The organism is Bradyrhizobium sp. Rc2d (genome assembly GCF_900099855.1).
In the GTDB taxonomy this organism is placed as follows: domain Bacteria; phylum Pseudomonadota; class Alphaproteobacteria; order Rhizobiales; family Xanthobacteraceae; genus Bradyrhizobium.
Window position 1 is genome coordinate 1 of the sequence record NZ_FNCU01000017.1, and the last position, 175,143, is coordinate 175,143.

The 175,143-nt window shown below is 63.0% G+C and carries 178 protein-coding genes, 3 tRNA genes and 2 pseudogenes; 82 read left to right on the forward strand and 101 right to left on the reverse strand.

Annotated features, from left to right (window positions below):
- Together BLV07_RS48345 and argE are read left to right on the forward strand one after the other, a co-directional pair.
- Positions 1-289 (forward strand): transposase (locus BLV07_RS48345; RefSeq protein WP_210187810.1); only part of this gene is annotated, 289 nt, incomplete at its 5' end.
- Between the two features lie 143 nt (positions 290-432).
- Positions 433-1,605 carry an acetylornithine deacetylase gene (gene argE / locus BLV07_RS21260; RefSeq protein ID WP_091889193.1) on the forward strand — a complete coding sequence of 391 codons (1,173 nt, stop codon included), beginning with the start codon at positions 433-435 and terminating at the stop codon, positions 1,603-1,605.
- A gap of 684 nt (positions 1,606-2,289) precedes the next feature.
- On the opposite strand, the gene BLV07_RS21270 is transcribed toward argE, so the two are convergent.
- Both BLV07_RS21270 and BLV07_RS21275 read right to left on the reverse strand, forming a co-directional pair.
- Entirely contained in the window at positions 2,290-3,348 is a 1,059-nt protein-coding gene (locus BLV07_RS21270; RefSeq protein ID WP_091889197.1) for a phosphotransferase family protein, read from the reverse strand.
- 158 nt (positions 3,349-3,506) lie between these two features.
- Positions 3,507-4,742 carry an acyl-CoA dehydrogenase family protein gene (locus BLV07_RS21275; RefSeq protein ID WP_091889199.1) on the reverse strand — a complete coding sequence of 412 codons (1,236 nt, stop codon included), beginning with the start codon at positions 4,740-4,742 and terminating at the stop codon, positions 3,507-3,509.
- Positions 4,743-4,957: 215 nt separating this feature from the next.
- On the opposite strand from BLV07_RS21275, the gene BLV07_RS21280 reads away from it, so the two are divergent.
- Positions 4,958-5,620 (forward strand): TetR/AcrR family transcriptional regulator, encoded by a 663-nt coding sequence (locus BLV07_RS21280; RefSeq protein ID WP_091889201.1) that lies wholly within the window; start codon positions 4,958-4,960, stop codon positions 5,618-5,620.
- 346 nt (positions 5,621-5,966) lie between these two features.
- Here the strand turns inward: BLV07_RS21280 and BLV07_RS21285 are convergent, their stop codons facing one another.
- The 3 genes from BLV07_RS21285 to BLV07_RS21295 form a co-directional block, all read right to left on the reverse strand.
- Complete coding sequence (locus BLV07_RS21285; protein ID WP_176945672.1) at positions 5,967-6,359, reverse strand: RidA family protein; 393 nt, start codon at positions 6,357-6,359, stop codon at positions 5,967-5,969.
- Positions 6,360-6,448: 89 nt separating this feature from the next.
- Positions 6,449-6,664 carry a hypothetical protein gene (locus BLV07_RS21290; RefSeq protein WP_091889205.1) on the reverse strand — a complete coding sequence of 72 codons (216 nt, stop codon included), beginning with the start codon at positions 6,662-6,664 and terminating at the stop codon, positions 6,449-6,451.
- Positions 6,665-6,828: 164 nt separating this feature from the next.
- Positions 6,829-8,058 (reverse strand): CaiB/BaiF CoA transferase family protein, encoded by a 1,230-nt coding sequence (locus tag BLV07_RS21295; RefSeq protein ID WP_091889207.1) that lies wholly within the window; start codon positions 8,056-8,058, stop codon positions 6,829-6,831.
- On the opposite strand from BLV07_RS21295, the gene BLV07_RS21300 reads away from it, so the two are divergent.
- Positions 8,033-8,239: a hypothetical protein gene (locus tag BLV07_RS21300; RefSeq protein ID WP_091889209.1), complete on the forward strand. Its 207-nt coding sequence runs from the start codon at positions 8,033-8,035 to the stop codon at positions 8,237-8,239. The two genes, BLV07_RS21295 and BLV07_RS21300, sit on opposite strands and share 26 nt — an antisense overlap.
- On the opposite strand, the gene BLV07_RS21305 is transcribed toward BLV07_RS21300, so the two are convergent.
- From BLV07_RS21305 to BLV07_RS21330, 7 genes are all read right to left on the reverse strand, one after another.
- Positions 8,236-9,441 carry an MFS transporter gene (locus tag BLV07_RS21305; protein ID WP_176945673.1) on the reverse strand — a complete coding sequence of 402 codons (1,206 nt, stop codon included), beginning with the start codon at positions 9,439-9,441 and terminating at the stop codon, positions 8,236-8,238. The two genes, BLV07_RS21300 and BLV07_RS21305, sit on opposite strands and share 4 nt — an antisense overlap.
- Before the next feature lie 133 nt (positions 9,442-9,574).
- On the reverse strand, positions 9,575-10,402 hold the full coding sequence (locus BLV07_RS21310; protein WP_091889213.1) for a 3-oxoadipate:acetyl-CoA acetyltransferase: 828 nt from the start codon (positions 10,400-10,402) through the stop codon (positions 9,575-9,577).
- 122 nt (positions 10,403-10,524) lie between these two features.
- Positions 10,525-11,922, reverse strand: coding sequence for an MFS transporter (locus BLV07_RS21315; RefSeq protein ID WP_091889215.1), 1,398 nt, complete (start codon positions 11,920-11,922; stop codon positions 10,525-10,527).
- A gap of 365 nt (positions 11,923-12,287) precedes the next feature.
- A complete protein-coding gene (locus tag BLV07_RS47685) occupies positions 12,288-12,449 on the reverse strand; it encodes a hypothetical protein (protein WP_176945674.1) in 162 nt (53 codons plus the stop codon).
- Positions 12,450-12,490: 41 nt separating this feature from the next.
- Entirely contained in the window at positions 12,491-12,694 is a 204-nt protein-coding gene (locus BLV07_RS21320) for a hypothetical protein (RefSeq protein WP_091889217.1), read from the reverse strand.
- A 57-nt stretch (positions 12,695-12,751) separates the two neighbouring features.
- The gene (locus tag BLV07_RS21325) at positions 12,752-14,089 is read right to left on the reverse strand and encodes a PQQ-dependent sugar dehydrogenase (RefSeq protein WP_091889219.1); all 1,338 of its coding nucleotides are present in this window, start codon (positions 14,087-14,089) and stop codon (positions 12,752-12,754) included.
- Positions 14,086-14,538 carry a DUF2231 domain-containing protein gene (locus BLV07_RS21330; protein ID WP_091889220.1) on the reverse strand — a complete coding sequence of 151 codons (453 nt, stop codon included), beginning with the start codon at positions 14,536-14,538 and terminating at the stop codon, positions 14,086-14,088. The genes BLV07_RS21325 and BLV07_RS21330 overlap by 4 nt, the downstream gene beginning before the upstream one ends.
- 150 nt (positions 14,539-14,688) lie before the next feature.
- Between BLV07_RS21330 and BLV07_RS21335 the strand changes: the two genes are divergently transcribed.
- Positions 14,689-14,937: a hypothetical protein gene (locus tag BLV07_RS21335; RefSeq protein WP_091889222.1), complete on the forward strand. Its 249-nt coding sequence runs from the start codon at positions 14,689-14,691 to the stop codon at positions 14,935-14,937.
- Complete coding sequence (locus BLV07_RS21340; protein WP_091889224.1) at positions 14,934-15,665, forward strand: Fic/DOC family protein; 732 nt, start codon at positions 14,934-14,936, stop codon at positions 15,663-15,665. The genes BLV07_RS21335 and BLV07_RS21340 overlap by 4 nt, the downstream gene beginning before the upstream one ends.
- Positions 15,666-15,880: 215 nt before the next feature.
- Here BLV07_RS21340 and BLV07_RS21345 read toward each other — a convergent pair whose 3' ends face one another.
- From BLV07_RS21345 to BLV07_RS21355, 3 genes are read right to left on the reverse strand one after another with little or no spacing between them, the layout of a single operon-like run.
- Complete coding sequence (locus BLV07_RS21345) at positions 15,881-16,720, reverse strand: bifunctional allantoicase/(S)-ureidoglycine aminohydrolase (RefSeq protein ID WP_091889489.1); 840 nt, start codon at positions 16,718-16,720, stop codon at positions 15,881-15,883.
- A 27-nt stretch (positions 16,721-16,747) separates the two neighbouring features.
- Positions 16,748-17,248 (reverse strand): ureidoglycolate lyase, encoded by a 501-nt coding sequence (locus BLV07_RS21350; protein WP_091889226.1) that lies wholly within the window; start codon positions 17,246-17,248, stop codon positions 16,748-16,750.
- A 22-nt stretch (positions 17,249-17,270) separates the two neighbouring features.
- Positions 17,271-18,605 (reverse strand): C4-dicarboxylate transporter DctA, encoded by a 1,335-nt coding sequence (locus BLV07_RS21355; RefSeq protein WP_091889228.1) that lies wholly within the window; start codon positions 18,603-18,605, stop codon positions 17,271-17,273.
- Between the two features lie 205 nt (positions 18,606-18,810).
- Between BLV07_RS21355 and BLV07_RS21360 the strand changes: the two genes are divergently transcribed.
- Entirely contained in the window at positions 18,811-19,701 is an 891-nt protein-coding gene (locus tag BLV07_RS21360) for a LysR substrate-binding domain-containing protein (protein ID WP_091889230.1), read from the forward strand.
- A 571-nt stretch (positions 19,702-20,272) separates the two neighbouring features.
- On the opposite strand, the gene BLV07_RS21365 is transcribed toward BLV07_RS21360, so the two are convergent.
- From BLV07_RS21365 to BLV07_RS21430, 14 genes and pseudogenes are all read right to left on the reverse strand, one after another.
- Entirely contained in the window at positions 20,273-21,973 is a 1,701-nt protein-coding gene (locus tag BLV07_RS21365) for an MFS transporter (RefSeq protein WP_091889232.1), read from the reverse strand.
- Positions 21,970-22,977: an HlyD family secretion protein gene (locus tag BLV07_RS21370; RefSeq protein WP_091889491.1), complete on the reverse strand. Its 1,008-nt coding sequence runs from the start codon at positions 22,975-22,977 to the stop codon at positions 21,970-21,972. Before BLV07_RS21370 ends, BLV07_RS21365 begins: the two co-directional genes overlap by 4 nt.
- Before the next feature lie 66 nt (positions 22,978-23,043).
- Positions 23,044-23,826, reverse strand: coding sequence for a 3-hydroxybutyrate dehydrogenase (locus tag BLV07_RS21375; protein WP_091889234.1), 783 nt, complete (start codon positions 23,824-23,826; stop codon positions 23,044-23,046).
- Positions 23,827-23,871: 45 nt separating this feature from the next.
- On the reverse strand, positions 23,872-25,047 hold the full coding sequence (locus BLV07_RS21380) for a DUF3734 domain-containing protein (protein WP_176945676.1): 1,176 nt from the start codon (positions 25,045-25,047) through the stop codon (positions 23,872-23,874).
- A gap of 32 nt (positions 25,048-25,079) precedes the next feature.
- Positions 25,080-25,880, reverse strand: coding sequence for an acetoacetate decarboxylase (locus BLV07_RS21385; protein ID WP_091889236.1), 801 nt, complete (start codon positions 25,878-25,880; stop codon positions 25,080-25,082).
- Positions 25,881-25,954: 74 nt separating this feature from the next.
- Positions 25,955-27,163, reverse strand: coding sequence for an NAD(P)/FAD-dependent oxidoreductase (locus BLV07_RS21390; RefSeq protein ID WP_091889238.1), 1,209 nt, complete (start codon positions 27,161-27,163; stop codon positions 25,955-25,957).
- A gap of 117 nt (positions 27,164-27,280) precedes the next feature.
- Positions 27,281-27,610, reverse strand: coding sequence for a hypothetical protein (locus tag BLV07_RS21395; protein WP_091889495.1), 330 nt, complete (start codon positions 27,608-27,610; stop codon positions 27,281-27,283).
- A 143-nt stretch (positions 27,611-27,753) separates the two neighbouring features.
- Positions 27,754-29,536: pseudogene (locus BLV07_RS21400) on the reverse strand (adenylate/guanylate cyclase domain-containing protein).
- A gap of 353 nt (positions 29,537-29,889) precedes the next feature.
- The gene (locus tag BLV07_RS21405) at positions 29,890-30,843 is read right to left on the reverse strand and encodes a helix-turn-helix transcriptional regulator (protein WP_091889240.1); all 954 of its coding nucleotides are present in this window, start codon (positions 30,841-30,843) and stop codon (positions 29,890-29,892) included.
- A 53-nt stretch (positions 30,844-30,896) separates the two neighbouring features.
- The gene (locus BLV07_RS21410) at positions 30,897-31,844 is read right to left on the reverse strand and encodes a helix-turn-helix domain-containing protein (protein WP_091889242.1); all 948 of its coding nucleotides are present in this window, start codon (positions 31,842-31,844) and stop codon (positions 30,897-30,899) included.
- Positions 31,845-32,094: 250 nt separating this feature from the next.
- Entirely contained in the window at positions 32,095-33,687 is a 1,593-nt protein-coding gene (locus tag BLV07_RS21415; RefSeq protein WP_176945677.1) for a GAF domain-containing sensor histidine kinase, read from the reverse strand.
- 205 nt (positions 33,688-33,892) lie between these two features.
- Positions 33,893-34,276, reverse strand: a complete 384-nt coding sequence (locus tag BLV07_RS21420; protein WP_091889246.1) for a response regulator transcription factor — start codon at positions 34,274-34,276, stop codon at positions 33,893-33,895.
- A gap of 82 nt (positions 34,277-34,358) precedes the next feature.
- Positions 34,359-35,063, reverse strand: a complete 705-nt coding sequence (locus BLV07_RS21425; RefSeq protein ID WP_091889497.1) for a response regulator transcription factor — start codon at positions 35,061-35,063, stop codon at positions 34,359-34,361.
- Positions 35,064-35,178: 115 nt separating this feature from the next.
- Positions 35,179-36,675 (reverse strand): winged helix-turn-helix domain-containing protein, encoded by a 1,497-nt coding sequence (locus BLV07_RS21430; RefSeq protein WP_176945678.1) that lies wholly within the window; start codon positions 36,673-36,675, stop codon positions 35,179-35,181.
- A 171-nt stretch (positions 36,676-36,846) separates the two neighbouring features.
- Between BLV07_RS21430 and BLV07_RS21435 the strand changes: the two genes are divergently transcribed.
- Both BLV07_RS21435 and BLV07_RS21440 read left to right on the forward strand, forming a co-directional pair.
- Entirely contained in the window at positions 36,847-37,344 is a 498-nt protein-coding gene (locus BLV07_RS21435) for a GNAT family N-acetyltransferase (protein ID WP_091889250.1), read from the forward strand.
- Positions 37,345-37,716: 372 nt separating this feature from the next.
- Positions 37,717-38,295, forward strand: a complete 579-nt coding sequence (locus tag BLV07_RS21440) for a hypothetical protein (protein ID WP_143035460.1) — start codon at positions 37,717-37,719, stop codon at positions 38,293-38,295.
- Here BLV07_RS21440 and BLV07_RS21445 read toward each other — a convergent pair.
- A complete protein-coding gene (locus BLV07_RS21445; RefSeq protein WP_091889254.1) occupies positions 38,257-39,084 on the reverse strand; it encodes a sigma-70 family RNA polymerase sigma factor in 828 nt (275 codons plus the stop codon). The genes BLV07_RS21440 and BLV07_RS21445 overlap by 39 nt on opposite strands.
- Positions 39,085-39,338: 254 nt before the next feature.
- On the opposite strand from BLV07_RS21445, the gene BLV07_RS21450 reads away from it, so the two are divergent.
- From BLV07_RS21450 to BLV07_RS21470, 6 genes are all read left to right on the forward strand, one after another.
- The gene (locus BLV07_RS21450) at positions 39,339-39,608 is read left to right on the forward strand and encodes a hypothetical protein (RefSeq protein WP_244551162.1); all 270 of its coding nucleotides are present in this window, start codon (positions 39,339-39,341) and stop codon (positions 39,606-39,608) included.
- A 115-nt stretch (positions 39,609-39,723) separates the two neighbouring features.
- Positions 39,724-40,941 (forward strand): NAD(P)/FAD-dependent oxidoreductase, encoded by a 1,218-nt coding sequence (locus BLV07_RS21455; protein WP_091889256.1) that lies wholly within the window; start codon positions 39,724-39,726, stop codon positions 40,939-40,941.
- A gap of 61 nt (positions 40,942-41,002) precedes the next feature.
- On the forward strand, positions 41,003-41,362 hold the full coding sequence (locus BLV07_RS21460) for a hypothetical protein (protein ID WP_091889258.1): 360 nt from the start codon (positions 41,003-41,005) through the stop codon (positions 41,360-41,362).
- An 8-nt stretch (positions 41,363-41,370) separates the two neighbouring features.
- The gene (locus tag BLV07_RS46380; RefSeq protein ID WP_143035461.1) at positions 41,371-41,613 is read left to right on the forward strand and encodes a hypothetical protein; all 243 of its coding nucleotides are present in this window, start codon (positions 41,371-41,373) and stop codon (positions 41,611-41,613) included.
- Positions 41,614-41,798: 185 nt separating this feature from the next.
- Positions 41,799-42,755 carry an MBL fold metallo-hydrolase gene (locus tag BLV07_RS21465; protein ID WP_091889501.1) on the forward strand — a complete coding sequence of 319 codons (957 nt, stop codon included), beginning with the start codon at positions 41,799-41,801 and terminating at the stop codon, positions 42,753-42,755.
- Between the two features lie 1,044 nt (positions 42,756-43,799).
- A complete protein-coding gene (locus BLV07_RS21470) occupies positions 43,800-44,030 on the forward strand; it encodes a hypothetical protein (RefSeq protein ID WP_091889260.1) in 231 nt (76 codons plus the stop codon).
- A gap of 446 nt (positions 44,031-44,476) precedes the next feature.
- On the opposite strand, the gene BLV07_RS21480 is transcribed toward BLV07_RS21470, so the two are convergent.
- Positions 44,477-44,809 carry a hypothetical protein gene (locus BLV07_RS21480; protein WP_091889264.1) on the reverse strand — a complete coding sequence of 111 codons (333 nt, stop codon included), beginning with the start codon at positions 44,807-44,809 and terminating at the stop codon, positions 44,477-44,479.
- Positions 44,810-45,096: 287 nt separating this feature from the next.
- Here BLV07_RS21480 and BLV07_RS21485 point away from each other — a divergent pair.
- The 5 genes and pseudogenes from BLV07_RS21485 (at position 45,097) to BLV07_RS21505 (ending at position 47,991) form a co-directional block, all read left to right on the forward strand.
- Positions 45,097-45,382, forward strand: a pseudogene (locus BLV07_RS21485) (DUF1488 family protein).
- Positions 45,383-46,281: 899 nt separating this feature from the next.
- Positions 46,282-46,485, forward strand: coding sequence for a hypothetical protein (locus BLV07_RS21490; RefSeq protein ID WP_091889266.1), 204 nt, complete (start codon positions 46,282-46,284; stop codon positions 46,483-46,485).
- Between the two features lie 374 nt (positions 46,486-46,859).
- Complete coding sequence (locus BLV07_RS21495) at positions 46,860-47,069, forward strand: cold-shock protein (RefSeq protein WP_091889268.1); 210 nt, start codon at positions 46,860-46,862, stop codon at positions 47,067-47,069.
- A gap of 201 nt (positions 47,070-47,270) precedes the next feature.
- Positions 47,271-47,618 carry a 30S ribosomal protein S21 gene (rpsU, locus tag BLV07_RS48920; protein WP_244551163.1) on the forward strand — a complete coding sequence of 116 codons (348 nt, stop codon included), beginning with the start codon at positions 47,271-47,273 and terminating at the stop codon, positions 47,616-47,618.
- Positions 47,619-47,697: 79 nt separating this feature from the next.
- Positions 47,698-47,991 (forward strand): hypothetical protein, encoded by a 294-nt coding sequence (locus tag BLV07_RS21505; protein ID WP_091889270.1) that lies wholly within the window; start codon positions 47,698-47,700, stop codon positions 47,989-47,991.
- A gap of 1,121 nt (positions 47,992-49,112) precedes the next feature.
- On the opposite strand, the gene BLV07_RS21515 is transcribed toward BLV07_RS21505, so the two are convergent.
- The gene (locus BLV07_RS21515) at positions 49,113-49,382 is read right to left on the reverse strand and encodes a hypothetical protein (protein WP_091889274.1); all 270 of its coding nucleotides are present in this window, start codon (positions 49,380-49,382) and stop codon (positions 49,113-49,115) included.
- A gap of 403 nt (positions 49,383-49,785) precedes the next feature.
- On the opposite strand from BLV07_RS21515, the gene BLV07_RS21520 reads away from it, so the two are divergent.
- The 5 genes from BLV07_RS21520 (at position 49,786) to BLV07_RS21540 (ending at position 51,773) form a co-directional block, all read left to right on the forward strand.
- The gene (locus tag BLV07_RS21520; RefSeq protein ID WP_091889276.1) at positions 49,786-49,977 is read left to right on the forward strand and encodes a hypothetical protein; all 192 of its coding nucleotides are present in this window, start codon (positions 49,786-49,788) and stop codon (positions 49,975-49,977) included.
- Positions 49,978-50,383: 406 nt separating this feature from the next.
- Entirely contained in the window at positions 50,384-50,623 is a 240-nt protein-coding gene (locus BLV07_RS48925; protein WP_244551164.1) for a hypothetical protein, read from the forward strand.
- A 46-nt stretch (positions 50,624-50,669) separates the two neighbouring features.
- On the forward strand, positions 50,670-50,921 hold the full coding sequence (locus BLV07_RS21530) for a hypothetical protein (RefSeq protein ID WP_091889278.1): 252 nt from the start codon (positions 50,670-50,672) through the stop codon (positions 50,919-50,921).
- A 135-nt stretch (positions 50,922-51,056) separates the two neighbouring features.
- Positions 51,057-51,404, forward strand: coding sequence for a type VI secretion protein (locus BLV07_RS21535; protein WP_244551165.1), 348 nt, complete (start codon positions 51,057-51,059; stop codon positions 51,402-51,404).
- A gap of 153 nt (positions 51,405-51,557) precedes the next feature.
- Complete coding sequence (locus tag BLV07_RS21540; protein WP_143035463.1) at positions 51,558-51,773, forward strand: hypothetical protein; 216 nt, start codon at positions 51,558-51,560, stop codon at positions 51,771-51,773.
- A gap of 277 nt (positions 51,774-52,050) precedes the next feature.
- Here the strand turns inward: BLV07_RS21540 and BLV07_RS21545 are convergent, their stop codons facing one another.
- The 9 genes from BLV07_RS21545 to BLV07_RS21585 all read right to left on the reverse strand — a co-directional run bounded on the left by BLV07_RS21545 (position 52,051) and on the right by BLV07_RS21585 (position 61,842).
- Positions 52,051-52,251 carry a hypothetical protein gene (locus BLV07_RS21545; protein WP_091889282.1) on the reverse strand — a complete coding sequence of 67 codons (201 nt, stop codon included), beginning with the start codon at positions 52,249-52,251 and terminating at the stop codon, positions 52,051-52,053.
- A gap of 859 nt (positions 52,252-53,110) precedes the next feature.
- Positions 53,111-54,355, reverse strand: coding sequence for a glycerate kinase type-2 family protein (locus BLV07_RS21550; protein WP_091889284.1), 1,245 nt, complete (start codon positions 54,353-54,355; stop codon positions 53,111-53,113).
- Between the two features lie 36 nt (positions 54,356-54,391).
- Positions 54,392-55,246, reverse strand: a complete 855-nt coding sequence (locus BLV07_RS21555) for a sugar phosphate isomerase/epimerase family protein (RefSeq protein ID WP_091889286.1) — start codon at positions 55,244-55,246, stop codon at positions 54,392-54,394.
- A gap of 13 nt (positions 55,247-55,259) precedes the next feature.
- Entirely contained in the window at positions 55,260-56,045 is a 786-nt protein-coding gene (locus BLV07_RS21560) for an enoyl-CoA hydratase/isomerase family protein (RefSeq protein ID WP_091889288.1), read from the reverse strand.
- Between the two features lie 11 nt (positions 56,046-56,056).
- Positions 56,057-57,682 (reverse strand): acyl CoA:acetate/3-ketoacid CoA transferase, encoded by a 1,626-nt coding sequence (locus BLV07_RS21565; RefSeq protein WP_091889290.1) that lies wholly within the window; start codon positions 57,680-57,682, stop codon positions 56,057-56,059.
- A gap of 33 nt (positions 57,683-57,715) precedes the next feature.
- Entirely contained in the window at positions 57,716-58,558 is an 843-nt protein-coding gene (locus tag BLV07_RS21570; RefSeq protein WP_091889292.1) for an ABC transporter permease, read from the reverse strand.
- Between the two features lie 4 nt (positions 58,559-58,562).
- Positions 58,563-59,471, reverse strand: coding sequence for an ABC transporter permease (locus BLV07_RS21575; protein ID WP_091889507.1), 909 nt, complete (start codon positions 59,469-59,471; stop codon positions 58,563-58,565).
- Positions 59,472-59,490: 19 nt separating this feature from the next.
- Complete coding sequence (locus BLV07_RS21580) at positions 59,491-60,558, reverse strand: ABC transporter ATP-binding protein (RefSeq protein ID WP_091889294.1); 1,068 nt, start codon at positions 60,556-60,558, stop codon at positions 59,491-59,493.
- Positions 60,559-60,657: 99 nt separating this feature from the next.
- Positions 60,658-61,842 (reverse strand): extracellular solute-binding protein, encoded by a 1,185-nt coding sequence (locus tag BLV07_RS21585; protein WP_091889296.1) that lies wholly within the window; start codon positions 61,840-61,842, stop codon positions 60,658-60,660.
- Between the two features lie 155 nt (positions 61,843-61,997).
- On the opposite strand from BLV07_RS21585, the gene BLV07_RS21590 reads away from it, so the two are divergent.
- The 4 genes from BLV07_RS21590 (at position 61,998) to BLV07_RS21605 (ending at position 65,579) form a co-directional block, all read left to right on the forward strand.
- Positions 61,998-62,771 (forward strand): 3-ketoacyl-ACP reductase, encoded by a 774-nt coding sequence (locus BLV07_RS21590; RefSeq protein ID WP_091889298.1) that lies wholly within the window; start codon positions 61,998-62,000, stop codon positions 62,769-62,771.
- A complete protein-coding gene (locus BLV07_RS21595; protein ID WP_091889300.1) occupies positions 62,771-63,259 on the forward strand; it encodes a MaoC family dehydratase in 489 nt (162 codons plus the stop codon). The genes BLV07_RS21590 and BLV07_RS21595 overlap by 1 nt, the downstream gene beginning before the upstream one ends.
- A complete protein-coding gene (locus BLV07_RS21600; protein WP_091889302.1) occupies positions 63,256-64,431 on the forward strand; it encodes a dihydrodipicolinate synthase family protein in 1,176 nt (391 codons plus the stop codon). Before BLV07_RS21595 ends, BLV07_RS21600 begins: the two co-directional genes overlap by 4 nt.
- 80 nt (positions 64,432-64,511) lie before the next feature.
- Positions 64,512-65,579 (forward strand): LacI family DNA-binding transcriptional regulator, encoded by a 1,068-nt coding sequence (locus BLV07_RS21605; RefSeq protein ID WP_091889304.1) that lies wholly within the window; start codon positions 64,512-64,514, stop codon positions 65,577-65,579.
- A gap of 220 nt (positions 65,580-65,799) precedes the next feature.
- Here BLV07_RS21605 and BLV07_RS21610 read toward each other — a convergent pair whose 3' ends face one another.
- Positions 65,800-66,717, reverse strand: a complete 918-nt coding sequence (locus BLV07_RS21610; protein ID WP_091889306.1) for an NmrA/HSCARG family protein — start codon at positions 66,715-66,717, stop codon at positions 65,800-65,802.
- 77 nt (positions 66,718-66,794) lie between these two features.
- Here BLV07_RS21610 and BLV07_RS21615 point away from each other — a divergent pair, with 77 nt between their 5' ends.
- The 3 genes from BLV07_RS21615 (at position 66,795) to BLV07_RS21625 (ending at position 70,392) form a co-directional block, all read left to right on the forward strand.
- Positions 66,795-67,847: a LysR family transcriptional regulator gene (locus BLV07_RS21615; protein WP_244551166.1), complete on the forward strand. Its 1,053-nt coding sequence runs from the start codon at positions 66,795-66,797 to the stop codon at positions 67,845-67,847.
- 570 nt (positions 67,848-68,417) lie between these two features.
- Positions 68,418-69,275 (forward strand): DUF3800 domain-containing protein, encoded by an 858-nt coding sequence (locus BLV07_RS21620; RefSeq protein WP_091889310.1) that lies wholly within the window; start codon positions 68,418-68,420, stop codon positions 69,273-69,275.
- 28 nt (positions 69,276-69,303) lie between these two features.
- A complete protein-coding gene (locus BLV07_RS21625; RefSeq protein WP_091889312.1) occupies positions 69,304-70,392 on the forward strand; it encodes a hypothetical protein in 1,089 nt (362 codons plus the stop codon).
- Between the two features lie 219 nt (positions 70,393-70,611).
- Here the strand turns inward: BLV07_RS21625 and BLV07_RS48350 are convergent, their stop codons facing one another.
- The 4 genes from BLV07_RS48350 to BLV07_RS21645 form a co-directional block, all read right to left on the reverse strand.
- Positions 70,612-70,980: a hypothetical protein gene (locus BLV07_RS48350; protein ID WP_210187811.1), complete on the reverse strand. Its 369-nt coding sequence runs from the start codon at positions 70,978-70,980 to the stop codon at positions 70,612-70,614.
- 678 nt (positions 70,981-71,658) lie between these two features.
- Positions 71,659-71,732 (reverse strand) — tRNA-Gly (locus tag BLV07_RS21635).
- A gap of 356 nt (positions 71,733-72,088) precedes the next feature.
- Positions 72,089-72,292 carry a hypothetical protein gene (locus BLV07_RS21640; protein WP_091889509.1) on the reverse strand — a complete coding sequence of 68 codons (204 nt, stop codon included), beginning with the start codon at positions 72,290-72,292 and terminating at the stop codon, positions 72,089-72,091.
- 26 nt (positions 72,293-72,318) lie between these two features.
- A complete protein-coding gene (locus BLV07_RS21645; protein WP_091889314.1) occupies positions 72,319-72,504 on the reverse strand; it encodes a hypothetical protein in 186 nt (61 codons plus the stop codon).
- Between the two features lie 195 nt (positions 72,505-72,699).
- Here BLV07_RS21645 and BLV07_RS21650 point away from each other — a divergent pair, with 195 nt between their 5' ends.
- On the forward strand, positions 72,700-73,080 hold the full coding sequence (locus BLV07_RS21650; RefSeq protein ID WP_091889511.1) for a YciI family protein: 381 nt from the start codon (positions 72,700-72,702) through the stop codon (positions 73,078-73,080).
- 21 nt (positions 73,081-73,101) lie between these two features.
- Here BLV07_RS21650 and BLV07_RS21655 read toward each other — a convergent pair whose 3' ends face one another.
- A complete protein-coding gene (locus tag BLV07_RS21655) occupies positions 73,102-73,677 on the reverse strand; it encodes a TMEM175 family protein (protein WP_091889316.1) in 576 nt (191 codons plus the stop codon).
- 129 nt (positions 73,678-73,806) lie between these two features.
- Here BLV07_RS21655 and BLV07_RS21660 point away from each other — a divergent pair, with 129 nt between their 5' ends.
- Entirely contained in the window at positions 73,807-75,864 is a 2,058-nt protein-coding gene (locus BLV07_RS21660; RefSeq protein WP_091889318.1) for an ATP-dependent helicase, read from the forward strand.
- A 56-nt stretch (positions 75,865-75,920) separates the two neighbouring features.
- Positions 75,921-76,901: an NADPH:quinone oxidoreductase family protein gene (locus BLV07_RS21665; RefSeq protein WP_091889319.1), complete on the forward strand. Its 981-nt coding sequence runs from the start codon at positions 75,921-75,923 to the stop codon at positions 76,899-76,901.
- Positions 76,902-76,948: 47 nt separating this feature from the next.
- Here the strand turns inward: BLV07_RS21665 and BLV07_RS21670 are convergent, their stop codons facing one another.
- The 3 genes from BLV07_RS21670 to BLV07_RS21680 are packed head-to-tail and all read right to left on the reverse strand — an operon-like array spanning position 76,949 to position 80,066.
- Positions 76,949-78,196, reverse strand: coding sequence for a metal-dependent hydrolase family protein (locus BLV07_RS21670; RefSeq protein ID WP_091889321.1), 1,248 nt, complete (start codon positions 78,194-78,196; stop codon positions 76,949-76,951).
- Positions 78,197-78,213: 17 nt separating this feature from the next.
- Positions 78,214-78,711 carry a GAF domain-containing protein gene (locus tag BLV07_RS21675; protein ID WP_091889323.1) on the reverse strand — a complete coding sequence of 166 codons (498 nt, stop codon included), beginning with the start codon at positions 78,709-78,711 and terminating at the stop codon, positions 78,214-78,216.
- The gene (locus BLV07_RS21680) at positions 78,708-80,066 is read right to left on the reverse strand and encodes an MFS transporter (RefSeq protein WP_091889325.1); all 1,359 of its coding nucleotides are present in this window, start codon (positions 80,064-80,066) and stop codon (positions 78,708-78,710) included. The genes BLV07_RS21675 and BLV07_RS21680 overlap by 4 nt, the downstream gene beginning before the upstream one ends.
- Before the next feature lie 112 nt (positions 80,067-80,178).
- Between BLV07_RS21680 and BLV07_RS21685 the strand changes: the two genes are divergently transcribed.
- Positions 80,179-81,102, forward strand: a complete 924-nt coding sequence (locus tag BLV07_RS21685) for a LysR family transcriptional regulator (protein WP_091889327.1) — start codon at positions 80,179-80,181, stop codon at positions 81,100-81,102.
- A gap of 141 nt (positions 81,103-81,243) precedes the next feature.
- On the forward strand, positions 81,244-82,275 hold the full coding sequence (locus BLV07_RS21690; RefSeq protein WP_091889329.1) for an LLM class flavin-dependent oxidoreductase: 1,032 nt from the start codon (positions 81,244-81,246) through the stop codon (positions 82,273-82,275).
- A 13-nt stretch (positions 82,276-82,288) separates the two neighbouring features.
- Here the strand turns inward: BLV07_RS21690 and rlmB are convergent, their stop codons facing one another.
- Positions 82,289-83,131 carry a 23S rRNA (guanosine(2251)-2'-O)-methyltransferase RlmB gene (gene rlmB, locus BLV07_RS21695; protein ID WP_176945679.1) on the reverse strand — a complete coding sequence of 281 codons (843 nt, stop codon included), beginning with the start codon at positions 83,129-83,131 and terminating at the stop codon, positions 82,289-82,291.
- A 207-nt stretch (positions 83,132-83,338) separates the two neighbouring features.
- Here rlmB and BLV07_RS21700 point away from each other — a divergent pair.
- Positions 83,339-83,424, forward strand: a tRNA-Tyr gene (locus BLV07_RS21700).
- 200 nt (positions 83,425-83,624) lie between these two features.
- Here the strand turns inward: BLV07_RS21700 and BLV07_RS21705 are convergent.
- Positions 83,625-84,113, reverse strand: a complete 489-nt coding sequence (locus BLV07_RS21705; RefSeq protein ID WP_091889333.1) for a hypothetical protein — start codon at positions 84,111-84,113, stop codon at positions 83,625-83,627.
- A gap of 43 nt (positions 84,114-84,156) precedes the next feature.
- The gene (locus tag BLV07_RS21710) at positions 84,157-84,639 is read right to left on the reverse strand and encodes a hypothetical protein (protein WP_091889335.1); all 483 of its coding nucleotides are present in this window, start codon (positions 84,637-84,639) and stop codon (positions 84,157-84,159) included.
- 281 nt (positions 84,640-84,920) lie between these two features.
- Here BLV07_RS21710 and BLV07_RS21715 point away from each other — a divergent pair, with 281 nt between their 5' ends.
- Together BLV07_RS21715 and BLV07_RS21720 are read left to right on the forward strand one after the other, a co-directional pair.
- Positions 84,921-85,385, forward strand: a complete 465-nt coding sequence (locus tag BLV07_RS21715; RefSeq protein ID WP_091889337.1) for a hypothetical protein — start codon at positions 84,921-84,923, stop codon at positions 85,383-85,385.
- A gap of 177 nt (positions 85,386-85,562) precedes the next feature.
- Positions 85,563-85,637, forward strand: a tRNA-Thr gene (locus BLV07_RS21720).
- 478 nt (positions 85,638-86,115) lie between these two features.
- Here BLV07_RS21720 and BLV07_RS21725 read toward each other — a convergent pair.
- On the reverse strand, positions 86,116-86,535 hold the full coding sequence (locus tag BLV07_RS21725; RefSeq protein ID WP_091889339.1) for a GFA family protein: 420 nt from the start codon (positions 86,533-86,535) through the stop codon (positions 86,116-86,118).
- Positions 86,532-87,218, reverse strand: coding sequence for a class I SAM-dependent methyltransferase (locus tag BLV07_RS21730; RefSeq protein ID WP_091889341.1), 687 nt, complete (start codon positions 87,216-87,218; stop codon positions 86,532-86,534). Before BLV07_RS21730 ends, BLV07_RS21725 begins: the two co-directional genes overlap by 4 nt.
- Positions 87,219-87,397: 179 nt before the next feature.
- Between BLV07_RS21730 and BLV07_RS21735 the strand changes: the two genes are divergently transcribed.
- Positions 87,398-87,592 (forward strand): hypothetical protein, encoded by a 195-nt coding sequence (locus BLV07_RS21735; RefSeq protein ID WP_176945680.1) that lies wholly within the window; start codon positions 87,398-87,400, stop codon positions 87,590-87,592.
- A 3-nt stretch (positions 87,593-87,595) separates the two neighbouring features.
- Here BLV07_RS21735 and BLV07_RS47690 read toward each other — a convergent pair whose 3' ends face one another.
- Positions 87,596-87,739, reverse strand: a complete 144-nt coding sequence (locus BLV07_RS47690) for a hypothetical protein (protein ID WP_176945671.1) — start codon at positions 87,737-87,739, stop codon at positions 87,596-87,598.
- Between the two features lie 126 nt (positions 87,740-87,865).
- Between BLV07_RS47690 and BLV07_RS21740 the strand changes: the two genes are divergently transcribed.
- Complete coding sequence (locus BLV07_RS21740; protein ID WP_091889344.1) at positions 87,866-88,243, forward strand: hypothetical protein; 378 nt, start codon at positions 87,866-87,868, stop codon at positions 88,241-88,243.
- Between the two features lie 304 nt (positions 88,244-88,547).
- A complete protein-coding gene (locus BLV07_RS21745; RefSeq protein ID WP_091889346.1) occupies positions 88,548-88,802 on the forward strand; it encodes a hypothetical protein in 255 nt (84 codons plus the stop codon).
- Between the two features lies 1 nt (position 88,803).
- Here BLV07_RS21745 and BLV07_RS21750 read toward each other — a convergent pair whose 3' ends face one another.
- The 4 genes from BLV07_RS21750 to BLV07_RS21765 all read right to left on the reverse strand — a co-directional run bounded on the left by BLV07_RS21750 (position 88,804) and on the right by BLV07_RS21765 (position 91,322).
- Positions 88,804-89,046, reverse strand: coding sequence for a DUF6719 family protein (locus BLV07_RS21750; protein WP_091889348.1), 243 nt, complete (start codon positions 89,044-89,046; stop codon positions 88,804-88,806).
- A 251-nt stretch (positions 89,047-89,297) separates the two neighbouring features.
- The gene (locus tag BLV07_RS21755; protein WP_176945681.1) at positions 89,298-90,005 is read right to left on the reverse strand and encodes an outer membrane protein; all 708 of its coding nucleotides are present in this window, start codon (positions 90,003-90,005) and stop codon (positions 89,298-89,300) included.
- A gap of 287 nt (positions 90,006-90,292) precedes the next feature.
- On the reverse strand, positions 90,293-90,688 hold the full coding sequence (locus BLV07_RS21760) for a hypothetical protein (protein ID WP_091889513.1): 396 nt from the start codon (positions 90,686-90,688) through the stop codon (positions 90,293-90,295).
- Positions 90,689-90,953: 265 nt separating this feature from the next.
- The gene (locus BLV07_RS21765; RefSeq protein ID WP_091889352.1) at positions 90,954-91,322 is read right to left on the reverse strand and encodes a His-rich protein BRANT; all 369 of its coding nucleotides are present in this window, start codon (positions 91,320-91,322) and stop codon (positions 90,954-90,956) included.
- Positions 91,323-91,572: 250 nt separating this feature from the next.
- Between BLV07_RS21765 and BLV07_RS21770 the strand changes: the two genes are divergently transcribed.
- Together BLV07_RS21770 and BLV07_RS21775 are read left to right on the forward strand one after the other, a co-directional pair.
- Positions 91,573-92,115 (forward strand): tetratricopeptide repeat protein, encoded by a 543-nt coding sequence (locus BLV07_RS21770; RefSeq protein WP_091889354.1) that lies wholly within the window; start codon positions 91,573-91,575, stop codon positions 92,113-92,115.
- A gap of 125 nt (positions 92,116-92,240) precedes the next feature.
- Positions 92,241-93,623 carry a serine hydrolase domain-containing protein gene (locus BLV07_RS21775; protein WP_091889356.1) on the forward strand — a complete coding sequence of 461 codons (1,383 nt, stop codon included), beginning with the start codon at positions 92,241-92,243 and terminating at the stop codon, positions 93,621-93,623.
- A gap of 51 nt (positions 93,624-93,674) precedes the next feature.
- On the opposite strand, the gene BLV07_RS21780 is transcribed toward BLV07_RS21775, so the two are convergent.
- Positions 93,675-95,243: a S10 family peptidase gene (locus BLV07_RS21780; protein ID WP_091889358.1), complete on the reverse strand. Its 1,569-nt coding sequence runs from the start codon at positions 95,241-95,243 to the stop codon at positions 93,675-93,677.
- Positions 95,244-95,495: 252 nt separating this feature from the next.
- On the opposite strand from BLV07_RS21780, the gene BLV07_RS21785 reads away from it, so the two are divergent.
- From BLV07_RS21785 to BLV07_RS21795, 3 genes are all read left to right on the forward strand, one after another.
- On the forward strand, positions 95,496-96,275 hold the full coding sequence (locus BLV07_RS21785) for an NAD kinase (RefSeq protein ID WP_091889359.1): 780 nt from the start codon (positions 95,496-95,498) through the stop codon (positions 96,273-96,275).
- A 97-nt stretch (positions 96,276-96,372) separates the two neighbouring features.
- A complete protein-coding gene (locus BLV07_RS21790; protein WP_008549760.1) occupies positions 96,373-96,918 on the forward strand; it encodes a response regulator in 546 nt (181 codons plus the stop codon).
- Between the two features lie 19 nt (positions 96,919-96,937).
- Positions 96,938-97,516: an Hpt domain-containing protein gene (locus tag BLV07_RS21795; RefSeq protein WP_091889361.1), complete on the forward strand. Its 579-nt coding sequence runs from the start codon at positions 96,938-96,940 to the stop codon at positions 97,514-97,516.
- A 173-nt stretch (positions 97,517-97,689) separates the two neighbouring features.
- Here the strand turns inward: BLV07_RS21795 and BLV07_RS21800 are convergent, their stop codons facing one another.
- The 4 genes from BLV07_RS21800 to folE all read right to left on the reverse strand — a co-directional run bounded on the left by BLV07_RS21800 (position 97,690) and on the right by folE (position 101,669).
- A complete protein-coding gene (locus BLV07_RS21800; RefSeq protein WP_091889362.1) occupies positions 97,690-98,865 on the reverse strand; it encodes a DUF2336 domain-containing protein in 1,176 nt (391 codons plus the stop codon).
- Between the two features lie 358 nt (positions 98,866-99,223).
- Positions 99,224-100,285: a lytic transglycosylase domain-containing protein gene (locus tag BLV07_RS21805; RefSeq protein WP_176945688.1), complete on the reverse strand. Its 1,062-nt coding sequence runs from the start codon at positions 100,283-100,285 to the stop codon at positions 99,224-99,226.
- A gap of 184 nt (positions 100,286-100,469) precedes the next feature.
- Positions 100,470-100,892 carry a phosphoribosyl-AMP cyclohydrolase gene (hisI, locus tag BLV07_RS21810; RefSeq protein ID WP_091889366.1) on the reverse strand — a complete coding sequence of 141 codons (423 nt, stop codon included), beginning with the start codon at positions 100,890-100,892 and terminating at the stop codon, positions 100,470-100,472.
- Between the two features lie 84 nt (positions 100,893-100,976).
- Positions 100,977-101,669 carry a GTP cyclohydrolase I FolE gene (gene folE, locus BLV07_RS21815; RefSeq protein ID WP_091889368.1) on the reverse strand — a complete coding sequence of 231 codons (693 nt, stop codon included), beginning with the start codon at positions 101,667-101,669 and terminating at the stop codon, positions 100,977-100,979.
- Positions 101,670-101,904: 235 nt separating this feature from the next.
- Between folE and BLV07_RS21820 the strand changes: the two genes are divergently transcribed.
- Positions 101,905-102,360, forward strand: coding sequence for an iron-sulfur cluster assembly scaffold protein (locus BLV07_RS21820; RefSeq protein WP_091889370.1), 456 nt, complete (start codon positions 101,905-101,907; stop codon positions 102,358-102,360).
- Positions 102,361-102,458: 98 nt separating this feature from the next.
- Here the strand turns inward: BLV07_RS21820 and BLV07_RS21825 are convergent, their stop codons facing one another.
- Entirely contained in the window at positions 102,459-103,361 is a 903-nt protein-coding gene (locus BLV07_RS21825; RefSeq protein WP_091889372.1) for a COG3904 family protein, read from the reverse strand.
- Between the two features lie 248 nt (positions 103,362-103,609).
- On the opposite strand from BLV07_RS21825, the gene yidD reads away from it, so the two are divergent.
- Both yidD and BLV07_RS21835 read left to right on the forward strand, forming a co-directional pair.
- Positions 103,610-103,948: a membrane protein insertion efficiency factor YidD gene (gene yidD / locus BLV07_RS21830; RefSeq protein ID WP_091889374.1), complete on the forward strand. Its 339-nt coding sequence runs from the start codon at positions 103,610-103,612 to the stop codon at positions 103,946-103,948.
- Positions 103,949-104,040: 92 nt separating this feature from the next.
- Positions 104,041-104,250, forward strand: a complete 210-nt coding sequence (locus BLV07_RS21835) for a hypothetical protein (RefSeq protein ID WP_091889376.1) — start codon at positions 104,041-104,043, stop codon at positions 104,248-104,250.
- Here the strand turns inward: BLV07_RS21835 and BLV07_RS21840 are convergent, their stop codons facing one another.
- Complete coding sequence (locus BLV07_RS21840; protein ID WP_091889378.1) at positions 104,251-105,465, reverse strand: hypothetical protein; 1,215 nt, start codon at positions 105,463-105,465, stop codon at positions 104,251-104,253.
- A gap of 2 nt (positions 105,466-105,467) precedes the next feature.
- Positions 105,468-106,835 carry an APC family permease gene (locus BLV07_RS21845; RefSeq protein WP_091889381.1) on the reverse strand — a complete coding sequence of 456 codons (1,368 nt, stop codon included), beginning with the start codon at positions 106,833-106,835 and terminating at the stop codon, positions 105,468-105,470.
- Positions 106,836-107,168: 333 nt separating this feature from the next.
- Here BLV07_RS21845 and BLV07_RS21850 point away from each other — a divergent pair, with 333 nt between their 5' ends.
- The gene (locus BLV07_RS21850; RefSeq protein WP_176945689.1) at positions 107,169-108,491 is read left to right on the forward strand and encodes an alpha/beta hydrolase; all 1,323 of its coding nucleotides are present in this window, start codon (positions 107,169-107,171) and stop codon (positions 108,489-108,491) included.
- Between the two features lie 41 nt (positions 108,492-108,532).
- On the opposite strand, the gene BLV07_RS21855 is transcribed toward BLV07_RS21850, so the two are convergent.
- On the reverse strand, positions 108,533-108,910 hold the full coding sequence (locus BLV07_RS21855) for a hypothetical protein (RefSeq protein WP_091889385.1): 378 nt from the start codon (positions 108,908-108,910) through the stop codon (positions 108,533-108,535).
- A 90-nt stretch (positions 108,911-109,000) separates the two neighbouring features.
- Positions 109,001-110,176 carry an MFS transporter gene (locus BLV07_RS21860; protein WP_091889387.1) on the reverse strand — a complete coding sequence of 392 codons (1,176 nt, stop codon included), beginning with the start codon at positions 110,174-110,176 and terminating at the stop codon, positions 109,001-109,003.
- 185 nt (positions 110,177-110,361) lie between these two features.
- Between BLV07_RS21860 and thrS the strand changes: the two genes are divergently transcribed.
- The 3 genes from thrS to BLV07_RS21875 all read left to right on the forward strand — a co-directional run bounded on the left by thrS (position 110,362) and on the right by BLV07_RS21875 (position 114,393).
- Entirely contained in the window at positions 110,362-112,404 is a 2,043-nt protein-coding gene (thrS, locus tag BLV07_RS21865) for a threonine--tRNA ligase (RefSeq protein WP_091889389.1), read from the forward strand.
- Between the two features lie 93 nt (positions 112,405-112,497).
- Positions 112,498-113,061 carry a nitroreductase family protein gene (locus tag BLV07_RS21870; RefSeq protein ID WP_091889391.1) on the forward strand — a complete coding sequence of 188 codons (564 nt, stop codon included), beginning with the start codon at positions 112,498-112,500 and terminating at the stop codon, positions 113,059-113,061.
- Positions 113,062-113,124: 63 nt separating this feature from the next.
- On the forward strand, positions 113,125-114,393 hold the full coding sequence (locus tag BLV07_RS21875) for a serine hydrolase domain-containing protein (protein ID WP_091889393.1): 1,269 nt from the start codon (positions 113,125-113,127) through the stop codon (positions 114,391-114,393).
- Here BLV07_RS21875 and BLV07_RS21880 read toward each other — a convergent pair.
- The 3 genes from BLV07_RS21880 to BLV07_RS21890 form a co-directional block, all read right to left on the reverse strand.
- Positions 114,379-116,841, reverse strand: a complete 2,463-nt coding sequence (locus BLV07_RS21880) for a putative bifunctional diguanylate cyclase/phosphodiesterase (RefSeq protein ID WP_091889395.1) — start codon at positions 116,839-116,841, stop codon at positions 114,379-114,381. The two genes, BLV07_RS21875 and BLV07_RS21880, sit on opposite strands and share 15 nt — an antisense overlap.
- Before the next feature lie 618 nt (positions 116,842-117,459).
- The gene (locus tag BLV07_RS21885; protein WP_091889396.1) at positions 117,460-117,654 is read right to left on the reverse strand and encodes a hypothetical protein; all 195 of its coding nucleotides are present in this window, start codon (positions 117,652-117,654) and stop codon (positions 117,460-117,462) included.
- Positions 117,655-117,998: 344 nt separating this feature from the next.
- On the reverse strand, positions 117,999-119,087 hold the full coding sequence (locus BLV07_RS21890; RefSeq protein ID WP_091889399.1) for an RgsD C-terminal domain-containing protein: 1,089 nt from the start codon (positions 119,085-119,087) through the stop codon (positions 117,999-118,001).
- 240 nt (positions 119,088-119,327) lie between these two features.
- Between BLV07_RS21890 and BLV07_RS21895 the strand changes: the two genes are divergently transcribed.
- Positions 119,328-120,368 (forward strand): patatin-like phospholipase family protein, encoded by a 1,041-nt coding sequence (locus BLV07_RS21895; RefSeq protein ID WP_091889401.1) that lies wholly within the window; start codon positions 119,328-119,330, stop codon positions 120,366-120,368.
- Positions 120,369-120,375: 7 nt separating this feature from the next.
- Here the strand turns inward: BLV07_RS21895 and BLV07_RS21900 are convergent, their stop codons facing one another.
- Together BLV07_RS21900 and BLV07_RS21905 are read right to left on the reverse strand one after the other, a co-directional pair.
- Positions 120,376-120,804, reverse strand: coding sequence for a CBS domain-containing protein (locus BLV07_RS21900; protein ID WP_091889403.1), 429 nt, complete (start codon positions 120,802-120,804; stop codon positions 120,376-120,378).
- A 178-nt stretch (positions 120,805-120,982) separates the two neighbouring features.
- The gene (locus tag BLV07_RS21905) at positions 120,983-121,798 is read right to left on the reverse strand and encodes a rhomboid family intramembrane serine protease (protein ID WP_091889405.1); all 816 of its coding nucleotides are present in this window, start codon (positions 121,796-121,798) and stop codon (positions 120,983-120,985) included.
- Positions 121,799-122,252: 454 nt separating this feature from the next.
- Here BLV07_RS21905 and BLV07_RS21910 point away from each other — a divergent pair, with 454 nt between their 5' ends.
- The 4 genes from BLV07_RS21910 to BLV07_RS21925 all read left to right on the forward strand — a co-directional run bounded on the left by BLV07_RS21910 (position 122,253) and on the right by BLV07_RS21925 (position 125,061).
- Positions 122,253-122,807 (forward strand): PAS domain-containing protein, encoded by a 555-nt coding sequence (locus BLV07_RS21910; RefSeq protein WP_091889407.1) that lies wholly within the window; start codon positions 122,253-122,255, stop codon positions 122,805-122,807.
- Between the two features lie 143 nt (positions 122,808-122,950).
- Positions 122,951-124,090, forward strand: coding sequence for a DJ-1/PfpI family protein (locus BLV07_RS21915; RefSeq protein WP_091889409.1), 1,140 nt, complete (start codon positions 122,951-122,953; stop codon positions 124,088-124,090).
- 49 nt (positions 124,091-124,139) lie between these two features.
- Positions 124,140-124,646, forward strand: a complete 507-nt coding sequence (locus tag BLV07_RS21920; protein WP_176945683.1) for a GNAT family N-acetyltransferase — start codon at positions 124,140-124,142, stop codon at positions 124,644-124,646.
- Between the two features lie 124 nt (positions 124,647-124,770).
- Positions 124,771-125,061 (forward strand): hypothetical protein, encoded by a 291-nt coding sequence (locus tag BLV07_RS21925; protein WP_091889413.1) that lies wholly within the window; start codon positions 124,771-124,773, stop codon positions 125,059-125,061.
- A gap of 93 nt (positions 125,062-125,154) precedes the next feature.
- Here the strand turns inward: BLV07_RS21925 and BLV07_RS21930 are convergent, their stop codons facing one another.
- Positions 125,155-127,104, reverse strand: a complete 1,950-nt coding sequence (locus BLV07_RS21930; protein WP_091889415.1) for a DEAD/DEAH box helicase — start codon at positions 127,102-127,104, stop codon at positions 125,155-125,157.
- A 239-nt stretch (positions 127,105-127,343) separates the two neighbouring features.
- Between BLV07_RS21930 and BLV07_RS21935 the strand changes: the two genes are divergently transcribed.
- A complete protein-coding gene (locus tag BLV07_RS21935; protein WP_091889417.1) occupies positions 127,344-127,856 on the forward strand; it encodes a hypothetical protein in 513 nt (170 codons plus the stop codon).
- A 164-nt stretch (positions 127,857-128,020) separates the two neighbouring features.
- Here the strand turns inward: BLV07_RS21935 and BLV07_RS21940 are convergent, their stop codons facing one another.
- The 4 genes from BLV07_RS21940 to BLV07_RS21955 all read right to left on the reverse strand — a co-directional run bounded on the left by BLV07_RS21940 (position 128,021) and on the right by BLV07_RS21955 (position 130,793).
- Complete coding sequence (locus BLV07_RS21940; RefSeq protein ID WP_091889419.1) at positions 128,021-128,521, reverse strand: hypothetical protein; 501 nt, start codon at positions 128,519-128,521, stop codon at positions 128,021-128,023.
- Positions 128,522-128,616: 95 nt separating this feature from the next.
- Entirely contained in the window at positions 128,617-129,057 is a 441-nt protein-coding gene (locus BLV07_RS21945) for a VOC family protein (RefSeq protein WP_210187812.1), read from the reverse strand.
- Positions 129,058-129,177: 120 nt separating this feature from the next.
- Positions 129,178-129,663 carry a DUF5680 domain-containing protein gene (locus tag BLV07_RS21950; protein WP_091889421.1) on the reverse strand — a complete coding sequence of 162 codons (486 nt, stop codon included), beginning with the start codon at positions 129,661-129,663 and terminating at the stop codon, positions 129,178-129,180.
- On the reverse strand, positions 129,642-130,793 hold the full coding sequence (locus BLV07_RS21955; RefSeq protein WP_091889423.1) for a zinc-binding dehydrogenase: 1,152 nt from the start codon (positions 130,791-130,793) through the stop codon (positions 129,642-129,644). The genes BLV07_RS21950 and BLV07_RS21955 overlap by 22 nt, the downstream gene beginning before the upstream one ends.
- Before the next feature lie 181 nt (positions 130,794-130,974).
- Here BLV07_RS21955 and BLV07_RS21960 point away from each other — a divergent pair, with 181 nt between their 5' ends.
- The 4 genes from BLV07_RS21960 to BLV07_RS21975 all read left to right on the forward strand — a co-directional run bounded on the left by BLV07_RS21960 (position 130,975) and on the right by BLV07_RS21975 (position 134,588).
- Positions 130,975-131,454, forward strand: a complete 480-nt coding sequence (locus BLV07_RS21960) for a GNAT family N-acetyltransferase (protein ID WP_091889425.1) — start codon at positions 130,975-130,977, stop codon at positions 131,452-131,454.
- Between the two features lie 189 nt (positions 131,455-131,643).
- A complete protein-coding gene (locus BLV07_RS21965) occupies positions 131,644-132,861 on the forward strand; it encodes an MFS transporter (protein WP_091889427.1) in 1,218 nt (405 codons plus the stop codon).
- Positions 132,862-133,021: 160 nt separating this feature from the next.
- Positions 133,022-133,633 carry a PilZ domain-containing protein gene (locus BLV07_RS21970; RefSeq protein WP_091889429.1) on the forward strand — a complete coding sequence of 204 codons (612 nt, stop codon included), beginning with the start codon at positions 133,022-133,024 and terminating at the stop codon, positions 133,631-133,633.
- 331 nt (positions 133,634-133,964) lie between these two features.
- Positions 133,965-134,588, forward strand: coding sequence for a transglutaminase-like cysteine peptidase (locus tag BLV07_RS21975; RefSeq protein WP_164934798.1), 624 nt, complete (start codon positions 133,965-133,967; stop codon positions 134,586-134,588).
- Positions 134,589-134,705: 117 nt separating this feature from the next.
- On the opposite strand, the gene BLV07_RS21980 is transcribed toward BLV07_RS21975, so the two are convergent.
- From BLV07_RS21980 to BLV07_RS21995, 3 genes are all read right to left on the reverse strand, one after another.
- Positions 134,706-136,472 (reverse strand): CYTH and CHAD domain-containing protein, encoded by a 1,767-nt coding sequence (locus tag BLV07_RS21980; RefSeq protein WP_091889433.1) that lies wholly within the window; start codon positions 136,470-136,472, stop codon positions 134,706-134,708.
- A 514-nt stretch (positions 136,473-136,986) separates the two neighbouring features.
- Positions 136,987-138,534, reverse strand: coding sequence for an FAD-dependent oxidoreductase (locus BLV07_RS21985; RefSeq protein ID WP_176945684.1), 1,548 nt, complete (start codon positions 138,532-138,534; stop codon positions 136,987-136,989).
- A 412-nt stretch (positions 138,535-138,946) separates the two neighbouring features.
- Positions 138,947-139,654: a GntR family transcriptional regulator gene (locus BLV07_RS21995; protein ID WP_091889439.1), complete on the reverse strand. Its 708-nt coding sequence runs from the start codon at positions 139,652-139,654 to the stop codon at positions 138,947-138,949.
- A 258-nt stretch (positions 139,655-139,912) separates the two neighbouring features.
- Here BLV07_RS21995 and BLV07_RS22000 point away from each other — a divergent pair, with 258 nt between their 5' ends.
- From BLV07_RS22000 to BLV07_RS22025, 6 genes are all read left to right on the forward strand, one after another.
- A complete protein-coding gene (locus tag BLV07_RS22000; RefSeq protein WP_091889441.1) occupies positions 139,913-140,899 on the forward strand; it encodes an ABC transporter ATP-binding protein in 987 nt (328 codons plus the stop codon).
- A 42-nt stretch (positions 140,900-140,941) separates the two neighbouring features.
- Positions 140,942-142,231: an ABC transporter substrate-binding protein gene (locus BLV07_RS22005; RefSeq protein WP_164939483.1), complete on the forward strand. Its 1,290-nt coding sequence runs from the start codon at positions 140,942-140,944 to the stop codon at positions 142,229-142,231.
- Positions 142,231-143,190: an ABC transporter permease gene (locus BLV07_RS22010; protein WP_091889445.1), complete on the forward strand. Its 960-nt coding sequence runs from the start codon at positions 142,231-142,233 to the stop codon at positions 143,188-143,190. Before BLV07_RS22005 ends, BLV07_RS22010 begins: the two co-directional genes overlap by 1 nt.
- A 3-nt stretch (positions 143,191-143,193) precedes the next feature.
- On the forward strand, positions 143,194-144,072 hold the full coding sequence (locus BLV07_RS22015; protein ID WP_091889447.1) for an ABC transporter permease: 879 nt from the start codon (positions 143,194-143,196) through the stop codon (positions 144,070-144,072).
- Between the two features lie 21 nt (positions 144,073-144,093).
- The gene (locus tag BLV07_RS22020; RefSeq protein WP_091889449.1) at positions 144,094-144,825 is read left to right on the forward strand and encodes an aspartate/glutamate racemase family protein; all 732 of its coding nucleotides are present in this window, start codon (positions 144,094-144,096) and stop codon (positions 144,823-144,825) included.
- 176 nt (positions 144,826-145,001) lie between these two features.
- Positions 145,002-145,496 (forward strand): hypothetical protein, encoded by a 495-nt coding sequence (locus BLV07_RS22025; protein ID WP_091889517.1) that lies wholly within the window; start codon positions 145,002-145,004, stop codon positions 145,494-145,496.
- 195 nt (positions 145,497-145,691) lie between these two features.
- Here BLV07_RS22025 and BLV07_RS22030 read toward each other — a convergent pair whose 3' ends face one another.
- Together BLV07_RS22030 and BLV07_RS22035 are read right to left on the reverse strand one after the other, a co-directional pair.
- Positions 145,692-146,045 carry a hypothetical protein gene (locus tag BLV07_RS22030; RefSeq protein WP_091889450.1) on the reverse strand — a complete coding sequence of 118 codons (354 nt, stop codon included), beginning with the start codon at positions 146,043-146,045 and terminating at the stop codon, positions 145,692-145,694.
- Between the two features lie 103 nt (positions 146,046-146,148).
- Entirely contained in the window at positions 146,149-146,478 is a 330-nt protein-coding gene (locus tag BLV07_RS22035) for a hypothetical protein (RefSeq protein ID WP_244551168.1), read from the reverse strand.
- A gap of 112 nt (positions 146,479-146,590) precedes the next feature.
- On the opposite strand from BLV07_RS22035, the gene BLV07_RS47695 reads away from it, so the two are divergent.
- Positions 146,591-146,764: a hypothetical protein gene (locus BLV07_RS47695; RefSeq protein WP_176945685.1), complete on the forward strand. Its 174-nt coding sequence runs from the start codon at positions 146,591-146,593 to the stop codon at positions 146,762-146,764.
- A gap of 57 nt (positions 146,765-146,821) precedes the next feature.
- On the opposite strand, the gene BLV07_RS22040 is transcribed toward BLV07_RS47695, so the two are convergent.
- From BLV07_RS22040 to BLV07_RS22050, 3 genes are all read right to left on the reverse strand, one after another.
- On the reverse strand, positions 146,822-148,516 hold the full coding sequence (locus BLV07_RS22040; RefSeq protein ID WP_091889452.1) for a PAS-domain containing protein: 1,695 nt from the start codon (positions 148,514-148,516) through the stop codon (positions 146,822-146,824).
- A 129-nt stretch (positions 148,517-148,645) separates the two neighbouring features.
- Entirely contained in the window at positions 148,646-149,176 is a 531-nt protein-coding gene (locus BLV07_RS22045; RefSeq protein WP_091889454.1) for a gamma carbonic anhydrase family protein, read from the reverse strand.
- Positions 149,177-149,303: 127 nt separating this feature from the next.
- A complete protein-coding gene (locus BLV07_RS22050) occupies positions 149,304-149,633 on the reverse strand; it encodes a DUF6949 family protein (protein WP_091889455.1) in 330 nt (109 codons plus the stop codon).
- 220 nt (positions 149,634-149,853) lie between these two features.
- On the opposite strand from BLV07_RS22050, the gene BLV07_RS22055 reads away from it, so the two are divergent.
- Positions 149,854-150,561, forward strand: a complete 708-nt coding sequence (locus tag BLV07_RS22055; RefSeq protein WP_091889457.1) for a hypothetical protein — start codon at positions 149,854-149,856, stop codon at positions 150,559-150,561.
- A 292-nt stretch (positions 150,562-150,853) separates the two neighbouring features.
- On the opposite strand, the gene BLV07_RS22060 is transcribed toward BLV07_RS22055, so the two are convergent.
- Positions 150,854-151,669: an AraC family transcriptional regulator gene (locus BLV07_RS22060; protein ID WP_244551169.1), complete on the reverse strand. Its 816-nt coding sequence runs from the start codon at positions 151,667-151,669 to the stop codon at positions 150,854-150,856.
- Between the two features lie 279 nt (positions 151,670-151,948).
- Here BLV07_RS22060 and BLV07_RS22065 point away from each other — a divergent pair, with 279 nt between their 5' ends.
- Genes BLV07_RS22065 through BLV07_RS22075 form a run of 3 tightly spaced genes read left to right on the forward strand, consistent with a single transcriptional unit; the run spans position 151,949 to position 155,696 of the window.
- A complete protein-coding gene (locus tag BLV07_RS22065) occupies positions 151,949-154,075 on the forward strand; it encodes a molybdopterin-containing oxidoreductase family protein (RefSeq protein WP_091889459.1) in 2,127 nt (708 codons plus the stop codon).
- A gap of 2 nt (positions 154,076-154,077) precedes the next feature.
- A complete protein-coding gene (locus tag BLV07_RS22070) occupies positions 154,078-154,383 on the forward strand; it encodes a ferredoxin family protein (protein ID WP_091889461.1) in 306 nt (101 codons plus the stop codon).
- Positions 154,380-155,696: an FAD-dependent oxidoreductase gene (locus tag BLV07_RS22075; RefSeq protein ID WP_091889463.1), complete on the forward strand. Its 1,317-nt coding sequence runs from the start codon at positions 154,380-154,382 to the stop codon at positions 155,694-155,696. Before BLV07_RS22070 ends, BLV07_RS22075 begins: the two co-directional genes overlap by 4 nt.
- A 10-nt stretch (positions 155,697-155,706) precedes the next feature.
- Here the strand turns inward: BLV07_RS22075 and BLV07_RS22080 are convergent, their stop codons facing one another.
- Together BLV07_RS22080 and cysE are read right to left on the reverse strand one after the other, a co-directional pair.
- Positions 155,707-155,925, reverse strand: coding sequence for a DUF3126 family protein (locus BLV07_RS22080; protein ID WP_007602550.1), 219 nt, complete (start codon positions 155,923-155,925; stop codon positions 155,707-155,709).
- 130 nt (positions 155,926-156,055) lie between these two features.
- A complete protein-coding gene (gene cysE, locus BLV07_RS22085; protein WP_091889465.1) occupies positions 156,056-156,880 on the reverse strand; it encodes a serine O-acetyltransferase in 825 nt (274 codons plus the stop codon).
- Positions 156,881-157,156: 276 nt separating this feature from the next.
- Between cysE and BLV07_RS22090 the strand changes: the two genes are divergently transcribed.
- A complete protein-coding gene (locus tag BLV07_RS22090) occupies positions 157,157-158,533 on the forward strand; it encodes a hypothetical protein (protein ID WP_176945686.1) in 1,377 nt (458 codons plus the stop codon).
- Here the strand turns inward: BLV07_RS22090 and BLV07_RS22095 are convergent.
- Both BLV07_RS22095 and BLV07_RS22100 read right to left on the reverse strand, forming a co-directional pair.
- Positions 158,519-159,274, reverse strand: coding sequence for an alpha/beta fold hydrolase (locus tag BLV07_RS22095; RefSeq protein WP_091889523.1), 756 nt, complete (start codon positions 159,272-159,274; stop codon positions 158,519-158,521). The genes BLV07_RS22090 and BLV07_RS22095 overlap by 15 nt on opposite strands.
- Before the next feature lie 165 nt (positions 159,275-159,439).
- Positions 159,440-160,576: a hypothetical protein gene (locus tag BLV07_RS22100; RefSeq protein ID WP_091889467.1), complete on the reverse strand. Its 1,137-nt coding sequence runs from the start codon at positions 160,574-160,576 to the stop codon at positions 159,440-159,442.
- Positions 160,577-160,882: 306 nt separating this feature from the next.
- On the opposite strand from BLV07_RS22100, the gene BLV07_RS22105 reads away from it, so the two are divergent.
- A complete protein-coding gene (locus BLV07_RS22105) occupies positions 160,883-161,128 on the forward strand; it encodes a zinc-finger domain-containing protein (protein WP_007602543.1) in 246 nt (81 codons plus the stop codon).
- A gap of 19 nt (positions 161,129-161,147) precedes the next feature.
- Positions 161,148-162,350: an FAD-dependent monooxygenase gene (locus BLV07_RS22110; RefSeq protein WP_091889469.1), complete on the forward strand. Its 1,203-nt coding sequence runs from the start codon at positions 161,148-161,150 to the stop codon at positions 162,348-162,350.
- Positions 162,351-162,375: 25 nt separating this feature from the next.
- Here BLV07_RS22110 and BLV07_RS22115 read toward each other — a convergent pair whose 3' ends face one another.
- From BLV07_RS22115 to BLV07_RS22145, 7 genes are all read right to left on the reverse strand, one after another.
- On the reverse strand, positions 162,376-162,804 hold the full coding sequence (locus BLV07_RS22115) for a twin-arginine translocation pathway signal (protein ID WP_091889471.1): 429 nt from the start codon (positions 162,802-162,804) through the stop codon (positions 162,376-162,378).
- Between the two features lie 616 nt (positions 162,805-163,420).
- Positions 163,421-163,672 carry an acyl carrier protein gene (locus BLV07_RS22120; protein WP_091889473.1) on the reverse strand — a complete coding sequence of 84 codons (252 nt, stop codon included), beginning with the start codon at positions 163,670-163,672 and terminating at the stop codon, positions 163,421-163,423.
- The gene (locus BLV07_RS22125) at positions 163,663-165,201 is read right to left on the reverse strand and encodes a hypothetical protein (protein WP_244551170.1); all 1,539 of its coding nucleotides are present in this window, start codon (positions 165,199-165,201) and stop codon (positions 163,663-163,665) included. The genes BLV07_RS22120 and BLV07_RS22125 overlap by 10 nt, the downstream gene beginning before the upstream one ends.
- A gap of 23 nt (positions 165,202-165,224) precedes the next feature.
- Complete coding sequence (locus BLV07_RS22130) at positions 165,225-166,814, reverse strand: amino acid adenylation domain-containing protein (protein WP_091889475.1); 1,590 nt, start codon at positions 166,812-166,814, stop codon at positions 165,225-165,227.
- Positions 166,815-166,868: 54 nt separating this feature from the next.
- Complete coding sequence (locus BLV07_RS46410; RefSeq protein WP_143035466.1) at positions 166,869-167,066, reverse strand: hypothetical protein; 198 nt, start codon at positions 167,064-167,066, stop codon at positions 166,869-166,871.
- A 15-nt stretch (positions 167,067-167,081) separates the two neighbouring features.
- Entirely contained in the window at positions 167,082-168,155 is a 1,074-nt protein-coding gene (locus BLV07_RS22135) for a phosphatase PAP2 family protein (protein ID WP_091889477.1), read from the reverse strand.
- A 410-nt stretch (positions 168,156-168,565) separates the two neighbouring features.
- On the reverse strand, positions 168,566-169,885 hold the full coding sequence (locus tag BLV07_RS22145; RefSeq protein ID WP_244551172.1) for a hypothetical protein: 1,320 nt from the start codon (positions 169,883-169,885) through the stop codon (positions 168,566-168,568).
- Positions 169,886-170,217: 332 nt separating this feature from the next.
- Here BLV07_RS22145 and BLV07_RS22150 point away from each other — a divergent pair, with 332 nt between their 5' ends.
- Positions 170,218-171,468: a multidrug effflux MFS transporter gene (locus BLV07_RS22150; RefSeq protein WP_091889483.1), complete on the forward strand. Its 1,251-nt coding sequence runs from the start codon at positions 170,218-170,220 to the stop codon at positions 171,466-171,468.
- Between the two features lie 218 nt (positions 171,469-171,686).
- Here the strand turns inward: BLV07_RS22150 and BLV07_RS22155 are convergent, their stop codons facing one another.
- Entirely contained in the window at positions 171,687-173,279 is a 1,593-nt protein-coding gene (locus BLV07_RS22155; protein WP_176945687.1) for a winged helix-turn-helix domain-containing protein, read from the reverse strand.
- A 141-nt stretch (positions 173,280-173,420) separates the two neighbouring features.
- Here BLV07_RS22155 and BLV07_RS22160 point away from each other — a divergent pair, with 141 nt between their 5' ends.
- Complete coding sequence (locus BLV07_RS22160; RefSeq protein WP_091889487.1) at positions 173,421-174,464, forward strand: methyltransferase; 1,044 nt, start codon at positions 173,421-173,423, stop codon at positions 174,462-174,464.
- A 192-nt stretch (positions 174,465-174,656) separates the two neighbouring features.
- A partial coding sequence (locus BLV07_RS22165) for an IS110 family RNA-guided transposase (RefSeq protein WP_143035467.1) occupies positions 174,657-175,143 on the forward strand: 487 nt, incomplete at its 3' end.

Here is a 175,143-nt window from a genome sequence, read left to right on the forward strand (position 1 = left end):
CCGGGCCGAACTCGCCGAACACCCCTTCGGCACCCTCAAATGCCGGGCGGGCTACCGCCACTTCCTCGTCCGCGGCTTCGACAAGGTGCGCGGCGAATGGAGCCTGATGGCGCTCTGCTACAACTTCTCCCGCGTATTGAGCATCCTCGGAATCGACAGCTTCATGGCCTATCTGGCCAATTGCCATCCACATTGGGCGTTCTGGCTGCTTAACGCCGTCACCCGCCTACAAGCCACGGCACCGCGCTTCCAAGCAAAAATACGCCCGACCCTCGGCTACGCCATATAATCAGGGGCGAAACACAATTCTTGCCCACTCTCTGCGCTCCATCCGGGCTACGGATCTGTGTTGATTTGCGCGACCGGCCACCACGTTGGTATGGTTCATGCAAGCCGCCTCGGCTTCCGCAATCTCCTACCAAGATCCTGAAAATGCAGAGCTCAAGACCCGACCGTATCCGCAAGCTGCTCACCGACCTCGTTGCTTTCGACACCGTCAGCGACCGCACCAACCTGCCCCTGATCGCCCATATCGAAAGCTATCTCGCCGCGTTCGGCGTCAAGGGCGAGCGCATCATCGATGAGACCGGCAAGAAGGCCTCGCTGTGGGTCACCATTGGACCTGAGGACCGCCCGGGCCTGGTGCTGTCGGGCCACACCGACGTCGTGCCCGTCGTCGGCCAGGACTGGAGCCACGATCCGTTCAAGCTCGTCGAGCGTGACGGCAAGCTCTACGGCCGCGGCACCACCGACATGAAGGGCTTTGTCGCGGTGTGCCTCGCGATGGTGCCGGAGATGGTGGAGGCGAAGCTCAAGACGCCGATTCATCTCGCGATCTCCTATGACGAGGAGATCGGCTGCGTCGGCGTGCGGCCGATGCTGCGCGAAATCGCCAAGACGAAGGTCAAGCCGCTCGGCGCCTTCATCGGCGAGCCGACCGAGATGAAGGTCATCATCGGCCACAAGGGCAAGCACGGTGTCCGCGCCACGTTTCGCGGCCTCGCCCGCCATTCCTCGATCGCACCCGACGGCGTCAACGCGATCGAATATGCAGCCGAGCTGATCACCGAAATCCGGCGCCGCGCAGTGAAGCTCGCGGCCGCGCGATCAACGGACAGCCTCTACGATGTTCCGCACTCGACGCTGCTCACCAGCATCGTGCATGGCGGCGCCGCGCTCAACATCGTGCCGGACCATTGTGCAGTCGAGTTCGAATGTCGCGGCATCGGCATCACGGAATCGCGTGAGGTCACCGATGCGATCGTCGCCTGGGCCAAGGCCGAGCTCGCGCCGGCGATGAAGGCAAAGAATGCCGATTGCGGCATCGATTTCGAGGAAATCCTCGACTATCCCGCGCTCGATACGGCTGCCGATGCCGCCATCGTCACGCTGGCCAAAAGCCTTGCGGGGCGCAACGACCACGCCAAGGTCGCCTTCGGCACCGAGGCCAGCCTGTTCGCCAGCATAGCCGATATCCCATCGGTGGTGATCGGCCCGGGATCGATCGCACAGGCGCATACGCCGGACGAGTTCGTCGCGATGGCGGAGTTGGAGAAATGCGCGGGGTTTGTCGAGAGGCTGATCGCGCATTGTGTGAGGGGGTAGCCCACCTCCTCGTCATTGCGAGGAGCTCTTGCGACGAAGCAATCCAGACTGTCACTGCGGAGATATGCTGGATCGCGGAGCCTGTCATCGGGCCGCGCTCCGCGCGGACCCGGTGGCTCGCAATGACGAGCTGTAAGAGCTCGCCTCATCGCGGCTGTCATGCTCCGCGAAAGCGGGGCATCCAGTACGCTGCGGCCTCTCGGCTCAAGCACTGCCGCTTCTGGAATACTGGATTGCCCGCTTTCGCGGGCAATGACACCGAGTTTGTGGAAACAGGGTGGGCAAAGCGAAGCGTGCCCACCGCTTTCGCCACGATTGGGGAAAGATGGTGGGCACAGCGCTACGCGCTTTTGCCCACCCTACAGGAGCTGCAAGTGAGGGGGCTCGATGCCCACCTCCTCGTCATTGCGAGGAGCTCTTGCGACGAAGCAATCCAGACTGTTACTGCGGAGATACTCTGGATTGCTTCGCTTCGCTCGCAATGACGAGTGGCACGAGCTCGCCTCATCACGGCTGTCATGCTCCGCGAAAGCGGGGCATCCAATACGCTGCGGCTTCTCGGCTCAAGCACTGCTGCCTCTGGAATACTGGATTGCCCGCTTTCGCGGGCAATGACACCGGAGGTGTGGGGACGGCCAACCACAAATGAAAAAGGCGCGGCCACCGGCCGCGCCTTCGCTCTTCCTAAACCGCCCCCGCCTTCTGCGCATATTCCCACGACGCTTGCGACAGCGGCACGGTGCGCTTGGCGGATTCGAGCGCTTTGGCGTTCGCGGCGGTGCCGTCGCGGATGCGCCCCGCGATACCCTGCGTGATGCCGGCGAGGCGGAACAGATTGTAGGAGAAGTACCAGTTGAGGTCCGGCACGTTCATCTTGGTGACGCTGCAGTAGATCTGCGCGGCCTCTTCCAGGCTGGGGATGTTGAGCGCCTTGAGATCGACGCCGTGCAAGCCCGGCATGATCCACTGCATCAACAGATAGGTGAAATCGGCCATGGGATCGCCGAGCGTCGACAGCTCCCAGTCCAGCACCGCCTGCACGCGCGGTTCCGTCGCGTGGAAAATCATGTTGTCGAGGCGATAGTCGCCGTGGACGATCGAGACGCGCGCCTGCTCCGGCACGGTCTTCGGCAGCCATTCGGCGACCTTCTCGAACTCCGGAATGTGCTGGGTTTCGGAGGCGCGGTACTGCTTGGTCCAGCGGTCGATCTGTCGCGCGAAATAATTGCCGGGCTTGCCGAAGTCGCCAAGGCCGATCGCAACGGGATCGAACATGTGGAGTTGCGCCAGCGTCTCGATCTTGCTGGTGAAGATCTTGCGCCGCGCATCGGCATCCTGGCTCGGCAGCGTCGGATCCCAGAACACCCGGCCCTCCTCCATCGACATGATGTAGAAGGCAGCGCCAATGACGCTGTCGTCCTGGCACAGCGCGTAGGCGCGCGCGACCGGAAAGCCTTGTTTTCCAAGGGCTGCAATCACGCGGTATTCGCGATCGACGGCGTGCGCCGAAGGCAGCAATTTGCCGAACGGCTTTCGGCGCATCACATAGGAACGGTTCGGCGTGTCGAGCCGATAGGTCGGGTTGGACTGGCCGCCCTTGAACTGGAGGACGACCAGCGGCCCCTCATAGCCTTCGACGTTGTCGCGCATCCAGGCCTCGAGCCGCAGCTCGTCGAAACGATGCCGCTCCTCGACCGGCTTGGTGCCCGAAAACTCCTCGTCTTTCCTGACGCCGTCAGCCACGATGACGCTCCCTCTTCAGTCCTGACCTTTTCAGGTCGAGCATGATCCTAATCGGTAACCACTGGCGCACTTGCGTCAAGCGGTCATCCGACGCGGATCATGCCCTGTCGTGTCTTCAAGTCGGAAGCGCCGTCCGGCTCTCCCTCTCGATGACTTGTTTAGTGACTTGGAGAGTTTGCATACTTCCGAAGTTCAAGTCTGGCAATGGCGCGATTGTGCACCTCGTCCGGACCGTCGGCGAGCCGCAGCGTGCGGATGTGGGCGTAGTCCTTGGCAAGGCCGGCTTCATCCGAGACGCCGCCGCCGCCAAAGGCCTGGATCGCCTCGTCGATGATCTTCAGCGCCATGTTGGGGGCTGCGACCTTGATCATCGCGATCTCGGCCTGCGCGGTCTTGTTGCCGACCTTGTCCATCATGTCGGCCGCCTTGAGGCACAGCAGACGCGTCATCTCGATGTTGGTACGGGCCTCGCCAATGCGCTGCTCCCACACCGAGTGCTCGACGATCCTCTTGCCGAAGGCAGTGCGCGAGGCGAGCCGCTTCACCATCTTCTCCAGCGCCTCCTCGGCTTTGCCGATGGTGCGCATGCAGTGATGAATGCGGCCCGGGCCGAGACGGCCCTGCGCGATCTCGAAACCGCGGCCTTCGCCGAGCAGGATGTTCTCCTTCGGCACCCGCACGTTCTCGAGCAGCACCTGGGCGTGGCCGTGCGGCGCGTCGTCAAAACCGAACACGGGCAACATCTTCTCGACCTTGATGCCGGGGGTGTCGAGCGGAACCAGGATCTGCGACTGCTGCTGGTGCTTGGCGGCCTTGAAATCGGTCTTGCCCATCAGGATCGCGATCTTGCAGCGGGGATCGCCGACGCCGGACGACCACCATTTGCGACCGTTGATGACGTAGTGGTCGCCGTCCTTCTCGATGCGGGTCTCGATGTTGGTGGCGTCCGACGAGGCCACCGCCGGTTCCGTCATCAGGAAGGCGGAACGGATCTCGCCGTCCATCAGCGGGCGCAGCCATTTGCGCTTCTGCTCCTTGGAGCCGTAACGGATGAACACTTCCATGTTGCCGGTGTCGGGCGCGGAACAGTTGAACACCTCCGAGGCCCAGGTGATGCGGCCCATCTCTTCCGAGAGCAGCGCATATTCGAGATTGGTCAGTCCCGCGCCGCGGAATTCGTCATCCTCATGCTCCGACGGCGGCAGGAACATGTTCCAGAGGCCCTCGGCCTTGGCCTTCTTCTTGAGGTCTTCCAGGACCGGGATCACCTTCCAGCGGTCGCCGCTCTTGTCCTGCTGGTCGTAGATCGGCACCGCCGGGCGCACGTGCTTGGCCATGAAGGACTGCACGCGGTCGAGCCATTCCTTCTGCTTGGGCGACAGATCGAAATCCATAGGACGCTCCTCGTCTTGCTCTTTGAACAATCTCTTGCGCCGGACTGTCGTGCTGCCGCGCGCGACCCGCAAGCGCGAATGCGCGTGCGTTGCGGCCGCCTCGGAACGGAATCGCAAGTTGCGAACGAGTCCCGATTACGGATTGACATTTCCGGCCTTCAAACGATAGTTTCATACAACTGTTTGAATTGCAACTCCCCCCATCCAGGGCACTCATGGCCAGCGATCATACGAGGTCTGCCATTCTCGCCGCCGCCGAACGGCTCTACGCCGATCGCGGCTTCGGCGACGTGACGCTCCGTGACATCGTCGCGGAGGCCAATGTCAATCTGGCCGCGGTGAACTATCATTTCGGCTCGAAGGATGAATTGATCGCGGAATTGTTCGTCACGCGCTCGATCGCGACCAATCGCGAGCGCCTGCGCGAACTGAAGGCGGCGGAGGAACAAGGCGGCGGGCGCGCGCCGATCGAGGTGATTTTGCGCGCGCTCGTCGGCCCCACCTTGCGCGGCTGCCTCGGCCCCGAGAACCAGCGCTCCACCGCGGCACGTTTCATGATCCGCGCCTCGATCGAATCCGTGCCGCCGATCCGCCGCATCAAGAACCGCGAGATCGACCATTTGCGCAAATTCGCCGGCGCGATGCGGAGATCCCTGCCCGAGCGCAGCGACGTCGAGATCTACTGGGGCCTGAACTTCGCGCTCGCCATGGCGCACCACACCATCCGCGAGAGCGAGCGGCTGACGAAGCTGTCGGAAGGCAAATGCGATCTCGACGACGTCGAGGACGTGGTCGCCCGCGTCGTCAGCGTCGCGACGATGGCGCTGACGGCGGGACGGACCGAGACGAAGGTGTCGTCAAAGGTGGCGGCGCGTTAGTCGAAAAGGTAGCCACACCGACGCTGCGCTCCCTCGCCCCGTTTGCGGTAGGGCTATCGCATATGCATTTCGCGGGGACCACCCGCGAGTTTGCTCCGCCTCTCCCGCTTGCGGGAGAGGCCGACGCGTCCCGGGCGATGCGAAGCATCGTCCCGAGCGCGGCGGGTGAGGGCTCTCACCGCACTGGGATCGCCTCCGCAATTCTCGACAATCCCGACGCGGGAGGCACCCCCACCCCCGCCCTCCCCCGCAAGCGGGAGAAGGAGCCCACTGCCGATGCCGAAGCATTATTCACGCCATATGCGATAGCCCTACCGCTTGCGGGGAGAAGCGAAAGGATCGCCCCTCACATCATCGCGATGCAGTCGATCTCGACGTCGAAGGGACCGAACCATTCCGGCGTGCAGACGAAGATCCGCGCCGGCGGATCGAGCGGGAAGTAGCGCGCATAGACGGTGTTGAAGGCGGCGAAATGCTTCGTCGATGTGCAGTAGACATTGCATTTCATGACGTTGTCGAGCGAGGCGCCGGCCGTCTGAAGGCACAGCTTCATCTGCTCCATCACGAGCTCGCTCTGCCGCTCGATCGGAACTGGGGCGATCTCGCCCGTCGCCGGATCGAACGGCGGCAGGCCGGCGACGAAGATCATGTTGCCTGCACGCGTCACCGGCGAAGTCGGCGCCTTCCAACGGTCGAGAAACGTCGAGATCGGTTCGACGCGGAGCGCTTCGCGTTTCATGGCGGCCACCTTCGGTTCGAGCGAGACGGCGCCGTGCTACATCATATTGCAGCCGGCATGGTTCGCTTTCGATCGAAGTGTGGCGGGCCCTAGACCCGCTGCGGCATCTCCTCGGCCTCTTCCTTGGCGAGCAGCAGCAGCATCTCGATGCCCATCTCGCCTTCCTGGGGTGAACGGATGAACTTGATCTCATCGGAACTTTGCCGCAGCGCGGCAATGATGGCGACGGCCTGATTTGCGGTCGCCGCCTCGGTCGCCAGAATTCCCTTCTGGTTCTTGGCCTGGAACCCGATCGTGTAGGACATTCGCTTCCCTCCCGCTCAAGTGGAGAGATCGGATCAGAATCGGGCGCGCGGCGAAAGCCTGTGCGACTACGGACCGGGATTATCTGGGGATTGCGGGCAAGCTTCAGGCAAGCCCGAGCATCGCACGGGCCTCATCCGCGGTCGCGACCGCCGCCCCCCGCGCGCTAAATGATGCCCTGCTGCTTCAGCGTCTCGATCTTGCCGGCATCATAGCCGAGCTTGCCGGTAAGCACCTCCTGGGTGTGCTCGCCCAGAAGCGGCGGCGCGCGGTAGTCCTTGATCGGGGTCTCGGACAAAGTGAGCGCATTGCGGACCAGCGACAGATCGGGCTCGAAGGGATGGTGGACCTTCACCCGCATGCCGCGCGACTGGACGTGCGGATCGGAAAACACCTGCTCGAAATTGTTGATCGGCCCTGAGGGCACGCCGGCCTCCTCGAGCTTTTCCAGCCAATAGGCCACCGGCTTCTTCAGGAACAGACCGGCGAAGATCGCCATGATCTCCTTGCCGTGCACGACGCGGTCGTTGTTCTTGATGAAGCGCCTGTCGCTGGCGAGCTCGGGCTCGCCAAGCACAGCGCAGGTGCGCTGGAACTGGCCGTCATTGCCGACCACCAGCATCAGCTCGCCGTCGGTGCAGCGGAACACGCCGGCCGGCATGCCGCCATTGCCCCAGGTGCCGCGGCGCGGCGGCGTCTTGCCGTTGACGAGGTAGATCTGGAGCCAGTGGCTGAGCGAGGCGATCACGGTATCGAACAGACAGACGTCGATGTGCTGTCCCTCCCCGCCATTGGCGTCGCGATGGTAGAGCGCCGAGAGAATCCCGATCGATGAGTTCATGCCGGTCATGTAGTCGACGATCGAGGGACCGACCTTCATCGGGCCCTCGCCCGGCTCGCCGTCGATATGGCCGGTGACGCTCATCAGGCCGCCCATCGCCTGCAGGATGGCGTCATAGCCGGCGCGCGGCGCGTATGGGCCGGTCTGGCCGAAGCCGGTCACCGAGCAATAGATGATGCCGGGATTGATCGCCTTGATTGATTCATAGTCGAGGCCGTAGCGCTTGAGATCGCCGACCTTGTAGTTCTCCATGAAGACGTCGACGTCCTTGGCGAGCTCGCGGATGATCGCCTGCCCCTCCGGCTTGGCGATGTTGACCGTGACCGACTTCTTGTTACGGTTGGCGCAGAGGTAGAACGAGTTGTTGTTGTTCGCCTTGCCTTCGGGATCGGCGAGGTAAGGTGGGCCGAAGGCGCGCGCGTCGTCGCCGGTGCCCGGCCGCTCGATCTTGATGACCTCCGCACCCAGGTCCCCCAGCATCTGGGCCGACAGGGGACCGGCGAGCACGCGGGTGAGGTCAAGGATCTTGATGCCTGAAAGCGGCAAGGCCGACATGTCGATTTCCTCCGGGGAACTGGAATCTTGGCGCGGCGGCTCGAAGCTCTGGCCGCGCACCTTGCCGATACACTATTTTCGGGCTCCGAGCACTGCACTGGCGGCATACGGCCATCCCCTGCCCGGCGACAGCATCGGCTGTGTGGACGTCGAATTCCGCACGGCGAATATTTTTTCTTAGATCAGGGCTGCGGCGACAATTCGCGGCCGGCGCCGGCCGAGCAGGACCAGGATCAGCACGGTCGCACAGGAGCAGACGAAGGTGAGACCGAGGGCGCCGCGGCTGCCGAACTCCGTGAGCAAGCCGACGAGGAGCGGCGGCGAGATTGCGGATGCGAGATTGAGCGGCAGCGCGATCATCGACATGGCCTTGGCGAACTCGGCCTGGTCGTAGAACACCAGCGGGATGGTCGCCCGCGCCACCGCCATTGCGCCGCTGCCGGCGCCATAGAGCAGGATGAAGACCGCGACTGCCCAGGTCGTGCCCTCGCTCATCATCAGCAGCAGCATCGCCACCGGCAAGGCCGTGCCTGCGACGAGGCCGGTCGTGATGCCGTCCCATCGCCCGCCCCCGAGGAAGTCCAGCCCGCGCGCGCTGACCTGGATCACACCGAGCATCGAGCCGAAGGCGATGGCCTGGGCCGGCGCCAACCCCTCCGCCCGGAGCAGCTCGATGAGAATGGCGGAAAGGCCGAAATTGACGAAGGCATTGAGGGTGATCGCGGCAACGACGAGACGGAACGTGCTCCGCGCAAGTGGCGGCGCATCCTCAGGCTTGGCCGGCGCACCGCCATCGCCTTCCGCGCCTCTCCGGCGCGGAGCCGCGAACGCATAGAGCGGAAGCGAAACGAGAATCAACATGGCGGCATAGACGAGGCATGTTCCACGCCAGCCGAGGTGACCGCTCAGGAACGACGTGGCCGGCCAGAAGATGCTGTTGGACAATCCCGTCACCAGCATGAGCGCGCCGATCGCGCTCTTGGCTTGCCGCCCGGCAACCTCGTTCAGCATGATATAGGCGCCGGTCGACAAGGTGGCGCTGCCGGCGATGCCGAGCACGATCCAGGCGGCGAAATAGAGCATCGGCTCGCGCGCGAAGGACAGCAGCACGAAGCCCGGCACGGTGACGACCGTGCCGATCATCATGACCGTCCGCGCGCCATGCCGCGCAAACGACTTGGCGAGCCAGGGAGCGCACAGTCCCATCGAGACATAGAGAACGGATGTCCCCGCGAACACCGCCGGCAGGCTCATGCCGAGGTCCGCCGCAAGGTCGCGCCCGATGATGGCGGGAAGCCCGATCGTGCCCCATCCGACCAGCTGCGTGGTCGCGAGCACCAGCAGGACCCCGATGAGCCTGCTGTCAGATTTCAAGAACCGCATTCCAAATATCGCCTGCCCGCCAGGCGCAGATCGCGCCTGTGCCCCCGTCATACCGGGAGACTCGGCGCACGGGAACGCCGGCCGCCGAATGGCAGGAGGCAGCCGGGAGCATGTCGACCGGTGGACGGTCGCCCTACCCTGCGATCCCGAGCAAGGATCGCGCCTCAGTCGCGGTCGCGACGCGCCGGCCGTGCCGTGCGACAGCCTCGGCCGCGATGGCCACCAGCTCTGCGTTGCTGGCGGCCAGGCGCGTCTTGTCGATCCTGATATTGTCCTCGAGCCCGGTGCGAACCGCGTCGGCGCCCCGCGCGAGCGCCCAGCCCATGACCTCGGCTTGATGGCGCCCGATTCCGGCTGCGGTCCAGGTTGCTTTCGGGATCAGCCGCCTGAGCTCTCCCAACAGGATGTCGAGGACATGTTCGTCCGCCGGCATTGCGTTCTTGACGCCCATGACGAACTGCACGTGCGGACGCTGGTCGATCAGGCCCGCCTCGATCAGGCGGCGGGCGCCATGCAGATGCGACAAATCGAAGATCTCGATTTCCGGCCGAATGCCATTCGCTTTCATGCTGGTGGCGAGCGTTTCGACCAGCGCGGCGCTGTTTTCGTAAACTATCGTCGGAAAGTTCACTGAGCCGGTGGAGAGCGAGGCCATGTCGGGCTTGAGATAAAGCGCTGAGCCGCGCGCCGAGGGATCGCGGCCCCGCCCGCCGGTCGAGAACTGGACGATCATCCCCGGACAATGCTTCCTGATCCCCTCCTGCACCAGGGCAAATCGCTCGGGGTCGGAGGATGGCGTCTCGTCATCGTTGCGAACATGGATATGCGCAAGCGTGGCGCCGGCCTCGAAGGCTTGTTGCGTCGATTCGATCTGCTCGGACGGCAAGATGGGGACCGCCGGATTGTCCTTCTTGCGCGGAACGGAGCCGGTGATCGCGACAGCAACGACAGCGGGGTTCATCCAACAACCTCATGATTCCAGCGCTCGCGCGCACAAAGTTCGAGTAGTTAGTCACGCTATGCGTGAAGCCCTGCCGCTGCAACCTTCGTCATTTGCAGCGGCATGGCCTTGTTCTGTCCGGATCAGGTCGGAATTGCGGTCGCACCGCCCGCTGCTGCCGCACGCTGCCGCTCATAATCGGCCTGCGCCATCGGAACGGCCTGGGGATTACCGAGATCGTCGATGCTGATCCGATAGGTTTCGCGCGCCGTGACGGCCGCCAGTGCCGCGATGACAGTGATGCCGAAGGCGATCGCCCCCACCGTCAAGGGAATGTTGGTCGAGCCGGGAGGAGCCACGGTCGCAAACAGGGCAGGAAGCAATGCCGTGATGGTCGTGCCGATGTTCTGCGAGATCGCCATCGCCGACACACGGGTGCGCGTCGGAAACAGCTCCGGGTAAAAGCTCGGGAAGATCGCGTTGTAGCCCTGATAGACCACGCCCCACATCAGGAGCGACAGGAGGATCGCGAGCGGCACGTTTCTGATGCTGATGGCATAGAGATAGCCGAAGGCGAGCAGGCCGGAGAGCAGCGCGCCCACGATGATCGGGGGCTTGCGGCCGACCTTGTCGGAGAGATGGCCGACGAAGGGAATGACGAATACGGCCAGCATGTTTCCGAGCACCGGGATCCACAGATAGACGTCCTTGGCAAAGCCGATGCCATAGGCCGGCTGGACCGCGTAGGCCGCCCCAAAGATGGTCGCAACGACCGGAATGACGTTCATGAGCGCCATGCAGATGACCCGCAGCATGTCGGGCCAGCTCAGCTTGATGGCCTGGACGATCGGAGCCCGTGGCGTTTCTCCGCGCTCGTCCTCTCGGGCAAAAGCAGGCGTTTCGTCGACTTCGCGGCGGATGATGTAGCCGGCGATGATGACGAAGAAGCTGAGCAGGAACGGAATCCGCCAGCCCCAGCTGTTGAAGGCGTCGGTCGGCATATAGGCCGCCAGCGGCAGGAAGACGGCTGCCGCGAGAATTTGTCCGGCCTGCACGCCCTGGAGCGCGAAGCTTGCATAAAAGCCGCGCCGACCGAACGGCGCGTGCTCCAGAATCATCGAGCTCGCGCCGGAGATTTCACCGGCCACGGCAAATCCCTGCACAAGTCGCAGGATGACGAGCAGGATCGGCGCCATGATGCCGGCCTGCTGATACGTCGGCAGGATACCTACCGCCATCGTCGAGAGGCCCATCAGGAACATGCAAAGGATGAGAACGGTCTTGCGGCCATGCGTGTCGCCCCAATGTCCGAGGACGAAGGCACCGATCGGCCGCGCCACGTATCCGACGCCATAAGTCGCAAGCGATGCGACGATTGCGACTGTGGGATTATCCGACGGGAAGAAGATCTGCGGGAAGATCAGCGAGGCAGCTGTCGCGTAGATGAAGAAGTCATAATATTCGAGAGCCGACCCGATCCAGCCGCTTGCGGCAGCCTTCCTGGACTGAGTCATGTCATGGATCGCGCGCGTCGTGACCATCTCAAAATCCTCCCAATCTGGTTTGCTGACGGCCCGTTGGCGGGCTTCATTGGAAAATTGGGCAGCAATCGCCGGGCGCTCTGCGGAGTTTCGCGGGCGCTTGTCACTGCCGGTCGGTGTCTGATTGGGGGTGACAATAGGCTTTCGCCGGGCTAACACAATTACCCAGTTATGCGATAAACCTAACATGATGTTATGCCGGGCGAACGCCCGGGCAGCGGCTATGCGCGCGGACTGGCGGCCGGCACGCCCGATGGCATCGAAGCCGACCCTCTCGATTTCAACGCCTGTGCCGAGGTTGCGGTTGGGATTGCCGCGCGGCGCGGGTAGTTGATCGTCTGATCATGAGCCGCCGCAGAGCCGCGTCACGCGGTGTGGCCGGGCTCGATATGCTTCGGCGTCTTCTTGTCGCGTTGCGGCGTCATCCTGGCCGGGTCGGGCACGCCGCGCGGGCCGAGCTGATCGCGCTGGATATCGTCTTCGGACAGCGGCGGCTCGACGCCGTTCTGCTCGCGAGGCTTGGTCATCTTGGCCTCCTCCTCTCGAATGCTGTCCGCGTGGCGGCGCTCTAGACACCGAGTGCAGTCTCGCCGGCTTCGCGGCCAGGGACGCTGACATGGACTTCATGTCCCTCGCGAAGGGCCAGGGATGCCGCGGCAACCGCCGATTCGAATGCGGCTTCCTTGGTGGCGTATCTGCTCTTGACGTCGCCGTCGTGCAGCACGCCCCATTCGTCCTGCACCGGCACGATGGCATATTGAGCAAGGCCCATGGTCCAACTCCTGGCTTGGCGTTCAGAGACCGTCTGCCCGATAACGCGCCGGCACGTTTAACGTTGCGTCAGCTGCGGACGCACCGCCGTCACCCGCCACACCGTGTTGCCACTGTCGTCGGCCACCAGCAGCGCGCCGGTCTTGTCGATGGCGACGCCGACGGGACGTCCGCGCGCCTGATTGTCGCTGTTGAGGAAGCCGGTCACGACGTCCTGCGCCGGCCCGCTCGGCTTGCCGTCCGCAAACGGCACGAACACGACCTTGTAGCCGTTCAGCACCTGCCGGTTCCAACTGCCGTGCTCACCGACGAAGGCGCCACTACGATAAGCGGCCGGCAGGCTCGTGCCGCTGGAGAAAGCCATCCCGAGTGGGGCGACATGCGAGCTCAGCGCGTAGTCCGGCACGATCGCCTTGGCGACGAGGTCCGGCTGCTCCGGCTTGACGCGGGGATCGACGTGCTGGCCCCAATAGCTGTAAGGCCAGCCGTAGAAGCCGCCGTCCTTCACCGACGTCATGTAGTCGGGCACGAGATCGGGACCGATCTCGTCGCGCTCGTTCACCACCGTCCACAGCGCACCGGTCTGCGGCTCGAAGCTGAGGCCGTTCGGATTGCGCAGGCCGCTTGCGAAGACGCGCCAGCGGCCGCTGGCACGGTCGACTTCGAGGATCGCGGCGCGATTGTGCTCGGCCTCCATGCCGTTTTCGGTGATGTTGCTGTTGGAGCCGACGCCGGCATAGAGTTTCGAACCGTCGGGGCTCGCGACCAGGCTCTTGGTCCAATGATGATTGATCGGCCCGCCCGGCAGCGGCGTCAGCACCGTACCGGGTGCGGTGATCTTGGTGTCGCCCTCGGTGTAGGGATATTTCACGATCGCATCGGTGTTGGCGACATAGAGATCGTTGCCGACCAGCGCGACGCCGAACGGCGAGTTGAGATGGTCGAGGAAGACGCTTTGCGTGTCAGGCACGCCGTCGCCGTTGCTGTCACGCAGGAGCGTGATGCGGTTACCCGGCCCGGTGTCGCCGCCGCCCGATGTCGCCCAGGACTCGATATATCCCATGACGATCTCCTTGGGCCGCTTGATCGCGGCCCCCTTCGGCGCCTTGGATTCCACCACCAGCACGTCGCCGTTGGGCAGCACGTAGAGGAAACGCGGATGCTGCAAGCCGGTCGCAAACGCCTTGGCCTGCAAGCCCTGCGCAACGGCCGGCGTCTCGTCCTTCTTCCAGCCGACAATGCGGGCGATGTGGACCGGCGGCAGCAGATATTGCTGGATCTCCGGCAGCGTCGGATTGGCGCCGATTTGCGCCTTCGGATCGCCGCTGCCGTCATTGCAGCCGGCCAGACACAGCAACGAAGAGCACAACAGCGCGCGGGCAACGGAGAACTTCATCGCGCAACTCCCACACCGTGGCGATAGACCATGGCCCACCCGAGCCAGCCGGTGACGGGCAGGATCAGGACGGTCAGTGCCGAAAGCACGAGCCCGGTTGGCCACACCGAGGTCCAGGCATCGCGCATGTGAATCATCGTGTTGAAGATCGCAAGGACCAGCGCCACGGCGTTGCCGATCAGATGCGGCCAGGCCGGCGCTTGCGTCCGCACCAGGCGGTTGCCGAGGAAATCGGTCAGGCCTGCGATGGCCGCGAGCACGCCGAAGATGACGCCGACGAGCAGGAGCCAGGCGGAAAAATCCGCCCACATGATCTCGGCGCTCGCGACATAGGCGATGTCGGTGAACAGCGCCCCGATGAAGCACACGATCGGGATCGGCACCAGCATCGGGTGAATCGGATGACCCGCGATCTGCGCCGTGGAACGGACGCGCATGTCGTCTTGCACGGTCGGCCTCGTGTGACTTTCGCCTGCCCGACCGGGAAACTCGTGCTTGCCGTGATGGTTCCTGGGACAGCGCAGGCGAGCCGTGTCCGACAGGGATAGAGCTTTCCCGGGTCATCAACCCGTGTAATCTCAGCTAAGAAGTGTTATACTATGAACATGGACAAGCTAACCGCCACCTCGACAGCAGAGCACATTCGGACCCTCGCGCGGACGTTCCACGTGTCCTACTCTGAGGGTCCTAGCGACCGCTTAGCTCATGATATCTCGCGCCTAGCTGGCGATACGGTCGAGCTGGACGAGATCGAACAGCTGCTCATTGGTTTGGTCCGCGCCGAGCGGATTACACGCTCCGAAATGATCCTTCTTCAGGCCCGCTATCTTCGTGAAGCCCGATCGTGACTTTCGATCCTTTCGGCGACTTCGAAGCGCGCGGATACCTACGTAATCTTGCCGAAGAGAAAGACCCTGCGATTGTACGGAGGCTCGAACATGCCTCTTTCACGACTGGGATCGACGACGCGTTCGCCGCTCTTCAGAAAAAGAAGACCCTGACCTACGCGGACGTACTGATCACGCACAAGACCCTATTCGAAGCTATGTATCCGTGGGCTGGGCAGGATCGCCTTCAAACGGCGCCGAATATCGCCGTGAGCCGGGGCGGCATTCTGTTCGCACATCCCGGGTATATTCAAAACGCGATCGAACACGCTCTGAAGCTCGGCAACGATTCCAATACCATGCGCGAAAAACCCGGAGAGGTCATGGGCTATCTCGCTCACGGTCATCCTTTCCTGGACGGCAATGGTCGCACGATCATGGTGGTTCACTCCGTGCTGGCTCAACGCGCCGGTTTCAGTATCGATTGGGCCTCGACGGATAAACCCGCCTACCTACAAGCATTGACAAAAGAATTGGATGATCCGGGCAAAGGCATCCTCGACAAATATCTCAAATCTTACATCCAGTCGGCGGCCTCCAATCTGAAAGAGCACATCGCAGCGGCAAAAGGCCTCGACGGCAGCACGGGGGATGCGGACACTATTCGTGGAAGCAACGACGACCCAGCCGTGCAAGCCGAGTACAAGCAACAGCAACTCAAACGCAACGCGCAAAGCAGGAGCGCTTGATTGTTCGCCTTCTGGCCGACGAAAAGCCGCTCGAATGGAGCGTCGAGAACCGGACTAATGCCCGACTAAGCTTCCAATTCTGAAGCCGGCAGGAAAAGCGCTATGCAAATGCTGGAAAAATTATTCCGAAGCGTATCACCCGCTCCCCTTTTGGGGGCGATTGGAGCGGGGGCCCTACCCGAAGCCGACTTGCCCGAAACTGACGTTATTCGAAGTTAGATCAGCGGAGCTCCCTGCCGCAGATTCATGTGCCGGTTGACGTCCTTGTAAAGCAGATAGCGAAACCGACCGGGGCCTCCTGCGTAGCAGGCCTGCGGGCAGAAGGCGCGCAGCCACATATAGTCTCCGGCCTCGACCTCGACCCAGTCCCGATTAAGACGGTACACGGCCTTGCCCTCGAGGACATATAATCCGTGCTCCATGACGTGCGTCTCTGCAAAGGGGATCGTCGCACCCGGCTCGAACGTGACGATATTGATGTGCATGTCATGCCGCATATCGGCCGGATCGATGAAGCGCGTGGTTGCCCACCTTCCCTCGGTGCCCGGCATCGCTACCGGTTCAACCGAGTCTGCATGGGTCACGATCACCTCGGGCTCGGCCAATCCGGGCACGCGCTGATACAGCTTGCGGATCCAGTGAAGCTGTGCCGGGCTCTGGTCCCGGTTGCGAATGCTCCAGGCGCAGCCGGGTGGCAGATAGGCGAAGCCGCCGGGCCTGAGTTCACGCTCCCTGTCCGCCAGTGTAAGGACCAACCTGCCGCCCACGACGAACAACGCGCCCTCGGCGTCTTTGTCCGGCTCGGGAATCTCACTTCCTCCACCAGGCGCGATCTCCATGAGATAATGGGAGAACGTCTCGGCGAATCCGGAGAGCGGTCGCGCCAGCACCCAAACGCGCGTGTCGTCCCAGTGCGGCAGATGGCTGACGACGATATCGCGCTGCACGCCGTTTGGGATGACGGCGTAGGCGTTCGTAAAGACCGCCCGGCCACTCAAAAGGTCCGTCTGGGGCGGAAGGCCCCCTTGGGGGATGTGATAAGTTTGCGATGACATCATGAAGCCTCGTGGATGTTACCGGGGTCAGCTTGCGGCTGTCCTGAGATCGAGTTGCATCGTCTCGTCCAGCCAATATTCTTCGAGATTGTCACCATCACCCTTTCGATCGACGACGAGGAACGAGCTTGCGTCCTTGAGAACCAGAAGCGGGTGGTGCCAACAGTTTCGGGCATAATTCACGCCTTGGTTGCCCTTGGCAGCGAACGCGCGATAGCTCGAGGGTGTTTGCGGGTCGGTGCAGACGACGACCAGCCAGTCCCCTCCGTTCAAGGGCATGAACAGCTGGCTTCCAAGTGGATGACGCTCCATCAGGCGAATGGCGATCGGCGCGGGGCGCGCAGAGGCGACAAACCAGCCGATGTTGATTTGTCCGCCTTCCGCGCCGACATCGATAGTGGCGAGTTCGTTGTAGCGCTCGGCATAGCCCTGGTTGATCGACAGGGCCGTCAACCCTTCCGTTTCGACGACCTCTCCGAACGGAGCGAACGCCTGCCTCGTCAACGGCTCAATCGAGAGTGTCACCATCGTCAACCAAATGCCTCTGCGTTCAAAGCGTCTGCAGGCCCGCGACGGGAGCGCTCGCGTCGGCCGTATCGATCTGCACGTTCTCGCTTGAAGGAACGACCTCACCATCGAGGATGCGATGCGCCTTCGCGCGATCGAGGTCTCCCTCCCACGAGGCGACGACGACCGTAGCAACGCAGTTTCCGACATAATTGCCGAGCGCGCGGGCGATGCCGATGAACCAGTCCACCGACAAGATCAGCACCAGTCCGATCGCCGGGATGGCCGGAATGGCAGCCAGCGTCGCCGCGAGGACGACAATGGCCGAGCCCGGGACGCCATGAGCCCCCTTGGAGGTCAGCAACGCGACGCCGAGGATCGCCAGGAGATCGCCTGTGGCGAGCGGTGTGTTCGTCGCCTGGGCAATGAAGACCGCCGCCAGGGTCAGGTAGATCGAGAAGGCATCCAGATTGAATGAGTACCCCGTTGGGATGACCAAACCGACCGTCGACCGCTTGATCCCGAGCTGTTCGAGCTTGCGCATGGTCTGCGGAAGCACGCTGTCGCCTGCGGCCGTGCCGAGAACGATCATCAGCTCTTCACGCAGATAGACGAGCAACTTGAACAGGCTGAAGCCCGAGAGCCGCATGATCGCGCCGAGCACGATGACCACGAAGAAGAACACCGCCAGATAGAACAGGGCAACCAGTCCCCCGAGCTGCTTGAGCGAACCGATGCCATACTTGCCGACAGTGAAGGCGATCGCACCGAAGACTCCGAGCGGGGCGAGCCGGACGACGAAGTTCATCATCTTGAAGATGATCTCGTTCACCCGCTCGACGAAATCGACCACCGGCCTCGCGCGCTCGCCGCACAACGACATGGCGCAGCCAAACATGATCGACACGATCAGGACCTGCAGAACATCGCCGGAGCTGAAGGCGCCGACGATGGTCGACGGGATGAGCTTCATCAGGAATTCGGAGACGCCCCCGCCGGCGACCTGAGCCGCGGTCTGGCTGAATCCGCTGAGCGCCTTGGCGTCCAGCGTCCTCGGATCGATGTTCATTCCGGCGCCGGGCTGGAAATAATAAGCAAGCGCAATGCCGAACATCAGGGCGATGGTGGTGACGATCTCGAAATAGAGCAGCGAGCGAATGCCGACCCTTCCAACCTTTGAAAGGTCGCCGGCCGCCGATATTCCCTGCACCACCACGCAGAACACGATGACGGGCACCAGCATCTTGATCAGCTTGATGAAGCCGTCGCCCAGGGGCTTCATCTGCAATGCGGTGTCCGGATAGGCCATCCCGAGAGCGATACCGGCCAGAAGTGCAACGACCACTTGGAAGAAGAGTGACTTGAAAATCTTGGGCATGGCTTTCCTCGCTCGCTGGGCTTCCATTTGTCTGGCTTGGTCGGCCTTTAGCCTTCGCCACTCTTATCGTTGGCGGCGACGCGAAGTCGCCGCGGACGGAGCCATTCGGTCGCGGCAGCACGCGAGAGGTCTCCGCCGGTCATTCGTTGACCAGCCTCGTTGCCAAGTCCAATATATAGAACGACACGATTGATAGGGTTTCGCTATGGATCTGCGCCAGCTCCGGTACTTCATCGCGGTTGCCGAAGAGCGGAGCTTTACCCTCGCCGCCCGACGGCTGAACCTCTCGCAGCCGCCGCTCAGCCAACATATCCAGGCGCTCGAGGCCGAACTCGGGACCCAGCTCCTCTACAGGACCAGCCGAAGGGTTGAGTTGACGCAGGCCGGAGAAGCCATGCTGGTGCGGGGGCGCGCGATCCTGCAGCAGGTCAAAGCCACCGAAGACGAGGTCCGGTCGATAGGCGCCGGCTTGGTCGGAACGCTGGATGTCGGGGCGACCGGCTCGATCTTGCGCGGGCGTCTCGCCGAGCTGCTCGCGGCCTACCGGAAGGTCGCACCATTGGTCAAGATGACCGTGCATGAGCAGGCGCCGGCGCTGCAGATCGCCGCGCTCCTTGGCCGTACCACCAACATCTGTCTCATTCGCGGCATTCCCGCCGAACGCGACCTGACCAGCAAGCTGGCGTGGCGCGAAGAGGTCGTTCTGGCCGTGCCCCGCAGCCATCGGCTGGCGCAACGCAAGCGCATCGCCCTCGGTGATCTCGCCTCCGAGGATCACGTCGTCCTGGATCCGGACAGCTCCGATTTCGCCCGCTACGTGCAGAAGTGCTGTGTCGACGCCGGCTTTCTTCCAAAGGTTTCCCAGCAAGTCGTCGACGCCCAGTCGATCCCAAGTCTGATTGCCGCAGGTTTTGGCGTGGCACTCGTGCCGCAGTCGATTGCGCGGTTCACAACCACCGACATCGTATTCCGCCCGATCAGGCCCTCGCCGCCCGCGGCCGATGTGTTTCTGGTGTTCAGGGAGGACGAGACGTCGATGGTGGTGCACAATTTCATCAGGCTCGCTCTTCGATATCTCAACCACCGAAGAGCCTGAGCCACGTCCACGTCATCGAACATGCCGGCAGCGGCGGGGCCTGTTCAGACCATTGCGATAGTTTTGACAACGTGTGTGGGGTCATGGCGAAAGCACAGGGACAAATGCCGATGGTCGTCGGCAAAGCGCGACGTGTCGGAATGAAACGCCTAAGCTGCTGAGAACATTGGAGCGGGTGAAGCGCTCCGCTTCAAAATTTGCGAACATATTACAGTTGTATAATCAATGACTTAAACAAATTTCCCGCTTTCCATGTTGGACGTTTTGTTGGACGTTTCGTTCGACGTTCATCATGGCTCGTTTGCCACCAGAACTCGTTGAGCCAATGCGTGGTTGGCGGGAGAGAGTGTCAGTCAATCCCCATTGAAGGTACAACCTGCTTTTCATTTCGGCACGTGCGAACCTACGGTCCTGGCTACCAGCAATTCGGCTAGCCCGCTGCGCCCAAGCCTCAGCGCCCTGTTGCCTCGACCTGGACGCGGCGACCGACTAGGCCATCTCCGCCGCCGGCGGCGACGGTGGTAGTTTCGGAACAACAGCGCCTTCAGTGCTTCCCTTGACGATTACCCCGCTATGCAGCGACGCTTTCCTGATCGCCAGCAGGATCTCGGGTGCGGGTGTTTGGCCTCAATTCAGCATTGTTCGATCGAGCGGAGTTCGGCATGGGATGTCTCATGTTTTGGCTTCTCAGCTTATGATGTTTCGTCGCGTATCGAGCCAATCCGATCTTGATCGTGACCAGCACAGGTGCGGCGATTACAAAAAGCAGGGCGACCGCGTTGAACGCCGTGTCGAAGGCGATCACGGTGGATTGTCCTGTGACGACCCGGCCCAGCAGGCTCGTGGCAGCCCGGCTGGCGGCAACCCCGTCCATTCCTCTTGCAGCGAGCATGGCTGTCGTCGTCGTCAGCCGCTCGATAACCGCGGGAACGCCAGTGGTGACGCTGGCGCCGAGCACTGCGACATTGGCGGTGACGTTATGGTCGATCAGGGTCTGCAATCCGGCGACTCCCATGAGGCCACCAAACTGGCGACCTGTATTGAAAAGACCTATGCCGGACGCGCGGTTGCGGTTGTTGAGGTTGCTGAAAGCGATCAGTGTGATCGACAGAAACAGGAAGCCGAGGCCCAGGCCCCGCAACAGGATGGCTGCCATCATGTCGTCCGCCCCGCTTTCGCTGGTCGAGCCGGACAGCATCCACATCGCCACCATGATCATCAGGATGCCGAAAGGCACGGTTGCGACCGGCGGCACGCGGCGGACCTGCATGAGGAAGGCCGCCAAGAGGAGCGTGCCGATGAAAAACGCGCCGCTTGGCAGCAAGAGTTGGCCGGCGTCGGTAGGCCTGAACGCGAGAACGGTCACGGCAAACGACGGAATAAGGTACGCGCTCCCGAACAGTGCGGCGCCGGCGACAAAGCTGACAATGAACGCGAAGCAAAAATCCTCCGATTTGAACAAGGTGAAATCGAGAAGGCCTCTGCCTTTGGCCATCACTTGTTGCCCGAGAAATGCCAGCAGAGTGGCTGCGCCGATTAACGTCAGCCACAGGATGCGAGGCTCTTCGAGCCAGAGCCACCGGCTGCCCTGGCTGAGGACATAGGCGAAGCAGAAAAGCGTGACCGAGATCAGCAAGAGGCCGATCCAGTCAAACGGACGGCGCACGGCCGTACCAGGCCACGGGCCGTCCGCGATCAACAGGAGTCCGGCGGCGGTTAGGGCCACCGGAACGACGCTGAAGAAAATCCATGTCCAGGACTGGCTGTCGACCAGCCATCCCTGGAGAGCCGGGGTGATCGTCGCGGGAGCGACGACCGACCCCATCGCAAATAGCGCTTGAAGAATCGGCTGGTGGGACCGCGGATAGGTGAGGAAAATGGTGGCTTGGCCCGCGACAAGCAAGGTGCCGCCGCAGAGACCTTGTATCATGCGGAGCGCGACCAGCAGGTCCAACCGAGCTGTGATGGCAGCGATGCCGCATGCCGTACCCATGACCAGCGTTGAACCGATGATCAAGCTGCGCGGATTGACTCGGGTCATCAGCCAAGGGGCGACCATGAAGCCGATTAGCTTCAGAGCGGTGTATCCGACGTCCAGCCAGGCGAACTCATCAGGCGTTGCATAGGTGTCCCCGATGATATCGTTGCGCCCGAGCGACAGGACGGTGCCGGCGATCGCCTCCGTCAACGTGGCAAGCACAATGCCTGCGACGAGAAGGGTTCCTGTCGCAGCACTGTCGCGGCTCGGCGTGGCGGCGATCGTCGTGGTCATGAGCCACTTCCCAGATTAATCTCGACACGCGCGGACAGACCGGGCACGAGACGGCCGGCCAATGGATTGCTGGCAAACCGGATCTTCACCGGGACGCGCTGAACCACGCGAATGAAGTTCCCTGTCGCATTGTCGGTGGGAAGAAGGCTGAAGGCAGACCCGCTGCCTGGCGCAAAGCTGTCCACCACGCCTTCAAGCGTCTGGTTCGGGTAGCCGTCGATCGTGATGTGGACACGCTGACCGGGCTGGATATGTTCGATCTGTGTTTCCTTGAAATTCGCCACGACCCAGACATCGTTGACCGGAACGATGTCAAGCAGGGAGGCGCCCGGCGCCACAAGCCGGCCAATACGGACCTGACGATTGCCGATAACGCCGCTGACCGGCGCGCGCACGACGGTGTGGTCGAGATCGATTTGGGCGAGATCGCGTGCGGCCTGTGCCTGCGCCACGGCGGCAACGGCAGCTTCGCGCTGACTGGCGAGGACGGCGATGCGTTGCTGCTGGGCCTCCACCGTTGCCGACGCCGCCGATACGCCCGCCTCGGCTCTCGATAGCGCCGCGTCGCTTTCATCGACCTGGGCCTGGCTGACAGCGCTGGTGCGGATGAGTTCGCGGCGGCGATCGGAGGCCTTGATCGCCAGGTTCATCTCGGCCACTGTCGAACGCCTCTGGGCTTCGGCCTGCCGGACCAGGGCATGCTGAAGTCGGGTCTCAGCGTCGACATTGGTGAGGCGAGCTTGCGCAGCCTCGACATTGGCCACTGCTTGCGCAAGCCGTGCGCGGTAGTCCCGATCGTCGATCCGGAACAGGATGTCACCCGCCCGGACGGTCTGGTTGTCCTCGACCTCGACGGTCATGACGTAGCCCGCAACCTTCGGCGCGAGCGAGGTCATGTCGCCGCGAATGTAGGCGTTATCGGTGAACGTCTCGTTTGAACGGGCATAGACCCAGCCCCCGGCCACGACGGCGACGGCGCCGAGGCATAGCACCAAGCCGACCATCTTTTTCTTGTTGAGATGCGCCACGACACTCTCCTGCAATTGACGCCTACGCCCATTCACTCGGGGTCACCGGGCGGTCCAGCCGCCATCTACAGAGATTGCGGTGCCCGTAATCTGGTCCGCCGCGGCGGAGCACAGGAACGCGACTGTGCCGCCAAGCTGCTCCGGGGAGGCAAAATCCAGAGACGGCTGTTTTTCGGACAGGAGCTCCTCGGCGGCTTCCTTTTGACTGATGCCGCGTTGCGCCGCGATGTCGCTGATCTGCTTTTCGACCAGCGGCGTTCGCACCCAGCCGGGACAGACCGCATTGCAGGTCACGCCGCTTCCGGCGGTCTCGAGGCCAACCACCTTGGTCAGGCCGACCAGCCCGTGCTTGGCCGCGACATAGGCGGCCTTGTGGATTGAAGCGACAAGGCCGTGCGCGGAGGCGATGTTGACGATCCGCCCCCAGCGTTGCGTTTTCATCCGCGGCAACGCCGCCGCGATACCGTGAAACGCGGCCGACAGATTGATGCCGAGGATTGCGTCCCACTTGGCCGCGGGGAATTCTTCCACCGGCGCCGTGAACTGGATGCCGGCATTGTTCACCAGGATGTCGAGGCGTCCGAATTTCTCGATCGTCGCGGCGATCAACCCGCGTACGGCGTCTCCCTTCGACATGTCGGCGCCGTCATAGACGGCGCGCACGCCGTGGTCGCGTTCGATGCCCTTGCGAATCGCCTCGATCTCGCCGGCATCGCCGAAGCCGTTCAACACCAGATCGGCGCCAAGCCTTGCCAGTTCTCTGGCGATCCCCAGCCCAATGCCGCTGGTCGATCCGGTGACGATCGCTACCTTGTCCTTCAACATGAGAATTCCTTTCGATGCTTTGAGAGATGAAACTCTGCCGGGAGCTCAATCGCGGCGATGAACGTCATGGGTGATGATGCCGAGCTCCGGTGACGGCGGGTCCAGACGGCTTGGATCCGCCAATGTGCGGCGGATATCATCGAGCCCGCTCTGCCAATGTGCGCGCATCGCGCTCAGTCCGAATTCGTAGTCCCTGGAATGACCCTCGTGGATCTTGGTCTGATAGATCAGGTGGACGATGTTGTAGGAGCGATGGCGGGCCATCTCCGCGATCGCGCGGATCTCAGGATCGTCCTTGGCGCTTTCCGGCAGCTTCGCAATTGTCCGCTGCAACGCCTGGCGCATCTTCTGCATCCGCAGCGCCTGGTCCGTGACGGCGCGTGTGCGGCTCGAATACTGGATGTCCTTCTGCCGGCTCGACACTTCCATCATGTCGTAGGGAACGCGGCCCCTGGCCGACCAGAGATCGATCTGGAATGTCAGCGTGTCACACGGCTCGCCAGACAACACGCGGGAAAGAGGCGTATTGGACACCACGCCGCCATCCCAGTAGTGCTCGCCTTCAATTTCGACGGCGGGGAATCCCGGCGGCAGCGCGCCGGAGGCCATAAAATGCTTCGGCCCCAGCCGGCGCTCGGCGGTGTCGAAATAGGTCAAATTGCCGGTGCGGACGTTGACCGCGCCGACGCTCACGCGCACCTCACCCGAGTTCAACCGATCGAAGTCGACGAGCCGCTCTAGCGTCTGGTGTAGTGGTGCCGTGTCGTAGAAGCTGGTCGCGGCATCGCCCGAGAACGGCGACCAGAGCGGCGACGGGAAGCGCGGCTTGAAGAAACCGGGCTGACCCTGGACCAGGGCCCTCGTCGCCGCCATCGCGTTGCGCACCGATTTGATATCGAACGCAAAGGGCAAGGCATTGGCCAACCCTTCGCCGGCGGGCCACTCGATCGAACGGGCACAGATGGTCTCCCAGAACTCGCGCAGCCGTGCCACGCGTTCGGCTTCAGGCGAGCCGGCGACGATGGCGGCGTTGAGTGCGCCGATCGAAATGCCGGCCAGCCAGTTCGGCCGGATACCGGCCTCGTGCAGGCCCTCGTAGACGCCGGCCTGATAGGCCCCCAGTGCTCCGCCCCCCTGCAACACCAGGGCGACGACATCGTATGGCAGCGGCTTGGTCTGCTGCGCAACAGAACTGGATTGCTCGCGCATCACGTTCAACATTTTTGAAACTCCGATATTTTGAATGATCTCGATCAACCCGCATTCGTCTCGGCCAGGATTCCGGACCGCGACCCGTGGCGCCGTACCGTCTCGCCCGGGGCCAGATAATCGTGGACCACGGTGCCAAGTCCGAGGGTGAGGTCGGCGACGATGTGCTTGGCCGACAGGACCTGAAGCACCGGCAGCTCGGCGACGGGAGCCAGGGCATGCGAGCACAGATCCAGCGCAGCCGGACCGGTCCAGGCGCCTTTCACGGTGATGTCTTCGAGGTGGTAGCGCACGAGTTCGCAGATGCGCGCCGTGCCGTCGACATGCGGGATGATCTTGAGCAGGAAGTTGGGCGCCGCAAGCTTCCTGGCTTCGACGGCCGCCTCGAGCGTGCGGTGCTTGTAGCCCATGGTACCGGTGGCAACGCGAACCGAGCCGTAGTTCAAGGTACCGACCAGGGTGTCGATCTCGACGGCGAGCTTCGGCTGCGCCAGCTTCTTGGGAAAGCCCCAGATTTCACGCCCGCCTGCAATGGGCGGATGATCGTTGAGGAACATCTGGTGGGTGAAGCTGCCGGCCTCGCCCTGGTAGGACACCGGAATGACCTGACCGCTTTCGGTGTAGTCGCCGAAGCCGGTTGAATCGGGCATCCGGATGAACTCGTAGTTCACCACTGGATCGGTAAGCTCGAGCGGTGCCGGCACAATCCGCCGCAGCGCCTCGGGATCCGTCCGATACTGGATGATGAAGTACTCGCGGTTGATGAAGCGGTAGGGGCCGGGTGGAAACGCCGGGTTGGTCAACGGCATGGCGAACGCAGTCGCGCGCAAGGTCTCTTGTTTCATCGTGGTGAGCTCCAGGTTGGTCGATGGTGAGCGAGCCGCGCTGCCGGATGAGAAGCGCGGCTCATCTGCGAGAGTCACTGCACGTCAGTGACATGCTCTGGATTGGCCGACGCCAGCGCAGCAGCACGCTCGGCCCGCGGTGGATAGATCCACACAGTGTTGATCTCCTGCTTGGTCTTCTTCGCGACGTCGCCGACCATCTCGACCTTCCGCTCCCAGCCGCGCGTGAACAGCGCGCCGGCTTCTCCGAGATCGAGACAGGTGACGTAGGCCTTCTGGTGATACGGCTTGGTCGCGACACCGAGGAGCTCGGCGGCGGCATTGTTTCCGGCAAAGGCTCCCATCCGCGTGGCGTGCTGGCACGACATCAGCGCATAATTGCCGATATCGTCGCATGCCGCGCGAGCGGCATCGCCGGTGGCAAAGACGCCTGGTACCGAAGGCACGCGCAAATCGCGGTCGACAAGCAGCCGGCCGAAATTGTCGCGCTCGGCGGGGATCTGCTGGGTCAGCGGGGCGGCGCGAAAGCCTGCTGCCCAGATCACGGTCTCGGCTTCGATCCGTTCGCCGTCGGAAAGCGTGATGCCGGATTTGTCCAGTGCTGCGACGCCGGCACCGAGCCGGGTCTCCACGCCGAGCTCGCGCAGTGCGTTCTCAATGACGGGCCGGGGACCTTCGCCCATATCGGGCGCGATCGCACTGTTTCGATCGACGATAACGACGCGCGGCTTGGCATCCTTGCCAAGGATCGCACGAAGCCGCGCGGGCATCTCCGTCGCCACCTCGATGCCGGTGAACCCGCCGCCGGTAACGACGACCGTGTCGCGCCCATTCCTTGCCGGCCGATCGGCCAGACTGTGAATGTGCCGGTCGAGGGCAATCGCGTCGTCGAGATTGTCGACGCTGAACCCGTGCTCGGCGAGGCCGGGAATGTTCGGCCGGAATAACCGGCTACCGGTAGCGACGACCAGCCGATCGTAAGAGAGCGTCTTTCGCGCACCCTTGGCGGCAACGATATCCACGGTGCGGGCTTTGGCGTCGATCATCTCGGCGCTGCCTTGTACGTAGACAACGTCGATGGCTTTGAGGACATCCAGAAGAGGTGCGGTCAGGGTCTCAGGCTTCGGTTCGTAGAGCCGCGGGCGAATGACCAGCGTCGGCTCTGGCGCAACCAGCGCGATCTCGAGCTCCTCGGGCGAAACGCCCTGGATGTCGCGCAGGCGGGCAGCAGAAAGTGCGGCATACATGCCGGCGAAGCCAGCGCCTATGATAACTATTCGCATGTGATTGCTCCTATGGTTTGGGGGTAATACGCACGTCATCGCCGCCGCTTCTGATTCGCGGAAACTTTCTTGCGGTCGACGACGGCGCGAATGTGTGAGACGAAGACCGTCGGACGCTTACGGAAGGCAGTTCGGCATTGACGACGTCGGCACGGGGCCTTCACACGCCGCGCGGCAGCCCGTGGAAGGCAGCCGCCAGTCGCGGCGAAAGGTAACGAGCTGAGCTGGGCTCGGGCTCCAGTCGTGCTGGGGGAGCTGGGCACCAGCCGTGGCCATGATGGAAATTACGGGATTGGTCCCTTGCATGGACTGCGCCGGAATTTCCACCTCCTCCCTCGTCGCTGAAGTGAAGCGAATACCCAGCGAAAGTCCGTAAACGAGTGCGGTCGCGGGGCCTTTCCGTCGTGACGTGATTAGAAGCCGGTTGACGAAGTTCTTCCAGATCATGTTGGTCTCCGTCCGTTGGGGCGTGGGCGCGCTCATGATCTAGCGAACCGGAGCTCCAACTGCGCCAGAGCGATTGCTGGACCTGTAGAGCGATTGCGGCTACTGCGGCGTCGTCGCCAATCGCTTAAATCCAGCTTTGCCGCTCACTCGGGAAGTCCAGCCTTTTTCAGGCCATCGGCGAACGTCGCGAGATCCTTCGGCCGGCGGATGGGGGAGCCAATCCGCAAGATTCGAGAGGCGCAACGTGGGATCAAGCTGGCGCAATTGATTCATTGCTCGCTGGGCCTCGTCCTGATGGCCCGCAAGCGCTTGGCTCGCCGCGACGATGCCGACGACCATCAGGAAGCTCGGCAAATGCCGGAATGCCTTCTCTGCCAATGAAGACGCAGTATCGAAACGTCCGGCGAACAGATGCGCCATCGCCATTCCCGCCTGCATTCGATACATTTCGGGGTCGAGGGGGCTCAAACGCATTGCGCGCTCGAAGTACTCCGTGGCGCCATCCGGTTCGCCGTTCCAGACTCTCAAGAACCCGCCGAGGAACCAAGCAGACGCGAGGTTCGGATTGAGAACGAGCGCCTTGTCGGTCAGGTCGATGCTGCCGACGAGGTCACCAGCGAGATGGCCGAGCGCATGGCCGCTTCGCGTAAGTGCGACGGCATCGTCTTCACCCAGTTCGACGGCCCGACGGGCCAATCGGACCCCCTCTGTGATCTCCTGCAATCGATCGGTCATCCAGCCGTTGACTTTGCGCCAGAAATGGCACCACGCCGCCATCGCGTAGGCTGACGCGAAATCCGGATCGATCTGTAGCGCCTGATAGAATTGGCTCAGCGCCTCGTCGGTTGCATCCCTGGTTCCCCGATTCAAGTTCGCCCGTCCACGCAGGTAGTAGTCGTAGGCGTCGAGATTGTCGGTCGGCTTGTGTTTTGCCCGCTCGATCTCGGCCTGCTCCAGCTTCGGTGCGATTTCGCCCACGACGCGCGCCGTGACCTGGTCCTGCAAGTCGAAGATGTCTTCCAGGCCACCGTCAAAACGCTCCGCCCAGAGATGCACCCCCGTCGGGGCATCGATGAGTTGTGCCGTTATACGAATACGGTTCGCCGCCTTGCGCACGCTCCCTTCAAGGACATAGCGCACGCCCAAGTCACGGCTTACTTGCTTCACGTCGACAGCCCGGCCGTTGTAGACGAATGACGAATTGCGAGCGATCACGAAAAGCTGACGAAATCGCGACAACGCCGTGATGATGTCTTCGACGATGCCATCGGCAAAGTACTCCTGCTCAGGATCACCGCTCATATTTTGAAACGGCAAGACCGCAATCGATGGCTTGTCGGGCAATGACAATCCGGGCGCGACCAGTGTCGCAGCTCCCCTCAACACAGTTGTCTTTGCGGCATCTCCGAACAGAAGCGAGTAAATACGCATCGGCTCGGCGATGTTCTTGAGCTTGGTCTCACCAAGATCGCTGATTGCAAGATCGAACCGCGATTTCACCTGCCGGTAGGCATCTTCCGAAAGACATATGGCTCCAGGTTGAGCAACACCCTCCAGGCGCGCCGCGATGTTGACCCCGTCACCCATCAGGTCACCGTCACTTTCCTCGACAACATCGCCGAGATGAATTCCAATGCGAAATTCAATGCGCCGCTCCGGCGGCAGACCGGCATTGCGCTCAGTCATTGAGTTCTGAATCTCGATGCCGCAACGGACCGCTTCGACGACACTCCGAAATTCCACAAGGGCTCCATCGCCGGTCCGCTTCACGACGCGTCCGCCGTGGATGGCGATCGTCGGATCGATCAGGTCGCTTCGAAGTGCGCGCAGCCTCGCCAACGTGCGATCCTCGTCCGCTCCGGTCATTCGACTGAACCCGACGACGTCCGCTGCGAATATCACAGCAAGCTTTCTAGACTCAGTCATCCCGACGCCTCAGAATAAAGTATATTTCAGGGTTGCGCTCGATCGGCGAAAGGCGCCGAGCGCTCTATGGCTGAGACGAACAATTCAGCATTGACGACGTTTGCACGACGCTTTCACTGCCGCGCGGCAGCCAGCCGTCGCCCGCTCCGGAGATGAAGCGAACGGTCAACGACGTTCCGTATACGTCTGCGGTCGTGACGACTCTCCGTCGCGGTGGAATTGCAAGGGGGCTGACGCCGTTCTTCGAAACCATCGTTGTCTCCGTGGATCGTAGTCGTGGACACAGCGATGATCTAGCGAACCAGGCTTGCAACTGCCCCAGAGCGATTGACACGATTGCAGAGCGATTGCTGCTACCGCATTCGTCGCCGCCAATCACTCGGGGTCTCGCCGGTCAGCTTCCTGAACGCCGCGGCGAAAGCGGTTTGCGAGGAATAGCCAAGCGCGGCTGCGACCGACACGATCGATTCGTTGCTGTCACGCAGCATGTTCATGGCCTGCTCGAGCCGGTGTTGGCGCAGCCAGGCATGAGGTGAAAGCCCAGTGCTCTCCTTGAAGGCACGGCAGAAGTGGAAGCGCGACAGACCGGCTTCCGAAGCGAGCGCTGCGAGCGAGACATCCGCATCGCTGTCTGAATGCAGACGCTCGATGGCGCGGCGCAGCGCTGTTGGCGACAAACCGCCGATGACAGGCTGTGTCGCGACAGGTGAACCCGCATGCGCGGCCAGCAGGCGTGTCGCCAGCAGATCTGTCAATTGCTGCCTGAACAGCGCATCCAGCGCGGCACTGCCTTCAAGTACATCTGCCGCGCTCAGGAGCAGGCGGGATGTAATGGGATCGGGATGCGCCGATCGATCCATCAGATCGGCTGCGGAAGCGGTGCCGGCTTCCAGCGCAACGCGCTCGAGCGTTGTCTGTGGAAGATAGAGGTGGATCACGTTCAAGGATTCAGGAATGTCCCAGCGCGACGTCGATCCGGCCGGGATGACCGTCACAGTGCCGGGACGCGCCGTTCCGATCACGACCGATTTCCCGGTGCGCCGCTCGAAGCGTAGCGAGCCCGAGGGGAAGGTCATGAGGACGTGGTCGGCCATCGGCGCGACGACGTCGTGCAGCGCGGCATGTTTCCAATACGCGATCACGCCGCTCGAGGGATCAGAGGCCATGTGAACTGGCGCGATCTTGAGCACGCGCGCCATTTCCGCATCGGCGCGAGGGGCCTCGCCCGTCGGCACGTCGCGCGGGTTCGCCTCGGAAGTATCCGGCTGGTCCTGCGAAGGATCGCGCAGGATTGGCTTGGAGCTCATGGACGTGTCCTCGCTGTGGGGAGAAGCTTCGCCTACCGGTAGAACGATTGCGGTTACTGCAGGCGTCTCCGCCAATCGCTCGGGGTTTCGCCGGTCATTTTCCTGAACGCCGCAGCGAAGGCAGTCTGGGAGGAATAACCAAGCGCGGCTGCGACCGAGACGACCGACGCGTGCGTATCCCGCAACATGTTCATGGCCTGCTCGAGCCGGTGCTGGCGCAGCCAGGCATGCGGTGAAAGCCCGGTGCTTTCCTTGAAGGCGCGACAGAAGTGGAAGCGCGACAGGCCGGCATCCGAAGCGAGAGCCGCGAGGGAGACGTCGGCATCGCTGTCGGAGCGCAAGCGTCCGATGGCACGGAGCAGGACCTTCGGCGACAGCCCACCCATGGTCGGCTGGAACGCGATTGGCGAGCCGGTGTGCGCAGCCAGGACGCGTGTGGCCAGGAGTTCCGTTACCTGCTGCCTGAACAGTGTATCCAGGGGGCCATTGCCCTCCAGAACGTCGGCCGCGCTCAAGAGCAATCGGGATGTAATGGGGTCGGGATGCGCCGTTCGCACCAGGAGATCGGTCGGTGTGGGGGTCTCGGCGTCGTCGGCAACGCGCTGCAGCATTGCAGGGGGAAGATAGAGCTGAACGACATCAACAGGTCTCGGAATATCGTATCGGGCGCTCAATCCTGCCGGAATGATGACAACAACGCCATGACGACATGTTCCGACCTCAACCGATCTTCCTGACCGCCGCTCCATGCGCTGTACCACGCCGTTGTAAGCCATGATGACGTGGTGGCTCATGGGCTCGACGACGTCGTGCAATGGTCCATGTTTCCAGTGGGCGATCCCGGCACCGGAGGCGTCCAACACCATGCGAAATGGTGTGGTCCCGAGCACGCGTGCCATCTCCGCATCGGGACGCCCCTCGGCAACGGGCACGTTGCTCTGGCGCGCCTCAGATGCGGCGGGCTGACCTTCCGAACAATCGTGCATGGCTTGCTTGCTCATCGACTTGTGCTCGCGTTGTGTCGCCCGGCGTCAGAACCAATGAAGCGCGACATTGCTGCCTCTGTGCTTCAACAATGACGGCAATTGCCCGCTGACGGAATCGTGCAGCAGTTCTGGTCTGGCAGGTTCGGCAGGTAGATTGACCTGTACCTTGGGATAGTACCGGCTGGGGGCGTCATCACGTACAACCGCGTGAGCGAAGCGGGAGCTGTGAATAAGATTGCGCGAGGTTTGGAGGATCAATCCAGGATCAGTCCTGGCAGTCCGCATTGATAGGAACTGTGAACTGAAACGCCGCACCTCGTGGTACGTTTGTGGTGGCCCACAATCGTCCTCCGTGATCCTCAACGATCGAACGGCAGACGGATAGTCCCATCCCCAGGCCGCTCGACTTCGTCGTATAAAACGCCTCGAACACTTGCTCGATAGCGTCTTCTGACAGGCCCGGGCCAGAGTCTCGCACCGAAACGAGAACGCAGTCAGCTTCAGCCTGGGTGCTGATTAGTAGTTCCCGACGATCATCGCTCATTTGGCTCATCGCCTCGACGGCATTGACGATCAAGTTCAGCATCACCTGTTGAATCTGGACCCGACTGCCTTGAATGACAGGCAAGTCCTCCGCCAGCTGAGTCCGCACTTGAACGTCGTTTTTCGAAGCTTCCCCGCGCGTCAATCCGATAACGCCCGAAATGGCGTCATTAATCTCCAAGCGGTCCTTTTGCACGGGCTCCTTCCTGACCAACGCGTGCGTCCGGTCGACAACTTCACTGACGCGCATGCCGTTCAGTACAGCTCGGTCTATTGCCTTTTTCGCCCTCTCAACATCTGGCTGCTGGCGGGTGAGAAAGCGCTGAGCGGTTTGGGTATTGAGGAGCGCGGCCGTGATCGGCTGCTTGACTTCATGCGTTATAGACGCCGCAAGTTGGCCCAATGTTGCCAGCCGATTGGCATGGGCCAGTTCCATCTGCATGTTGCGGAATCGCCGCTCGCTCTCACGCGCTTCTGTTTCTGCCCGCTTGCGCTCGGTTAAGTCGAGCACAAACGCGACACCTTGGCCCTCTGTCCCTTCAAGGCTCGCGATGCCGACCAACACTGGAACACGGCTGCCATCCTTGCGGATGTACTCCTTTTCGAAGGGTTGCGCGGCTCGCTTGTTCTTCAGCTCGGATAACGCCTGTGCATTGCGGACGCGCCATTCAGGGGGCGTCATGTCCGCCCAGCTCACTCGACCGCACAGGACATCGTTCTGATCATATCCAACTATGCGGAGAAACTCATTATTGGCATCGAGAATCTGGCCCTCCATATTCCAGATGACGATGCCGATGATGTTGGCATCGACGAGGCGGCGAATTTTCGCCTCACGTTGTTCAATCTCTCGCTGCATGCTTGCAATGGACCTCAAGTCCGCCTGCAACACGTCACGCCACTGCAACAGCAGTCTGAGATAGAGCTCGCTGTATTCGTTGCTTTTCTTGTCGAGAACACAAATCGTTCCAAATATCTCGCCATCGGGCCAACTGATCGGCACGCCGAGGTAAGAGATCATGCCTAGTTTGACGTCAGGGTTCGATTTCCACGCCTCATCTTGCAGAGCGTCCGGGACAATCAATGGTCGGCGAGTGCTCATTACAGTCTCACAATACAGCCCTGTATTGAGACATGCGACTTCGCCCGGCTCGTAAGGATTTTCATTAGACTCGCTGGAAACGAAGACTTTGATGTTTGGCGGCTCTGCCCTCATGATCAAGGCGGAGGGAACATTTAGAATATCGGCCAGAAGATCTACGATCTCCTGCCATTTCCGCATGATGTCCGCGGGTACTTGCACACTGTTGGGCATGTCAGTCCATCCCGACACTGGTGTCCGTGGCGCGCAAGTCATCCGAACGTGATCCTATCGACTGTGATGTATAGCCAACGAGTTACGCTCTCGGATGCGAAATCCGACAGCTCCATTCCCGGCAGAGACGCCGACAGCGCTTCACGTCCGCCTGTTACCGCCTTCCGGACGGGGCTCGCCATGGGAAAGCCTCTCTCACTCGGCGTCAGATGGAAAGCCAATTCAGCCTCAGGGCGGACTGCAGATGCCGAAGCAGCGCTTCGGCTTCTATCGGCTTGGTCAGACAGGCATAGGCACCATATCGCATGGCGCGCGACCAGGTCGCCGGATTGGTGTCGGCCGTGATGACGATCACCGGCATCGCGGAACCAATGCTCCGCAGGTGCTGCAGCAGGTCGAGCCCGCTCTGGCCCGGCATGCCCACATCGGTAATCAGGCAATCGAAACTGCCCGCAACGTACTCCGCCATGAAGGCCTCCGCTCGATCGAAAGTGCCACACGATAGATCCAGCACCAGAAAGAGGTCGGAGAGAGCCTCTCGCACAGCTTCGTCGTCCTCGACGATCGCGACTATGGGAGCCTTGGACAAGCCGGTGACCTTCGCTAGCGTGGCCGGATAGCCACCGCCGCATCTGGCCCTTTGCTGGCCCGGATTGTAACCATCCTTTGGTCTAGGGTGATCCTTCTCGAATTCCCGCAGGCAACAGTTCCCAGACGCGAATGAGCTGACCAACGGACGTCGCCTGCATCTTCTTCGTCACGTTGCCGCGGTGCAGCTTGACGGTGATCTCGCTGATGCCGAGATCGAACGCGATCTGCTTGTTGAGGCGACCCTTGACCACTTCGCGCAGGACTTCGCGTTCGCGCGGCGTCAGCTTGGCGTAGCGGTCGACGTGTTGCTTGGTGCGCCGGGCCGCAGCCCTGTGCGCAACATCCTTCTCGATCCCGGCCGCGACCGCGTCAAGAAGCGTCTGATCTCTCACGGGCTTTGTCAGGAAATCTGCGGCTCCCGCTTTCATCGCCTGAACAGACATTGCGATGTCGCCATGACCAGTGAGAAAAATGATCGGCCTCGTATTGCCAGTCGCGGCGAGGCGCTGCTGGAGATCCAGGCCGCTTGCTCGCGGCATGCGCACATCGAGGATCAGGCATCCCGGCCGTTCCGGAAGATCGGCGCTCAGTAACTCTTGAGTCGATCCAAAGCAACAAGCGTCGATTCCGACCGACAGCAGAAGTTCGCGAAGCGCGGACCGGATCTCCTCGTCATCGTCCACGATCAGAACGAGCGGGAGATCGGTTTCGAGATCGGCCTTTGCTTGGCGAGGCACCGCCGCGGTCGACCACGCGGACGAAGCGGTAAGTGCATTTGTCTGCATCGACATCGGCATTGATCCTTAGCGCTGGACGTGCCCGACGTTCTACCGGGGAAGTCCCGCCAAGGTCGTTGGCGGGCTTCCTAAATCTTGCTAATCGCCCGACCTGCCTGTCGCATCAGCGCTCCGCGACCCCGATCAGACGCAGGCCGTGGTAGTGGCGCTCGTGCCCGGCGAGGTAGGTGGGATTGTCGGAGAAAACCCGCGCGCGCAGACTATCGATCGTGAGGCGGTAGCCCCCCATTGCCTCGCACCATGAGTCGAGCGACCTTCGTCCCTCCTCGATCCGGCCCGCAAGGGCAAGCGAGGCAGCGAGAAAGGTCGCACAATAGACCAAGCTGGGAGCAAGGTCGGTGGCTCGCATGAAATACGGAATTGCGAGCTCGTCGCGCCCATGCCAGAAGTCGTATTGGCCTAGGAAATGGTACCACAGGCCGACGCCGCGGTCGCGCGGACTAAGCGCAATCGCATGCTGGATTGGTGCCCGCATTTCCTCGAGACGGCCCATCAGGAAATGGACATGGCCTGTATAGGCCAGGGCCTCGGCGTCACACGGATCGAGCGACAAGGCCCGGCCGAAGGCGATCAGCGCCGCGTCGAAGCGACGCTGACACTCCCGCACATAGCCACGGCAAAACCAGGCTCGAGGCCAGTCCGGCGCTCGCGCGACCGCCCGCGTCGCCAGTTCATCGGCCTGCCGCAGCTCGTCACGATCCGCAAGATCACGACTTTGCGCGGTGGCCCTTATGTTCTCTGCGACAATCGTGTAGGCCGACCCCGCCAGAGCCGACGCGTTCGATGGATCGGCGAGGAGCGCGCGGTCGAACCATTGCCGTGCCTCGGCGAGATCCTGGGGGACCCACAGCTCGCGATTCAGGGCGCTCCAACCGCGCAAGGCGCTGTGCTGCGCGCCAGCAGTGTGCGCCGCCTCCTCGGATGAGCCCTGGGCGGCTTCCCGATCCACGAGCTCCATGATCACCGCGCGCGCCAGCCGGCCTGAAATCTCTCCCTCCATCGGGCTGAGGCCGATGTGCCGGTGCAGGAACCGATCCGCCCAGATGGTCGCTCCGGTGGCGGCATCATCGATCATGGCAATGACCTGGACCCCGCCCTCCACTGGCCGGATGGACGTCCGCAGGACATAGCGGGCGTCGCCCACCCCGATGACCGCCGCATCGGGCACGCGCGAGAGCTGCACCATGAGATGCCGCCTGACCTCGACTCCAAGCGATTGAGACTGCTCGTCGTCGAGCAGGCTTTGGACGGGTGGTATCAGAATGGAAATGCCGCGGGACTCTGGCTGCCTGCCGACGTGAGCCGTCGATCCGCTGGGCACGGTGCTCCCCTCGGCCTGCGCGGCCGCGACGGGCATGACGAAGCGATAACCGCGACCATGCTCGGTTCGAATGTAGTTGTCGGCCTCCCCCCCGTCGCGGAGCACGCGGCGAAGGGCCGCCATATGTACGGTGAGGTTATTCTCCGCGACGACCCGGTCGCCCCAGCCTGCGTGCAGCAGATCGTCCTTGGTGACGAGTTCGCCCGCCCGCTTTAGCAGGAGCAACAGGAGTTCCGTTGCCCGGGAGTTGAGCAGCACCAATTCGCCTTGCTTTTCCAAGCGGCGGCTCAGAGCGTGAAATGCGAAAGGCCCAAAGGCGAAACTGGAGGGTGCCTCCATGACTACCGAACTGATTAGCAGATTTTAGGAATTTATAGCAATGCATCACGGCTGCATCAACGGAAATCAGCGCCGGTGAGCTCGAACCCATCCCGAGACGGAGAGTGTAAGATGCGAATGGTCGAAAATGATGTGCGGATCAGGTCCATGGTGCGCCAAGACATGCCCGAGTTGCTGCGGCTGATGGAGGACATCGTCAAGTTCGAGCGCGGCACAGACTTCCGACTCACTGAGGCCGAACTGCTGCGCCGCGGCTTCGGCGAACGTCCTGAATTCGGCGCCTTCGTCGCCGACCGCGGCGACAGCATGCTCGCAGGCATGGCCGTGCACTACGAGATTCCCCTCATGCACACGCTGCGGCCGCTGCTCATGATGAAGTGGCTTTTCGTGGACCCGGATATGCGCGGCCTCGGGATCGGCCGACGACTAATGGGGCGCGTGGCCCGCCATGCCGTGGATACAGGGCACGAAAAGTTCTGCTGGTTCGTGCTGAAGGATAACGCACCAGCCCAGGCTTTCTACAAGGGCGTCGACGCGACCCCCGATCCGGACTGGGATCGCTGGCAATTGGGACCGGAGGCGATCGCCCACTTGGCCGCCGATGGCTAGGGCGTGAACTCATCAACGCTATGAGTACGAGCCCTAGTTCAGCGCATCGCAGGTTCGTGAGTTCGACTGCCGGCATCGGTTGAGAACTGCGACATCGTGGCATTGGGTGTGAGCGTTCAGTTCGTTCCAAGCGCCGTACGGGTCGGACCTCTTTCCTAAAGCTGTCATGCATTGTCGGATCCTGCTCCGAGCCCACCATCGTCGCCCGCAAACGCGCGCGTGCTGAGTGGCAGCTTTTGCCGGGTCGCATTTGCCGATGTGAAACACGCGCTCGTCGGAATTCTCGACAACCCGTTGATGGCAAAGGCCAACGGAATTGGCATGTCTGTTGCTGGTGAGACGAGCGTTTGCAATTGACAGTGGAGTTCGTGCATGAGCATCAGCAGTATAGCTAGCGGAAGCGCGGTGAGCTGGCCTTCTTCCGCCCGTCAGGCGAAATCTCCTTCGGCCGTCGGTGCACAAGCCGACGGTTCGAAGTTGGCAGCCGGCATGAGCGCCGATGCGCCTTACGATGCGATCAAGGTCGATCTGCCGAACGGCATGTCGATCGGAGTCGTCAGCTTCGGCAACGTGGGCTTCGATAGCGCCACTCTCAAGACCATTGAAGACTTCGTGCAGAGGCTGGCGAGCAAAGAGACCTCCGGGCATCAGGCGTCAGGTGCGGATGGAGCAGGTGCGATTTCTGATGCCGAAGACGGCGAGGCGCCGGGTGTCGCCGGGCTGGACAAGATACACGTGGATCTGCCGAACGGGATCTCGTTCGAGGTCCGTCATTCCTCCGGAGGTCGGTCAGCCGACGGCCCGGCCATCATGAAAGAGCTCACAGATACTGCCGCGGAGCTGGCCGACGTCTTTCGAACCTACTCGCCGGCTTCGAGGGCGGCGGCCGCCTATGCCTCCAGCCAAGCAGCGTTACCCAGCCGCGCAAATGAAGTTGACACTCGGACTTGAGAGGGCGCTCTTTGCAGTGAGCATCGGCGGAGATGGTCGATTGCGGTCGAAGTTGGCAGCCACAGAGTCGACCCCGGCACTGTCAAGTAAGCTTGCGAGCTGTCTGCGGGCGTAAAACATCCGTGTCTTGACGGTTCCACGGGGGATACCGAGAATTTCGCTGACTTCGGCGACTGATCGCTCGTGGTAGTAGACCAGGTCTATGATGATGCGGTGCGCTGGACACAGCTTGCCAATGCACGAACGCAACACGACCTTCGTCTTTGTTCGGTCGATCGTTGCCTCGGGCGACTCGGCTTCGTCGATGATTTCGGGCAACTCGACGTCATCGATCCTATCGTGCATGCGTTTCCGCAGATAACCCAGCGCCTTGAAACGGGCGATCGAAAGCAGCCAGGTCGACACTCGCGATCGACCTTCAAAGCTGCCGGCTGAGTGCCAGACATCAAGAAAGACCTGACTTGCCAGATCTTCCGCATTTTCCCGCCCGCGGACGAGCCCGCGAATGAATTTGAATACCTTTGCGCGATGGCGCACATAGAGAATATGCATTGCTGCGGTATCGCGTACCGCAATGCATTTGATGAGATCATCATCGGATGCTTGGCTCTGGCTATAGTAGCATGACGCTCTCGTGCGGTGAGACGGCGCATTGGTCTTCGTCGTTTCCTTGAAAATATGACCCTGGCCTAAACGATCCGCCTCGTCAGAGGGCCGGGATCGCGATCCCTCATTCACGAGGATATCAAGGGAGCCCCCAAATGCTCCATTAAACTGACTCGGCAACATTGCATCCTCCCATCCCGTTGGTCGGGTGCGCGACCATGCGTTGCAATGGCAGATCGGAGGTATCGCACGGGAAGGCTCAACTCCTAGTCCCTTGGTCTAGGTAAAGCTAAACCTTCGAAGACGAAATGATGCGCCGCTCAGGCTATCGCCCCGAAGATGGCAGCAATCGCTCTACAGGTACGGCAATCGCTCTGGCGCAGCCGCAACTCTTATTCGCTAGATCATCACGGTGCCCACATCCAACCGGATGGAGAATGAAGATGATCTTGGAAAGCATCGTCAGCCGCCATGCGATCGTGCCGGCTTCCGCGCGCTGGTTCGCGATGTCTGGTTTTGCCAGCAAGACGGCTGAGACAATCTCTGACTTCGCCAGCGTCGTCCACAACCTGGTTATGGATGTACGCGATTGCTACCGGCCCGAGCAGCACTACATGCGTGGCCCCGGCCCAAAATGGCGCGCCAAGCATCAGCCTTGGCTAACATGCGATCCTGCCACAAGCGATGGGCGCGAGCGCATCCGTTAGCAGCAATAGCTCGCTAGGTACGGCAATCGCTCTGGGACAGCAGCGGCTGCCGATCAGCTAGACATCACCATGTCCAACCCGACTTTCGGGAAGTCCAATCCAAGGAGCAAATGACGTGCGACTAGTCATCATCGGCGCCGGCTTCGCCGGCATGTACGCGGCCCTTTCAGCAGCACGCCTGCGCGACATCCAGGGCGTTTTGCCCGAAGAACTCGAGATCGCGCTGGTTGCGCCAGAGCCGACGCTCGTGGTGCGTCCGCGGCTTTACGAACCGAAGCCCGAAACCCTGACGGCGCCGCTGCTGGACGTGCTCAAGGCTGTCGACGTCGTCTACGTGCAAGGCAGCGCCGAGACGATCGATACCAAGTCTTGCATGGTGCAGGTCGCCACGGCCAAAGGCACGCGAAAGACACTGTCCTACGACCGCCTGGTCGTGGCCACCGGCAGCCGGCTGTTCCGTCCGAATATTCCGGGCCTCGCCGAGCACGGCTTTTCCGTCGACTCGCTCGATGATGCGGTTGCGCTCGACAAGCATCTGCACGGTCTTGCCGACCGGCCGTCCGTGAACGGACGCGACACGGTCGTGGTCGTCGGTGGCGGCTTCACCGGTATCGAGGCGGCAACCGAAACGCCGGCGCGGCTGCGAAAAATCTTCGGCAATGATGCCAAGCCGCGCGTCATCATCGTCGACCGCAACAATGCGATCGCCCCTGACATGGGCGAAGGTCCCCGCCCCGTCATCATGGACGCCCTGCGCAAGCTCGGTGTGGAGACCCGTCTCGGTGCCGGCGTCACCTCGCTCGACGAATCCGGCGTCACGCTATCCAGCGGCGAACACATCGAAACCGCGACCGTGATCTGGGCGGCCGGCTTTCGTGCCGCGCCGTTGACCCAGCAGGTCCCAGCCGAACGCGACAATTTCGGCCGGCTGCTGGTCGACCGCGATCTGCGCGTGCCTGGAGTGGCCGGCGTGTTCGCCACCGGCGATGCCGCCCGCGCTGCCTGCGACAATGACGGCAATTACGCGCTGATGTCATGCCAGCACGCCACGCGGATGGGCGCCTTTGCCGGCAACAATGCCGCAGCGGAACTGCTGCGCGTTCCGACCAAACCCTACCACCAGAAGGGTTACGTCACCTGCCTGGACCTTGGCGAGGCCGGCGCACTCTTCACGACCGGCTGGGAACGCAAGGTGGCGATGGTCGGCGACGTCGCCAAGAAGACCAAGCAGGAGATCAACACCGTCTGGATCTATCCGCCGCAGGCCGAGCGTGCTGCCGCGTTGGCCTCGGCTGATCCGGAGCGTGTGACTGATGTGACTGGCTTCCTCTAGATCCTTCACTGCACGGGAGCCTGCCCCAATGCGCCATTGTTCACAAAAACGGAGAAGTATCATGAAGACGCCTTCGATCTGGATGATAGCAACCGGTTGCTTCATCGCGCTAACACCGGCCGCACAGGCGCGATCGGCCTATGATGGATCCTGGGACCTCATCTTCGTGACGCAAAGAGGCGTCTGCGAACCCAGCTACAGCTTCACCGTCAATGTTTCCGACGGCAATGTCTCGCATCCGAATCTCCTGAAATTCAGAGGACACGTGGCACGATCCGGTGCGGTGCACGCGTCAGTCGCAGTTCATGACAAATACGCCACGGGCTCCGGCAAGCTCGCCGGCACCACGGGTCGCGGCAGGTGGAGCGGCCGCGCCGGGAGCTCCCTATGCGCGGGCTATTGGACCGCTCAACGCAATTGAGCGTACCGGTGGTGGCGATCACATTCCACAGGTCGGCGATTTCGACAGGTGACCTGGCAAAAGTTGTGACGCCTGAAAGGCGGCTGTCTCAGCGTCATCGTCGACTTCGCCGCTTCTTCACGCTAGGTCAAGTCTTCACCGCCGACGTGACAGGCAATGTCGTGCTGGCCGCCATCGTGGCCGTCGACGCAGCTCGTTTCGCTGCGCTGACCGATGAAACCCCGAGCGATTGGCGGAGGCGCATACGTTAGCAGCAATCGCTCGATAGTGACGGCAATCGCTCTGGGGCAGTCGCAACTCAAGTTCGATAGACCATTGCGGTGACGCACCAGCAATGAGCGTGTCACCGATCTCTGAACACCTCACCAGCTTCCCACGCGGGAAGCGCAGATCGATCAGGATCAAGCGCCAAGATCGAACGCAGGAGTTTTCAACGATGAATCAGATGACCCGTAACACTCAGCAGAAGACAAACATGAGCCTGGACAACATCTCACACCCCGTTAGATCGCGGCCCGACGAACTGGTTCCGTCGCGTTACGCGCTGAAGGTCGGCGAGATCGACGTCATGGTGATCAGCGATGGCGTGCTGCCGCTCCCAACTGCGATGCTGGCACACGACACCGACCCTGCCGTCCGGGGGGCCTGGCTGAACGACATGTTCCTGCCGCCGGATGCTTTCGACTGGCCGCTGAACGTGGTCGTGGTGCGGAGCGGCGGTCGGACCATCCTCATCGACGCTGGACTGGGGCTGGACCCGGCGTTGAACTTGCCGCGGGCCGGACAGTTGGTCCAGCGGCTGGAGGCTGCCGGCATCGATCTTGCGTCAGTGACCGACGTGGTCCTGACCCACATGCACATGGACCACATTGGCGGGCTCCTCGTCGACGGAGTGAAAGACCGGCTGCGTCCGGACCTGCGGATCCATGTGGCGGCCGCCGAGGTCAAGTTTTGGGAGGCGCCCGACTTCACTCACGTCTCCATGCCGGATGGTTTCCCGGACGCTCTTCGGGCGGCCGCCAACCGGTTCGCAAAAGAGTACCGCAGCCAGCTGCGGCCGTTCGATAAGGAGCATGAGGTGGCGCCTGGGGTGGTGGTCCGTCGCACCGGCGGCCACACCCCTGGGCACAGCGTGGTCCGCCTGGCATCCGGCGGCGATCGACTGACCTTCGCCGGTGACGCCGTGTTCGCGGTCGGGTTCGATCATCCCGATTGGCATAATGGTTTCGAACACGACCCCGAAGAGGCAGCCCGCGTTCGGACCCGTCTTTTGCGGGAGCTGGCGGGGAGCGGCGAGTTGTTGGTGGCCACTCACCTGCCATTCCCGTCCGTCGGGCGGGTGGCGGTCGATGGCGACACCTTTCGCTGGGTACCGATCTTCTGGGACTACTGACCGCTTGGCGGGTTAGCTCCGAACCAGGGCGCGTACTCATGGCGCTAGTGAGTGCACGCCCTAACCCCTATCAGGTGCAATTCTCGCATTTCTGCTTGGTAGCTTCTGCGGGCGCGGCGCCGAAAATTTCCCGCTCGGTAACTCCGAAAGCCGCGGCCTCGCAGGTAATCGAGGCGTGCGGCTGCAATCCAGGGATTCTTCTTCCGCCGGCCGCGGAGTGATGGCCGACTTGAGCGCTCGCGGTGCCACACAGAGTGCTACACCGTCAATCTTCGGCAATCGCCAGCTGCCTGCCCGGCGCTTGGCGGCGAACGCGGTGCCCCACCGCCAGCTACACCATCACAGGGGACACGACCCCAGACCACGCTGGAGATGATCAGCGAGCGCGCGTCACCGGGGCTCATCGGCTCTCTCGTAGAGATGCCGCCTTCCGCTTAAGTGGAGGTCATCGCGAGCTGAGCATATGACGGCAGCAACTCAGCACAAACAACGGGCCTCTCTCACCTCCCGGCTTCATGTTGAGGATGGTAATGCCATCAATCGACTAGCGCGGTGCAAAGCTGCCTGCCCCCAAGCGCTGGCCGCCTAGGCCGGCTTGCTCCAGAGCCAGCGCGCCAGGGCGATCTCAAGGGCTGCCTCGAAGGCAGCGATCCCGTGCGGCGCGATGCCAGCGAAAGTATCGGACAGCAATCGGGCGATAGTCACCGCGGATTGGCGAAGACGTCGATGCTGTGAACCAGTCGGTACGCGACGCTAACATGCTACCACTGGATACCTTCCTTGGTGTTAGGAACAATTAGGAATGGACTCCGGTTTCCCGCGTTGTGACGGTCTTGCTTCACGATGGAACCGAGCAAAGGGTTCCTTCCGGAGGTGCTAAGAAAGGGATCTTGCTTGCGCTCGGAGGATTCGTGACACGTCATTCGGACGGCCGCTCAACGATCCAGGTCCGCGATTAGAGGGCCTCATCGTGGCGGCTCAGCCACCTTCGAGACGTGCCGCTCAAAACGTGAGGCCGGCGATCCCCTCAGTTGGGAGCATCCCATGCCCGAGAGACGAGAACTCTATCGCAGCCCGAATGGTGACGCTTGGTTCCTTGGCCGCGAGCCGACCACCGGCGATGCCTTCATCATCCACCAGCCTAATGCACCTTCCGGCGGTCACTTGTCGCACATCGAGCTCGGCGAGTTCTTGCGCACTCAGCCGAAAGGACCTGAACACAAAGCTCTGCTGCGGTTGATCGGTTCTCTCGTGGAGGTGCCACCTTATGCTTGAGCGGAAGTCATCGCCAAGGTGAGCAAGTGAGAGCACTAGCGAGGCACCTCTCTCACCTCCCCGGGCTTCATGAACAAGATGGCCGCGTCCGTGGGATCCAGTTCATCCAAAAGGACCGCAGTCCATCCTTCTGGAATTACATCGAGAACCCGCTCTACAGCCTCCTCGCGGGGCGTTGCTGCCAACCAAAGCCGCCACTCGCGATCATCCGTGGTGACGCGAACGAGATGAACTTCGTGGAAGCGGTTTTCGTCCATGGCTAACATGCATTGAAGACTGCTTTGGTTTCTATTCCTCCTAGTCAGAGCCGACCTCTGGCCGGGAAACGCGGCAACCAAGACGTGCAGCGGCCGCTACACGTAGCGGTTTGGCTATTCCCTAGCCAAGAGCGGGCCGGTTCACATTCCGGGCCGGCTGCCCAGCCCGGGCGCACTCGCCTGTTGCCTTTATTTCCTCTTGCCTGGAGACAAGCTCGGCTGCCAAGCCGCAGCTTTCTGGCTTGGCGCTGCGGCGATGACTTTGACTTTCTCCTTCTTTGGCTTCTTGGCTTCCCTATTGCCTCGTCGCTCCCCGTTAGCCATGTCGGTCTCCTTCTGCTTCTCGAGCTGATTGAATTCATCGGGCAACAGGACCTGCCCGCGCGGCGTGCAGATCTTCACATCCATGAAACCTTCTTCCAGAAGCTGCCTGGCCTTCCTCAGCGCGGCCGCTGCCGTGGCGCGGCCGAGATTTTGGCCGATACCGTCATGGCCGCTGCCAATCAGATATTTCAGGCGCATCCGCCTAGGCACTGAAGGCAGCCACCACGAGCACCAAGATCAAAAGAGCGAGCGGAACGATGACGGGTGGCACGATCCACTCGGCCAGGCGAAACTGCCGCAAGACAATGCTCCTGCTCTCAGCGGCGGGAGCGCGCGGCCCTCAGTCACCGGCGGATGCCATGGAAAACTCGGTGATCGCCGACCCTACGCCGATGTTCCGAGAATAGCGAGCGATAAAGCGCCTGGTGCCGGGGCAAGAGTGCAGAAGAGGCTGATCACCGCGCCGATTACCGGGAGTAGTTCAGATGACGCTCATGCGCGGACGCTTCATAAGCTACGAATACAACAGGACGGTCATCCTGTTCTCGATGCTTGATGGTGAAAAGCAAGTTCCCTGCGCCCTCTCGACCTCCGCAATGGATGCGCTTGAAGATCAAGCGGACGCGAAACCGGACCAGCGCGAAGCGCAGTTCACGCGCCTGCGCGATCGGATCGAAACGTGTGTCGTCGGCAAATATCTGGCGAGCGAGTTCGAGGGAACGCCCCCGAGGCATCATCCTGCGCAGCATCGATTTCAAAAAAAGGCGATAGACGACGCGCCGAGCTGCTGGCCGGCGCGCTTGATGCAGTTCATCAACATTATCCCCGGCATGCGGCACGAAAACATCTGAGAACAGACCTATCAATCGGACTGCGCAAGCACCATCTATCGGGTATCACTGATCGTAAATGGCTTCAGTGACTGAGAGACCGTACCGCGCTCCCGCCGTCCAGACTGGAGGGAGCCCATGAGTATCATCTATCCATTGCATTTTCAGCGAAGGTTCGAGCGCCGCTGGGCGTCGAGAATGATTCGCGTGGAGCCGCAACGCTCTCCCTCACAGGAGATCAGTGCCCGTCCCTGCGGAGACCTCAATATGGGTCCCGTCAGCTCAACCTGTTTGCCCTCGGAGATTCTCCACGAAGGGCACCGTTCCGCTTGCGGTACAAACTGCGAGACTACTGCTGTTTCCGGCGCACTTCCACGCAGGCCGGTTAAATGAAACAGGACTGCAATCCTGTGTGCTCTTTCGGGCATACGCGAGCGCGATTGCGCGTAATCTTATGATCGCCGGTCCTTCCTCAGTGGAATGACTGAGAGTCTTGGGCTCCCATCTTAGAACCAGGAGCATCGAATGCCAGACGCGCAACTCATAAACTCTCGCCTCACGAAGCCGCGCAGCCCCACTGTCCCATGTGCGGGCCACCATGGAGGTGCTGTGTGTTGTCCTGGGAAGACCCGGCTTCGAGCATTGGACCTTGAGATGTCGGAGATGCGGAGTAATCCTTGATGCGCAAGCTCCTTCGGATCCGATCAACGCCGAAGCCCTTGGCTGGTGCGGCAGCGAAGTGACGCCACCTCGATAAGGACAGCTCGGATACTGGCGATTTGTCTCGCTATTTCCCGCGAAACAGCGCAGCATCCACGGACTTTCAAGCAGGAGGCTCTTGTGAAAGGTGACATCTTCAACAGCAAGGGTGTTCGTGTCGGCATTATCGTGGGCCGGGAAATCTTCGACCTGAATGGCGCAAAGCTCTACGATCTCAAAGGGACTAACATCTACCGGCCATCCGGAGAATTGATTGGCCATTTCAACGATGCCAGCGGCTCGGACAAGCGGCTCGACAAGACGACTGATCGCCTGTTCTTGTAGTCACTCCAGATGCGTTCGGTCGAGCTGCCCCGAAAGGTAGCGCCTTGGTGAACTAGACTCTCTCGGCAGCACGCGGGCGTTGATCACAGCGAACGGTATCGTCTAGCGTTCAGCCGTTTCCCGAAATCCATCTGCCGAGGCGTAGCAACTGTGAACCGCTGCGACCCAAAGGAACCTTGGCGATTCGCAATTCTCAGGCTCGCCGAAAGGAGCCTTGTATTCTCGCAGGAAGTGTATACCCTCTCGTCATTCGATTGGCCGTTGCGCCTTGTTGAGCGGTCCAAGCGGCCCTTTTCCAGAGACATCGTCGGATTGAGTGTGTTGGAATCGCGTGAGTCCACGCGAGATGCGCCGCCGCGCTTTGGAGAAATATTGTGGCTACAGGTACAGTGAAGTGGTTCAACGGGCAAAAGGGCTTCGGATTCATTCAGCCCAACGACGGCAGTAGCGATGTGTTCGTTCACATCAGTGCGGTCGAGCGGGCGGGGCTTCCAGGACTTACTGAAGGTCAGCGGGTGAACTTCGAGCTCAGGACCGACCCGAAGCATGGCAAGTCCAGCGCCGAGAACCTCTCTCTGGCGTAAGCAACTTTCGTCATTTCACGGATGTATTGGAATGACTGCGCGGCCCGCTCGATCTCGGGGTCGAGTGGGCCTTGGCGTTTGAGGGGCGATGTGTCCCTTCGATCTTGACCGGACCGGACAGATTTCCTTCGACGAGTCGCTGCCGTTTCGGCGGCCATGAGCTCAGCCGATCCGGCGCGGCAACTGTAAAGGAGCAACCCGTTGCAAGTAATTGTACGCGATAACAACGTCGACCAAGCGCTTCGAGTTCTCAAGAAGAAGATGCAGCGCGAGGGCGTCTTCAGGGAAATGAAGCGTCGTCGCTCCTACGAGAAGCCCTCGGAGAAAAAGACCAAGGAGAAATCCGAGGCCGTGCGCCGGGCCCGTAAGCTTGCTCGGAAACAGGCCACCCGCGAGGGCCTTATCCCTGCACCACCCAAAAAGGAAAGAGTCTTACCAAGCCTGCGCAAACGCTGCCCACCACGACCAGCGGCGCACGAAAGACATAACGAGCGAGGCGGATCGTCGTCCGCTGCCGCGGGCAAAGCTCTGGGTGTCGCAGCCACATAGCCGCGCGGTGCAGTTGCTAGTCCAGGACGCGTGGCGAGCAGACGAAATGGCTCAGATGCCAAATATCTAGGAACAGGCCATGAAATTAAACGAAGCTCAGATAACCAAAACGCTATCTCAGTTTCGAGCGCAAGTGCTTGCTGAGGATCATCCAGCAGTTGCGCAGTTTCGCCAATTGTTCGGGCAGCATACCTTCTTTCTCGACGCCAGGGGGCTGTATGTACTGGAGCTGCTCGAGGTCCCCGGGATGGAAGCTGAGGAAGGAGAGGTCATAAGCCTCGCGGATTGGAGCGATTCGGACTTTAGAAAATTGACGACGCATCAGCCCGAACCGACCGGCGTCGTCGTTCGCCTGAAAGAAGTCCGACACTGAGGACAAAGGGGGGCCATTGTGCTCCGCGCGATCAGCTTCGCTTTGATCCGAACTCCCCATCGGCATCGGAGCCATGTCCAGCACACCTTTGCCAGGCTCCAAGAGGGTGGAAAGCGCGACAAGACCCACGTCGAATAGGCGTCAACTGTCCGACCTGTCCCGCCGCACGTTGCGAAACTCTTCGGGGCCCTTCATCAGCTTTCCTTTCCGGTTCGCTCTGGCTTCGGACGTCGCTCCAGCGTCACCCACCCGATCGATTGCATCAGAGGCCAGCTCCTTTGCGCGTTTGCGAGAGCTCTCGCGCTTTGACTTGGGTGCTGCATGCCTGGGCCGATCGCGCAGGCTTTCCAGCGCCGTCTGAACCAGCCGCTGTATGGCTTCTGATCGGTTGGGCTTGTGCTCCTGGCTCAGCGCCCATGCGTCAACGCTTTCGAGAAGCTCGCGCGTCAGTCGAACCGCCCGGCCCTGCTCGCGACCTGTCGCCGCTGGGGACTTCTGCGGAACCGCTTTCGACCTACTCATTTTGGACAGCATGCATTGTTAGACCTGGATATGGGCGGCGCCGCGGAATCGAGAGTCCGAGCCGAGCTTGCCTGCGCAGGATTGGGCAATGAAATGCGAAGCGCTTTGCCCTCGGGAGGTCATTTGCCCTTCTGCTTAGCTGAATCCTTCGCTGCGAATTCGCGGCTCAATCGTTCAGACCTGAGTCGCCTGAAGTTTGCGTGCAACGCGTTCTGAGCGCACTCATATTCCGATATGACCTTCTTGGTTTCGGGTTGCCTGAAGGCTTGTTGGGCTTTGCGTTCAGCCGCAGATGGTCTCCTCGATTGTGAGCTCATCTCGGGCTCCTTTCGACCAAAGTGAACGTTGGTTCTTCGACGCGCCGTCTCCAAGTGGGCGCATCCGGCCGCTCCTGTCCGCTCCTGAGCTAATCGACCCAGGCGCTCAGGGTTCCAGTGGATGCGTGCCTTGGCCTGTGCGCGACGTGCCGGTCTCGGTCAGAGAACATCCCCGCACTTTCAAACCTGGTGGGTGAGCCGCGCAATATCCTCGAATATGGCTGCGAACACGAGCGCGATGGCGGCTATCCTCTGGCAACAGTCCTGCAGCGTACAGTCTCACTAGTCCTGGGGCGTCCTTGCGTCGATCAGCAGCGCGTCCGACAGTTCAACCGAGCCGATCGATATCATCTCTGTAGCCAGCCTGAGCGAGCCCTCGGCCGGCACGATCATCATGGTGGCTACGCGGCGGAACGCCTCGAACGACAGCCCGTCGATCGTTTCCTCGTCCGTGATGATCTCGTAAGCACCGGCCGGCAACAGTCGATCGATGCTCTTGATGCGGAACGGGCGCTTGAAGGTGACGACCTCACGACGTGAGCGGATGGTCATGCGCGCCTACCTTTCGACAAGAGCGCCGTCGTTGCTGCCCGGGAGCCAGCATGCGCCTCCCGAGCTGCAATAGCCACAACTTTCTCGGGCTCGCAACGAACGCATGTACCTTCGATTTGGCTGGTCGAGATCGGCAATTTCGCTGGCTATTTCCCGCCAGCGAGCGCAGCGTCGTCGGCGGGGCTCCGACAAGGAGGCCGGCCATGAACGGCGGCACATCAGCAACGAGGGTGCCCACGATGGCTGAAGGTGTTCTGGTCCCGCCTGCTCCAAAAGGGATGCATCTCCCGCAAAATTCGTTGCCAGTACTGACAGCCTGAACACACCCGACACTGCCACCGACGCCAAACACGATCAGTTGTTCAGCGCACATCTCCCAGCGGGTTTGCAACAGAGGCGTCGCATGAAGGAAATCACCAAGGAAACCATGGATCTTGCCGCCGCACGGCATCTCGTGGACGGGTTCAACTTCCGTGCCTACACGCCACATAAGATCGCCCACGAGCTGATGCGTTGGGATGAGGAATTCAGAGACGCCAATTACACTCAGCTCGTCGCAGCCGTCACGCTCTGGCAAAGCGGCTCGTGTGACTAGACAAAGCAGCCGCTGCTCATCGCAGGACTCGGACGTGCAGCCGAACGCAGAACGGAACGTCATTTACACGGTCAAGTTAAAGATATAGTGTTTGCTAAAGGTTGGCAGATGCTGACCTTGAAGCTGCCCAGGAAGCAGCGACTTCCGAAGTCGCCGCGCGTCGTCGTAGCAGCAGCTCACGTGCCATCGGAAGGCGCAATCATAAATTTGGGTTTACCAACGTGCGTCCGCAGCGCAGGTGCGCGTCTGGATGCGCTCACGAAAGGCAACCTTCATGAAGCTTCCTGCAATATTGCAAGGTGAGGCGCGGACCCGCTTCCTTCAAGGAATCGCTTTCGGCGCGGTAGCGACCATGGCGATTGGATTTGCCTGGGGCGGTTGGGTCACCGGGGAGACCGCTAGAATCATGCGCGTCACGGCGGAGACCAGTGGCCGGATGTCCGTTCTGGTACCGCTGTGCGTCGCTCAGTTCACAGCCGCGGACGGTGCTCTCGCGAAATTCAAGGCGGCCGGTCCCTATTCCAGGGAAAACGTCGTTAGCGAATTCGTGAAAAGTGTCGCGTCCACGAACATGGATTACGCGTTCGCGAAGGCTTGTGCCACTGGGATCGAGGCGGAGCTCGCAAAGCCGGCGACGAAAACCTGACGATCCCGGTCGCAGACCGGCGCACGATCCTGAAAAGCGAGTCCTGATGTCGCGTCAGACGCACTTTCTCGTTCAATCATTCGATGCCGCCAAGGGCGATCAGTTGAAGGCCGGTGCGCCAATTGTGTGCCGGACCGAGGAAAGTGCGCGTCGGACTGCCGAAAGGCTTGCCGTGAGCAAGGCAGGCGTCGTTGCGTTCTCTACAAGCTCCGATGCCGAGACAGGTGACTACGACGACCAACCGATAGTGTTCTTTCGAGCAGGACGGGTACCTTCTGAGTTCGATTCGATGCCTTGATATCCATGTGGCACCGCTTCTCCCGAATGGACTCCCGCATTTCGCTGCCGTTGGTCGAGCATCGCAATTATATAAGAAGTTGGCGAGGCACGCTTCGCCAAGTTACGGCGTCATCAAACCTGAGGAGCGTTGGGCGTGGCAAAAACGGAGCAAACAAAAACGGAGCAAAGAAGTAACCGAGATGCCAAGAGGCCCAAAAATGCGGTAAGCTACGGCGCACGTAAACGAAGCTCACTGCGAACTATCATCGCTGTGCTGGTTCTATCTACATGCGCGCAAAGTGCCATTGCCAAAGAGCCCGACTGTCGCGCCATCGAAAGCGCGACCGGCCGCCTGGCCTGTTACGACGCGGCGTATCCTTTGAAATTGGCGAAGCCCGCGATCGTTGAAGACGACTCAGGGCGGCCTCCATACAAAGATCCATTAGCAGCAGAAGAAGCTCGTATCGCGGCCAAGTTAAAGAATATCTGTCGCGGTTGCTGAATGTCTGAACCTGTTTAACCGATGAGAACAGAGCTGCACGGCTGTCGCCGGTCTCGCCGTCAGGATAGGTAGTTCAATTTGACCACCGGCTTTTGCGCAGAAAGATAGGCGATGATTTCAACTGATCGCTTCAGGCAGGAGATTCGGTCTCGATTGGACGTAGCCGCAGCTGGGGGAAGCGGCAGTCTGATCATCGATGCCAAAGAACTCTATCACGCCATCTGCAAGGGGCAGGTCTCTAGTCGATGGATGATCTTCTGCTGTAATGCCATGCGGGCTGAAATGGCAGAACTCGACAATCTGATTTTCGACTACGCGAACGACACGTTGCTAACCGTAAACTACAAGCTGCCGCGCAATTCGCTCTAGTAAGTGCGGACTTTTTCCGCGGCTTGTGGCCCGGTGCAAGCAGAGGGTCGAGTGCATTTGCGCTCCTGGTCACAGGGGCAATTTCGCAAGCTCCTCGGCCGAGTAGTCGTGCCGGTACCAGCGCCTCAGACTTGGCCGAGGTCGCCGCGGCGCCATAGCGATGGGAGCAATGCCTGAAAGATTTGGCGCCGAGCCCGCATTCATCTCCTGCCGTGATATCCAGGGCCTGGGACCGGGAAGTCCGTTGAGCACAAAAGACAATCTCTGCCGCCGCGGCTCAGCCCCTTTGCGAAATAATCTCCTCTCCACTGATGGCGCGATCCAGCGCATCCACCAGCATCTGCAATTCGATGAACTTGTTACGTGCCCGCTCGGCCTTGTCCCGATCAAAAGGAGCACCCAACACCTTCGCATGCGCGTCCCTGTCCTCAATCATGCGCTCACGGGCTTTCCTCAACGTTTCAAGTCGTTCACTCATTCAACCCCCCTGACGTTTCAACGGATGAATGGCGCCGCGCAAGCGGCGGCCAACTTTTCACCGTCTGCATCAGCGCCGAAATCCCAATGGCCGCCAATTGGAGAAGGTGTCTGACACTACGTATGGCAGAACGATGTGGTCGTTATGCCGCGTCACCACGCGGGTATACACGACGGCATTCGGCCCAACTAACGGCCCAGCGCACGAAATCGTAGTTTGGCGTACAAAATCGTGCAAATGGCGGAGAGAGTGGGAGTCGAACCCACAACTCACGATGATGCTGAATTCCACTATAAGCCGGCCGCCCAATCGTCGAGCGAACGCGATCGCAATAAATCGTAGACTAGCGCGGAAAATCGTGCCGTGGAGCGGGTGAAGCGCTCTGTTTCGAAATTTCCAATCCAATTATCTCAGCAAACACAATGATATAGATCGATTCCTCCATTTTCATGTTGGACGTTTTGTTGGACGTTTTATTAGACGCTTTTTGCGTCTGCGGCTCAGGTACCGGCGATATCGCAAGAATAGCTTTGCTCAGGGCTGGCGCAATCAGCACCTTTCGACGCCAGCCTCGTGCCAAGCGCAACCGATTTGACCGCCGAAGTCTTCCAGTTCGAGGTAAGTGTTTCGCCCGACATCGTCGGGGCTAATGGATGGAGTACAGCACCTGCTCGACCATGCACAGAGCCGCACGCGCCGAGCCCTCCTGTTATTACGCTAGGCAAACCAAATTCCGCCGTAAGCCGGAAACTTCGCAAGCTAGACAGAATAGCGATCGGTTGAGACCTGGCCTATGAACACTGCATTCCTTTTGATGGCGCAGTAACGGAGGTACGGCAAGACGAAATCACACAGATGACTAGCGAATAAGGATCGCGCGGAAGTCGTTGACGTTTGTCAACGTGGGCCCCGTTACCACAAGTCGGTTTGCTTCAACAAAAGCACCGTATGCATCGTTGGCTGCAAGGAGTTCGGCAAGATCGAAACCGGCCTTAGACGCAGAACAGACAAATGACGGATCAAACCACGCTCCCGCATTATTCTCAGATCCGTCGATTCCGTCCGTGTCTGCCGCCATCGCCGATACGTCCTCCGTTCCATCGAGGGCTAGTGCCAGCGACAGGAGAAATTCGGTGTTGCGCCCGCCGCGACCGCGAGCCTTTATCGTGACTGTCGTTTCGCCTCCCGAAAGTATTACGCAGGGACGCTTCACGGGAGTACCGTATTTCAGAACCGAGCGCGCAATGCCGGCCATGGCGACACCGACTTCCCGTGCTTCGCCTTCGATGGCATCTCCCAGAATGAGCGGCTCAAGGCCTATTCGACGAGCTGCCAACGCCGCCGCGTCGAGTGCCATCCTCGCCGTCGCGATGACATGAACTGCATCGCCAGCTCTCTCGGGCGCGACCTTGGCCGCCGTGATCTTGCGTATGTGGGCCGGCACCTCGATTCCGTAGCGATCAAGGATCGTGCAAGGGTCGACGGAAGGCGAAGCACGCGCGATCGTTGGCCCGGAGCCGACGATGGCCGGGTCGTCTCCCGGGACGTCAGAAATCACATAGGTCACCACCGGCGCGCGGCTGGCAGCGGCGAGACGTCCTCCCTTGATTGCGGAGAGCGCCTTTCTGACCTCGTTCATGGCGCTGATTGGCGCACCGGAACGAAGCAGCTTCGATGTCAACGCCTGCTTTTCCTGCAATGTTAGCCCAGGCGCAGGTAGGCTGAGCAACGCAGAAGCTCCTCCAGAGATCAAGGCGATGACGAGATCGTCGGGGGAAGCACTCTTCACGAGGTCGAGTATTCGCAGCGCCGCTTGCTCGCCCGCAGCATCCGGCACGGGGTGAGAGGCTTCAACCACCTCGATCGATCGGGTCTTGGCGGAGTGGCCGTAGCGGGTAACCACAAGCCCTTCAACCGGGTGTGGCCACTCGGCTTCGAAGGCCTGAGCCATGCTCGCCGCAGCTTTGCCGGCTCCCACCACGATCGTCCGACCTGACGGCGGATTGGGGAGGCGCCCTGCGAACTTTCCCAGCGGGCGAGCGGCGTCCAGCGCTGCCTGGAACAGGGCATCCAGAATTTGGCGATCGTCGGCGGTCGTTTCCATCTCCCTGCCCTATAACGCGAAATGCCCACCGCGCACTCAGATTGACGCGAAACCTTTGGCACATGCGGCAAGCACATCGTCCTCCGGCGTCGACCACCATCGTTTCGAAAAAACCTCGACCTCCGCGAAGCCGCCGTAGCCTGTCCCCTCGACCTGGCTTCGAATTCCCTTGACGTCGATCACGCCGTCTCCCGTCATTCCCCGATCGAGAAGGAGATCGGTAGTCGGGACCAGCCAGTCGCAAACATGAAAAGCCATGATACGGCCCGCGCGGCCGGCGGCAGCGATATCGTCGGGCAGACGCCAATCCCACCAGACGTGGTAGACGTCGATAGCCACTCCGATTCCACCCCGACGAGATGGATCCAGGTTCTGGCAGAGCATCAAGGCTTCGCTCAGACTGGTGATGCAGGAGCGATCGCCCGCATACATCGGATGAAGAGGCTCGACAGCGAGTCCCACTCCGGCTTCCCGCGCGTAGGGCAATAGTGCACTCAGACCCTCGGCCACCTGAGACCGTGCGGAAGAGAGATCCTTCGTCCCGTCCGGGAGGCTTCCAACGACCAGGACGAAGCAAGGCGCGCCCAGCGCCGCGGCTTCGTCGATGGCGCGACGATTGTCCTCAACGTTGGCCTCGAAGGTAGCTCGGTCGGCGCCGGGGAGGTACGTTCCTCGGCAGTATCCGCTCAAGGACAGACCGGCGTCTCGGAGTTGCCTTCCGACCAGGCGATGGTCCTGCCCCTCCAGATCCCGGCGCCAGGGCGAGATGCCACCGAAACCATGCCGGGCGACACGCTCGATCACCTCTTGGATTGGAGAGCGATGTCCAAGCGTCGCCGTGTTGATCGAGCACCGCGAAAGCGGCAGCGGTCGAATAGGCGTATCGCGCATGATGACTTTGCCTTTACTTGAACCTGGGCGCGCGCTTCTCGATGAAGGCCGCCTTGCCTTCGATGGCGTCGTCCGAAAGGCCTAAGGGAACCGTGATCTCAGACTCCATTGCGAGTCCCGCGTGATATCCCAGACGCAGCGCGGTAGAAACGCAGCGTCGTGATGCGGCGACGGCTTTCGGAGAGACCGCTGCTATCTGTCGAGCGACCTCCAATGCACGATCGAGCAGCTTGTCATCGTCGACCAGCTGATCGAAGATTCCGATCCGATGAGCCTCCTCCGCGTCGATCGGCTGCGCCGTCAGCATCAAGCGAAGTGCCTGGCCACGGCCGACGAGCAGTGGCAGCCGCATGGTCCCGGTGGCGGTGGGCATGGCACCGAGCTTGGCCTCCGGCACACCGAAAGTAGCGCTGCGCCCTGCGATTCGGATATCGCACGCGAGCGCCATGACGGCGCCGCCGCCGAGCGCGTAACCATTGCAAGCAGCGATGACCGGCACCGGACCGAGTTCGATCGCCTCGTTCAGCCCAGTTTCCGCGAGCCGGGCGGCCTCAATCCACTCCGGCGTTGCCTCGAATTCGCGGATGTTGGATCCGACCGAGAAAGCCGATCCCGTTCCGATGAGAACGACGCATCGCGCCGAATGGTCGAGATGGACCCGCTCCAGAAACGCTTTAAGCGTCCGCCTCGCCTCGATCGTGAAAGCCCCCATCGGCTTGGAAACGATACGGACAAGCAGCACGCCCGGATGCGGTATGCTTGCTTCGAAAGCGGCGTTCGTCACGATTGCGGTCGACATCTCGGAACTCCTCAGGCTGCGTGCTGCTTGGCCGCCGGCTCTGCGCCGCCGCGTTCTCGCAGCGTCAGCCCGATCGGCTCCGGACGGAACAATCTCTCATCCATGAGTTTGAGGTCATCGGCGATTGCGAGGGGTATCCCGGCCTTGGCGATGACATCGCGCTGGAGATCGACGCCTGGGGCGATTTCCACCACGGTCAAGCCGCTCGACCTGAGCTTCAACACGCATCGTTCGGTCACATAGGTGACATCGCACCCTCGATTCACAGCGCGTCGGCCGCTGAACGTCACATGGGTCACCTCGGGAATGAACTTCGCGATCTTGCCCTCCTGCTCGATGCGCAGCTTGCCGTCGCCGGCGGTCACCCTGAGACCTCCTGCCGTGAAGTAGCCGCTGAACACGATCTTCCGGGCGTTTGCCGTGATATCGACGAAGCCGCCACACCCCGCCGTCAGGTAAGGCCGCGCGGCCAAACGAGAGACGTTGACGTTCCCGTGTGCATCGACCTCGAGGAAGGAAAGCAGCGAGCAGTCGAACCCGCCTCCTTGGAAATAGGTGAACTGCTGCGGCGTCGGGAAGATCGCCTGCGCATTCGCGGCACAGCCGAATGCAAAACCGGTGAGCGGCACGCCGCCCACGGCGCCCTGCTCGATGGCCCAGGTGACGGCCTCCGCCTGCCCTTCCTCGACCAGGATTTGCGGGACCATCGCCGAGATGCCGAAGCCGAGATTGACGGCGCTTTCTTCCGCCAGCTCCAGGGCGGCGCGGCGCGCAATGACCTTGTCAACGCCCCACGGCTCGGGCTGGAACGAGGACAGTGGACGCCGCGTCTCGCCGCTTATAGCGGGATCGTACAAGATTTCGGTTGCTTGCGCTTGTTCCGGATCGACGACGATGTAGTCCACGAGAGTCGAAGGCACATGGACGTGATGAGCTGGTATCGACCCCGCCGCCGTTGTCCGCTTGACCTGGCAGATCACGATCCCGCCTGAGTTACGCGCCGCGAGCGCGAGATCGACCATGCCGAGGACGGCGCCTTCGTGCTCCATCGAGATGTTGCCGCGCTCGTCGGCCGTGGTGCCGCGAATGATCGCAACATGTGGGACGTGATTGGGGAAATGCAGCCAGGAGTCGCCACCGAACTCGACCAGGTGCACGATCTCGCCGCGTGTCGCCGCAGCCTCGTTCATCCTGCAGCCGTTGAGCCGGGGATCGACGAACGTATCGAGGCCGACCTTCGTCAGCACCCCTGCCCGCTTTGCCGCGGCATCCCTCGCCATGTCGTACATGATGCCGGAGGGGATATTGTACGCGGCGATCTCGTTGCGGCCGATCATCTCCCAGATCGCCGGCGACGGGAGCGATGAGGGACCGCTCGGGTATGACCCGGCGAGAATCGCAGATAGCAGTCCCTTCTGGGCCAAATGATCGATCCCTTTGATGCCGTACATGTCGCCCGCCGCAATTGGCGAGAGAACCGTGAGATTGCGGGGGCGGCCCTCGGCCCGGAACCGTTCGCCGATCGCGGCGAGCACGCGATCGGGGCAATTCAATCCCGCAGAGGATCCGACACAGACGACATCGCTATCGCGGACAAGGTTCGCAGCTTCAGTTGCCGTGATGATCTTGTTCTTCACATTCCGTCTCCTGGATGGCACAAATGGTTGGCTTCAGTGGGCCGGTTGCTGCTTGGCGCGAGTGACAATCTGAGTGGGATTGACTAACCTGAGCGCAATGACCAGCCAAATCAGCGTCGTCACCATGTAGACGACGGCCATCGCGTCGATAGACTGAACCGCTCGTACGCCTGCCGCGAAGACCGCGTAATAGAGCGCGACGACCAGCGTCTGGCTCGTGGGCCCCGCGACAAGGAACGTAAGCTCGAACATGGCGATGGTCCGAACGAGCACGAGCAGCAAGGCAGCCAGAATGCCGGGAAGCAGTAACGGCATTAGCACATGGACGAACAGCTTGAAGGTGTTTGCGCCGAAGACTCGGGCAGCGGCCTCGATCCTGGGATCGATCTGTTCGATGAACGGGATCATCACCAGAATGACAAACGGCACCGTCGGAACGAGATTGGCCGCCACCACGCCCCAGAATGTTCCGGCAAGTCCGGTTTGATAGAGGACGGTGGCAAGCGGGATACCGAAAGTGATCGGCGGCACGATCAGCGGCAAGAGGATGACGAGCATGACCATCTTCTTGCCAGCGAACTCTCGTCGCGCGAGCGCGTACGCCGCCGTGACGCCCAGCAAGCCCGATATGACAACAACCGCGCCGACCACCTCGAAGGTGACGATCAGAACGTCCTGGAGCTGGAATTCGCTCCAGGCCGACGAATACCAGCGCGTCGTCCAGCCGGCAGGAAACCAGGTACCGAGCCATCGAGTGGCAAACGAGCTCGTGACGACGGATGCGATCATGGCAAGCAGGTTGAGAACGAAGAACCCGACAAAAGCCCAGACTGCAGTGATCCAAAGCTTTGAGGAACGCGACGTGTCTCGGATCATGATCTCACCCCTTCGCACCGGTGGCAGGACCGCGATAGAACAGCCCGCGGGTCGCCATCATGCCCACGACGATCGCGAGCTGAACAAAGCCCATAATCATGGCGATCGCCGACGCCATCGAATAATCGTACTCCTCGAACGCGGCTTGATAGGCCGCGATCGAAATCACCCGGGTCTCTCCCGCCGGCTCGCCAAGCAGGATCGCCGATGGAAACACCGAGAACGCTTGGACGAAGCTGAGGCAGAACGTGATCGCGAGCCCGGGCATCAGGATCGGCAGATACACGTGGGTAAATCGCTGCCGTGCGTTGGCGCCGAGCGTAGCAGCGGCCTGCTCGAGCGCGGGATCTATACCGGTCACGTAGGACAGCACGAGCAGAAACGTGAACGGAAAGCCGTTGATGACCAGTGACGCGAAGACGCCCCAATAACTGTGAACGAGGCGCAACGGATGGTCGATCAATCCGATCGCCATAAGAGAGCGATTGAACCAGCCCTGCGGCCCCAGATAGTTCAGGAGTCCCTCGGCGATCAGCACCGTTCCGAGGGTGATCGGAACGACGAGAATTGTCGTCAGCAGCCGCTGCCGGTACATCAGGCGTACCCGAAACGCGACCGGCAGTGAGACCAGGAGATTGACCACGGTGACCGGGATCGACAGAAGCAGCGTCTTCCAGATCGTGCTGTAGAGGTACGGGTCCGTGAAGAAGCGCGTGTAGTTCGACCAGGCTGAACCGGCCTTTGGCTCGAACGACAGAACCAGTCCGTACGCGAACGGGTAGAGAAAGAGGAGCGCCAGCAGAACGAAAGCCGGGATCACCAGCAGCGTCACTGCATCGAAGCCGCGGACAGCAAGCCGTTGACGCAAGTTCGGACCGGACTCGACCTCTTGTTTTTCGGCGATGGCCGTCATCGTCATGTTCGCCTCCCATCTATTCGCTGAAGACGAGGACACGTTCTGGAGCAGCCCGCAGATGGACGCTCGAGCCCAGCTCCACAGCGTGGTCGGACCTGAATACGAGGTCGATGCCGTCCGGAGTGCGGGCGGTTCCTACGAACTCGCGACCTCTGTACTCGATCGTCTCGACCTGAGCGGCGAACGCATTCGCGCCGGCCTCACCGGTCATCAGATCGTCCGCACGGATCGCGGCATAAGCTTCCGATCCATCATGGACCGACGCTCGCATGACGCCGGTCACTTCGCTGTCGCCCACGGCTAGCGTCGCCTTGGCACCGGACTGGCGGATCACCTTGCCCTTGATGCGATTTCGGAAGCCCATGAAGTCTGCGACGTCGATATGGGCTGGCTTTTCATAGAGATCGTTCGGCGTGCCGACTTGGCGAATGACTCCGTCCTTCAGCACGACGATACGGTCGGCCAGAGACAGAGCTTCATCCTGATCGTGCGTCACGTAGATTGTGGTCGCGCCGAGCGTGTTGTGGATCCGCCGGATTTCGGCGCGCATCTCAAGGCGGAGCTTGGCATCGAGGTTCGACAGTGGTTCGTCCATAAGGACCAGCGGCGGCTCGATGACGATCGCCCGCGCGATCGCGACACGTTGCTGTTGACCACCCGAAAGCTGGCCAGGCAGTTTCTGAGCTTGTCCTGTGAGGCGGACGAGCGCCAACGCCTCGTCGACTTTTCGCGATATTTCGGCCTTCGCCACCCCGCGCATCTTCAACCCGAATCCGACATTCTGCTTCACGGTGAGGTGCGGAAACAACGCATAGCTCTGAAACACCATTCCGAAGCCACGCTCTTCCGGCCTCAACGTGTCGATGCGGCGCTTGTCGAGCCAAATGGATCCGCCAGTGACCGGCAGAAGCCCGGCAATACAGTTCAATGTCGTCGACTTCCCGCAGCCGGACGGCCCGAGCAAGGCGATGAATTCACCGCGCCTGACGTTGAGCGTCACGTCCTTAAGCGCGTTCAATGTTCCGAACTCGCGGCGAACCTGCTCGAGGCGGAGCTCGTCGAATTTCTGAAGGGCGATGGTCATGGATTCTGATCCCTTGAACCGATGGCGCAGCTTGTGTGGTGGCCAATATCGAAAGAGCGGAGCTGCCCGTTTCGTCGGGCAGCCCCCAGTCGAGGGAGACTACTTGCGCTTCGCGCCGCCGATTTCCTCGTCCCAGCGCCGGAACGCCGCGACGAGCTGATCGGCCTGAAGCTGGATCTCGAGAGGAGCGGCTCCGATCAGACGATCGTAGTCGGGCCAGCCGAATTCCTTGATCACCTCCTGGCTCTCCTTGGGAGCCATCGCGAGCGTCGAAGCCTTCACGGAGGGACCTGGATAGAAGTAACCCTCGTCGTAAGCGAAGGCCTGCTGCTCAGGCTTGAGCATGTGCTTGAGCAGATCGATGATGACCGGCAATTTCTCTGGCGCGACACCCTTCGGCACTGCGAAGAACATGGCGTCGGAGACCCAGTGGAAGCCATCCAACGCGAAAAGCCCCGCCTCCTTGGGCACAATACCGAGCACGCGCGGGTTGATGTACCAGCCGACCGTGGAGACGATCATGTCCCGTGTTCCGTCTCCGAGCTCCTTCATCGTCTGCCCGGTCCCGGAAGGGTAGTATTCGATGTTTTCACCCAGGGCCTTCAGATAGGCCCAGGTCTTGTCCCATCCCTTGACGGGGTCGGAGGGGTCCTTATCCCCGAGGAGATACGGAAGCCCCATCAGGAAGGTGCGGCCGGGTCCAGAGTTCGCCGGCCTGGCGTAAAGAAACCGGTTCTTGTTCTCGCGCGCGTAAGCAAGCAGCTCATCGGCGGTTTTAGGCACCTTCTTCACTCGGCCCGGCATGTACTCGAACAGTGGGCCCGAGGGCGAATACGCAATCTCCATGCCCTGCCCCTTCGCCAGAGCCTGCATCTTGAGGGCACCTACGTCGTAGATGTCTTCGGGCTTGGGCAGCGCGCCCGCATATTGCGGCAACAGCTCCTGCCATAGCTGCTGCTCGATGCCCGCAAACAGCCCGTCGGTGCCAGTGAGCACAATGTCGATATCGACACGATTGGCTGACTGCTGTGCCTTCAACTTGCTCGCCAGCTCCGGCGCCGGCGCCTTTGTGTAGGCGATCCGCGAGACGAGCTTAGCGTTCTGCTGCCGATAAGCATCAATGGATTTCTGGCTCAGCGCGAGATTGCCGGCGACATCGATCACGTTCAGCGCAACGGGCGACGACGGCATCGGCCCGAGTCCCTGAGCTTTCGCGCCCACAGCCATCAGCCCAAAGGCACCCATTCCAGCTACGACTGTGCGGCGATCTACGCGACGATCCATTGGGCCCTCTCCTGCCTGGTTGCGATGATTTTGCTTGCTTGTTTTACGAGAACGATCTACTAGATCGATCTACTAGACCGATTTAGTAACAGCACTCTTCGGTTTTGGCAAGTGCCAATCGCGACCGGCTCAACGAAACAGATTGGGGAAGGCCTATGAACGACCAGGGACGTCCGCGGGCTTTGGTAACCGGGGCGGGGCGCGGCATAGGGCGCGCTATCGCTCTCGCGCTGTCGGGCGCTGGGTTCGCGGTGGTGGTGAACGACCTGCCGAATTCAACGGATCTTGCCGAAACCGTCGCGGCTATCCGCAGGCAAGGCGGAGACGCAAAGCCCCTCCCCTTCGACGTTTCGAACCTGGGAGATCACGAGCAAGTCGCCGAGGAAGCATGGAATGCCTTCGGCGGCCTTGAATGCCTCGTCAACAATGCCGGAGTCTCCGTGGGGGTGCGGGACGATCTCTTGAAGATGACCCGCGAGAGCTATGACCGGGTCATGGCGATCAACCTGCGGGGACCTTTCTTTCTGACCCAGGAGGTCGCGCGCCGCATGATCCGCGCAAACTCGTCGTCATTCCGCAGCATCGTCACGGTGTCCTCGATCAATGCGGAGTTCGCGTCGATCGACAGGGGCGAATACTGCATCTCCAAGACAGGGCTTTCCATGATGGCCCAGCTCTTCGCGATCAGACTCGCCGAGCATGGCATCGGATCATACGAGATCCGGCCTGGGATTATCCGGACCCAGATGACGGCTGTTGCCCGAGAAAAGTATGACCGCCTCATCGGCGAGGGGCTGACTCCGATCAAGCGCTGGGGCGAGCCCGAGGATATCGGAAGGGCCGCGGCCATGTTGGCGAGCGGTCAGCTTCGCTATTCGACGGGCGAAGTCGTTCGTGTTGACGGCGGCCTTGCGCTCAGGAGCTTGTGATGGCCAGTTCGGGACGCTTCCTATCCGCCGGCGAATACTGGTTCGAGGATCTCGCCACAGGCGATCATTACGAAACCGGGCATCTCGTCGTGACAGACGCCCATATCGTTGCCTTCGCCGGACTGTCCGGCGACTTCTTTGACGTCCACATGGACGACGAGTTCGCCAAGTCCCTGGGCTTTCCTGCGCGGGTCGCGCACGGGCTTCTGGGTTTGGCATTGACGGACGGCCTCAAGAACCGGTCTGCCGTTCGGATCATGGCGATCGCATCACTCGGCTGGAACTGGCGATTTCGGGCGCCGATCTTCGCAGGAGATCGCATCGGAGCAAGCGTGCGGGTCGCAAGCATTCGACTGTCGAGCAAAGGGCAAGGCATCATCGCCCTCGCATTCGAAGTCCTGAAACAGGATGGAACGGTCGTGCAGGACGGAGAAACGACCTTGCTCGCCCGCCGCAGAACATCTCACGAGGAAGGTAGCGCAAAATGACTGTCTTTCGACTCCCCGGTGACGACGGCCGCTTCGACGAATTCGCCATGCCCGCGCCTGCGACGTGGCAAACGGCAAAGCCGAACCAGCCACTGGCCCGCATCGCGTTATCTGCTGGACATGTCGTGTCCAATCCGCGCGCCGACATTTCGCCCATGCGCGATGTCGCCATCGACTTCGAAGCCACCCAGCGTTTCCGAGACTATCTTTGGGATCTCGGCTTGGGCGTCGCCGAAGCCATGGATACGGCACAACGCGGTATGGGACTTGATTGGCCGTCGGCACAAATTCTGATCCGCAACACAGTCGAGAGCGCCAAGGCGCGGCCTGGCGCCGTCGTGTTCTCTGGCGTCGGTACCGATCACATCGATCCGGCTGGAGCGAGCCTTGATGCGGTGCTGAAGGCCTATTCGGAGCAACTTTCGTTCGTTCAAGGAATTGGCGGACGCGTGATCTTGATGGCCAGCCGAGCGCTGGTACGCGCAGCACGGAGTCCCGCCGACTACGTCGAGGTATACAGACGGGTGCTGGCCGAAGCGGACCAACCCGTGATCCTGCATTGGCTTGGCGACATGTTCGATCCGGCCCTTGCCGGGTACTGGGGCCACCACGACGTTGCCGCGGCCATGGACACCTGTCTCGGCATGATTGCAGACAATGCCAAGAAGATCGACGGCATCAAGATTTCACTTCTTGACGAAAAGCACGAGATCGCAATGCGCCGACGGTTACCCTCCACCGTCAAGATGTACACTGGCGACGACTTCAACTATCCTGAACTGATCGCTGGTGACGAACAGGGTTTCAGTCACGCATTGCTCGGAATTTTCGATGCCATCGCACCGGCAGCTTCCGCCGCCCTATTGGCGCTGGGCAACGAGAACCGCGCCGCGGGCACCAAGGCGTTCCGCGAAATCCTCGATCCGACAGTTGCGTTGTCGCGCGAGCTGTTCCGGGCCCCAACCCAATACTACAAGACAGGCATCGTCTTTCTGGCCTACCTGAACGGACACCAGGATCACTTCACGATGCTCGGCGCCCAGCAAGGCGCACGCTCCATCCTGCACCTTTCTCGTGTCTTTCGGCTTGCAGCGTCGATCGGGCTGTTCGCGGATCCCGCCCGCGCAGCGGATCGTATGCGGAGGATATTGGCCCTCCATGGTATGGAGTGACGGAGAAGCTTGACGACTGCCGTCTCCTGTGGATGGTGAGCTAACGGCTATGAGGGGCCGAGATCAAGGATGCTGGCACAGTGGATGCGAAGGTAAAATCCGGTAGCCCTCGACCGACGTTGCTGGACATTGCCAAAGCCAGCGGCGTGTCCAAGGCAACGGTATCCCTCGTCCTGCGGAACAGCCCGAGCATTCCGGAGCGGACTCGCGAAAAGGTTCTGGAAGCGGCCAAAAGCCTCGGCTACGTCTATAATCGTGGAGCCGCGAGCCTTCGCCTGCCCCACACGCGAATGATCGCACTGGCGGTCAATAATCTTACCAACCCCTATTTCGCTGAGATTGTCGCGGCAATCGAGGATGCCCTCACGGCTGAGAACCGCATCGTCCTTATGTCCAACTCGGGCGAATCGGTGGCTCGGCAAAGCGCCTTTATCGATACTGTGCGAGAGTACAATGTCGATGGGCTGCTGATGGTCCCGGCAGTCGGAACCGACGCGGCCTTCATCAACTCGTTGCATGCGCTGCACCTACCCTGCGTGCTTGTCTCGCGCACAGTGCCGGGCGCGAAAGTCGATTTCGTCTCTCCGGACCATCGCGGCGGCATGATGAAGGCGATGGACCATCTCATCGGACTTGGTCACACGCGTATCGGCATGATCGGCTCGAACTCGAATATCTCGACGGGGCGTGATCGTTTCGCGGGCTATCGTCAGGCTCTTGCCAAACATGGCATTCCACTCGAACCGCGCCTAGTGCTATCCGGCGCTGAGACCCGCGACGTGGGGATGGCACAAGTGCTCGAGCTTCTGGATCTTCCTGAACCGCCGACCGCGGTCGTATGCTTCAACGATATTGTCGCCTTTGGCGCCATGCTCGGTCTGCGCTCGCGCAATTTGACGCCCGGCGAGGATTTTTCTGTCGTCGGCTTTGACGACATTGCAGAAGCGACCCTATGGCGCCCGGCTTTGACGACCGTCGCGATCCCAAGGGCCAACGTCGGCAAGGTCGCCACGCAATTGCTGTTGCAGCGCATCAGCAACAGGGATGGGCCATACAAATCAACTCTCATCCCAACAGAGCTGATCGTCCGTGACACGACTTTCCCTCCCCCGGCAAAGCCGCCGAGAAAGCGACGATCCCCCTCCTGACACGCGCTGGCATATAGCCTCACTCGCTCGGTGCGCCTTAGAAGCCACCGGAACGAACGCCAACGCGGTCAACACAAGATAGGCCAGTAGTGGCCTAAGTTAGAGAACCAACTCCATACCTGCCCCTAGCGCCGCGCGCCATCAGATTGGCGTGTCTCGCGACGTTCGGGTGGACCATTGGCGCGAGCACGCCGTGTGTGACTTGAAGCGCCGTGATGGTTTATGCAGGGGTAGCTGCCTTGAGCCGGAAATTGTCCTGAGCCCATGATGCAAATGTAGTCGGCGTCTTGCCTGCAACTTTGTTCGCTAGAGCGATCTCATCGTCGTGTGAGCCCGGGCCCAGGTAGGTATATGTCTCGTAGTAGGCCAGGGTCTCCCCTAACGCGTCAGCGCCGGGGAAGAAGCCTGCGTACACCTCCCGAGGCACTCGGGTGAACGAGAGTTTATGGCCCAACTGCTTCAACGCGCTGAGGAGGTCGTTGAAGCTCAGGAAGTCGCCGACCAACGGCAGATATGCGCCGTTGCGGGTTTCTTCCGGGTGCGCGAACGCGCCGGCCACGATGTCACCCAGCTCGTTGATGTCACCCATGTGAAAGCAGCGTATTGTGGAATCGATCGGCAGCACCCAGCCAAAGCTTCCGTCCTGCTGCTTTTGCGGACCGAATGGTCCCGAGAAGTTCTGGTAGTAGGCAGGCGGCACGACAAAGGTGTAACGCGGAAATCCGGCATCCTTCACAATCCGGTCAACCTTCGCCTTACCCGTGAATTGCGGAAGGTTAAACTTGCCGCCGCTGATCGCCTCGACGTTTGGAAGGGTCGACCAGATCAGATGGTTGACGCCTGCAGCTTTCGCGGCCTGAATTGCCGCTGCCGCCTGCTTGATCTCGTCGTTGCCTTCTTGCCAGAAGTTGGTGACGAGAAAGACGCCGTGCGCGGCTTTCAGGGCCTCTGCAAGCGTCTCTGGCCGTTCCAGATCCGCTGCGACAACTTCGTCGGCGACGCCCTTGTACTTGCCCGGGTCGCGCGAGAGCGCGCGCACATTGAACTGGCCGTCGGCCTTGAGAGCACGCACCACGCCGGTTCCTTGATTTCCCGTCGCACCGAACACGGCGATCACTTTCTTTTCGTTGGATACCATCTGTAGCTCTTCGTTTTCAGGTTGCGGCGCCCGCGCGAACCGCGGGACCGGTCCTCTCGATCATCTCCAGCTACACCTTGCGCCGGATCGAAATTCGTAACAATGCTTCAACAATTGACATCATTCGCCAGGATTTGATCCATATGAGCGATCCCGTGGAAACCGCGGAACTCGTCGCCTTCACCAAAACGGTCGAAGCCAAATCCCTCTCACGTGCCGCTGCCGAGCTGCGCGTCCCGCGCGCGACTGTGAGCCGCCGTCTCGCTCGCCTCGAGGAGCGTCTCGGCGCGCGCCTCCTCCGCCGCACCACGCGAACCCTCGTCCTCACTGATATTGGTGAGGTATTCTATCGGCAGGCCTGCATCGCGCTCGAGGCCGTGCGCCTTGCCGAGCAGAGCGTGCGGATGACGGACGACGTCGTGCGAGGCGATTTACGCGTCTCGGTGCCTCCGATGATGAGCGTTAGCTTCCATGCGATGCTCTGCGAGTTCGCGAGGCGCTACCCCGAGCTGCGCGTCCATGTCCACACGTCGAATCAGCTCGTTGACATCCTCCACGGCGGCTACGACGTCGCGCTGCGTGCCAGCAGCCAGATCCAGCCCGGTCTCATCGCGCGCACGCTCTTCCGCGACCCGATGATCGCCGTAGCGGCGCCCGCATACCTGGCCGATCGCGGCACGCCACGTACGCAACGCGATCTCCGCACTCACCGCTGTCTCCTTGGCTTCGCGCGCGGCGAGCTGCCGGAGACCCACTGGCCAATTGCCTCCGGGGGCAAGCTCCACGTTGACGGCGCGTTCTTCTCGAACGACATCGCCCTGTTGTGCGACGCCGCCATAAGCGGGCTTGGCATCGCGCTCCTCCCGCGTGGGCTCGTGTCGCCGCACTTGGAGAGGGGCGCGCTCGTGCAGGTGCTCGCCGGCCTCGTCGGCGCCGAGTTGCAGATCGCGCTCGTCTACCCTGAGCGCAAATTCTTGCCGCCGCAGGTGCGCGCGTTCATCGAGGCGGTCGCCACCTGGCTACCGCGCGAACTTGCCGCGAACAAGCGCCCATCGCCGCCCGAGCTGTCGGGCGTTGCTGCGAAGAAGGCCGCGCGCCACTCTCCCCGCAAAAGGGGCTTTAGCGCTTAAGAGCTGAGCGCGCTGCTTGTCGCCGATCTGGAAGCCTGGATGCGTGAGAAACGTGCCAAGCTCTCACAGCGCGAGGCGACCGGTTCTCAGTGTCCGCCTCGACGGAAGGGCGTCGTAGGCAACCATATCCACAATCGACCAACGCGAGTATGAGAATAACTCACGTACGCGGTCCTTGAGGCCCGATTTATCCGGGTATGCCACCAACTTCCATCTCGGACCCGCTTACGACGATATTGGGTACAGCCGATGAAGCTCCAGACGCATCCGTCGAGCGAACACGATCGCACAAGATCGTAGATTAGCGCGCAAAATCGTACCGTGGAGCGGGTGAAGGGAATCGAACCCTCGTATTCAGCTTGGAAGGCTAAATTTAGCACTATCAGCTAACTTCACTGTGCGTCACTTGTGCTCACGATTTCAACAGTTTAGACCTCAAACCGGCTTCGCTCAACTTCACTCAAAAACACGCCCGATCTGGGAAATTTGCGTCCGAGTAGCGCCCGAGAAATAGGCCCCTCGGATGGCCCCGAATCGCTCATACTCAACCTAGGGCTGAGGGAGCGCGCAATGCATTTTTTCTATTTGGACGAAAGCGGCTGCAACGGAACCGACCTCATCAATAACGTGCAAGAGCAGCCAATCTTCGTCTTAGGAGGGATATCTGTTCGCGACAAGGGATGGCGGAAAACCTACTCCGAATTTCAAAAGCTGGTCGCCCAGTTCTTCGGCGGCAATCTGCCGCCCGGCTTCGAGTTGCATGCCTCTGAGCTTTTATCACCCAATGGAGAAGGCCCGTTTGCCGGGATCGGCCGCGAAGAACGAAACAAGCTTGCACTCTCCGTGATCGAATTGCTGTCCGACCACAAACATGCCGCCCACTTCATCGCTCTTGATAAGACCAAGATGCACGCCAATGTAGCAGGCGACGAACACAAGGCGTTCGACGCAAGGGTGCCATATCTACTCGCTTACAATTATATTGTCTCGTACATCGAGCGCTTTTGCAAACAACGTTTGGGAAGGTCTGCACGCGGAATGATCATTGTCGACCCAAAGGAGGAGTTTGATCAGAACGTCCAGCAGATCGTCCATTACAGGAGATATGAAGCTCCTCAATCTGCAGCTCTGAAATGGGTTGTCGAATTTAGCTACGCGATCGATTCAAAGCGACACCCGATGATCCAGATAAGTGATCTGGTAATCTTTCTAGTTAGAAAGTTTCTAGAAGTGGAATGCGGCTTCAGAGACGCTTGGCCCGCAGAAGCAAAACAGTTCTATGCACAATGCTACGACAAAATTCAGTCGCTCATCGCATGGAAAGACATCATCCCTCATTCAGGAAAAGCCGAGCAGAGGTGTCATGAGCTTCTCGGTGAAGTGCGAGCACACCATCGCCAGCAATGGCGCCGTCACTACGAGTTCTAGCGTAGAAGTGGAGAGTTCTTTCAGGCCCATGACAGATGAACCGAAGCACAAGACCGGCCTGGACAATGCGCTGTCGCTTGAGGCGACCTACTACTCGGCGCCGATTCCACAGAATATGGCCGTACTCACAATCCTAGGCGCCGTCTTCGACAAGGTGCACTTTCCGGGCGTCGTCATGCCCGTGGATAATTTCGAACAGAAGGAGCTAGATAAGGAGATCGCGCGCATTGAGGCGTTGAATATCACGCACCGGCCGGATGACATCCTCATGCCGATGCTGAAGTTCATCAGGCACGCCAAGACGCTGCAAGGCTTCTGCGTCTTTACCGGCGATCCAGAGAAGCCCTTCGACAATCCGCAGCAGATCTCTGGGGAGATGGTACAGGGGCTGTACGATGCTATCCATGGACCACCCCCACCCGGTTTCTTCCCGCACTTCTCGACGAACCACCATAAGGGGATGCCAGGCAGCGACGAGGCGATCACCTACCCAGGCAGCTATCACTACCTCGCGGGTGCCATCCGCTATTCTGCACAGAACAGCGTCCCGCTCCTAAACGATCTTCCAGGTCTCCCCATTCCGGGGCTCGACGGTTCGGTTCCTGCGGGTGACGCCAAAACCCTCGCGGCGATCATCGCCATCGAATGCACGAAGCTCGTGCTCCCAGAACTCCCGATGCTCCACCCGGAGGATCTGATGGAGTTCAGGGCCGAGAACATCACGACGCTGCGCGCCTTCAGGCGCTCGATGTTGCGCTACGCCAACGACCTAAATAAGCGCCTTTCCGGCATCAAGCCGGAAGAGATCGAGAAGCACACCAAATTCTTCATCGACACGGAGATCGTCCCGGTGCTGGACGAGCTACAGGCCGCCATTAATGCGCCGGCGCGTGCGTGGTGGAGACGCGGAGTCGACTTCGTGAGGGTTATTCCAGAACTTGCGGCTGGCGCCTTCGCGATGGATCCAGCGACGGCCATAGCCAAGGTCTTGACGACCTACGCCGGACAGATGTTCACGGAGATAACCGCGAAGGGCGATCAGCGCGAGGCCCTGAAGCGCAGCGGCCTCTACTACCTTCTACGCCTTCGCGCGTTTCAAGACGAGCGCGCGCTCTAACCGCTGGCCGAGGCTACTCGGCGCGAGTGAACTTTCGCAACTCCCTCTGCGCCGGCTCCCGCTCCTCGTCCGTCTTCGCCTCATCGATGTGCGACTGGAGTATCCGGCGCAGCTTGTCCGGAAGCAGCTCTTTGTCGGTGTCATCCCGGGACGCGCACGTGGCTTTAAGGAATAGGATCTTCTATTCTGGAATCACGACGCTCTCTCACCGGCCAAGGGTCAGGCAGCAACTTGAAAGTCAAAGAGATCGGTCATGCCCTTTCCGGAGATGAGGAGCATTAGCCTGAAACACGGCACGGGCGAAGCCTCGTGGAGTTGCGCTGCGAATGTTGGCGCGTTCGTCGCTGGGCGGGCAGGCGTGGATGCGATTGTCAGGCGCATCGAGACTTGCATCCTTGTTTGGCGCGGGCATGATGAAGCCGCCACCCGTCCATCCATAGGCATGTCTTCTTTGTATACTTTGTCGTCGGCGCAGTACCCGGTGAATTCGTGCGGGTGAAACGTGTGCTGTGGTTTCCCGAAGATGCTGGAAAACTGGCTGACCGGATTCTCGAATAACCAAGACGCACCGGCGATAGCGCCGATCATCCTGCATTGCTCAGCGACAAGCGCCGCCTTCGCCTGAGAGTGTGGATCCTTCTTCCTTTTTCCTCGAACCATCGTGCGCCGCTGACGGCGACATCCGTACACGGCGGAAACCCAAAAACGGCGACAACTCCGCCGCTCGCACGATTGCACCGATGTGGTCGATGGCATCGAGGATGGTCGCCCCCACGCGAGTGATGCGTCCCTCAGTACGGACGCCTCGCGGATGCTGAGGGTCGACTAGCACTGCCTTGTATCCGCCCTCCATCCAAGGCTCGACCATGTGTCCCGTCTTGTCACAGAGAGAAATCACAACGCCAAGATTTGGGGATTCCATATAGAGGGGCCACGTTGGTTCGCTTTGATGTTCGTGTCACGAATTTTATTTGATGAACGGCTTCGCGTGACGAGGTGTAAAAAATTCACAACACGCGGGAGGGAATGCGCCGCTAGCGCGCATCACGTAATCGAAGTTGATGTACGATTCAGTTCGAGATCATCAGCCGAATATTCTGATGATCTAACAACTCAGAGTCGGAAGAGACTGAGAATCATATGCTTTGGAGTTTTTCGCGCCCGACTTGCGCCCGAAGTATCCACAATTTGGTTGTGAAGGGCGATTGACTACCCGTAGGAACTTCATGCAACACATTGAATTGTCGATGATTTTTATGGTGCAACTGGAGCGGGTGAAGGGAATCGAACCCTCGTATTCAGCTTGGAAGGCTGCTGCTCTACCATTGAGCTACACCCGCGACAGGGGCTCCCTAACACGGCCGGACGACGGTCTCAACTGCCGCGACGGTGACTTTTCGCAGCTTGCCGGCCTTACGAACAGGCCTCGGTTCCGGCCGATCGGCCTGCCCTTAACAGCTGCGGCCTTACAACCTATATTGGAATCTCCCGAAACCAACGAAAGGAGGTGATCCAGTGTCTTATCTCAAGCGCTGTCACCTCGCTGGGATCGCCCGCTAAGCTCTAGACAAAGCTTGGCATCGGGGCGCTCTCAGCCCTGGACCAGCGAGCAAGAAATCGGGCGCGACGGGCACTCCCGCCGCGCCTTTTCTTTTCAGCTTTGCCTTGATTGGGAGGGTCGAGACCGCCCGCCGGCTCAGCTCGCGCGAAGCCGCTCACGGAATGCCACGGAGGCAATCAGCATGCCGACGCACCAAGCCATGACGGCGCGGTGGGGCTCTCCGGAGAGGAGCACAGTGAAGATGCTCGCAAGCAGGCACGGCGCGATCGCCTTGCCGGTCCGGCTCGCGAGCGAGAGCAGGAACGGCATCGCCGCGATCGATATATGCAGGACGTCCATGTTGAACCACGGTCTCATCGACGGCTTTAGAAGCCGCAGATGTTGAGCGCACGCGGGCGTTTGCCGCGCCGGCTCTCCACGATCCGCTCGCCGCCGTTCTCGGCCGAGCTGCCGTAATAGCGGTGATGGCCGGCCTGGTCGTGCAGATCGGCCGGCTCCGATTGCCCCGCCCGACGCGCGTCGCAGATGATCTTGATGGTGTGACCCGACATAGCCGCCTCCAGCAAAAACCTTGTTGTTTGTGGTCATCAGTCGCGATCAGTTCCGGCGGCGTTCACACGGCATGGCCGCAATCGGGTTTCAGGACGGTTTCGTCGCTTGCTCGCCGCGCAATATTTTGCTTCGGGATTGTCGGCACGGGCTGCCGTGCTACGTCCTTGGGGCTTGCGCAGAAAAAAGAGGTGACGATGCTGTACGCCATCCTGGCCTATCACGTGGAAGATGAGGTCTTGTCCTGGACGCCGGAGGAGGACGCGGCGGTCGTCGCCAAAGTCATCGAGGTTCAGGCGCCCCTGAGGGCAAGCGGACAGTTTGGGCCGGCGGCCCGTCTGGATGAGACCCGAAAGGCCCGCACCTTGCGGGGCCCCGGCGCGGGCATGGTGCTGGACGGCCCGTTTGCCGAGACCAAGGAGCAGCTTCTGGGCTTTCACCTGATGGAATGCGCCAGCGAGGATGAGGCGATCGCGGCGGCGCGGAAGCTGCGTGCGGTCAACCCGACGGCGGTCTACGAAATCCGGCCGGTCAAGCTTTACGTGCCGGCCGACGGGTTCGGCGCGACATCCCCGTGAGGTGCCGCTTACGGGTCTAGCTCACCGCGCGATGGTGAAGCGCTGGATCACGAGCCCGCCAAAGGCGATGAACCAGACGAAGGGCGCGACATGCGGCGCGAAAGCGGCAACGATCGTGCCCGGAATGAACACGAGCAGCGGAAACATCGAGGCCATGATCTCGTGGCGCCAGCCGCCCAGGATGGTCCACCACAGCCAGGCATTGAGGCCGGCGATCGCGGTCAGGTGCAGGCCGTAGAGCACCGCCACCGCGTTGCTCATGCCATAATTGGTGTAGAGGCCGTTGGTCACCGGCAGCAGCACGATCGAGAGCAGGAAGAACAAATTGAGGATCACCGCGCCGCGGCTGCCGATGGGCTGGCGCGCAAGGCGCCGGTGATGGCTGATCCAGAACACGCCGGCGATGATGAAGCTGAGCGCAAAGCCGGCGAGCTTACCGGAATAGACATGGGCAAGCTCGCTCCAGCCGGGGGCGCTGGTGAACACCGCGGCCTTGGGCAGGTCGTAGGCGAGCAGCGTCATGGCGACACCAAAAATGGTGTTGCTGAGCGATTCCAGCCGCCGCATCTCGAACTGGTCGGGCTTGAGCTCGGTCATGCCAGGGACGCGTTCCTCGGGCTGGAACTTCGGGCCGTCTTTCCCCCTAAATCCTAAACCCGGTTTCGTCCAGCTGCATTGCGATTCGCGACGGGATCGCCGACTCTCCCCCTTTCACCGGGGCGATTCGTGGCGACATATCTGGACACGCTCAATGCGGAGCAGCGCCGCGCCGTCGAGCATGGCGTGGCCGAAGGCGCGACCGTGGGCGCTCCCCTGCTCGTCATTGCCGGTGCCGGCTCCGGCAAGACCAACACGCTCGCCCACCGCGTCGCGCATCTGATCGTCGCCGGCGCCGATCCGCGCCGCATCCTGTTGATGACATTCTCCCGCCGCGCCGCGGCCGAGATGGCCGGCCGCGTGGAACGCATCGCCCGAAAAGTGCTGGGCGAGAACAACGCCGCCATCATGCGCGATGCGCTCACCTGGGCCGGCACCTTCCACGGCATCGGCGCGCGGCTCTTGCGCGAATATGCCGAGCGCATCGGCGTCGATCCCGCCTTCACCATCCACGACCGCGAGGACTCCGCCGACCTGATGAACCTGGTCCGGCACGAGCGCGGCCTGTCGAAGACCGAGAGCCGCTTCCCCGCCAAGGGCACATGCCTGTCGATCTACTCCCGCTGCGTCAACGCCGAGATGGAGATCGAGAAGGTGTTAGGGGTGCATTATCCCTGGTGCGCCGGCTGGGCCGCCGAGCTGAAAGGCCTGTTCGCGGCCTATGTCGAGGCCAAGCAGGCCCAGCATGTGCTCGATTACGACGATCTTCTCCTCTACTGGTCGCAGATGATGAGCGATGCGCTGATCGCGGAAGAGATCGGCGGCCGCTTCGATCACGTGCTGGTCGACGAATACCAGGACACCAACCGCCTGCAGTCCTCGATCCTGCTGGCGCTGAAACCTGATGGACGCGGGCTCACCGTGGTCGGCGACGACGCACAGTCGATCTATTCGTTCCGCGCGGCCACCGTGCGCAACATCCTGGAGTTTCCGCAGAGCTTCTCGCCCCGCGCCGAGATGATCACGCTCGACCGCAACTACCGCTCGACCCAAGCGGTGCTGGCGGCGGCCAACGGCGTCATCGGCCTTGCGCGCGAGCGCTTCACCAAGAATCTCTGGACCGACCGCACCTCGACGCACAAGCCGCAGCTCGTCACCGTGCACGACGAGGCCGACCAGGCCCGCTACATCGTCGAACAGGTGCTCGTCAATCGCGAGCAAGGCGCGCTGCTCAAGCATCAGTCGGTGCTGTTCCGGACCTCCTCGCATTCCGGGCCGCTGGAGATCGAGCTGACCCGCCGCAACATCCCCTTCGTCAAGTTCGGCGGGCTGAAATTCCTCGATGCCGCGCACGTCAAGGACGTTCTGGCCCTCTTGCGCTTCGCCGAAAACCCGCGCGACCGCGTCGCGGGCTTCCGCATCCTGCATCTGTTGCCCGGCATCGGACCCGCAACCGCGCAGCGCGTGCTGGACCAGATGGCGGAGAGCACCGATCCGCTCGCCGCGCTCGGCCAGCTTCCGGTGCCAGCTCGCGCCGGCTCCGATTGGACCGACTTCGTCCGCACGACCCAGAATTTGCGCTACTCGGAATGGCCGGTCGATCTCGAACGCGTGCGGCTGTGGTACGAGCCGCATCTCGACCGCATCCACGAGGATGCCGAGACGCGGCGCGCCGATTTGATGCAGCTCGAGCAGATCGCGAGCGGATATGCCTCGCGCGAAAAGTTCCTGACCGAGCTCACGCTCGATCCACCCGATGCGACCAGCGACAAATCCGGGCCGTCCCTGCGCGACGAGGACTACCTGATCCTCTCCACCATCCATTCCGCCAAGGGCCAGGAGTGGAAGTCGGTGTTCGTGCTCAACGTCGTCGACGGCTGCATGCCGTCCGACCTCGGCGCCGGCACCAGCGCCGAGCTCGAGGAGGAGCGCCGCCTGCTCTATGTCGCGATGACGCGCGCCAAGGACGATCTCCACCTCGTCGTTCCCCAGCGCTTCTTCGTCCACGGCCAGGCCGCCAAGGGCGACCGCCACGTCTACGCCTCGCGCACCCGCTTCATCCCGGAGCAGCTGGTCTATCTGTTCGAGCGCACCGCCTGGCCGAAGGCCGCTGCCGGCGCGGCGCGCACCGCGGCGCAGGGCCCGAAGATCGATATCGGCGCGAAGATGCGCGGGATGTGGCGGTAAACACAAGAGGCCAGCCTCGGGACCTGGCAGAGTAGCTCGAACAACAGAGGTCCGACATGAAAGCCGTCGTCGTCGAGCAATACGCCCCGATCGATCAGATCGAGCTGAAGGAGATTTATCCGCCCGTCATGGAGCCGGGACAGTTGCGCATCCTGGTGGAGGCGACGGGAATTGGCTTTGTCGACGGCTTGAAGATCGAAGGGCGCTATCAGACCAAAGATCCCTTGCCCTTCATTCCCGGGACGGAGTTCGCCGGGATCGTGAGCGAAGCGCCTGGCAGGCCGGGTGGCTACCAGCCCGGCATGCGCGTGATGGGAATGACGCGGTCGGGCGCGCTCGCCGAAGAGATCGTCGTCAACCCCGAAGCGGTCTACCCCTTGCCGGACGGCATCGCGCCCGAAGTCGCAGCGTCGTTTCGCGCCAATTATCTGACCGCGCTCTACGCCCTGAGCGCGCGAGCCATGCTGTGCGCAGGCGAGCAACTGCTCGTGCTGGGTGCGGCCGGCGGCACGGGAATCGCGGCAATCCAGGTTGGCAAACTGCTTGGCGCGCGCGTCATCGCAGCGGCATCGACATTGGAGAAGCGCGAATTCGCGCTAGCCCACGGCGCCGACGCAGCGATCGATTATACGCAGGCCGGCTGGCGCGACACGTTCAAGGAATTGACGGGCGGACATGGCGCCGACGTGATCTTCGATCCTGTCGGGGGCGAGATCTCAGTACAGACCTTTCGATCCATCGCCTGGCGCGGGCGCCATCTCGTGGTCGGGTTTGCTGCCGGCGCCATCCCCGCACTGCCGTTCAATCTGCCGCTGCTGAAAGGCGGCGCTTTGCTCGGTGTCGACCTCGCGCAGATTCCGGTGCGCGAGCCCGACGTGCAGAAGCGCCTGATGTCGCAACTGACGGGCTGGCTCGCCGACGGCCAGCTGAAGCCCGTGGTCGGTCGCGTCTTCGCGCTTGAGGATTTCCGGGACGCGTTCAGGACCATGCAGACGCGCGGGGCGCTCGGCAAAATGGTCGTGCGCATCGCGAAATAGCACGCACAAACGGACACCGGACGAAGATGCCCGTGATGCGGCGGCAACTACGCGTTCAGCCTGTCGAACTGGACCCTGCCCGCCTTCATCACCAGCGGAATGTGCTCGCCCTGGCCGAGCAGGCAGGAGACGTCGCGCAGCGGATTGCCGTCGACCACCAGAACGTCCGCGATGGATTCCGGCACGATCCGGCCGAGCTTGCCTTCCATGCCGAGCACCTCGGCGCCGATCAATGTCGCGCTGGCAATGACGGCGCGCGGCCCGAGAATCTCGGCGCGGATGCGGAATTCGTCGCTCTGGAGACGCTGGGACGGTCCAAGCAGGTCGCTGCCGAATCCCATCTTGACGCCGGCGTCGCGATAGATCGCGAGTGAACGCAGACCGGCGTCGCGGACATCGGCGATCTTGGCCACGCTCTCGGGCGGCAGACCGTATTGGGCGCCCTCGTTCGCCAGCGCCTCATAGGTGACGAGCGTCGGCACCACATAGGCGCCCTTCTCGGCCATCAGGCGCGCGGTCGGAGCATCGACCAGATTGCCGTGCTCGATCGTGCGCACGCCGCAGCGAACGGCGCGCGCGATGGCAGCAGCGGTGTAGGCATGGGCCAGCACATAGGTCTGGCGCCCGCGCGCCTCCTCGACGATGGCGCGGATCTCGTCCTCGGAGTAGCCGAAGGCGCCGACCGGATCGGTCGGCGAGGCGACGCCGCCGGACGCCATGATCTTGATCTGGTCGGCACCCATCTGCAGCTCCTCGCGCGCCGCCTTGCGCACGCCGTCGACGCCATCGGCGACGCGTGCCAGCGCGCCGACACGTACGCAGCAGGGACACGGCGCGTCGCTGGCGAGGTAGTCCGAGCGCGCCCGCATGTCGCCGTGGCCGCCGGTCTGGCTCAGCGCGCGGCCGGAGACGAACAGCCGCGGGCCGTCGGTCAGGCCGGTCTCGATCGCCTGTTTCAGCGCATGGCCGGCGCCGCCGGCATCGCGGACGGTGGTGAAGCCCCGCCGGAGCATGCCCCGCAGCAGTAGCGTCGAGCGCAGCGTCACCAGCACGTTCGGCATGTGCACCTGTTGCGCCAGATTGAGCTCGACCGCCACCGCATGAACATGCAGGTCGATCAGGCCGGGCATCAACGTCTTGCCCTTTAGATCGATCGTCCGATCGGCCGAGACCTGGAGCGGCCGGTCGGAGACCTCCTTGATCAGATTGTCCTCGACCAGCACGTGATGTCCCCCCAGCAGGTCCGGCCGGAGTGGATCGAGCAGAGCGGCATTCGTGAAAAGCGTGCTGGGCATGGTCGTTTCCTGTCTGGTCAGGACTGTATGAGCAGCGCGGGCAGCGCGAGCTGGGCAAAGGGAAGACACGCCGCAACGTCGTCCTCGCGATACCAGCCTGACTCGTGGAGCAGGTTGAGCGAGCCGAGCGTGCGTCCGCGCCAGCGCACGGGCATATTGAGCACGCTCTCGCAGCCGAGCGAGGCGATCAGCTCGTGGTCGGGAAAGACGTTACGCAAATCATCCTGCGTGCGGCCGATATAGGCCTCGCCGCGATCGAGAACGGCCTCGGTCCACGGGCCCGGCGCCAGGCGCTTGCGTTCACCGGTCGGATACGGGCCGGGGAGATTGGAATAGACCCGCGCTGCTTCGCCGCTGTCGCCGTCATAGGTCAGGATCGTGAACAGTTTGTGCCCAATCGCCGATTTCAACGCGGCGTCCAGCGCCGAGAACAGCGCATTCGGCTGCTCCACCCTGCCCTGCGCGGCCGCTACATTGCAGAGCAGCGGATCGGCCTGGCGTCTCGCCTTCCTCATGCGACTTCACCCGCCGCAATCTCTTCCAGTGAGCGGCCGCGCGTCCGCACGCCCATCAGGACGACGGTCAGCGCGCCGATCAGCAGAACGCTGGTGGTGATACCGAACACGCCGGCAAAGCCGAAATTGGGATAGAGATAGCCGACCAGGATCGGCGAGACGATCGCGCCGATGCGGCCGATCGCGGAAGCGAGGCCGGCGCCGGTGGTCCTGACCGGCGTCGGAAACACTTCCGCCGTATAGGCATAGACGCCCGCATAGGTGCCGTTCATGAAGAACGACAGGCAGATGCCCGCGAGCATGATCTGCTGGTCGCTGTGCGCGAACGCGAGTCCGAGCGCGCTGGCGCCGCCGAGCACCATGTAGGACGCGATCGTCGCCTGCCGGCCAACGCGCTCGTTGAACCAGGCGGCGCTGAAATAGCCGGGTATCTGCGCGCAATAGATCGCGATCGAATAGGCGAAGCTCTTGGTGATGCTCATGCCGTTCTGGACCAGAAGGCCGGGAATCCAGACGAAGAAGGAATAATAGCTGAAGGTGATCGCCAGCCACATGATCCAGGTCATGATGGTGATGCGCGCCTGGCGGCCGGCGAGCAGCGCGGCGAAATTGGCCAGCAGCGTTCCCCCGGCGACGGGCGGACTGACCGCATCGACAACCGGCTGCGACAGCGCGTGACCCTCACGGGCGAAGCCGGCTTCGATCCTGTCCAGCACGGCTTCGGCTTCCTTGCTCCTGCCCCGGCTTTCCAGCCAGCGTGGCGATTCCGGCAGCGCCCTGCGCCACCACAACAGCATGACGACCGGCACGGCGGTGATCACCAGCACGATGCGCCAGCCGTTCTCATAGGCGGGAACGATGAAGTAGCCGAGCAAGGCCGCCGCGACGAAACCGAAGGAGAAGAAGCCGGCCAGCGCGCCGGTGAAGCTGCCGCGGAAGCGCCGCGCGACGAACTCGGCGAGATAGGGCGCGATGATCGCGCTCTCGGCACCGGTGCCCATGCCGGCGACGACGCGGGCGGCGAAGAAGGATGGCCATGTGTCGACCGCCGCGCTCACGATCGATGCCGCGCAATAGAGCGCCAGCGCCGACATCATCACCGCCCGGCGGCCTATCAGGTCGCCCAGCGTGCCCGCCAGCAACGCGCCGAACAGGAAGCCGATATAGGTGCTGCTGCCGAGCACGCCGATCTCGACGCTCGACAAATTCCAGGCGGTGCGCAGCACCGGCAGGATGAACGCGAGCACGGCCGCGTCCATCGCATCGAACATGTAGCCGAGCCCGCCCATCAACAGCAGATGCGTGTGGAAGCGCGCGAATGGAAGGCGCTCGATGCGCGCCGATATCATCGACATGAAAGTCCCCCTCGATTGTCACGGGCCCGGCGCGCCGCTCGGGAGGGGACCATAGACAAAGTGACATTATCGTCATAATTTATAATTATGATTTGATATATCACTGCGGTGAATGTTCGTGTCGTTCCGCGCGCTCGACCTCAACCTCCTGAAAGTCTTCGAGGCGCTGATGACCGAGGGCAGCGTCACGCGCGCTGCAAATGCGTTGCGGATGACCCAGCCCGCGGTCAGCAACGCGCTCGCGAGGCTGCGCGACGCGCTCGGCGATCCCCTGTTCGTGCGAGCCGGCACCGGTATCCGCCCGACCCAGCGCGCCGTGGTACTGTGGGAGCCGATTGGCGAGGCCCTGGAAAGCGTGCGCGGGGCGCTCGACGAGCAGGTGTTCGATCCTGCACGTGCACAGACCGAATTCAGCCTGTCGATGTCGGACTACGTCTCATCGCTGGTGATGCCGAACCTGCTCGGCCATCTCGGCAAGGTTGCGCCGAAATCGCGCGTCCACACCGTGCCCAATACTGTCGTCGAGATCGCCGACCAGCTCGAGGACAACAGGGTCGATTGCGTGCTCAGCGTCTATGTCAACGAAGCGCAGCAGCCGGCCGCCATCCGCTCGCGCTCACTGTGGACCGTCGACTATGCCTGCTTCATGCGGCGCGGCCATCCGCTCGCGGCCCAGAAACGGCTGAGCACGCGGACCTTCCTCAACGCGGGGCACGTCGATGTGAGTCTCGCCGGCAAGACCTTGCCGTCCTACGATCTCTTCCTGGCCTCGCGTGGCCTATCGCGCAACCTGGTCGCAACCGTCAATCACTACAGCGCCGCCTACGAGGTCGTTCGCCAGTCCGACCTGATTGCCGTGCTGCCGAGCGACCTGCGCTCGCAATCCCGGCACGCACCGTTCCTGCACGCCATGCCGCTTCCGCTTCGCGCGCCGCCGCGCATCGTCAGCCTGTTCTGGCACCAGCGCAACGACACCGTGCCGGCGCAACGCTGGCTGCGCGAGACGCTGGTCGGGATGTTCGCCGAGGCCGACTGAACACGCACCTAACACCCTCCAAAAAGGAAACGGTGCGTTTCTCGAAGCAGCATTGTTGCGCTGGCATTAGCGGCCTAGCTCCACCGCAAACGATCCCTCCCTCAATGACAGGCGCCTGTTGCGCCCGCAGAGACCTCATCGATGACCGCACCGCTCGAATTTGGACTGGATACCTTTGGCGACGTCACCAAGGACGCCTCCGGCGCGATGCTTTCGCATGCGCAGGTGATCCGCAACATCCTCGACGAAGCCGTGCTGGCCGACGAGCTCGGTCTCGACTTCATCGGCCTCGGCGAACATCACCGCGCCGACTTCGCGATCTCCTCCCCCGAGACCGTGCTCGCGGCCATCGCATCGCGCACCAAGCGCATTCATCTCGGCTCGGCGGTGACGGTGCTGAGCTCGGACGATCCGATCCGCGTGTTCCAGCGCTTTGCGACGGTGGATGCGCTCTCGAACGGGCGCGCCGAGGTGATCCTCGGCCGCGGCTCGTTCACCGAATCCTTCCCGCTGTTCGGCTTCGACCTGCGCAAATACGAAGAGCTGTTCGAGGAGAAGCTCGACCTGTTCGCCGCGCTCTTGTCGCAGCAGCCGGTGACCTGGGAGGGCAAGCTGCGTCCGCCGCTGCGGGATCAGCTGGTCTATCCGCCGGTCGAAAACGGCACGCTCAAGACCTGGATCGGCGTCGGCGGCAGCCCGCAATCGGTGGTGCGCGCCGCGCATTACGACCTGCCCCTGATGCTCGCGATCATTGGCGGCGATCCAGCGCGCTTTGCACCCTACGTCGAGCTCTATCACCGCGCGTCTAGGGAGTTCGGCCGCCCGGCACAGCCGATCGGTGTGCATTCCCCCGGCTATGTCGCCGAGACCGACGAACAGGCGCGTGAAGAGTTGTGGCCCGATTACAAGGCCATGCGCGATCGCATCGGCAAGGAACGCGGCTGGCCGCCGATGGGCCGCGACGAGTTCGTCAGCGAAGCCGAGCACGGCTCGCTCTATGTCGGCTCGCCCGAGACCGTTGCGCGCAAGATCGCCAAGACGGCGAAGACCCTTGGCATCTCGCGCTTCCAGCTGAAGTATTCGGGGGGGCCATTGCCGCACGAGAAGCTGATGCGCAGCATCGAGCTTTATGGGCGCAAGGTGGTGCCGATGGTGCGGGAGATGATCGGGTAAGTCTGCCTTTGGTCTACGACGTCGCGCCCGGCTTCATCAGCCCGAGCCTGCTTGCGCCGACATAGAGCGAGAGCACGGCGGCGTTGGAGACGTTGAGGCTCTTGATCTCGCCGGGCATGTCGAGCCGCGCCACGACGCTACAGGTCTCGCGGGTCAGCTGCCTGAGGCCCTTGCCTTCGGCCCCTAACACCAGCGCCAGCGGCTCACGCAGCGCGACGTCGCTGAGATCCTCACTGCCCTCGCTGTCGAGCCCGACGGTCTGAAAGCCGCGCTCGTTCAGCGCGGTGAGCGCGCGGGCGAGGTTTTGTACGGTGATGAGCGGCACGAGCTCGAGCGCACCGGAGGCTGCCTTCGCGAGCACGCCGGTGGCTTCCGGACTGTGACGCGCGGTGGTGACGATCGCCTTCACCGCAAAGGCCGCGGCGGAGCGCAAGATGGCGCCGACATTGTGGGGATCGGTGATCTGGTCGAGCACCAGCACCATGCCTTCCTGCTTCAAGGTCTCGATGTCAGGCGAAGGCAGCGGATCGGCTTCCGCAAGCAGGCCCTGATGCACGGCGTCTGGCGACAGCAGACGGTCGATCTCCTGGGGCCGGACGATCTCGGGGGCGATGCGGGTTGCGATGTTTTCGTCCGCGAGCCGCCTTGCGGCGTTCTCGGTCAACGTCAGCTTGCGGATCCGCCGCCGGGGGTTGGCGAGCGCCATCGTGACGGTGTGCCAACCATAGAGGATGACAGGCCCGTCGGGGTGCGAATCGCGGTCGCGCCATTCCGGCCGGCCGGCCGATTTCCCGGGCCTATTGAAGGGCTTAGCCCCGCCGCGAGCCCCCTTGGGGCCGAATTTTCGATCCTTCATGGGCTCGCTTGTGTCACGGGTCCCGGAATATGGCAATTTCGGTGCCTTCAGAGGCGATTTTAGCTGTTCGCCTCGGTTGACTTTGCCCCACTGCTTCGCCCATAAACGCGCCCGGTCGCGCCCCGATCCGGGTTGTCGCGGCCTTCACGTTCCATGGCCGTCTTCGGTCCGCCGGCAAGGTCCGGCCCGATTGTGCTGCCGTCGAGCGGGGGAGTGTCCCGAGTGGCAAAGGGAGCTGACTGTAAATCAGCCGCCTCATGGCTTCGCAGGTTCGAGTCCTGCCTCCCCCACCAGCCTTCGCTCGCTTCGCGAGCTTCGGCTGGGCAAGCCAACCTAGAACATCATTATGCGAAGCGAGCGAAGGCTGCCACGCCGTAGCCGGCAGGCGGGCTGACGGCCAAAAGCGCCGATCGCCACTACGCTCACGCCAAAAAAGCAGAACGCCCGTCCGCATCACGCGAACGGGCGCCTCGTCGGCTCAACCGATCAGAGATCAGTAATAGCGGCGCAGCACGCGGTGACCGCCGTAATACGGCGCGTGGCGATGAGCGTAGCCGTAGCGCGGACCGTAGCCGTAGTGCACGCGCGGCAGATAGCCGTAGCGCGGCCCATAGCCGTAGCGATACGGACGATAGTACGGGCGGTGATAGCGATAAGCGGCACGATAGCCGTAGCCATAGCCATAATTGGCGGGCGCGACGACCGCGTCTTCACGATAGGTCGGATACGGCGCGAAGGCGCCCGGGCCTGTGTAGGTCGGCCCCTGGTTGACGTAATAATACTGCGTGGTCGGCTCGGCGAGGCGCTCATAGGCTCCATAGCCATAGCCGTATCCATAACCATAGCCGCCGCAGCCGGTGTTGCAGCCGGAATAGACCGGCGCAACTGGCGCGCACGTGGTGAAGCCGCAGGCCGCGGCGGGCGCGGTAGCGACGAACATCACGGCAGCCGCCGCGACCAGTCCCGAAATCATTTGACGCATTACTCTCTCCTGTTGATTTCCGTTTTTTGGCTTTTCACGTTTGCTAACCCGGCGGCTTGCCGGGGATCTCTGTATGCGGCCGTGGCCGAGGGCGCCGAGGATGGTCGTTGATCTCGGGCGCGAGGATCACCGGCGGCGGATCGACGGGCACGTCCATCTGCGGCGGCAGCGGCGCGGACGACGCGCCCCAGCTCTGGTGGTAGCTCTCGGCCGGCTTGGGCAATTTGCGGTTCGCGGGCGGCTCGACCTCGAGCCGGCCGTAGCCGGGCCGCAGGCCCAGCGTCGGATAATAATGGCCGACGTCGTCGGGCTGCCGCTCGGCGATATAGCGCCCGCCATAGATCGTCGGCTGCACCTGCTGGTTCTTGCCGAGGCCCCAGACACCCTCGACGACGCTGTAGGACGCGTCGATATTGTTGATGATGATCGGCACGCCTGGACGGCCGGGAACGACGATATCGAAGCCGCCGTCGGCAAGCGCCGTCGCAGGCAGTCCGATCAAAAAGGCAGCGAGCGCAGCGCGCATGAGAGGCCCCGGTTATCCGGCGACAACCTATCCGATAGCGACGCAGAGAGGGTTAAGGCCCGCTCACCAATTTCCGGTAAGCCTAATGTGCAAGGATTGCGCGCTGCTCAAATGCTGCAAAGCGCACTAGCGAAGCGTTAACGGCATCGAGCGCACCGGCCGGAACCACCCGTATGCTCACATCCGTTTGACCGTCCAGCTGCGAAAATCGACCGGTTTCACCGGAACGTCCGGCGCGCTCGGCATTTAGCCCCGTTCAACCACAACGGGAGCCAACAATCATGAATATCAAACTCCTCGGCGCCGTCGCGATCGCGACCACCACCCTCGCGGGCCCCGCGATGGCACAGGCGGTGGTCAACAATCCTGCCCGCTGCTCGGCCCAGTTCCCGAATGCCAACTGCCAGAACCTCGGACCGGGAAATCCGTACACCGACAGGGGTTATCGCCATCGCCGCATGTCCTATCGGCAGACCAACAACGGCGACTGGAATAACGATTGGAACAGGAGCCGCACCGGCTTCTGGCCGACCGATGTCGCGGCGGGCGTAGCCGGTGCCGCGATCGGCACCGCGGGCGCGATCGCAACAGCTCCGTTCCGCGCCTGGGACAATTCCTACGCCTACGATCGTTCGTGGGACAATCGCGGCTGGGACACCCGCACCTATGCCCAGCGTAACGGCTTCGTCTGCACGCCCGGCACCTGGTTCAAAGGCGACGACGGCCGCCGGCACATCTGCCAGTAAACGGCTCACATCGAACGCGACCCATCAGGCGGCCCGCAAGGCCGCCTGATTCATGTCTTGCGACGACGATCGCGGTTCTGGCACTTTCCGACCAAGTCTGATATTGCGGCGCGCAAGGGTGGACGGCGGGGTGGACGGCCCCGGCATGTGCCGGCCCTGCCCGCTTTCTCAGGCGTCGCCGGCTTAGCTCAGCGGTAGAGCAGCGGTTTTGTAAACCGAAGGTCGGGGGTTCAATCCCCTCAGCCGGCACCATTGGTTTAGCTGACACCGCGTCGTGGCCTGACGTGCTATGTCGAACCTGCAATCGACCCGGGCGGCAAAGCTTCCTCCGCGACCGCGGATCGAAGCCTGTCAATTGCCACGGCTCCTTATTCATCGGCGACCACCGCAAGAACTAAATCATCGGTTTGCCGTTATCCTTGAGCTATAGAGCCGTCTCGCGGAGGTCTAGCGATGGACCCGAATGATCGGGTAGCCTTAGCCCTATCCGCTGTCGCCTTGGCCATCGCCATTGTGGTTGCATCGACAGTCACGTTAGAGCGCGTCAATACCCGTACCGCCAGCAACGACGCACCTCCCGGAACGGTAGGACTCGCCAGGCCTCACCCGCCGCTGGACCGTGCTCCCGGTGAACCGATACAGACGTCAGGAGCGCCGTCCAACGCAAGTCATCAGCAGCGTCCTTGACCGAACACCGGCCGCGCCGGCACCAGGACTCGATGCCTGTGCCTCAGCTTGAACTCTTGCGCGCGCTGCCCTGTTCGAAGTGCGCGACGCCGGCGCCGGCGATTTCGACCCAAGCATGTTTCGATTGCTCGAACACCGATCTGACGGGCGCCGGAAAATCCGGATCCGCGATGGCGCCGACGGCAACGCCGATCATGTCAGGCAGATTGTCAGCTTTCCAGCAGACCGTCGAGCCGCAGTCGGCGCAGAAATAGAAGCGGACCTCGCCGCCGCTTGTGGCGGCGCGAGCGTACTGCTTCGGCGCGCCGGAGATCGTGACGTCTTCGACAGGGTAGAACGCACCGACGCCGAACGGCGCTCCGGTTCGCCGCTGACAGTCGATGCAATGACAGGCCGCGACCAGCCTGGTCGGTCCCGGAAGCGAAAGTGAAACAGCACCGCAACTGCATCTGGCATCAATCATCGGACATCCTCCAGCTGCCAGAGCCCGAGGCTCTTGTCGCGCCAGCCGCCACCGCCCTCGTCGCAACGCTCGTTGATCAGCGCGTGCGGCGCCGGCCAGGCGAACGGCGGCTTCTCCATATTCAGCGCGCGCCAGTCGCCGTCCTCGCAATCGCGATTTGCATCCCATTCCGGAAAGGTGGTGGCCAGCAGGAAGCGCGCGCCGCTCTCCCGGAATCGCGCGAGGGTACGATCGATATTCGCAAAGCTCAGATGCACCAGACAGTCCCGGCAGAGAATGACATCCGCACGCGGCAGTGCATCGCGCGTGATGTCGGCAACGAGAAACCGGCCCGGCGACCCGCCGCCTGCCACACGCCGGCGGTTGGCCTCGATCAGCGACGGCACGATGTCGATGCCGGTGTAATCGACATCGAGCTTCAGGCGGCCGATCCATCCGGCATCGCCGCAGGGCGCATCGAGCAGCGAGCGCGCGCCGAGCCGTTGCAGCAGTGGAGCAAGCGTCTCCCGGATCGCGGCGGTCGCGGGGTCCTCCGAGCCGAGGCCCGACACCGAGGTGGCCGCGCCCCAGAGGTTGGTCCGCTCGATCCGCTCGAACCGGGCGGCGAGATCGAGGCCGGCGAAATTCTCGCGGTCGGCGATGAAACGTTCGTGGGCGAGCACGGGAGGACGATTGGAGATCATCGGACTGGGCTCAAATCAAGTCGCGAGCCCAGTGTACAGGCGATCCGCCGCGCCCGTCATCGCCGCGTGCTATCCGATCCAATCGTTTCGGAGATGGCCGGTCCGATAGGGCCGGACAGGAACCAAAGCCGTGCGTCGTTGGTTCTCGACCCATGCGGATCAGGGAAGAAAACCGAAACATGTTTTTGCTGGCAACGGTGACGCTGTGCTGTGGCGCCGTGGCCGGCACAGTTGCGCTGTTCGAACCGGCGTCGTCACCTGATCCTGCGAAGCAGGTGGCCCAGCGGATGGCGACCGACGTCAGCGCTCAGAAGACACCGGTTCGAGTGGTCGGCGCGCCGTTCGAGCCCAACGTCAATCCGCGCCAGCGCTAGCCATCACTGCGGCGATATCTCCTTGCCCTTTTCGGGCCGGCCGTGGGCACGCGCCAATTCCTCGACGAACGCGATCACCTCCGCCCGCTTGTCGGGCGGCAGCGACAGGAATGCGCGGACGAGCCTCAAACCCTCCGCTTCATCCATCTGTTTGTCTTCGGCATTCATCCGACCAATGTCGGGCGATCGGGAAAAATATGCAATCCCCTTTACAAGCGGACCCTTGATTCGGCGCGGCCGCTTTGTTGGAATGGGGCGCGACTGAGGTGGATCATGAAGTGGATCAGGGAACGCGACGCACTGATCGCGCAGACACTGGCCTTCGTCCAATCGGTGACCGGCAAGAAGGATGACGTCCTTCAGCCGGGCGCGCCGTCGGATTCGCCGGCGGCGACCGTCGAGATCGTCGCTGTCGAGGCCGTCACGGCCGAGATCGAGCCACCCCAGCCCCCTCCGCAGCCTCAGCCCGTCAAGCTCCCGCCGGCGCGGGCAAGCGGCGATTTCCGCAGCGAGATGCAGGCCCGGATTGCCAATTTCCGCAAGCATCAGGAGCGGTTCGAGCGCGAGCGCGAGGAATATTGCGCGGCCACCCTGACCAAATTGCGCGCCGCCATCCGCGACCCCTCCGCCCGTCCACCGGCCGAAAAGTAGGGCCGGCTCTCCTGTCGGGAGCCTACAGCCAGGACCACACCAGCCAGAGATTGGCCGCGCAGGCGCCAAACAGCGCCAGCGTCAGGGGCAGGAGCATGTGCCCGCAGGAGGTTTTCAGGTCGCTCGTCATGGCCGAAAACATCCGCTGATTCCGGCCGGAGAGTCCCAGGGATTCTTTTTTTGGGGATTCAGGACTCATTAAGGACTCAGGGCCCGACGGCTCTGATCACGGCGCCGTGATCGGACCGCCGGCCGGAACCCCTCACCCGCAAAGTCGTTAACGGGCTTTCCTGGAGTGGGAAGAATGCCCTACGCCCTGTTCTGCAACGAGGCCCAGATCAGCAAGGCCTATCCGAGCGAGTCCGACGTCTGGAAGCTCGCGCAGCGAAGTGGCCTCGTGGTCGACGTGATCGCGGACGACGAGCAGCGGGGACCGCGCCGGGTGCTCGACAACGACTACGAGATTGCGCCCTGCCAGGCAGCCCAGGGCGAGGACTCCGCCAAGAACAAGGCCGAGGCCGACCAGCAGTCGAGGATGGAGCTCGATCTGTTATCTTGAGTCAAGGGGTCGCGGTCGCGAGAGACGCCTGCTCGCCTGCCAGGGCCACGCAGGCCTTCCGGCGATGCAGCCCGCGGATCGCGCCGGTGACCTTCAGCACTTTGCCCGACGGACAGGAAGCGTCCTTGACGAAGGCGACCTCATAGGGCGCCAGCATCAGAGGTTCGGATTTGAGGATTGTCTGTGCAGAACACGGCTGGCAGGTGAAGCACGAGAGCACCACTGCCGACACAAAGATACGCATGTCCGTCGTCCCACCAGCCCGATAATTCTCATATAACGCGTTGAGGAGCGCGAGTTCCGTAAATCGCAAAAATTATTTTTGCTTTACCCCGGCCCCATGACGCGCGTGAGAAGGCGCGCCCGCACTGTTTGCAAGCAAATGACGCGCCAGATGGTTCACGCAAAGCAAACGGAAGGCCGGCAATCAGGATCCTGACAAACGAAAGGCCGGCAGGAGCCGGCCTTTGTCAGATCCTGGTCGTGGGCGGTAGGTCAGTAGCGCGCGGCCGCCGGCCCGCCCCAGCCGAACCGGTAGTTCACACCGACCTTGACGGTATGCTCGTCCTCCCGGCCACGAACGCCGACGATGTCGGCCGGGCCGGAGGTGAAGGTGGTGCTGCCAAAGTTGTAATACTGGTACTCGGCCTTGGCCGACCAGCTCGGCGCGAACATGTATTCGAGGCCGGCGCCGACGGTGTAGCCGTCCTTGCTGTTGCCGGTGGTGGTGAAGGTCTGCGGCACCCCCGCGATGTTCACGCCAAGGCCGTTATTGCGCCAGGCATAACCGCCCTTGGCGTAGAGCAGCGTCGGTCCCCAGGTGTAGCCAATGCGACCGGTCACCGACCCGAGCTGGTCGGTGTTGGACGTCACCTGCGTGCCCAACGGGAACGTGACGCCGTTGTTGTTGGTCGGCAGCCAGGAATACTGGGCCTCGATACCAACCACCCAATTGGGCGCGAACTGGTAGTCGAAGCCGCCCTGCACGCCGCCGAGGAAGCGGGCGTCGCTCGACTGGAAGCTGTTGTCGCCGGCGAAGGCGCCGCCGACATGGCCACCGATGTAGAAACCGGTCCAATTGTAGATCACCTGCGACGGCGTATAGGCCGGCGCCTTGGTGTAGGTACGCGGCTGCATATCGGCAGCAGCGGCCGGCGCGGCCAGCGCCAGCAGCGCGACTGCTCCGAGCAAAAACCTCTTCATGATCATCCCCGTGCTTTCAAATTCGACCCTCAGCAAACAACGTGGCGTGAATTTGGTTGCTTCGCGACGATGCCGGAACGTTGATCGTTCGTTACTGTGACGGGGTGGCAACAGCGCGATTTTGTTCCGTCACGTCGCCTTGCGCCGGCTGCTCCCGTCGCCTGCGCAGGGCCTGCCGTGGGGATTTGTCGCGAGACGAAACCGCCCCGTTCAAAGCTCGCCAAAATGTGATCCAGCGGCTCCGGCGCGGTCTGTCCTATCACGAGGCGATGAAGGCGGGCTTTGCGCTACCGCGTCATCTTTTCCAGTTCCGGAAAGGGTGCGTAAACCGCACCGACACAGAGCTCGCTCGTCCGATCGACGACGCGGTCGCTCCGCCCGTTGACGAAAATCACGGCGCGCTCGCGCATGCCCTTGTAGCTGCCATCAGTCTCGCGCGGGGTGAAGTGCAGGCAGCTCACATAGAATTGGCGCCCACCAACCTCGCGCTGCACCGGATCAGCCATGCTGGCGTCGCGCACTCCGACCGGATTGTTCAGATAGCTGCGCATCAAGGCCAGCGTGTCGCCGCGGAAATTGTCGGGAAACGGCTGCGGCCCTCCGGCCTGGGTCCCACCCAACAGCGTTGGACGGTCACCGTCGCTGCCGAAACATGCCGCAAGCGCCAACGGCAACGCCAGGATCACCGCACATCTCGCCAATCGCCCCACAGGCCCCGCTCTCCGCTCGATCAGATTCGGAGATGTTCTAGCCCCAAGCTTCTACGAACCCAAGCCCGCACGATCCCAACCCTGCATGAAGGGAGTTCGCCTGCAGCGGCGCAACGACGCACCGGCCCGCCGCCGACACCTCGAGCTTTCGCACGAGGCACGGCGAACGGACCGGGCCTGAATTCCGCACGCGGCGGCGGGGCAATGCCAGGGATGCCGCCGCGCGGGAGATCAGTCGTCAGTTGCGCTTGTCCGATGCCGCCGGCTTGGTCACGTTCGGCTGCGCCTTCAGCGACTCCTTGGCCGTGACCTGCTTGTGGTGATGGCGATGCTTGTGCACGGACTTGTGCTCGGCGGGGGTGACGGCAGCGTTGGCGTTCATCGCCTTCGACTTGGTGTCCACCTTGGCGTCCGCCTTGACGTCGGAAGCCTTCGTGTCGGCCTTGACGCCCGCATCCGGTTTGACGGCAGTGTTCGCCGCCTTGGTCTGACTCTGGTCCGCCTTGATCACAGGCGAGGTCGTGGTGGTCTTGCCGGCCTCAGCGGCGAAGGCCGGGGCTGCGATCACGGAAGCGGCGAGCAAGGCTGCGGAAATGGTCTTCAACATGGTGGTCTCCTCTTGGAAGGATCTTGAGGCGGCGCCCTCTCGTCACCTCTTCGATCGTAGGTGGGAGCCTAGGGGCTGCGCACTGAACCCGATCTGAAGGCCGCTGCAGGCTTCCGTTCATCTCGATGACAAGTTTGTCATCTGCGGCAGGACGAATAGATCGTGCGAAGCGGGAATGTTTTCGCCCCATGGGTGTTCCGGTCTTCGGGCAATCGTGTAGGATCGCCACGTTCCATACCGGAGAACTTAGATGCGCAAACTCTCAATGCTTGTTGTGCCGGGACTTGTCGCCATGACGCTGGCGGCTGCGCCGGTGCTGTCCAGCGCCTATGCCGCGGGCAGCGACGAGCCCTCCTCGCCGCCGAAGTCGGACAGCTCGTCCAAAAAGGGCAAGAAGAAGAGCTCCTCCGTCAGCGATCCCAAATTCCTGGCGGCCTATCGCACCGCTTATACTGCGATCTACGACCGCCACGACTACACGGGTGCGATCGACCAGCTGAAATCGCTCAAGCGCGACGACGTCGCCGATGTCGCAAACCTAATCGGCTACTCCTATCGCAAGCTCGGCGATTACCAGTCGTCGAAGGCCTATTACGAGATGGCGCTGAAGGACGATCCGAACCACGTCCGCACCTGGCAGTATTACGGCCTCTGGCAGCTCGAGCAGGGCAACCGCGAACAGGCGCAGTATCACCTCAACAAGATCGCCTCGCTCGCCGGCACCGACAGCTCCGAATATCGCTCGCTTGCCGCCGCGCTCGACAAGCCGACCGGCGCGACGCTGGTCTACTGAGCCATCAGTCTACTGAGACCTCGCATCTTCGAATGAATAGAACGGGCACAACCTTGGGGTTGTGCCCGTTCTACTTTCTCGGCTAGCTTCCCGCACCAAATCTTTCCCTCGCAAATTGGTGCGCAATGGACCCGTGGCTGCGATCCGCGATCGACTACATTAGTTCCTGGATCGAATTCCAGCTGAGGACGATCCAACAGCCCGGCGTCATCGTCGCGTTCGCCCATCGCGGCGAGGTCGTCGCCGAGCACGCATTCGGCCTTGCCAATCTCGACACCGGCGAGAAGCTCACCCCGCGTCATCGCTTCCGCATTGCCTCGCACTCGAAGAGCTTCACCTCAGCCGGCATCATGAAGCTGCGCGAGCAGCGCAAGCTCCGGCTCGACGATCCCGTGGGCCAATATGTCGGCGGCCTGCATCCGCGCGTTGCCGAAACGACGATCGCGCAACTGCTCTCGCACAGCGCGGGGCTGACGCGCGACGGCGCCGATTCCGGCCAGTTCATCGACACCCGCCCCTATCTCAACGCGAACGAGCTGCTCGCGGAATTGAAGCTGCCGACCGCGGTCGAACCCGGCACGCGCTTCAAATATTCCAACCATGGTTTTGGCCTGCTCGGTCTCGTCATCGAGGCCGTGACGAAGGAGCCTTACCCCGCCTGGATCAAGCGCGAGATCGTCGAGCCGGCCGGCTTACGTGAGACCGAACCGAATGCCCCCCTTGCCAAAGGCAAGCCATTCGCGTGCGGCCACACGCGAAAAGTGCCGTTCGGCGAGCGCTGCGTGATCCCCGGCGACAATCCCGCGCACGCGATGGCCTCCGCCGCAGGCTTCGTCGCGACTGCCGGCGACACGGCCCGCTTCTTCGCGCAGCTCACACCCAATGCGAAAAAGAGCGTGCTCTCGGTCGCGAGCCGCCGCGAGATGACGCGACACCATTGGCGCATCCCGCAGAGCTTCGAGGGCTATTACGGGCTCGGCGTCAACGCCGGCAAAACCGACGGCTGGGACTGGTTCGGCCATGGTGGCGGTTTCCAGGGCTACATCTCCCGGACCTGCTCCATTCCTGATTGCGAGCTCGCGATCAGCATCCTCAGCAACTCCATCGACGGCGCCGCGCCGTTCTGGATGGACGGCGCGCTGCAGATCCTGCGCGTGTTCAAGACGCGCGGCGCGCCGGACCGGCGCGTGCGCGACTGGACCGGCCGCTGGTGGACGATCTGGGGAGCCACTGATCTCGTGCCCGCGGGCAACCGCGTGCTCGTCGCCAATCCGCAGTTCAATAACCCATTCATGGATGCCGCCGAGATCGAGATCACCGGCCGCGACACCGGCAAGCTCGCTTGGGCCGCCGGTTACTCCAGCCATGGCGAGCCTGTCCGCCGTGTCCGCGACAAGCGCGGGAGGATCAGCGACATCTGGATCGCCGGTGCCAACGTCAAGCCGGAAAAAGTCGTCGCCAGCGAGATCGGCCGTCGATATCAGCCGCGCAAACGCCGGCCTATTTAGCCGGAGCATGATCCTATCGGAAAACCGCTACGCACTTTTCCGGATCATGCTCTATTCCCTGATCAACGTCTCGACCTCACTCCGCAACGCCTGCCGCGAGCCGTCGCGCGAATAGAACATGTGGCCGCCGGGATAGACGACGAATTTCACGCGTTGCGTGACGAAGGCCGGCAACTGGTCGAGCACCCGCTTCGATCCGAAATAGGGCGTGGCGAGATCAAACAGGCCATGCGCGACCAACACGTTCAGCTTCGCATCGGTGGCGAGAATCTGGCGCAGCTCCGACACCGATTGCGGCGGGTTGAGGCCGCGGCCGAAATCCCAGTGCCCCTCGACGCTGCCGTTCAGGACTTCGTAGGAGCCGTCCGGCCGCCAGTTGAGCTTGCGCGTGAGGACATCAACCGCGGCACTCGTGAGCGGCGCCTGCAGTGCATCGCCCGAGGGGTCGCCAAAGCGCGAGCTGCCGGAATCCGGATAGGGATCGAAGCCGCGCACGGAGCCGTCGTAGCGTCCCGTCACCTTGCCGTTCTTGCGATCGAACTCGCGGCGGAATTCACCGACGTCGAACCGGCCGGCGAGCCTGCGGCTCACCGCCTGGTCGATACCGGTGAGCTCGGCGACTTTGTCGGCGAGCCGGTTGGTCGCCTCCTTGTCCGCCTCGCCCTTGACGAGATCGGCCAGGAATTCGCCGCGCGCATAGGCCTCGACGTCGGCGAGATCGGCGCGCGTGACCGGTCCCTTGGCCTCGCGCGCGACCGCCACATAGCTCGGCAGTGTCGCGACATATTGCAGCAGGCTTGTGCCGGCGAACTCGCGGAAGTCGAACAGCGGCGAGACCAGGATCAATCCCCTGACCCCGACGCCATGCTGGAGCTGCAACTGGCGCACCACCTTCGGTCCGCGAATGCCGCCATAGCTCTCGCCCGCGACGTATTTCGGCGAGGTCAGCCGGTCGTGCTTCTCGAGCCAGCGACGGATCACGAGCGCGATCGAATTGACGTCGCCGTCGACGGAATAGAACGACTTGCGCGCGTCCTCGCCGCTCGCGACGAAGCGGCTGTAGCCGGTGCTAACAGGATCGATGAAGACGAGATCGGTGAAGTCGAGCCAGGTCTCCGCGTTCGGCTTCACCTCGGGCGGGGCCGACGGCGACAGGGCTTCGCCGTCGAGCGGCAGCCGCCACGGCCCCGCGGCGCCGAACTGCAGCCATGCCGAGGACGCGCCCGGCCCGCCGTTGAACAGGAACGTCACCGGCCGCGTCGCGCGGTCGGCACCATCAAGCTCGTAGGACGTATAAGCGATGTCGGTCAGCGGCTCGCCCTTGCCGTCGAACACCCGGATCGAGCCGGCGGTCGCGGCGAAGTTGAGCGTCCGGCCAGGCAGTTCGAGCGTCTGCCTCGTGGTCGAATCCGGCGGCAGACGGTGCAACTCGGCCGCCGACGGCGAAGCCGGCGCAGTGCTTTGCGCGCCACCGCCACGCCCGCCCTTCTGTCCGGCTGGCGACGCCGCCTCGGAGCGGGGCTGCGGCGGATCATCCGCGCGCGCCAATCCTGCGAACCCGAAAGCCGAAACCGCCAGCACCAGCATCGCGTGGCGGAGCACCGGCAAACTCAAAACCATGATCGTTCTCCGTGCCCGGCTCTGAAAGCCGGTGCGTGCCGAAAGGCTAGCGCAAAATTGCGTCGGTTTGGGGGACCATCGGTCCGGCGGCGCCTGGAGAGGCCGACCGGGCTTGAAACGACCCTGTTTTGTCCTGAACCCGGCGGTCGCCCGTTTGCCTTGAAGGGCGGTCCTCCTCGACAATCGTGGCCCAGGTCGTATAGACGAGCCGGGCGGAACTTACTCGAGCCAGCGGCACCTGCCCGGGAAGCCATGACCAAGCCCTCGCGATACGACCGGATCGCCTTCGTCGCCAGCCCGAGCAGCGAGGCGCAGTCCGCCTTCGCCCAGCTCACCCGGGACTATGGCAATTGCGACCCCAGGGAAGCCGATGTCGTCGTCGCGCTCGGCGGCGACGGCTTGATGCTCCAGACGCTGCACCAGAACATGCACACGGGAAAGCCGATCTACGGCATGCACCGCGGCACGGTCGGCTTCCTGATGAACGAATACTCGACGCACGATCTGCGCAGGCGGCTCGAGGCGGCGCATGAATCCGAGATCAATCCGCTCCTGATGCGCGCGACCGACGTCAACGACCGCGTCCACCTGCATCACGCCATCAACGAGGTCGCCCTGTTCCGGCAGACCTATCAGGCGGCACGCTTAAGGATCCTGATCGACGAGCGTGAGCGCATGTCCGAGCTGATCGCTGACGGCATCTTGGTGGCGACGCCGGCGGGATCGACGGCCTACAACCTGTCCGCCCAGGGGCCGATCCTGCCGATCAACGCCGCGATGCTGGCGCTGACGCCGATCAGCGCCTTCCGCCCGCGCCGCTGGCGCGGCGCGCTGCTGCCCAACACCGCCTATGTCGTGATCGAGGTGCTCGAGGGCGACAAGCGCCCCGTCGCGGCGGTCGCCGACCACGACGAGGTGCGCGACGTCCTCCGGGTCGAGGTTCTCTCCGACAAGACCATCTCGATGCGGATGCTGTTCGACCCCGGTCACAGCCTGGAAGAGCGGATTCTGCGCGAACAGTTCGGCTATTGAGCCGCCGGCCAGCCCCGTCCGGAGAGCCGATCGCAACCCTTCATTAACCCCCGCCACGATATGGTTAACGAAGGTTGACCGCTTTGGCCCGGGCGTCATGTTCCGTATCGACTTCAACAAGCTGCGCTTCCTCGTCTGCGACGACAATCCGCACATGCGCCGCATCCTGCGGACGCTGCTGCATTCGTTCGGCGCACGCGAAGTCTACGAGGCCGAGGACGGCGCCACGGCGCTGGAAATGTACAGCCATTACGTGCCCGACATCGTCATCACCGACTGGGCGATGCCGATCTTCGACGGGCTCGAGCTCGCGCAGATGATCCGCCAGCCGGAGTCGAAGGGAAATCCCTACGCGCCGATCATCATGCTGACCGGCCATTCCGAGAAGCGCCGCGTCACGGTCGCGCGCGATGCCGGCGTCACCGAATTCCTGGCCAAGCCGATCTCGGCCAAGGGGCTCTACCAGCGCATCCTCAACGTGGTTGCCAATCCCCGCCCCTTCATCAAGACCAAGACCTATTTCGGCCCGGACCGGCGCCGCAACACCAACTCCGCCTATATGGGCCCGGAACGCCGCGTCGGCGAAAAGCACGAGGTGCTCCAGCAGCCCTCGCTGCTCGACAAGGCCCGCTCCTCCATCTAGCGCACACGAGGCAGGCATCATGGCGAAGAACAGCGCAAAGGACATCGAGATCACGGCCTTCGCCACGCATCACGTCATCAGGCAGCCCAATCCCTTGCGAAAGGTGCTGCGCCGGGTCGAAGAAAAGGACTTGGACGATCCGGTCGCCCGTGCCGAGCAAGCGCTGGCGGGCCTGTCCGGCGAATTCAGGAACTGGATGACGATCGAGGTCCAGAGACTGTCCGCCGCCTGGACCGCCGTGCAGCAGGATGGCTTCACCAAGAAGCTGCGCGACGAGCTGTTCCACGCCGCACACGACATCAAGGGCGATGCAGCGACGTTCGGCTTTGCTTCGGCAGCGGGAATCGCCGAGAGCCTGTGCCGCGTCATCGAGCATGCGCCGGATCTTTCGAAGGTGCCGGCCGAGCTGTTCACGCATCACATCAACGCGATCCTCGCCATCGTGCACGAGAACACCAGGCTCGACAGCATCAGCGTGTCCGCCGAGCTCAGCCGGCGCCTGCGCAAGGTCGCCGACGAATATCTCGCCCACGTCAACCGCGACCGCCCCGAGCATCTCGAGGTGATCCTGGCACCAAGCATTGCGCCGACGGAGTAAGGGCTCAGCTCTTTCCTCTCGCAATGATGGAGTTTGGGGCTTCGCCTCCGCTCTATCGACACGATCAGAATCGTAGGGTGGGCAAAGCGGAGCGTGCCCACCAATCAACGTGACCTGTGCGAAGAAGTGGTGGGCACGGCGCGATGCGCCTTTGCCCACCCTACGGCGTCTCGTCAGGCCGCAATCAGATCATCATAGACCGGATCGACCGCGTCCTCGGCGACGAGCTCGTCGCAGAACAGCCGCGCCTCTTCGCGCGCGGATTCGGTGGCGAAGCGGCGGAGCAGGACCATCAGCGGTTCGGTGGCCCCGCGGTCGGTCTCGCAATGGGTAAGCACGCGCTCGACCATGCGCCGGCGCAGCCGCGCCGCACCATCATCACTGTCGACGAAGCCCTGCTCGTGGCAGGCATCGAGCGCGACCTGGAATGCCGCGAATGTCGCCTCGGGCAGCCCGGCGCGGCGGAGCAGCGCGTGCAGGCTGTTGCCGCCGCGGTCGTGCAGCAGCGCCGAGACGCGCGCCAGCGGCAGATCGGCGAGTTCAGCGAGCGCCGCATCGAACAGGTCGAGATTGCTCGACAGCAGCGCCCGCAGGATCAGGCCCGCGGTGAGCTGGCCGGTGATGCGCAGGTGCCGCACCAGGCCCTGCATGTCCTCGCCACGCGAGCGCGCCGCGATGTTCATGGTGGAGCGATCGCGCGCCTCGATCGTGATGCGCTCGGCACGGTCGGCACTCAGCCAGTTTCGGGCCACGACGAACTGCGCAAGGGTCTCGGAAAGCTTGGCCACCAGCGCCGCGCGCGTTGCGGCCGGCAGATCCTCCAGCACCAGCATCGCCTCGCGGATCGCGGCGAGATGGCCGTGGCGCTCGACGATGCGATTCCAGGAGAACGGCGCGAGCTCGGCATGGGGATTTTCGATCAGCTCCAGCGCCGCAGCCGCGCAGCCGACCTCGGCGATGGCGGCGCAGACCGAGACCGGCAGCGCGATACGGCGGGCGACCGCGCATTGCACCTCATCATTGCCGGTGGCGACGATGTCGACGAGATCGGCATCGATCAGCAGCGGAGAATGTTCGAGCACGGGCAGCGCAACCGTCGGCTGATCCGCCGACAGCGCCCGCACGATTGCGGCCGGCGCCTCGGTGCTGCGCGCAAAGGCCTCGGCCATCGCCTGCCGCACCAGCGGCGAGGGATCGTCGAGCAGCATCAAGAGCGCGCCTTCGGCGGCGACGCGATCGTCATGAGAAAGGTCCGAGATCAGCCAGGCCCGGGCCAACGCCCGCGTCGCCTCGGCCCGCTCGCCGGCGGACGCCGTCCTGATCCAATTAATGAACTGCCGAACAATCATGGTGCTTCCGGCTTACGCAACGAAAACGAAAAATGGTGACGGCTTGTCACCTGCAACACAAAATAAACCACGACGCTTAACAAAGCGTTCACCATAACTGGCTGGTTTTATTGACGTTTTGTTAAGGGAACAAAGGCCCGGCGTCCGGGACACGAGAGAGCGCGAGCCCTCGCCCACGCTCCGTCATTGCGAGCGCAGCGAAGCAATCCAGAAATGTATCCACGGTGAGATTCTGGATTGCTTCGCTGCGCTCGCAATGACGGTGTTGACGCAGTTGCGCACAAAGATCTGGATTTCGTGCACGGATGCAGCGCGGCGCGTCCGGGACGCGAGCGATTTATTCTTCGATCAGTGAGTATTAGCTCGAGAACGTGCCGCTGCGATCGCTGAAGAGATCGAGCGGCTGCGGCGGCCGCACGTCCGGCATCGCGGATGCGACCGAGGTGAGTGAGGCGTTGTTGCCCCACAATTTCTGCACGGTGGTCGAGACCGGCTGCGTGACGTCGCCGGGCTGATAGATCGAACGAAACACCGGCGTGCTCGGCGCATTGTCCGCGAGCGTCGTTGGCGACGTCGCACCGACGGGCGTCACAGCGCGAGTATTCGGGAAGGTCTGGAGATAAGCGGCGTTGTCGATGACCGGCGCAGCGGGCTGCACGCCATTCGCGCTCGCGACCTGCGTCGTCGAGGGCGTATCGCCATACATCGCCATCGCGCTGCGGGTCACTTTCGAATTGGCCGCGCTGGCATAGCGCGCGTCGAGCACCGAATAGACTTCGGAGACGCTGCGGGCGCGGCCGTCTTTGGCGTAAAAAATCGAGCGGTTGGCGGCAGCCGCATTGGGAAACAGCCGGGCGCCGACCGCTTGCGGATTGTCCTCGGCATTGGCGATCAGTTTCGCGGCGCCGCCGACGCCCATGAAATGGGCCATGTAGAGTTCGCTGTCGCTCGGCCTGCGCCCCAGCAAGCCGGTGAGCTTGAAGCTGTTCGACTGCGTCAGCGCCGCGGCCATGCCGGAAGCAGCGTCCGGATCGTCGCGCAGCTTCATGATCGACCGCTTCATCACGGGATCATCGACGGTGTAGGTGCCCGACGAGGTCCTGGTGATGGCGTCGGCATAGCTGCCGTAGCCGAGTTGGCTGCCTGCCTCCTTCACGGTGCCAAGCCAGGTCTGGTCGATGAACTGGTAGAGCCCGTGCGCGGACGAGGTGGTGGCGCCGGCCGTCGGATCGAAATCCGATTCCATCTTGGCAGTGGTCAACATGTACTGGAAGCTGACGCCGGAGATATTGGAGGCCTGCTTGATCGCGCCGGCAACGCGCGCCCGCGACGGATCGAGACCGGCCGTCTGCGTCGCACTGAAATTGTCGACCGACATGATGAAGTGCCCGCCCCGCGCGGCGTTGAGCGACGCCGGCAATTCGGCGCCCTGTCGTCTCACCGTGGGACAGGTATGGTTAATGCGGGGTTAATTCTGGGGTCGCCCCTTCCCCGAGTCATTCCGGGGCACACCGCAGGTGCGAGCCCGGAATCCATTGAGCCGCGCCCGATGCCCTGCAATGGATTCCGGGCTCGCGCTACGTGCGCCCCGGAATGACCGCTTGCTATTTCTTATAGACCGCGTCCGGATCAAACAGCCGCTCCGCATCCGCGAAGACGAGCTTCGCACCGGTGCCCTCTCCCTCCACCTTGCGGTAGAAACAGGACCTCCGTCCGGTGTGGCACGCCGCGCCGATCTGCTCGACGCGGATCCAGATCGCGTCCTGGTCACAATCGGTGCGCATCTCGACCACGCGCTGGGTCTGACCCGATGTCTCACCTTTTCGCCACAAGGCATTGCGCGAGCGGCTGAAGTACCAAGCCTCGCCGGTCGCGATCGTCTTGCGCAGCGCCTCCTCGTTCATGTGCGCGACCATGAGCACATCGCCCGTGGCGACATCGGTCGCGACGCAGGTCACGAGACCGCTCGCGTCGAACTTGGGCAGGAAGGCGAGGCCTTCCTCGATCTCATGGGAGTGAGCGGACACGGGACCCTCGCTCGAGCATGATCCGGAAAAGTGTGAAGCGGTTTTCCGAAAAGATCATGCTCAAAAAAATAAGGCCTTGCGAGGTCAGCGCGTCGTGCCTCGCACCAGGGACAGGAAGCGGGCCTGCTCCGCGGGATTGTCGCGGAACATGCCGGTGAAGCGGCTGGTGAAGGTGGAAGCACCATGCTTGGCGACGCCACGCACCGACATGCAGGTATGCTCGGCCTCGATCAGCACCGCAACGCCGCGCGGCTTGAGGATCTCGTCGATGGCGGCCGCGATCTGCGCCGTCAGATGCTCCTGGGTCTGGAGCCTGCGGGCGAAAATATCCGTCAGGCGCGCGAGCTTGGACAGGCCAACGACGCGTTCCACCGGCGTATAGGCGATGTGCGCCTTGCCATAGAACGGCATCATGTGATGTTCGCATTGCGAAGTGAATTCGATGTCGCGCACCAGGACGAAATCATCATAGCCCGCCGTCTCACCAAAGGTGCGGTCGAGCACCTCGGCCGGGCACTGGTGATAGCCCTGATAGAGCTCGTCGAAGGCCTCGACCACGCGGCGCGGGGTGTCGAGCAGGCCTTCGCGTTCTGTGTTCTCGCCGATATAGGCGAGCAGCGTCTTCACCGCCGCTTCCGCCTCGGCGCGCGCCGGGCGTGGCTGGTCGGCGCGGACGGCGACCGCGAGGAATTCGGCAGGATCAAGCTCAGCGGGGCGGCTCTCGGGCTGCCGATCGGAAGGCTTGTTGGGGCGGATGGATTTGATCGTGGCGTCCATATCGACTCCGTTCGACGGCCTTACGGCCGGAGTGTCACCGGCAGACGGGGCGGCAAGCCGCCGGACGCCTGAACAGAATAATTGAACCTGGTGGAAAAGATCCTCTCCACCAACGTCGGCCGCATGGTCTGGGCCACCCCCGCTGGACTATTTTTCCGCCGGTTCCGCCCCTATATAGGACCGTGGACGGCGCGCGCCAAGGCCGATCCGGTGCGGAAGTGTTGGACTCCATCACATGCTGAACGACATCTACAACAAGCGGATCATCGAACTGGCCGGGAATATTCCGCGCCTCGGGCGGCTGTCGGACCCCGATGCCTCCGCCACTGCCCACTCCAAGCTGTGCGGCTCGACCGTGAAGGTCGACCTCAAGATGAACGGGGACACCGTCACCGACTTCGCCCATGACGTGAAGGCCTGTGCCCTCGGACAGGCCTCTTCATCCATCATGGCAAGTCACGTGGTCGGCTCGACTGCGAGCGAACTCCGTGAGTTACGCGAAACCGTTCGCAAGATGCTGAAGGAGAACGGAGCGCCTCCTCAAGGCAAATGGGAAGAGATCAAGTTCCTCGAGCCGGTCCGCGACTACAAGGCGCGGCATGCCTCGACGCTGCTGACCTTCGATGCGGTGGTGGATGCCATCGGCCAGATCGAGGCCAAGGCGAAGCAGCCGGCGGCGGCGCAGGGCTAGTTCATCAATGTCATTCCGGGACGCGCGTCAGCGCGAACCCGGAATCTCGTGCCACAATCTCTAGACTCCGGGTTCGTCGTTTCGACGGTAGAGGAAACTTACTTCTGCGTCGCCGCGGCTGGTGCGGCCACGCCGCCGGCGGTCGGCGCCAAGGCTTCCGCGGTCTTGGTCGACCTGGCAGGCTGCTCCGGTTCCGAGCCGAACCTGGCCTGCGTCTTCGGTGCAAGCTCCGCCATCGCCGGTGCAGAGATGTCCACATGCGGCAGCACGTCGGCCACGAGGTCCGTCGTCACGAGATTGGTGAGCTTAAGCTCACCGGCGTCGAGTTCGTGCAAATCTTCCCACGGCGGCACACTGAGCGCGAGCGACAGCAGATCGCCGGCGCCGCCCATGTCGAAGGTGTATTTGGCCAGCCGGCCGATGTCGCGTTCCACGATCATCAGGTCCTGCGCGCTGTAGCTGGCAGCCTTCGCATCGTCGGCGCGATCGCCCATCCAGATCTGATGAACGCGGACATGGGCGGCTTCCGGCACGTAGCGCTTCTTGCCGGCCAGCAGCAGGAACACGCACATGGATTCGCAATAGGCCTCGGACGCGACCGCCGGACGGGCGCCTTGCCCGCCGCGGTTCTGGAGGCTGATGCCGACCGTGGTCAGAAGTCCGAGATTGCGGAAGCGCCGGCCGAGGGTGATGGCATCGTTGACCGAACCGCCGCTGGAATCGAGCACCACCGTGGCGCCACCGAGCTGGCGTCCGCGAGAAAATGCCTCGAAATCCTTTGGCGTATCGGCGGTGATGATGCCGACTGCGCTGACCCAGCCGCGGCAGTTCGGCTCACAGGCCACCCAGCTGAACTTCATCGGCAGCTTGCGCTCTTCGAGGGCAGCACCGGCTCGCGCTGACGACCCGAATGTCGCGACGGCGCCAGCCAGCGCGACTCCACAGACGGCGGTTCCCACTAGCAACCAGCCGCGAAGATTAAGGGAGTTCAGAAGTTTCAATCTGGTTCCTTCCCCAAGCCCCAAAGGTCCCCAAACAATCCCCGGTAGCGCCCTCTGAGTCCATCATACAGGCGTATGTTTCTACACACGGGCGTCATAAAAATGGTATCCGGGCGAATACAGCTCGTCCACAGATACTTGCTGCACTGCTCCCAGAAAGCAGGCAAAATATGGCGCGCAAACAACAGCTTAAGGTTCCCTGCGCCGGAACCGAGCAATCCGTCGCTTAACGTTGCAGCAAAGCGCACATGAAGCATTCAGCCTGCGAGCATTGTTCCAATCCCGTTGCGGGCGCGCTCCGGCTCCCGCGCAGATTCGGCCGCGCTCTGATCTGGCTCTACCGCCATACGCTCTCGCCGCTGGTCGGTTACAATTGCCGGCACCTGCCGACCTGCTCCGTCTATGGTGACGAAGCGATCGAACGGTTCGGACTCTGGGCCGGCGGCTGGATGACGCTTGCGCGCCTATTGCGCTGCAATCCCTTCGGCACCTCAGGCATCGACAATGTACCGCTCACCGCACCGCAAGGCGCGCGCTGGTACCTGCCCTGGCGCTACGGCCGTTGGCGCGGGGTCAACGCGTCCTAAGCGGCTGCGGTGCTTTGCGCATCGCTGTCTTGACTGGAACCGGAACTCTCGGCTCGCGTTGATGTGATGCTCCCATAAGGGAGGAAACAACAATGCGCTGGAAAATCAGCCCTCATTTTCCCTTCAGGCTTAAGCCAAATCCTGGCTCCAGGCGGCACCACGACCCTAGAACCATGGATCTGCTCGCAATCGTCGCCCTGCTGGCGCTCGTGCTCGGCTCCGGCTGGTATCTGGCGACGAGCCTCGCAACGCCGCCAAGCACGACAGCGTTCATCGTGCCGAGCCAGAGCGTGCACTGGTAGCTAGCGGAACCAGAAAAAGCGCCCGGACTGCGGTGGGATCGACTCCGGCGGACGTAGCCGCTTCGGCCGTGGCGGCTTTGGCGACGGCTCGGCGGACGAAGTGGTCTCCGCCGGCGCGGTCTCGCTGCCCGGCACCTTCACCGACAGCAGCAGGTTCGACTCGTGCGTCCGCCAGCGATAGCCCACGCCGAAATCGATCGGTTGGGCGCGCGTGAACAGTTCGGCGTAGCGCTCCTGGTAACGGCCTGCGAATTCATCGATCGGACCGAGATAACGGCCGAACGGGAAGAACCGCCATTGCCGCGCGCTGTAGTTCGCAAGCGGAATGCCGGAATCATCCTGGATGATGGTGGCGCTGTTGGCGAGGACCCAGTCGCGCACGACGGTGAAATTGCCGGAATGCAGCAGATACGACGCGCTCTTGAGCAGGCTGTTGCCGGGCCCGAGCGTCTCGCAGAATTTCAGGAAGCCGGTCGCGCGTGCACCCGAATTGGAAAGATCAGTCGAGAAATAATACAGCGTGCGCGCTTCCCCATCGCTGCCGGCGAAGGTGATGCGGACGCCGCGCGTCGCGTTCGGTCCCGGATTGTCGCCGGCCGTATGCACCCCGCCCTTGTCGTCGAGCGCGATCATCTCGACGTTGCGGATGGTCTTGCCGGAGCGCGCGAGGAAGACATAAAGGATCGGCAACGTGCCGTTGACCTGATTGGCGTGCAGGTCGACCTTCATCTGCTTGGTGATGAAGAACGAAAAACTCAGGATCGAGCCGAGCGAGCGCTCGACGTTGTAGAGCGCAGTGCCGACCGAACTGCGCGGCAGCCGCGTCAGGTCGGGCACCGCCCCCACCGGTTCGAGCGCGCCGAGCACGTAGGTACTGGCCTTGGCATAGAAGGCGTTGGCGTAGAGGAAATCCGGGCCACTGAACATGTAGAACATGGTTGGCCGGGGCGCGGCGAGATTGACATCGGCCCATGTGCGAATCTTGGAGAGCTGCCGCTGCTCGAGCTGGGCGAAGGCGCCGTCGAAAAATTTTGCATGACGCTGCCAGCCCGGATCCTTCGTGAGCGGCACCAGCGGCGCGTCCACCGAAGGCTGCATGCCCGCAAGGAAGCGCGCGGTGTCGTCGAAGGTGACGTCGGCGGCACGTGCGGACGAGACGACGACGGCAGCTAGGAGGGCGAGAGCGACGGCCGCAATTCTCAGGGGTCCAAGCATGTCTATTCGCGATGTGATGAATTGCCAGCGGCAACCGGCCGCCTGCGGAAAGCAACATATATCAGCAGGCCCGAGAGCATGACGAGCATCCCCGACAGCGACTGCACCGGCCGCTCGGTCAACAGGTAGTACATCATGAACGCGGTCACGAGCAGGAAAATCAGTGGCGTGAACGGGTATCCCCAGGCGCGATAGGGCCGCGGCAGATCGGGATCGGTGATGCGAAGCTTGATGACGCCGGCGACGGTGAAGAACGAGCAGAACAGCAGCGCGAACTGGATGAAGTCGAGCACCGCCTCGAAGCTGCGCGTGAACAGCAGCAGGGTCGCGACGGCGAGCTGAAACAGGATGGCATAGGCCGGCGCACCGTTCGCCGACCTCTGCGAGAACACGCGCAGCGCCGGAATGTCCTCGCCCATCGTCATCATCACGCGCGGGCCGATCCACATCATCGCGCTGATCGAGGAGATCAGACCGACACAGATCATCGCGCCGACAATCCGGCCACCGAGGCCGCCGAAGATGGCGCTGCCGGCGACACTGGCGACGTCGAGCTGGCCGGCCAGCGCGCTGACCGGCGTCGAGTAGAGGAACACCGCGTTCAGCGCGACGTAGAGCACGAGCACGATCAGCGTGCCCGCGAGCAACGCGCGCGGCAGGCTCCGCTGCGGCGTGTTCATCTCGCCGATGATGTAGGTCGCGGCATTCCATCCCGAGAACGAGTACATCACGAAGACGAGCCCGATCGCGAAGGGCGCGCTGACGATGTGGGCGAGATCGCCCGGCTGCGGCGTGAAGGCGATCTGCTGCGGCACGCCGATGACGAAGCCGGCCACCAGGAAGGCGACGATCAGCACGACCTTGATAATCGTCGAGATCAGCTGGAAGGTCGAGGAGTGCCTGACGCCGGTCAGTTGCACGAGCGAAACCAGCCACACCACGCCGATGGCGAGCGGGATCGGCGGCAGTTCGGGCACGACCGATTTGGCGTATTCGCCGAACGCCATCGCGGCGAGCGCGACCGGCGCCGCAAACCCCACCGTTGCCGAGACCCAGCCGGCGAGAAAGCCGAAGGCGGGATGATAGGCGCGGCCGAGGAAATTGTACTCGCCGCTGGAGCGCGGAAACATCGCGCCCAATTCGCTGTAGGAGAACACCCCGCACAGCGCGACGATACCGCCGACCGTCCAGAGCAGCAGGATCGAGAAGCCCGATGGGATGTCCTTGACCTGGAAGCCGAGGCTGGTGAAGACGCCGACCCCGATCATGTCGGCAACGACAATGGCGGTTGCGACCAGAACGGAGACCCCCGACCCGCCTCCGGTCAGCCGGCCAGTCCAGGGCGCGGTACCCGCATCTGATGCTGTCATCGGGTCCTCAAGCCTCAGGCGTCTCGCCCCATGGGGAGCATCGTGCAGATTGATCAGTCAATTCAAGCAGGGTTAACAAGGGTTAAATGAGGCGGGCGAACCGGGTATTTTGACACCGCTTATGCACGGTCCTGGGCAATAAACCCGCACAAACCCCGGACAATCCTGTTCTCCTCCCCCACAATCACGACACGATTGCATGGTCCCTTTGAGCGTTCCGGATGTGGGGAAGTTTCACCGGACGCTTAACGTCACCTAAACGCCAGTCGGCTCAATTGTTTCAAGATCGCCGGTGGACGTGACTTGATGGACGTGACTTGGGGTCATGGGTGGATGGTCGGGGCCGTTCCGAAATTGAGAGCTGACACTCGTGCAGACCGGACGATGTCCGGCGCGCGCGGTCGCGTGCTCCGGGTCGGCCTGATCTCAGCCTTGGTACCGATGTCGCTGACGCTGGTTCAATGCGGCAAGGCGCCCAATCCGGCGGCGCTCGCGGCGAACTCGCAGGCCAACGTGCAGGTGGTCGCCAAGACAAATACGCAGGTGGCAAGCGGCGACACGTTCGAGGATCGCTTCCCTGCCCCGCAGTTCAGGGAGCGTTTCCCCTCGGCGAGCGAGAGCTTCCTGCAACGGCAGATGTCGGACTTCTCGCCCAAGCGCGCCGTCCAGCAGCCGCAACCTGAGCAGGCGCCCTACAAGGTCGCTTCGCTCGAGCCGCAGCTCCCCTTCAAGCGTCCGCCCCGCGAGGATCTGACGACGCTCGTCAGCATGAAGTCGTCGGCCTTTCCCTATTTCGGCAACAACCCCGCCTCCGACGCACCCTTCCTCAACATCTCCAAGGGCGACCGCCGCGGCCACCGCAGCTATTCGGGGCGCGTCTACTGGCAGGACGAAACCTACAGCGACAGCCGCGTGCTGGTTCACGTCCCCGAGCATTTCGACGTCCGCAAGCCGGGTGTGATCGTGGTGTTCTTCCATGGCAATGGCGCCACGCTCGAGCGTGACGTGCGCGACCGCCAGCTGGTACCGAAACAGATCACCGATTCCGGCGCCAACGCCATCCTGCTTGCGCCGCAGATGGCGGTTGATGCCGCCGATTCCAGCGCCGGCAAGTTCTGGCAGGCGGGCGGCCTCAAGCGCTTCATGGAGGAATCGGCCAACCACCTCGCCCGCCTGACCGGCGATCCCAACAGCGCGCGGGCCTTCGCCAACATGCCGATCGTGATCGTCGGCTACAGCGGCGGCTTCCTGCCGACGGCCTGGAGCTTAGAGGTCGGCGGCATCAGCGACCGCGTCCGCGGCGTCGTGCTGCTCGACGCGGTCTATGGCGAAATGGACAAGTTCGCGTCCTGGATCGAGAGCCACCGTTCCGGCTTCTTCGTCAGTGCCTACACCCGCTACACCGCGCGGCGCGACCGCGAGCTGATGAGCATGCTGAGGCAGAAGGGCATCAGCGTCTCGGAAGACATGGACGGGCCATTGCGGCCCGGCAGCGTGGTGTTAGTCGAGACTGGCGAGGGCATCACTCATCGCGATTATGTGACGAGGGCCTGGACGCGGGATCCGCTCAAGGACGTCCTGGTGAAGATGTCGGCGACGCCCGCGCTTGCGCTCACGCGCGTCGCCTCCACCAATCCATCCGCATCGAGCCGTTAAACGGACGTGACCGTGGCGCGCTGAGGGGCCCGGTCTATCGCTTAGGTTTTCGGCAGCTTCGGAATGCTCTCGGCAAAGCCGTTGAAGCAGGCCAGCCGCTCGTCCTCTTCCTTGAAGAAGCGGCAATCGGCGTAGCCCTTGGCCTTTGCCGGCTTTGGCTTCGGCGCCGGCGGGATCACGGCGTCGTAGCAGTTGAGACGGTCCTTGGTGCCGTCATCGATTTCGAGGCAGGCCTGGAGCCGCGCCGCGATCGATTGCGGCTTGCCCTTCGCCGCCGCGGCGGGCTTGGCCGCCGCCTCTTTGGTCCCTTTGGGCTTGACCTGCACCAGCGGCTTGTCTCCCACCATCGGTGGCTTGTCGGCTTGCGCGAACGCGGAGGCTGAATAGAGCACCGCGGCAACCGCCAAAATCATCCTCATCTCAGTCAACTCTCTCTGGTCCCCATGATGGGCGTTCTAGCGCCCTCCCGCGCGGTTTGCCAAGCATCTTGCACGCGGAAGCCGCGGGATTCAGGCCATCACGGCGGCAGCCGACCGGGGCCGGGTCAACAGCACTAGGAGCAGCGCCAACACGACGAAACCGACCGCGACGAAGCCGAGCGTGTGCAGGAGCTCGCGGGCGAACAGCAATCCGCCGATGGCCGAGCCGACCGCCTGACCGATATAGAGAACGGAGGTGTTGAGCGCGACGGTCGCCGATGCCAGCGACGGCGCGGCCACGACCAGCCGCACCTGCTGCATCGAATTGGTCGAGGCAAAGCCAAGGCCCCAGACCGCGACCGCGCCCGCCATCAATGCGAACGTGCCGGCGCCAAGCGCCCAGCCGGTGATCCCCGCAAGCAGCAGGCAGGTGAACAGCAGCGAGGTGCGATAAGGTCCCGAGGTGTCGACAACGCGGGTCGCGATGGCGACGCCGAGAAAGCCGCAAACGCCGTAAAGCGCGAACACCATGCCGATGGCATCGGGTCCGGCGCCGGTGAGCTTGTTGAGCAGCGGGCCCATGAAGGTGAACACCACGAACTGCCCGGACATTTGCAGCATGGTGACCGCAAGCAGGAGCAGAATTGTGTTGCTGCGGCCGACCTCGGCCCAGGTCTTGATATCCACTGGCGCGCCCTTCAGGCCTGCCGGCAGGCGCAGCAGCAGCAACAGGAAGCTGATGCAGCCGAGCGCGCCGATCTCGCCATAGGCGGCACGCCAGCCATAGCGGCTGGCGATGAAGGTGATCAGCGGCAAGCCGACGGCGGCAGCGAGCGACCAGCCGAGAAAGATGTAGGCGATGGTGCTCCCACGCCGCTCCGCCGGCACGATCAGCGCCGCGGTGCCGGCAGCTTGCGGCGTATAGAGCGCGCCGACCGCGAGCATCACCAGACGGATGGCAAGGAGGCTCGCATAGTCGGGCGCAAACGCCGAGGCGAGATTGCCGACGGCGAGCACGGCCAGCGTGGTCGTGAGCAGCGTCCGCCGCTCGATGCGGCTGGTGAGCCAGGCCGTCAGCGGCGAGCCGATGCACAGCGTGATCGCGCCAAAGGTGATCAGGAGACCGGCCGCATGGATGCTGACGTCGAGCCCGGTCGCCAATTCCGGCAGCATACCCGCCGGCGCCAGCACCGAGCAGCCAGTGACGATGTTGCCGAGCATCAGGGCGGTTGGCGCGAAGCGGCTGGCAGCAGGCGATCTTTCCATGCAAGTGCATGTAGAGCAGAGCCGCGGTCTGTTAAAGGGCGCGGTTTGAAATAGTTGGTGCACCGTCCCAGCTTTTGCGCGCCACTTTCTTGGAAATGCCGGATTGCGCAGGCCGAATCGCCTGATATATCGCTCGTTCCCGCTTACCTGCGCTCGTTCGCAGGAGTGAGCCTCAGGAGAAAAGCATGACCGACCAGCCAAAATCCGAGTCCGGATTCCAGTACAGCCTCTCCAATCTGAAGCCCGTGTCCCCCGCCCCCAAGGTCACCCTCACCTTCCCAGACGGCGCCCAGCGCCAGTTCGACAAGGGCATCACCGGCATCGATATCGCCAAGGGCATCTCGCCGTCGCTGGCCAAGCGCACGGTCGCGATGGCGCTCGACGGCGCGCTCGCTGACCTCAACGACCCGATCGAGGCCGACGCGAAGATCGAGCTCGTCAACCGCGAGGATCCCCGCGCGCTCGAGCTGATCCGTCACGACTGCGCGCACGTGCTGGCCGAAGCCGTGCAATCACTGTGGCCGGGCACCCAGGTCACCATCGGCCCGGTGATCGAGAACGGCTTCTACTACGACTTCTTCCGCAACGAGCCGTTCACGCCGGAAGATTTTGCCGCGATCGAAAAGAAGATGCGCGAGATCATCGCGCGCGACAAACCTTTCACCAAAGAGGTTTGGGATCGCGAAAAGACCAAACAGGTGTTCCGCGACAAGGGCGAAGCCTTCAAGGTCGAGCTGGTCGACGCCATTCCCGGCAACGAGCCGATCAAGATCTACTACCAGGGCGACTGGTTCGATCTCTGCCGCGGCCCGCACATGACCTCGACCGGCAAGGTCGGCAATGCCTTCAAGCTGATGAAGGTGGCCGGCGCCTATTGGCGCGGCGACAGCAACAACCCGATGCTGACCCGCATCTACGGCACCGCCTTCGCCAAGCAGGAGGACCTCGACGCCTACCTCAAGCAGATCGAAGAAGCCGAGAAGCGCGACCACCGCAAGCTCGGACGCGAGCTCGACCTCTTCCATTTCCAGGAGGAAGGTCCGGGCGTCGTGTTCTGGCATCCGAAGGGCTGGACCATCTTCCAACAGCTGATTGCCTATATGCGGCGCCGCCTGACCGGCGACTACAGCGAGGTCAACGCGCCGCAGATCCTCGACAAGGTGCTGTGGGAGACTTCGGGCCATTGGGGCTGGTATCGCGAGAACATGTTCGCGGCGCAGTCGGCCGGCGACGAGGCCGAGGACAAGCGCTGGTTTGCGCTCAAGCCCATGAACTGCCCTGGTCACGTGCAGATCTTCAAGCACGGCCTGAAAAGCTATCGCGACCTGCCGTTGCGCCTCGCCGAGTTCGGCGTCGTGCATCGCTATGAGCCCTCCGGGGCCATGCACGGGCTGATGCGCGTGCGCGGCTTCACCCAGGACGACGCACACATCTTCTGCACCGAGGATCAGCTCGCCGAGGAATGCCTGAAGATCAACGACCTGATCCTGTCGACTTACGCCGATTTCGGCTTCACCGGCGATCTCACCGTGAAGCTGTCGACCCGGCCGGAGAAACGCGTCGGGACCGACGCGATGTGGGATCACGCCGAGCGGGTGATGGCGACCGTGCTGCGCGAGATCCAGTCGCAGAACAATCACATCAAGACCGAGATCAATCCGGGCGAAGGCGCCTTTTACGGCCCGAAGTTCGAATATGTGCTGCGCGACGCCATCGGCCGCGACTGGCAGTGCGGCACCACGCAGGTCGACTTCAACCTGCCGGAGCGGTTCGGCGCGTTCTACATCGACCATGACGGCGGCAAGAAACCGCCGGTGATGGTGCACCGCGCGATCTGTGGCTCGATGGAGCGCTATATCGGCATCCTGATCGAGCACTATGCCGGCAACTTCCCGCTCTGGCTCTCGCCGGTGCAGGTGGTGGTCACCACCATCACCTCGGAAGCCGACGAATACGCCAAGCAGGTCGTCGAGCAGGCGCGGCGCGCCGGCCTTCGGGTCGAAATCGACCTGCGGAACGAAAAGATCAACTACAAGGTCCGCGAGCACTCGCTGGCCAAGATCCCGGCGCTGCTCGTGGTCGGCAAGAAGGAAGCCGAGACGCATTCGGTCTCGGTCCGCCGGCTCGGCAGCGACGGCCAGAAGGTGATGACGACGCAGGAGGCGATCGCCGCCCTCCTCGACGAGGCGACCCCGCCGGACGTGCAGCGGGCGCGTGGCGCCGTCTGAGCCCTGAAATCGATCTAAATTCGCTTCCGGTTGCGGGCGTGCATACCTATCTCGGGTCTGTACGTCCGCCGACCAGTTGAAGAGGATATCGCAGTGCGAGATGCCATCGAACTCCTGAAAACCCGCCGCTCGGTCAAGCCGCGCGAGATGACCGGACCCGGCCCCTCCGCAGCCGAGCTCGAGACCATCCTCACCATCGGCGCGCGCGTGCCGGACCATGGCAAGCTGACGCCCTGGCGCTTCATCATTTTCGAGGGCGATGCCCGCCAGCGCGCCGGCGAGGTGATCGCAAAAGTCTTCGCCCGGAAGAATCCAGGCGCGCCTGCCGCCGACGTCGAGACCGAGCGCAAGCGCCTCACCGACGCGCCGCTGGTGATCGGCATCGTCAGCTTCACCAGGCCGCATCCGAAGGTGCCGGCCTTCGAGCAGGAATTGTCGGCCGGCGCCAGCGCCATGAACATCGTCACGGCCGCAACCGCCCTCGGCTACGGCGCCTGCTGGCTGACCGGCTGGTTCGCCTTCGATCGCGACGTGCTTGACGGCCTCGGCCTCAAGCCGGACGAAAAGCTCGCCGGCTTCGTCCACATCGGTACGCCGACCAAGCCGAGCGAAGACCGTCCGCGACCGTTCCTTTCGGAAATCGTGACGCGTTTTTAAGCGATGTTTTGTTGACGCCTTCAGCGTCTTCCGGCTTTCATCCCGCCCAGGGAGGAAGCCCGGATGAGACGCCGTGAATTTCTGGTCGGGGCTACGCTGCTGGCCGGCACCATGGCGCGAGGCCGCGCCGCCGACATTCCCGCTCCAACGCCCGATGGCCTCGACCGCATCACGGCATTCTTCGACAACGAGGTGACGAGCGGCCGCCTGCCGGGCGCCGTCATCCTGGTCCAGCAGCACGGCAAGCCGGTCTACCTCAAGACGTTCGGCGTGCGCGACGTCACGACCGGCCTTGCCATGACGCCGGACACGATCTTCGCCATCCACTCGATGACCAAGCCGATCACGTGTCTCGGCGCGATGATGCTGATCGACGAGGGTAAGCTCGCACTCACTGACCCCGTGTCGAAATACGTCCCGCTCTTTGCCGACACCAAGGTGGGCCTCGAGATCACCAAGCCGGACGGCAAGCTGGAGCTCGATCTCGTGCCGCCGGTCCGTCCCGTCAGCATCGAGGATCTGCTGCGGCACACCTCGGGCATCAGCTACGATTACATCGGCGGCAAATGGGTCGAGCAGGCCTACAAGGCTGCCGATATCTTCGAAGGTCAATTCAACAACAGGGAATTCACCGATCGTATCGCGAAATTGCCGCTGGCGAGGCAGCCGGGAACGTTGTGGCGCTACGGTCATTCCACCGACGTGCTCGGCAGCGTCATCGAGATCATCTCGGGCCAGACGCTGTACCAATTCCTGAAAGCACGCATCTTGGATCCGCTCGGCATGAGCAGCACCAAATTCGCGCTGGCGACGGAGGACGAGCTGGCGCGGATGGCGCGGCCATTGCCGAACGATTTCATCCTGCTCGCCGCCGAACGCGAGCGCCTCGACCATCCCGAATGGCAATCGGGCGGCGGCGGGCTGCTCTCGACCATCACCGATTATCAGCGCTTCGCGCAGATGCTGCTCAACGGCGGCGAGTTCGCGGGCAAGCGTTATCTGAGCCCTGCTGCGTTCAAGGCCATGACGACCGACCACATCGGACCCGGATCCGGCGTCGGACGCGACTATTTCTATTTCCCCGGCGACGGTTTTGGTTATGGCTACGGCCTTGCGGTGCGCACCGATCCCGGCAACGCGAAGCCACCGCCGCCTGGTTCGATCGGCGAGTTGAAATGGGACAGCGGCAGCGGCACCTATTTCGGCGTCGATCCCAAGCTCGACATGGTCTACCTCATGATGCAACAGACTCAGAGCGAGCGCGGCCGCATCACGCCGGCGTTCAAAGCACTGGTCTACGATTGCTACCCGCCTCCGCTACGCCGCCCGTGAGGCGCGCTGGCCGAAATCGGCGAGCAGCTTTCCGATCTCGGCTGCGGGCCGCGCCGCGCTGAACAGGAAGCCCTGCACCTCATTGCAGCCTTCGGCGCGCAGCCAGTCGAGCTGATCCTCGGTCTCGACACCTTCCGCCGTGGTGGTGATGTTGAGGCTGCGGCCGAGACCGGAGATCGCGCGCACGATCGCGCTGCAATCGGGCCGCTGCGCCAGATCCTTGACGAAGGAACGGTCGATCTTGATCTTGTCAAAGGGGAAGCTGCGCAAGTAGCTCAGGCTGGAATAGCCGGTGCCGAAATCATCCATGGAGATGCCGACGCCGAGCTCGCGCAACTGATGCAGCGTGGCGAGGTTGGCTTCGGTCTCCGCCAGGAAGATCGACTCGGTGATCTCGAGCTCGAGCCGCCTCGGCGACAGGCCGGACTGCGCCAGGGCCGAGATCACGACCTGAACCAGGTTGCGGCTGCGGAATTGCGCCGGCGACAAATTGACCGCGACCTTGATGTCGACAGGCCATTTCACGGCTTCGGCGCAGGCCTCGCGCAGCACCCATTCGCCGAGCTGGGTGATCAGACCAATGTCCTCGGCGACCGGAATGAACTCGGCGGGCGAGATCATGCCCTTGTCCGGGTGGCGCCAGCGCAAGAGCGATTCGAAGCCGGAGATGCGGTCGGAGGCGATCGACACCAGCGGCTGGTAGTGCAGCTCGAACTCGCCATTGGCAAAGGCGCGGCGCAGATCGAGCTCCATGTCGCGGCGCCTCTGCGCCTGGAGGTCCATCTCGCGCTCGAAGAAATGGTGCACGCCGCCGCCGTCGGACTTGGCCCGGTACAGCGCCATGTCGGCGTTGCGCATCAACTCCTCGGACGTCGTGCCATCACCCGGTGACAGCGCGATGCCGATGCTGGCGCCGATCACCATCTCCTGGCCGTCGATCTCATAGGGCGCCTTCAACATGTCGATCAGCAAGGTCGCGCAGGCGCTAGCCTCGTTCGGCGAGACGTCGGCCGCCAGGATGACGGCGAACTCGTCGCCACCGAGCCGGGCCGCGAGATTGGCACCGCGGACCGCGGTGGTCAGGCGTTCGGCGACTTGCTTCAGCAGGCGGTCACCCGATGGATGCCCGAAGGAATCATTGATGTTCTTGAACAGGTCGAGATCGATGTAGAGCACGCCGACCCGCTTTCCTCCGGCCTGGTCGAGCGCCTGCTTCAGCCGCTGCTGGAAATATTCGCGGTTCGGCAGGTCGGTGAGCCCGTCATGATGGGCCATGTGGGCGATCCGCGCCTCGGCCTTGCGTCGCTCGGTGATGTCGACCACCGCGACCAGATAACCGTCGCGTTCATCGAAGGCGACGCGGCGGCCGAAGGTGAGCACCTCGATCTCGCTGCCGTCGGCGCGTAAGTGCCGCCAATTGCGCGAGGAATGATAGGCATCGCCAACGCGTTCGAGCGCCTCGGCGTGGCTCTCCCACTCGTCCTCGGGCCAGATCTCGTGCAGCTTCATGCGCAGGAAGGTGGCGCGGCTGTAACCGTAATGCTGGACCGCGGCGTCGTTGACGCTGAGGAACTGCTTGGTCTCGGCGTCGAACACCCACATCGGCATCGGGTTGTTGTCGAACAGCAGGCGGAACGAGGCGTCACGCCGCTTCAACGCGGTGACGTCGGAGATCGTCAGCGAGACCACGTCGGCGAAGGCGGTGGCGCCGAGGCGGAGGTGTCGTCCGTCGCTCTCGATTTCGAGCTGCTCGCCGCGGCCGTCCGAGACAGCCTTGAGCAGGAAATCCATGATATCGGGTGCGGCCAGCAGCGTGCTCCCCTCACCGACCCTCCGCCACAGCAGGCTTCCGGTCGCAGCCTTCAGCAGCGCGCCCGCGCTCTTGTTGTGGTGCACGATCTGGAGATCGAACGCCTTGCCGCTTGCATCGCGCAGCGTCGCCAGCGACACCACGGCGTCGTCGGTCGCGGAGAAAATCGCATCCAGGAGATTGTATTGCGTGCCGCGCTCGTTGATGTAGGCGCCGACCAGTGTCGCGCCCCAGCGCGAGGCGGTCGGCAGCGTCAGCACATCGTAGGTTCTGACCATGCCGTCGCGCACGCAATGCGCGCTCGCATGATGTGGCTGTCCCGTTGCGAGCGCGATCGCCGCCGCTTCCGTCAGCGCCGTGGCGCAATCGGGCGACAGCTCTGCGACGGCAATGTCCCAGCGCTCCTCGCCGAGCCATTTCTGCACGTAGCGTCCGCTGCGCGACAGTTCGAGCGCGCCGTCACCCCTGAGCAGCGCGATGTGATCGGCGAGCCGTCCGAGACTGCCGAGCATCACGTCCTCGTAGCGCGGCAGCCGTTCGCCCGGCTTCAACGCGGCACGCCATTTGCGTTGAAGCACCGGGATGTCATCGAACATTTCGGCGGCCGGTTTTCCCGACACTTTCTTCGCGGCACTCATGGCAGTCCCCAACGCACTATCCCGGCGCATCCAATGCAGCTGCGCTTAACGGCGTGTAAAGAGTGCACAGGCGCAGGGCCCGTTCGGTAATTATGACAGTTTTAAGTCAGGTGTTGGTTAGTCGGCGTTAGAGACTATGACGGTTGTGTTTTCGAAGCGTGCTGTGAGTTGGCAACGGCGTCGCCGTCCCCGGTGTCGTCCTGGCGAAAGCCAGGACCCACAACCACCGAAGATCATTGTTGCGATCGCTTTGGCCGTATCGTGCTTCGACAATGCTGACCGGGGTAATGGGTCCTGGCTTTCGCCAGGACGATGTGGGGAGGTAGCATGCGCGACTGCATCAACGTCGTCATTGCGAGCGCAGCGAAGCAATCCAGAATCCCTCGGAGGAGGCAGTCCGGATTGCTTCGTCGCATCAGCGCAAAATTGCTTTGCAATTTTGTCGCGAGCTCCTCGCAATGACGGAATATGTGGATGGCAACGTCGCTCGTCTAACGCACATCTTCATCGCAGACACACCCGCGTATCCTCGCTCGTCAGGCAACGCAAGGTCTTGTAGCCCGAATTGAACGCAGCGTAATCCGCGCTACGAATTCAGAGCAAGCGGCTCGCCCGCCGCTACTCCTCGCTCGAGGCGGCGGAGCGGTCGTTCAGATGGGCCTGCGACAGCAGGAAGAACAGCGCGCGCTCGCCGTGATATTTGGCGGACGGACGCGTACGCTCGAACCCGTCCGCAAATATCTTGCCGGACTGGTCGCACACCTGCCATCGCCAGCCAAACCGCTTGCGCCTCGTTAGGACCACTTCGAACATCCCGACCGGCTGGGCCCCCTGCTCATTGCCGCTGGCGCAGCCGTCGATGGTCTGCGCATCCGGCTCCCCTGGACCGATGCGACATATAACCCAGCGGGATGGAAAGAGAATAAAATTGATGATCGGAATCGGGCATCGTCCACCGGCGCGGTGAACTCACGTGGTTTTCCGGAATAAGGCGCGGATGGCGGGTTTCTTCGCACCTTGAGACGCCGCTTGGGCGCTCGCGCAGAGGTAATGGGAGATGGTGTGCTTGTGCGCGATGTGAGAAGTGGAGGATTTTCCGAGGCACGAAGCCCAGCATCCTGACCAGACCACCACCGGGCGGCATCGCCGCCGAGGCATCACCGCGCGACGACCTCGACTTCGCCGTCGACGCCGTTCACGACGTTGAAGCCGCGCTCGTAGACCTTGCCCTCGTTCTTGGCGATGGCGCGGTACTCGCCTTCAGAGAGCACGACGCGCGGGAAAGCGCCGATCGATTCCTTGATGACGTCGCCGCCTGGGGTCAGCACCGACCAGGCAGTGTTGGCGAGTGCCTCTCCGCCCCTGTCGCTGACGAGCTTGAGCGTGATGACGGCGGCGCGGTGGGTGATGGTGACGTCGGTGAGCTTGCCGGCCTGGACGCGGATGTCCGAGCGCACCACCGAATTGGCATCGCCATAGTTGGAGACGATGTAGTAGGTGCCCTCCGGTATCAGCACGACGTCGCCGGCGGCGACGTTAGGCACCAGGGAGGCGCGCTCGCCGGATTCGAACTGGCTGCCCTTGTAGATCGCGAACGAGATCTGGTTCTGCGGGATGCGGCTGGTGCCGACCCGGCCCTCGATGCGCAGGCCGCCGGCCGGCAGCACGAAGGATTCGCGGTCGGTCTCGGCCTTCAGGCTGACGGTGCGCACTGCACTGACGAGGCCGAAGGCGACGTGCACGACGTAAGTGCCCGGCGGCAGCACGATGTTGGGCGTGGCGTTGCGCTCCTCGCGGATCAGCTTGAAGGTGCCGTTCTCGTCGGGACGATCGGCGAATACGCGCCAGACCAAGCCGCTGGTGATCGCGGGAGAATCCTTGCCGTATTTCGCGGTCAGCGACAGCACGCCCTGACCGGGCGCGGCCGCATTGAGCGGCGCGGCCGGCGGCACGGTGGTGACCGCGGGCGGCGGCATACTGGGCGTAACCGGCTGCGCCAGGGTCGGCGGCAGGCTCGGGGGGCCGGCGCCCGGCCCAGATGGCGGTGCCAGATTGATGGCGCCGCCGGGATCCGGCACCGATGCAGGGGGCACCGGCGGCGGACGATCGGAGAAAAGCTGCGCCTGCGCGGCGTTTTGGCCAAGGAAAACCGGGCCGAGGGACACGAGGCACGCGACAAGGATCAGCGCCGGCAGCAGCCGAACGCCGCGCCGCCATTCGATGATGCCGTCACCCCCGCGTGTCATGCCCCTGCTTTTCACCGAAAACGCGGCAAATTCAAGCCTCAGGAACCCGATCGAATACGGTCATTGGAACCCGGTTGACGCCTGCGTGATTAGTCCCGAAGCAACCGTCCATCGCCATACTCCTGCCCTGTGCGCTTCCCAAAGCGGCATAAACCATGCTTCGCCGCGGTTCTGGCGGAGCGCCAGTGTGGCGCCTAGTCTGGTGATACGGGCCTGGCCCCGGCGTAGGGGAGTTTTTCAGTGCTGGACATCTTGAAGGGTCGGGGCGCGAACGGCTCAAACGGCGAGAAAGTTGGCGAGAAAGTTGGCTTGGGCAGCATCCGCCGGCCGGTCATCGGCCTTGCCCTCGGGGGCGGCGCGGCGCGCGGCTTCGCCCATATCGGCATCATCAGGACCCTGCTCGCCAACGGCATCGTGCCTGACGTCGTGGTCGGCACCTCGATCGGCGCCGTGGTCGGCGGCGCCTATGCGGCCGGCCAGCTCGATACGCTGGAAGAATGGGGGCGCAGCCTGCAGGGCATGCGCAACATCCTCGGCTATCTCGACATCCGCCTCAATGGCTCCGGACTGATCGGTGGCGAGAAGCTGGCGACCCGGCTCGAGGAAGCCGTCGGCCAGACCCTGATCGAGGACCTCTCAGCCAAATTCGCCAGCGTGGCGACCGAGGTGCGCACCGGCCACGAGATCTGGCTGACGCGCGGCCGCGTGGTCGATGCGATGCGCGCCTCCTATGCGCTGCCGGGCATCTTCTCGCCCGTGCTGATCGGCGACCGCTGGCTGGTCGACGGCGCGCTGGTCAATCCGGTGCCTGTCTCGGCCGCCCGCGCGCTCGGCGCCGAAATCGTCATCGCCGCAAATCTTTCCAGCGACATCTTCACCCATTCCACGACGATCTATTCGCACGGCGCGATGCCCACTCCGGTGGCGCCGGTGGCCGAGGAGACGACGACCAAACGGCGCTTCCCCCGGCTGTTCTCGCCCGAGAAGACCATGAAGCGCGAGTTCTTCGGCGGTGGCGGACGCCCCGGCATCTCCTCGGTGATGGTGGATGCCTTCAACATCATGCAGGACCGCATCACCCGCGCCCGTCTCGCCGGCGATCCGCCCGACATGCTGATCACGCCACGGGTCGGCCAGTTCGGCTGGTTCGACTTCCACCGCGCCGAAGATCTGATCGCGCACGGCGTGCGTGCCGCAGAGCGTGCATTGGATTCGATCCAGGAAGCGATCCACGTGCTGGCGCCGCCGCCTGAAGGCGCAGCGCCGACAGTACACGAGTGAAGTCCGCTCAGGCGGTCTTGATATAGTCGCGCAGGGCTTCCTGCTCGGCCTCGTATTCCTGGACGCGGCGCTTGACGATGTCGCCGATCGAGATCAGGCCAACCACCTTGCCATTCTCGACCACGGGCAGATGGCGGAACTTGCCTGTCGTCATCATCTCCATGAGCTCGGCGACAGTATCGGTCTCCTTGCAGGCGACGACCTTGCGGGTCATGACCTCTGCGACCGGCTCCTCCAGGACGCCGGCGCCGCGCTCGCCGAGCACGCGCACGATGTCGCGCTCGGACAGGATGCCTTCGAGCCGGCTCTGGTTCATCACCAGCACCGCACCGATCTTCTTCTCAACGAGCAGCTTGATCGCGGCGGACAGCTTGACGTCGGGCTCGACGCTCATGATCTGATGGCCCTTGGTGTTGAGAATGGAACGTACCGTCATTGTCGCCTCCCTGAATCGGAGCCGTCCGCCATTTGGCGGTTCGGAACTTGTTCGCGAGTCTTCAACTAACAGTTTCAGCGCCGGTTCACGCTCGTGCGCTTTGCGAAGCATTGCTTCGCTTTCGGAACATTCTTCGCGGGAATGATGGATGAATTCGGGCCGCGCCGCAAGCGCCGCTTCAAATTCGGTCTGAAACGTCCTGTGATGACGCATCCGCAGCATCGCTTCGCACGCGCGGCACTGGATCGAACAGCGCGAACAGCAGGAGCCCTGCGAAGAAGCCGCCGATATGCGCTTGCCAGGCCACGCTCGTGGTTTCGGCATCGACGCCGATCGCGCCGACACCGAAGATGATGTTGAGGCCGAACCAAACACTGAGGAAGCCGACCACCCGTCCGTCGCGCAGCGCGCGCGACAGCGGCAGCGCCGGAACCTTTGAGGCGGTATCGGCGTCCGAACGGCTGAACGACAGGAAGCTGCCGCGGGCGAACGCGAAGCGGATCGCCGCCGCCATCGCCCCCGACACCGAGGCCGAGGCGCCGATCATCGGCGCCACCGCATGCTCATGGGTGACGAGATGGGCGAGCGCGCCGGCCGCCGCCGTCACCGCCATGAACACGAAGAATCTGATGGCGCCGAAGCGCCGCGCCAGCGCGCTGCCGAACGGCAGCAGCCACAGCACGTTGAAGCCGAGATGAGTCAGGTTGGCGTGCAACAGCGAATAGGTGACGAAGGTCCAGACCTTCGCACCCGCCCCGCCCGGGATCTGCAAATTGAGCAGCGAGGAATCGTAGCGCTTCGGGATGAAGCCGAAGACGTCGATGGTCCAGTTCTCGATCTCCGGCGGCAGCAGCACCCGCAGATGGATCAGCGCCAGCAGGGCGATATAGGCGGTCAGCGCCACGGGCAGCGTCAGGATCGGCTCGCGCGGGGCCTCCTGGACGGCCGGCAGATCCGGAGAATCCTGCGGCGGAGAATTTTGCGGGGAATCCAAGGCAGCTTCGCTTTCAGGCGCGATCGGAGCGATCCACTTGGAGATAGTCGCCTTTGCCGGCGTTGCGCAAGTGCACAAAAGGAAAAGGCAGGGCCCTGGGAAAGCCCTGCCTGTCCGTGTCGGACTTCCGGTACCCCCTGGGAATAAGGTGTATCCCCACCCCTCCCCGCGGTCCCGTGACCAAACTGTTTGACGCCCAAAGTTCAGGCCTCGCCGAGAACCTGGAAAACCGGCGAGACTTGCGACCGCGATCACCATAGCAAGCGGGCCGCCGGCGCAAAGCGCATAGTTAATTTAACGTTAACAACGCAAAGGCGGCCTAGATGGGCCTAAAACACCCTCGCGGCATGGACGCTGCAGATCCCCTCCTGCACAACAACGAAAGGGATCGCGGGTGCACTGAAGCGGGACAGGTTTGTGCCGTGAGGATGCGCCCCGGGGTAAGCGTTCAGTCATGAAACATCCGTCGAGCCGCGAGTTCTTCGCGTATTGGGACGACAAGCGCGGCATGGCGCGGGCCCCTGACCGGGCCGACATCGATCCGGCCGCCGTCCGTGACCTGCTCGGTGACATCTTCGTGCTGTCCTGCGAGCAGCACCTCGGCTTCCCGTTCCGCGTCGCCGGCACGCGCGTCTGCGCGCTCGCCGGAGGCGATCTCAAGGACCGGAGCTTTACGGCGCTGTTCACACAAGCCAGCCGCGGCGAGATCGAGGAGATCACCACGATCGTCGCCGACGAGAAGTTGGGTGTGATCGCCGGCGTCACGGCCGCACGCGAGAACGGTAGCAAGGCGCATCTCGAGCTGCTGCTGCTCCCCTTCAATGCCCGTCCGCATACGCCCGTCAGCGTGACCGGCGTGCTCGCACCGTTCGACGACGAATGCGGCACGCTCGGCGCCTTCACCCTGACCTCCTGGCGCTATCTGCATCAGCCGGAAAAACTGCTGCCGCGCGCGATCCGCAAATTGCAGATCGCACGCGGGCTGATGGTGTATGAGGGGCTGCGGTAGATTTCGAAAACTCCTGTGCGCAGGCGATGATCGTGCGATGGATCGTCGCGCGACATGACCGATTTTGCCGGATTTGCGTCATTCCTGAAATCGTTGCGACCGGATAGCTTCCGCGCCGCGTGAGACGACGAGCGGGTGACATCATGAGCTGGCGCATTCTGGCCTGGACCGCCCTCGGCGGCGTGGCATCGCTGGTGGCGATCGGCGGAACCTGGCTGCTCCTGCTGCCGGGCGCGCCGGCATCGGGAACCGCGCCCGCGATCTCCAGAGACGAAACCGAGGCGACGCTGGCCGCGCTGAAACCGCCGAAACGAAAGCGCCCCCTGATCGCCATCGTCGGCATCAACGACATGAGCGAGACCACCGACTATCTGATGCCCTACGGCATCCTCGCGCGGGCTGACGTCGCCGACGTCCTCACCCTGGCGACGCAGCCGGGACCCGTCACGCTCTATCCCGCACTGAGGGTACAGCCGCATGCGACCATCGCCGAGTTCGACGCCGCGCACCCCGACGGCGCCGACTACGTCATCGTGCCCGCGATGAGCCGCGACGACGACGCAGTCGCCCTGCAGTGGATCAGGAGCCAGGCCGGCAAGGGCGCGATCGTCATCGGCGTCTGCGTCGGCGCTACGGTCGTTGCCAACACCGGGCTGCTCGACGGCAAGCGGGCCACGACGCATTGGTATTCCGTGCGCGATCTGCAGAAGCACTCGACGATCCGCTATACGGCGGACCGCAGACTGGTCGTCGACCAGAGCGTCGCGACGACCACCGGAATCAGCGCATCCATGCCGATGGCCCTCACCCTGATCGAGGCCATCGCCGATCGGGCCAAGGCCGAGGCGGTCGCCCGCGACATCGGCCTTGCGGCGTGGGACGCGCGCCACCGCAGCGACGCGTTCAGCTTCACGCGCCCCTTCGCGCTGACGGCGATCGCGAACACGCTCGCCTTCTGGAACCGCGAGCAGCTCGGAATCGCTTTGATGCCTGACGTCGACGAGGTCTCGCTCGCACTGATCGCCGATGCATGGTCGCGGACCTATCGCTCACGCGCCCTCACCTTCGCCGCCACGGCGCAGGCGCGCACGAGCCGCGGAGGCCTCGGCATCCTGCCGGACCGGATCGCTGACGATTGGCCGGCGCAGCAGGCGCTGCCGGGAGCCGGCACCTCCCCGCCGGCACAGGCGCTGGACGAAACGCTGCGTGCGATCGAGGCGCGCTACGGATCGCGAACGGCCGACTTCGTGGCGATGCAGCTCGAATATCCGAAGCTGGATTGATCTTACTCTTGGCGGCGGAAATAAATTGGAACGAATGAGACGGATCGACATGAGCAAGCCGCATTGGCGTCTCGCGCGCACGGCCGACCTTGTTGCGATCGGCGCGATCGCGGCGCGCATCCATCCTGATCTTTCCGAGCGCCCTGATGTGTTCGCGGAAAAGATGCGGCTTTGTCCCGATGGCTGCCGTGTGCTCGCGGCGGACGATGGGATCGTCGGCTACGGGCTCGCCCATCCCTGGAAGCAGCATCAGATCCCGCCGCTCGACGGCTTCCTCGCAAGCTTGCCCGACGATGCGGACTGCCTCTACGTGCACGACGTCGCCGTGCTGCCCGACGCCCGCGGTGGCGTCGCGCGCGCCTATATCGCGACGATCGAGCAACTCGCACGCTCAATGGGCATTGCGGCTCTCGCGCTGGTCTCGGTCTATGCCACGCGGCCGCTATGGGAACGTTTCGGCTTTCGGCCCGTCACGACGGATGCGGAGTTGCGCGCAAAGCTCGCATGCTACGGTGAAGGCGCGACCTACATGCTCCGCGATCTCGCTGCAACGTGACGCTCCTCCCCGGTCGGGGCTCACGCGGGCGTGAAGCCACCCGCTCGAACCGGTTTCAGCCAGCCTCCGTCGAAGAACCGTGCGGGCCGTTCTGGTCTCGCCGAATCGAGACTGGAGAATGTCCATGAAACTCACATTGTCGAAAGTTGCTTTGATTGCGGTGGTTGCGGCGACCGCGTTCACCGCGACCAGTGCCAACGCCGCGCAGTACCGGACCTACGGTTGCGAGTTCGCCTTCTTCGAGGGCTGCAGCGGCCTGATCGAGACGCCGAGCCAGGGCGGACGACGCACGGTCAGCCATCGCGACACCTCGCCGACTTACATGAAGCAGAGCGATCCTCGCTACAGCTCCGCGATGCGTGATGCCGGCGGTGGTGGCGGCGGTGGTGGTGGCGGCGGCGGCGGTGGCCGCTGAACTCACGCCTCTCTCTTCAGATCCTCTCTCTTCAGATGATGTCGCCGGTGCAATCCGGCGGCATCATTGCCGTCTGCGCTGAACGGCGGCCGCTCAACCTCGCCGTTTCTTCCTCGCCTTCTTTCCCGGCGCGCCCTTCACCGGCCACGGCGTGACCGAAGGCTCCGCGTGGCCCTGTTTGTTCTTATGCTTCTTTTTCTTCCCGAAAGAAGCAGCCTCGCCGAATTTCGGGCCACGCTCGCCGTGAGACTTGCCGCGCGGCTTGAATGCACCTGCCTCGCGCGCGCGATCGCTCTGACGCTCACGGTGATCATCGTCAGCGGCCTCACGGCGATGCGCATATGACCGCTGCTCCGAAGCCGCCTGCCGCGGCACTGTGTCCGCCATCGGCTCGATGCGGATGCTGTCTTCCTTGTCCGGGCGCTTGATCTTGGCGGCGAAGGAATCCGCGACCCGCTCGGAAATCTCGAACTCGGTGGTGGTGTCCATGATCTTGATGGCGCCGATGTCGCGCTTGTCGATGCCGCCGCGGCGGCAGATCATCGGCAGCAGCCAGCGCGCCTCCGCATTCTTGCGCCGGCCGATGGCGGCACGGAACCAGACGCTGGCCTCCGCCATGCCGTGTTTCGACGATGACTTCCCGGATTTCGGTCGCGGCTTGCCGGGACGATCGCCGCCGCCTTCGCCTTCAAACCTGTCACGACCGCGATCGTCGCGCGGCCTGCCGCTGCGCTCGCCGGGATCGATGATATCTTCGGGCGACGGCAGCCGTGCCCGATAGAGCCGCGCGAGCGCAGCGGCGATGTCTTCGGGCGAGCGCTCGGCCAGCAATGCCTGCGCCAGCACCAGATCGTCGGCGGTGGTGTCCTCGGTGAACAACACGTCCTTCATGCGCGCGTGATCGAGCTTGCGGATGTCCTCCGCCTGCGGCGCCATGCCCCAGGCCGCCTCGATGCCCGAGAGATTGAGCAGCAATTCCGCGCGCCGGCGTCGTGCCGGCGGCACCAGGAGAACGCTCGTGCCCTTTCGTCCCGCACGCCCGGTGCGGCCGGAGCGATGCTGCATGACCTCGGCGTCATTGGGCAGATCGGCATGGATGACGAGGTCGAGGCTCGGCAAATCGATGCCGCGGGCGGCGACGTCGGTCGCGACGCAAACGCGGGAGCGTCCGTCCCGGAGCGACTGCAGCGCCATGGTGCGCTCGTTCTGGGTCAATTCGCCCGACAGAGCGACCACGGAGAAGCCGCGCTCCAGCAGCGCTGCCTGCAAATGCCTGACGGCATCGCGCGTGCTGCAAAACACCAGCGCGCTCGGCGCCTCGTAGAAGCGCAGCACGTTGACGACCGCGTGCTCGACGTCGGCAGACGCGATCCGGATCGCGCGATACTCGATATCGGCGTGGCCGCCTTCGTCGCCGGCAACCTCGATCCGGAACGCGTCGCGCTGATATTGCCTGGCCAGCGCGACGATGCCGCGCGGAAACGTCGCCGAGAACAGCAGGGTACGGCGCGCCTCAGGCGTGGTCTCGAGGATGAATTCCATGTCCTCGCGAAAGCCGAGATTGAGCATCTCGTCGGCCTCGTCGAGCACGACCACCTTCAATTCGGAGATGTCGAGGCGGCCGCGACGCAAATGATCGCAGAGCCGCCCGGGCGTGCCGACGACGATGTGCGCGCCGGCCGCCAGCTCGCGCTGCTCGCGCCGCGGATCCATGCCGCCGACACAGGAGACGACACGCCCGCCGGCATGCCCATACAGCCAGGCCAGCTCGCGCTGAACTTGCAAGGCGAGCTCGCGGGTCGGCGCCACGATCAGGGCGAGCGGCGCGCCGGCGTGCTCGAACCGCTCGGCCTCGCCCAGCAAGCCCTTGGCCATGGCAAGGCCATAAGCCAGGGTCTTGCCGGAGCCGGTCTGGGCTGAAACCAAGAGGTCGCGGCTGGAGGCTTCGTCCGTGAGCACGGCGAGCTGAACGGGAGTCGGGGAATCATAGTTCCGCTCGGCCAAAGCTCGGGCGAGCGGCGGGGTCAGGGCCGGAAAAGACACGAAATGGAGAACCTTGGTTGATTCAGGCGCGCAAACGGTGGACCGGCGGACCTGAGCTGCATGCGCGGCAAACGGCGCACGCTGGATTTGATCTGGGCGCTCTTTACGCCAAGCGCTCAGAAATCACCATGCCTGTGATGCATGGCTTTGCAATGAGAACCGCGCCTGAAGGTTGCAGCGGATTTTTGCAGCCACCTCCACTAAGCTGAAACACAACCGGATCCAAAGGGAATGACCGCGTGACGTCCTCCGCCAAACGCAGCTGCGGCGATTGCACGCTTTGCTGCAAGGTGATGGCCATCGAGGCGCTGGCCAAGCCGGTTAATGCCTGGTGCTCGCATTGTCAGCCCGGCCGCGGCTGCGCGATCTACGCTGCGCGGCCCACCGAATGCGAAGACTTCGCCTGCCTGTGGCTCGTCAATGATCTCCTCGACGAGTGCTGGAAGCCGAGCCGCTCGAAGCTCATCGTGACGACGTCGGAGGACGGCGTCGAAATCCGATGCGACCCGGGCTCTCCCAACGCCTGGCGCAAGGCGCCCTATGCCGGAGACATCCATGCATGGGCGGTCGAAGGCGAGACCAACGACATGACGGTGGTCGTGATCATCGGCCAGCGCATGATCCTGGTCACGCCGGATCGCGAGTTCGATCTTGGAATTGTCGGCCCCGACGAACGAATCGTGCGCGAGCTGGAAGGCACGAAGGTGGTGGGTGCGACAGTGGTGAAGGAGAGCGAGCTCGGCCGCGGCTAGAGCGTTTTCGAGCGAAGTGGGTACCGGTTCGCGTGAAGAAAACGCGTCAAAACAACAATCTAGAGCTTCGGTTCTGATTCAATCAGAACCGATAATGCTCTAGTGCGTGCACAAGCACGACACCGACGATTTCCCTGTCGTTCGAAGGGGCGCCTGGCTCGGATTTAATCCCTGGAGGTCGCCAGCTTGCTAAAGCTCCCGACCAACTTCGCAACACTGTCTCTCGCTGCAAAGCTCAAGGCGCGGATGGCGCGCCAGGCTTCGGTCGCCTGCAGCCACGCCTTCACCTCAGTGAACTTCCCGTATGTCCAAGCGAATGCCGGAATCCGCATCAGCTTGTCCCGCGTGAGATGGAACAGGCGCTCGACCAGCACGAGCTTGAGCAGTTCACCGACGATCAACGTCGCCGCGCCGCTGAGGACCTCGCCAGTTGCGGCAAGGTAGGCGGCCAGGGGCTTGATCGGCTCCAGAATGATGACTGGCACGGAAAACAAGGCCAGCGAAGGATAAGGCGGCAGCGACCTGATCCAGGCCCGCAATCGCTCGAATTGGAAGTGCCGCCCAAGCCAGAGCGCGATGGGCCGCGCCACGGCCATGAAGACCGCGTCCACAAGGAAGTAGACGGCGGCCAGGACGTAAGTGACGGGTTTCAGAATTCGCTTCACGGCACCTCTCCCGTGAACTGAAATCCGGAACTTGGGCCTAAGTTTCACCGCGGCGTGAAGAGTTCGCGGATTCCCGATGGAACTTTTTGAGCTGTTCAGATCTCCGCATAGACCTCCAGCAGATTTCCGTCGGGGTCGCGGAAGAACAGCGTGCGATGACCGAACGCCTGGTTCGTCGGCGGCGACAGCAGCGCCACGCCCTCCCGCACGAGTTCATCGGCGCACGCATCGACTTCACTTGCCGACACCTTGAAGGCCAGTTGCAGTGAAGCGCTACCCGTCGGCGTCGGCGCATCGGCCGCGGTCCGGCTCGGCCTTGCCAGCGCCAGCGTATTGCTGCCGAGGCCATACTCGATCCAGTTCGACGAGAGCTCACGCAGCAGCGGAAAGGCAAGGACGTCTTCATAGAAGCGCCGCATCGCCGCCATGTCGCGCACGAAGACGACGGTGTAGTCGATCGCGCGGATGGCGCTGAAGGGTGAGCGAGGGCGCGGGGTTGGTTCGGTTGTTTGATCGCTTGTCATCTCGTCCTTCATTCCAACCCCGACTCGTAGCCCGCATGGAGCGAAGCGGAATGCGGGGCAACTCCATCCACAAGCACCCCGGATATCGCTTCGCTCATCCGGGCTACAATATCTTGCGAAGTTTGCGAGACTTTATCTCAGCAGCCCACCACCATAGCGCAGCTCATAAAGCGGCGCGCCGTCATCCCGCGCAATCGTCTCGGCACCGTGGAAGCGATCCAGTGCGCCTTCGACCGCGTTGCGGTAGACCATGCCGGCATGTTCGAACTCGTCCGCGTTTACGGCGAGCAGCGCCTGGCGCAGGAATTTGTAGATCGCGAGGAAAGTATCCCGATCCCTGATCTCCGCACGGGCGCCGCCGCTGTAGCTCATCGACCAGATGATGCGATCGTCGCGCGACACGGTCTCCTGCCCAACGAAAAAGCCCATGCCGAAATAGATATCGCGATAGGCATAAGGCGGCGCGCGGTGATCGAGCTGTTTGGAGCCCGCGAGCAGCGGGACGGCGATGGTCGCATCGTCATCCAGCCCGGCATAGGTGCGCCGCTTGGCTTCGACCAGGAACGCGGCGAGATCATGGGGACGGAGGACATGACCTACTCCACCAGCTCCGGCCACGGCACGATGGTCGACTTCACCGTCTTCATCGCCATTGCGTCCTTGACCGCCTGCGCGACGCCCGCTTCCGTGAACGGATAGATCGTCTGCATCTTCAGCCAGGGATATTTGCCCGCCGTCCGGTAAAGCATGTCGACGCCGAGCGGCAGATCGTTGCCGGTAAAACCCCAGGAGCCGAGCACGTTGAGGTCCTGGGTGCAGATCCGGTGCCAGGAGGTCTCGATCGAGCCGGCGTCGGTGAACTGGCCCATCTCGACATAGGTGCCGCCGTCGCGCAGCATCTCGATGCCTTCAGGGCCGGCTGAAGGGTGTCCCGAACAATCCATCACGAGATCGGCGCCAAAGCCGCCGACGATCTCGCGCACGCGCGCGATGCGATCCTGCGGCGATTTGATCTCCTCGATGTTGACCGTCGCCCCCGCGCCGAATTCGCGCGCGAGCTTGAGCCGTGGCTCCTCCGGCGCGCCGACGCAGATCACCCGCCCTGCCCCCATCTCCTGCGCGGCCGCGACCGCCAGAATGCCGATCGGACCCGAGCCTTGGATCACCACCGTGTCGCCCCAGCTGAAACCGCCGGCGCGGCTGGCGCGGTTGAACGCCCGGATGCAGGAGGTCAGCGGCTCGGACAGCGCGCCCAGCCGCAGCGACATGTCGTCGGGCAGCTTGTAGATCTTGGTGCCCGGCAGCATGTCGAGATCGACATATACATATTCGGCCCAGCCACCCCACATGTGAGGCGCTTTGTCGAAGCCGAGATAGCGGCCGTAATAGACCGGCGTCAGGCACTTGTTGGCTGTCTGCGGATAGTGGATGCAGTAATAGCAGCGTCCGCAAGGCATCAGCGGCGGGATCATCACCTTCGAGCCGACTGCAAGCGGCTTGCTCATGAAGTCCTCAGTGAACTCGTCGCCGCATTCGACGATGATGCCGCCGAGCTCGTGGCCGAGCGTGAACGGCCAGGGCAGCGGCTTCGGCCAATGTCCTTTGAGAATATGCAAATCGGTACCGCAGACCCCGCAGGCGCCAACCTTGATCAGCGCCGCCTTACGGCCGACCTTCGGCCACGGCACGGTGCGGATGACGGGCTCGCTGCCCGGCCCTGCATGGGTGCAGACGCGGATGGATTCCATGGCTGTTTCCTCGATGCCCGTCTGTTATGATTGATTGGTGCGGGCTGAAGCGAAGCGTATGTGAGATGCGGGCTGGTGCCAAGGTGCGGTCTCGTAGCCCGCATGGAGCAAAGCGGAATGCGGGACCGGCGGTCCCGGATTACACTTTTCGCTCCATCCGGGCCACGAAGCATAACCGCCGATGCTACGTGACTATCAGCCAGCGGATGCGGACGCGGTCAGACGCGTCGCTCTCGCCGCCTTCGCGCAATTCGAGCAGGATTATTCCGATTGGCCAACGTTTATGGCCAATGTCGCGAAGATAACGGAGCTTTCCAGGACAGGCGAGATCGGCGTCGCTGAAGACGGTGGCGAGATCGTCGGCGCCGTGGCTTATATCGGTCCACGGCAGCCAAAGGCCGCGTTCTTCGATCCGGCCTGGCCGATCATCCGCATGCTGGTGGTCGATCCCTCGGCGCGCGGCAAGGGTATTGGCCGGCAACTGACGGAAGAATGCGTTCGCCGCGCCGAGCGCGACCAGTCGCCGGTCATCGCGCTGCATACGACGACGATCATGACGGTCGCGCTGCCGATGTATCTGCGGGTGGGATTCGCGAAGGTGCGCGAGGCGCCGGATATCTCTGGCGTGCCTTATGCGGTCTACGTCAAACGGCTGGATTAGCAGCAGGGTCGTAGCCCGCATGCAGCGAAGCGGAATGCGGGACCGGCGGCCCCGGATTACGCGTCCGCTCCATCCGGGCTACGGGCTCATGACTCACACACCCAAGTGTCTTGAGCCATTGGCGCCGACCGTGTAAGGCGGCCCAAATCCTACCTTGGTGCTCGCTTGAACCCCCTCCCTCAAAATCCCATGGTCGCGTCCGGCTCGTTCGCGGCCATGAAGTCGGGGCCCTACCGCGTCCAGTTCGTCGCCTACGTGCTGGCGATGATGGCCGACAATATCGAGCACGTGATCAGCTATTGGGTGGTGTTCCAGAAATTCCATTCGCCGGCGCTGGCGGGCTTTGCCGTGCTGTCGCACTGGCTGCCATTCCTCTTGTTCTCGGTCGCGGTCGGCGGGCTTGCCGACCGGTTCGATCCGCGCCGCATCATCCAGTGCGGCATGGTGCTGTTTATTACCGCCTCGGCCGGATGGGGCTTCTTCTTCCTCACCGATACGATCCAGATGTGGCACGCGATGCTGCTGCTGGTGATCCACGGCTGCGCCGGCGTGTTGTGGCAGACGCCGAACCAGTTGCTGCTCTACGACCTCGTCGGCCCGGCCGATCTTCCGAGCGCGGTGCGGCTGAACGCGATGGCGCGCTATCTCGGCATCCTGGTCGGGCCCGCGGTCGGCGGAATCATCATGCTCACGCTCGGCACTTCGCACGGCATCATCTTCAACACGCTGTTCTATCTGCCGATGCTGCTGTGGCTGTTTTGGGCGCCGCTGCGCGACAACAGCGTCGCCGTGCGGCGTTTCGCGGTGCGCGGCCTTGCCGACATCGTGCTGACGATGCGCGCCATCGGCACGCGGCCGGTGCTGTTAGCGATGACGTGGCTCGCCGGCCTCACCTCTTTCATGATCGGCAACGCCTATCACGCCCAGATGCCGGGCTTTGCCGGCGATCTCGGCCATGGCGATCCCGGCGTCTCCTACAGCGTGCTCCTCGCGGCTGATGCGGCCGGTGCCCTGCTCGCCGGCATCGCGCTGGAATCCTGGGGACGTCTCAAGGGCACGCCGCGCACCGCAATCATGCTGGCGATGCTCTGGAGCGTAGCGCTCTTCGGCTTCGCCTCCGTGCGGATCTATCCGGTCGCGATCGTGCTGTTGTTCTGCGCGGGCTTCTTCGAGCTGTCGTTCAACACCATGGCGCAGGCGCTGGTGCAGCTGAACGCACCGTCCGACATCCGCGGCCGCGTCGTCGGTCTCTACAACATGGCCGGACTCGGCATGCGGGCCTTCAGCGGCCTCACCGTCGGGCTGTCGGGCGCCGCGATCGGCATTCACTGGTCGCTCGGGCTCTCGGCAGTGGTGCTGCTGGCGCTGCTGGGTCTTCTATATCGGCGGCGCCTACGAACGGCTTGACCGGTCCCGCCCGGCGGGCCTCGCCTGCCCGCCCTTGATGTGGCTTTTCGAGCGCATTGTGTCTGTCCGTTACCGGCGCGCCCGATCCTAACGCGGCATTAACCCTATGCACCTTAGGGTCGTGCCGGACTCCGCCCGGGCGGGGGGTCGGGTGTTGGAAATGGCGTTAGCGAACAGAAAATTTCTTCCGGCCGCCGAGGAGCGTCGGCGTTTCCAGCGGGTGAAAGTGCACCTGCTCGGCCGTTACATGCTGCCGGACCGCCGTGAATTCCCCTGCCAGGTGATCAACATGTCGCCGGGCGGCCTCGCGCTGCTGGCCCCCGGCATCGGCAATGTCGGCGACCGCGTCGTCGCCTATCTCGACCATATCGGCCGGGTCGAGGGCAAGATCACCCGGATCATCGACAATGGCTTTGCCATGACGATCGGGGCAACGCCGAGGAAGCGCGACAAGCTCGCGGCACAGCTGACCTGGCTCGCCAACCGCGACATCCTCAACCTGCCGGAGGACCGCCGTCACGACCGTATCGTACCGCGCAACCCGATCGCGGTGCTGACGCTCGAGGACGGCACCAAGATGACCTGCCGCATCATCGACCTGTCGCTGTCGGGCGCCGCGATTGCCGCGGAGAACCGCCCGCCGCTGAAATCGACGGTTCTGCTCGGCCGGGTCCAGGGCCGCGTGGTCCGAAACCTCGAAGACGGCTTCGCCCTCGAGTTCATGCACGAGCAGCCGGCCGAGACACTCGAAGAGAGCGTTACCGCGCGGTAAAGCGCAACGGCGTCAAAACCACTGCATTTCCAGCCTCGAAGGCGGCCTCCGCGATGCGGACGCCGCCTTTTTCGTGCGTTGCGACCCGCTCTGCGCGAGTTAACGCAAGGGCTGCACGTGCGTGCAAACAACGGTTCCGCCAGCGTTTGCGCGTTAACAGATAAAATTTGAATCAATTGCAGTCATTTCAAATTTTACGAGAATTCGATTCAAGTATAGATCGAATTCGCCGCGCCTTTTAGTTGCATTCGTCTCGACTTGACTTGGCTGACTTAGCGGCAACTCAAAAGCTCCGTGCGAAATGTGGTCCCAACAAGAAACGGGGGCCGCAATGTTTGACTTCAGGGGACAGGGGAAAGGGCTGGCGCTGGCCGCCATGCTCTTCGGGATCAGCGCGACAGCGCAGGCCGGCGAAGGCCGTCTGCTCTACGCGAGCCTCGGCGACACCACGCGTGCGCCGATCGGCTGGGTCGAGTTCTGTGCGGACAACGCCGCTCAGTGCCAGGGCGGGCCGACGCAGGCACGCGACATCGTGATGTCGCAGGCTGCATGGCGCGACCTCGTCAAGGTCAATCGCTGGGTCAACGAGACCGTGAAGCCTTTGACCGACCAGGAGCACTGGGGCGTGATCGAGAAGTGGTCGCTGCCGACGGACGGTTACGGCGACTGTGAAGACTACGTGCTGTTGAAGCGCAAGATGCTGATCGATGCCGGATGGCCGCGCGAGGCCCTGCTCATCACGGTCGTGCGCGACAAGAAGGGCGAAGGCCACGCGGTGCTGACGGTGAAGACCGACAAGGGCGAGTTCGTTCTCGACAATCAGAACGAGAGCGTCGTTGCCTGGACGGAGACCGGCTACCGCTTCGTCAAGCGCCAGTCGCAGAGCGATCCCAACGTCTGGGTCTCGCTCGGCGATACCAAGCCGGCGGTCTCCACCGCCAGCGCGCGAGATTAGGAACGAGACAACGAGTTACGCGACCCGGTCACATCCCCACCCCTCCCCGTCCCAGACCGGTTCGCGCGCGGCCAGGCTTCCCCCAAAGCCTGGCCGCAACTTTTTGCGAAGGCGCGATCAGTCCTGTGCGGTCCGGCGAGACCACGGCACCCGCGCGGCCGTGAAATCGCGCCACGTGCTTTGCAAGGCGGGCTGCACGCCAACCGACGCGCGCGCCTGCCAGCCGGCGATCGCCGCCGCGGCGATGGCGCTGTCGGGCTCGGCATCGAGCCGATCCAGCAACGATGCCGTCACTGCCATATCGTTGAAGGCGCCGAGCTCCTCCTGCAAACCGGCGAGCCTGCGGGCAAATTTTCTCGCAGACTTCCGATCGGCAAACAGCGGCAGCAGGAACTCGCTGAGATAGCGCAGCCGCTTCGTCGCGAGCCGCACCCGATGCAGCTCTTCGATCGTGAGCAACTTGAAGCGGCGGCCGCGCTTGAGCACCTTGGCATATTGCTCCGACAAGATGCGCTGCGCAAAGTTGACGGCGGGCTCGGCGAGTTGGCCGAGATCCTCGGCGGCGACGTCGTTGCGCCAGCCCCGTGTCTCGATCCAGCCGCCGAGGCCGATCAGGAACACGGCGCAGCGGCGGTCGGCGAGCGCATCATGCGCCTTGCGATAGGCGTCAGCCTGACGCTCGGCCGCGGCCCGGCCGAGCGCATCGAAGCCGGCGATCGAAGGACAGGCTTTTGCGATTGTCGGCAAGGTCTCGAGTTGGAACACATCCCAGTCCCGCGCGGCGGAGAGATCCTGCGCCAGCCAGCGCGCCTCCGACCGTAGCGCATCGAGATTGCTGAGCGCGCCGACCGATCGCATCAGGTCCAGCGCCGATCGAAGCCGGCGCAGCGCAACGCGAAGCTGATGGACGCCTTCCGGATTGCGGCCGTCCTCGGCGGCGGGCAGCGACTGAAGCAGATGATGGAAGCAGGAGCGCAGGATCGTCGCGAAGGCCTCGTCAAGGGTCACCGACGGATCGAGGCGAAGTTTTCGCGGGCGCCGTGCCGAGGGCGGCTTGCCGGCGGCAAGGTCGAAGCCACGCGCCGACTTGGTGCGGATGGACGGCTTCACCGCCCCGTGTTCCGCAAGCCGCAGCGCGACCTCATAGATTGCGCTTGCGCTGCCGCTCTTGAGCTCCAGCTCGATCTCGCTCACCGGCAGCGAACCGTCGCCGGCCGTCAGCTCGCCCTGGTCGAAGGCGACTTCGACCGTGCCGGACGGCAGATCGAGCATCCGCGCATGACGATGGACGTCGGCGGTAAAGACGGCTTCGAGCGGCCGTGCTTCGAGGTGGCAGCGAAGCTTCTCCGGAATGAAAGGCATCGCCAGAGCGAGATCGGGCGCAAGCGAGGGCACGCTCGCCTCCCATTCGCCGCGGCGCAGCGGATCGTCCGCGGCGTCGGTCTTCACGGTCTGCACGAAGCGCGCGCCGCTCTGGCGTACGCGCAAGCTCAGGCCGCCACGCCGAAGCGTGCGCTCGGGCGTGTCATAATAGACGGACTTGAGATGCTTGCGCGTGCCCTTATTGCGCGCGTTCGCCGTGATGACCGGCGCAGCGTTGAAATGCGCCATGCGATCGGCATCGACGAGAAGCTTGAGTTCGATTTCACCGGCCGGACGCGCGCCAACGCTTGACGGAACTGGTTTCGGATCAGGCGTCGTCTCTTGCGATGACGTCTGATCACTCACGGCGTCCTCGATCCGAGGTTCTGCGCCTGGCCCGGCGGGTTCAATCTGCCTGAGGAAGCCGGCGACGACTTGCGTTCTCTTGTTGTCCTTCGGAGCAGGATTCCCATCCGGCGCGCCCGGAGTCTTGCGGGCCGGTGTTGAGTCTGACTTCAGCATTTTGGGGTACATGACAGTTCGATGACAGAGCGCGAGCATATAGCCGGCAAGCCCCGCGAGGAATAGTCAGGTTACGTCGCAACGCATCATCGTCCACATGCGACATTCCGAGCGCAAATATCGACGAGGACTGTCACAATTCGGCTCGCCGTGACGAATTAAGTTGGCGCCGCGTACAGTAAGTGATCGTATTGATGAGGTCTCGCAGTTTTCGAAACCGAGATGAACCCGTCAAACGAGCTTGGTTCATGCTAGCCGAGAAATTCTTTCTGGTTCTGGAGACACTTAGAAGTCGCGCGCGCGATGACAGGCCGGAGATTGCGACAAGCCCTCCGCCGGATGCGACTCCCTCTGATTCGCGGCGCAAAGAACCGGTTCCCGACCGTCAGAAGAAATACATTTGAGCGGTCGCATCGCGGCGCTCAGCGCTCGCACGGACTCAGCGCATCCGCGAGCCACGGCTCAGCGGCGGGGTCCTTAAAGGCCTGCCCGCAGCTTTTTGAGGGATTGCCGCTCACTCCGCGGCTTCAAGATCGGCAGGCTTCTCCGCGCTCGCGAGCGGCGACACAGCGGGGCCATTGAGTGCGGTGCCGTCGGGCGCGAATTGTGAGCCGTGACACGGACAATCCCAGCACTGCTCCAGCGCATTCCAGTGCACGACGCAGCCGAGATGGGTGCAGCTTGCCGAGTGCAGATGCAGACGTCCGTTGCGATCCCGGCAAGCGGCAATCTTCTTCAGGCCGCTGCGGACCAGGCGCCCCTCGCCCGGCCGCAGCCGTTCGACGCTCGCCATCTCGCTCGCCGCAAGATATTCCGCAAAATTCTTCAGCGGCGTGATGTTCTCGCTGATGAACTCGCCGATGTTCTTCTGAATCTTCCGTGACGGAGCGTAGACCTCTTCCCAAGGGCTCGCGCCCGTCGTGATCAGCTCCGTCACCAACAGGCCGGCGACGAGCCCGTTCGTGATCCCCTGCCCGGAATCGCCGCTGACGATGAAGAGATGCTCCTCGCCGGGGCTGCGGCCAATGAAGCCGGTGAAATCGACCGGCTCCAGCACCTGGCCGGACCAGCGATGAGTGACCTCGCGCAAACCCGTCAAGCGATCGCGTGCCCAGCGCTCGAGCGCGTCAAGGCGCTGTACGCCGTCGTTCGCTTCGCCCGATTTATGATCTTCGCCGCCGATGATCACGATATCCTCGTCGGAAGAGAACGGTTGGAGTCGGACATAATGATAGGGATCGAGCGTATCCCAGTAGAGCGCATCCTCCAGCGCGCCGGCCGCAATCTTCGCCGCAAGTGCATACGTGCGGTAAGGCGCCTGTTTGGTGTGGATCGCCACCTGCAGATTGACGGGCGAGTTCGTCGCGACCACCACGTCGGCGGCGTGGACCTCGTGGCCTAAGGCGGTCGTCACGACCATATCGCCATGCTGTTGACGGATGCTCTCAACACAGGTGTCGGCGTAGAGCCGCGCCCCCCGGCGCTCGAGTGCGCTCGCCAGACCCGCGAGGTATTTGGTCGGGTGCAGGCGCGCCTGCCGGGCAAAGCGCAGCGAACGCACCTGGCCCTCGGCATGGAACGGGGTTGGCTCGATCCGGTTTTCGACGGGAATTCCGAGCTTGCGACAGCAAACCAATTCCTCGTCCAGCTCGGACGCGAGCGTTTCGGGCGCCAGCACCCAGTAGCCATCGACGCGTTGAAAATCGCAATCGATATGCTCGGCAAGCTGGATGACCTCGGCGCGATCGATCGCGGCAGCGACGCTCTGATAGTAGTGCCGCGCACGGTCAGGGCCGCGCACCCTCACCAACTCGTCGTAGCCGTCGTCGAGCGCCGTCGCCAGATGAGCGGTGGTGCGCGCCGTCATCCCACTGCCGATGCCGCCGCGGTCCAGCACCACGACCGAGCGTCCATGGCTGGCAAGCTCATAGGCGACCGACAGCCCGGCAATTCCAGAACCGACAACGACAACGTCCGTCCCCACCGTGCCGGATAGCGCCGGCGCGTCGGCAACCGAAACATCCATCCAGAGCGATCGGGTGTGCTCGTCCCGTACATTCATGACAGTACTCCTCGAAAGAAAAAACGAGGCGGCAGGAACAGGGTTCCTCCCCGGCGGCCGGCGAGCGGAAATCGCATTGAGACACCGCGTTCATTAGGAACCTTCATCGCGCTCGCGCTTGAAACGACATGAAAAATCCATCACCCGGAATGCGCAGGGCGTTACGTCAGGCTCAATTGTACGGACACCTGCTCGTCCGGAATGACAGGCTGTATTACCCAGGAGGCAATCATCCGATCTGCTCGATACAACTTGCACGAGAGATGGTCAGGTCAGGATGGATGACCAAGCACGACGGCGAATACGAAATCACGCCTGACGGACAGCTTGCCGCCGAGAGCGAGCTCAGCCGCTGATGCGGTCCGGCAGGTCCGGCCGCAACTTCTCCTACAGGCTTTGCGATCCGTGCCGGTCAGGCGCCGAGCACATCGACCAGCCGCAGCTCGTCGGCGGCGGGATCCTTCAAAAACAGCTCGGCCTCGATCTCGGTCAGATGCGACAGCATCTGCGCGCGTGCCGCCTCTCTGTCGCGCTTGCGGATGGCAGCGACGATGCCGGCGTGGTGATCGGTGCCGCAGGTCGGCGTGTCGTGGCGGCGGTAGAGCAGGATGATGAGCGAGGAGCGCGCGATCAGCTCCTTGAGGAAGCCGAGATAGATGCTGTGGCCACTCATCTCGGCGACCAGGCGGTGAAACTCGCCGGAGAGGCGGACCGAGGCGCGCGCATCGCCACGCAGCTCGGCCTCGCGCTCTTCAGCGAGATGTTGCTGGAGGCGATCGAGCCAGGCCGGCGATGCCGCATCGATGGCGTGATCGACGATGGTGGGCTCGATCAGGCGGCGCGCCTCGAACACTTCGCGGGCATCGGCGGGTGTCGGGCGCGCGACGAAGGCGCCACGGTTCTTCTCGATATTGACGATGCCTTCATGCGCGAGCTGCTGGAGCGCGGTGCGGACCAGGGTACGGCTGGCACCGTAGATGTCGCCGATCTCGTCCTCGCCAAGCTTCGTGCCGGGCAACAGGCGGTGCTCGAGGATGGCCGCGGTCACGCCTTCCCGGATACGGCTGACGCGATCGCTCGCGTCCGGCGCGTCGGATTTCGGGCGGGTCTTGGCGGCCATGGTTGTAAGGCTCGATCGACAACGTTCGGCTGCGAATGTTAGTCGACGAGCTGTATCCAATCACAGGCGAAACTTTATACAATCTTCGCCCGTTTTGTGTGCAGATGACTGCGCAGGCGGCAGGCAGCCCGGATACGCCAGATTCGATCTAACGATCTGACTCCGCTGCACAGTTTTGAAAAATTGACCGGCCGGGAGCCGTTGGCACGGACCTTGCGGAGAGAGGTGGGAAGCATCGCCCTCCCTGTCGGACACGCCATGGCCACTCCCGCCGCTCTCGAACTGGTTGCCGTCACCAAGCGCTACGACACGACGCTGGCGGTCGACAATGTCAACCTGAAGATCCCGGCCGGAACCTATTGCTGCCTGCTCGGCCCCTCCGGCTGCGGCAAGACTTCGACATTGCGCATGATCGCGGGTCATGAGGCGGTCAGCGAGGGCGACATCATCCTCGGCGCGCAGAACGTCACCGATCTCGAGCCCGCCAAGCGCGGCACGGCGATGATGTTTCAGTCGTATGCGCTGTTTCCGCATCTCAGCGTCATCGACAACGTCGCTTTCGCACTGAAGATGCGCGGCGTCGACAGGCCGACGCGCCACAAGCGCGCCGGCGAATTGCTCGAACTGGTGGCGATGAGCCCCTATGCGGGCCGCCTGCCCGCGCAACTCTCCGGCGGCCAGCAGCAGCGCGTCGCACTCGCCCGCGCGCTGATCACCGAGCCGCAGATCCTGCTGCTCGACGAGCCGCTCTCCGCGCTCGATCCCTTCCTGCGGGTGAAGATGCGGGGCGAACTGAAGCGGCTGCAGCGCGAGCTCGGCATCAGCTTCATCCAGGTCACCCATGGCCAGGAAGAGGCGATGGCGCTCGCCGACCACATCGTGGTGATGAACCACGGCCGGATCGAGCAGCAGGGCACGGCGCGCGACATCTTCCACCATCCCCGCACCGAATTCGTGGCGCGCTTCATCGGCGGCCACAACGTGCTCAGCGACGCCGGCAACCTCATCGCCGTGCGCGCCGATCAACTCGGCATCGTCCCGTTCGCCGACGGCGCCTTCGGCGCGCCGGCGCTGCTGACCCAGACCGAGTATCAGGGCTCCTACATCGCCGTCTCGCTCACGCTCGACGACGGCACCGCCCTGTTCTCCCACGTTCCCGAAGCCACCTTCGACGTCCATCCGTTCCGTCCGGGCGATCGCGTGCTGGCCACCTGGGATCCCGCCAAGGCGCAACGCCTGCAATAGCGCCGATCGATCACTGGAATGCGCAACAGAGGAGTGACTGATATGACCGAAACCACCAGGACGAAGGGCGTCAGCCGCCGCACGCTGCTCAAGGGCACCGCAGGTCTCGCCGGCCTTGCCGCCGGCTCCGGCGCCATTACCGGCTTCCCCTATGTGAAGTCGGCCGATGCGAAGGTGCTGCGCTATCTCGGCACCGCCGTGAACGAGGGCGATGACATCTCCAAGCAGTGCCTGAAGGACACCGGCATCAAGATCGAATACATCACCGCAACCACCGACGACGTCACCAAGCGCGTGATGACCCAGCCGAACTCCTTCGACGTGCTGGACACCGAATATTTCTCGCTGAAGAAGATCGTGCCGTCGGGCAACATCCTTGCCCTCGACGCCAAGAAGATCAAGGAATTCGACAACATCACGCCCGTCTTCACCAAGGGCGAGACGCCCGGCGGCAAGAAGATCGGCGGCCAGGGTACCGCGCCCTGGAAGGTGCTCTATCTCGAAGGCAAGGACTCCAAGAAATTCGCGACGTCGGCGACCGAATTCGTGACGCTGATCCCGACCGTCTACAACGCCGACACGCTCGGCATCCGTCCCGACCTGATCAAGCGGCCGATCAGCTCGTGGTCCGAGCTGCTCAATCCCGAATTCAAGGGTAAGGCTTCGATCCTCAACATCCCCTCGATCGGCATCATGGATGCCGCGATGGTGGTGGAGGCCTCCGGCAAGTACAAATATGCCGACAAGGGCAACATGACCAAGGAAGAGATCGACCTCACCATGAAGGTGATGACCGAAGCCAAGAAGGCCGGACAGTTCCGCGCCTTCTGGAAAGACTTCAACGAGAGCGTCAACCTGATGGCATCGGGCGAGACCGTGATCCAGTCGATGTGGTCGCCGGCGGTGACCAAGGTGCGCTCGATGGGGATTGCCTGCACTTTCCAGCCGCTCAAGGAAGGCTACCGCTCCTGGGCCTCGGGCTTCTGCGTCTCCAAGGGCGTCTCGGGTCCCAAGCTCGACTGGGCCTATGAGTTCGTGAACTGGTTCCTGTCCGGCTATGCCGGCGCCTATCTCAACCGCCAGGGCTACTACTCGGCCGTGCTCTCCACCGCGAAGGCGCATATGGAGCCCTACGAGTGGGCGTACTGGATGGAAGGCAAGCCGGCCGAGAAGGACATCAAGGCGCCCGACGGCTCGCTGCTCGAGAAGGCCGGCGCCGTGCGCGACGGCGGCTCCTATGAGGACCGCATGGGCGGCGTCGCCTGCTGGAACGCCGTGATGGACGAGAACGACTACATGGTCCGCAAATGGAATGAGTTCATCGCGGCGTAATGGACATGTCGGAAGAAGTCCTACAACAGGCATCCCCGGGCTTGATCCCGGGGGCGGGCACAGCGCGCGCCGCGAAAGTGACGCGCCTGTCGCCCTCCTTCATCTCCTGGCTCCAGGCCGGGCCGATGATGCTGGTGTTTCTCGCCTTCTTCCTCATTCCGCTGGTGTTCGTCGTCATCGTCTCGTTCTGGGACTACAACGAATACCAGCTGCTGCCGGCCTTCTCCGGCCGCGGCTACACCGATACGTTCGAAGGCTGCGTCGCGCAGCTCCCCGATCTCTGCACCATCGGCAAGACCTACGTGAAGACGCTGAAGCTCTGCTTCATGGTCTGGGCCATCACGCTCTTCATCGGTTTCTGGGTCGCCTACTTCCTCGCCTTCCACGTCAAGTCAAAGACCTGGCAGATGGGATTGTCGCTGCTGTGCACGATCCCGTTCTGGACCTCCAACGTGATCCGCATGATCGCCTGGATTCCATTGCTCGGTCGCAACGGCTTGGTGAATTCAGGCTTGATCAAGACGGGACTGATCAACCAGCCGCTGGAATGGCTGCTGTTCTCCGAATTCTCCGTGGTGCTGGCGCTGGTCCACCTTTTCACCTTTTTCATGGTGGTGCCGATCTTCAATTCGATGGTGCGCATCGACAAGTCGCTGATCGAGGCCGCCTATGACGCCGGCGCGAGCGGCTTCCAGACCCTCGTCAACGTGATCATCCCGCTGGCAAAACCCGGCATCGTGATCGGCTCGATCTTCGTCATCACCATCGTGATGGGCGACTTCATCACCATCGGCGTGATGGGCGGCCAGCAGATCGCCGCCGCCGGCAAGATCATCGAGACGCGGCTCAACGCGCTGCAATTCCCCGCCGCCGCCGCCAACGCCGTGATCCTGCTCGCGATCACCTTCCTGATCATCACCATGATGTCGCGCATCGTCGACATCCGGAAGGAGCTCTAGGCGATGAAGGAAGGACGCCCGCGCTCTTTCTACGTGCTCGCGATCTTCTTCGCGGCCTATGTGCTGTTCCTTTACGGCCCGATGATCGCGATCTACGTGCTGTCGTTCCAGGGACCGCAGGGCGGCCTCACCTTCCCGATGAACGGCGTTTCGACCTTCTGGCTGGTCAAATTGTTCGAGGGCACCGGCATCGTTGATCTCGGCGCCGCTTTCCGCCGCTCGCTGCTGCTCGGCCTCGTGGTGATGTCCGTCACAGTCGTGCTGTCGGTCGCGGCCGGCATGGCGTTCCGCAGGAAGTTCAGGGCGCAGAGTATCCTGTTCTACTCGGCGATCGCGAGCCTGATCGTGCCTTCGATCATCACCTCGCTCGGCATCTCGCTGGAATTCCGCATCATCGACGACTTGATCAAGGCGCATTGGAGCGAGAACTTCGAGACCTCGATGGGCCTGCTCACTTCGGGCTTAGGTGCGCACCTGACCTGGACGCTGCCGTTCGGCCTATTGATCATGTTCGCGATCTTCAACCGCTTCGATCCGCGCCTGGAGGAAGCCGCGCGCGATCTCGGCGCGACGCCGTGGCAAACGTTCCGTCATGTCGTGCTGCCGATCATCCTGCCGTCGGTGATCGGCATCGGCCTGTTCGGCTTCACGCTGTCCTGGGACGAGCTCGCCCGCTCCAGCCAGGCCATCGGTCCGGTGAACACGCTGCCGCTAGATCTCCAGGGCCTCACCACCACCGTGACGAAACCGGACATCTATGCGCTCGGCACGGTGATCTCAGCGGTATCGTTCGCAGTGATCACGCTTGCGCTCGGCACCATCCACATGCTCAACACGCGGCAGGCGGCCAAGGGCTCGGACGCCGGCAAGGGACTTGTCTGAGAAAGGGACTTGTCTGATCCGATGCGCCTTCACGTCGTCAATCCCAATACCACTGCGACGATGACGGCGAAGATCGCCGCTGCGGCGCGCAACGTCGCCCTGCCCGGCACCGCGATCGATGCGCGCCAGCCGGCGATGGGCCCGGTCTCGATCGAGGGTTTTTACGACGAGGCCTTCGCCGTGCCCGGCATGCTCGGCTGCATCCGCGAGGCTGATCGCGACGGCGCGGATGCGCACATCATCGCCTGCTTCGACGACACCGGCCTCGATGCCGCGCGCGCCGCCGCCAAGGCGCCGGTAATCGGCATCGGCGAAGCCGGCTTCCACATGGCGAGCCTGATCGCAGCGCGTTTTGGCGTGGTGACGACCCTCGGTGTCTCCATCGTGCCGATCGAACACAACTTGCGGAAATACGGCCTCGCCGAGCGCTGCGCCCGCGTCCGCGCCGCCGAGGTCCCCGTGCTCGCGCTGGAGGAGCGCAACGCCGATGCCATCGGCAAAATCTCCGCCGAGATCTCGGCCGCGATCCGCGACGACCGCGCGGAGGCGATCGTGCTCGGCTGCGCCGGCATGGCCGATCTCGCCAGCGAACTCGCCGCCACGCACGGCCTCCCAGTCGTCGACGGCGTCGCCGCCGCCGTGACGCTGGCGGAATCAGTGGTGCGGCTGGGACTGACGACGTCCCGACTCGGCCCCTATGCGACGCCTCGGTCGAAGACCTATTCCGGGCCGTTTTCGCCGTTTGAGCCCTGATCCGTGCCCTGAGAGGCCTTCGGAGGCCCTAAGATCCCCTGATTGCTGGTTTTTTCGCCCTTAGCCTCTTTTTGGTCCCATTCCTTGCCGAAACGTAAGGCTTTCGGGACGCCCCGGTGGCCTCTGGCCTGCCGGTCTTCGCCACGCACCAAGTTTCAATTTGGGCTTTGTTCGCGATGATCGATCTCGCACAGGACACACCGTCCACCCCCCTGCTTCGCCTCGGCGGCCAACCGATCGCGCTGACCGCCGCCGCACTTCTCCTGCTCATCGCCGGCGTGACCTCGATTGCGGTCTGGCGCGCCTATACCGGCGCGGCACCGGAAACCGACCGGGTGGTGGCATCGCGGCTGCTCCAAGCCCGCACGGCACAGGTGTCCGAGCAGCTGGTCGAGAAGACCAAGGGGCTGGAGGCGACTCAGCAGGAATCGATCGACCAGCTCCAGGTCGTGCAGGACCAGCTCCAGACCATGAAGCGACTGATGGCAGCACAGCAGGCCGACACCAAGCGCCTGTCCGAGCAGGTGGCGACGCTGAACGAGTCCATCGATAACTTGCGGCAGTCCTTTGCCAGCGCCCGGGCCACCGAGACTGAAACGCCCTCGGTTACCCGCAGGAAACCGGCGCGGCACCGCGTCCAGGCCAGCGAGCGCAAGCGTTCGCGGGGCTGAGCGGACCCCAGCGCGATTGGAACTTTATTTTCGCCACTTGTGAACTGGATCACATTCGCCCGTATGATTCCGCGCCATGCTCGCGGTTACCGGATGGCGTGAGCCGATTTCAATGTCCGGGGCTGGCAAGGTCGTTGACGGTATACTGCGTCAACGGCCTTGTTCTTTGATGGGCCCAGCCATTCGCCAAGGATGCTATTCGCAGACATCCACGCGGCGGTATCGCCATCCAGCTGGCGTCATGACCCGCTTCCGAACGACGTAACAGCCGCCATAGCCATCGTCGTAGCCGGCACCATAATAATAGGGGCTGCCGTAATAGGGATAGCCATAACCATAATAAGCGCCGTAGTAGCCGGCGCCGGCAAGGCCCGCGCCGATCGCAACGCCCGGCCAAAAGCCGCCGCCATGCCAATGGCCGTGCCCGCCATGGCCCCAGCCGCCACCGCCCCAGCCACCATGGCCGAAACCGCGCGCCTGGGCCACTTGCGGCGCCGACAGCCCGACCGCCGCGACGGCCAGCGTCGTCATGATCATCTTGCGTAACATCACTCGATCCTTCGCGTGGACACGCTCCACGCTTCAAAGCAGGATCAAGCTAACGTCGCTTGGGCATTTCGGACAGCCACGCTGACTCAATTCCGCACGAGCATCAGCAGCCGCGGCAGATGCTCTTCATCTTCTTGTCGAGCAGCCGGTTCTCGGCATTGACGGTGGCGTCCGCGGCGCCCGAGCCGGTGCCGATGGTGGCACCGGAGCCCGGACCAGATGATTGAGCCGTCCCCAGGCTGTTGGTCCCGGGCGGCGGAGCAGGCGAGTTGGCGACGCCCCCTGTCGGTCCCGCAGAGCTTCCGGTCGAACCCGCAGAGCCTCCGGTTGATCCGGCAGAGCCGCCGGTTGCCTGCGCGAATGAGGAGGCCGGCATCGCCGCGAGTGCGAGGATCACTATCATGGTCTTGGTTGCGGACGATCTGGCAGACATCGGAAATTCTCCCTTTGGGAAATTCTCCCTTTGCCGGTCAACCGCTGCGGCGAACACCTGTTCCGGAACAAATGCCGTCACGTCAGCTTGAAGGCGAGGAGGCCAAGTCACGATGACCGATCGCGATCCTTTTGCTGAAGGCGAGCGCGCCGCGCGCGAGAGCATCCCCGCCGAAGCCAATCCCTATTCGGACGGCAGCGACGAGCATGCGCTATGGGCCGCCGGCCACGAGAAGGTGGCAGGCGCGACCGAAGCGCGCGGATCCGAGGGACCGCGCGGATCGTAGGGACCGCGCGGATCCGAGGGACGCTGACGCCCCCCTCCGGATGGCGCGAGCCGGTCACTATGCGGCCGCCACCATGCTCTCGGTCCGGTCCTCGACCATGGTCACGAACATGTGGGACTCTTCGTCGGCGCCGCCGACCTGGATTCGACGAGCGCAGATTACGCGGCGCCCGCGGACGGGATTGTCGATGGTATCGATGATCGGCTCGAGCTGCTGCCGCTGAGCGAGAAGCTGCTGGTCGCGCCGCTCGATCAATTCGGCCGCCTCGACGGAGAACAACTCCCGTGCGGTCTTGCCGATGAGCTCGCCGCGCGACATGCCGATCATCTTCTCGGCAGCCTTGTTGACGAAGACGTAGCGCAAATTGCGCGCGTCCTTGGCGATGATGCCCTCGGCCACGTTCTCGATGATGGTCGCGAGGAAGCGCTCCATCCGCTCCAGGATACGCTGGCGCTGGCGCTGCTCGGTGACGTCCTCCTGCACCGACACCCAACCGCCGCCGTCCATCGGCCGCTCGTAGATCTTGATGATGCGGCCGTCGTTGAGGGAGATCTCGTAGGCCGTCGGCTCCCGCATGGCGATCCGGTCGCGCACCGCCCCGACATATTTCGTGACGTCGCCGCTGAACAGTCCGCTCTTGACTCGGTGCTGGAGGATTTCCTCGAGCGTCGATCCGGGCTGGATCGTCTCAGGCAGATTGTAGATCCGCCGGTAGTTGGCGTTCATCGCCACCACGTTGGCCTTGCCGTCCAGCATGATCAGGCCCTGCGGCATGCTGTTGATCGCGGCGGAGAGCTGCCACTTATTGGCCTGGTACTTGTCGTTGAACTTGTCGCGCTCGGTCATGGCCGCGTCGCGCGCCTGGGCGGTGCCGAGCTCGAGCTCCTCGAGCTCGAAGATGCGCGCCACCGCGTCGCGGAAATTCTGCACCGCGCGCGCAAGATGCCCGATCTCGTCGTGACGGCGCAGATGCGGCACTTCGCTCTTGACGTCGCCCTGCGCGATCCGGTCGGTCGCCTGCGTGATCTCGGCCAGCGCGCCGACCACCGAACTCCGCATGACGATGACGTTTAGTCCCGCAAGAATGAGCGCCGCCAGCCCGAGCGCGAACAGATAGGCGGCCGCATAGCGGTTCTCGTTGGCCAGCTCGTCCGCCTCGCGGGCGCGCTGATGATAGATGCGCTCGAGCGCCTCGATATCGCTGTTGAGCTTACTGCGCACCGTCCGGTTGGCGTCGTTGTCGCCCCATTCGCGCGCCGCGGCCGAGCTGATCTCCACTCCGCGCCGCACCAGCTCCTGACGGAAGTCGATGAACTGCGTGATCCGCTGCCGGAAGCTCGCGAACAGTTCGGCATCGTCGTCACCGACGTCCTTCTCCATGCTCTTCACGGCCTCGGCAAGCTCACGGTTGCGACGCAAGAGGCCGTCCGCGAACTGCTTCATCTTGCCGTGATCGGCCGTCATGTAGATGCCGCGCGACTCCATGACGATCGCATAGATCAGCGCATTGATGCGACCGACGTTGATCGCCGCCGCGGCCGAGGACGCATGCATGTGACGATAGGTCGTCTGCAAGCGCACCGACTGGATCGACATCACGAGCAGGAAGGTGGTGACGATCGCCAGGAAGCCGGCGATGCTGTAAACCTTCTCCGCGACCGTCAGCGTGTCGGCGCCGCGAACAAAACGAACGACTTTCTTCAGAAATTTGGTTCCGGCTCCGAAGCCGGATCCCAGCGCCGTCGCGTCCATGGCGCCGCTCCTCCTGGTTGAAAAGCTCAACGATAAGCGTGATCGCGCTAGCGGAGGATTAAAGGGCCCGCCTGTATTTTTACGGTACGGAACCATTGCCGTGGGGGCCAGGCACAGCCGGCGGGCATCTCAGCCGATCCGCTTCAAGCCCTTCTTGAAGCGCGGACCGTTGGCCACGTAGAACCTGGCCGCGCTTCCCATCTTCTGGACCTGGGCGTCATCGAGCGTGCGGATCACGCGCGCCGGCGAGCCGATGATCAGCGAGCGCTCGGGAAACTCCTTGCCCTCGGTGATGACGGAGCCGGCGCCGACGATGCTGTTGCGGCCGATCTTCGCGCCGTTCATCACGATCGCGCCCATGCCGACGAGCGCGCCCTCCTCGATGGTGCAGCCGTGCAGGATGACATTGTGGCCGACCGTGCAGTTCCTGCCGATGACAAGCGGAAAGCCGAGATCGGTGTGGCAGGTCGAGCCGTCCTGCACGTTGGCGCCCTCACCGATCTCGATCCACTCATTGTCGCCGCGCAGCACCGCGCCGAACCAGACGCTCGCGCCCGGCTTGAGGCGCACCCGGCCGATCACGGTGGCGGTCTCCGCGATAAAATAATTGCCGTCGGCGGGAAGGTCGGGCGCCTGCCCGTCGAGCTCGTAGATCGCCATGGAGGTCTCCTGTCAGGATGATCCTGGCATAGCGAAACGGCGGCCTGGACGCAAAGGGCCGCGACGGCACCCTGGGGAACGCAGAGCGTCCCGGGAAACGCAGGCGTCCCAGGGAAAGTCGGAGCCGTCAGCCCAGCACGCCCGCCGCGCGCAGCGTCATCAGGAAGAAGGTGCCGCTCATCATGCTCCAGAAGCCGGCGATGAGGGTCGCCATCATCACGAATTCGGCGCGGCGGCTTTCCACGCGCATGCCGCGCAGCGTGTTGCGCATGATGATGAAGGGCGCCGCGAAAACCAGGAACGGCACCGCCGCGAAAGTCTTCGGCGCCACGCCGTCCTGCAACAGGCCGAAGCCGGCGGGACGCTGCGCGACCGCCTGGTATCCGTTCACGAGCGCGCCCGCGAGCGCGAAACCGATGCAGATCGAGAAGAAGGTATTGAGAGCTTCAGGTGTCATCGGAACGGTCCGCCCTTACGCAACGCCAGCGTCTTCCTGTGACAAATAGTGCTGGTTAACGCTACATTATCCTTAAGAGAAGGTTAACGCCGCCCGCCGTCCGGCGCAGGGCTCTCCCCCTTTCCCGCAGCCGGGAACGCTGCGCGAAATCGCCGCCACATGGCATATTCGCCGATGATTCGTCGGCCAGCGGCCGACTTCGGCTTACCCTGCGCAATTCATGACGTTGTTTTCGGCAGCCTCCCCTCGCTCTCCCCGCACGCCCACCCGCGCGCACGTCGTCCCGATCGTGCTCAGCGGCGCGGCTGCGGCGTGCGCGGTGGCGCTGGTCGCCTATTTGCTGTGGCCGACCTGGGGCACGCGCGGTGCGAACGCCCCGGACAAGCTGCCGGTAAGCGTCGGCGGCACGCTGTTCAACCTGCCGACATCGGCGATCCGGATGAAGATCCAGCGCCACACCGGGCCGCAGGAGCGCATCGATCTCGACTTCCTCTATCCCTCGCTGGAGCCGCCCGGCGCACCGAAGCACGTCACCGCCGACACGGTGGAGGCGACGGTGCAATCGATCGATCGCATCTTCCTGTCGATCGCGGCCCATCACGATGCGCTCGCGCCCGAGCAGCGCACAGCCACGATCTATCCGCGCTATCTCGACCAGGCCGCGACCATGCCCGAAGAGGGCCTGACGATGCGGATGTTCCGCGCTGAGACCCCTTACGGCAGCGAGGACCTCTATTCCGCCGCAAGTCCCGCACTGACCGCGCGCTGCACCCGCGATGCGGCGACGCCCGGCATGTGCCTCTCCGAGCGCCGCGTCGGCGGCGCCGACCTCACCTTCCGCTTTCCGCGGAGCTGGCTGTCGCAGTGGCGTGACGTGGCAGAGGCGATGGAGAAGTTGACCGCGCAACTGCGCGGGCCGAAGGGGTGAGCGCGGCCGTGCGGCTGAGCCTCCAAAACAAAAACTGCGAAAACAACCCCATGCACAGTAGCCAAGCATTGGGTAGCCAAGCATTGGCACGATTTCGTATTTTGCGAATCGCACTTGACCCGTCGGGCAAAACAGGGGCATGATGGCATCATGCGGTGGCGGATTTTGAATGACGCGGCAACACCTCTTCCTCCCGGTGCCCAATTGCTTGGGCGCGAGTGGTTGGGGTTTGACGAGACCGGCCAGACCGCTCTGATCAGCTTGCCCCTGATGCCGTCCTCTGGCGGAAGCCTCAGTCTCGCCCCTTCTTCGCCCGATACAGGCTCGGCGTCGTCCCGACCGCCTTGCGGAAGGCGCGGTTGAAATTGGCCTGTGATGAAAATCCCGCGGCATAGGCGATGTCGACCAGCGGGCGATCGCTGGTGGACAGGAGCCGCTTGGCCAGATCGAGGCGGTGCCGGCTGACATATTCATGCGGCGCGGCGCCGGTCGCCGCCTTGAAGCTGCGGGAGAAATGCGCCGGGCTCATGCACGCCACCGATGCCAGATCCTTGACCGTGAACTCGCGCTCGACGGACGCCTCGATGAACTCCGTCACGCGCGACAGCCGTTTGGCGTCGAGTGGCCGCTGACCGGCGTTGATTTGCCGGAGTCGGACTGCAGTTGCCGAGTAGGTATGCACGAGATGGGCTGACAGCGCGCGCCCGAGACTTTCGATCAGGAGCCGGCCGGTGGAAGTCTCCTGTTCGAGCTCCTTCAGGATCTGGTCAGCAACGTGCTCGATGAACATGTCCTGATCGATGGTCTCGTAGCGGATCGAGATACCCGAGGGATCGATGTCCAGATCCCGGAGCATGGTGTCGTCGAACGGCTTGCCGGGGAGAAAGAGATGCAGGCATTCCTGCATCTGGTTCTCGACACGGATGAAGTCTTCGCGGATGCCGGCCGGGCAGAGCCAGACGGTGCCCTTTCGGCCGAAGGTGCGCTGCCGCATGCCTGCGCCTTCGCGATCGACGATCGAGTTGCCTCGCAGCAGAATTGCGATCTCGGTGTCGCGCGGCAATTGCGGCGGAAGATCGCCTGGCTCATGGCTCCATCGCTCGGCCAAGAGGTGTCCCCACCGCCGGTCATTGGACGTCTGAAGCATTCTGCCGGTAACATATTTATCGACAGAATTGCCGAGCATACCCATCGGAAATCTCCGTCAGATCACGCGATGTGTGGGTAGAAAGGTATTGCCGGGTCCAGCAATTAGCATGCCAGACATCCGGCCGGCCGTCCACGGGCCGAGAGCAGTCCGGGACAACAAGACCGCACATTTTGAAAAGCCAGGCCGCGCCCGCCGGCCGCATCCTTGACCGACTTGAATCGGGAAGCGGAGAGACCCATGGCCCGGACCACGGTAATAGGCGCGTGCCCCCACGACTGCCCGGACACCTGCTCCATCCTGACCACGGTCGAGGATGGCAAGGCCATCGCCGTCCGGGGCAATCCCGATCACCCCTTCACGCGCGGACGGCTCTGCGTGAAGGTCAACAACTACGAGGAGCGCGTCTACAGCGACAAGCGCGTCCTGTATCCCCTCAAACGCGTCGGACCGAAGGGCACCAAGCAGTTCCAGCGGATCTCCTGGGAGGAAGCGCTCGCGACCATCGCCTCGCGCTGGACATCCGTCATTGCCGAGCACGGTGCGCAGGCGATCCTGCCCTACAGCTATCTGGGCACGCAGGGCATCATCAATGGGCTGAACGTCGGCGATCCGCTCTTCAACAAGCTCGGCGCGACGGTTCTGGAGCGCACCTTCTGCGATTCCGCCTCGTGCACCGCGTACATGATGACGATCGGGCACACGCCGGGCGTCGATCCCGAAAGCTTCGTGCACTCGAAATACATCATCCTGTGGGCCTGCAACACACTGAGCACGAACTCGCACCACTGGCCGTTCATCGAGCAGGCGAAGAAGGCCGGTGCCAAGCTCGTGGTCATCGATCCCGTCCGCACCCGCACCGCACGCCTCGCCGACTGGCATATTCCGATCCGTCCCGGCACCGATGCTGCGCTGGCGCTCGCGATGATCCACGTCATCATCAAGGAGAATCTGGTCGATCGCGACTATGTCGACAAATACACCGTGGGCTACGACGAACTGGCCGAGCGGGCGTCCAGCTACACACCCGAATTCGCCTCGCAGGAAACCGGCATTCCCGTCGACGACATCCTCAAGCTGGCGCGGGAATATGCGACGACATCTCCGGCCGTCGTGCGCATTGGCGTCGCGGTCGAGCGGCATGCCGGCGGCGGTCAGACCGTGCGCGCGATCGCCTGTCTTCCGGGACTGATCGGCGCCTGGAAGCATGTCGGCGGCGGGCTGCTCCAGCTCCCGATCTGGGCGTTCCCGGTCAGATGGGACGTGCTGATGCGTCCCGATCTCCAGCCGGAGAAGATGCGCGTGCTCAATTCCTGGCGCCTTGGAGCGGCGCTGACGGGCGAGCTCGGCTTCGATCCGCCGATCAAGGCGCTGTTCGTCTACAACGCCAATCCAATGGCGATGGTGACCGAACAGGGCAAGCTCGAAAAGGGATTAGAACGCGAGGATCTTTTCACCGTCGTCAGCGAGCACTTCCTGACCGACACCGCCAAATACGCCGACATCGTTCTGCCCGCGACCACGCAGCTCGAGCAGAAGGACATCATGTTCTCCTGGGGGCACCTCTATCTGTCCTACAACAACCAGGCGATCGCGCCGCTCGGCGAAGCCGTGTCCAACACCGAGCTGTTCCGCAGGCTCGCGCGCGCGACGGCCATCACCGACCCGGCCTTCTTCCGGAGCGACGACGAGATCATCGAAGCCTCCCTCGACTGGAGCAGCCCGGTGCTCGCCGGGATCACGCTCGACGGCATCAAGGCCAAGGGCTATGCCCGCCTCAACATGCCCGCGCCGGCCGACTGGGCGCCGCACCGCGAGGGCAATTTTCCGACCGCATCGGGGAAGTGCGAGTTCAGCTCGACCATCGCCGGCGGCGGCAACTTCGTGGTGCCGCTGTTCCGCCAGGGCTACAATGGGGATCAGGACGCCGCGCCGGTCGATCCCCTGCCCCACTACATCCCGCCGAACGAGAACCCGCGCACGGCGCCCATGCTCGCGACGCGCTATCCGCTCAGCCTGATCTCGCCGAAGAGCCACGCCTTCCTGAATTCGAACTACGGCAACCTGCCGGCGCAAACCGCGCAGGCGGGCGAGGAGCAGGCGGTGCTCCTCAATCCGGACGATGCGGCACAGCGTGGCATCGTCGCGGGCGCGCCCATTCGCGTGTTCAACGACCGTGGCGCGTTCGAGGCCTTCGCGACCGTTTCGGCCGACGTCATGCCGGGTGTGGTGGTGGCGCCGTCCGGCTACTGGCAGCGGTCCAATCGCAAGGGCGCGACGGTTCACGTGCTGACGCCTCCCGCCTTCGCCGACCTCGGCCGTGCCCCGACATTCTCGGACATCCTCGTTCAGGTCAGCGGGGCCTGACGATGACATATGTGGTCACCGACAATTGCCGCGGCTGCCGATACACCGAATGCGTTACCGTCTGTCCCGTGGAGTGTTTCCACGTCGACGACACCATGACCTACATCGATCCGGAAAACTGCATCGATTGCGGTGGCTGCGCGCCGGCATGCCCGGTCGGCGCGATCGAGCCCGACTATCGCCTCGCCGCGGACAAGAAGTACTGGATAGACGTCAACCGCAAGCGCGCGACTGAAACTCCCGTCATCAGTGCGCGCCTGCCGGCTCTGCCGGGGGCCGATGAACGCAGGCAGGCGCTGGGCCGATGACGGGGGCCGCTGCAAACGAAGTTCGCATCGCCGTCGTCGGCAGCGGACCGAGCGGCTTCTACACCACCGAGGCCCTATTGCGCTCGGGCGTGCCCGTGGCTGTCGACATGTTCGAACGGCTCCCCGTGCCGTACGGGCTGGTGCGGTTCGGCGTTGCTCCCGACCATCCGAAGCTCAAGCAGGTCACAACGGCCTTCGACCGGATCGCCGCCATGCCCGGGTTTCGCTTCATCGGCGGCGTCACGATCGGAGACGACATCACGATCGACGAGCTGCGCGAGGCCTATGACGCCGTTGTGCTCGCGACAGGCGCGGACCTGAGCCGGGCGCTCGACATCCCCGGCGAAGCACTGCCGGGCAGCCACACGGCGGGCGATTTCGTCGCGTGGTACAATGGGCATCCGCAGTTTGCGGATCTGCGATTCGATCTTCATCATGAGACCGCGATCGTCATCGGCCATGGCAACGTCGCTCTCGACGTGGCGCGCATCCTCGCCAAGACCGCGGACGAGCTGCGCCGGACCGACATCGCACGCCACGCGCTCGACGTCCTGGCAGAGAGCCGGATTCGCGAAATCCACGTCATCGGCCGCGGCGGACCGGCGCAGGCCAAGTTCACCGCAAAGGAATTGCGTGACTTTCTCGAACTCGGCGCATGCGACACATGCGTCGACATGCGCAACGTCACCTCCGAAGAATTCGAGCCGCAGCGTCCCGACGATCCGGAGCTGACCGAAAAATTGTCGTTGCTGCGCGCGTTCTCGCGGGCGGCCGTGACGAAGCCGCGGCGTTGCGTTTTTCGATTTGGTCTGTCTCCCGTCGCGCTCCGAGGACGAGGCCGCCTGGAGGCCATCGCGTTCAAGCAAGGATCGGACGCAATCGAGGAGATCGCATGCGGCCTCTCGTTCAGCAGCGTCGGCCGGAAGACCACGCCTGTGGCCGGGGTTCCCTATGACGCGCATCGCGGCGTGCATGCGAACGTCGACGGACGTGTCGCAGTCGACGGTTCGGTGATCGAGGGCCTCTATGTCTGCGGATGGAGCAAGCGCGGGCCGAACGGCACGATCGGCACCAATCGCGGCTGCGGGATTGCCACCGCAGAGGCCGTCCTGGCGGATATCGCCCATCGACGGCCGCGCTCGGATACGCCTGACGCACTGCTTGCGCGCCTGACCGGCCGCGTCGCACGCATCGTGAGCTATCCGGATTGGGGCACGATCGACGCGGCCGAGAAGCGCAGGGGAGCCGTGCTCGGCAAGCCCCGGGAGAAGTTTGTCACGATCCCCGACATGCTCGCCGCGGTGGATGCGTGAGGCGCTACGCCTACTCCTGGTCGACTAGGTCGTCCTCGAGGATCGCCATCTGGAACTGGAACGAGCGGTCGTCGTCCTCGTCGTCGACGAAGAGCACGCCGATGAACTCCTCGCCGATATAGACCTCGGCGGAATCGTCCTTCTTCGGCCGCGGCACGACGCGAATCTTGGGATTGCCGAACACGCGCTTCAGATACGCGTCGAGCTTTCTCACTTCCTTGACGTCCACGGCAAGTCTCCAATCGAAATCTGGTTGGCGGGGTTTACGACGAGACGCGACGAACCGCCAGCATGAATTGCCAAAGAATTTTGGGACGGAAAGGGCCGGAAAATCCGGTCCCGTTCCGATCAAACGGAGATCAAAGTCCCATCGCGTTGATCATCTGATCCATGGTGCGCGACGGCTCGGCGCAGCCGGCTTCGCCGACGATCTTGGCGGGTACGCCCGCAACCGTGACGTTGTGCGGCACCGGCTTGACCACGACCGAGCCGGCGGCGATGCGTGCGCAATGGCCGATCTCGATGTTGCCGAGGATCTTTGCGCCGGCGCCGATCAGCACGCCGTGACGGATCTTCGGATGACGGTCCTCGTTCTCCTTGCCGGTGCCGCCGAGCGTGACGCCGTGCAGGATCGAGACGTCGTCCTCGATCACCGCCGTCTCACCGCAGACGAAGCCGGTGGCATGGTCGAGGAAGATGCCGCGGCCGATGCGCGCGGCGGGGTTGATGTCGGTCTGGAACACCGCCGACGACCGGCTCTGGAGGTAATACGCGAAATCCTTGCGGCCCTTCAGATAGAGCCAGTGTGCCAGGCGATGGGTCTGGATCGCATGAAAGCCCTTGAAGTAGAGCAAGGGATCGATGAAGCGCGAGGTCGCGGGATCGCGGTCGTAGACGGCGACGAGATCGGCGCGGAAGGCGTTGCCGAGATCGGGATCGTCGCGGAGCGCCTCGTCATAGGTCTGGCGTACGAGATCGCCCGACAGCGCGGAGTGATCGAGCCGGTCGGCGAGACGGTGAATCACGGAATTTTCGAGGCGGCTGTGATGCAGCACCGTCGAATAGATGAAGGTCGCAAGCTCGGGCTCGCGATGGACGATGTCCTCCGCCTCGCTCCGGATCCGGTCCCAGATCGGATCGAGCGATGCGAGCTTTCCTCCCGGATTGACCTGATGCACTGCCATGGGAATTGCTCTTTCGAATGGGCTGGTTTTGTTGGCTCTATAGCACAGTCTACGCGACAAAGTCCTGGCCGGCTTGCCTGAAAGTGAACAGTGCCTTGCCTTGCGAAAGCGCGCCAAGACATTGAAACACAAGACTTTCTTCTGACGCCCCCAAGCGGCAAGGTCGGCTCAAAGTGGTCAGAGTTTTGCCAAATTCAAGCCGGGCCGCATCAAACTATTGGTGAATTCTCCCCCAACCGTTATTGCGGGCATGGTCCGAGCGAGGACGGAACAGTTTTGAGCATCACTACCGACCAATTGCGCGCGCGCGCCGCGGGCTCGTTATGGCTGCGGCTGGCCGCAATGGCCCTGCCTCTCCTGATGATCGCGCCGGCGTTCTGGAACGGCTATCCATTGTTGCAATGGGATACCGGCGGCTATCTGGCGCGCTGGTACGAGGGCTATCTCGTCCCGAGCCGCTCCACCGTGTTCGGCCTCTATCTGCACTATGGCGAGAGTTTTGGTTTCTGGATCAATCTCGCGGTCCAGTCGCTGGCGACGCTGTGGCTGTTGCAGCTCAGCTTGCGCGTGCTCGGCCTGATGCAGACCTTCCGCTTCGTCGCGATCAGCCTGCTCCTGATCCTGTCGACCGCCCTGCCCTGGCTGGCGAGCATGCTGCTCACCGACATCTTTGCAGGGCTGTCGGTGCTGTCACTGTTCCTGCTGGTGATCGGAGCACACCGCACCTCGCGGCTCGAAAAAATCGCGCTGTTCGTCTTTACCGCCTTTGCCGCAGCGACCCACAGCGCAACGCTCGGCGTGCTGCTGGGTCTGTGCGTCGCCGGCTGGATGGCGCGGCCGCTCCTTAGGGCTCGCCTTCCGCTCGCGGGATTGGCGCTGGCGAGCCTCACCATCGTCGCGGGCGGCCTGATGCTGATGTCGGCGAATTATGCGCTGTCGGGCAAATGGACCTGGACGCCCGGCGGCTATGGCGTCGCCTTCGGCCGCATGATGCAGGACGGCATCGTTGCGCGCTATCTCAACAATCATTGCCCGCGCGAACGCTACAAGCTCTGCCCCTATCGCAACGAGCTGCCGGCGACCGCCGACGAGTTTCTGTGGGGCAAGAGCATGTTCAACACGCTCGGCCGCTTCGAAGGCCTGAACGAGGAGATGGGCTACATCGTCGTGCATTCGCTCGCGGACTATCCGGCCTGGCAGGCCGGCGCGGCGCTGCGGGCGATGGGGCAACAATTGCTGCATGTCGCAACCGGCGAAGGCACCAACGGCTGGATTCCGCACACCTACGGCATCATCGAGCGCTACATACCCGCGCAAGTCGCGCCGATGCGCGCGGCGCGGCAGCAGCACTGGGCCGTCAATTTCGACGACGTCAACTGGCTGCATATCCCCGTCGCACTGGCCTCGATGGCGGCGCTGGTCGGGCTGCTCGTGCATGCGCTCATGAGGCGCCGGCTCGACGATCTGACGCTGCTGGCAGCGACCGTGACACTGGCGCTGCTCGGCAACGCCTTCATCTGCGGCGTGATCTCCGGTCCGCACGACCGTTATGGCGCGCGGATGGTGTGGATTGCGACCTTCGTGGTGCTGACGGCGCTGTTTCGCGCGTTCGGCGACGAGGCGCCGGCGGACGAGACCTCAGCTGCGGCGTGAGAGGAAATCGAGCACGCCGGTCTTGTAGACCTTGTCGCCGACCGCCCGCATGTGATCGCGGCCCGGGATGTCGAGCACTTGCGCGCCCGGGATGATCGCGCCGAGTGCGCCGGCAGAGCCCGCGACGTCGTCGGCGGTGCCGACCGCAATCAGCACGGACACCTCGATGCGCGCGGCTTGCGCTCTCGTCATGAGCTCCCGCGTGCCGCGCAGGCAGGCGGCGAGCGCACGGCGGTCCGAGCGGGTCTGATCGGCAAAGGCGCGGAAGGTACGACCCACGGGATCGGTGACGTCGTCGAGCGAGGGTGCCTCCAGCGCCTTCGCGACGTTCTCGCCGGGGCCGGTGCCCTCGATCAGGCCGCCGATGCCGATGCCGCCGAGGATCGCCGAGCGCAGGCGCTGCGGCTCGTTGAGCGCGAGCCACGCCGCCATCCGTCCGCCCATCGAATAGCCCATGATGTCGGCCTGCGGGATGGCGAGATGATCCATCAACGCCAGCACGTCGCCGGCCATGACCGGGATCGAGTACTGCGCAGGCTCGTAGAGCTTCGCACTCTCGCCGTGGCCGCGATTGTCCAGCGCGACGACACGGCGGCCGTTCTTGCGCAGTTCCGAGACCCAGGTCGGATAGACCCAGTTCACGTTCTTGCTCGAGGCAAAGCCGTGCAAAAGAATGATCGGGTCGCCCTCGCCTTCGTCGAGATAGGCAATTTCAACGGCGCCGTTGTGGAAGCTCGGCATCATCAGTTCCGCAGGTCTGGAGGGGGAAAAGTCGATCTTAGAGCACGATCCGGACAAGTGTGCAGCGGTTTTTCCGCTCCGCAAACGCGGAACGCGTTTGCGCGGAGATCATGCTCAAACAATAGCCTCAAGCGCGGCTACGAATTACCTCAATCTCATCGCGCTTTAGGCCCTGAGGGCTGCATCCGCCAGAGCGGCCTCGGCGGCCATCTGCGCCCGGCGGAGCCGCCGCGCGCGCTTGCGATCGCACCAGGCCTGGGTCAGGCGCTCGGTGGTCGCCTTGATCGAGGACAACAGCCCAAACAGCGTCAGTGCCGCGCCGAACAGCCAGAGCGTCAGATCGAACGCACCGCCGATGAGGAGCAGCGCGCCGCGGCCAAGCAGTTTCATGATGGCGCGGGTCTTGCCGCCCTGCGCCTCCGCAAGCCGCGCCGCGCGCGCAACATCTTTCGGGCCGTCGGCGATCCGCAACGTGTCCATCGCCCCGCGCGTGCCGGTCTTTTCGGCGACGCGCGTCACGTCCTTGCCGAACCGAACCAGCGCGCCGGCCTTTTCGGCTCGGAACGCAGCCTTGATCGCGCTCACGGTCTCACCCGGCCGCAGCACCGAACCCTTGGCGACCGCGTTCTGAAGCATCGGCGTGTCGACGATCTCGCGCGCCGACCGGCCGGCCCATGCGGCAAGCCCCTCACCGAGCCGCCCCACCTTGCGCGCGTCCTTCACCAGCGTCAGCCCGGCGCGCACCGGCGCGGCACCACCGACCGAGACGTAGGTTGCTGCCGTCACCGCAAGGCCCGCCGCCGCAAGCCCCAGCACGAGCCGGTCGGTGTCCTCGCCCATGGCGAGGTGCTTGCCTTCCCGGACGACGTCCCTGATGTCGCCGATCACGAAGAGATCGCCGGCCACCGTTCCCGACAGGCTCGCGACGTCGTCGGCATTGCCGGTGACGAGACCGGTGGCAAATCGTTTGGCGAAATGGGAGGTGGAATTCTCGGCTTTCACCGCATCGTTGACGCGGCTCAGGAGATCGTCCGGCAGCGCGATGTTGCGGTCACGCGCGACCGCGACGAAGCTGTCGGCGAGATCGGCATCGCCCGCGGCGAGCGCAGCCTCGATGTTGTCCTGAACCAGGCGCTCGTTCTGCCGCAGCAGCGCATCGAGCTTGAGCTCGGAGAGCACGGCGGGATCGTCCTGGGCGGCGAGGACCGCGCCGGCCTCACGGGCATGCGGTGCTACCTGCGCGAGCATGAAGCTGCATGCCGCGACACCGGCCAACGCTGTGCTGATTCGCAGCCATTTCATGCGGAAAGCCTGGACGGTCCTAAAATCGCTGACGCCTGACGATTCGTCTTTCGTCGCAATTATGCTCGTCGACAGACATAGTATGCCAAAATTGCGACACAACGCCACCGACGAAAGAAGGGCTTCTCTCAGGCCTCAAGATTGTGTCGAATTTGCATGAGCAAATGAGCATGGGGCAATTGCGAACCTTTTGGTTCCGCTGGACTAGCAATCATCTGAACCCACCAGTATGGTCCCGGCGCCTTAAAGATGCCGCGTCAGTTTTCGATTGTACCTGTCGCCATTGCCACTCCAGGATGAACTACGATGTCCGACCATGTCGTCCCGCACTTCCACAACGATGCCGGTGTTCCCGTCATCGAGATCGGCTCGCAAGAGTTCATGTGCGTGGGCGCCAACCCTCCGTTCGATCATCCGCACGTCTTCCTCGACCTCGGCAACGACAACGAGATCATCTGCCCCTATTGCTCGACGCTGTACCGCTTCGCGGCCGACCTGAAGGCGGGCGAAGCCCGTCCGCCGGAATGCGTGCTGAAGGACAAGGTGGCCTGACCGGTCCCATCGGTCAGGGGTGGCGCTCTCCCGAACGATTGTCATTGCCGGTGCCGGCATCGGTGGACTGACGGCCGCGCTTGCGCTCGCGGCCCGTGGCTTCCGCATCGTCGTGCTGGAAAAGGCCGAGCGCCTCGAGGAAGTCGGCGCCGGCCTGCAACTCTCCCCCAATGCCAGCCGCGTGCTGGTCGAGCTCGGCCTCACCGAACGCCTCAAGCTGCGCGCCGTGACCCCGGAAGCAGTCTCGATCATGAGCGCCCGGGCCGGCGGCGAGCTGCTGCGCATGCCGCTCGGCGAGGCAGCTTCCGCGCGCGCCGGCGCCCCCTATTGGGTGGTGCACCGCGCCGATCTGCAATCGGCGCTGGCGGGCGCCGTTGCCGACCATCCCGACATCGACCTGAAGCTGGGCGCGACCTTCGAGGACGTCGCGCCTCACGCCAAGGGGCTGACGGTGGTCCATCGCAGCGGCACGATCCGCCGCAGCGATCTCGCCAGTGCCCTGATCGGCGCCGATGGCATCTGGTCGACAGTCCGCCAGCACCTGTTTCCCGAAGTGCAGCCGCGCTTTTCCGGCCTGATCGCCTGGCGCGGCACGCTCGATGCTACGCAACTGCCGAAGGACTACACCGCGCGCCGGGTGCAGCTCTGGATGGGCCCGAATGCCCATCTCGTGGCCTATCCGATCGCGGGCGGACGCCAGATCAACGTGGTCGCGGTGCTGCCGGGCACCTGGAACAGGCCCGGCTGGAGCACGCCCGGCGATCCCCACGAGGTGATGGAGGCTTTCGCCGCCCCACGCTGGCCGCCGTCGGCGCGGATGATGCTCGCCCCGGTCGACGCCTGGCGCAAATGGGCGCTGTTCGGGGTGCCTGACGGCTGCCCCTGGAGCAAGGGCCCGGTCGGGCTGCTCGGCGATGCCGTGCACGCGATGCTGCCGTTCGCAGCCCAAGGCGCCGGTATGGCGATCGAGGATGCCGCCGTGCTCGCCCGGCATTTGAGCGTCGAGGCGGCCGAGAGCACCGCGGGCATCGCGGCTGCGCTGACGCAATATGGCCGCGCGCGCCAAGCACGCGTGCGCCGGGTGCAGCGGACGGCGCGGCAGCAGGGCCGCATCTATCATTTCAGCGGACCGCTCGCGATCGCGCGCGATCTTGCGATCCGCGCGCTCGGACCGGACCGCATGCTGGCGCGGCAGGACTGGATCTACAACTGGCGGCCTTGAGGCCAGGCGCCGCCCGCGCGGTGCCTCAGCGGATCGCTTTTCCGGATTTCGACGCTGGCTTGGCAGCGGCCGCGGATGACGGCGGCGCGGCGGGCGGGGTCGGCTCGGGCGGTGTCTCCCGGCACCTGTTGCGGCGCCAGGCCTCATCGGCAAGTTGCGCCTGGCCCCGCACCGCGATGTAGTCGTTGCGATAGGCAAGCTCGGACACCACCGCGCCACCAGCGCCGGTCTGGGCCTTGTCCATCAGCCTCTGCAAATCGGCAGTGCGGCTCGCGAGCGCCTTGCGCTCGGTCTCGAGCTGCTTGCAGTCATACAATTCGTATTTGCCGGGATCGGCGAAGGCCGGCGCGACCGTCTCACTCATGCCGGCACAGCCGGACAGCGCAGCACCGGCCGCGAGCAGCACGAGAAGTCCGCTGCAGGAGCGCAGGGAAGAGGAAAACGAAGCAGCCATGCCGGATGAATAGTCCCCGTGGATTGAGAATGCCTAAAGCAACAACAGATGTCCGGATTGAGGCTTTGCCTCGTGCACCCCGCTCGCTTAAGGAAGAACCGCCTATAGAGCCAACAAAGCAGCAATGCCAGAGGGCCGAGGACGTGACGGAATCCGAGCTGAAGCCCCTGAGGTAAGCGGCTCAAATCGTGCGCGGAATCGGCTGTATTCTCTTTGCCCGTCGGGCAATTGCGCCGTATAGATGGGCCGATGCGGGCGTGGCGGAATTGGTAGACGCATCGGACTTAAGCCATTGAGTGCCCTGGAGGAAACTTCAGGAGCAGAACTGCTCAAAGTCGGGGAAACCTTCACTGGCAATCCCGAGCCAAGCCCCCGCCAGGGGGAAGGTGTAGAGACTAGACGGGCAGCACCTACAGCGGACAAGCGCCAGGGTGAAGGGATAGTCCAGACCACGAACGCCGGATGGGCGGCGGCGAAAGCCGAAGTGGTATGAAAATCCGTGGGGCCGCAAGGCCTGTGCCGGTTCGAGTCCGGCCGCCCGCACCAGATGAGAACATCGTGCGAAGCGTCCGTGACATCTCACACGGACGAATGGCTAAAGAGCCATTTGGACTGGTCACGCGTTGACCGCATCCACCAGATCGCAGATGGCGTTGATCGAATCCAGCTGCGTCAGATCGAAATTGATCCGCGCAAAATCGATCCCGTAGTCCATCTCCAGCGACATGATGATTTCGACCGCGTCCAGCGAATCGAGCCGGCCGCTGGTGAACAAGAGCTCATCGTCCTCGACCGGAGAATGATCTCCGCGCAGGCTGAGCCGCTGGATGACATAGTCGCGCATTTTCGAGCGGACGTTCAGATCCATGTATCAACTCCAAAGAGGTATGCGAGAAAATCGGCGCGCTGCCAGATCGTGTGGACACGGTCGAGTGGAGCGTCGAAGACATGCAGCAGACAGAAGAAGAGGATGACCCAAATCATTCCCAATGCGCGGGCTGACCGTCCGTGGTCGGCTCGCGCGCGTCCCTGGGTTTGCATCTGCGACACACCGACGCCGACAGCGAGAAGAAGGGTATAAAACGCATGTGACGCTTCGCCGGTCAGGGCCTTCCACCAGCCGAGCTCCACGACGAACCTGATATCCCGTATGAAATGAAACAGCAGGTTGCCCAGACATGCCGCCATGAAGGTCGCAAAGAACATCCGCAGCTTTCGGTTCGTGCGAAAGTACCGCAGAAAGACCGGATAGGAGAAATGATCGACCAGCAATTCCTTGTAATAGAAATAGTACCTGTTCCAGAACTCGACGAGCGTCGTCGCCTCTAGCGGCCGGCAGGTGTTGCGCAACAGGCGAAAGCCCGCCATCCGCGCGCAAGCGATGATGGCCCCTCCCCATGTCGTCATCACGAGCACGTCCTCGAAGAAGTATGTCACGAGGCTTGCCCAGCAGAGATATCGCGGATAGTTCGCCCCGCCGATATGTGCAAGGAACGTCTCGTCGAACGATGGCAGCCCGAGCTGGCCATGGACCAGCGTCCGCAGACCATTCAAGCAGACGGCGAGCAGCAGCGTCCAAACCGCGAGCTTCAGCCCCTTGAGCTGGGTTACGGCGAGCTCCTCGGATGTCTTCGCTTCGAATTTTGCGAGATACGACAGACCCTTGCCGAACGGCGTGAGAGTCGATCCCCAAAACGGATGGAAGACGCCGAGATATTGCCAGAACGGCGCCCGACCCGGCGCGGCTGCATCGGCAAGGGCATACGCCAGAAACCAGAGATACGGATGCAAGGCCACGAGGAACGACCAGAGCAGGATCCGCGGCATGCCTGCGATCATGGAGGACTCCGCCACGACCACGAGGCCAATGAAGCCCGAGATCAGGCACAGCGTTGAACGGCGAAACAGCTGAATGGCGACAACTCTTTGCCAAAGCGCCAGCAGGCAGGAGCACAGGATGATGACCAGCACCAGTGACGCGAAGCACAACAGCGACACGGTGACGTGATCGCCAAGCCCTTCCTGGTCTGCGACACGCTGCACGAGATCGCCGTCGATCCAGAAGCCGTTCCGGCAGAGCACCAGCAGCGTCGCCAATGGAATGAGATAGCGGCGAAGCTTTTGCGCGTAACCGACGGCCATGGCCAGCGGCGCCACCGTAAGGTCGATCCCGAACAGGCCGGCTGGCGCGGCAAGTGCTGCAACGACGGCAAGCAGCACGAGGCGCCCTCGTAAGCCCTGCACGTAGGCGACCAGCCCTGGATGCTTATCAATCTGCGGAACGAGCCGCCATGCGCTCTTTCCGGACGGCGCGTACAGCAAAGCAAGATGACGATCGACGGTGGGCGTGTATCCCTGCGTCATGCCGAGCGAAGCGCCACTGTCGGTCTTTATCATCCGCGTCGTCCGACCAACTGCGTCTAGGCCGCCACAGGCTTATCCGCGGACCGAGGCGAGCGGGCCATTGTCTGGGACTGCTCGATCAAGGCCGCAACCGCGCGCCGGTCTGCCTTGCCGTTGGCGTTCGTGGGGATGTTGTCCAGCCACACGAACCGGCCTGGCACCATGTAGGCTGGAAGATGCCTGCAGTGCGCCAGCAAATCGGCGTCTTCAAGTCTGCTGCCCGCGTATGCCGCCAGCAGGCGCCTCGAGCCGTTGGCGTCATGAATCACGACGGCCAGTGCACGCACCACGCCCGGCATCGACTCCAGGGCGTGATCGATCTCCTCGAGCTCGACGCGATATCCGCGCAGCTTGACCTGATTGTCGGCCCTGCCGCGAAATCGAAACTGACCGGTGCGCGGATCCTGCACCACGAGGTCGCCGGTGCGATAAAGCGTAGATCGGTAGCCTTTGACGAGCGGATCCTGGCGGAACCGCCATGTCGTTTCTTCGGGGTTGTTGAGATAGCCAAGTCCGACACATGGTCCGCCGAGCCACAACTCGCCGACGTCGCCGATCGCGACAGGTTGCAGATCTTCGTTCAGAACCCGGTGACTGAATCCGGGATTGAGCCGCCCGAGCGAAACGAAGCCTTCGGCGGTCTCCAGCGTCGAGCCGGTGATCACCAGGCTGCTGCAAATGCAACTCGTCTCGGTCGGACCGTAGCAGTTGATGAGCTCCGCTCTTCCCGAAAAGGTCTCGTGAAAACGGCGAAGCCTGGCGAGCGGAAAGCCCTCACCGCCGAACATGAACCGGCGCACGCTTGGCAGCTTGTCGGGCCGCAGCAAGTTCATGGAATCAAGGAACATGAAGAGTGTCGGCACGGCGAAGAAGAACGTGCACTCGCTTGCCGTGATTTCGGCGATCAGTTCGGCTGGTGGGCGTCCTTTCAGAGCGTCGAGCGCAACCACCGAAGCACCATTGAGCAGCGCCGCATAAATATCGAACACCGAATTGTCGAAGAAAATCGGATTGACGTTGGTCAGGCGATCCCCAGGACCGATGCCCAGATCGTCGGCCGCCCATTCGACCAGATGAAGTACGCCTTGATGGGGGATCACCGCGCCCTTGGGCTCTCCGGTCGATCCGGACGTGAACATGACATAGGCGGGATCGGCTCCGGTGATCTGCTCGGTTTCCCGCAAGTTGGCGTCGTCGAACGCCTCGATTGCCTCCAAGAGATTCTGGCGATCAGCGTCGCTGGCGAGGACGACGCGATTTCCCGCGCCATCACGCGTGCTGATGATGATGGTGGGTTGGCACCGATCGATCATCAGCCGCGCCCGGTCGATCGGTGCCGCCGGATCGAGGAAGCTGTAGGGTGCGCCGATCTTCAGACAGGCCACCGCCAGCGCATAAGTTTCGACCAGCTTCGGCAGCTCGAGGCATACGATGCTGCCCTGGGTCACCCCTTGTGCTGCAAGCCACCGGGCGAAACGGTTCGCCAACGCATTCAGCGTCCGAAAATCATAACACTGACCTTGGCAAAGCAGGGCTGCGGCCGCTGGCGAAGAATCAACAACCTGCTGAAACTTCAGAGCGAGGTTGTGGGATCCAGGCTTCGGCATCCGAGCTCTCCTTCCATCGCCGGCGATCACCGCATGCGAAGTCAACTGTCCAAGTTAACCTGCGGCAAATGTCATGCTGATCATCTCTGCACCGCCTGCAAAGCCCGGTAGTAGCCTGCCGTCGAGCGGCAGAAGCGGCACGATCAGGACATTCATTTCTACGCGGCGGCAATTAACGCCGCATAAAAATGAAGGCAGCAACCAGATGGATTTCGGCTTGGCCGACACCCGGTCATGCGCGCCTTCAACCATATTTCCACCGCAGCACTACGACGATTGCGGGCTCAGATCTCCGTCGGGCTCGACCATCGCCAATGGGTCGACGGTGGAGATCTGCGAGATGGATCTCTCCCGATCCTGCTCGGGCGCAAGAAGTGCGCCGATGCGTTTGATGGCCCAGATCGATGCGATGGCGACGGCCATCCCGGCGAACACGTCGACAAAATAGTGTCCTCCCCCGATCGGGGTCGCGGCCAGCATGACCGCGTTCCATAGCAGGCCGATGCCCCGGACCCAGCGGATTGGCCAGAGCACCCACATGTACAAGACTGCCGAGACCGCGTGAAAGCTTGGAAAGGTCAGAAGCGGCCCCAGTTGAAACGCATCGAGCAGCTTCACTGTGCCGTCGCGCACCAGGGGGAGCTCGCGCAGCGTCGCGTTGTAGACGGAGGGTTCGAAATTGGGATGGTCCGCTGAGTGTAGTCCTACGGTTTCATAGACGCCGGTCGCTGGGAACAGCGTGGAGATGAGGGTCGTGATAGCCAACGTCAGGCCAAATCCGAGCGAGAACTCCGCAGCGCGCCTGTAGTGACCGAGCAGTGGAACGACAACCACGATCAGAACCAGTTGCATTTGAATGGAGTCGTAGGTCACTGCAAGAGCATCGATCAGACCGGGCCGGTTGACCAACGCCAGATAAGCGCGAAAATCCAGGCCGAGCGCCCGATCCATGGCCAGCAGATTCGTGTCCTGCATTGGAAAGTTGGCTGTCGCCGCGAGATAGCCGATCGACACCAGAAGAAGAAGCTGAAGAAGGATTTGAGCAATGAAGAACAGGACGGTGTAGACGCGGGGGCTCCGTCTGAGTTTTGATTTCAGATTTAGATAACCGGCCACTCCGTACACGCCGGCAATTCCGAAATAGAGCAGATAGCTGCTTACCCGCAATTGAAAACCGGCTAGACGCATCCCAACGATGAAGACGGCCAGCGTGGCCGCGATGAGAACCCAGTTGAGCTGAAAAAGATTAAGGCAAACCGCGAGTTCCGCTCTTGCCCCTGGGGTTGATTGAGTACCTGTCGAACGAGCAAGACCACCGACCGAGCATGCCTGAACCGCCATTTGTCATTCCCAGCAATTCCGGAGACATGTATGGCAATACAACCTTTAATAGTTTGACAACGAGCGCGTGTAGATTTAATCAGGACAACCTAAGCTGGGTGGGCGTGATCCTTCGCCTTTGGCAAAGCTCTATCCTCGCCCCCGCTTGGACGACTAATTGCGGTCATGGCGGCGTTCTGAACGCGACCGGCATCCACGAGATCGTTAACACCGACGCGGATGCCGCGGGGTTGATCTCGCGCACGGAACTTTGCTAGGCGCCGTTTATCTGCTCAACCACACCGGCATTGGTCGAGATCGATGACCGACCTTCGGGCCCGATCCGGTTCCTGCCATGCCTTCATGAATGTGAGATCGAGGTCGGATCTCCGGAATGCGCGCAGAAACGATTCAGCGCGATCATGAGCCCTTCAACGTGAATCCACTGTTCGCGCCTCGAGGCGTTTCGGCTCGGCACGGAAGTCGAGCAGCAGGATCCAGAAGCACATCAGCGCGACCGTGAGGAGAATGAAGCTGCCCTCGAATGCTGCTCCCAGAAGCGAGATCAGTGCGGGAATGAGCAGACCGACCGAGAGACATCCGGCGAGCGCCATGGCCGGAAGATCGACGATGAGGATGGCGGCATAGAGCGCGAGCTCGAAGAAGGCATATTCCTTGAGCCGCGGCGAGCTGAGATAGAGCGCGAACATGGCAAGCACCGTGACGCGCTTGGCCGTGCGGGGATGATCCATCAGCCAGCGATCCAATCGCATCAGAAGCGATCCCCCTCCCCGCGCCGGCTGGCTCGCGGCCACACGCAGGACAGACAGGGCGAACGGCACCAGCACCAGCGCGAGGGCTGCGAGCGCATAGGTCGCGAACATCGCTGGCTTGCTGTCACCGAGGCCGGCATGGACCATCAGGTCCCGCGCCAGCAGCAGCAGCGACGGATTGATCTCCACGAGGTCGACGGCATGCTGGTTCGGGATCTGACCCGCAATCGCAAGCAGCCAGCTCGCGAACAAATCGGGATACAGCAGCCTCGACATCAGGACCGGCAATGCGAAGCCGAACGCCGCCATCGCGATCAGCGCCAGCTTGCGACCGTGCGGCAGCGGCAGGAAATAGAGCGCCGCCAGCACGGGACAGAACACCAGCTTGAACGAGGTCACGAGGCCGAGCAGTGCAGCGCCGGCAAGGCGCAAGGGAAAGCTCGTATCTTCTCCAGAGGGAAGCGGACGAAGCAGGAGCGACAGCGCGATCGCGGTCAGCACGCCGCTCAGAATTGCGAAATTCCCCGATGCCTGCACCCATTCGAAACCGACGAACGCGCCGAGCGCGCACAGCACCTTGAGCGTAGCATCGCGCGCGCTCGTGCCCGTTCGGCCGAGCCCGGGCAAGAGCAGGCCGCAGAGCACGGCGAGGACGAGAAAGATGCTTCTGTAGTGATCGACCAGAAAACCGCCCGCGCACAGGGGGCGGAAGACGTCCAGCGTCACCGGCAGATAGGGATAAGAGAGCTTGGTGCCCTTCAGGTTCTTGACGAAGTAGGGATCGAGCCCGTCGGCATGCGCATCGACCGCCGCGCAATTGACTCGGACGTCCCAGCCATATTTCACATCGAGCCTGGCGTCGTTGGCGAGATTGCCGAGCACCAGCAGCGCAGTCAGCGCGATCAGGCAGGCAAGCCAGACGTTCCGCCTCGCAGCCGTGTCGGCTGCGGGCTCCAACCATCGTGCTGCACCGGACATCTCGGACACAGGCGGATACCTTGTTTGGCTTGTTTCTCTTAGCGCCGCTGCGGCGCCTCCTCATCTCGGCCGCACTGTGGGCAGAATGCGTTTCGGTTTCATCCTGCCCGACGGGCGGGGCCGCGCCGGATGCCGATCTTTAGGAAGGGATGGTGAATCAGTGGTTTCCGGCCACCGGGGGTTGCGCGATCTGGAGAATCCGGCAGGAAAGGAAAGGCGGCTCCTCACCAATTCTTGTCCGCGCCGGCCCTGCCTGACAGCCATCCCGAAACGGGGGTTGTGCAACGCAGCATCGGAATGGATAACCCCCTCAATTTCAGAGGTGAGCTTCCTTGTCCGACGTCAATGCCGACGATTGGGTGTCCTCCGGACACCGTCCCATGGGTTTTCCCGAGTTCGTCATCGTGATCGCGTCCATCATGGCGCTGAATCCGCTTGCGATGGACATGATGCTGCCGGCCCTGCCCAATATCGGCACCGCCTTCAAGATTCCCGTCGCCAACCATCTTCAATTGGTACTGTCGACCTTCCTGGTCGGCTTCGGCGCCGGCCAGTTCGTCATGGGCCCGTTGTCGGACCGCTTCGGCCGCCGCCCGGTGCTGCTCGGCGGCATGGCGGTCTATGCGGTGGCGAGCGTGCTGGCGGTCGCGGCGCCCTCGTTCGAGACGCTGCTGCTGGCGCGCGCGCTGCAAGGGCTCGGCACTTCGGCGACGCGCGTGATCGCGACCTCGATCGTGCGCGACTGCTATGTCGGCCGCCGCATGGCCAGCGTGATGTCGCTCGCGATGATGGTGTTCATCGCGGTGCCCGTGATCGCTCCCTCGTTCGGACAGGCGGTGCTGCTGGTGACGGCATGGCGCGGAATCTTCGTGGTGCTGATGCTGTACGGCCTGCTCGCGCTCGCATGGTGCGTGCTGCGGCTGCCTGAGACCCTTCCCGAATCCGAGCGCAGGTCGCTGGCACCCGCCGACGTGCTCTCGGCCTTCCGGCAGACCGTGACCCATCGCCAGACCATCGGCTACGCCACGGCCGCCGGCAGCGTCATCGGCGCGCTGTTTGCCTACGTCTTCTGCGCGCAGCAGGTGTTCACCGGCATCTATCACCTCGGCCATTACTTCCCGCTCGCCTTCGCGGCGATCGCGGCCGGCACCGCCATCGCCGGCTTTCTCAACGCGAGGCTGGTCGGCCGGCTCGGCATGCGCGTGATCTCGCACGGGGCACTGACGCTGTACACCGCCGTGGCCGGCGTGATGCTGCTGACCGAAAGCCTCGGCGTGCTGCCGCTATCCTTGTTCATGGTGCTCTCCGCCCTGATGATGTTCTCGTTCGGCATGATGGTCGCCAATTTCACCGCGCTCGCGATGGAGCCGCAGGGCCACATCGCCGGCACCGCCTCCTCGCTCTACGGCTCGATCACGACATTGATCGGAATCGTGGTCGGCATGGCGATCGGCCAAAGCTTCGACGGCACGCTGCTGCCGTTCTCGATCGGCTTCTTCCTGTCGACGCTCGCAGCGCTCGCGATCGTGCTGGTGGTGGAAAAGGGACGGCTGTTCAAGCCGCATCATCGCCCCATCGCGTGAGGAAGCTCGTTCGGACGTTCGGGTCGGGCGCGCTCTGCTGAGCGCCTCTATCGATCGCCGGTTATACACTTTAGCGTAACGGTCGGTGTCACAAGAGCACCCTGACGCCTTCCTAGTAGAAGTCGTCGCTCGTGTAGACATCAACCGACGACCGCCGCGGAATCCGTCGAAAATGACCCAAAACATACCTGCCGACACGCCGCGAGTCTGTCAGTTGTCTAGCTTCGTCTGGAGGTCAGGCCTAATTTCGACGTTTCTGCAACGCCCGCTTTGCGAAGTCCGGCCAGCAGTCGATCGAGACAAGTTGCGTCAAAGACGACGTAATCCCGGAGCACCTGGGTGATCGAAAAATCTGGTCGATGTTTTCGCGTCTCGCGAATTTCGTGCTTTGCGCCTTCGTGATCGCCAAGATGGCCAAGGGCCGACGTGATGATCATGTGCTGCGCCCAGGTGTCGAACGAGTGGATGGACTCACGGGCGAATTCAACCGCTTTAGCATCATTGCCTAGATAGAGATAGCCGACGGCGAGGACGTTGAGGTACTGACGTGCGCTCGGCGCGAATGGACTCAAACGGAGCGCCCATTCGGCCTGTCGAATACCTTCGTCGCAGCGGCCAGATTGGATCAGGAGACGGCCAAGGATCGCATAGGCGTGCGCGAAGCTTGGATTGAGTGCGATCGCTCGCTTCGCCGCATTGACCGCGGACTCTGGTTGGCGATCGAAAGTCAGGCCCCAAGCCAACGCGAGATGCGATAGAGCGTCCCGATCGTCGAGCACCACCGCACGGCGGGCACGGTCGAGAATATCTTTCGGGTCATGCGCGGCGTAGCAGAAGAAGAGATCCTCTGCCTGACTCCACGCGATCGCCGCATGAGCGGGCGCAAAACCGGAGTCGAGCGCGAGCGAACGCTCGAGCACCCGCCGCGCCTCGGCATTGCCGTCCCGCGTACGCTGCGCGATCAACGCCATACCGCGATGGAACAGCTCCCAAGCGCCCAAGTTTTCGGGGGGCGTGGCCTTGGTTCGCTCGTACTCGGCGCGGCCCAGTTCCGGTTCGATCTGCCCAGCGATTTCCCGAGCGATCTCGTCTTGGATGGCAAAAATATCGTCAAGCTTGCGATCGAACCGCTCCGCCCAGACGTGATTGCCAGTACCACCGTCCAGGAGTTGGGCTGAAACACGGACGCGTCCGGCATCCCTGCGGACGCTACCTTCGACTACATAGCGTACGCCGAGCGTCGCCGTTATCTCGCGTATATCGGGGAGCTCGCGCTTGTATCGGAGCGTCGCATTGCGTGCGATCACGAGAAACTGCCGGATGCGGCTGAGCGCCGTGATGAGGTCCTCCGTAATCCCGTCGACGAAGAAGTCGTGTTCGGTGTCGCCAGACATGTTGGTGAATGGCAGGACCGCGATCGACGGACGATCCACAAGCGCCATTGTTGCGGCTGGGGGTTCGGGCGCCCCCTCGATAGGCAAGGAAGAACTCGCGACCGCCTGGCGCTTCTCTACCTCGCCAACGAACCGAACGCCCTTTCGCGCGATAGTGCGGATGAGGCGTTGTTGCTCGCCGTCATCGCCGATCGCACGGCGCGCTGCATTGATGCGACTGATCAACGTCGATTCAGACACGATGCGGCCGTTCCAGACGGCCTCCAGTAGATCGTCCTTGGTGACCACTCGGTCACGGTTCTCGATCAGATGGACCAGGAGGTCGAACACCTGGGGCTGAACCGGCACAGGGCGTTCGCCGCGCCGAAGCTCACGCCGGTCGGTATCCAACACACACTTCTCGAAATAGAGGCGCACCCTATCGTCTCCCGCGGGCGGCTCCGGCCGCAGTCGGCATGTCAATGGAAAGAGCATGAAAAATCAATACGGCTTCAAGGCCAACCTCGCGCTCCGAAACTAATCTGGTTGCGTTCCGTACCCCCATCGGGAGACCCCGCCATGAACCAGCAAATTCAGTCGAAAGACCTTAACGCGAGGGCATCGGTAACGCCGGACGCCATCATGCAGCTCGGCTTCGCCTTTTGGGGCTCAAAGACGCTGCTGAGCGCAGTCGAACTCGGGCTGTTCACTTTGCTGGCCGACGGGCCGCTCAACGCAGACGTTTTGACGGCTCGGCTGAAGCTTCATCCGCGCAGCATCCGCGACTTCCTCGATGCGCTGGTGTCGCTCGGACAGCTCGAACGTAAGGATGGCTTCTACTCCAACACGCCGGCTGGCTCCCAGTTTCTAGATCGACGCAAACCAACCTATGTCGGCGGAATACTCGAAATGGCAAACGCGCGGCTTTATCCATTCTGGGGTGCGCTGACCGAAGCCTTGCGTACCGGCGAGCCGCAGAATGAGGCGAAGCAGGGCCGTGACCTGTTCGACGAGATATACCGCAACCCAGCGATCCTCTCAGAGTTCCTCAAAGCGATGACGGGATTGAGTCTCGGCGCCGCGCACGCCATTGCAGAGAAATTCCCTTGGGCTGACTACAAAAGCTTCGCCGACATCGGCACCGCAGAGGGAGGCCTTGCGGTCGAGCTTGCTCGGGCACATCCCCATCTCTCTGGTATCGGCTTCGATCTGCCGGTGGTGAGGCCGCATTTCGAAGCCTACGCAGCGCGGCATGGTCTCCCCGCGCGGCTTTCATTCCAGGCCGGTGACTTCTTCGCGCAGGCGATGCCGCCAGCGGATGTGCTAATCATGGGCCATATCCTGCACGACTGGAGCCTTGATAAAAAGCGGACGCTGATACGCAAAGCCTACGAAGCGTTACCGTTCGGCGGCGCGCTGATCATCTACGATCCGATCATCGACGATGACCGTCGACGCAATGCCTTTGGATTGCTGATGAGCCTGAACATGCTAATTGAGACCCGCGAAGGCTTCGACTTTACGGCGGCGGACTGCATGGGTTGGCTCAAGGAGGCAGGCTTTGCAGAGTTGCGCATCGAACCGCTGGTTGGTCCAGACTCGATGGTGATCGGACTCAAGTGAAGAGACTTGCGGAGGCTTGTATTGCCCCCTGGCAGCTGTTGGCCCATCGCGACCTTTGCTGCGGTTGCACAGAGGCGGTCGGTATCGGATCGAAGCGGATATCGACGAAGACTTATGATGGGGTGGACGCCCCGCCCGACGGCATCGATGTGCCAAAGTGGAGGTGTTGAGCACCACTTAAGGGAGGCGTCCGTGTCAGAAGTTATCACAATCGGTCTGGATATCGCCAAGCACGTTTTTCACGTTCACGGAGCGGATGGGCGGGGTCGAGCGATGTTCAGCAAGCGGATCAGCCGAGGAAAGCTGCTGGATTTCTTCGCGGCGCAGCCGAGTTGCACGGTAGCGCTGGAAGCATGTGGTGGAGCACATCACTGGGCTCGTCAGCTGACCCAGCTTGGCCATGAAGTTCGGCTGATCCCACCCGCCTATGTAAAACCATTCGTGAAGCGGCAAAAGAACGATGCGATCGATGCCGAAGCGATATGCGAAGCGGCGCAGCGGCCGAGCATGCGGTTCGTGGCCGTGAAGAGCGAACAGCAACAGGCGGCGGGCCTGGTGTTTCGGACCCGTGATCTGTTAGTGCGGCAGCGAACCCAGCTCATCAACGCGATCCGGGGGCACCTCACTGAATATGGTTGGATTGCACCCAAGGGGCCGTCGCATGTGGCGACGCTTGCTG

Excerpts from the sequence above, each read along its gene's own strand:
- BLV07_RS21620 (WP_091889310.1), top strand. The coding sequence starts at position 68,418 with ATGCATTTTTTCTATTTGGACGAAAGCGGCTGCAACGGAACCGACCTC.
- BLV07_RS21920 (WP_176945683.1), top strand. The coding sequence starts at position 124,140 with ATGAGCAAGCCGCATTGGCGTCTCGCGCGCACGGCCGACCTTGTTGCG.
- BLV07_RS22105 (WP_007602543.1), top strand. The coding sequence starts at position 160,883 with ATGTCCGACCATGTCGTCCCGCACTTCCACAACGATGCCGGTGTTCCC.
- BLV07_RS21480 (WP_091889264.1), bottom strand. The coding sequence starts at position 44,809 with ATGCGCCTGAAATATCTGATTGGCAGCGGCCATGACGGTATCGGCCAA.
- cysE (WP_091889465.1), bottom strand. The coding sequence starts at position 156,880 with ATGGCAGTGCATCAGGTCAATCCGGGAGGAAAGCTCGCATCGCTCGAT.
- BLV07_RS22050 (WP_091889455.1), bottom strand. The coding sequence starts at position 149,633 with ATGACACCTGAAGCTCTCAATACCTTCTTCTCGATCTGCATCGGTTTC.
- BLV07_RS21765 (WP_091889352.1), bottom strand. The coding sequence starts at position 91,322 with ATGTTGAAGACCATTTCCGCAGCCTTGCTCGCCGCTTCCGTGATCGCA.
- BLV07_RS22025 (WP_091889517.1), top strand. The coding sequence starts at position 145,002 with ATGATCGATCTCGCACAGGACACACCGTCCACCCCCCTGCTTCGCCTC.
- BLV07_RS22000 (WP_091889441.1), top strand. The coding sequence starts at position 139,913 with ATGGCCACTCCCGCCGCTCTCGAACTGGTTGCCGTCACCAAGCGCTAC.
- BLV07_RS21275 (WP_091889199.1), bottom strand. The coding sequence starts at position 4,742 with ATGGATTTCGATCTGTCGCCCAAGCAGAAGGAATGGCTCGACCGCGTG.
- thrS (WP_091889389.1), top strand. The coding sequence starts at position 110,362 with ATGACCGACCAGCCAAAATCCGAGTCCGGATTCCAGTACAGCCTCTCC.
- BLV07_RS21880 (WP_091889395.1), bottom strand. The coding sequence starts at position 116,841 with ATGAGTGCCGCGAAGAAAGTGTCGGGAAAACCGGCCGCCGAAATGTTC.
- BLV07_RS21890 (WP_091889399.1), bottom strand. The coding sequence starts at position 119,087 with ATGACACGCGGGGGTGACGGCATCATCGAATGGCGGCGCGGCGTTCGG.
- BLV07_RS21965 (WP_091889427.1), top strand. The coding sequence starts at position 131,644 with ATGGTCGCGTCCGGCTCGTTCGCGGCCATGAAGTCGGGGCCCTACCGC.
- BLV07_RS22100 (WP_091889467.1), bottom strand. The coding sequence starts at position 160,576 with ATGAAATGGCTGCGAATCAGCACAGCGTTGGCCGGTGTCGCGGCATGC.
- BLV07_RS21845 (WP_091889381.1), bottom strand. The coding sequence starts at position 106,835 with ATGACAGCATCAGATGCGGGTACCGCGCCCTGGACTGGCCGGCTGACC.
- BLV07_RS21680 (WP_091889325.1), bottom strand. The coding sequence starts at position 80,066 with ATGTCGATGATATCGGCGCGCATCGAGCGCCTTCCATTCGCGCGCTTC.
- BLV07_RS22130 (WP_091889475.1), bottom strand. The coding sequence starts at position 166,814 with ATGCCGAAGCCTGGATCCCACAACCTCGCTCTGAAGTTTCAGCAGGTT.
- BLV07_RS21370 (WP_091889491.1), bottom strand. The coding sequence starts at position 22,977 with ATGGTCGGCTTGGTGCTATGCCTCGGCGCCGTCGCCGTCGTGGCCGGG.
- BLV07_RS47695 (WP_176945685.1), top strand. The coding sequence starts at position 146,591 with ATGACCGATCGCGATCCTTTTGCTGAAGGCGAGCGCGCCGCGCGCGAG.
- BLV07_RS22030 (WP_091889450.1), bottom strand. The coding sequence starts at position 146,045 with ATGTTACGCAAGATGATCATGACGACGCTGGCCGTCGCGGCGGTCGGG.
- BLV07_RS21345 (WP_091889489.1), bottom strand. The coding sequence starts at position 16,720 with ATGTCATCGCAAACTTATCACATCCCCCAAGGGGGCCTTCCGCCCCAG.
- BLV07_RS21675 (WP_091889323.1), bottom strand. The coding sequence starts at position 78,711 with ATGAGGAAGGCGAGACGCCAGGCCGATCCGCTGCTCTGCAATGTAGCG.
- BLV07_RS22120 (WP_091889473.1), bottom strand. The coding sequence starts at position 163,672 with ATGGATCTGAACGTCCGCTCGAAAATGCGCGACTATGTCATCCAGCGG.
- BLV07_RS21390 (WP_091889238.1), bottom strand. The coding sequence starts at position 27,163 with ATGCGAATAGTTATCATAGGCGCTGGCTTCGCCGGCATGTATGCCGCA.
- BLV07_RS21315 (WP_091889215.1), bottom strand. The coding sequence starts at position 11,922 with ATGGTCACGACGCGCGCGATCCATGACATGACTCAGTCCAGGAAGGCT.
- rlmB (WP_176945679.1), bottom strand. The coding sequence starts at position 83,131 with ATGAAGGATCGAAAATTCGGCCCCAAGGGGGCTCGCGGCGGGGCTAAG.
- BLV07_RS21985 (WP_176945684.1), bottom strand. The coding sequence starts at position 138,534 with ATGAATGTACGGGACGAGCACACCCGATCGCTCTGGATGGATGTTTCG.
- BLV07_RS48350 (WP_210187811.1), bottom strand. The coding sequence starts at position 70,980 with ATGATCGGCGCTATCGCCGGTGCGTCTTGGTTATTCGAGAATCCGGTC.
- BLV07_RS21610 (WP_091889306.1), bottom strand. The coding sequence starts at position 66,717 with ATGGTATCCAACGAAAAGAAAGTGATCGCCGTGTTCGGTGCGACGGGA.
- BLV07_RS21295 (WP_091889207.1), bottom strand. The coding sequence starts at position 8,058 with ATGTCGGCCTTGCCGCTTTCAGGCATCAAGATCCTTGACCTCACCCGC.
- BLV07_RS22075 (WP_091889463.1), top strand. The coding sequence starts at position 154,380 with ATGACGGGGGCCGCTGCAAACGAAGTTCGCATCGCCGTCGTCGGCAGC.
- BLV07_RS21790 (WP_008549760.1), top strand. The coding sequence starts at position 96,373 with ATGTTCCGTATCGACTTCAACAAGCTGCGCTTCCTCGTCTGCGACGAC.
- BLV07_RS21690 (WP_091889329.1), top strand. The coding sequence starts at position 81,244 with ATGACCGCACCGCTCGAATTTGGACTGGATACCTTTGGCGACGTCACC.
- BLV07_RS21380 (WP_176945676.1), bottom strand. The coding sequence starts at position 25,047 with ATGTTGAACGTGATGCGCGAGCAATCCAGTTCTGTTGCGCAGCAGACC.
- BLV07_RS22095 (WP_091889523.1), bottom strand. The coding sequence starts at position 159,274 with ATGCCGAGCTTCCACAACGGCGCCGTTGAAATTGCCTATCTCGACGAA.
- BLV07_RS21955 (WP_091889423.1), bottom strand. The coding sequence starts at position 130,793 with ATGGAATCCATCCGCGTCTGCACCCATGCAGGGCCGGGCAGCGAGCCC.
- BLV07_RS21450 (WP_244551162.1), top strand. The coding sequence starts at position 39,339 with ATGAAGATGATCTTGGAAAGCATCGTCAGCCGCCATGCGATCGTGCCG.
- BLV07_RS21800 (WP_091889362.1), bottom strand. The coding sequence starts at position 98,865 with ATGATTGTTCGGCAGTTCATTAATTGGATCAGGACGGCGTCCGCCGGC.
- BLV07_RS21975 (WP_164934798.1), top strand. The coding sequence starts at position 133,965 with ATGTTTGACTTCAGGGGACAGGGGAAAGGGCTGGCGCTGGCCGCCATG.
- BLV07_RS21355 (WP_091889228.1), bottom strand. The coding sequence starts at position 18,605 with ATGCCCAAGATTTTCAAGTCACTCTTCTTCCAAGTGGTCGTTGCACTT.
- BLV07_RS22020 (WP_091889449.1), top strand. The coding sequence starts at position 144,094 with ATGCGCCTTCACGTCGTCAATCCCAATACCACTGCGACGATGACGGCG.
- BLV07_RS21595 (WP_091889300.1), top strand. The coding sequence starts at position 62,771 with ATGGCCAGTTCGGGACGCTTCCTATCCGCCGGCGAATACTGGTTCGAG.
- BLV07_RS21910 (WP_091889407.1), top strand. The coding sequence starts at position 122,253 with ATGAAACATCCGTCGAGCCGCGAGTTCTTCGCGTATTGGGACGACAAG.
- BLV07_RS21440 (WP_143035460.1), top strand. The coding sequence starts at position 37,717 with ATGAGCATCAGCAGTATAGCTAGCGGAAGCGCGGTGAGCTGGCCTTCT.
- BLV07_RS21915 (WP_091889409.1), top strand. The coding sequence starts at position 122,951 with ATGAGCTGGCGCATTCTGGCCTGGACCGCCCTCGGCGGCGTGGCATCG.
- BLV07_RS21820 (WP_091889370.1), top strand. The coding sequence starts at position 101,905 with ATGCTGAACGACATCTACAACAAGCGGATCATCGAACTGGCCGGGAAT.
- BLV07_RS21670 (WP_091889321.1), bottom strand. The coding sequence starts at position 78,196 with ATGCCCAGCACGCTTTTCACGAATGCCGCTCTGCTCGATCCACTCCGG.
- BLV07_RS21365 (WP_091889232.1), bottom strand. The coding sequence starts at position 21,973 with ATGACCACGACGATCGCCGCCACGCCGAGCCGCGACAGTGCTGCGACA.
- BLV07_RS21755 (WP_176945681.1), bottom strand. The coding sequence starts at position 90,005 with ATGAAGAGGTTTTTGCTCGGAGCAGTCGCGCTGCTGGCGCTGGCCGCG.
- BLV07_RS21840 (WP_091889378.1), bottom strand. The coding sequence starts at position 105,465 with ATGCTTGGACCCCTGAGAATTGCGGCCGTCGCTCTCGCCCTCCTAGCT.
- BLV07_RS22040 (WP_091889452.1), bottom strand. The coding sequence starts at position 148,516 with ATGGACGCGACGGCGCTGGGATCCGGCTTCGGAGCCGGAACCAAATTT.
- BLV07_RS21650 (WP_091889511.1), top strand. The coding sequence starts at position 72,700 with ATGCTGTACGCCATCCTGGCCTATCACGTGGAAGATGAGGTCTTGTCC.
- BLV07_RS21960 (WP_091889425.1), top strand. The coding sequence starts at position 130,975 with ATGCTACGTGACTATCAGCCAGCGGATGCGGACGCGGTCAGACGCGTC.
- BLV07_RS21560 (WP_091889288.1), bottom strand. The coding sequence starts at position 56,045 with ATGTCGACCGCAATCGTGACGAACGCCGCTTTCGAAGCAAGCATACCG.
- BLV07_RS21590 (WP_091889298.1), top strand. The coding sequence starts at position 61,998 with ATGAACGACCAGGGACGTCCGCGGGCTTTGGTAACCGGGGCGGGGCGC.
- BLV07_RS22035 (WP_244551168.1), bottom strand. The coding sequence starts at position 146,478 with ATGTCTGCCAGATCGTCCGCAACCAAGACCATGATAGTGATCCTCGCA.
- BLV07_RS21780 (WP_091889358.1), bottom strand. The coding sequence starts at position 95,243 with ATGGTTTTGAGTTTGCCGGTGCTCCGCCACGCGATGCTGGTGCTGGCG.
- BLV07_RS21625 (WP_091889312.1), top strand. The coding sequence starts at position 69,304 with ATGACAGATGAACCGAAGCACAAGACCGGCCTGGACAATGCGCTGTCG.
- BLV07_RS22070 (WP_091889461.1), top strand. The coding sequence starts at position 154,078 with ATGACATATGTGGTCACCGACAATTGCCGCGGCTGCCGATACACCGAA.
- BLV07_RS21405 (WP_091889240.1), bottom strand. The coding sequence starts at position 30,843 with ATGAGCTCCAAGCCAATCCTGCGCGATCCTTCGCAGGACCAGCCGGAT.
- BLV07_RS21580 (WP_091889294.1), bottom strand. The coding sequence starts at position 60,558 with ATGACCATCGCCCTTCAGAAATTCGACGAGCTCCGCCTCGAGCAGGTT.
- BLV07_RS21305 (WP_176945673.1), bottom strand. The coding sequence starts at position 9,441 with ATGCGGTTCTTGAAATCTGACAGCAGGCTCATCGGGGTCCTGCTGGTG.
- BLV07_RS21875 (WP_091889393.1), top strand. The coding sequence starts at position 113,125 with ATGAGACGCCGTGAATTTCTGGTCGGGGCTACGCTGCTGGCCGGCACC.
- BLV07_RS21740 (WP_091889344.1), top strand. The coding sequence starts at position 87,866 with ATGAAGTGGATCAGGGAACGCGACGCACTGATCGCGCAGACACTGGCC.
- BLV07_RS21550 (WP_091889284.1), bottom strand. The coding sequence starts at position 54,355 with ATGGAAACGACCGCCGACGATCGCCAAATTCTGGATGCCCTGTTCCAG.
- folE (WP_091889368.1), bottom strand. The coding sequence starts at position 101,669 with ATGGACGCCACGATCAAATCCATCCGCCCCAACAAGCCTTCCGATCGG.
- BLV07_RS48925 (WP_244551164.1), top strand. The coding sequence starts at position 50,384 with ATGCGCGTCACGGCGGAGACCAGTGGCCGGATGTCCGTTCTGGTACCG.
- BLV07_RS21290 (WP_091889205.1), bottom strand. The coding sequence starts at position 6,664 with ATGTCCTACACGATCGGGTTCCAGGCCAAGAACCAGAAGGGAATTCTG.
- BLV07_RS21770 (WP_091889354.1), top strand. The coding sequence starts at position 91,573 with ATGCGCAAACTCTCAATGCTTGTTGTGCCGGGACTTGTCGCCATGACG.
- BLV07_RS21375 (WP_091889234.1), bottom strand. The coding sequence starts at position 23,826 with ATGTTGAAGGACAAGGTAGCGATCGTCACCGGATCGACCAGCGGCATT.
- BLV07_RS21835 (WP_091889376.1), top strand. The coding sequence starts at position 104,041 with ATGCGCTGGAAAATCAGCCCTCATTTTCCCTTCAGGCTTAAGCCAAAT.
- BLV07_RS21530 (WP_091889278.1), top strand. The coding sequence starts at position 50,670 with ATGTCGCGTCAGACGCACTTTCTCGTTCAATCATTCGATGCCGCCAAG.
- BLV07_RS21285 (WP_176945672.1), bottom strand. The coding sequence starts at position 6,359 with ATGAAACGCGAAGCGCTCCGCGTCGAACCGATCTCGACGTTTCTCGAC.
- BLV07_RS21555 (WP_091889286.1), bottom strand. The coding sequence starts at position 55,246 with ATGCGCGATACGCCTATTCGACCGCTGCCGCTTTCGCGGTGCTCGATC.
- BLV07_RS21520 (WP_091889276.1), top strand. The coding sequence starts at position 49,786 with ATGAAGGAAATCACCAAGGAAACCATGGATCTTGCCGCCGCACGGCAT.
- BLV07_RS46410 (WP_143035466.1), bottom strand. The coding sequence starts at position 167,066 with ATGGTTGAAGGCGCGCATGACCGGGTGTCGGCCAAGCCGAAATCCATC.
- BLV07_RS21470 (WP_091889260.1), top strand. The coding sequence starts at position 43,800 with ATGCCCGAGAGACGAGAACTCTATCGCAGCCCGAATGGTGACGCTTGG.
- BLV07_RS21425 (WP_091889497.1), bottom strand. The coding sequence starts at position 35,063 with ATGCAGACAAATGCACTTACCGCTTCGTCCGCGTGGTCGACCGCGGCG.
- argE (WP_091889193.1), top strand. The coding sequence starts at position 433 with ATGCAGAGCTCAAGACCCGACCGTATCCGCAAGCTGCTCACCGACCTC.
- BLV07_RS22145 (WP_244551172.1), bottom strand. The coding sequence starts at position 169,885 with ATGTCCGGTGCAGCACGATGGTTGGAGCCCGCAGCCGACACGGCTGCG.
- BLV07_RS21300 (WP_091889209.1), top strand. The coding sequence starts at position 8,033 with ATGCCTGAAAGCGGCAAGGCCGACATGTCGATTTCCTCCGGGGAACTG.
- BLV07_RS21735 (WP_176945680.1), top strand. The coding sequence starts at position 87,398 with ATGTTTTTGCTGGCAACGGTGACGCTGTGCTGTGGCGCCGTGGCCGGC.
- BLV07_RS22055 (WP_091889457.1), top strand. The coding sequence starts at position 149,854 with ATGACGTTGTTTTCGGCAGCCTCCCCTCGCTCTCCCCGCACGCCCACC.
- BLV07_RS21320 (WP_091889217.1), bottom strand. The coding sequence starts at position 12,694 with ATGGGCCTTGCTCAATATGCCATCGTGCCGGTGCAGGACGAATGGGGC.
- BLV07_RS21995 (WP_091889439.1), bottom strand. The coding sequence starts at position 139,654 with ATGGCCGCCAAGACCCGCCCGAAATCCGACGCGCCGGACGCGAGCGAT.
- BLV07_RS22045 (WP_091889454.1), bottom strand. The coding sequence starts at position 149,176 with ATGGCGATCTACGAGCTCGACGGGCAGGCGCCCGACCTTCCCGCCGAC.
- BLV07_RS21745 (WP_091889346.1), top strand. The coding sequence starts at position 88,548 with ATGCCCTACGCCCTGTTCTGCAACGAGGCCCAGATCAGCAAGGCCTAT.
- BLV07_RS22135 (WP_091889477.1), bottom strand. The coding sequence starts at position 168,155 with ATGGCGGTTCAGGCATGCTCGGTCGGTGGTCTTGCTCGTTCGACAGGT.
- BLV07_RS21335 (WP_091889222.1), top strand. The coding sequence starts at position 14,689 with ATGAACATGGACAAGCTAACCGCCACCTCGACAGCAGAGCACATTCGG.
- BLV07_RS21280 (WP_091889201.1), top strand. The coding sequence starts at position 4,958 with ATGGCCAGCGATCATACGAGGTCTGCCATTCTCGCCGCCGCCGAACGG.
- BLV07_RS22065 (WP_091889459.1), top strand. The coding sequence starts at position 151,949 with ATGGCCCGGACCACGGTAATAGGCGCGTGCCCCCACGACTGCCCGGAC.
- BLV07_RS21325 (WP_091889219.1), bottom strand. The coding sequence starts at position 14,089 with ATGAAGTTCTCCGTTGCCCGCGCGCTGTTGTGCTCTTCGTTGCTGTGT.
- BLV07_RS21860 (WP_091889387.1), bottom strand. The coding sequence starts at position 110,176 with ATGGAAAGATCGCCTGCTGCCAGCCGCTTCGCGCCAACCGCCCTGATG.
- BLV07_RS21750 (WP_091889348.1), bottom strand. The coding sequence starts at position 89,046 with ATGCGTATCTTTGTGTCGGCAGTGGTGCTCTCGTGCTTCACCTGCCAG.
- BLV07_RS22115 (WP_091889471.1), bottom strand. The coding sequence starts at position 162,804 with ATGGCTGCTTCGTTTTCCTCTTCCCTGCGCTCCTGCAGCGGACTTCTC.
- BLV07_RS21360 (WP_091889230.1), top strand. The coding sequence starts at position 18,811 with ATGGATCTGCGCCAGCTCCGGTACTTCATCGCGGTTGCCGAAGAGCGG.
- BLV07_RS21410 (WP_091889242.1), bottom strand. The coding sequence starts at position 31,844 with ATGAGCAAGCAAGCCATGCACGATTGTTCGGAAGGTCAGCCCGCCGCA.
- BLV07_RS21725 (WP_091889339.1), bottom strand. The coding sequence starts at position 86,535 with ATGATTGATGCCAGATGCAGTTGCGGTGCTGTTTCACTTTCGCTTCCG.
- BLV07_RS21465 (WP_091889501.1), top strand. The coding sequence starts at position 41,799 with ATGAATCAGATGACCCGTAACACTCAGCAGAAGACAAACATGAGCCTG.
- BLV07_RS21855 (WP_091889385.1), bottom strand. The coding sequence starts at position 108,910 with ATGAGGATGATTTTGGCGGTTGCCGCGGTGCTCTATTCAGCCTCCGCG.
- BLV07_RS21705 (WP_091889333.1), bottom strand. The coding sequence starts at position 84,113 with ATGCGTCAAATGATTTCGGGACTGGTCGCGGCGGCTGCCGTGATGTTC.
- yidD (WP_091889374.1), top strand. The coding sequence starts at position 103,610 with ATGAAGCATTCAGCCTGCGAGCATTGTTCCAATCCCGTTGCGGGCGCG.
- BLV07_RS47690 (WP_176945671.1), bottom strand. The coding sequence starts at position 87,739 with ATGGATGAAGCGGAGGGTTTGAGGCTCGTCCGCGCATTCCTGTCGCTG.
- BLV07_RS21715 (WP_091889337.1), top strand. The coding sequence starts at position 84,921 with ATGAATATCAAACTCCTCGGCGCCGTCGCGATCGCGACCACCACCCTC.
- BLV07_RS21785 (WP_091889359.1), top strand. The coding sequence starts at position 95,496 with ATGACCAAGCCCTCGCGATACGACCGGATCGCCTTCGTCGCCAGCCCG.
- BLV07_RS21600 (WP_091889302.1), top strand. The coding sequence starts at position 63,256 with ATGACTGTCTTTCGACTCCCCGGTGACGACGGCCGCTTCGACGAATTC.
- BLV07_RS21505 (WP_091889270.1), top strand. The coding sequence starts at position 47,698 with ATGAAATTAAACGAAGCTCAGATAACCAAAACGCTATCTCAGTTTCGA.
- BLV07_RS47685 (WP_176945674.1), bottom strand. The coding sequence starts at position 12,449 with ATGACCAAGCCTCGCGAGCAGAACGGCGTCGAGCCGCCGCTGTCCGAA.
- BLV07_RS21775 (WP_091889356.1), top strand. The coding sequence starts at position 92,241 with ATGGACCCGTGGCTGCGATCCGCGATCGACTACATTAGTTCCTGGATC.
- BLV07_RS22125 (WP_244551170.1), bottom strand. The coding sequence starts at position 165,201 with ATGATAAAGACCGACAGTGGCGCTTCGCTCGGCATGACGCAGGGATAC.
- BLV07_RS21570 (WP_091889292.1), bottom strand. The coding sequence starts at position 58,558 with ATGATCCGAGACACGTCGCGTTCCTCAAAGCTTTGGATCACTGCAGTC.
- BLV07_RS21970 (WP_091889429.1), top strand. The coding sequence starts at position 133,022 with ATGGCGTTAGCGAACAGAAAATTTCTTCCGGCCGCCGAGGAGCGTCGG.
- BLV07_RS21460 (WP_091889258.1), top strand. The coding sequence starts at position 41,003 with ATGAAGACGCCTTCGATCTGGATGATAGCAACCGGTTGCTTCATCGCG.
- BLV07_RS21925 (WP_091889413.1), top strand. The coding sequence starts at position 124,771 with ATGAAACTCACATTGTCGAAAGTTGCTTTGATTGCGGTGGTTGCGGCG.
- BLV07_RS21435 (WP_091889250.1), top strand. The coding sequence starts at position 36,847 with ATGCGAATGGTCGAAAATGATGTGCGGATCAGGTCCATGGTGCGCCAA.
- BLV07_RS21515 (WP_091889274.1), bottom strand. The coding sequence starts at position 49,382 with ATGACCATCCGCTCACGTCGTGAGGTCGTCACCTTCAAGCGCCCGTTC.
- BLV07_RS22160 (WP_091889487.1), top strand. The coding sequence starts at position 173,421 with ATGAACCAGCAAATTCAGTCGAAAGACCTTAACGCGAGGGCATCGGTA.
- BLV07_RS21310 (WP_091889213.1), bottom strand. The coding sequence starts at position 10,402 with ATGAACCCCGCTGTCGTTGCTGTCGCGATCACCGGCTCCGTTCCGCGC.
- BLV07_RS21795 (WP_091889361.1), top strand. The coding sequence starts at position 96,938 with ATGGCGAAGAACAGCGCAAAGGACATCGAGATCACGGCCTTCGCCACG.
- BLV07_RS22010 (WP_091889445.1), top strand. The coding sequence starts at position 142,231 with ATGGACATGTCGGAAGAAGTCCTACAACAGGCATCCCCGGGCTTGATC.
- BLV07_RS21655 (WP_091889316.1), bottom strand. The coding sequence starts at position 73,677 with ATGACCGAGCTCAAGCCCGACCAGTTCGAGATGCGGCGGCTGGAATCG.
- BLV07_RS21980 (WP_091889433.1), bottom strand. The coding sequence starts at position 136,472 with ATGCTGAAGTCAGACTCAACACCGGCCCGCAAGACTCCGGGCGCGCCG.
- BLV07_RS21415 (WP_176945677.1), bottom strand. The coding sequence starts at position 33,687 with ATGCCCAACAGTGTGCAAGTACCCGCGGACATCATGCGGAAATGGCAG.
- BLV07_RS21575 (WP_091889507.1), bottom strand. The coding sequence starts at position 59,471 with ATGACGGCCATCGCCGAAAAACAAGAGGTCGAGTCCGGTCCGAACTTG.
- BLV07_RS21640 (WP_091889509.1), bottom strand. The coding sequence starts at position 72,292 with ATGGACGTCCTGCATATATCGATCGCGGCGATGCCGTTCCTGCTCTCG.
- BLV07_RS21445 (WP_091889254.1), bottom strand. The coding sequence starts at position 39,084 with ATGTTGCCGAGTCAGTTTAATGGAGCATTTGGGGGCTCCCTTGATATC.
- BLV07_RS21710 (WP_091889335.1), bottom strand. The coding sequence starts at position 84,639 with ATGCGCGCTGCGCTCGCTGCCTTTTTGATCGGACTGCCTGCGACGGCG.
- BLV07_RS21885 (WP_091889396.1), bottom strand. The coding sequence starts at position 117,654 with ATGTTCGAAGTGGTCCTAACGAGGCGCAAGCGGTTTGGCTGGCGATGG.
- BLV07_RS21685 (WP_091889327.1), top strand. The coding sequence starts at position 80,179 with ATGTTCGTGTCGTTCCGCGCGCTCGACCTCAACCTCCTGAAAGTCTTC.
- BLV07_RS21900 (WP_091889403.1), bottom strand. The coding sequence starts at position 120,804 with ATGACGGTACGTTCCATTCTCAACACCAAGGGCCATCAGATCATGAGC.
- BLV07_RS21945 (WP_210187812.1), bottom strand. The coding sequence starts at position 129,057 with ATGAAGGACGAGATGACAAGCGATCAAACAACCGAACCAACCCCGCGC.
- BLV07_RS21395 (WP_091889495.1), bottom strand. The coding sequence starts at position 27,610 with ATGATCTGGAAGAACTTCGTCAACCGGCTTCTAATCACGTCACGACGG.
- BLV07_RS21665 (WP_091889319.1), top strand. The coding sequence starts at position 75,921 with ATGAAAGCCGTCGTCGTCGAGCAATACGCCCCGATCGATCAGATCGAG.
- BLV07_RS22005 (WP_164939483.1), top strand. The coding sequence starts at position 140,942 with ATGACCGAAACCACCAGGACGAAGGGCGTCAGCCGCCGCACGCTGCTC.
- BLV07_RS21585 (WP_091889296.1), bottom strand. The coding sequence starts at position 61,842 with ATGGATCGTCGCGTAGATCGCCGCACAGTCGTAGCTGGAATGGGTGCC.
- BLV07_RS21645 (WP_091889314.1), bottom strand. The coding sequence starts at position 72,504 with ATGTCGGGTCACACCATCAAGATCATCTGCGACGCGCGTCGGGCGGGG.
- BLV07_RS21850 (WP_176945689.1), top strand. The coding sequence starts at position 107,169 with ATGGTCGGGGCCGTTCCGAAATTGAGAGCTGACACTCGTGCAGACCGG.
- BLV07_RS21730 (WP_091889341.1), bottom strand. The coding sequence starts at position 87,218 with ATGATCTCCAATCGTCCTCCCGTGCTCGCCCACGAACGTTTCATCGCC.
- BLV07_RS21350 (WP_091889226.1), bottom strand. The coding sequence starts at position 17,248 with ATGGTGACACTCTCGATTGAGCCGTTGACGAGGCAGGCGTTCGCTCCG.
- BLV07_RS22015 (WP_091889447.1), top strand. The coding sequence starts at position 143,194 with ATGAAGGAAGGACGCCCGCGCTCTTTCTACGTGCTCGCGATCTTCTTC.
- BLV07_RS21545 (WP_091889282.1), bottom strand. The coding sequence starts at position 52,251 with ATGAGTGAACGACTTGAAACGTTGAGGAAAGCCCGTGAGCGCATGATT.
- BLV07_RS21385 (WP_091889236.1), bottom strand. The coding sequence starts at position 25,880 with ATGAAACAAGAGACCTTGCGCGCGACTGCGTTCGCCATGCCGTTGACC.